The following is a 191,592-nucleotide window of genomic DNA, read 5'->3' on the forward strand; positions in this document are numbered from 1 at the left end:
CCGCCCAAGGTGAATGAGTATGGACAATTCCGCCAATCTTAGGAAAATGGTTGTACAAATAGGTGTGGGTAGGAGTATCGGAAGAAGGGTTTAACTGACCTTCAACTACTTCACCCTTAAGATTGACGACTACTAAGTCCGCTGGCGTTAATTCTTCATAACTAACACCTGACGGTTTAATCACATATAAGCCTTGCTGGCGGTCAATCCCGGAAACATTACCCCAGGTAAAGGTTACCAAGCCCAATTGGGGTAACTGCATATTTGCTTCATAAACTTCTTGTTTTAATTTTTCTAGCATTACTCATTCCTCATCTTTTAAGACAGTTGCTTGATTTTCCAAAGGCAATGCCTCTCGAAAACGTGCAAGATATTTTTCAGCACCCTCTGCACCTTCAGTCTCTGGGCTCAATGTCATAATTTCAGATTTAACAAATACTTTTGTATCCAAATAATCTGCAAGCGATTCCTGTGCACCAGATAACACATATTGAGCTAAAACTGCCATACCCCAAGGACCACCAGCACTAGCATTAGTCATAATTGAAATTGGTAAATTCAACATATTAGATAAGACTTGTTGCCCCACAACTGGTGTTTTAAAAAGACCACCTTGAGCAATCATCACATCAGTCGTGATTCCTTCTTCCTTAGTAAGAATATCCATGCCAATTCTAAGTGGAGCAAATGCTGAATACAGTTGAGCCAACATCAAATTTGCTAGAGTAAAATTACTACTTGGCGTTCTAAGCAAGAGCGGCCTGCCCTCTTGCGTTTGCGTAATTGGTTCACCTGAAAGATAACTGTAATTTACAAGACCACCAGCATCAGCATCAGCTTTGGTAGTATCTAAAAACAACTTACTGTATAGCTGGTCTGCAGTGATATTTTTACCCAATCGAGCCGCAAATTCACTAAAGACCTGTGCCCAAGCATTAATATCAGATGAGCAATTATTAATATGGACCATAGCAACAGGTGCGCCAGTTGGTGTAGTCACAATATCAATATCACGGTGTACTTTTTTCAGTGGCTTTTCCAAAACAACCATTGAAAATTCTGATGTTCCAACTGATATATTACCCGTTCGTAAGCGAACACTATTGGTACTAATCATCCCAGTTCCAGCATCACCTTCTGGTGGTGCCATGACGCTACCAGGCTGCAAAGTCCCTGTTGGATCAAGCAGGTGAGCACCTTCATCACTCAAATGTCCAGCAATCTCACCGGCTTTTAAAACATGTGGTAGAATTTCTTCAATTTTCCATGGGTATTTTTGAACTTTTTTCAAAGTATTAAATTTTTTTAAGCAACTTTGATCAAATTGTCCAGCTGCATCAATTGGAAACATTCCAGAAGCATCGCCTACACCAATATTTTTTTCACCTGATAACTGCCAATGGACATAACCAGCTAATGTTGTTAAATATGCAATCTGCTTAACATGTTCTTCATCATGTAAAATTGCATGATATAAATGTGCAATACTCCAACGTAAAGGAATATTAAAATCAAATAAGTCAGTTAGTTCAGTAGCAGCATCGCTTGTGATTGTATTCCGCCATGTTCTAAACGGAACTAATAACTTACCTGCTTGATCAAATGGTAAATAGCCATGCATCATGGCACTAATTCCAATTGAAGCAAGCTTTTTAATCGGAACATGATATTTACTACTTACATTAGCAGCTAATTGTGCATAACTTTGCTTTAGCCCCGTTAAAATTTCTGTTTGCGAATATGTCCATATGCCATCTTGTAAACTGTTTTCCCATAAAAAACTACCAGAAGCGATTGGCTGAAAGTCTGGTGTAATTAACACAGCTTTAATCTGAGTTGAGCCAAATTCAATCCCTAACGTTGTTTGGCCACTTTTAATTAGTTGTGCTATTTTAGCAATGGTCATCTAAGAGCCTCTTTCCTTAGGTTTATTTTTCTATACGTTTGCCTTCTAGAAAGCACTTTCATAATATATTTTTTATTAATCGTATTCAATACCCTTAAAAATTCATTCGCATAATTTTTAACTATTGTATAGGTTATAATTATTGATATTACTTAACTTTCACTTCACAAAAACTTTTATATGTTTTTTTCTAAAATATTAGAAATAATTCATTGTTTACCCTAGTATGTCAATTAACTTAGTTTTTACTTATATATCAGCATTTCAAGGTAGATAATTTTGCTATTTTTATTTATTCATGATATTATCTTAGTTAAAAAATAAAGATTATCTATTATTATCAAATATTTATTCGAATAAATTTCAGGAGAATTAGTTTGAAAAGTGATTATATCGCTATTACGGAAACCCTCAGGAATGAAATAACTTTAGGGAGCTTCAAAACCAATCAAAAATTACCAACTGAAAATGAATTAATGCAACGATTCCAATCCACGCGTTATTCAGTACGGAAGGCTTTAATTGAACTACAAAACGAACATTTAATTTATAAAGTTCAAGGTAGCGGAATGTATATCCAAGATTGGAACAAAAAATGGCAAGCTAATCCAAAAAGTAAAATAATTGGGCTAATCTGCACCCATATAGCAGATTACATTTTTCCCAAAATCATCTCACAAATTGATGCTGTAATTGAGCCTGCTGGTTATTCTTTGCTACTAGCTAATACTCATAATTATCCAGATAAAGAACGATTTAATTTAATAAAAATGCTCGATTCCCAAGTAGCTGGATTAATAGTTGAACCAAGTGAGAGTGCCAAACCTTGCCCAAATTCAGATATTTATAGACGAATTGCTAAAAGTAAAATCCCATTATTATTTATTAATGCTAAATATGCTGAATTCGATTTTCCTGCCATTACTAATTCTGATCGAGCATCGGAAAAAGAGTTAATTACTTATTTACTTAAACAGGGACACAAAAACATCCTTGGAATATTTCAAATTGATGATTGCCAAGGCGTTGAACGCATGCAAGGTTTTATTGCAGCATACCAATCTAGCAATATCAATTTAACTAATAGTAATCTAATTATGTATAACTCCCACGATTCCTTTTCAATTATTAGTCAAAAAATTGATGTTTATCTTAAAAGTAAGCAAGTGCCAACAGCAATTGCCTGTTATAACGACGAACTTGCTGTCTTAGTCATTGATAAGTTAAAAAACAAAAATATCAAGATTCCGCAAGATATATCTGTTGTTGGTTTTGATAATTTTGATTCTGCAACTTATTTGTCTCCTAGTTTAACCACCATGAATTATCAAAGAACTCTTGTCGGAAAAGAAGCTGGTAAGGGAATACTAACATTAATTAAAGGTAAAAAATTTTCCTCAATTGTGCATCAGCCACAATTACAAATACGTGATTCAGTTTGCACTCCTAAAAATAAGAAATCAAAAAGGCACTGATAAATTATCAGTGCCTTTTTGATTTCGAAACAATTATTTAGTTTTGCTTATGTCTATTTTGTAATGTATACAGATTATAATAGTAACCATGTTGATTAATTAATTCATCATGAGTACCACGTTCAACAATTTTGCCGTCGTCAAGTACAATTATTTGATTAGCATCAACAATTGTAGACAATCTATGAGCAATTGCTAAAGTAGTACGTCCCTGGCGTAAGCTTTTCAATCCCTTCTGAATTAAAGTTTCAGTTTCAGTATCAACATTTGCCGTTGCTTCATCCAAGACCAGAATTTTGGGATCTGTAACTAAAGTCCTAGCAAAAGATATTAGTTGTCTCTGCCCTTGACTAAATTCACTACCGCCTTCACCAACTTCTGCATGATATTCTCCACTTAGTTTTTTAATAAAATCATCTGCTTGTACGGTCTTAGCCGCCTTTCTTATTTGGTCGTCTGTAATTTTATCATTATATAATCTAATATTTGAACTTATGTCACCATAAAACATGAAAGGCTCTTGTAAAACAAGTCCAAGTTTCTGGCGAAGTTCGGCTTTAGGATACCTTCTAATATCTACACCATCTATTAAAATTTCACCTTGATAAAATTCATAAAAACGCATCATTACATTAATAATTGAACTTTTTCCTGATCCAGTATGCCCAACAATTCCTAAAGTTTCTCCGGGATTAACCGTGAAGGAAATATCATGTAAAATTTCATTTTGACCATCATAAGAAAAACTAACATGTTTAAATTCAATTTTCCCCTGCCTAATAGTCAGTCCTGATTGTTCATTTTGCACAGGTTCATAATTAGTATTATCTAAAATTTTGAAAATTCGTTTACCAGCAACTATTCCATCCTGAAAAAAGGTCATTTGATCCATTAAAGTTGCTATTGGATTGAAAAACTGTGAAATATATTGCGAAAATGCATAAACGACTCCCGCTGGAACAAAAGTTTCCCGCAATGGAAAGCCAAAATACATTAACGTCAATGCCAAGGCTAGTGAATATAATAAACTAGTCAATGGTGAAAGTAAGATTGAATTAAGAGTAATCATACTGAATCTAGTTCTCATCAAATTAGAATTTTCTTGTTCAAAATGATGGCTCATTCTCTCTTCCTGTTTGAACTGTTGAATAAGAGAAACACCTTCAATTGATTCATTTAAATTTGTATTAATCCTGCTTAAGCGTTCCCGATAATTACGATACAGCTTGGAACTTCTTTTTGAATACTGCCAAATAATCAATAATAAAATTGGTAGAAAAGCAAGGACAATAAAACCAGCTAATGTATTCGTCGAAAACATAGCGATTAAAGCAGAAACAATTGAAAAAAATGAAAGAACCACACTAGCTAAAACTGTCAGAAAATTGCTCAAAGTCATTGTATCATTGGTTACGCGTGACACAATGGAGCCTGCAGGAGTTTGATCAAAATAACGCATTCCTAAAGTATGCAATTTTTGATAAAGATCTGTTCGTAAAGCTTCTAATGATTTTTCTGACCCTAAAGCAAAAAAATATTCATAAGTAAACTGCAATATTGCCTTAACGATAGAGCCTAAAGCGTATAATATACCAGCAAAAATGATCACCTGTGTTGTAACATCTGCTTTTACTAGATAGTTATCCAGAAAGAACTGTAATCCATAGGGTAACAGCATATTAATTGCACTAACTAAGAATGCACCAATCCCAGCAACAATAATTTCATTTTTAAAACGCCAAACAAAACCAAGTAATCGTTTTAATATTTTTAACTGTTCTTTAACCGGAATTTCTTGAGCCCAAACAGATTGATTCGTCTCTTGTTCGTCCACACTATTCACCAGCCTTTTCTTCTAATTCTTGTTTTTGCCACATATCTGCATACCAACCATGAGCAGCTAATAACTGGTCATGAGTTCCACGCTCAACAATTTGACCATCTTTTAATACTAAAATCAGGTTAGCATGCATTACTGAAGTTAAGCGATGAGTTGCAATCACTGTTGTCTTGTCTTTGCGTTCTTGATTTAAAGACTTTAAAATTGCCATCTCAGTTCTGGCATCAACGGCCGATAAAGCATCATCCAAAATTAATATTTGACTTTTTTTAACCAAAGCACGTGCAATTGACATTCGCTGCTTTTGTCCTCCAGAAAGCGAAATACCATTTTCCCCTACCATAGTTTGATAATCTCTTGGCATTTGCATAATATCTTCATGTAAATCACTCTTTTTTGCAGCCGAAATAATTTCTGCTTTTTGTGCGTTCGTTTTTGCAAAAGAAATATTATTTTGAATATTAGTTGAAAACAAATAATTATTCTGTGGAACGTAAGAAATTTGTTTTAATAACAGTTCTAACGGAATTTGCCGAATATCTAAACCATTCAATGTAATTTGACCATCGTACTTATCAAACTCCCGTAAAAGCAGTTGAATGATTGAAGTTTTACCAGCTCCAACTTTACCGACTAAGCCTAATGTTTGCCCAGTCTTTAAAGTGAAATTAATATGATGTAGTACGGGGAGATTAGGTTCATCAGGATAGGCAAAAGAATTAATATGATATACTAAATCGCCAGTAATATCAGTCGCAGATAAATTTGGGTCAGCCTTATCATCTGTAATTTCAGGATTTTCAGCTAGTAATTTTTCAATCCGATCATAACTAGCACTGCCACGTTCTAAAATATTAAAAAGGTAGCCAATTGCAAACATGGGCCAAACCATATTGCCAATATAAGCAATAAAGGAAACTAGCTGACCAACTGATAATGAATGATTAACCACCATTAGCCCACCATAAATGATAGTTATAGCATAAGTTAAGCCAATCAGTAAGGTACTTAAGGGATCAAACATTGAATCCCACTTAAATACTTGTTTATTAATTTGAATTGTATCAGCAACCATAGAATTAAATGCTGCCGCATCAGCTTTTCCTTGACCGAAAGTTTTTATTACTTTTATTCCAGAAACTGATTCTTGCGTCTTATTATTTAAACGGGAAAAAGCTGCTTGAGATTTATCAAACGAATCGTGTAGTTTATCACCTAACTTCCAAGCCCCTACAGCTAAAAATGGTAAGGGTAATAAAGCAACTATTGTCAAACGCCAGTTTACAAAAGTCACCATAGCGGCCATGGTAGATAAGCCCATGACCAAAGAATCAACTAGGGTCAGTACCCCCTCACCTGCCACTTCTTGCACTGCCGAAACATCATTAGTAGCATGAGCCATCAAATCACCAGTTCGATGTCTTTGATAAAAAGTCCGATCCATTTCCATAAAATGACGAAATAGCTTTGACCGTAATTGTAACTCGAGTTCTGCAGCACCGCCCCAGATCTGCTTTCGCCAAAAATAGCGAAAACTATACAATAATAAAGCAGCAATAACAATTGTCAAAATCAGTAAGGTATATTCACTCCAAGAAATATGCCCTCGATTTAATTGATCAGCCATTAAGCCTAAAATACGTGGTGGGACTAAATTGACAAAAGACGTTAATATTAAAAATGTGATACCGATGAGGTACCTTTTTTTCTCCTGTTTAAAGAACCAACTTAATTTATAAAATATACTCATTATTCACCTAACTTTATTTATACAAAAAGACGGAGATAAACCCCGTCTTTTTCAATCTAGTAAAATTATTTATTTTTGATGTTTCATCATGTTCATTACTTGGTTGACCTTCTTAGCCGAAGGTTTCTGTCCCATTTGTGACATCATGGCAACAATCATATCTTCACTGATTGGTGGATTATCTTTAAAATATTTCTTCATATAAGTTCTTGCACCATAGAAGCCTCCTACAAGACCAATTAGTAGTGCAATAATAATTAAAAAAATTTCTAACCCTAAATTCATAAAACAGTCACCTCAATTTGTCCAATAAATATATCTTACCTAAAAATCATTTAAAATTAAAGGCTAAAGTTAATTTTTTCTTAAACCTTTTTTCCGTTGAATCGCTTTAGCTTTTTCAGAAGTAACTTCTTTACCATCTTTATCAAGTATTACCAAATTTTCGACATCTTGCTTAAAACTAGCCCGAAAGTTTTTGATAAATTCTTGGTGTAATTTTTCTCGTTCTTTTTCTTCCTCAGCAGTTAAACCTTCAGCCTTTTTCTTATGATAAAGTTCATTGATTCGGTCAACCATCTTTTTTTCTTTGTCTTTTGTCATTCTTTGCACCTCTCAATAAAAAAGTCTACCTTATTTTTAACTATAAAAAAAGTCTAAGCATTTAGAACATTTGTTTGCACATAACCCTAATATCTGCTAAAATAAACTTAATTTAAGATAATTGTCATTACTATAGGAGCGTATTTATGACTACCAAGCAAAATCCTAAACAACTGCAAATTCTCCAATATATCTATGATACTGTCCAAAAGCGTGGCTTCCCGCCTACTGTGCGCGAAATTTGCCATGAAGTAGGACTATCATCTACTTCAACTGTTCATGGTCACTTAACACGACTTGAACGAAAGGGACTCCTGCTTAAAGATGCTACTAAACCACGTGCCTTAGAAGTAACCGCTCAAGGTAAAAAAGTTTTGGGCATTAAAGCTACTGAAATTCCAATAGTTGGTGTGGTAACCGCTGGTGAACCAATTTTAGCAGTTGAAGATATCGAAGATTATTTTCCTCTTCCGCCAGATTTAGCTAATGATTCAGATAACCTATTTATGCTAAAAATTCATGGTGAAAGTATGATTAATGCTGGCATTTTAAACGGTGACAATGTTATTGTTCGCAAGCAAAGTTCAGCAATTAATGGTGAAATAGTAGTTGCTATGACCGATGAAAATGAAGCAACCGTTAAACGCTTTTATAAAGAAAAAGATCATTATCGTCTTCAACCTGAAAATGACAATATGGCACCAATTATTTTAGATAAAGTACAAATATTAGGTAAAGTGGTTGGACTTTATCGCAATAACATTTTCTAAATTGGCTAAAAAGCCTAATCAATAACTTTTAACTACAAATATCTAACTGCAATTAAATTGATATTTGTAGTTTTTTTATAAAAAAGGCTAACAAAAAGTAATGCCAATTTTCCACATCTATTAGATTTATTCGATTCACAAAGTTTTGGCGTTATTTTTTTGATAAATGCTTTAATATCAACTTATTTATTTTATTTTGTGAAATACGCCAATGTTTCATATAGGTTTCACAACCATATTTTTCACAAACTTTGCTTAAAATTCAGCAATTATCTTAGCCGCTAAGGTGAGAACAGTTTCATGAGCATCCAGCCCCCAGCCCCTATCATTGTGACATTCAATATTACTTAATGAATCTGCCGTAAATAAGATCTGCGCAAAATCAACTCGGCGAAATTGTGCACACGCAGCCATGGCTGCACATTCCATTTCAACGCAAGCCGCACCAAGTTCTCTAAATTGTTCTACCTTTTGAGCAGTTTCTCTAAAAAATCCTTTTAACTAATGTTCATGTTACAGCAAAAATTGCTCAATTTCCTTTTTGGTAATAAAAGTTTTTTAGCTTCATGGGTTAGATTAATTACAACATATTGATTTGCGTCAAAATCTAATAAAAATGGCTGTCGCACTTTAAAATCTTCTAGCTAAAATAATATTTGCAATATTTTAACATAAAAAAATAGAGCTATCTTTAATTAAAGACAGTTCTATTTTTTATTTGATTAACGACGCTTCTCAGCAATTCTTGCAGACTTACCATGACGTTCACGTAAGTAGTAAAGCTTAGCACGACGTACACGACCATGACGCAATACTTCAACTTTAGCTACACGTGGATCATTAACTGGGAAGGTACGTTCAACACCAACACCAGAAGCAATCTTACGAACAGTGTAAGCAGCTGCAATACCAGCGCCTTTACGCTTAATTACAACGCCTTCAAACATCTGAATACGTTCATGACTACCTTCAACAACACGTACATGAACACGGATAGTGTCCCCTGCACGAAAATCAGGAATATCATCACGTAATTGCTCTTTAGTTAATTCTTGAATTAATGGATCCATTGTTTTTCTCCTTCTTCGGCATTCATTAACGTTACTTCCGCCAGCGGAACACCCCTAATTATTAGTGCCTGTATAGCACCTGAACTATCTTAGCAAATTCTTGAGTGCAAATCAAGCTTTGTTAATTTCAGCTTTAATTTCACTTAACATCTTTTTTTCGGCTGTAGTCATAACATATTTTTCAAATAAGTCCGGCCTTTTAAGATAAGTCACTTTCAATGCTTCTTTATGACGCCATTCAGCAATTTTTTGATGGTTACCAGAAGTTAACACTGCCGGTACTTTCATGCCTTCAAAATTTTCAGGTCTGGTATATTGTGGGTACTCTAGTAATCCATGAGAAAAACTTTCATCAATCGGTGAAGCAGCATTGCCTAAAATACCAGGTAACAAGCGAATAGTTGCATCAATCATACTCATCGTTGGCAGTTCCCCACCAGTTAAAACATAGTCACCGATTGAAACCACTTCATCAGCCATATCATAAACCCGTTGATCAAAACCTTCATAATGACCACAAATAAAGGTTAAATTTTCTTCACGTGCCCAATTTTGAGCAACTTGTTGATTAAAAATTTTTCCTTGCGGAGCTGTAATGATTACTTTCCCTTTGTTTTTTAAGGAATCGAGTGCCCTTTTAATTGGCATAATCTGTAGGACCATTCCGGCGCCGCCACCATATGGTGCATCATCAACATGATGGTGAACATCAGCCGTAAAATCACGAAAATTGACTAAATTTAATTGCCACTTATTGTCCTCAAGTCCGCGACCAAGCATCGAAGTTTGTAGGGGCGTGAACATATCTGGAAAAAGAGTCAGTACGTTAATCTGCATCGCGCAAACCCTCCAGTAACTCAACATAAACTCGTTTATTGGTAATATCGACTTGTTTAACTACTTCATCAATATAAGGAAGTAGGTATTCATTCCCAGAATCTTCAGTAACTTCCCACACATCATTAGCACCAGGGGCTTCAATGCCAGTAATTTGCCCTAAATCATTACCAGTTAAATTATCAAGCACACGGCAACCTAAAATATCACGATAATAATATGTACCTGGAGGTAGTTGATGCTGATTAAGCTCACTCACTACCAATATTTTACCCATTAACTGCTTTGCCGCTTCAATTGTATCAATTTCGGTAAATTGAACTAGCCAAAATTGCTTAAATGGTCTAGCAGTTTTAACTGTTAAAGTTCTATCAGTGTCATTTTTTAGGGATAATTTATTGCCCGCAACAAAACGTTCCTGTGGGAAATCGGTAATTAAAGCGATTTTAAGTTCTCCCGCTAAGCCATGGGTAGTTAAAATTTTTGCAACATCGTAAAATTGCATTTTTTCTCCTAACTCAAAAGAAAAAAGTTTGAAGCATAAGGGGCCTCAAACTTTTAACCGGCAAATTCATTATTTATTGAATTTTGAATCATGCAACTTCTTCATTAAACCGGCACTTGAAAGTAGTGAACGAACTGTGTCAGAAGGTTGTGCACCCTTCTTTAGCCATTCAAAAATCTTATCCTCGTCAAGTTTCAATTCTTTTGGTTCTGAAACAGGATTGTAGTAACCTACTTCTTCAATAAAACGACCATCACGTGGCATTCTTGAATCTGCAACAACTATTCTATAAAAAGGCTTTCTTTTAGCACCCATACGGCGCATACGAATTTTAACTGACATAAATTTATTCCTCCTAAAAGTTACGGATTATAATATAGCACTTTTTTTAAAAAGTGTAAAGTGTTTTTCCTTAACATAGCGATTAAGAATGGTAGCGTTTAACTTTCATTCGTTTCTTTTTATTTTTTTTAAACTTTTTACCCATGTGTCTCATAGCCATGCGTCCCATCGGTGAATTCATCCCAGGTAAATTTTCCATCCCTTTAAAATTACCATTAGTAATTTTACTCATCATCTCGCGAGCTTGTTTGAATTGCTTAATCATTCGATTTACTTCTACAATCGGACGACCAGAGCCGGCAGCAATTCTTCTTCTGCGACTGGGGTTAAGTAATTCTGGATTTTCACGTTCTGCTTGAGTCATTGAAGAAATAATTGCTTTAACATAAACAATTTGTTTCTTATCAAAATTCATATTCTTTAATTGCGGATTATTAGCCATTCCTGGAATCATTTTGACTATTTGATCAAGTGGCCCCATCTTTTCAACTTGCTCCAGTTGATCAACAAAATCATTGAAATCAAAAGTATTTTCTTTCATTTTTGCTGCAACAGCTGCTGCTTTTTTGGCATCATAGTCTTGCTGGGCTTTCTCAATTAAAGTGAGCATATCACCCATTCCCAAGATTCGTGAGGCCATCCGATCTGGATAAAACTGTTCTAAATCAGTTAATTTTTCACCCTGTCCAGTATAAATAATCGGCTTACCAGTCACCGCTCTGATTGAAAGCGCTGCTCCACCTCGGGTATCTCCATCAAGCTTAGTTAAGATAATGCCGGTAATATCAAGCCGATTATCAAATCCAGTTGCCACGTCAGTAGCAACTTGCCCTGTCATTGCATCGACAACTAGCAAAATATTATCTGGTTGGGCAATTTCTTTTACTTGTTCAAGCTCCTCCATTAAGGGCTCATCAATTTCCAACCTACCAGCAGTATCGATAATCACATAGTCGTTCTTGTTTTGCTCTGCTTGTTTCAATCCATTTGCGACAATTTGTGCTACATCTGATTGATCCTGCTCACTATAAACTGGTACTTTTAAATCAGCACCAATTTGTTGCAATTGTTCGATAGCTGCTGGACGGTAAATATCACCAGCAATGAGTAATGGCCGCGCTTTTTCTTTTTCAATTAGTTGATTAGCTAATTTACCAACCGTAGTTGTTTTACCAGTACCCTGTAAACCAACCATCATAATTATTGTAGGAATATGCTTTGATTTATTCAGAGTAGTTGCACTTGAACCCATCATCTTGGTCAATTCATCATTAACTATTTTGATGACTTGTTGCCCTGGATTTAGACTCTCTTGAACTTCTTTACCTAGCGCTTCTTTTTTGATTTTTTTAATAAAATCTTTTACTACTTTAAAATTAACATCAGCTTCAAGTAAAGCTAGTCTAATCTCTCTACTCGCTGCATTAATGTCTTCTTCTGAAATTTTACCTTTACCGGTTAAATTACGTAATGCTTTTTGAATTCGTTCGCTTAAATTTTCAAAGGCCATGAATTATTCTCCTCTCATTTTTGCTAATAAATCATTGATTAAACTTAAAGCTTGGTCCTGCTTTTTTTGCTTAACAATCTCACTAAGACTAGCTAATGCTTGCTCAATCTCATTATATTCTTTTTGCATTTGCAATTTTTCTTCATAGTTAAACAAAAGCTTGCGACATCGCCGCAAATTATCATAAACTGCCTGGCGCGAAACCTGGTGGTTAGCCGCAATTTCACTCAAAGAAAGATCATTGTAATAATAATCTTCAAAATAATTCTGCTGACTTTTTGTTAAAAGCTTACCATAATAGGCATATAAATCACCTATTGTTTCGTTTTTTTCTAGTTCATCCATTACTTTTTCACCTTGAATTAGTATAGCAAAAATGCCGTTAAATGACGATCTTGAAAGTTATATTTAGTAAAGTAAAACTTGGCAAAACTTGATTTTCAAGCTAAATATAGGTATGATTACCACTAGTATAATTAGAGATTAATTTATTGATGGTGCTTAGTCATGCTGAACTTAGTACCCTTTTTTATTTATACAATTTACAGTGCTAATACGCTTAGTTCACCCGTAATAGTGCAGAGGTTGTTTTATTAAAATCAAGGAGAAATGAAATTGAATTTATGGAAAACAATGAACCGGAAAGAAGATCCTAGTATCTATCAACAAAAAGATGGCCAACTAGTTAGAACTTTAAAGGTACGCGATTTTCTTGCTCTTGGGGTAGGCACAATCGTATCAACTTCTATTTTTACTTTACCAGGAGAAGTAGCTGCTCTACATACAGGACCTGCTGTTGCTATTTCTTGCTTGTTCGCAGCCATTGTTGCTGGTTTAGTCGCTTTTGCTTATGCGGAAATGGCAGCAGCAATGCCTTTTGCAGGTTCTGTTTATTCATGGATTAATGTCATTTTTGGGGAATTCTGGGGGTGGATATCAGGCTGGGCGCTCTTAGCAGAATACTTAATTGGTATGGCTTTTATTAGTTCGGGCTTATCAGCTAATCTACGCGCACTGGTTACTCCACTGGGCTGGAAATTACCTACTGCCTTAGCCAATCCACTAGGAGTTAAGGGTGGAATATTTGACTTAGTGGCTTTGGTTGCCATTTTGCTATCGGCTATTTTAGTTAGTTTTGGGGTATCAAAAGCATCAAAAGTCGAAAATGCCTTAGTAGTGGTTAAAGTAATGGCAATTTTATTATTTGTCTTTGTCGGTTTAACTGTGGTTAGAAAAGCTAATTTTATGCCATTTATTCCACATTACCGCATGACAGCCCATGGACCATTTGGGGGTTGGCAGGGAATTTATGCTGGAGTATCAATGATCTATATATCTTTTTTGGGCTTTGATGCTATCGCTTCAAATTCCGCCGAAGCTGTTAATCCTCAAAAGACTATGCCTCGGGGTATCATTGGCTCCTTATTAATAGCTGTCGGATTATTTATTGCTGTAAGTCTAGTATTAGTAGGAATGGTACCTTATCAGAAGTACTTAAACTCGGCCGAACCAGTCGGTTATGCCTTACGTCAAACTGGTCATACGACAATTGCCCTTATTGTGCAATCAATTGCAATTCTAGGGATGTTTACAGCTTTAATTGGTCTTTGCATGGCAAGTTCGCGGTTAGTATACTCTTTTGGTCGGGATGGAATGTTACCTAAAAAATTAGGAAAATTAAACAAAGATCATCGCCCTGCCAGTTCACTCTGGGCAGTATCACTAGTAGCAATTATTATTTCTGCATTTATCCCATTTTCATTTTTAACACAGTTAGTTTCCGCTGGTACGTTAATTGCCTTTATGTTTGTTTCAATTGGTATCTATAAATTGCGACCAAGAGAAGGTCAAGATATTGCTGAACCATCTTTTAAGATGCCATTTTATCCCGTACTACCTTTTTTAGCATTTAGTGGCTCACTCGTTGTATTTTTAGGTTTAGATAATGAAGCTAAACAATATATGCTGATTTGGACAGTTGTTGGTATATTAATCTACTACCTATATGGTATTCATCATTCAACTATTACCGCAAGAAAATAATTAGTAGCTCTAATCGTAAAGGTTAGAGCTTTTTTTAAATAAAAAAATAACCCAGAATAATCCTGGATTATTTAAATATCGTACTTAAGTTAGCAACAGCAGACTATTATAATTATTAAATTTCACCAATCTAATAAATCAATTATAAATTAGCATCCATATTAAAAGTCAATTTTGACATATTAATCGAATCAATCATCATTTGACCCCATAATTTTTCTGATTGCTTTCGCGTATAGGCAACTGTTTCTTGATTAGCCTTAGTCAAATAATCAGTTAATTCTACACCCTTTTTATTAGCTGCACCAATAATAACTTCATTAACACGACTGCGATAGTATTGATTCAATTCCTTTAAATAGTCAGTATCTAATTGAACAAATTGCGGATAGTGACTTTCTACTAATACTGCTAGAGATTTGTAATACCACCATGCATCATTCATGTTATATTCCATTGAAGTATTGCTATATGATGGATCCGTGTCATTCATATTCGCAAAGAATGGAACAAATGGTGTGAAAGTTGGTCCACCAATACATAGCCACATAATTGCTGCTTTATCAGCTGGAACATCATTTCTTATTTGTAAAATATGCGCATTTTGGGTTCTATTTAACCCAATTGGGCGAAAACGGTGCTTTTCTTCTTCTGTTCCCTTACCAAAAGGATCAAAAGGTGTATTTTGATAATGACTCCCCAAAACAAATTCAATATCTTCACGCGTAATCTTTTTAGCAGCGCGACGAATAAATGGTAAATCGCCATCTGTTGGATCTTGCTCAATTTCAGGATTAAAATACTTCTGTCCATACCAAACGCGGTTGGTGTTATAGTAGCGATCTTGTTGGCTGTATGTACCAAATATATGGCGGAAATTCCAACCCTCGTGATCAACATTTAAGTGGTACTTAGTAACAAAATCTTGAATGCCTTCACTCCACATGAAATTATCTGAATCATTAAAATCAACTTGTTCAATCGAAACTCGGTTAGCAGCAACTGCATAAGCATCATCTGGAATTCTTTGGGCTACCCAATGATGACCAGTAACAATTTCCATATACCAAATTTCATCTTTGTCACCAAATAAAACAGAATTACCAGCTGGTGAGCCGTATTTTTTAATTAATTTACCTAAATATTCAACTCCATTTCTAGCAGAATGAATATAAGGTAAAACAACCGTTTGCATACAGTCTTCATCAAGACCATCCTTCACTAATGGATCAAAGGCTAGTGCGCGTTCGTTACCATAGGTTGATTCAGTACATGACATTGCCACATTTTCTTGGTTAATACCACTTTCATCATAATAGCCACGATTTTTATAATCCACGTTAGGAACCGCTGGTACAGCTTGAGCATCTTCTGGCAAATCCATTGCAAAATTATTAAGCCATGACTTAATCTTGCGTCCCTTTTCTTTTTTAGCAGCTGGTTCAATGATAAATTTCTGAGGGGTAATTGGCCTAAAAGTATCATCATTTCTAGCAATCATGGTTGATCCATCAACAGATGCCTTTTTACCAACTAAAATTGTTGTACAAGCGCTATATTCTTTCATAAAATATCTCCTTTTTATTCTATCTTAAACTAAGTCATGGAAAAGTCCAACCGCATAATTAGCGGCATCAAAATCTGCTAAGTCACTAGCTTTTTCTCCTAGGCCAACTAATTTAACCGGCAATTTCATTTCATTTCTAATTGCTAACACTACTCCCCCTTTAGATGAACCATCTAACTTAGTTAAAACTAAACCCGTTAATTTGGTCGTTTTATCAAAATCTTTTGCCTGCAAAAGTGCATTTTGTCCAGTTGAGCCATCTAAAACTAGTAAAGTTTCAGTTGGTTCATTAGGCGCTAACTTTTTTATAGTCCGTTCAATTTTTTCTAGCTCATTCATCAGATTCTTCTTATTTTGTAGACGCCCCGCCGTATCAACCAACAAATAGTCTGCTTGCTCTTTAATTGCTTTTGCAGTTGCGTCAAAGACTACCGAAGCAGGATCAGCTTGATCTTTACCGGTTACAACTGGCGCATCAACTCGTTTGCCCCATTCAACAAGTTGCTCAACAGCACCTGCCCTAAAAGTATCAGCAGCAGCTAGTACAACTGTTTTGCCCTCGTCTTTGAAGCGCTTAGCTAATTTACCAATGGTAGTAGTCTTGCCTGCACCATTTACACCAACAAAAAGATAAATGTTAAGCTGTCCATCATCGTGTACACGTAACTGCTCATTTTCGCTATCACCATTTTGGTCATAAAGATCGACTAACTTCTCAACAATTACTTTCTTTAAATCATCACGTGATTTAGCTTTTTGTAATTTTGCTTCATCACGCAACTCATTTGTTAGATTTTCAGCTGTTTCATAGCCCACATCCGATTCGATTAATAGTTCTTCTAAGTCATCAAAAAAATCTTCATCTACAGTTCGAAATTGGGCAAAAAATTTATTTAAACGCGCACCAAAACCTTTGTTAGTTTTTTCAAGTCCCTTTTCGTATAAGTCAGCATTATTAGCAGCGTTATATTCACTTGCTGGTATTTGTGCCGTACTCGGATCAAGATTTGCTTCAGCATCCGTTTTTGTTGTGATTGTACTCTCTTTTACCGCTGAGTCTGAAATAGCAGTAGCTGTTTTAAAATCAGCTTCTTTTTTGGCATTTACCTTTTTCTTTTCGTTATCAAGAGCTTGTTTAGCTTGATCATCATTCACAGATGACAAAGCATCATCAGCTTCAACATCTACTACCGTATTAGTCGGCTTTTCTTTATTTTTTTCGTCATCATTATTACCAAACAGTGACTTTTTGATTTTATTGAATAATCCCAATCCTAATTTACCTCATTTTTTAATTCTTTTAATGAAACTGACAAAACTTGTGAAACGCCAGATTCTTGCATTACAACTCCATATAATTGATCAGCACGTTCCATGGTACCACGCCGATGAGTAATAACAATAAATTGCGTGTGCATATCGTATTTTTCTAAAAACTGTGCAAAACGAGTCACATTGGCATCATCAAGTGCCGCTTCAACTTCATCTAATACACAAAAAGGAACCGGTTTAACCTTTAACATTGCAAATAGCAACGTAATAGCTGTTAAAGCTCGTTCTCCACCAGATAATAAGCTAAGTTGCTGTAATTTCTTACCTGGTGGCTGGGCTACTATTTCAACTCCAGTAGTTAATAAATCATCTGGGTTGGTTAAAACAAGCTTAGCATTTCCTCCCCCAAACACAACTGGAAAAAGAGTAGCAAAACTTTTAGCAACTGCTGTAAAGGTCTGATTAAACCTAGTTGAAACTTCTTGATCTAGTTCCGCCATTGATTGACGCAAATTATCACGGCCCTTTAACAAATCATTTTGCTGATTATTAAGAAAATCATAACGTTTTTTAACTTCATCATATTCCTCAATAGATTTTAAATTAACTGGACCAATTTCTGCAATTGACATTTGATGAAGTTTAACACTTTTTTGCAGTTGTTCCCTAGTAGTTGCATCATTTTCACCTTCAGCTTGAGCCAATGCTGCTTCATAAGTTAAAGCATAATCCTCACTAAGCTGACCAAGACACTGATCAATTTTACTATTTAATTGAGCGATTTGAACTGAAAGATCTTCTTGCTCTCCTGCCGCGTCTTTACGTAAGTCATAATTTCGGCTAGCTACTTGATCAAGTTGGTTAATTTTTGCATCAAATTGTCCCAAATGAGAACTCAAACTATTTAATTGCTCTTGCAGTTTAGTTTGCTGCAGAGTGCTCTGCTCTTTTTCAATTTTCATTTGCTGCTTTTTATCTTGATCTACTGCGCCACTTTGAATGATTGTCTCTAACTTTTTAGTTAATACGCTAATTTGCTTTTGGTGATGGGTTAAATCATGCTGCTTTTCTTCTTGTTGTTTAGATAAATTTTCTAACTTATTGCTAAAAACAGCGATTTGTGGATCTACTTCGGCTAGCTTAGCTTGAACTTCTTGATTTAATTCGGTAAAGTTTTTTATCTTGTCCTGAGTTTTTTCAATTTCAACTTTTTGTTGATGGATTTTTTTAATTAATTTTACCTTTTGCTTTTCGGCAATATTAAGCTTTTCTTTAATATCTATTCTTTGCTGTGCTCGTTCTTCTTGACGAGCTTCAAATAATTTTTTAGCCGCTTTAAGCCGCTTTACTTCCTTTTCTTGATTTTGATATGAAAGTACTGCTTCATTCAAGTCTTGACTACATTTTTGCTTTTGGGCCTCTAGCTGACTAATTTCTTGAGCTAAAGATTCATTTGTTACCGATAATACTGCAAAATCAGCTTGATTTTTTGCTAATTGCTCCTTCAACATATCCATTGTTACTTTTAACTGATTAAGTTCAGTAACCGTTTGTAAGGGGGAATTGCTTTTTTGATTGCGGGCTCCCCCAGTCATTGACCCACCAGGAGAAATCACATCTCCATCAAGGGTCACTATGCGATACCGCGAGATTTGTTGCCGCAATTGCATTGCGTGATCAATTGTATCTACAATTATTGTACTTGCTAAAAGATAATTAATTGCTGCACTAATATCTTGCTTGGTAGTACTTGTTACTAGCTCACTTGCTATTCCTTGAAAGCCAGTATATGATTCCATCAGCCTGACGACTGAAGTTGGGATTGCATGATTATTTAGTCCGTCTAAAGGCAAAAATGTCGCCCGTCCCGCATGACTTCTTTTTAATTGATTAATTGCATCTCTTGCACTAACATTGGTCGTAGTCACAAGGTCCTGAACACCTCCCCCTAGAGCAGTTGCCATTGCTGCTTCTAATTCAACTGGAAAAGAGATTAACTCACCTACTGCGCCAATAACACCAGGATACTTGTCTAAATTATTTAAAACATTTTTGACTCCAAAGTAATACCCTTCATGACGTTTACGAATATTTTCTAAAGCTTCATAGCGAGCACAAACTTGGCTGTATCGCTGACTGTTATCATTTAATACCTGGCGTAAACGCTCTAATTTACTTTTACTCTCAGCCTGTTGATCATTTAAAGCAGATAGCTGCTTTTGCGCCGCTTGAAGTTTTTCTTTTAAAGCTTTTCCTTCACTACTGAGTCTTTCTAGCTCACTTGTTCCCTTTATTAATTGATCAGTCACATCATCATTTTGATATGTACTATCATCGCTAGTTCTTTTTAATTCTGAATTAAGATAAACAATTTCATTATTATTTGAGGTTTGCTCTTGTAACAATTGAATGTATTGCGCACGCAATTGCTCTAAATCTTTATTCATTTGAGCTGGATCTTGCTGCAAGCGATATGTTAGTTCGGTCCTTTTAGCATTTAATTCCTTTAATTGTTGTTTCAAATCCTGTTCTGTTTTGCTTAAGTTCGCATAGTCTACCTGACAACTTTTAACTGATTTTTTTAAATTTGCTAATTCAGACTGATATTCCTTTTTCGTTGCTTCAGTGTATTGTTTACTCTGTTCAGCCACTTGTAAATTAGTATTAATATCAGAAAGTTTCTTTGTCAAAGCCAGTAATTCATTTTGAATTTGTTCACGTTGATCATTAATTTGCTTATATTCATTTCTTTTAGCAGCTAACGCATTCTGAGATTCTTTTACTTCTCGGTCAAGCTTTGACAAAAGAACTTGATTTTGTTTAGCCTTTTTCTGAAGCAAATGTTTTTGACTATCGATATTTTCAATTTCAAAAGCTAGTAATGTTTTTAGTTCTTTATCGAGACCATTCTTTTGAAACTGATATTCTTTTGCAAGAGAACTTTGCTCTTCTAAAGGCTCAATTCTTTGCTCTAGCTCTTTAACCAAATCATTAATTCTAATTAAATTATCAGTTGTTTGCTCTAATTGAAGATTCGCTTGCTCTTTTTGCTTTTTAAAAGATAAAATACCAGCTGCTTCTTCAAACAAGCCACGCCGATTTTCGGGGCGCGAATTTAAAATTTGATCAACTCGTCCTTGAGAAATAATGGCTAAACTGTCTTGTGACACACCTAAGTCCATAAATAAATCACGGATATCGCGTTGACGTACATTACGTTTATTAATTAAATATTCACTATCACCTGAACGCAAAATTCTTCTGGTAACGATCACCCTATTTGCTTCAAAATTCAAATCATGCTGTTGATTATCAAAAATCAAGGAAACTTGAGCATAACTAGCTGATTTGCGAAACTCACTACCAGCAAAAATAACATCTTTCATATTAGAACCACGTAGTGATTTTGCACTTGTTTCACCCATTACCCAACGGATGGCCTCAGTAATATTACTTTTCCCACTGCCGTTAGGACCAACAATGCCAGTAATTCCCGTATCGAATTTAATCGTTGTTTTTTCGGCAAATGATTTAAAACCATCAATAATAAGTTCCGTTAATGGCACAAATTTATCCCCCCTAATTAAGTCTAGCTAAAGCAGCTCTTGCTGCATCCTGCTCGGCTGTTTTCTTATTATGCCCTTGCCCTTGCGCTAAAACATGACCATCCGCTTTTAATTGAACAGTAAAGCGTGAGGGAGTTTGTTCTTCTTTTAGTACTGTATATTCAATTTTAACGGGTCCATCTTGTTGTAAAAATTCTTGCAAATCAGTTTTATAATCACGAGAAGCATCAAATTTACCCGCATCAATTAGCGGATAAACAGTTAAACTTAGAAAATGTTCTACAGCATCCATTCCTTGATCAAGAAAAAGTGCCCCATTAAAAGCTTCAAAAACATCTTCTAACAAAGTTTTGCGTGATCTGGCACTCGCTTTTTCTTCACCACGACCCAGATTTATTTCAGCAGGAAAGCCGAATTTATATGCAAATTCAGCAAAGCCCTCGGTGTCTACAATGTTTGAACGCATTCGTGTTAATTCGCCCTCATTTAAACTTGTAAAATTACGATATAAGTAATTGGAAATAGCTAATTCTAACACTGCATCCCCTAAAAATTCTAATTTTTCATAATCCCGAATCCCACTTTCAGGATGCTCATTGGCATAGGATGAATGTGTGAAAGCTTCTTCTAATAATTTTTTATTATTAAACTTAATTTTATATTTTTCTGCTAATTGATTAATAAATTTCGAACTGACCATCTTATAAATTCCTTTCTTTATAAATTATACCAGTTTTTGGTACCTAAAATAAAAAAGAAAACTATTACAACATTTATGCAATAGTTTTCTTAACTAATAAATCGCTTTTTCTAAATTATAAAAATGCCCCAACTTTATTTACTTAACAAAACCTACATTGAACCACATTGGATGATCATAATTAATTTTTGACGGCTTTAATGAGTAACCTGTTAACTTGCTGTTTACTGCATCAATATTATATTGATTATAAGTTGGTACGACATAAGCTTGATCAACCATATATTTTTGCCATTCATGGAATTTTTCCACCCGATATTTATGATCAAAGGCCTTTTGTGAATCCATTTCTGCAATTAACTTGTTATTTTCCGGTGTAACGAATCTAGAATAATTTTGCATAGTTCCTTCACTATACAGCTGAGCCTGCGATGGTTCATCTGATAAAGTCCAACCCGCCATGTAAACATCAATTCCCGGGGCATCATGCTGTACTTTATCATAGAAGGAATTGAACTCAGTTAAACGACCGCCAACCAACTTAACATTCAAGCCAATCTTATTCCATTGTTGGATATAATTTTGCACAATTGGCTCTTGAATGGCATCACCGGACTTAGCTGCAAAATTAATAGTCAACGGTTTACCACTGGGCATTGTGCGCCATTTACCCTTCTTCTTATATCCAGCTTTATCTAAGATTTCATTGGCTTTTTTAAGGTTATAAGTATAACCTTTATTATTTTTATCAAAGTAGTCGCCATACTGGGCTGGTATTAAGGTAGGGATTTGGAAACTCAACCCATCTGTATAATGCTTATATACTTGATCCGTATTCATCGCATAAGCCATAGCCTGACGCAAGTTCTTATCACCCATCTTGGCCTTTGGATTCATAACGTTCTTAGAATTTTTTGTATCCCATTTACCAACTTTGAAACCCAAATAGTAATATGCTAAAGGAATTTCGGCAATAAAGTTTACCTCTTTAGTATCTTTAACTTGCTTCCACTGGTTATTTACCACCCGCGCAATATCAAATTTATGACTTTTAATTGCTTGTGAAGCTGAATTAGGTGACACTACTTGATAGATAATCTTATCTAGCTTTGGTTTACCACGCCAATAGTACTTGTTCGGTACCCAAGTTACTGATTGACCACGCACAACTTTTTGGACTTGGAATGGACCAAAAAGTAAAGGCTTTTTGCGAATTTTATCAGAAGACTCTAATTTAGTAAACGGAATATCCTTTAAATAGTGATACGGGGCTGCATTTTCCCAGATATATCCATTACCTACATATGCCATTCCTGGTTTTAATTCCTTGCAATGAATAATAACAGTTCTCCCGTTTTCACCGTCAGGCATTTCAATTCCAGAAATTGTTTTTGCCTTGCCTTCGTGGTATTCTTTTAAGCCTTCAATTATATTAAATTGTGATGAGTATCTTTCAGATTTAGTACCCTTATTTGCAATAATTTCATAAGCATATTCAATGTCCTTAGCAGTAACTTGCTTACCATCTGACCATTTTACGCCCTTTTTAACGGTGATTGTTACTGTCTTAGCTTTACGGTTCAGTCTTAAAGTCGCTGCTCCTTTGTCATTGATTTTATAATGATCATCAGTGTCAAACAAGGACTCTTGACCAGGACTCATTACATCAGCATCAGGCTGACTCATTTGTAATTCTTCATTAAAAATACCGGTAAATGGGGTGTCCATTTCCTCAGCCACTTTTAAGGTACCACCTTGCTTAGTATCCTTAATCGGTGTTTCTACAGGAAACTTACTCGCCGTTTTGGCCCCCTCACTATTAGTACCATTGCCCTTGCCACAAGCTGCCAGAGTTAAGGTAGCAGTACTGATAAGTCCAATTGAACCTAATATTTTTATTTTGTTCATAATTGAAGTTACTCCTTCATTATTTAATATTTTATAATCTTTTAATTTAATATTATCACTTAATGTTAATTTTTCAACTTTTTATTATAATTTTGCAAACAAAAAAACTCGAGCATTGCTCGAGTTTCCTTTATTAACCGTAAATTACTTAGTATACGCAACTTGGTACCATAATGGATGACCATTATTAGTTTTTGATGGTTTCAAAGAGTAGCCAGTTAACTTATTGTTTACTGCATCTATCTGGTATTCATTATAAGTTGGCACGACATAAGCTTGATCAACCATGTATTTTTGCCATTCATGGAATTTTTCCACCCGATATTTATGATCAAAGGCCTTTTGTGAATCCATTTCTGCAATTAACTTGTTATTTTCTGGTGTAACAAATCTAGAATAGTTTGACATTGTTCCTTCACTATACATTTGATTTTGTGATGGCTCACTTGATAGACTCCAGCCAGCCATAAACATATCAACCTTAGGATCATCATGCTGTACTTTATCATAGAAGGAATTGAACTCAGTTAAACGACCACCAACCAACTTAACATTCAAGCCAATCTTATTCCATTGTTGGATATAATTTTGCACAATTGGCTCTTGAATGGCATTACCAGACATTGCCATAAAGTTAATGGTTAATGGTTTGCCATTTGGCGTTGTACGCCATTTACCCTTCTTCTTATATCCAGCTTTATCTAAGATTTCATTGGCTTTCTTAAGGTTATAAGTATAACCTTTGTTACTCTTATCAAAGTAATCACCAAATTGGGCTGGAATTAAGGTAGGAATTTGGAAACTTAACCCATCTGTATAATGCTTATATACTTGATCCGTATTCATCGCATAAGCCATGGCCTGACGCAAGTTCTTATCACCCATCTTGGCCTTTGGATTCATAACGTTCTTAGATTTTTTAGCATCCCATTTACCAACTTTAAAAGCCACATACCGGTAGCCTAGTGGAACTTGGGCCACAAAATCTACATCCTTAGTATCTTTGACTTGTTTCCATTGACTATTTACAACACGTGCTACATCAAATTTATGACTCTTAATTGCTTGTGAAGCTGAATTAGGTGACACTACTTGATAGATAATCTTATCTAGCTTTGGTTTACCACGCCAATAGTACTTGTTCGGTACCCAAGTTACTGATTGACCACGCACAATTTTTTGGACTTGAAATGGCCCGAAAAATAGTGGATTTTTTCTAATCTTATCAGAAGATTCTAATTTATCGAAAGGAATGTCTTTTAAATAGTGATATGGCGCTGCCGCTTCCCAAATAAAACCATTACCACTGTTAGTCATACCCGGTTTTAATTCTTTACAATGTAAAACTACAGTTCTTCCATTTTCACCATCAGGCATTTCAATTCCGGAAATTGTTTTTGCCTTACCTTCATGGTATTCAGCCATTCCATTGATAATATTAAATTGGGATGAATAACGCTGTGACTTAGTGCCCTTATTAGCAATAATTTCATAAGCATATTCAATGTCCTTAGCAGTAACTTGCTTACCATCTGACCATTTTACGCCCTTTTTAACGGTAATCGTTACTGTTTTAGCTTGACGGTTAAGTTTTAAAGTCGCTGCTCCTTTGTCATTGATTTTATAATGGTCATCAGTATCAAAGAGAGTTTCCGATCCAGGACTCATTACATCGGCATCAGGCTGACTCATTTGTAATTCTTCATTAAAAATTCCAGTAAATGGCGTATCCGTTTCTTCAGCTACCTTTAAGGTACCACCTTGCTTAGCATCCTTAACAGCCGTTTCTGTAGGAAACTTACTTGCTGTTTTAGCGCCCTCATTACTAGTATTATTGCCACCTTTGCCACAAGCTACTAAAGTCAAAGCAGCGGCACTAACAAGTCCAATTGAACTTAAAATATTTCTTTTTTTCATAATAGACAACTCCTTCACATATAAAGTGATTGAAGTTTCTAGAACAAGTTAACGACTGAATTTTAACATTTTTACTTTAATATGCAAAGAAATATTTTATAAATTATTCATTAATCTATGAATTAAATCAAAATTTATTTTACATAACCTACATTATACCAAGCAGAATTCCCTTTTGAAGGTCTTAAAGAATAACCAGTTAACTTTTTATTTACAGCTGAAATATTATAAGAATTATTAGTTGGAATTACATAGGCTTGGTCAAACATGTATTTTTGCCATTCATGGAATTTCTCCACCCGATATTTGTGGTCAAAGGACTTTTGCGAATCAATTTCTTTCAATAATTTCGTATTTTCAGGAGTCACAAATCTTTCATTATTAAATGCTGCTCCTTCATCATAAAGTCCCGCAGGAGATGGTTCACTTGATAATGACCACCCGGCCATAAACATATCAACGGAAGGATCATCATGTTGAATTTTATCAAAGAATGAATTTGCTTCAGCCAAACGTCCACCTACTAGCCCAACATTTAAGCCAATTTTATGCCATTGTTGAATGTAATTTAAAATAATCGGTTCTCTTGAAGAATCACCTTGAGCTGCTAATAATTTGATTTTTAATGGCTTACCATTTGGTTGTACACGCCACTTACCTTTTTTCTTATAACCAGCCTTATCTAAAATCTGATTGGCTTTCTTTAAATCATATGAAAAGCCTTTAACATCTTTATTAAAGTAATCACCAAATTGAGCTGGAATTAAAGTTGGTACTTGGAAAGTCAAGCCACTTGTGTATCGTTTGTTGACTGCTTCAATATTCATAGCATAACCAATTGCTTGACGCAATGCCTTATTGTTCATTTTACTCTTAGGATTCATAACATTTTTACTGGTTTTAGCATCCCATTTACCAACTTTAAATCCTAAATAACTATAACTTAATGGCACCTTAGCAATAAAAGTTACATCTTTAGTATCTTTAACTTGCTTCCACTGTGTATTTATTACTTCTGCTATATCAAATTTATGACTCTTAATTGCTTGAGAAGTAGAATTGGTTGAAACTACTTGAGAAACAATTTTATCTAATTTGGGTTTGCCACGCCAATAATATTTATTTGGTACCCAAGTTACTGATTGACCACGCACAATTTTTTGAACTTGATATGGTCCAAAAAAGAGAGGATCTTTTCTAACTTTATCTGAAGATTCTAAATTTTTAAAAGGTACATCTTTTAAATAGTGATATGGTTCTGCGCATTCCCAAAAATAACCATTTCCACTATTATACATACCAGGCTTTAATTCAGTATAATGGATTACTACCTTAAGACCATTTTCACCATCTGGCATTTCAATACCTGAAATTGACTTTGCCTTGCCTTCGTGATATTCTTTCATGCCCTTAATAAATTCAAATTGACTGGTATATCTTTGCGATTTAGTAGCTTTATTACCCATAATTTCATAAGGATATTCAACGTCTTTAGCAATAACTTGCTTGCCATCTGACCATTTAACCCCCTTTTTAATGGTAATCGAAACTGTCTTATTTTTCTTATCAATTTTTAGTGAGGCAGGTCCCTTGTTAGTAATTTGGTAATTGTCATCGGTATCAAATAGTGACTCATTACCTGGCTCCATAACTTTAGCATCTGTGGCAGTTGTATATAATTCATTTGAAAAAATCCCTGTAAATGGTGAATCTGTTTCAATAGCATATTTCACAACTCCACCTTGTTTTGCTTCTTTTTCAGGCATTTCCTGCGGAAACTTGCTTGCTGTCTTAGCATCATTAGTGTCAGCATTATTACTATTTTTACCACAAGCAACCAAAGTTAGTGCCGCAGCACTTACAACCCCAATTGAACTAAATAATTTTGATTTTTTCATAAATAAACTCCTTAAAAATAAAGTAAATTTCAATTACAAGTTAATAAAGAACAAGTTAATAAAGAGATTTTAACATTTATATTTTTAAAATCAAGATATTTGTTAATAAATAATTAATAAAAACAGCGCATTAATTTGTTAATCTAATTAAACCATAATTTTTTGCAAATAAAAAAGCTCGGTTTTAAACTAAGCTTTTTCACATATTTTTATTTACTAAAGCCAACTTTGCCCCATAATTGGTGCCCATTTGAATTATCGACTGGCTTAGTTGAATAACCTGTCAATTTTTGATTAACAGCTGTTAGTATGTATGAATTATCCATTGGAACTACGTAAGCCTGATTATTCATATAATTTTGCCATTCATGAATTTTTTGAACACGATATTCATGATTAAATGACTTTTCAGAATCAATTTGGTTTAGTAGCTTATTGTTTTCTGAAGTAACAAATCGCGTATAATTCATTGGCGAAGATTCACTGTATAAGGAGGCAGGTGATGGTTCACTTGCTAAACTCCAGCCGGCTATAAAAACATCTACTTCTGGATCATCATTTTGAATTTTATCAGAAAATGAATTAAATTCAGTTAGTCTGCCACTCACTAATTTGACATTTAAGCCAATCTTTTGCCACTGTTGGAGATAGTTTTGGATTGTTGGTTCTTGAACAGAACTTCCTGTCTTTGCTAAAAGATGAATTGTTAATGGTTTACCATTAGGCTGAACTCGCCATTTACCCTTCTTTTTATAACCAGCTTTATCTAATAGAGTATTTGCCTTTTTAAGATTATAATCATATTTTTGAGAATTTTTATTGAAATAATCACCAAATTGTTGCGGAATAAGAGTAGGAATAGGAAAACTTAATCCCGCTGTATATTGTTGATCAACAGAACCAATGTTCATGGCAAAAGCCATTGCTTGACGTAAAGACTTATTATTCATTTTTGCCTGTGAATTCATGACATTTTTGCCCTGCTTATTATCCCACTTACCAACTTTAAAACCCAAATAATTATATGAAAGTGGAATTTGCGCTACAAAGTTAACTCCCTTTGTATCCTTTACTTGATTCCATTGTGAATTAATTACTTGTGCTACATCAAACTTTTGATTTTTAATTGCTTCTGAAGTTGAGTTAGGTGAAATTACTTGAGCGGTAATTTTATCTAGCTTTGGTTTACCGCGCCAGTAATATTTATTAGGCACCCAAGTTACTGCTTCCCCCCGAACAATTTTTTGAACTTGAAATGGACCAAAAAATAATGGTTTTTTTCTAATTTCATCAGCCGATTGTAATTTATCAAATGCAATATTTTTTAAATAGTGATAAGGGGCAGCACTTTCCCAAAAATATCCATTTCCGCTATATAACATTCCTGGCTTCAACGCTTTAAAGTGAATTATCACTGTACGTCCATTATCACCATCAGGCATTTCAATTCCTGAAATTGTATTAGCCTTGCCTTCATGATATTCCTTCATACCAATGATTTCTTCAAATTGACTACTATATCTTTGTGACTTAGTTTTTTTATTGGCTAAAATCTCGTAAGGGTATTCTATATCTTTGGCATTAACCTGCTTACCGTCTGACCATTTAACCCCTTCTTTGACCGTAATCGTTATTGTTTTAGCCGTGCGGTTAATTTTTAGAATTGCTGGCCCTTTATCAGTAATTTTAAAATTGTTATCTGTATCAAATAGTGCTTCTTCACCTGGTGCTGCTACAGCACCATCAATTGAAGTTGTAGAAAGCTCATCAGAAAAAATTCCTGTAAATGGTGTATCAGTTTCTACTGCATATTTTACCGTACCGCCTTGCTTGGCTTTTTTAACTGGAACAGCTTGCGGAAATTTACTTACTAGCTTTGCATTTTCATTATTGATAGAATTACTATCACTTTTGCCACACGCAGCTAAGGTTAAGGCAACAGTTGCGATGAGACCTGTAAAGCTAATAATTCTTGTTTTGTACATATTATGGAACTCCTATCTAGTCTGGCCAATTATAATTTTTTATATTTGTTATAATAAGACATTGTTTATATTCTAACATAGCGTCCAATAACTGACTAATCACAGGTTTCACTATAAAAAGTAATATAAAAAGCCTTGCCAAAGCAAAGCTTTTTTATAGTTTATTTAATTTTCTCTTTGTCTTGCGTCACCTGCACGTTGGAGTGCTCGACCTACATAGTTAATACTTAATGATATTGCTAATAACATAACAGTAGCTGGTAACCACAACCAAGGACGGTTAACGACATTAACCGGATCGTTGGCAAAACCAATTAAAGTTCCTAGAGAAGGCGTTGTTGGTGGTAAACCATAACCAATAAATGACAAAGTAGTTTCAATACCGATATTACCAGCAATTGTTAACACAACATCAATAATTAACATTGACGTAATATTCGGTAATACTTCACGAAACATAATTTTTAGATCTGATGAACCAGAAGTCTTAGATGCAAGAACATAGTCGCGATCGCGTTGTGATAAAACGAAGGCCCTAAAATATCTTGCAGTATTGGTCCATCCAAATACCGAAATAATCCAAACCAAACTCCACGCACTGTAATGTGGAATAACTGTAACTAAAACAATTTCAATTGGCATTCTCGGTAAAACTTGCACAAAGTCAACAATTCTCATAATAATGGCATCAATGTAACCACCATAATAGCCAGATACTAATCCAACCACTAACCCCACTAGTTCACAGACAGCAGTAACACCGAGTCCAATTAAAATTGAATTGCGGCCACCCATAATTAAGAGATTAACAATGTCACGGCCACCATCATCTGTACCAAATAAGTGACCATTAACTCCCCACCCGTTGTAGGCATCGATAATGTTAATCTCAGTAACTTTGCTAGAATCTAAGAATAAAGATCCACCAAAAGTAAACAACAAAATTAAAACAATAATAATAAATGCAGTTAAAGCAACTTTGTCTTTAACAATTTCCCGCACAACCACTTTAAAACTTGAGGCAGGAGAAGAAATTTTTGCTTTTTTTACTTCTGTTTTTGAAGCATTCTTTTTCTTATCAGACATTCCTCTTCCTCCTTACTTAATTCTTATTCTTGGATCAACAATACTCATAATGATATCGGACAATAAATTACCAAGTAAAGTTAAAGTACCAAAAATTAAAATTAATGCCGTTAAAGTAGTATAATCACGCTGACCAATCGAATCTAGGAATAATTTTCCCATTCCTGGGTAACTGAAAACCATTTCAACCACCATTGAGCCACTCAATAACCCAGTAATTACTGTACCGAATGAAGATGCAATTGGTAGTAATGAGTTACGCAAAATATGTTTATTAAAAACAACATTATCCGGAACACCTTTACTGTGTGCTGTACGAACATAATCTTCAACTTTATTGTCGACAATACCAGTTCTAAGGTATTGCACAATCGAGGTCGTAGTAATTAATGCTGATAAAATTGCTGGTAAGAGGATATGATACAGTTGACTACCCAAAGTGCCCCAAAATCCTGAAGCATTTGGTGAGACTGAACCTGAAATAGGGAACCAACCCAAAGTAAAACCAAACAACCAAATTCCTAAAATGAAAAATACAAACGCTGGCACAGCAAAAGTTATATAGTTAAAAATTTGAACTGTTTGATCTTGCCACTCATCTTGATGACGACCAGCAGTCACACCTAAAGGAATAGATATTGCATAACAAATAATTGTCGTTAATAGTGATAGCCAAAATGTATTTACAGCTCGATCAGCAATTAGTGACGTTACAGGAACATGCTGGATATAGCTGGTACCCATATCACCCTTGAACAAGTTACCCACCCAACGAGCATATTGTACTGGAGCTGGATCATTTAAGCCTGCTGCTTGCTTTAAAGCGGCAAGCTGCTTGGGATCCGTATTAGGATTTATTTGTCCACTAAACGGGTCACCGGGCATCATTTTAGCCAAGAAGAAGACTAAAATACTCAAAATGATCAATTGCGGGATCATGATTAATATACGTCTTAAGACTGTTTTCCACATGATTAGTCTCTCCCCTTTTCATTTAATTCTTCTTGTATTACTTCATCTTTAGGCAAGGCTACCCAATGATTACCAGAAACTTGTTGTAAAGGATAGACACAACCATTTTTGTCATACCACTTACTTTGATCGTTTTGAAATTCCAATTCAACTTCTTGCCGATGCTTTTTATGTTTTATTCTGTTTTCAACATCAACCATTGGAATTGCCGATAATAGTCGCTTGGTATAAATGTGCATTGGATGATTATAAATATCTGCTCTACTGCCAATCTCTACCAAACGTCCACGGTGCATAATTGCTAAATTTTCAGACATATGCTTAACAACACCCAGATCGTGTGAAATAAATAAATAAGCAATGTTATATTGTTGCTGAATATGCTTCATAAAGTTCAATACTTGAGCTTGAACCGATAAGTCTAAGGCACTAGTTGGTTCATCCGCAACAATTAATCTTGGATTAGTTGCAACTGCGCGCGCAACACCAATTCTTTGTCTTTGACCGCCCGAAAATTCATGTGGAAACTTATAAATTGCATCACTAGGCATCCCAACAATATCTAATAACTCTTGTACTCGAGTACGTTCTTGATCAGTAGTCAGATTTTCAAAATTGCGAATTGGCTCGGCAATAATATCTTCAATTCTTTTTCGTGGATTCAAACTTGACATTGAATCTTGAAAGATCATTTGAACATCTTTATTGTAGTTAAGTTTACGCCGATTACTTGGCTTTGTCACATCAACATCTTTATAAATAATTTGTCCACTAGTAACTGGTTCAACACCAACAATTGCTTTACCAGTAGTTGATTTACCTGAACCGGACTCACCAATTAAACCGTATGTTTCACCTTCGTTAATTGTAAGACTTACATCATCAACAGCACGAACATAATCTGTTATACGATTCCAAAAACCTGATCTAATCGGATAATGAACCTTTAAATTCTTAACTTGAATAATTTCTTTAGCCATAAAACTACTCCCCACCTACTTCATCTTGAAAGTGGAACGTTTTCCAGCAAGTACATCTCACCCAGTGATTAGGTTCAACTTCATGCATTATTGGCTCTTGTTCATGAGCACTTGCAGGAATCCAAGGAATTCTTGCGGCAAAGCGATCACCTTCATGAGGCATATTTTGTAATGATGGAACTGTTCCTTGAATAACATGTAAATCTTCATCTTCATCTTCAGATTGCGGCATTGAATTCAAAAGAGAACGAGTATAAGGATGTAAAGGATTTTCAAAAATAGTTTTTACATCTGCTTTTTCGACTACCTGTCCAGCATACATTACTGCAACTTGGTCAGCTGTTTCGGCAACAACACCTAAGTCATGTGTAATTAGGATAATACCAGAATGAGATTGACGCTGAATATCTTCTAGTAAATCTAAAATTTGGGCTTGGATAGTAACGTCTAAAGCAGTTGTTGGCTCATCAGCAATAATTACTTCTGGTTTGCAGGCAATTGCCATCGCAATAACAATTCGCTGACGCAAACCTCCTGAAAGCTCAAAGGGATACATAGCATAAGTTGACTCTGGTTTTGGCATTCCTACTTGATTGAACAACTCAATTACACGATTGTGCCGCTCTTGTTCATTCATATCAGTATGATAATAGAGTGTTTCAGCTACTTGGTCTCCAACTCTCATTAACGGATTAAGACTTGCAAGCGGATCTTGAAAAATCATTCCAATTTTATTTCCTCGAATCTTATCAAATAAGGATTCATTCAAACCTACAAGATTTAATTCATTGTACATAATATCGCCAGTTACTTTTGTATTTTTATGGTCATATAAACCAATAATACTTGCAGCAATTGTACTCTTACCACAACCAGATTCACCTACAACTGATAAAATCTCATCACGCTTCAATGTTATATTAATATCATCAGCAGCATCATAAAATTTTCCTTGTAAACGGTAAGCAGTATGCAAATGCTGGATGTCTAGCAAGAGATCACTTTGTTTTTCCAAAGGTCATTTCCCCTCTCAAATTTTCAAAGAATTTATTAAAGATATTTAATAAATTTATTTAATTTCTAATTATATACATTAAATCGACTACATGCAAATTACAAGACGACTTTTTTAAAATTATTTTTGATGAGAAGTAATGTAATTGACTGCATCACCAACAGTTTTGATTTTTTCTGCATCCTCATCAGAAATTTCTGAGCCAAACTCATCTTCTAATTGCAAAATAAACTCAACTAAGTCTATAGAATCAGCATCAAGATCATTAGTAAAATCAGTATTTAAGGTGATCTTATCTTTATCAACCTCTAAGTTATCAGCTAAAATATCACGAATTTTGATAAAAATTTCTTCTTTAGTCATCATTTTCTCCTTTTTACCCTAACTTTAAATTATTTTTTATGATTAAATTCCTGTCTAAATTGATCAATTATTTTTTCACTTAAAATCTTATCTATTTGTTTAATCGTATAATAAACTGCACGCTTATCAGACCGACCATGTGTTTTAACTACTGGCGCATCTGTTCCAAGTAAAACTGCCCCACCATATTTATCAACATCGAATTTTGATATAAGTCCTTTTAAAGCATTTTTAATCATTAATGCACCTATTTTGGTGATTGGTCCATTGTTTAGCAGACTATCCTTTAACAAATGAATTAAAACGCCTGAAGTTCCTTCAATGTTTTTAAGAACTGCATTCCCAGTAAAGCCATCAGTTGCAACAACATCTGCCTTACCGTCCAGCAACTCGTTGCCTTCAATATTACCAATAAAGTTAAGATTACTTTTACGTAATAACTCGTATGCTTGCTGATGCAGGTCATCACCTTTATCACTTTCAGCCCCATTATTCAGCAGAGCAACTTTAGGATTTTTAATTCCTCTGATTTTTTCAGCATAATATGCAGCCATTTTTGCCCAATCAAGGAGATATTCCGGGCGACTCTTAGCATTCGCCCCTACATCAATCATATTGAACCCATCATCAGAATTTTTAACTGGTAACGTCGGCATAAATCCAGGACGCGCTACTCCCTTAATTCGTCCGATAATGAAAATTCCACAGGCTAAGATCGAGCCCGTATTTCCTAAGGAAAGAAGTGCATCTGCTTTTTTTTGTTTAACATACTGTGCAGCAACCACTAGAGAAGAATCTTTCATAGTACGAATTGCTTTAACCGGCTCATCTTCATCCTTAATCACCTGAGTAGTTGCCACAATTGCTATTCTTTCTTTATCCTGGCCAATTAAATTAGTTATTTTTTCTTCGTCACCAAAAAGAATAAACCTTGTATTCTTTAGTTCAGCTTTTGCTTGTAAAACAGCTTGGACGATTGCCTCTGGGGCATTTTCTCCGCCCATTGCATCAATTGCAATTGTTTTCATTTTTACCAATCTTTTCTAAGTTCTTTCTTGCTGTAATTGTTTATATTCTAGTACCTGCTTAAGGTTTTTATGTATTGACTGTTGTAAATCTGGATCCTGTGTTATGACATCTCTAGCTACTTGTTGTGCCACTACTAGTGTCTCATAGTTATTAACGACATTGCCAACTTGAAACTCGGGTAAACCTGACTGTGCTTTACCAAATAAATCACCTGCACCCCGCATTTTCAAATCTGCCTTTGCAAGTTTAAAGCCATCTGTTGTTGCTGAGACTGTCTGCATCCTTGTCTTACCAATTTCTGTTTTCGGATCAGCTAAAAAAACACAATAGCTTTGAGTTTTTCCTCTACCAATCCTACCACGTAATTGATGCAACTGGCTCATACCAAAGCGATCAGCATTATAGATTATCATCATATTAGCATTAGCCACATCTACGCCAACTTCAATTACACTAGTTGCTACTAAAATATCAATTTCTCCTGCAGCAAAAGCCATCATAATTTCGTCTTTTTTAGCTCCAGGCATTTGTCCATGTAATAAAACTACCTTTTGTTTAGGAAAATCATGAGATAGTTTCTCAAAAAGTTGTTCAGCAGTTTTTAAATCTAACGATTCAGATTCTGTAATTAATGGTGTCACTGCATAAATTTGGAAACCCTGGTTTAATTGTTTCTGCATCAATTTATACACATCATTTATTTGACTACTAGTTTTCCAAACAGAAATAATTTGTTTTCGGCCCGCTGGCAGATGTCGTATTTCAGAAATTGCGGTATTCCCATATATTGTTAAAGCAAGAGTACGCGGGATAGGCGTAGCTGTCATCGTCAATACATCTGGCCGATCACCCTTATTAATTAAGGTTTGCCTTTGACCTACACCAAAGCGATGCTGCTCATCAATAATTACTAAACCTAATTTTTTAAAAATAACTTTAGCTTGAATTATAGCATGGGTACCAACCACAATATTAAGTGTCCCATCAGCTAATTCCTTATATATTTCTCGTCGTTCCAGTGTTTTGGTTGTACCCGTTAAGAGAGCTGTTTTTATCCCAAATGGACTTAGTAATTCATCAATTTTTTTAAAATGTTGCGTAGCCAAAATTTCTGTTGGTACCATTAAAGCCACTTGATAACCAGCTGTAACTGCTGCAAACATTACATAAACAGCAACAATTGTTTTTCCCGATCCAACATCTCCTTGTAATAAACGATTCATTTGTCGATTAGAATGTAAATCAGCAAAAATCTCATTAATCACTTGCTTTTGATCCGCCGAAAGTTCAAATGGCAACATGCTATTTAATTTTGTTACTTCAGTTAAATCATATTTTTTAGCAAATCCAATACTTTTAGCATTAAAGTTATTTAAAAATGCCAGTTCCATTTCAAAAATAAAAAATTCACGAAAAATTGCACTTCTTTTAGCAATCATAGCTTCTTTACCATTTTTAGGATGATGCATCTTTACTATTATCTCTTGTTCATCTAATAGTCGATACTTCTTACGTATAGCAGAGGGTACCACGTCACCTATTTCTGGTAAAAAATCTGCTATAGCCAGGTCAATTAAATCAGTCAATTTTTTCTGTCTAAGATGCCGATTAACTGAATAAATTGGTGCCATACCGCTATCATTTGCTTTTGCTGCTACAAATTTAAAAGCTGACAAACTTTGCTTGGCTAAATTATATTTACCATATATTGCTACTTCTTGACCAATTACAATTTTTTCTTTAAGCCAAGGTTGATTAAAAAAATTGACCATGACAACATCATGGTCAATCATTAATTTGAAACTCAAACGGCTTTTTTTATAGCCAAATCTACTTACAAAAGCTTCCGTAGCAACGATTCCCTTTAGCATTACTTTTTGACCATCCATGATCTGATCAAGAGGAATTGTTTGTAATTCATCATAACGAAAAGGAAAATAAAAAAGCAAATCGTAAATACTATAAATTCCAAGGCTTCCAAGTATTGCAGCAGTTTTTGTCCCTACTCCTTTTAAGTCAGTTACGGGAGCAAATACTTTACTTGCATCCATTTTATTCCACAGAAATTAAGAAATTATACACTGGTTGACCACCATCATGAACTTCAAATTCTAAGTCACCATGCTTTGCTTCAAGAGCGGCTATAATTTGATCTGCTTGCTCTTTATTAGAATCACGGCCATACATTACCGTAATAATTTCTGAATCTTCATCTAACATCTTCTCAATCATATTTACAGTTGAGTTAATCAAATCAAATGTTGCCACTTGAATGTCACCATCAATAATACCAAGATAGTCATCTTTATGGATATCAATCCCATTAATGCAAGTATCCCGGTTAGCCTGAGTAACTTCACCAGAAACAACTGTTTCAAGTGCCATTGTCATGCTTTCAACATTGTCTTCAAGACTAGCATCTTGATCAAACGATAACATTGCTGTTAATCCTTGAGAAATCGTCTTAGTTGGAACAATCCCAACTGGAATATCACTAACTTCTGCTGCCTGCTTAGCTGCCATCACAATGTTGCCATTATTTGGCAATACAATCGCTTGCTTAGCACCAGATTTTTTAATTGCATCAATAATATCTTGAGTTGAAGGATTCATTGTTTGTCCACCAGAAATAATTCGGTTGACTCCTTCACTTTCAAACAGCTTTCTAATCCCATTTCCAGACGCAACTGCAATCACAGCAAAATCAACACTTTCCTGATTCTCTTCATTACTGTTGACAATTGTTTCATGTTGTATCCGCATGTTATCAATTTTTATTTTGCCTAATTGACCAAATTGACTACCATAAGTAAAGATTTCACCCGGATGCTCTGTATGAATATGCACTTTAGCAACTTCATCGTCTGAAACGGCTAGTAATGAATCACCTAATTTTGAAAGATAACTTCTAAACTCTTCAAGATTAAAGGCTTTTTTATTAGGAATATCGGCAGTTAAATCAACCATAATTTCCGTACAATAACCATGATCTATATCCTGAGTAGAAAGCTGGGATTGGACTGATTGATGATGCATTGCATTAATCATTTCATCCATTTCACCTTCATCTGGTTGATAGCGATCGGCAAAGCTTTCTCCTAAAAGTCCTTCTAAAAAGCCCTCATAAATAAATAGTAAGCCTTGACCACCAGAATCAACTACACCTACTTGCTTTAATACCGGTAATAAGTCAGGGGTTGTTTTTAATGCTCTTTTTGCACCTTCAACAATGGCTTTCATTACTTCTTCAACATCATCAGTTTCATTAGCTTTATTAACACCATCTTGAGCTGCCACGCGAGCAACCGTTAAAATAGTACCTTCAACTGGTTTCATTACAGCTTTATATGCTGTAGCTACACCATTAGAAAAAGCATTAGCCAATTCTTGTGCATTTAAAGTCTGCATCCCCTGGGTAGCTTTATAAATACCTCTAAATAATTGTGAAGAAATAACACCACTATTTCCCCGTGCCCCCATTAACATACCTTTAGCTAGACTTTCAGTCAAATCACCAACGCTTGAGCTAGTGTTTTCACTAACAGCTTTAGCTCCGCTTTCAATAGTCAAATTCATATTTGTGCCAGTGTCACCATCTGGTACAGGAAAAACATTCAACGAGTTAATAAACTCTGCATTACGACCTAATCTATGGGTTGCAACACGAACCATATCCCTAAATTTTTTACTATCTATTTCCTTTAAAACCAATATCCTAAACCTCCGCTTGAATTATTCGTCAAGCACTTTAACACTTTGAACGATGACATTAACAGCCTTAGTATCAATTCCAAGCTGATTTTTCAAGTTAAATTTTACGCTGTCTTGTACATTACGACTTACTTCTGAAATTTTCAATCCATAACCTACAATAATATAAACATCAACTGTAATCATATTATCTTCTGACTTGACAACTACACCACGTTTATAATTTGCACGGTTAAGAATTCCATCAAATCCATCACGAATTGCATTCTTTGATGCCATTCCAACAACTCCGTAGTTGGATGTAGCTGCGCTACCAACGACAGTTGCAATTACTCCGTTTGAAATATCAATCAAACCATCTTTTGTTTTGATTTTTACAGCCATATTTATCCTCCATATCATTGTTCTCGATATTATGAATCTATTTTATCATAGTAATCAAGTATTAAGGGAAAATCCTATTCATAAAAAATACTTTTTAGAGTTGCAATGATTTTTAAATTATGCTATCTTAATTGAGTATGAAAACACAAATAAAGGAGGTTTAGCAAATGGCAAAAGATTATTTAACTGGTAAAAAGACCACTTTTGGTAATACACGTTCACACGCATTGAATTCGTCACGTCGTACATGGAAGCCAAACCTTCAAAAAGTTCGCATTCTTGTTGATGGTAAACCAAAACGTGTTTGGGTTTCAACTAAGACTTTAAAGTCTGGTAAAGTTACTCGCGTATAATAAAAAAGCTGACGACTAATGATTGCCGCCAGTTTTTTTATTTTAAAATTAGAACCATTTTCTGTCTAATTATTATAGAAAATGGTTTTTTAAATTTTCTGAAATCGGTTGATATCTTTCGACTGTATCACAGCAACAACGCCTTCATTGAAAGATACATTAACTAAATTCTGTTGTACAAATTCATTTGAGCTTAAAGATATTGGGTATGAATTAAAGTAACTAGATAAATTATATTTTGCGCCATTAATATTTAAATTTTTTACTTCTGATAGAGTAACTATTCCAAAATATGTATAACCTGGCCGTCTTTTTATTGTATGATTACCAGGATTATAAAATTTAACTAGATTTTGCCGATCAATAATTTCTATTTTTTCAGCCCAGGCATTAAACTCAGGCTTAAGCATCATTAACATGTTCGTCATAAAGTGATCAAGACGCCCGCCAGTAGCTCCTAAAAGTGTTAAAAAATTTATCTGATAATCTTCAAAAGCATATTTTAACATCAATTCAGTATCAGTTAAATCTTTTTCTGGTACCGAATAGCGCATGTCAGGAATATATTGTTCAATAATATTTAATTCATTTTTTTTAAGCGAATCAAAGTCGCCCACAGCTAAATCTGGCACTAATCCTAATTCCGCTAAAAGTATACTCCCTCGGTCAACACCAATTAGTAAGGAGGCTCTTTTTTTTGCCGCAAAAATTTGTTTTTTCATAAAGGCTGGCCACTGTGATTTAGGCCCGCCTAATAACGCAACAGCCTTCATTTTAAGACCCTATTCAATTCGTTAATTTGCGCTACAACACTTTCTTGACAAAATAAATATGACCCCGCAACAAAAATCTCTGCCCCAGCTTCTTGGGCTAATTTTGCAGTTTGCCTATTTATTCCACCATCGACCTCAACTGGAATCTTGCTTGCTAACATGAGTTTGGCTTGACGAATTTTTTCACACGATTCAGCAATAAATTTCTGCCCGCCAAAGCCGGGATAAACTGTCATAATTAATAATTGATCAATTTTTGGTATAAAGGGGGGTAAAACCGTTAAAGGGGTATCAGGATTAAGTACAAGACCGACTTTAACTTGACGCTGCTTTAAGTAGTCAATCCATTTATTCAATTCAGCAGTATCCATAGCTTCATAATGCAATAACATTAAATCAGCCCCCGCTTTAACAAAAGCTGGAACCATTATTTCTGGTTTATTACTCATTAAGTGTACTTCAGCTTCAAGCTTAGGAAAAGTCTTCTTAAAATCACTTACTACTTGTGGTCCAAAAGATAGATTAGGAACAAAATGTCCATCCATAATATCAATATGGAATCTTTTGATTCCTGCTTGAGCTGCTACTTGAATATCATTTTTTAAATCTAGATTATTAATATTTAAAATTGAAGGTGCTATCATCATTTTTTCTTTCTTCTCACTTTAAGTATTCTGGAAGCCGCCCATGTTCAATTTCTGTTCTCATAAGCAAGTAATTATCATAGCGACTTTGCTTTATTTGTTTTTTTTCAACTAAATTTTTAACTTCACATTTAGGCTCTTTAAGGTGTTGACAACCACGAAATTTACAACTACTACTCACTCGTTTAAATTCGACAAAGTAATTACACAACTCGTTTATTTTAATTGGTGTAAAGTCAATTGCAGAAAAGCCAGGCGTATCAGCTAAATATCCATGACCTATACGGAAAAGCTGGACCGTTCTTGTTGTATGCTTGCCTCGATTTAGACTGGAAGATATGGCCGCCGTTTTTTGCTTTAAGCTCTTTTTAAGATGATTAATTAATGTCGACTTTCCTGCCCCCGATTGCCCAGCCAAGGTCCAAATCTGGTTGGGCTTAATAATGGTAGCCAAATTTTGCGCAAAATCTTCCCAATTATAAACTACTTGATATCCAAGTTGGGCATAATAATTGAGATTTTGCTTAATTTCAGTTAATTGTGGTGCACTAACTAAATCAGTCTTAGAAAGATAAATACTAACTGCAACCTTTTGCCAAGAAAAAAATGTTAAATAACGATCAAGTAATTGCAAAGAAAATTCGGGTTCCACAGCAGAAATAACCAATAAAACTTGATCAACATTTGCGACTGCAGGTCGCCCGATTAAATTTGTTCGCGCATAAACTTCAACTAAATAATTCATTCCATGTTCATCAAGTTGTATTTTTACTCGATCACCTACGGTCGGCTTTTGCTTATTTTTGCGAAAAATTCCGCGCGCTCTTGTACGCTCAATTCCGTTGCTTGTTTGAACATCATAAAATCCTGCAATTGAACTGACAATAATTCCTTCTACCTGCTTATTCATTTATGAACCTTTTCATTTAAAATCGTTTGTCCATCACGAACAACCTTTAATATACCCGAATTATTTTTTAGCACAAAAGGTATTGAAAAATTGACATCTCGTTTAATATACAAATCACGATAAATATTTTTTACGGAGTGACTATCATCACTTATATATATTTGAACATGGTTTTGCTTGCTATCAATAGCTCCCTCATTGTTTTCATAATTAACAGTGAAAGTCTTGGTAACCGTAAAGTCTTGTTCCCTTTTGGACCCCTCAGAAACACTAACTATAACAGTACTACCGCGTTGAACTGCTGTTCCAGCGGAAGGACTCATAGAAATAATCATACCTTTTTTGACCTTATTTGAGTAAGTTGGACTAACTTGTAAAATCAAATTATGCCTATGTGCATATATCTGCGCACTCTTCAGAGAATACGTACTTAAATTAGGTAATTTAATCAGATTATAATCAATATGTTCATTTCGACCATTAGAAACACTAAGTGTAATCGTTGTTTGGGCCGGCTTAACCTCTACATCTGCTGCAATACTTTGCGTAATAACATTCTCTGGCGCAACACTGTTTGAAAATTGATTTGCTCGTATAACTTGAAAACCCATGCTTTCAAGTTTACTTGCTGCCACTTGATAATTTTCACCTGTTACATCAGGGACACGAATCATTTTTGCACCATCAGAAACATAAAGATTAATATAGCGCCCTTGCTTAATATTTTTTCCAGCAGGTGGTGAAGTTTTAATGATCTTACCCTTTTCAATGCTATTAGAATTTTTATGCTTTATGCTACCTATTTTTAATCCTAAATTTTCTAGACGACTACGTGCCCTACTTTCAGTTAAATTGGTTACATTAGGAATACGAACTTCATTATTGTTCCTACCAAAAAGTACAAAAAACATTAACCCAACTACTGTTATAGCTGCTAATCCAACAAAAATCCACCACCATTTATATTTACGCAAATTCTGAAAAAAAATAGGGCTTTTCTTTTGCTCATCTTTAGCTATACTTTTTTTTGCTTGCTCTATTGTCGCACTCGTTCTATTCGCTTTAAAGTTTGGTAATACAATCGTTTCATCATTATTTAAACCATTATTAGCTAAAAAGGGAGGTTCATTTGCCCGCTGTTTTTCTAAACTTGTATCTAAATCAACTTGCATTTCATAAGCTGACGCGTATCTAAGACGTGGATCCTTAGCTGTCGCCCTTAAAACCACATTTTCTAAAGACTGCGGTACTTTTTCATCTTTTTCTTTAATTGAAGGAATCGGCTCTTGAGCATGTTTTAATGCAATGGCAACAGCCGAGTCACCATTAAAGGGCACTGAACCTGTAATTAATTCATAAAGAATTATCCCCAAAGAATAAATATCGGATTGCTTAGTAACTAAGCCGCCTCGAGTTTGCTCGGGTGACATATAGTGAACAGAACCAACAGCTGAGTTAGTTTGTGTAACAGAATTTTGATTTAACGCAACGGCAATACCAAAATCAGCAATCTTAATATTGCCTCTTTTATCCATTAAAATATTTTGTGGTTTTAAATCACGATGGATCACATTATGTTTATGAGCTAGTGTCATCGCACTTAAAATTTGATCCATTATACGAATCACATCATGTAAATCAAGAGGCGTATTTTTTCTAATATAATCTTTTAAATCTGGTCCATCAACATATTCCATGACCATGTATGGTAAGCCATAGTCCGTGCCCACATCTAAAACCATAACGATATTGGGATGACTAAGTTCACTAGTAGCTAATGCTTCACGCTGAAAACGAGCTAAAATTTGCGGTTCTTTTTGTAAATCCATGCGCAGAATCTTAACAGCAACTTTTCGTTGTAAAATAATATCCTCAGCCAAATATACATTAGACATTCCGCCTTCGCCCAGAGTATCTATAATACGATAACGATCACCTAGCAAATAGCCCCTATTTATCATTATTTTTCACCGCCTTCATCCAAAATTAGGCAAACAGTGATATTATCTCCCCCACCTAAGCGATTGGCTTCATCAATTAATTTTTGACACCGCTCTTTAAGGGATAAGTCTTTAGTTGCTAAAACTTGTTGGATTTGCGGATCACTCAAGGAATTAGTTAAACCGTCGGTACATAATAAAATAAGGTCATGCTTCTTTATCTTGATTTGACAAAATTCTGGATCAATTGTGCTAGAAACACCTAATGATTGCGTAATAATATTTTTTTGCGGATGGTTTTTCGCCTGCTGCTTAGTAATTTGTCCCATTTTTACTAACTCATTAACGAGTGAGTGGTCTTCTACTAATTGAGTAAATTTACCTTCCGTGTAACCATATGCACGTGAATCACCTAAATGTGCAATTATTGCTTCAGTGTCAAAGACAATTGCTAAAACAATCGTAGTACCCATACCATTGAGATCTGGAAATCGATCTGCAGTATGTAAGATTGTATCATTTTCTACTTTAAGCTGAACATCTAGCCACTTATGGGCACTAGAGCAATCGTTAAAATCAGTCATACTGAAGCTATGCCCTAAATGGCTTACAGCCATTGTTGAAGCAACATCCCCACCTTGATGACCACCCATTCCATCACAAACAATGGCCATTACTGCATTATTCTTATTTTTAAAAACCTGTACAAAATCTTGATTACTTTTTCGTATTTTTCCAATACTCGAAGCAAAAGCTGTTCTTATCAAAACGTTAACCTCGTACTACAAATTTAGAAATGAAAAATCCATCACTACCATAACTATCTGGCAAAATTTTTAGCATCCCATTAGGTGCTTGCATTTTAGCTGCTTTAAATGGTTTTAATTCAAATTCCGGGTGTTTTTTAAGGAAAATTTTTACCACATCTTCATCTTCTTCTTGTGTAATTGTACAAGTAGAATATACTAATTCGCCACCACTTCTTAACAATGAACACACATGATCCAGTATTTGCAATTGGATTTTTTGCAAGTCAGTTAAATCAGTCAACTTCTTATTATAACGAATTTCCGGCTTGCGGCGAATTAAACCTAATCCTGAACATGGTGCATCAACTAAAACTTTATCAAATTTACCGGCTGCAAAAGCTTGATCAGCATTTCTAGCATCTAGAGCCTTAGTTGTTACTCGCTTACTGACTTTCATCCTTTGACAATTTTGTTCAACTAGATGCAATTTATTTTCATGGATATCTAACGCAATAACATTCCCCTGTGGAATATTTTCTGCTATTTGAACTGTTTTTCCGCCAGGAGCACTACAAGCGTCTAATACTTGCTCATTACCAACAAAATCAAAAGCTTGTACTGCTAAACTAGCTGCCTCATCTTGAATAGTTATTTCACCGTTTTTAAATAAACTAGTTTTACTAATTCCACCATGACTTACAATTAATTCATTCAAATTTAATGTCGATTCTTGTGGATTAAAACCCAATTGATTCATCTCTGAAATCACATTAGCCAAATTAGTAGCTTGCGAAACACGGACTATATTTTTAGCAGGTTCATTAATGCTAGAAAGAATACTCGCTGTACGTTCTGCTCCCCAATGTTTTAACAAATACTCAACTAACCATTCAGGTACGCTCTCTCTTACACTTAAATAAAATGGCAAATTATCTAGAGTAGGTAAAATTGGCTGACGACGAATTAAAGCACGTAAAACACCATTAACTATTCTAAAACCGTTAGAATTAACTTTGCCAAATTGCTTAGCTAATTTATTTGCTTCATTTAAAACCGCCCGATTTGGTACCTTATCCATAAAGATAATCTGATAAGCAGACATCAATAATAGCGGTCTTAAATAAATTTCTTTTAACTTAGTTTTTATTAAATCGTGTAATTGGTATTCTAAATAAATTTTATATTGAATAGTACCATAAACTATACGCGTAGCAAAATTTGAATCATTCGCAGATAAATGTGCTTTTTGCAACTCATTATTCAAACTAATATTTGAATATGAATCCTTCTCTAAAACACGAATCAATGTATCTAAGGCAACTGCACGAGCACTTCTATTCGTCAATAATCTTTTCTCCCACTTTAAATTTATCACCTTGACCATTTAAAAAGTTCTTGATGGGCATTCTTTTCTTGCCTGCAGGCTGTACCTCTGTTAAATCTAACACACTTCCACTCGCCATAGTAATAGCAAAACGACCTTTGTTATTAGCTAAACTTCCTGCTGGTAAAACTGATTTTTCTGAGCTTACTCGTGCTTGCCAAACTTTAAAACGCTTGCCATTAACCTTTAAGTACGCTCCAGGATTAGGATTAAGACCACGAATTAAATTATTTGCTTCTTGTGCAGTCATATTGAGCTTAATTTGCTCTTGTTCCTTACTAATATTAGGTGAAAAAATAACTCCAGCAGAGTCTTGTGGCGCTTTTATATTCGGATGAGCAATGATTTGAGGTAAAGTTTTAAGTAATAAATCACGCCCAACAATTGCTAATTTATTAAAAACTGTACCCGCAGTATCTGTAGCAGCTATTTTTATTGCTTCTTGCGCATAGATGTCACCGGCATCCATTTCTTTTACCATTTCCATAATGGTTACACCAGTTTCAGTATCACCATTAATTATTGAATATTGAATTGGTGCTCCTCCGCGATATTTAGGTAAGAGTGAGCCATGAACATTAACAGCTGCTATTTTTACTGAGTTCAAAAATTTACTTGGTAAAAATTGGCCATAAGCTGCAGTTACAATTAAATCAGCATGTAAATTAATTAAAGCTTCTAATTCTTGTGACTTTGGTAATTTAATTGGTTGAAAAATAGGTAAATTAAGCTCTTCGGCTACTATTTTTACTGGCGTTTTTTTAAGGCTTTGTTTACGACCAACTTTTTTATCAGGTTGAGTTACCACAGCCTTAATTTCATAGCCGTTTTCAACCAGGCCTTTCAAAATTGGCACTCCAAAATTAGGCGTACCCATAAAAATTACAGATGTCATTTGCATATCCCCTTTATATAATGTGTTCAGGCTCGTTATCAATATATATATTCAAACCATATTTTTTTATTTTTTGTGCAGAATTTTGAATTTGATGTAACAACTGATTTAAATTAGCCTCTTTTTTATATTTTACCAGTATTTGATAATAATACTGATTTTTTAGACGTGAAACTGCACTGGGCGCAGGTCCTAAAATAATAGTAGTGCGTTGCAGACGTTGTTGCAACCAATTTTTTATTTTAAATGCTTCTCTAGCAACATTTTGTTCATTCTTAGCAGCTATAGAAATTAATACTGTATAAAAGTAGGGTGAATAATTTCCTGCATGTCGCATACGCATTTCATACGCATAAAAACGTTCATAATCTTGAGTCTGAGCAAATTTTATTGCATAGTGATCAGGATTAAAAGTTTGAATAATAACTTCGCCCTTTTTCTCTGCCCGACCTGCCCGACCTGCAACTTGTGTCAACAATTCAAACGTCCGTTCAGACGCATTATAGTCAGGTAACCAAAGTCCTGTATCAGCATTAATGACGCCCACTAAAGTGACATTGGGAAAATCTAATCCCTTGGCAATCATTTGGGTACCCAATAAAATATCAGCTTCATGATGACCAAATGAATCAAGAATTTTTTTAAATGCACCTTTACGTCTAGTTGTATCAACATCCATGCGCAACATTCGAGCAGCAGGTAAAAGCGTTTCTAACTCTTGCATAACTTTTTGCGTTCCTGTACCTAAAAAACGAATCTTTAAACTCTGACAATTAGGACATTTTTGCGGAATTGCGGTTGCATAGCCACAATAATGACACTGCATTTTCGCAGTATCCTTGTGCATAGTCAAAGAAAGATCACAGTTAGGACATTTCATAACATAACCGCAATCTCTACAAAGCATAAAACTTGAATAACCTCGACGATTAAGCAATAAAATAACTTGTTCTTTTTTGGCGATTCTAGTTTTTATTGCCTCAAGCAATTGAGCGGATAAATCTAGTTGATCTCCAATAAAGCTAGTTTGCTTCAAATCAATAATCTTAACTTTAGGTAAGCTCTTTTTGTTAGCCCTTTCTGGTAATTTTAAGAGCTGATAAACTCCCTTTTGAGCACGTGCTCGACTAACTAATGAAGGAGTTGCACTACCCAATATCAGAGGACAAGAATTATACTTACTGCGCCAAATAGCAACATCTCGTGCATGGTAACGCGGAGTATCTTCTTGCTTATATGAAGACTCATGTTCTTCGTCAATAACAATCAACCCAATATTTTTTAATGGTGCAAAAATGGCACTACGTGCTCCGACAACCACGTGCACCTCACCGCGGCGAATCCTACGCCATTCATCATAAAGTTCACCTTCTGACAATCCACTATGTAAGACAGCAATTTGCTGTCCAAAGCGTTGCTTTACCTGGGCTACCATCTGTGGCGTTAGTGAAATTTCTGGAACTAACATCAGCGCATTTTTGTCATTTGTTAACGCTTGGCTAATTGCATTTAAATATACTTCAGTTTTCCCACTACCAGTTACACCTTCTAATAAAAAGGTTTGTGCAGTTTGATTATCAATTGCACGATTTATTTTGGCCAGCGCCTCATCTTGTGCCACAGTCAGTTTGATACTTTGCTGTGATTTTGAAGTGGCAACATCAATTAACGGATCACGATATACCTCAGTAAGTTCTTTTTTTAACCACCCTTTTTTTACAGCAGAAGTCAAAGTAGCTATTTTAACTCCAGAATTCTGTTCTAAATCTACTTGCTTTTGTGGAAATTTGGTGAAATTTTCAATAATATATATTAAAAGTTGCTTTTGCTTTTGGGCATTTTGCCTAAGCGTTTCATAAATTTTGATATATTCATTTTTACTTAGTAAAAGTGAATAGTTATTCTGCATTTTAACTTGGGCTCGATTTTCGACTAAATACTCAATTTTAGCATCATGATTTCGCAGTAATTTATGGATAAAAGAAACTTCCTTAGCATCATCTACTTTAGTTAAATCAATTAATCCCCTTTTAAAAAGCGGCATCCTTTTAGCTTTATCTGAAATTGGCGTTAAGATTTTACGATAATTTGCTCGCATCACCCGAGGGAGCATTGCTTTTAAAATAGAAATTCGATAAGAAAAATTTTCATTTGCCAATGTTTTAGATAAATCAACTAATTCAGTAGTTAGTGGTGGTTGTTCATCTACTACTAAAAGAAGGTCCTTAAGTTTCCCTTGAAACTTGCTTGTCTGACTTAACCCAACGACAAATCCTTGCAATTTGCGTGAACCAAAAGGGACGAATACTCGAGAACCTACTGCAACTTCTTTGAGCTCATTAGGAATATGATATTCAAAAATACGATCTGTCTGTTTAGCTGCTATGTCAACGATTATTTGTGCAATCATTATAACAATCACCTTCAAAAATGGCCTCCATCTTTTTATAGATGGAGGCCATAAAATTTTTAACTAACTATTAGTTAACCTTGTGATTTGGAATCAACGGTAACCTTACCAGCTTCAATCTCTTCAAGGGCTCTACCAACGGGTTTTAATGCTTTGTAATTTTTAAGTGCTTCTGGTTCACCCACTTCTAATTCATGTGCTCGCTTGGCAGCTAACACAGATAATGAATAGCGTGAATCTACGCGATCTAATAATTTATCGATTGATGGATATGTAACTCTCATCTTAATCCTCCCTGACCATTTTACGATATGTGTCAATAACTCGCTTTACACTAACATGCTCAGCATCAACAATTGCCTTAATATGATCTACAGCATTGGCAACTGTATCATTAACAACGGCATAATCATAATCTTGCATGACTAATATTTCTTGACGTGCTTGATTAATTCGTCCTAGAATCACATCTTCTGACTCAGTGCCACGATTTTCTAGGCGTAAATGCAATGTATGTAAATCTGGCGGCGTCAAAAAGATAAATACACCATCGGGCATTTTTTCTCTAACAGTTTTTGCTCCATTGACATCAATTTCAAGTAAAACATCTTTACCTTCATCTAACATCTTTTTAACTGGCGCAAATGGTGTCCCATAATAATTATTTACATATTTATTATATTCTAAAAGTTCACCCTGCTTAATAGCTTCCCCAAACTTCTCTTCGCTAACAAAATAATAATCTTGCCCGTCAACTTCACCTGGTCTCGGCTTTCTAGTTGTCATCGAAACTGAATATTCAAACGGAAAAACTTTATTTTCAACAATTGCACTTTTAACGGTTCCTTTTCCAACTCCAGAAGGTCCCGAAAGGACAAGTAACAAACCTTTTTCTGTCATGCCATACTCCCCTATAAAAAGCTATTATATCTAGTTTGCACTAAAATAAGGATATTTTCAAGTTAAGATGTTTTTTAATTTTATGAATTAAAAACTTGTTTTTTTAAACAAATGTTCTTATAATAAATATATCAAACAAATGTTCGCATAGATGATGAGAGGAGCAAAAATGAAAAATTCACTAAAAAAAATTTATCATTACCTATTTGATTACGATAATAACAAGCCTGATGGTACGAATCAATATAGCAGTGAGATTTTAACTTTACTTACGATGGCCATGCATAATCAAAAATATGTATTAGTGACTTTTCAAGATGGACAAAGTGAAATCGGACAAGTAAACCAGCAACTTTCAGCTCAAAAATTTATTTTGCGTTCAACTAATCAAAAACTCTTACACATTGTTGACATTAATTACCTTATAAGAGTTGATCTGGCCTAAATAATTTTTTAATTAAAAAATACGGACTGATGTCCGTATTTTTAGTTAATTTTATTTTTTAAATAAACATTTTCACTTTTTATTTCAAATCCTGCCGCTAAATATGCCTTGATGGCGGGAATATTATTAATATCTACATCAAGTACAAATTCTTTTACGCCTTTTTTTCCCAATTGGTACATCATTTCTTTAATAAAAAATGTACCAAAGCCTCGATTGCAATACTTGTGCGCAATAAATAAGCCAAAAAAATAAGCATACTTACTAATATCAGCTGCGCAATAACCTATAATTTGATTATGATACAGCAACACAAAACTAAATTGATTTAAATTTCGTAATCCTTGAGTAAGGTAGTTAAGTGACATTGTTAAATCATTATCAAAGGCTGCACTATGCAACACTGCAGTTTCTTTAACTTTATCCTTTGTTAACAAACATAGCCTTAAATCTTGCTTTAATCGACTATCATTTGCATTAGCAAGCGGATTTTGGGTCCGCATATTATATTCTTCATCCACTACTTTTAATTTTGTTTTACCTAAAAATTGGGGATGCTCATCTAAAAATCTTTGCTCAGATGCATAATTAAAATTACTGTAGCCGTATTTATTTAAAATTATTTTAGCCCGGTTAATCAAAGTCGTAGCTATTTTTCTTTGTCGAAATTTTGGCAAAACATATATATATAAATCAATTTCTTCATCAGGTTTATCATCTGCATAAATCATCAGAAAGCCCACCAGCAAATCGTTTTGATAGGCCAAAATAAAAGCAGGCATGTCTGAAAAATAATTGTATTCGTTACTTAAATATGGATCTGAATATGTATGATCATGGCTATGAATTTCATTCATTAATGTTTTAACCTGTTTAATTTCTTCATTCGCTAAAACTTTTTTCGCAATAATTTCCATAATTAATTCCGCTCTTTAAAACTTTTTAGCAAATCTTTTGCATTTTGTTTGGCAGCCTGAGTTACATCACTCCCAGCCATCATTTCAGCAATTGCAGTTACTGTTTCCTCTTGAGTAAGTGGGCCAATTTGGGTATAAGTTGCCCCGTCTTTTACTTCTTTGGCCACTAAGTATTTTTGATCACTGGCAGCTGCCACTTGAGGAGAATGAGTTATTACAATGACCTGTTTATTTTTCCCAATTGAGTGCAATTTTTTTCCAATTGCGGCCGATACTCGGCCTGAAACTCCCGTATCGACTTCATCAAAAATCATAGTTCCGACTGGCTCTACCTGACTAAAAATTGATTTTAGAGCTAAAATTAAACGTGACTGTTCACCCCCAGAAACAATTTTAACTAATGGCATTAATTCTTCACCTGGATTAGGCGAGATTAAAAACACAACTGCATCAGTTCCTGTACTAGTGAATGCTTTAGTGTTTTTCAAGTCTATTACAAATCGAGCCTTTGCCATATAAAGATCTGCCAATTCGTGTTTAATCTTTTCTTCAAGTATATTTACAATTTTTTCTCTTAATTGATGTAATTCAGTAGCTTCTTTGGTTAATTTACGTTCAATCTCTATTACCTGTTGTTCTAGGTGATTTTCATCTAAACCACCTGTTTCAAATTGATTCAGTTCTTTTTGCACTTTTTTATAAAAAGCAAACACATTAGTCAAACTAGGACCGTATTTTTTCTTTAGCGAATTTAGTAAGTCAATCCGATTAGATACATATTGATATCTTTCTTCATCAAAATCTAGTCCATCAAGAACATTGGAAAGCTCACTCCTTGCATCACTTAAAGCAAAAACTCCATCATCAATAGTTTTAGCAATATCTTTAAATTTAGCCCCGTATTCAGTTAATTCTTGCGCTGCATTCTGAGCATTTCCTAATAATTCTTCAATTCCATGTTCGTCATCATCAAATAATTGTATTAAATAATTAGCAGTATCAACTATTTTCTGATAATTATTCAGTTCATTATATTCTTCTTCTAATTGCTCGTCTTCATTTGGATCAGTTAGGTTTGCGGCCCTTAACTCCTCATTTTGAAAAGATAATATATCTTGCTTTTGCGCCAATTCTTGAGCATCATTACGTAAATGATTTAAGCGTGTAGTCAATTTTTGCCATGTTTTAAAATCAATTTGGTATTGAGCTAATTTTTCTTTAAAATCTGCGGGAGCATAATCATCCACTAAATCTATTTGGCGGTCTTGATTCATTAAAATTTGTTGATCATTTTGACCATGAATATCTACTAAATAATTGCCTAATTCACGTAAAACGTTAATTGTAGTCAATTGCCCATTTATCCGAACAACATTGCGCCCTTTAACAGCTAATTCACGACTAATAATTAGTTGTCCTTCTGAATCTGGCAACCCGTACTTATCACAGATTTGCGCAATTTGCCTAGATTGACCAACTTCAAATAGCCCCGTAATCACCGCCTTAGTTTCGCCACTACGCACCATCTCTTTTTGACTACGACCACCCATTAGTAGTGAAACTGCATCAATAATAATCGATTTTCCAGCACCCGTTTCACCAATTAAAGCTGTCATATTTTCTTGAAAGCGAACCTTTAAAGCCTTAATAATGGCAAAGTTTTTAATATCCAGTTCAACTAACATGCTTTTTCTCCTAAAGTCCTTTTACTGCTCGTTCAACAATCTCTGCGGGCGTATTTGGCCAAATTAATTTACCGCCATCTCTTTCATTTTTTTGCAAATGAATTAAAAACTCTATGTTTCCCTTTCCCCCTTTAATCGGTGAATAGTCAACTGCTAACACATTAAAGCCAATTGCTAAAGCTTGCTCAATCGTATGCTTTATTACCGCACAATGAACGTGATGATCATTTACTATACCATGCTTACCAACGTTTTCTGGACCAGCTTCAAATTGTGGCTTAATTAAGCAAACTGCCTCACACTGATCTTTTAAAATTTGATACATAGGTGGCATAATTAAATCAAGAGATATAAAAGATACATCGGTCATAGCAAAGTCAGGCAAACCCTTAGTAAAGTCTTCTGGTTTACTATAGCGAAAATTTTGTTTTTCCATAACTTCTACACGCAAGTCATCACGTAATTGCCAAGCTAACTGATTATAACCAACATCAAGAGCATAAACTAATTTAGCCCCATTTTGTAATGCCACATCAGTAAAGCCGCCAGTTGAAGCACCAATATCTAGACAAATTTTATCGGTCAAATCAATATTGAAAACTTTTAAAGCTTTTTCTAACTTTAAACCACCACGTGAGACATATTTTTTCCCTGAATTTTTAATAAAAAATTGCTCATCACTGGGAAAACTTGTACCACTTTTATCAATTCGTTGATGATTATGATCACAAACCAGTCCGGCCATAATTGCACGTTGTGCTTGCGTTCGTGAATTAAATAATCCTTGTTTAGCTAGTAAAATATCTGCTCTTTCTTTTGCCATTTATAGTACCTTTTGATACAAATCAAGAAATCCTACTAAAACTGAATCATCAAAATTTGCCAAATTAGACTTTGCCCGTTTGATTAGCTCTTTCAATTCTTGACGACTTTTTTTAGCTCCAAGTAAAGTTAAAGTATTATTTTTACCACTTACTTGATCTTTATGAGTTGCTTTTCCAGCTTCTTGGGTTGTCTCGACAATATCAACTAAATCATCATAAATTTGATATGCACGACCAAAATCTTTGGCAAAAGCAACAAGTTGTTTACCACTTTGACTACTTGCCTTACCATGAATTGTGGCCATTTCAACACTTGCTTGTATTAGGCAACCTGTCTTTTGCCACTCCATCTTATTAATGAAATTAGCATCATTAGCCACACTTTTGTTATTTGTTGAATCAATGTCTAGATACTGGCCACCAACCATGCCATTTGCACCAATTGCAGCGGTAATAATTTTAACCAACTTTGGCTCATTACTGCCTTCAACAATCCACTGAATCCCCATCGGAAGTAATGCATCTCCAGCCAAAATTGCTTCAGCTTCGCCCCATCTTTTATGACTAGTTAGTTTTCCTCTACGGTAGTCATCGTTATCCATTGCTGGCAAATCATCATGAATTAAAGAGTATGTATGGATTAATTCTATTCCACAAGCAATTCTAACTTCTTTTTCAGAAATTTCTTTATTCAATGCCGAATAAGTTGCTAAAAACAATAGAGGCCGTAATCTTTTACCCCCTGCCATCACTGAGTAAGCCATAATCTCGCTTAATTTTGCATTGTTTATTTCTAATTTTAAGTGACTAGCTAAATAATTATCAATTATTGGTGTCCATTTTATTTTAAAATCATTAAAAGTCATTTTTTATTCTTCCGGTGCAGCACTACTATTAGGATCAATTTCATGTTCTGAACCGTCGCCTTCAATTAGCTTAGCGACAGTTTGCTCAGCAGCAGTCAGTTTTTGATTTAAATCTCGACTTAACTTAACACCGGTTTGAAACTCATCTAAAGCATCTTCTAAGGCCACATTACCATTTTCCAAATTAGCTACAATTTGCTGTAATTTAGCTAATTCTTCTTCAAAATTATTTTTCTTCGTTACCATTCTTAATTCTCCTTGTAGATTTTATAACTGCTACTGCTTTACCGTCTTTGAAATTAAGGTTGACTGTATTATTTGGCTTAAGCTGCGTAACTGAACTGATTGTCTGCTTTTGCTCATTAACTACATAAACATAACCGCGATCAAGAGTTTTAAGTGGGCTATAATCATCTAATTGTTGCCCAATTTTAGCTAAACCATGTCTTTTTTCCTGTAAAATATTTTTTACATTAGCATCCAATTTTTGTCGATAAAAACTAGCCCTTTCTTCGTATTGTTTTACTCTATCTTTAGGGTTCTTAGCTAGTAATTGCTGCCTTGTTAATTGATACTTTTGTTGCGCAAGCTCTAAGAGTCGCACCGTGTTTCGCCTAAGTTGCTCTTTTAAGAAATCCAAAGTCTGCGCTTGTTCATCATAAAGTCGTGTGGGTTCACGCATAATAATCGAATTATCAATCCGCTTTAAAGCTTCTCGGCGGGCATGAATAATATTTTGCATACTGGCAAGCATACTACTTTGGAGTTGATGAATATTAGCTAATTCATTGGTCAAATTAGGAGTGGCATATTCTGCCGCCGCTGTTGGTGTTGCCGCCCGAACATCAGCTACTAAATCACATAATGTAGTATCAGTTTCATGACCTACAGAAGAAATTACGGGCACTGGCATCTCATATATTTGTCGGACAACTCGTTCTTCATTAAACGGCCATAAATCTTCAAGTGAGCCCCCACCACGACCAATAATCATTACATCATATTTATCTTTAATAGCCATTATTTGTTTCATTGCATTAACTAATGAGTCAGCCGCTTGATCTCCTTGAACTTGGGCTGGAAATAAGTCAACTTGTGCATGCGGAAAGCGGCGATTGACCGTAACCAATATATCATGAATTACAGCTCCAGATGCACTAGTAACAACCGCTATTCGATCAGGAAAATGTGGTAAAGGTTGCTTATGTTCTTGGTTAAATAATCCCTCTTGCGCTAATTTATGTTGAAGCTGTTGTAATTGCTCATATAAGGCACCTAAACCTGCTGGCTCCATTGTTTCGGCATAAAATTGATAAGTTCCCTGTGGCCCATAAACGCTAACGTAGCCAGTAATATAAACTTTCATCCCCTCTTCGGGCTTGAAATTAACTTTGTCAAAATAGGTTCGAAACATGACAACATTTAGTTTAGACTTCTCATCTTTTAATGAAAAGTATTGGTGTGAATTACGTCGATACCGAAAATTAGATAGTTCCCCTTGTAAAAAAACCTTATGTAAATACGGATCATTTTTAAATTTTTGCGTAATATAATAATTTAAATCAGTTACGGAAAGATACTTATCATCTGCCATTTTTTCTCCTTGCTAATTTCACTACTTGTTCCATTAGTGATTCAACTGTAAGTGGGCCAATCCCACCAGGTACAGGGGTAATATAACTAACTTTGGGAGCCACATTTTGGAAATCAACGTCACCAGCTATCTGATTGCCAATACGATTAATCCCTACATCAATCACTATTGCATTGTCCTTAACCATTTTTTCCGTTATTAGTCCCAGTTGCCCAGCTGCAGACACCAATATATCAGCTTCTTTAGTGTATTTAGCAAGATTATTGGTTTTCGTATGCAAAACAGAAACTGTCGCATCTTGCTCTAGCATCAATGCTGCTAGTGGTTTGCCAACAATGCTACTACGCCCAATGATTACTACATGCTTACCACTAGAGTCAATCTGATAGTGCTTTAATAAAGCCAAAATACCATGAGCAGTTGCTGGTTCAACAAAATGATTACCTTGCCATAAACGGCCTACATTACTTGGTGTTAAACAATCGACATCCTTTTCCGGATCAATTAAAGAGAGAGCTTCATTTAAGTTAATCTGGCTTGGAACTGGCAACTGAATCATAATTCCATTAACCTGACTTTCAGAGTTTAATCTAGCAATCAAGCTCAATAGCTCGGCTTGACTAGTAGCAGAATCTAATTGAAAAATTTTTTGCTTAATTCCAATTTTAGTAGCTAGCTTTTTTTTACTTTTAAGATAAATTTTACTACTAATATCATCACCAATATTAATTACGCTAAAAAAAGGTTGAACACCTTGCTTTTTTAATTCATCTACTTGCTTTTTAAGTTTAGTTGCCCGAATATTTGCTAGCTTTTGCCCATCTAAAAGTTGTGCCATCCATAATTCCTTTTCTACTAAAAATAGCCGGCTATTCAGCCGACTACTAGTTATTTTTTAATAAAATTCGCCAAAATACCATTAACAAAAGGCTTATTTTTGGGATCGGCAAATTCATCACATAAGTTTAAAGCCTCATTAATTGCTGCCCTAGGCTCTATGTCCATACTGTACTTAATCTCATATAAAGCAACTTCTAAAATAGCAAGTAAAATCTGACTAATTCGATCGATTCGCCAGTTTTCTTTTAAACAACTGGCAAGATTAGCTTTAATTTCCTCCCGCTTTTCAATCACGCCTTCAATAATATTTTTTGAATAAGCAGAAAGTTCCTTTAGATTAAGTGTAGCAACCGTTTTAGCTTCAACTTCAGAAGCAGTATACGTTGGTTCTTGGTTTGCCAAATACACTGCTTGCATTGCTACTCTACGACTCTGGTGTTGATTCATTTTTACTCTTTTCATCAATGTCAGAAAATAGCTGAGAGGTTCCCCTATTATCCTGCTGCTCTTCTGGGTCATCCGGAAATACTAAGCCCGTCACGTGAACATTAATTTCTTTCAGAACCAAGTCAGTCATTTGTAGGACTTGCTGTCTTAAAGACTTTTGCAAATCCATTGCAACTTTAGGCACATAACTGCCAGCTTCAAAACTTACATAAACATCGGCAATCAAATTGTGATTATCGTCAAGCTTGATTGCAATTCCTTTGCCTCGATTTTCTCGTCCCAAAACGCGATTGATTCCAGATTTAACATTACCGTGCATTGCGGCAACTCCGTCAACTTTTTCGGCAGCAATGCCCATGATAACTTCAAGAACACTAGAATCTATTTCGATTTCTTCACCGTTATTTTTATCATCTAAGACAATCTTTGAACTATCTGCCATTTTATTTACCTCAAAAAACTACTTATTTGCACGAGATACGTAAGTACCATCTACAGTATTAATTATTAATGCATCGCCTTCATTAATAAAGAAAGGTACGTTAACTACTAGCCCAGTTTCCATAGTTGCAGGTTTACCACCACCAGAGGAAGTATCACCTTTAATATTTGGCTCAGTCTTAGCAACTATCAATTCAACTGTGTTTGGCAATTGGATTCCTAGAGTTTTACCTTCATGCATAATTACGCTAACGTCCATATTTTCCTTCAGATACTTAGCTTCTTCTTCAACTTGTGAATTAGGAATAGCTAATTGATCATAGGTTGTCGTATCCATGAAAACATAGTTTGATCCATCATTGTATAAATATTGCATTGCTTTCGTTTGAATTTCTGCTGTGTCGACCTTAGCAGTAGAACGAAATGTATATTCTTGTACTGCACCAGTATTCAGACTCTTTAACTTTGATCTAACAAATGCACTACCCTTACCGGGCTTAACATGTTGAAACTCAACAATGCGCCATAAATCATTGTTATACTTAATGGTTAAACCATTTTTAAACTCATTAACTGAAATCATTGTCATATTAACTACCTCATCTCCATAATAATATCTTACCAATTCAGACATGATTTTACTATAAATAATATTTAAAAATATTATCTTTTATAAAGAAATTAACTCAGCTTTAGGCAAGGTTGATAGTGTTTCCGGACTTTGTCCATGAATTAAAATATCGTCCTCAATCCTTACGCCACCTTTTTGAGGTAAATAAATTCCTGGTTCAACCGTATGAACCATATTATTAACCAGTTCTTGCTTACCAAACGGTAAGGCCGGCTGACATAATTCATGAATTTCTAGTCCTATGCCGTGACCAATACCATGACCAAAGTATTGACCATATCCTTGTTCATTAATATAATCGCGCGCTGCTCGATCAACATCATTTCCATGATTACCGACAATAGCTGCTGCAATACCACGACGTTGTGCCTCATAAACAATGTTATAAATTTTACTTAATTCAGTATCAACTTTCCCTACAGCCATAGTGCGTGTAATATCAGCTGCATAGCCATGATAAAAGGCACCAAAGTCAACTACTACCAAGTCACCTTCTTCAATTGCTTTATCACTTGCTACACCATGAGCCCAGGCTGATCGAACACCCGATGCAATAATCGTAGCAAAACTGGGGCCATCGCCACCATTTAACTTAAAAAGATAGTCAAGCTTAGCACCAATATTACGTTCAATTTCACCAGGTTTAATCATCGGTAAAATTTCATTAAAACTACTCATTGAGATATTAATTGCTTGACGCAAAGTGGCAATTTCTAAATCATCTTTAACATTGCGCACACACTCAACTAATTCTTCTACAATTTGAAACTCAATTTGTGGATTTAACTTTTGCAAATTGGCAAATTCTACTGCAGAAACAAATTCACCTTCCACTAAGACCTTATGTAAATTGGCATGTTGCAACTGCCGACTAATTTCTTCATCCTGATTACCACGTTTCATGACAACTGACATTTCACCTGGTGCCTCAGCTTTAATTTGGTTATCAAAGCGAGAATCAGACAATAAAATCCGATCACCCCGATTAGTTACTATCAATTGCGCTTCTTCACCAGTAAAATTAGTTAAATAACGATAATTAGCTTGATTAAAAATCAAAAAGCCATCCGCACCTTGATCTGTAATCAACTTACCTACTTGGGCAATCCGCTTATTTAGAAGTGTTAATAAGTCATTTGTTTCATTCATCTCAGTATCTCCAAATTCGACCATAAAATTAGTACTAATTAGCACCAGCGTTAATTAATCAGTTCCAACTAAAAATATTATCTATAGTAAAGTCATAAATATAAAAAAGACGAGAAGCACATGCTTTTCGTCTTCTTATTAAGAACTAAATTACTTAGCTTCTTCTTCGACAGGAATAACAGAAACTTGTTTTCTGTACTTGTCTTTACGCTCAAATTTAACTACACCATTTACTAATGCAAATAAAGTGTCGTCTCCACCTTGACCAACATTCTTGCCTGGGTGAATCTTAGTACCACGTTGACGATAAATAATCGTTCCTGCGTGAATAGTTTGACCGTCAGCAGCCTTGGCACCTAAACGGCGACCAGCTGAATCACGACCATTGGCAGTAGAACCTCCACCCTTGTGGTGGGCAAATAATTTAAGATTTAAAATATTCATAATCACTTCACCTCTAGCTTAATTCAATCTTTTCAACTTCAACCTTAGTATAAGGTTGACGATGACCATATTTTGAATGTGAGTGCTTCTTTGGTTTGTATTTGAAAGTTACAACTTTCTTCTCTTTACCATGTTTTTCAACTTTGGCAACAACTTTGGCACCCTTAACTAATGGTGTACCAACTTTAACGTCTTTACCATCAGAAACAAGAATTACCTCATCAAAGGTAACTTCCTTACCTTCTTCAATGTCAAGTTTTTCTACGAAAATACTGTCGCCTTCAGCAACTTTATATTGCTTACCGCCAGTCTTAATAATTGCGTACATTACTGCCCTCCAAAAAATACTTAGACTCGCCAATAAGGGTGCTTTTATAAATAAAAGTCTTCTTACCCCTATTTGTGCGGTTGCAGATGTGAAGGTCTCCACAAATACAACTACTGTATGATACTACTATTGGTAAGAATTAGCAAGATTAAAACAAGTTAGCAATCATGTTTAATTAAAACTACATTTGCCATTTTCCACCATGAACTTTAGCAATATTTTCTGTCACTATAAAAGCCTCTGGGTCAATTTCACGTGCTTTTGCTACTAACTGACCGTATTCATTAGTATCAACGATAATTACCAATTGTTGCTTATCTTTATCACTATAACCACCAATAACATTATAGACAGTTAATCCGTCATAATCGCGTTGTAACATATTTTTGATTTGCTCCAATTGTTGATTACTCATAATGCGAACTTGAAATTTCTTATCAAACCCAGTCTCAGTATAGTGCATAGTTAAGGTCGTTATAATTTGTGAAAAAGCGGCAAGTAAAAAGGCTTCAGTACCGTCAACAAAAATATTCAAAAAAATAATTGACATATCAATTATCATTAAGGATATAGCTGGATCGATAAAAAAATATTTTTTAATAATTAGTGGCGGAATTGTAGTGCCACCTGATGAAGCATTTATGCGATAGAGCATCGAGACGCCAATTCCCATAAGCACACCACCATAGATTACTGCCAGCATATTATTGGAAGTTAGTTTTAAACTTGGGGTAATTTCCATTAAAATTGGTAAAAGCAGACTACCAATTGCCACTTTTTTTAATGTTTGTCGACCTAAAAAAATTGCCGCCATAATCAACATTAATGAATTAATAATGAAAACTGTCAGTGAGCGATTGATTCCCCAAACTGCATCAACTAAGATTGCAATTCCAGTTGATCCTCCTGCCGCAACATTGATTGGCGCATAAAACAAATTAATTGCAACGGTAATTATTTCTAATCCTGACAAGAAGAAAAGCCAATACTGCCAAGTATGTCCATGTTTTTCTTTCCCCATCTCATCTTCCTTTCATAAAAAACTTTGGTCTATATTGTACTCAAGAATGACCTGTTTATTCAATAAATATGCAAAAATACAAATAATTCTTAATTATTTGTATTTTTATTAAAAGCCTTAATTTGCTTTTTTATATTCAATTGTCTGATTGCCTTCATAAGCAGGTAAGCCCATTTCTGCTCGGTAGAGAGCACGTTCAAAAGCTTGATATCCTTTACTAGAACTAACTGCAAATTTAACATTATATTTGCTAGTAAATTCGCTGATATTCCATGTACTATCATGAGCAGCAAAAGCGGTAACAAGAATAACAATATCTAAATTTTTTATCTGCTGTTCAATTATCTTTTTCTTTCCCTGAAAGGCATCAATTGCTATGGGAATTCCATTATAGCGTTTAACGATTCCTTCAAGCAGTGCTTCATTTTGGTTATTGCCAATTGCAATGCCAACACGTTGATAATGTAAATTTAATGCCAATTTTGGCATTTCCGTAGCTTGATTTGTTTGTTTGACTTTTTTCTTTTTTAATTTAGACATGGTGGCAGGCTGATCCAGTTCATAAATCCACCGAATTCCAATAGCTTCGGTAGGATTTTTCTTTAAACGGATATCGCCATCATACCAAGCTAGATCAACAATTGAGCCATCAGTTAATGGAATATTTTTCTCTTCAAATTTGCTTTCATCAACAGATAAAGTAATGGATTTACCACGAATACGTAGCTTTTGCCCTTTAATATTATGACTGATAGTTAAATGACCGGAATTTCCTTGTACTACCGCATATTTAAATGTAGAAATTTGATCAACTTCCATTCGCGAAAGCTGACGAAAGCCCACCACCCTTAATATTTCTGCTTCGTAATTACGATTATCTTCTACTGGTAATGCTTCAACAATATCTCCACTTTTCAAATTTAAAGAATGGATTTGTGATTCTTTTAATGTAAAAACACATCGCTTACTATCATTAACTAAGTCACAGCCTGACAATAGTCGAACAACTATATAACGCTTACCTTTACGATAATCCACTTTAGGCGTTATCTTTTTTTGTAGTGCTTGTTCAAAAACCTTTTTGTTGATAGTTTCTTTGGTTGTTTGCGAAGCTTTAACTGCCTGGCTTAGATCGATTAAAGTTTGACGCAACCCAGTTTCAAGCTTTGACGTTAACAATATTTGCCGAATTGCCTTCAAAGTATTATTTTTTGCGTAATTATCACCTGGATTTTTAATTAAAGCTATTAACCCCCTCAAAAAGAGGTTTACTTGTTTATAGTCAACCTGAGTACTAGTTATTTGAGCACCTAATGCCTCATCAGCCATACCCAAGATTAACTTGATTGCAGCTAGTCCATTACTTAGGCTTTTTTCATCGCCAGCTGTTTGGTTTAAAATTCTTTTTAAGTTATTACGATAATCAAACATTATTTTTCACTTTTCTAATTCAGTAAATTAAGTATAACAAGAAAAAAGCCAACTTAAAACTGAGCTTTTTCAAAAATAAATTATTAAAATGCACCTCCACCAGAGCCAGCACCAAAGCCACCTGAGGTACCGCTAGAAAAGTCGCCTGATGTACCTCCAATCGAACAAGCCGATCCTAAGCTACTATTAAAACTTTCATAAAATCCTTTGCTATTGAAATTATAAATTGGCTCATGAATATAAAAGTCACTTTGTTGCCATTCATCAGTAGTAAATTCAATTTTTAACTCTTTTAAAACTTTTTTAGCTAGGTCAAAAGTCACTGCATAAGGCATAATATCTTCCCAAAGAACTAAGTCACCAACATCACGCATTTCAAAGCTACCAATGTCTTCTAGCATATGCTTAAACCCACGAATTTGATTAGTAATTTCAGCTCCTTTTTGAGAATAAAAACTAATCATATTATTACTGTGAACTAACGCATTGATGCCAAAAAACAATAAAATAGTTTCCACAACTAACATTATAATTCTAAATTCAGAAAATTTAAAAAAGAATATTAGTGCTCCCCCAAAGCTAAGAAACAATAGGGAACAAATGATTGTTTGATTAGTATTTCTTTTATGAATCAACTTCTCTGCTAGCAAGCCCTGATTTACAACTTCATTATAAGACTTTATACGCCAATCAATATAACAACGGTTAACTTTTTGGCTGACTTTCTTTCCACGAGAATTTTTAATTTCTTCAGTCGTTACAGTTTGCCCATTACCTATATCATTGAATAAAGCTGCTAAAAGTGGATCTTGACTAATTAAATGCATATCCTTTAAAGTTATTCTATAAAAAGTGGTCCCATCTTTTTGATAGTCCTCAATTAGTACTTTCTTTTTCACCGCTAGTTCCATTAAGTACGCTATAAATGCTCTAATATCTGGCATATCAACTTTGTCCATAATCTGGGCCACTACAGCGTTAACAGAGGGACATTCATAATTATGGGGAATAGAATTAGAGTTATGGACTGTTCCACCTTGTTTTTTCACCGTAAATCCTAGCACAGTTGCACTAGTGGCACTTAACACAATTATAAGTACTAATCCAATTTCAAAAATAAAAATTTTCTTTCTCTTACGATTAGTCTCTTGGCTCAATTTTTTTCTTGTTTCAAAACAAATGCTCGATGAGTTCGATCAACTATATTTTTATTTTTAGATGTAACACTTAACGGGAAAATTGTATGAACTTCTATTCCTACATGACCATCAAGATTACTGGCCGTCATAGTAATCTTACCCTTCTTTTTGTCAATTTTAAGATAACCATTAAGTGGCCCATGAGCCCAAGCTTTTATATTTTTCACTGGACCCGGAAAAAGTACAACTGCCTTTGCATGATCTAAATCTCTGTCCCACTTATCACCAATAATCATAAAATTCAATTCAGCTATATCACGATAATTTGTAATAGCTTGAGTAATTTTATAAAAATAAGTTACAGTGCATCTAGAATTAGGTTTAACATGATTATAAACTGCAAAGTGGTATCCTGAATTCACTTTTTGCAAGCTAAAATCATGCGAATAGCGTCCTGTTTGATTTTCATTTTGAATTTTAACTTTCGCATCAACTAAATTTTGGCTAGGAGCAAGATTTTGCTGATAAAAAATTCCTTTACTTTGACTTTTGAATTTGTAAGTAATTTGCTTTTTAACAGCAATCGACCCATCTTTTTTAATGGAAGCTGTCGTGACATTATTTTCAATTCGATAGTCAACTTCTGCACTAACATTTTTTACGTATAAAAATAATAGTAATAAAATGGTTAGATATGGCATAACTTTCATAAACTTAATTTTCATAATGTAATCCTCAAAAATAATTGTTTTCAAATTATACATAATTTATTAAAATAATAGTATATAATTTAACCAAAAAATATTAAATAATACATAATTTAAGATTGTTGCTACCTCAGTTAGATGATAACTTTACACTTCGCTGTTCATTATTTTTTGGCCCATAATTAAAAAGTTAATTTTATGGTTGCAATTAGCAAAACTTTTCTCTATAATAGTTAATGTTCTTGTGAGAGCAATGGTCTGGTAGCTCAGCTGGATAGAGCAACGGTCTTCTAAACCGTGGGTCGTGAGTTCGAATCTCACCCGGATCATTTATAGTAATTTTTATTGATTTTTATCAATATTCTATCTTGCTATATCAACATTCTAATGTTTGTTGATTTTAAATAATTTTAAAGTTGGCTAACATAAAAGTCACTCTGTGAAGAGTGACTTTTTTTGTAAAATTAAAATCTATTGCAGCTTACGCCTAAAAAATGGATCGTATTAAAAACCAGAATAATTGTTCTTAGTTCAACAGCAATCATATTGGTAAAGATGTTGCAAGCTTGTTATTGCTGAACAAATCAAAATAATTAATTAAACAAAAAATCCTCAGAAACTTTAGATTCTGAGGATTTTTGCTTAGTTATATTATATAAAAGAGCTCAAGATTAAGCTATAGCCTTAAACAACAAAGCTGCTAGCAGGCCACCTACTATTGGACCAACTACTGGTACCCAGCTATAAGCCCAATCCGACTTACCTTTATTAGCAATCGGTAAAAGCTGATGGGCTAATCTAGGACCAAAATCACGAGCAGGATTAATTGCATAACCTGTAATTCCCCCAACTGAGAAAACACAACCTGCAATTAACAATCCTGCAAGGATGGGATTCAAATTAGCAGGAATGTTAGCTTTAGTAAAAGCTAACAAGCCGTAAATAAAGATAAAAGTACCCACTACTTCCGCAAAGAAATTCCAAAAGTAATTTCTAATTGCCGGTTCAGTACTAAATGTTCCTAAAATCAATTCTTGATCAGTAGTCTCGGCCCAATGAGGATAATATGTTAACCAGACCATTACTGCACCAACAAAAGCACCTGCTACTTGGGCAATAATATAGGGCAAAACTGACGACCAAGCAAACTTACCTGCTGTAGCCATGGCAATTGTAACTGCCGGATTAAAATGCCCTGGACTTAACCAGCTTACAAAATATACGCTAAGTGTCACAGCTAGCCCCCAGCCTAAAGCAATCGCAATCCAGCCTGCGCCATTTGCTTTTGACTTTTTCAAGTTAACAGCTGCACATACTCCATCACCAAGTAGTACAACAAAAGCTGTTCCTATAAACTCACCTATGAGTTGCATCATTAAACTATTATGCATAATTTTTCCTTTTCTATTTTAGAATGTTTTAATTATACCCTAAGTACGATGCAAATAACAATTCAAAGTTTTACTAATTCTTAATATTTAAAGGTGCTAATTGCTGTTCAATCTCAGTTAGCCCAACACCAGCCTGAATAAGTGATGCTGCAGTGTATGCTCCTTCAACAAAAGCAACATCATACAAATGAATTTTTTTATTAGTCATTTCAGTAGCCATTTCTAAATTCATTTTCGCACTGCCTAAATCATAAAAAGCCAAAATTTCTTCAGCTTGATTAGTTGAAAAAGCCGTTAAAATTTTATCCATGCTCGTGCCAATTTCATCACTACTGCTCCCACCTGCGCTTGTAATTGAAACATCACTTGCTACTTGAGCGAGTAACTTATCTAATCCTATAACAAGTTCAGGAACGTGCGAGACTAATGTAATACCTAATTTCATAATAAACCTTCAGTTTCTAATAAAGCAGTAAATAGATATGCGCTTGATTGTGCCCCTGGATCAACATGACCCTTGGCTCTTTCACCTAGATATGAGGCACGTCCCTTTTTAGCAACTAAATCTTTAGTAGCTTCAACTGCACTAGCAATTTTATTCTCCGTGAGCGTGTGCGCTTTAATTTCTGGAATTACTGCTTGCCAAACGTCCACCATCGTTTTATCACCCGGCTCAGCTCCACCACGTTTTTCAATACCATTTAAAGCAGCTGTTAGTAGATCAACTAGATCAGTGGTAGTGCTACTTTTTTTTGCCATTTCTAAAAAAGCAGTACCGTAAAGCGGACCTGAAGCACCGCCAACCGTAGAAATTAGTGTCATAGCAATAACTTTAAAGGTTTCTGGCAAACTTGATGGTTTTGTTTTTAATTTGGCCATGACAGCTTGCATCCCGCGATCCATATTAAAGCCATGATCGCTATCACCAATTGGAGTATCTAAATCGCTTAAGAATTGCTTATTAACCGCTATTTTATCCGCAAACTTGGCCATCCATATTATCAAATTATTAACCGTTAATGTCATTTTTATCTCCTATTACCAACCAATAGTTTCAACTGGCTCATTTAAATACTCTAACCACTGTTTTGCTTGTAATTCAAAAACCGTAAGCGAAATTCCCGCCATATCGATTGAGGTGATATAATTGCCAACTTTCATCCAAACTGGCCTTATCTGTTTTTGTGCTAAATTATTTATCAAGTCATTACTAAATATATATTGTTCCATTAATGGTGTTGCCCCTAAGCCATTGACTAAAACCGCATATTGCTTTTGAGAGTCAAAATGTATTTCTTGGTCAATTTTGCTAACAAGTTCAGTCACTAATGCCTGCGATGATTTTATTTTTTCCCGGCGATAGCCTGGCTCTGAATGAATACCGACACCATATTCAATTTCATCGTTTTTTAACTCAAAACCTGGTTTCCCTGTTTCGGGATTAGTAGCCGCAGATAGAGCAACTGCAACAGTTTTAATATTTGGCAAAATTTCTTGCGCTAACTGACTAATTTCTGGCAAGGAAGTTCCTGCTTGCGCAGCTGCTCCCAAAACCTTATGAACTAAAATTGTTCCGGCAACTCCACGACGACCTTGCGTGTACATACTATTTTCTACTGCAATATCATCATCAACTATAACTGAGTCAACTTTAATTCCATCCATTTCAGCCATATCTTTGGCCATTTCAAAGTTCATTACATCGCCAGAGTAATTTTTTATAACTAAAAAGACCCCGCGTCCTTGATCAGCTGCTTTAATTACTTCATAAATCTGATCAGGTGTTGGAGAAGTAAAAATTTGACCACAAACTGCACCTGTGAGCATTCCCTTGCCGACAAAGCCAGCATGAGCCGGTTCATGTCCTGAACCTCCGCCACTGACAAGTCCAACTTTATTTACCATAGAAGCTTGATCTGAGCGTATTACGGCTGCAGTTTTTGGAATGGGAGTAAGAATTTGTGGATACGCCTTAGTCATTCCAGACAACATTTCTGAAACAACATCAGCTGGATTATTAATTATTTTTTTCATGATAAACTTTCCCTTTAATAATTTTGATTACGATACTAAGTATAACAGAAAACGTTTTCAATATCCGCGGTAATGATATATTATAAAAAAATTAATAACTTTACATTGATAGCTAAGCTATTTTTTAAATTACTTTTTAGCTTTAACTTGAAATCTTCTCTGCAATTTAGTATGATACTGATTAAATATTTATGAAAGGTTAACGATTATGACGACTAGCAACGTAACTAATCAACCACAAGTTAAATATTATTTTTGGTATTTTGGTTTTTCAAACTAAATGCCTAGTTTGTCATTTATTTGACACACTGGCCTACGGCAATTGTGTCAAAGTCTTAAGTGTTTACTTCTTAATAAAGAACTCACACAATTGTCGTCAGTTGTGTGAGTTTTATTTTTAGGAGAAATTTATGAAGACTATCAAAAAAATCACTTTTGATACACTGAATGGTTTATCAATCGGTATTGTTGTAGCCCTAATTCCAGGAGCTTTAATTGGGCAATTAATTAAAGTCCTTTTACCAATTTGGCCCCAACTCAATTTTATCTTAGTATTAACCGCCTTTGCTGCAGCACTTTTACCCGTAATTAGTGCTGGGTGCGTCGGAATGACTGGTAACTTAACCCCGATTCAAACTGCTTCAATTGCCCTGGCTGCGGTCGCTGGAGCCGGTAATTTTATGATGAAAAATGGAAAAATTATGGTTGTTGGTAATGGTGATGTCGTTAATACTGCAATTACAATCATGCTAGCTTACGGACTGGTTTTATTTTTAGGCCAAAAGCTTAAAGCTTACACCATTTTACTAGTCCCTTTAATTGTTTTAGTGGTTGCTGGTGGAATTGGGTGTTTAACTAGAGGTCCAATTGGCCAACTAACTGCGCTTATTGGCGTGGGGGTTGAACATTTAACTAATTTACAACCAATAATTATGGGTATTTTAATGGGTATTGTATTTGCTCTGTTAATTGTTTCGCCAATTTCTTCTGTCGGGATTGCTACAGCAATTAGTATTTCTGGAATTGCTGCTGGATCGGCCAATCTGGGAATCACAGCGGCTAGTTTTGCTTTGGCTATTTTTGGCTGGAAAGCTAACTCTTTTGGTACTTCAATTGCTCATTTTTTAGGTTCGCCAAAAATGCAAATGGCTAATTTAATCACGCAACCTAAATTACTGATTCCTTTAATGATTAACGCCGGAATTATGGGCGGCTTGGGTGCAATATTCAAAATTGCTGGTACTCCAATGAGTGCAGGTTTTGGTTTTTCTGGATTGATTGGCCCGATTGCAGCAATGACAGGCAGGACAAATGATTTTGGTTCAATAATTTTAATTACGCTTCTTTTCTTTATTCTACCAATTGCTCTTGGTCTAATTGCTAACTATATCTGTAATAACAGGTTGCATTTCTTTAGTAGTCAAGATTTCAAACTTGATTTCAAATAAAAACCCCCTAGTCAAAAAGAGTCTCAGTGTGCTTGCTTAACATTGGTAGTTGGTAATTGGTAATTGGTATAATTAATTATCATTCAAATAAAAGAAGGTTATTAAAATGATTAAGTTTTATGGTTACAAGCGTTGCTCAACATCGCGTAGTGCACAAAAATGGTTAACTGACCATCATGTCAAAATCGACTTTCAAGACTTGGTTGAACAGCCACCAACAAAAAATGAGCTGATTAAATGGCTAACTAAGTATCAAGATCGCGGGTTAAAGTATTTCTTCAATACACACGGTCAAGATTATCGGCAACTGCATCTTAAAGATAAAGTTAGTGCGATGTCGATTTCGGAAGCCGCCGAGATGATGTCCCAAAATGGCAAATTAATTAAGCGTCCGCTTGTAGTTAGCAAACAGAATTTAACCTGTGGTTTTAATGAGGATCTTTACCAAAATACTTGGTTACAAGAGCAGGCCTAATGGTCTGCTCTTGTTTTGTAAGCATAACTTTTATATCTTAAAGATAACAGGTAAAATAAGTAAATAAAAAGGAGAAATACATGAAATACAATCAATATGCTTATGTAGAAACTGATTACCAGACACAAGTAAAGGAATTGCTTAATATTAAATTTTTACCGGTTAATTTTGAACAACTAACTTTTAGTGAATTATTGACTACAATGGTTGCCAATGTTCTAGCTGAAGTTAATCCACAAGATGAAGACGCCCGTAAAGCTAAATTAACTGAATTTGCCGTATCGAGTAGCCAAACCTTGACAGCTTTTCTAACTAATAAGCCGGAAAAAATCTCAGTTGAGCAATTTTACAACGTCGCTTTACAACTATTGGGCTATCACGTTCAGTACGATTATGATTTAGATAATCCTTTAAAGTTTATGAAAAAGCAAGCCTTACCAACTGTAAGTCAAATTGATAATTCCGCCGACTTGATAGGAGCTTTTTATCGGTTGCTAAATACTCGTACTAAAAATGGGCAAATATTACTTGATGTAATGGCTGGCAAGGGCTATTTCTTTGACCGGCGAGACAAATTACCGCAAAATGAATTTGTTTTATTCAATGGCAAAAGTCAACCAGTCTTTGATACCAGTAAAGTCATTCGCGAAGTAGTTTACGTTGAATGTGATCTCGACACAGATGGTGATGGTCACTCCGACTTATTACAAACCACCATTTTTAGACCTAGTGAAAGTGCTAAAATGCCCGTCCCTGCACTTTATACTGCCGATCCTTATTTTGGTGGTGTAATTGCTAATGAAAAGCGTAACCATAGTGTTGATGAAAACTTAACTGATGCAACTATATGGTCTAATCCTCAGTACCAGCCCGCCAATCATATCAAGGCTAAAGCACCCACTAGTAGCAATACTGACGCAAATCCAGCAACTGAACGAGCATTAAATAAAGCACCTTATACGTTAAATGAATATATGCTTGCTCGCGGCTTTGCTAGCGTTGTGGCTGGAGCAATTGGTACTCGTGGTAGCGATGGCCTGCGCATTACAGGAGGGCCTGAAGAAACTGAAAGTGCTAAAGCTGTTATCGAATGGTTACATGGTGATCGAATTGCTTATACCGACCGCACTCGAAAGCACGAAACTAAAGCTGATTGGTGCAATGGTAACATCGGAATGACTGGACGGTCATACTTAGGGACTTTACAAATTGCACTAGCGACAACTGGAGTAGCTGGACTCAAAACGATTGTTTCAGAAGCCGCCATTTCTTCTTGGTACGACTACTACCGTGAACATGGTTTAGTAATTGCACCCGAAGCTTGTCAAGGAGAAGACTTAGATATGCTAGCTGAAACTTGTCAGTCTAATCTCTGGGATGCCGGTGACTATCTCAAAATCAAGCCCAAATATGACGAAATGCAAAAAACTCTGTTGGCAAAAGCCGATCGCCTAACGGGGCAATATTCTGACTTTTGGGATGTCCGTAATTACCGCCATCATACTGACCAAATTAAATGCTCATGGATTAGTGTGCACGGCTTAAATGACTGGAATGTTAAACCCAAAAATGTTTATAAAATCTGGCAAAAAGTTAAAAATTTACCAATTGAACACCACCTCTTTTTACATCAAGGCCCACACTACAATATGAATAACTTGGTTTCAATCGATTTTACTGACTTGATTAACTTATGGTTCGTGCACGAATTGTTAGGTATTGAAAATCAGGCGTATAAACAATGGCCACAGGTAATGATTCAGGATAACTTAGAAGCTGACACATGGCATCAAGAACAAGACTGGAGTAATGATTGCGGTCATGAATCAACTTACTACCCAACCGATGATGGTCAATTACAGAAAGACGGCAATGGTCAAAAGCAACTTGCCTTTACTGATGTTGGGGGAAAGGAATTTAAAAAGGCTAAAATTTCTGAAAACGATTGGCAAAATCAATTTATTAGTGGTGCTAAAAAGTGGACCAAAGCCAGTTTACGTTTTACCACTGAAGAATTTATTCACCCGGTCACTATAGTGGGACGACCAACGGTAAAAATGCGAGTTTCATCTAATCTTAATAAAGGGCAATTATCAGTTGCCCTCGTAGAATTAGGCGAGCGTAAGCGATTAACTCCCACTCCCCGTTTGATTATGCCTGGAGGGCAAGAATTAGGCTATCGTTTTGGAACCGATACTTTGCAAGAATTTATGCCCGATAAAGTAACGCCCGCTAAATTAATCACTAAGGGGCACATGAACTTACAAAATTATGCTGATTTGAAAAAGCCAAGGGCGATTGAGACAAACCAATTTTATGACTTGGAATTTCAATTGCAGCCAACTTACTACAAATTACCAGTTCAAAGTCGCTTATGTCTGATAATTTATTCAACTGATCAAGGCATGACCAAGCGGCCACTTGAAGACACAACTTACACAGTTGATTTAACGCAAACTGAAATTAGGTTTAATCAACAATCATAATAGTTCTTGATTAAATTAATTTTAATAACCGTTAGCTTTTATGGCTAACGGTTATTCTTCTTTTCTCTTATTTTTACGTGCTAGTAATGTATTTAAATTAATATTGATTAACTTTAAATTTCAGCAATACCAAAATAAATAGAGCATCTTACGTAAAGCAAAGACTAAAAACATTAACTAGTGCCACAAAAATACAAGCATTACCTGCATAACTTTAAAAAATGCTACCAATATTTAATTGACAACTAGCAATAAATATAGCAATATAAACGCATAAAGCGCTTTAATTTTAGAAATAATTGAAAGGATAAAATTATGTATAAAGAAATTGGTTACATCGTCCTGATATTTTTACTTTATGTCCTAGCAAAAAAATTTAATAATTGGCCAATTTTTAAATTCGCTAAAAAAAACCGAGGCGGCTTAATCTTAACATTTTCGATAATAGGACTGCTTTATACTTTAATCGCGTACAAATTTAAATTCAATCATATCATGCCAAGTTTGATAAGTATTTTAGTTGTTATTATGCTAATTGGTCTGTTCTACATTTTCAAAGATCATTCAGCCCAAAAATAAATAATAAAACCTCGAAGTTAAAGCAATTTCGAGGTTTTACTATTGATATCCTAAAATTTTTTAGTTAAGTTAACGAATTCATATATGCCATCATTTGATTTTTGCATTTTAGAACCTTCTTTTTTAAATCCTGCTCTCTGATAAACTTTAATGGCACGTTTATTGAAGCTAGCCACTGACAGAAGGATCATTTTATAATTGAAATTTTTTTGTACAAATGCCTCGATTTCTTTTACAAAACTTAATCCTAACCCTTGTCCAGTTAAATCTGGTCTCAATCCTAAACCAATTTCCACCTTTTTTTCTGACAATCTTTCTAAGCAAAAATACCCCACAAGTTCATCTTTATCATCTAAAACCTGATAATACCTATTTCCTCGTAACCTTGAAGTGATTATTTCTTCAAAATCTTCTGGGTCATTTTCCATATTATAAAAATCATACTGGCCACTGTAATGCCATTTTCTAGCAATCTGGTCTGCATTTGCTTGAGTTAGCTGTGTTATTTTTTTATATTTCATTTTTATTATCTTATACTTCTTGATGTAAATTTTATTTAAAATTAATAATTTAATAATATTTAAACATTATTATATGGGGTTGTCAAATATAATAAAAATAATTAGTATAACAAAAGCCTAAACAGCCGTAAACACAACTAATATTTCGTTAAAAGTGACATTTTGATAAATCTTAGTTCTAGCAACTGTTCTAACCAAGCAATTTTCTAAGTTACGGAGGGTTAAATTTAGACCCAAATTTGCTAGCTTGAAAAACAAAGAAATCATTACTTGCATATAGTGTCTTCTAATATCGTTTTTTACGGAAAATCAGATAACCTAGAACAAAGAAAATGATAATGTAAAACATTGACCCGATAAGGATTTGATTATTATTCAGATGAGTTGTTTCAACATACATTGAGTAATTACCGAACTGGCGAGTTAAATTAAGCATGTTTAATGGATTCCACTTCATCACATTGACGAACTTATTTGAGTTTAACAAATTACTAGAAATAGTTTGCCCCATGAATACTAACAAAAAACTTAGAGTAACTACAATGGCATTATTATTAATTAAACAAGATAGTAAGAAAACAAGTGTTATGATTAGCATTGTCGTAACTAGATCAACCATGAATGCCGTTAACATGTTTTCCCAAATTGACTGACTGTATAGATAGGTCATTGTCCACACTGCTGAAGTTCGAAAAAGCGTATAATGCAAACAAAATGTATAAACTAGTGCCAGTAAGTGCAAAAAGACATCATACAGAAACAGTACAATGTACTTTGACAAATAAACATAGACCTTATTAGTGGCTTTATATAATAGAGTTAAGATGGCATTATTCTGAAATTCCATCGAGAAAGTCGTAGTACCTATTACAACCAGTATAAGCATAATCCAATCAGGTGCATCAAAACATAGTACTAGTAACAGCTTGTGTTCTTCACAGTTCAGCGCATAGCCTGCCAAGATCATCAATACCAATAAAATTATAGGAGCAATCCAAGCTATTTTTTTGTGACGTAACTTATAAAATTCTTGTTTAATACTATAAAACATCATTTATTCTCCATCTTATAATTTAAACCCGCCGATTTTTGAAGAGGTAATAGCCTATAATCGCAAACAAAATACCATAAATCAACGTAGTCACAATCAATTGCATGTTAGTCAAATTGGATTTAAGGATAATCGAACTTCTGGTCAACTGCTGGGAAATAAAAATCATATTAAGCGGGTTCCACTTGATAATCTTAACCAGTGATGGCAAAGACGACATCAGACCAGCTGAAAGACTGGCACCAAAAAAAGCTAGAGCTAAGCCAATACAGATTACTACTGCATTGATTTTAACAAGCATGGTCAACATGAAGGATAACCCAATGATGAAAACAGAGTAGATTACTTCACCAAACATATTAAGCATAAGAGCGTCTCTCAACGTATGTGCATGAAAAGCTGCACCCCAACTAAATCCACCAGGTACAAAAAGCCAATTCAATATAAAAGTGAATAAAATAGCACCAATTGTCAGTATAAAGCCATAAGCAAAAACAACAATGAGCTTGGCCAGATAAATTTTGAGTTTGCTTGAATTTTTGTAGATTAGCATAATAATCGTATTATTGCTGTACTCCATGGCAAAAAATGCAGACCCAACAGCAATCAGAATAATTGGAATCCATTCGACTGATCCAAAACCAAATGCCAATGTATTCTTGGTAATGTTTGTTGTTAGTGCACTGTAGACCATCAAAACAAGCATAGTTATCACTCCATACATTGCAACCTTTTGGTGGTAAAATTTATAGAACTCTTCTTTGAGACTAACGCCCATCTTCCTTACCTCTTTCTCGGTCCAGAATGTTAACGACAATTTCCTCAAAGCTAGCCTCTAATGGCAGTATTTCTTGCAAGTGGATATTATTTTTCAAAAGTAGATCCTGAATAGCAAAAATGTTTTTTTTGATCTATGACTAAGAAATTATTCTTGAGTATAAACGGAATCTTTTCTTTCTGCAGAAGAGACATTGCTCGATTATTATCTTCCGTGAGTACTTTATATTTTTGTTTACTAGTCTTATTAAATTCCTCAATTGGTTGGTTAACAATAATTTTACCTGAAGTTATCAGTACCACTTGAGTCATAATCTTTTGCAGTTCACTTAAAATATGACTCGAAATAAGAAAAGCTGTTCCTTGATCGGCGTAGCGTTTAATTAACTTGCGCACGCCAATGGTAGCTTCAATATCTAGGCCATTCATTGGTTCATCTAAAATTACTAACTGAGGGTGATTAAGTAAAGCAATTGCAATCCCTAATTTCTGTTTCATGCCTAAGGAATAACCCTTGGCTTTATTATTAATATAAGAATCCATCTGCAAAGTGGAAACCAATTGAGTTAGATCTCTTTTATCACGGGCATATAATTCTAGATTCTGTCTTCCCGTTAAAAATGGATAGATAGCTGGATGCTCGATCAAAGCGCCAACCCTTGCTAAAGCCCTATGACTAGTCTCAGTGATTGGACGCTTACCCACAGTGATACTACCGGTAAACTTCGTCAAGCCTAAAATGGTTTTCATAATCGTGGTTTTCCCCGCACCATTAGGTCCAATTAAACCGACAATTTCACCTGTCTTAATCTTCAAAGAAATATTTTTTATAATTTTACTTTTTCCTATATAAGTGTTTACATTACTGACTTCAAGTATTCTTTCATTGACTTGGTTCATTTTTCAACTGATCCTTTAAAATACCTTTAATTCATTTTACATTATATATCGTTATACTGTAACACTAATATAATATACCAGAACAAAGTAATATGCAACTTGCTTTTAAGTAACATGGAAAACAAAAAATAGATACCAATTAATATGAAATATTTAATTTATAGGATTTTCCTATTTAGGAATATAATTTTTAGTTACTGGACTAGTTTTCTTACCATACTCATGTTAAGAAATAGTAAGTGAGCCAATTCTGCTCTCAACTTTATCAGCTTGCTACTAAAATTTGGGTTTAGCCGAACTTGCCTTGGCTACATATATTTTTACCTTTATAATAAAATTTCCGATAAAAAATAAGTCCTGAAAATTAAGTAATTTTCAGGACTTATCTAATAATTAATATATTTTATGTGTTGGAGCCTTATCTACTACAAATGAGAAGCGAGATAAAAGGATTAATCATTTTGAAATCACCATTTACAGTTTGGAATGTACTATTGCCTAACATTTGAGAGTTTTTAATTTTAACATCACCGTTATTCAAAAATGCTTTTGTCTTAAATTTACTGTTAATAACAAAATGTCTAACTTTTTATTTTCAAATATATATTTGTTCCATATTAATTGGAATTAAATTATCCTAAATATCCAATTCCTGCAACTGCAAAAAGTTGTTTAACTTTCAAAACTTACCTAAAAATAGTGGCAATAACTGTTTCCAATATTCAAAACCCAAAATAATATTAAGCATTTGCCTAGTTTTATATGGTAAACTTGCCGATATTTTTGGTAAAAATATAAAAAACAATGAAACTATAATTCCCCAAAGAGCTCTGCTCACTTTGCCAATCATATTTGCATCCTCCTCTATTAAGTAAACATTTTACTTATTAAATTGATAACCTAATTTATATAGATACAATTTGATTATCTTTTATACAGCTTTACAATTCATCGAATCGTGGGAAAACTCTAAAAGGAAACCGTTCAGCCAAATTTTTTAGCTTCCATCTCAATAAATTCTGTAAAGCCGCCCTTTTCTGCTCGTTTTTGGGCAACTACCTTTAAAAAATGTTCTTGGTCAATCCCCTTAAAGTCCAAATAAGCTCTTAAAACTTCATAAACATCACCAAGCTCTTCAACCAAGTTGGTTTCACTGGTCGCATTAACTACTTCGCTAGTTTCTTCAACTAATTTTTTCATTTTAAGTTCTTTTATAAAATCATAAAGACAATAGTTTTATCGATTATTATACTACACATTATTTTGTAAAATATCAAAAACTGTGAAGTTAATTCTTAAACCTGTACACTAATTTATTCAATATCTGCATGATTTTTACGCATAGTCGTCTCAGTTGCACCCACAATTTTCATTAATTTGAGTGAAATTGCATCAAATAATAACAAAGACATCTGCTCAAATAATGATCCCATTGGTTGTAACGAAGTAATTTTCGACACTTTAGATTGAGCAACTATTTTTATCACTATATCAGCCATTTTTGCTAAAGGTGAAGCTATATCTGTAGTAACTACTGCAATTTTAACCCCATTATTTTTAGCAATGTTTGCCTGTGCTAGCAATTGAGTCGAATTTCCTGAAGAAGAATTGATAATCAGCAAATCTCCCTGTCTAGTATGTGGTTCACTAATTTCACCAACCACACTAATAGTAAAACCTAATTGCATCAGCCTATTTGCAAAAGCTCTAATCATAAGCCCTGAACGTCCTGCTCCAGATAGATAAATACGATTAGCTTCTTTAATTGTCCGTATCAATTCATTTACTTCTTCATTAATTAAAGGATCTGGTACTTGTGCAAGTTCATCTAAAATGGACGTTAATTCACTCAATTTAATATTTCCTTTCCAATATTTGTTTAATTTAATTTAGTTTGTAGATTACTAGTTAACAGATCAAGTGGCAATTCAGCCAGATCCTGTATAAATTCTTTTGACTGAAACAATTTCATCAACTTACGAAGTATAGTTAGATGTTCATCTCCTTTGGCTAAGGCTAAATTAAATAAAAATTTACAGTCTATTTGCTGCTGTGCATCTTCCATTAATCCAAAGCTTACTGGCTTAAGCAAACGAACAAAACTAATTCCACTTACTTTGACCAAATTTGAATCACCATGTGGGATTGCAATGCCCATACCATCTGCTAGTTTTAAACCAGTAGGAAACTGCTTTTCCCGCTTTATACAAGCTTGCGAAAATTGAGAATAAATACCATTAGCCTTAAGCATTGGTAATCCCGCAAACTTAATTGCTGCTTGGTAAGTAGAAATATCAGGTGTGCCTTCATTTACAAATATCTTAATTCCCATTGCGTATCCTTTTACTTTGTCAATTCATCTTTGATTTGCTTTAAAACTTCATCTTCACCAATACCAGTTAATAACGCCGACCCAACAATTACTGGTGTTTTTACACCAGGTCTATTCAATTTGGTTGACGAAACAATTAAATCCTTACTATTAAATGTGTCATCAGTACAATCCATTAATGACGCCTTATCCAAATCAGCTTTAACACCTTGTTCATCTAAATAATCTTTTAATCCAGCTAACATAATCGACGATGAAGCAATTCCATTACCACAAACTACTAAAACTTTTTTCATTTTCTTTTCCTCTTTAAACATTTTTACTAATTAATTGAAGAATTATCAATCTTAATTTGTTTTCTTTCTCGTTTTTTTAACCAATATCCAAATAAAATTACAAGAATAGCGACTGCAATATAACCAAAAATTCCAATATGTGAAACGCCAGCGAATAATCCTGTCAATGGATTAGCCGATGGATTTAAGGATGAATACATCACCCCTTTTTTAGCCCCTGCACCAAATTGTTGGAACACTTGATTTGTAGCAGGTGTCATCCATGAAGCAATGTATAAGCCTCCACCAAATAGGAAAACTGATGCAAGCCAAGTTCTAATAATATTTCCTTTAAAAACAGGTACCATGGCAGCAATAAAGAAAACAAATTGAGATAAATCTCCCATTGGCATGACTTTGTTACCTGGAAGAACAACTGCTAAAATCACGATAATTGGGATAAGCAATAAGGCCGGAGCAATAACAGCAGGATTGCCAATAATTAAAGCAGTATCCATTCCTACCGTAATTTCACGATCAGGAAAACGTTTGACCATCTTTTTACGAACTGCATTAGAAAGTGGCACCAAGCCCTCCATCATAATTGAAGTCATCTTTGGCAATAATAACATTACTGCTGCTAAGTACATTCCTAACTGTAAACTGTTGATAATTGCATGATATGGGCTATTCCAACTATAACCAAACAATCCCAAGCAAACACCAATCAAAAAGCCAACCATGGTAGGGTCTCCAAAAATGCCAAATTTTTTTTGAATGCTTTCAGCCGTCGCATTCCAATGACGTACCCCAGGAATATGGTCAAATAACCAATTAAATGGATATGCAAAAAACAGATATGTATTGGCTACTGGATGTGAAATTGATACTCCTTTTGGTAAGCTATAAAATTCATTATTGTTCTTAGCACCAAGATCTGCACCAATCAAGGCAATCATATGAAAAATTGCTGCAGTCAAGACACCATAAAGGAAATTGCCTGAATAAGCATAGACAATTGCACCCATCGAAGCATTTTGATGCAAGTTAAAAACATCTACATTGACACAATCAGTTAACCGCAAGATTAACATAATAATATTAGTACACACACAAAGTGGGATAATAATGGCACCCATACTTGAACCAAAGCCCATCACTGCTGTTGCCGCACCCCCCACATCAATAGCTGATAAAGAAGAACCGGTTTTAGCGGCTAAGCCTTTAATTGCTGGCTGCATTTTTTCAAGCATGAATGTTACAACCATACTCAATGCTATAAAACCGATTCCAACTTTCATTGCTGACTGTGCAGACTCAGACCAAGATCGCCCTAAGAGTTTCATAAGCAACAAAAAAATTACGGGAATAAAAATAAAGTTACCTATATCATTAATAAACTGAGTAATCATTGCCATAAGAATCAATCCTCACAATCATCTTCAAAGCCCATATTCCATGTAACAAAATCCGGTCTAGTTAATAACCGATTATCATCAGACTTAGCTTCTAATAAGTTCTTTTTCGAGTTTTCACGAGCTGTCTTAAAATTAAATGGCTCATCCAAAAAAGCATCAAGAATCATTTTATGATACGGCAAACCATTTACTCTCATTCCTAGACCAATTATTTGAGCATTATTGCTTAAGCGCGCACGCTTAGCCGAATAAGGATTAGTAACTGCTGTTGCCCTAATTCCCCAATGTTTATTTGCCTGCATGGTAAAACCAATACCCGTGCCACAAATATATACGCCTAAGCGACATTCATCTCGCTGGATTGCCTCTGCCATTTCATCAGCTAACTTAGCAAACGTATTCTGTCCATCGTTTGGAACTTTGACAGGATCAAAAACCACTTCATATCCTTTAATATCAATTAAGTATTTTTTTAGTTCCTCCTTTCTTTGGAAACCAATATCATCACAAGCAATTGCAATTTTCTTTTTCATAATATCTTCCTTTCTAAAAGCCAATTTATTTATCCGCTTTCATTTTACAAAGCCAATTATAAACTTTGTTTTTGTTGTTTTCAATTACTTTTTTATTGCTTCTTTTAATAAAAGCCAATTTATTTTTTGGCATTACTTGAAAGTAGACTTTAAAATTGATTTTTCTTTACTAACAACCAGTTTTTTAGTGGTATCATAATTACATGGTTAAAAGATTGAGGTAGAATTATGAAGTTAATGGCCGATCGCCGTAATAATATCCTAGAAGAGGTCTTAAAAAAGGGAACTGTCTCCGTTCACGATTTAGCACAAAAATTTGGAGTTTCCTACGAAACAATTCGCAAAGACCTAACGTACTTAGAAAGTCAAAAATTAGTTATCAAAGGACATGGTGGAGCAACTTCAATTCAAAATAATGTTGAGAATCCATTCAACATTCGTTCAGAAGAAAATATTGAGTTAAAACAAAAACTAGCTAAATTAGCTGTCTCATTGATTCCTAATGGTGCAACAGTTATGTTGGGAACTGGAAGTACTGTTTTAGAGCTAGCCAAACTATTAGTTATGCGTGATGATTTAAAAATATTCACAAACTCATTGCCGGCTGCTACTTATCTCTTAAGTTCAAATAGTGAGTGTTATTTATTAGGTGGTAAACTCCGCTCAAAAAGTTCATCTGTATACGGTGGTTGGACAGAAAGCATGCTTAAACAAATTCAAGTTAGCATTTGTTTTTTAGGATCAGATGGTTTTTATAATTTTGGAGGACCAACAAGTCCCTCATATTCAGATGCTTCAATTGACTCTGTAATTCTGCACCAAGCTCGTAAAAAATATATACTAGCTGATAAAACAAAATTTAAACGAAATAGCCTTTATCAAATTGCCACATGGAATAACATTACTGGTTTGGTCACTAATAAAGATGTAGATGAAGATCTTTTATTCAAAGTTAAGCAACAGACAGTTGTGATTTCTGCTTAATTTTGTCGATTTATTTGCATGCCATAAAAAAGATAAAGAAAAAACCAATTTAGACTTTTAATCTAAATTGGTTTTCGATTATGTAAATTACTTATTTCAGCTAGTTAATACCCTACTGAAAAACAACTTTATCTATATTTATACCTTTATATATATTTTTTTAAAGCTATTAATTTTTATCATTATTCTGCCTTTTCTTGCCAATAGTTAAAGTAGCGCATAATCAGCCAGCTGGCGATAGCGGTTAGCAAAATTGGAATAATATAAGCTAGTGCAGCTACTTTTTGGTAAGCAAGCGGAATGTTAGGCAACCAAAAGACGGTCAAACGGCTTTGCCATGCCCAAGGAATGATTGGCCAAATAAAATCAAATAAGGAAGTTGTAGCCAACATCGCAACTATCGCGCCGAAGAAGCCTAAAACTAAACTACCACCAACGTTCCACTTCATTGCAGCCACTTCAGCAAGCTCATACTGTAAAAAGCCCAAAAGCGCCATGGCAACGCTAGTAAGCAATAATTTAATAAAAGAAATGTCAACCACTTTAAAACCAAAAGCCAAGATTAGATAATAAATTAAATTCGTGCCGATAATCTCAATTACATACAGCAGCCAGTAATAAAACAATTGCCCCCCTACTATTTTGCCCCTGCTAATCGGTTCGGTTAGCCAATTTTTAAAGTCTCCCGCCTTCTTCTCTCGATCATAGACTAAGCACACGACAATGCTAATCACAAGCGGTGAAGCAAGTGCCAAAAAAGTATTAAATATATTGATCATATTTTCTGAACTGGATAGATTTTTGCGACTGCCATAATACCAGCCAAAGATAACGGGGAGGAAAATTAAAGCAATTAAATGTAGATAAAATAGCATGCTACGACGTAGTTTGATATTTTCCGCACCACAAATTCGTTTAAGCATTTTTAATCACCTGCTTTTGAAATGAATAGGCTGCCAAATAACTGAAAATAATAAATAGGCCAATTGAAGCAAAAATAGTCCAAGAAGCATTAGGCACAAGCGCACCAATTTTTATCGGAGTACCATTAATATGTAATTTAATCAGTGCCACCGGAAATAGGTTGGACCAACCATACGGCAAAATCGGGCCCCAAGAAAAGGTGGTTACGCAATATATGCCAATCATAGAACCGATAAAGGCTAGCCCAAGCGTAACATAGAAGTTAGATATTCTGCTTAACCACGTATAAAGAGGGATTTCCCAGATAGTCGTTAAAAAAAGTCCTCCAACTGCAACTAGGCAGGAAACCATTCCAACTCTAACCGTCCAAATAAAACTGGTTAATATAAGAAACACGACTAAAAAGAAACTAACAATAAACGATAATAGTGCACCATGCAAGATTCTTCCTAATTCATAAGCAAACAAATTAGTGGGCGAGCTTAAAATTGTTTTATATTCCGTACTATTTTTTTCATAACGATCGATTAGACCAATAATCAAGGCTAAATATAAATTAAGCCAGAGAAAGCTCCATTGATTAATCGTGCTTTCAAGCACGTAACCCGTCGAATTAAAGAAAAGAACAGTGAAGACAACAACCAAAAGGGGGAAAAGTACCGTTATGGGTCTAATAATTGTTCTTTTGGTTTTAAAAACTTCATTTTCTAAAACTTTAAACATATAGAACACCAGCCTTTTCCAAAGTAGAATTAAACAGTTTTTCCAAATCAGTTTCATGGTCATATGGTTGTTCCAAGAGAAGCTTGCCGGCGCCAATAATACCAATATTATCAGCTAGATGTTCTACTTCTGAGAGCATGTGACTAGAAATAATGATTGTGATGTCTTTCTGCTTGAATTCAGCAATCAAATTACGTAACTGTTGAATGCCCAGTGGGTCTAGTCCATTAGTCGGCTCATCTAAAATCAAAAGTTTAGGATGTCCAACTAAAGCTAAACCGATTCCTAACCGTTCTTTCATTCCTAAAGAAAAATTCTTCGTTAATTTATTTCCAGTATTGTTAAGACCGACGGTTTGTAAAATATCGGGAATTTCTTTTGCACTTGTACCGCGTAAACGACAAATTACCTGTAAATTCTCTTCAGCAGTCAGATTGCTATATAAGGGAGCATTTTCAATTAATGAACCAATCTTAGCTAAGTCGGATCTTGTCCATTCATGACCAGCAAATTCGACTTGACCACTTGACGTCGGGATCATTCCCGTTAAAATTTTCATTAAAGTGGTTTTACCTGCTCCATTAGGTCCTAAAAGACAATAAACTTTATTTTCTGGAATATGTAAATTTATTCCGTCTAAAACCAGTTGGTCTTTAAACTTTTTAACCAGATTTTTTGTTTCAAGTAAATTAATCATGCGCATATTCTCCCAAACGTATTTAGATTTCCCCCATAATTATATCAATATGTACTAAGTATATAATTTTTAATTATTATTTCATAATATATCATATCATTAAAACTAGCAAACGTCCTCTTCCCTGTGGCTTTTATTAAAATAAGGAAGTAATCTTGAATTTTCACTAAATGATCACAATAACTCTTCAGGTAAAAGGTTGTTTAATGATATTTAAAATTTCAAAAAGTTAAGTTCCAGCTTAGCCATTTATCTGCCAATTACTCTAAAATACTTAAAAAAGTTTATTTTACTACCAAAAAATACAGTATCGCGCCTTCTTATTTTTTAGCTTTTTTTGCAAAAATTATCTGTAAAAATTGCAATAAATTTACACACAGTTAATTTGGAAAAACCTCATTTTAAAATACTTTTGCAGATAGGTTTTAGCTAAATTGATTTTAACATCATTACAATTAAATTGAACTAGAGTAAAATAAAGTTATTATTGTAATTTTAGTTATCTAAGGAAGAATTATGATGTTGAAAAATAATACGAGTCTATTAGCTCTACTCGAAAACCAACAAATGCCTACTTCTGTTGAACAGAGTTTAATTGATACCACAGTAAAAGAACTAAAGCACCAGAAAAATGTATATCAGGTTAAAAGAGATTTGATTAAAAAATTAAATACGCTAGCACTTAAAGAAAAACTATCCAAAAAGGGAATACAATTACTTATTCAACTAAACAAACCTAACTTCAACGAAGACGTTGCCAAATCAGTAACAACTTGGTTTTAACCCCCTAATATTTAGATTTATTAAATCCATAATTTCCTATATTGAGTAGCTGATTGTTTTAAAAATAACACTAACTGATTAAATAGCGGTTCTAACATTCAAACAAAATCAATTAGTTAAAATTCTAAGTTTGGTTTCTTCCATTATTAATCTTTCAGATAAAATAATAAACTTGTCGTTAGACTTGCAAGCTCAAAGTTAAAAAGTATAAATTAAACTAAAAAGACTAACCTCGATTTAGCATCAAGAATCAGTCTTTGATTAAACGTTATTAAGTAGTCCTAATTTTAGCTTCACTTCAGCTTTTTTGAGATATATTTTCCGACCGCACATGTCTTGAAGCTGCGGGAACTTGCTCAAATTATCAGCCAGCTGCATCTTTTGGGCCCAGGTTTGCGCGGCCGCGTTCAGCTGGTCGTTATGTTTTCCTTGATGCTACCCGAAAACAAGATGGGATCCTGCGGGATATAGCCTATTTAGTTAAGATTGGGTTCAATGATCCGTCCCTCTTTGTCCCTAAAGGTAATCTCTCCGGTCGTCGACATTAGTTCCTGTAAAATCAATTTGAACAGGGTCGATTTACCGGTACCGCTGTCTCCTGAAAGCAAGATTTTTTCACCGGCCTTGATGTGGATGTCCGGATAGGTCAGACTTTCAACGTTGTTAAAATTTTTGCGCAAACCGGTAATATATCTAAACCGACAAATGTAGCTAAGCTGCTCGTTGAAGTTTGCGTGGAAATAGCAACGGGCTTGGTGTCTTGAGACACCTTGGCGTTCAGTAGAATATTCTATAGAATATCAATTTTCATCAAGCCTTTGAGATTATCGCTATCGCTAAGATACTAACTATCAGCAAAAAGTCCGACCAACTAGCCTTTTCTTTTAAGAAATACTACCGAAAAATACGCTATACAAAGATGTCATGTTCAAGAATACCCATGCAATACTTAAATTAGAGGAAGACGTTGCCAAAGTGTAGGCAATCTGGGGCAGCAAAGTTAAAAAAGCACGTGCGGCATAGATCCCAAAAATTTTAACAGATATTTTACTTCTTTGAATTGTAAAAGCTTTATTCTTAACCCAAAAGGTAATACAAGTAATTATGCAGCGAATATAAATTGTACCAATTGTAAAAAAGGTCAGATCCGCTGCAGCAATTAGTCCTTTAGTCAATAATGGCGACAGCGCCGCTTGAATCGTTAATAAAGGAGCAATTACACCAAGTGTTCTTAATGTAAATTTAATTAGCTACGTCGTTGTTTGAAAACTATGTAGATTACAACCAGAATCGTCGACCCAATTGATACCAAATACGATGAGCGACTGAAGTAACCCATTGTTAAAAAAATGGCTAATGGAATAAATAAATCTGACAATTTGCTCAAAATAACGGATTTCATAATCGAAACTTTTTTCATTACGTAGCTATAACCGTATGCTACTAATTGCGTTAATAGTGCATACAGCAACATTCTTAACAAATAGCTTATAGTAATCGTCGGCCCCTGAAAATTAACCAACATGTAAATCAAAAAAAGGTAACTAAAACCGCGCTCCAAATGTTATTCAGAAAATTAACATTGATAGAACCTTGCTTCCGGTATCCCATTTGGTAACGATCAATAACGGAAATAATCCCACGCGAGAATGAAGAAATAGTAGCAAAAACGATTAATACAACACTACTGGTTATCATTTTCTCCCTGCTCCATCTCGAGAAATTCTGCAAAGCTGCCCTTTAAGGTACGCTTTTTTTCTACTTGCTTTAAAAACGTTGCTTGGTCAACACCCTTGAATTTTAGGTAAGTTAGGATAACTTCATAAACGTCACCTAGCTCTTCAATTAAGTTAGTTGCACTGTCGGCTTCTATAACTTCCATTGTTTCTTCAATCAGTTTTTTCCTTAGAGCAGGTTCTCGTTCTGAATCAGCTAATTTACGAAACTTAGCATTCTCAACAAATTCGGGAATTTTGTCCCTAACTAATTTTTTCATTTTTAAATACTTCTTTTAACTTATCTCTATCAGCATTTACTTGTTCCCAGTTAGGGTTGTCATGCCAATTTGCTAATTCTGGTCGGCCAATCGCTTCAGCAGTAATAGTTCTTAAATACTGTCTTGGAATTGGGCGTGTGATTTGAAAGAGAGATTCTTCTTGATTAAAATCCTCAAAATACAGATACTGACCAAGCTCATAACACTTTTCAAACATAGCTGATGGTGCTTCTAATTTTATTGAAAACAATCCGTCACTTACTAATCTATCTTCTAAATCAACTTTTACAGGAATAGCATGCATATGGCATGGTAACACAATTCTTCTCCTGTCTGAACATGACAATATCCTGCACGTCCATGTTCAAAAAAATACAACTACCATATTCTTTTGTTAATTTTACTCTAACTAATTCTTTAAGAGCCAAAAATTCTGATTGAAGCTCATCTGGTAGTAAACCAACACAATTATAATGATCATTGGATACAATTAAAGAATATCCTGGTGCTATTGGTTCTACTGAAATACAAACAACGAAATTTTTTGTTTTATAACATACGGGTGTTTCTTTTTTTCACAAAAAGTGCAAAAATCTGTTATATTTTTCATAGTATCCTCCTAATCAAAATTATATATGCTTGGACTAGAATATATATTTGAAATGTTTATATTTTTTACCGCGTCTAGATTACTTACGACTTTAGATATGTAGTTTATTAATTCTTCAATCTCTTCTTCTGTATTAAACTGTGACATACTAACCCTTACACATTCAAATAGATTAATTTTCAAAAATTCATGTATAAAAGGCGCACATATTATTCCTGCTCTAGTTTTAATATCAGCATCTTCGCCCAAAAATGTTGATAATCTAGATGGAATTATGCCATCAATGTTAAATGAAACTATTCTTATTGGATTAGGCTTAGAATAAACAGAAACATGTTTTATTAAAGATAATTTAGTAATAAGTGATTTAGTTTTCTGTAATAAATCATTTAAATAATTTATACCATAATATAAGGATCCTATACCAAGAGTATTCATAGTTCCTGCTTCATATTGCAACGGTATTCCCTTAGGTTACACTAGAAGCTCTGATAATACTCCTGTGCCACCGACTTTAAAAGGACGAATTTCTACTTTTGGATTTATATAATACCCTCCTATTCCTGTAATACCAAATAAAGACTTATGACCTGTAAAAGCTATAAAATCGGCTTTTATTTTTTGATTATCTATAGGAGTGTGACCAATAGATTGTGACGTATCAAGCAGAAATTTCACATTTGGATATTTTCTTAATGCACTACCAACTTTTTCAACATTTTGAATTGATCCTGTAATATTTGATGCATGGTTAACCACAACTAAACATGTACTACCAGTTACTGCATTTATAATCTCATCTGGATTCACATAACCATACTCATTCGATTTTATCCACGTTATTTTTATATTTTTTCTTTACGAAGTCTAATAAGTGGGCGTACAACAGAATTATCTTCTATAGCAGTTGAAACCGCATGATCTCCATCTTTTAAGAAACCATCTATAATCATATTTAGTGAATCAGTTGTATTAGACGTAAAGACAATACTTGTCGGATAATCAACATTCAATAGCTTTGCAATCTTTTTTCTTGTCTCAAATATAATATCCGTATCTTCTGTACTAGAGGTCCTCATTGAACTTCCCGTAGTATTCTCAATTAAATCATTACTCCTTTCTTACATATTCAGGTTTAGGATATGTAGTTGACGCATTATCAAAGTAAATCATCTTTTCCTCCCTATCATTTTATCTGTTGACATATTTATAACTCTATCATTGATTTTAATCTACGTGTTTCAAGCAAAAAAACCTATTTAAACAAAAAATATTTTATTTTATCAACAAAAAAGCGAACTTTAAATAAATTTTATTAATATATATTCGTATTTTATACTAAAAATAAATAGTGATATTTTTTCTTAATATTTACTTATATTATTTATTAACGTTTTTACAGTCTGTTGAACTAAATTTATCCAACAAAAAACAAGTTTTGCGTAATGATAAAATGTCTAACTTTTTAGTTGTACTTCAAATTCGGAGGTCATATTTTTATGGTTAAACTATCTAAACAAGACAAAATTGAAATCTTTCATCTTTGGCAAAACCAGCAAGTGGGGCCACAGAACTTAGTCGCCGCTATCAGGTCTACGATTCAATATCTTTTAACCCTTATCAATCATTATGGATCAGCCATTCTTGACCGACCTTATACAAACTATTCAGTTAACTTTAAGGAACTAGCTATTAAGCGGGTACTGGTCAAAGGTGAAACGATTTATCGGGTAGCCCTTGATTTAGGTCTTAAGAGTTCAGGTGTTTTGTTTAATTGGCTGCTTCAGTACCGTGAAAATGGGTATAATGTCGTTATCAAACAGAGAGAACGACCGCCTCATGACCAAAAGAGAACAATTAATCAAGCAGGAAAATCACCGCTTGAAACAAGAAAACGGACGTTTACGTCAGCAGAACTTGAAGCTGACCGTCGAGAACGAATTCGTAAAAAAATTGAACGCCTTAGTCGATCAGCAGGTCAAGAACCGCAAGCCGCGAAAATAGCCCGGGCAGTTACAGAGCTGATGCGTGAACTCAAAGTTAGCGTAACTTTTATTCTTGAAGTTATTAATGCAATACCAATCCTAATCTGCCGCACTTATCGCGCAGTAATTACTACTACACGCTTAAACGGGGCGACAAAGACCAGGGCAATGAAGTCGTAATGATCACAATCAAAGCCATTTATGAAGAACATAAACACCGCCGGATTATCCTGGAGCTCAGGCGGCGGCGCCGTCTGGCAATCAACCACAAGAAAGTGTAGCGTTTGATGAAGAAGCTGAAATTATTTGGTTTGGTTAGTAAACGCTGGTGCAAGTATAACAGCTACTACGGCACCCAAGGTCCAATTAAGCCCAACTTGATCAAGCACAATTTTGGGGCGATTTACCCCAAGCACAAATGGTATTCCGACGTGACCGAGTTCAAACTTAACTGGTAGAAGACCTACCTGGCGCCCATCATCGATGGCTGCACGCAGGAGATTATTGCCTACACCATTTTCCATAGTCCCAACCTTAAGCAGACCATAGACATGTTAAGGCAGGCCTTGCGCAGACACACCCGCCCCTGAACGGTTTGGTCTTTCATACGGACCAGTGCTGGCAGCACCAGCACCTGCAATTTCAAGCCTGGCTAAAAAATCATGGCATCGACCAGAAGGGGATGACGACTTGATGGAAGGCTTCTTTGGCATCTTAAAGCGGGAAATGTTCTACGGCTTTGAACAGGCCTTCAAGAACTTAACCGCACTAGAAGAAGCGATCAGAAAACACATTGACTACTACAACACCAAAAGAATCAAAAGCAAACTGAAAGGACTAACCCCGATTGAATATCAGGAGTTAGTTCTCAGTTAGAATTTATTCGACTGTCCTAATTTTAGGATTCTATTTTTGTTGACAAAATTAAATTAAGGATTTATGATACTAACTATAAAAAATTATTTTTTATTAATATTTAAGGAGGCGTTTAAAATGGAATCGACAAGTGAATTTGAAAAATATATTGATAAAAGCCAAATAGCTATTGGCTATGTAGACTTTGAAGTTTCTGAAGTGCGTAATGATTCAACTCATCATAATTGGTACTTTATTTAATAAAATTTTAATATAATGTTGGGGCAGAAAAATGAAATTAGAAAGTAGATTTGAAAATTATGTTAACGCAGATCAAGTAACCACTAGTGCTATGGATTTTGAAATTTCTGAAGTACGTAATGATTCAACTCACCATAACTGGTACTTCATTTAAAAAACAATATAAAAAACTGTTATGCGCTGTGTAAAGAAAAACAACATATCTTACACAGTGTTTTTTTATAGGGAATTTAATATGAAAGACGAATTACTAAAATATTATCCTATGATTCATCAAGACAAAATGATTTATGAATACGAAAAGGGCACGATTAGAATAGGTACCGATGATAATGATGTTATTGAAATAACAGACAAAGAGAACAAATTATTACCTTTATTAAATATGCTAGATGGTAATAATAATGTAGAAAAGATTTTATCTTCTTTTCCTTGGATCAATTTAAAAAGTTTAAGTCTTTTAATAGTTAAATTATCAAAAGCTCACTCACTAAGTTTATTAAATGAACCCTTAAGCGTACTTACAAGCAACGATGAATTTAAAAGCGATTGTACATATTATTATAGTGAAGGACTTAATGGACAAGATATCATTAAAAAAATAAAGAATTTGAAAGTAACAATTTTTGGAGTAGGTGGAGGTGGAAGCTTACTGGCTCTGCAACTAACGAATTTAGGCGTTAGACACATACATCTGGTCGACAATGACAAAATAGATAAATCAAATCTACATAGACAATTCCTTTTCAAGAATGATGATATTGGAAAATTCAAAGTTGATGTTGTCCAACAATTTTTAAAATCAAGAAATTCTAATGTTAAAATTACTGTATCCAAGAAAAAAATCATCTCTGTAAATTCAGCAATAGATGAGATAGAAACTAACGAATCAAATTGGGCTTTCTGCTGTATGGACGAGCCCCCTTATGTAGCACAAAGAATAATAAATAGAGCTAGCTATATTAAGCAAATTCCTAGTTTATATGGTTTTAGTTCAAGAGATTCATGTAAAATGTTAATGGTTAATCCTAATAAATCTGGTTGTATTGACTGCTTACTAAACGCTACAAATGATACGGAATTTGAAAAATTAGTATACGCTTTACGGAAAAACAATTTTAAGCCCACCACACCTATTATTATTCCAAATTTAATGCTAGAGACTTCCTGGATGGTTAAAAAATGGTTAGATCAAATAACTAATAAAAGACAGCAATGGAATGTACTATACAGATTCGATTATAATTCATTAAAGGAAAAAAGTTTTGTTAGTTTCGAAAGACAAAGTGATTGTCCAACTTGCGGCACAGAAAGTAATAATAAATTATGGCAAATAATCCCAATCAAATAATTAAATTTAAAAATGGTCTACAAATAAATGTAATCAAAATGCCTGAAAGTAAACTTTCAGGCATAGTCATTAAGATTCATTTAAAAGAGCAATATAAAAATGGAATACCACATTTATTTGAACATTTAGTAATAGACCAAATTAAAAAACCAAGCTTTTTGAATGTTAGTGGTAGTACCACTCTTAGATTTATAGCTTTTAAGATAATTGGTATTGAAGATGATATATACGATTTTTTAACCAAATTTGTCTATAATCTATCTAGTTTTCAGCTTACCGATAAAAACTTGGAAAGTGAAAAGTCAATTGTTAAACAGGAACTATTACAATATCGCACTAGTCAACTTGAGAAATTTGCTTCTGAAGCACGTAATAAAATGTTTGATTCTAATGGTGAATATCAAGATTCGGTTTTAGGATCTTTGGATGATATAGATGATATTACTTTAGAAAAGGTTTTAAAGTTTGCCAAGAACAATTTAACAGCTAAAAATATTTCATGTTTGGCAACAGGTAATCATGTAGACAACGTAGTCTCCATTTTAAAGCAACTAGATAGCTTGCCAGTTTATACATCAAAAAATATCGCATTTAATAAAAGCAAAAACATATTGCTGGCAAAATCATATAGTTGTAAGGGCACCATTGCTAACGCACAGGTTGCCAATGTTTCAATGATTTTTAAGCTTACTGATAGCAATCTTTCAACAGTTAAAATATACGCTTTAAGTTTATTTTTTTCAATATTAACTTCTGGGGAAAATGCGTTGATATTGCAGTTACGTAAATCAAATCATCAGATATACTTTATAAAAGCCTTACCTATTTATAGATATAATAGTGTTTACATACAACTGATTTTATCCGGTTTACCAAATGAAGCTAAAGGTATAGTTATAGATTTGAAACATATAATGTTTAATTTCGAAAGAACATCTAAAAAGATACTAAGAGATGCTTTTAAAAATTTATATTTTCAGCAAAACGTCTTATTTGATGGTGTTGAGCATAGTGTTAATTCTTTTTCTAATATGGAATATGAACAAGAAAAGATAACTTCTTTTGAGGGTGTTAAGTATCACGAAATTATAAATGAGTATAATAAGCTGATTTCTAAAATGCTTCTAGAACTCAATAATATAAATATTTTTGTCGAATATAATTGAGAGGAAATAGCGATGATTATAAATTACACACGACCATGGAAAATAACGTTATATGTTTTTCTTGCTTTTTTAAAATCTCTCCAAATTGTTTTTGTTGCTTTTGTTTTTCAAAAATTTATTGACTTCGCCCAGAACCCCCAAGGTAGTTTAATCTGGCTAACTGCTTTTGCCATTTTAGGCTTATTAATATTCGGTATAGTCGGTATAATATATCAGTATTTTTATTATAAAATCATAGAAGAAGTCAATCTTACTCTAAAAAGGTTAACTGCTGATTATTTAGTGAATAACCGATCCAATAATAACAATATTGATAGTTCGTTTATGACTAATGATCTTAAACAAATTGAAACTAATAGTATTAAAGCAGAGCTTTCAATTATTTCTGATTTAATTCAATTTTGTGCAGCTGTAGTCTCTGCCTTTGTAAGTTCTTGGATTATTGCTTTAGTATTTTTAATAGCTTCTTTCGTTCCTGCCATTATTCAATCAATTTTTGGTCCTAAAATAGAGCAAAATTCTGAAACTTGGGAAAATTTGAATAGTAAATATACTGATACAGTTATTGAGACTCATTCTGGAGTTGAAATGGCTAATATATATAATGTTCAATATTCAATGGTTAGTAGATTAATCAAAGCAGCCAAGTTAATGGAAACAGCCCTTTTTAAAACCAATTGGACTAAAGGTATGTCTAATGAACTGACTATGCTAATCGCCTATATTTTCAGTATGTTTCTTCCTTTTGCTATTGGAATCAATTTCATTGTTAGCGGTCATTTGACTTTAGGTACATTTATGATGATTTCACAACTTGCAAACAATTTTATTAATCCTGTGGTCGGTATTTTTGAATCATTTAATGATATTAAAACTGCAAAACCAATTATACATAAAATCAAGAAAATTGATTTATATATGAAGACAAGCAAAAACAAGAAAGTTCTTACCAATGTTCCAAATACTTTCCAATCATTACAATTAACAAATGCCGAAGTGAGTCAGGGAAAACAGATGATTTTTACTAATGTTAACCTAAAAATCAAATCTGGAGAAAAAGTCCTCCTTGAGGCACCTTCTGGTTGGGGAAAATCAACTTTATTAAGCGTATTAATCGGGATGAAGCAACTTAATTCTGGATCATATAAGCTTAATCAATTTGAAGCCAATGGAAATTGGTCAAAATTACATGAATATTTTTCGTTTATCGAGCAAAAACCATTTATTTTAAATGATACTTTAGAATACAATATCACTTTAGGTCGACAAGTTTCTAAAGCTAATCTGAATAATGCCATTACGCGAGCCGGATTAACTGATCTTGTAAATGAAAAGGGCTTAAGCTACTTACTTGGTAAAAATGGCAATAATCTATCAGGTGGTCAAAATCAACGGATTGAAATTGCTCGAGCATTACTAACAAAAAGGCCAATATTATTGGCCGATGAAGCAACTTCCTCTCTTGATCAAGATTTATCCATGCAAATACACCAAACAATTTTAAATAACTTCAATGGCACGGTTATCGAGGTTGCACATCACATCACATCAAAAGAAAGGGCTATGTTTGACCAAATAATTGATTTATCAAAATAATCGTAATCTCGGTTTGTCATGTGGCATTTCAAAAATTAAGAAATATATGAATATACATGAAAAGCTGTTACATATAGGCTATAAAAAGACTTGACATTGGTTGAATACCAATGTCAAGTCTTTTAGTTTAAGTTTTAATTCATTAATCATTAGTTATAGTTCTTTATAAAATGAAGCAAGATTACCCCAGTATCAAATACGTGTGGCTAGGCCCATGCCCACGTAATAGAGAGGTAGATAATTTTAAAAAAATATTAATAAAACTAACTCTTTAGATTGAAGAATTAGATCCAGCAAAATTAACTAATATTTTATAACATAAACAATTAAATAAATAATTTATTTAATTTTGTTTAAAGCATCTTTTTGCTCTGTTTGATCAATATGGGTGTACAAATCTGTGACAGAGGTACCATGCTGGACAAGCTGCTGTGAGACCAAAACGGTGTCCTGGGTCTCTCCGTAAAGCTCCGAGGCTAGCGTATAGCGTATAGCGTATGCCGCAACTTATGAGGCGTAATACGGTTGCCAAATGCTACAGAATACTTGGCAACAAATTATTCGATAGCGTCTGATGTTAACCGTTTTGCCTTACCATTTTGTAGAGACACAAAGAGGGAAATTTCATCTTCGGCACCAGGATAGCGGTCATTTCTGACGACCAAGTACCTTCTGATATAGGGCAATACCCAACGTGCAATGGGCACAGTATCTTTTTGACCGCCTTTGCGGATCACATTTAGCATGGGCCTGTATGTTTAACTCCTTAACATTTGTACTGGCAGCCTCTTGGACCCTCACACCAGCACCTAGCATTAGCGCTATTATTGCAATATCACGCTCTTTATTTCGCACAAAATGTCCTGCAATATTATATTATTATTGACCTGCGTTTCATATCTATTAGAAAGAAAATCCAAAAAATCATGTTTCTTTTGTCCCCGATACATGTGTGTCTTGAGTTCATTTGCACGATAATTTAACGTTTTTGAAGCGGGGAGAGAATCGATTTTTGCCATGACATTACGGTAGAAATACGGTTCTCCATTATTATTGTCAGCAGCCACTGTTAAAAAGGTATAAAGAGAGCGAAGTGCATTTATCGTCTATTTATTATGGTGGGAAAGTTGTATTTGTTTTGCTTATTTGGCTTATTCTTTAAAGAATCAATATAAAACATTACATCGTCACGTTTCAAATGCTCTAAAGTTTTTAAACTTATATTCTTGCAGCTATCTGCTCTGCTTAAACCTTCTTGGATTAGCCAGGTGAGGAAGCGTCGTATTTCTGTTAAGTAATAATATTTAGTAGTTATTGATAAGTTTTTGGTTAGATAAAACTCGCTGACATAGAACGGTAAATTACTAAGTTCCCGATTGATTAATTTGGCGTAGTGTTCTTGATCCATACCGATTTCTTTTGTAATAAATATATTAAATTATTGGGTATCTCATAAACAAAAAAATTCGCTGCAGCTATTTAATTTTAGAGAGTAGAGCAATCAATACCATTGATTAAATTTATAGTTTTAATCAATCAATGATATTGTAAATAAGAAATATAATTATTCACTACAATAAACAAGTTCAAATAGGATAAAATATGTTCTTATGTTCTCAGATTAGTAAAACTAAAATGCAAGCAGCCGAACCAATTCTTTGTTGCACATTAGAAAATATATTATTATTTTTCAAATAAACAAAGACATTTGTAAAATGTCTACTAATATATTAGAGCTTCCTCCTCCAGATTGTAATGCAAAGAAAAGCCCAACTGAAATATTTCCCTTGGCACTAAGTAGACCACTTGCGCCATGAATACTAAGAAAAACATGGACTGTAATTAGTACAAAATAAAGCATTAAAATAAACACAATAATCTTTTTAGTATTTTTAAGTTTCATCAGTTTTTCCTTTACAAAAGGGTATGGTATCTACACCCCCCAGAATTATTTTGAAATTCTTTTTTTAAAAAAATTTACGTAATCATCTAAATTTCTAATATATTTAACTGTACAATAACGGGTCAATTATGTAAACGCTATTTTTATCAAAAAACCAAAGCAAATAAATTACTGCTTATTATTATCCTTCACTAAAAAATGCTTTAAATATAAACCTTAGCTTAGGAATAATATTTAAAGCATTATTTTAATTTAAACTAGTAGTCAAAAATGAACGATTCTCTAAAGCAATAAGCAGTGCACGCGCTGTATCAAAACTAGTAATCAATGGAATATTCTGATTAATTGCCGCTTGGCGAATAATAAAACCGTCAGAATTCTTGGCCACATCGTGCCCCATCGTATTGATTACTAAATCGATTTTACCATTTTTAAATTCAATCAAGATATTATCATCAGTTTTTGCATGAATTTTATTTACTACAGTTGCATTTAAATTATGTTGCTTAAGATAGCTAGCGGTGCCACTAGTAGCAAAAATACGATACCCAATCTGGGCAAAACGACTAGCAATTGGCAAAACTTCTTTTTTATCACGATCTTCAATAGTCAATAAAACATTGCCGCTATCTGGAATTTGCATATTAGCACCAGCAAAAGCCTTATATAAAGCCTTAGGAAAACTTAAATCGCTCCCCATAACTTCACCAGTTGATTTCATTTCAGGACCTAAATAACTGTCGACATCGGTTAACTTACTAAAGGAAAAGACCGGTGCCTTGACACTAATCATCTTGGGTTCAGGTGCTAAGCCGCCAGTATAGCCTTGCGCTTGCAAACTTTGCCCCATAATTACTCGAGTTGCCACTTGCGCCATTTCAATCCCTGTAATTTTACTTAAAAATGGGACTGTTCGACTGGCACGTGGATTAACTTCAATAATATAAATTTCACCATTGCGCTCAATCAACTGCAGATTCATAATCCCATGACAGTTAAGTTTTAAGGCTAATTTTTTAGTTACTTCAGCAATTTTTTGTTTAATCTCAGGTGAAAAAGTTTGGGCTGGATAGACCGCCATCGAGTCACCTGAATGTACGCCTGCATGTTCAATATGTTCCATAATACCTGGAATTAGCACGTTTTGACCATCACAAATTGCATCAACATCACATTCACGCCCATCAAGATAATCATCAACTAAAATTGGATGACTAGCAGCAATATCAACATGATTTTGCAAATAATCCGTTAATTCTGCAGGAGTATAAACAATTTCCATTGCTTTACCACCCAGAACATAACTCGGCCGTACTAATACTGGATAGCCTAACTGCTCTGCTGCTTGCATCACACCTTCATGAGTAGTTGCTGTAATTCCTTGTGGCTGCTTTAACTGCAGTTCTTTAACTGCTTGATCAAACAACTCACGATCTTCTGCGCGATTTAAATTAGCAACACTAGTTCCTAATATCTTAATACCATCTTTTTCAAGTCCTGCAGCTAAATTAATTGCCGTTTGTCCACCAAACTGAATAATTACCCCTTCCGGTTGTTCTAAATCGCAAACATTTAGCACATCTTCTAAGGTTAATGGCTCAAAGTATAATTTATCTGAAATCGAAAAATCAGTTGAAACCGTTTCCGGATTAGAATTAATAACAATTGCTTCGTAACCCATCTTTTGCAAGGCTTTAACACAGTGAACGGTGGCATAATCGAATTCAACCCCTTGACCGATTCTAATTGGTCCCGAGCCAACTACTAAAACTGATTTTCGAGTAGTTGTTTGACTTTCATTTTCGGTATCATAAGTTGAATAAAAGTATGGCGTTTGCGAAGCAAACTCTGCCGCACAAGTATCAACCATCTTATAAACCGGAACAATCCCCTTTGCTTTACGCAATTGACGAATGCTGCTTTCATCTTCTTGCCAAAAATTAGCAATTGTCTGATCACTAAAACCGTATTTTTTGGCTAACTTGAGAGTTGCAATCTCTTTAGGATGAGCCTGAATGGTTTGTTCTAATTCAACAAGATGCTTTACAATGTCTAAAAAGTAAAAATTAATCTTAGTTAATTCATGTAGATCAGAAATAGAATAATTTCGGCGAAAGGCCTCTGCTAAATAAAAAAGGCGATCATCCTGTACCTTGACTAATTTTTGTTCTAATTCTTCATCACTTGCTTGATGCGCTTGTGGCGCAAAAAAGTCTTTTTGATCAATTTCTAAAGAACGCACAGCTTTTTGAAAGGCTTCTTCACCAGTACGTCCAATTGCCATGACTTCACCTGTCGCCTTCATTTGGGTACCTAAAATCCGATCAGCCTTAGTAAATTTGTCAAATGGCCACCGTGGAATCTTGCAAACCACATAATCAAGGGCTGGTTCAAATTCAGCATAAGTTGTCCCCGTTACTGGATTTTTGATTTCATCTAGTGTCATCCCAATTGCTATCTTTGCTGCCATTTTGGCAATGGGATAACCCGTTGCTTTCGACGCCAAGGCAGACGAGCGTGAAACTCGTGGGTTAACTTCAATCACATCATAAGCAAAGCTATTTGGATCTAAAGCCAGTTGAACGTTACAGCCACCTTCAATTTTCAAAGCTCTAATCAGCCGTAATGCGCAATCACGTAGTAATTGATATTCCTTATCTGATAGAGTTTGAGCAGGTGAAAAAACAATTGAATCGCCAGTATGAATTCCTACTGGATCAAAATTTTCCATACAACAAACAATCATGGCATGATCATCGTGATCACGCATAACTTCAAATTCAATTTCCTTATAACCAGCGATTGAGCGTTCAATCAAACATTCGCCTACTGGCGATAATTCTAGACCATTTTTAGCAACTTGGGCTAATTCAGTTGGATCATTACAGATGCCACCACCTGTTCCCCCCATTGTAAAAGCCGGTCGTACAATAATCGGATAACCACATTTTTTACCAAAAGCTAAAGCAGCTTCAACGGTTTTAACACTCTCTGATGGTGGAACAGGTTCACCTAACTTTTGACAAAGCTCTTTAAATTGTTCCCGATCTTCTGCCTGCTCAATTGACTCTAATTTAGTTCCCAACAATTCAATGTTCAATTCAGCTAAAATACCACTTTTTGCTAGCGAAAGTGCCATATTTAACCCCACTTGCCCACCAAGCGTTGGCAAAATTGCATCAGGACATTCCCGCCGGATGATACGCGAAATAGCTGTGACAGTTAGTGGTTCTAAATAAACTTTATCTGCAATGGTTGTATCCGTCATAATCGTTGCCGGATTGGAATTAACTAAAATAACTTCATATCCTTCTTCGCGCAAGGCTAAACACGCTTGCGTACCTGAATAATCGAATTCCGCGGCTTGACCAATAATAATCGGGCCTGACCCAATAACCATAATTTTGTGAATATCTGTTCTTTTAGGCATGAAGTTCTTTTTCCTTTCTTTGATCAATCATTTGCATAAAATAATCAAAAATTCCTTCTTCGTCATGGGGACCTGGAGTTGCATCAGGATGAAACTGTACTGAAAAGGCAGGATATTTTTTATGTTGTAACCCTTCAATTGTACCGTCATTGATCTCAACATGGGTCACTAACAATTGACTTACATCGATTGAACTTGCTTTAACTGCGTAACCATGATTTTGCGAAGTAAAACCAATATTTCCTGTAGCAATTTCGCGGACCGGATGGTTAAAACCCCGATGACCAAATCTCATCTTATAAGTTTTAGCCCCATTGGCTAGAGCAAAAATCTGATGTCCGAGGCAAATACCCATTAAAGGAATTTGCTGCTCAACTTGCTGAACCATTCTTATCGCATCTTGCATTTCCAATGGATCACCCGGTCCATTGGAAAGCAAAACTCCATCGGGATGAAGGGCTAAAATTTTTTCAGCAGAAGTTGTGTAAGGTACTACAATACAATTACAGTCACGTTTACTAAGTTCACGCAAAATACTATTTTTCAAGCCAAAGTCAACCACTACAATATTACGCTTAGAGCCTGGAACTGGATAAGACTTTGTCGTAGCCACTCGCTTTACTACCCCAGCAGTCACATTAGTCGCACGTAGCTTAGCTATGACTTTGGCAGCATCCTTTTGACTATTGCAAATTTGACCTTTCATCGTCCCAAATTGGCGTAACTTTTTGACCAACATACGAGTATCAATTCCTTGAATTCCCGGAATATCAAGTTGCTCTAAAAAATGCGGTAGCGTAGTTTGCATGCGCCAATTATCGGGATAACGCGCTAACTGATGGCAAATTACCCCTTTAATGCCAGGCTCAAGCGATTCATAATCAGCCAAGGTAATACCATAATTACCAATTAGCGGATTAGTAAAAACCAAAATTTGGTCAGCATATGATTGATCAGTAATTGCTTCTTGGTAACCTGTCATCCCTGTAGTAAACACAACCTCACCCTGTGTTTCACAATTACTACCAAAACCTTCACCTGCGTAGATACTGCCATCTTCTAAAATTAAGTATTTCATTTAATTGCCTTTCTTTTGGTAAACTATCTGACCATTAACCATGGTTAGTTCAGTTTGTCCATAAACTGTTTGTCCAGTAAATGGTGTATTTTTCCCTTTAGATTGGTAGTTGGTTTCATTAATTACACTAGCATTTTTTAAATCAAAAATTGCTAAGTCAGCTGGTTGATTTAGACCAATACGGCCAGTATTTTTTAGTTCAAAAGCTTGAGCAGGTTTTAGAGTAAGCCAATTGAGTAATTGCTCAAGCGTAAAAATATTAGTTCTAACAAAATGTGTATATAACTGACTAAAGACCGTCTCGCTACCTGTAATGCCAAAAGCTGCTTTAGCAAAGCCCCCACTTTTATCTTGTTTTGTATGCGGTGCATGATCTGTAGCGATGAGATCTATCGTACCGTCTAGTAAGCCGTCAATCAAAGCTGCTTGATCTTCTGGTCTACGTAACGGCGGATTCATTTTATAATTGCCATTGTTACTCATAATATTTTGTTCATTTAAAAGTAAATGATGCGGCGTAACTTCACAAGTAACATGAATCCCTTGCTTTTTGGCCCAACGAACTAGTTCTACACTAGTTGCCGTTGATACATGACAAAGATGATAATGAACTCCTGTTTTTTGCGCTAGTAATAAATCACGCGCAATCTGTGTTGTCTCCGCTAATTCAGTAATTGGTCGCAAACTCCAAGCCTTGGCTTTTTCACCTTCATTAATTACACCTAGATTGAACAAACTATCATCTTGAGCATGCTCAGCAATAATTAAATCATTAGCTTTAGCTTTTTGCATTGCAAGATACATTGTTTGGGCATCTTGTACGCCGTGCCCATCATTACTTAGGGCAAAGCAGCCAGCTTTTTTAAGTGCGGCATAATCAGGAAATACGTCAGTTGTTTCGTTGACGGTAATTGGGCCATATTGCAAAATACGAACTACTCCGTTTGCTTTATTATTAGTGACCATTTGTGTCATTAAATCAGCATCATTAGGTACAGGAACAACATTAGGCATTGCCCCAACAGTGGTAAAACCACCGTGAGCTGCAGCTAAAGAACCAGTTTGAACATTCTCTTTTGCAGTTTGGCCCGGATCACGATAATGAACATGAAGATCAATTAACCCTGGACTAACTAATTTGTCTGTAGCATCTATTACCTGATCTGCGGTTAAATTATGGCCAATAGCTGAGATTAAACCATGATTGATTAATAAATCGCCTTGCTCTAAGTGACCATTAACAAAAATCGTACCATTTTTAATGACAAGCGCCATTATTTTAGCCCTCCTAATTTGCGTCCGCGCATCACCGCTTCAAGCATCGCCATACGCATGAAAACTCCATTTTGCATCTGCCGATAAAACATACTTTTAGGTGCTTCAACTAATTCATCAGCTAGTTCAACCCCACGATTAATTGGACCGGGATGCATAATAATGGTTTGCTCTTTCAGGTCAGCGTAACGACGCTGGTTAATTCCATAATCTTCATGATATTTTTTTGCATCAAATTTTTGTTCATTTGGATCACCTTCGTGGCGTTCATGTTGCACCCGCAAGAGCATCATCACGTCAACTTGGTTCACTAATTGATCAAGCTCTTGATATTCACCATATTGATCAAATTCACTATCATACCAATAACTTGGTCCCGAAAAGTAAACCTGAGCCCCCAAGCGTGTTAATAGTTCCATATCACTTTTTGCAACGCGGGAATTGCTAATATCACCTACGATTGCCACTTTTAAGTCTTTAAAATGACCAAAATGCTCATGAATAGTCATCATATCAAGCATACATTGTGATGGGTGCTGACCGCTACCATCTCCACCATTAATTACTCCAATTTGCAAGTGATGCTCGTTATCTGGGTGAATCAATTCTTGATAATATTCATTTTGCGAATGGCGAATAACTTCTAAATCAACTCCTAGCGCAGCCATAGTCAAGGAAGTATCATAGAGAGTTTCACCTTTCTTAGTTGAACTATGTTCTGAATCAAATGGAATTACGGTTAAGCCTAATTTGCGCTCCGCCATTTCGAAACTTGTTCTTGTTCGACTAGAATTTTCTAAAAAAATATTTGTTGCATATACTGGTTGGCTTAATTTTGACGTAGCGCCACCATTTTTAAAATATTCTGCCCGTTCAATAAGAGCTAAAACTTCAGCTGTTGATAAATTTTCTACATTAACAAAGTGTGATAGAGTGACAAAATTTTTAGTTTTCATAATTTAGACGCTTTCTTAAAAAAATAAACCTGAAGCTAATTTATGCTTCAGGTTTAGCAAAAGGGTTTTAAGCTGACTAAATTTTAGTATACAAGCAGCAAAAAAACTCAAACCCTTCTGACCCTCTCTGAAGTCAATTAAATGGCTGAATTATAATAATTTATGACAGTGGTTTTAACTCTACACTATCTTTATGATCAATTTCTTCCACATTTACTGCAACTTGTTCATGGGAAGAAGTCGGGATATTTTTACCGACAAAATCTGCTCGAATAGGCAATTCACGGTGCCCGCGATCAACTAGTACGGCCACCGCAATTGAACTTGGACGACCCAAATCCATAATCGCATCCATGGCTGAGCGAATAGTACGACCAGTAAAAATAACATCATCAACTAAAACAACATTTTTATTGGTAATATCAACATCGATTGCAGTTGAATTGACAACTGGCTCTTGTGGTAAAGATGCATCATGGCGATCATCACGATAAAGTGTAATATCCAACTGACCTAGAGGAACATCGACTCCTTCTAATTTTTGAATTCGTTCATGAATTCGTTGAGCTAAATAAACTCCCCGAGTCTTAATACCAACTAATACTAAATTTTCAGTCCCTTTATTGTGCTCAATTATTTCATAAGTAATTCGCGTTAAAGCCCGTTTCATCGTTAACGCATCCCAAATTTCTTTTGCCATGTTTTCTCCTATCTATTTTGCCTTAAAAAAGCACCTAATCTACCTTGAGACTAGGTGCTTACTAGAAAGTTAATACTTAATTAAGCTTGCCTTGTTAGCCTCACGGGACTAATTTTAAGGACGATATATATTTATAATATACGTGCGAAAATTTAGATTGTCAACCAAAAGCAAGAGCGACCTTTTAGTTAAATTTTACCTGACCAACCAAATCATTGATATCACTAACGCCCAAATCATCAAGTACTCGAGGAAGAGCTTGAATAATCTCGGGACAAACTAACGGATTATGAAAATGAGCGCTACCAACTTCAACCGCATTTGCTCCAGCTAGCATAAACTCAACTACATCACTCGCCGTTTCAATGCCACCCATACCAATAATTGGCAACTGCGTAGCTACTCGAACTTGATGTACCAAATAAAGGGCAATAGGCTTAATGCCACGACCAGAATAACCGCCAATATTATTCCCAAGTAATGGTTTGCGCGAAGCAATATCAATGCGCATGCCCATAACTGTATTGATAAGAACTAGCCCATCTGCGCCACCATCTTCGGCAGCACGAGCAATTTCCTGAATATTAGTCACATTCGGTGTTAATTTAATATAAATTGGTAACTTAACTTTTTGTTTAATAGCTGAGGTAATCCGTACTACCATTTTAGGATGGACACCAAAAGTCATTCCTCCTTGGGCAACATTGGGACAAGATAGATTTATTTCTAAAGCATCAACTAAGCGAGCTTGACTTAGTTGATTGGCCACCGTTAAATAACCCGCTTCATCTTCAGCTCCAACACTAGCAATAATTGGTAAATTTGGATAGAGTTTCTTTAGCGCTACTAGTTTTTCATTAATTACTTGCTCTACGCCTGGATTAGTTAAACCAACCGAATTTAAAACTCCATCATCTAAAACCGCAATCTGTGGTTGCGGATTACCTACACGCTTGTTAGGTGTTGTCGTTTTAATTACCAGTGCCCCTAACTTGTTTAAATCATATTTTTGGGCAGCAGCCACGTCGCCAAAGCCAAAGGTCCCACTTGCTGGCATAACTGGGTTTTTTAATTTAAGACCGGGTAATTTAACATTAAGATTGACCATATTTCCCTCCAAAATGAATGCTCTCTGTCATTACAATTATTTCGGGGCTTATTTTACACCTTTTTTTGATTTTTACTAGCTAAAAATCTATTGTATTTTGTCCAATAAGGTGGTAAGCTCGGTATTAGTAAACTTTAAACGGTACAGTGAGACCGCAAGTTCAACATGACTTAATTACTATAAAAGTCTATTTTGATGCGCACTGTACCAAAATAGGCTTTTTTGATGGAGGTTGGCAATGGAAAAAGCTGTATTTATTGCTTTAGATTATGATCGAGAAGAAGATGCTCAAAATTTACTTATGAAATTAGGATCAGCTGACAAAACTTATTTAAAGATTGGAATGGAACTTTTTTATCATTCTGGCTCGCATTTTGTTAAACAATTAGTGGAGCAAGGTTATCACATTTTTTTAGACTTAAAACTACATGATATTCCTAATACAGTTTATCGTGCGGCTAAACAATTAGCTCAACTCGGCGTATTCTGTATTACTATTCACGCACTAGGCGGTAGCGAAATGATTATGGCGGCCAAAAAAGGGTTAGTTGCGGGCACACCTAAGGGTATGAAGCCGCCAAAATTATTAGCAGTCACTGAGCTAACTTCAATTTCAGATGCTATTTTACGAAATGAACAGAACTGTTCTTTATCAATGACCAAACAAGTAGTTAGTCTCGCTCAAACAGCTAAAAAAGCCGGTGCTGATGGCGTCATCTGTTCTCCACTTGAAGTAACAAGCTTGCAAAAAATTATTGGTACTGATTTTCTCTACGTAACGCCAGGAATTCGTTTAGCCAATAATCAAAATGGTGACCAAAAAAGGGTTGCCACGCCAAAGCAAGCCAAAGATTATGGCGCAAGTGCAATTGTAGTTGGCAGACCTATTACTACTGCTACAGATCCAGCGTCTGTTTATCAAATCATTAAAAAGGAGTTTAACTGATGTACCAAGAAAAAATTATTACAAATTTAGTTGATCACAAAATTATTACTATTTCTCCTAATAAGCCTTTTACCTATGCTAGTGGGATGCTTTCACCGATATACACCGACCTACGTCTAACTGTCGCTTACCCCGACCTGCGTGATTGGATTGCTAGCGATTTAGCTGCCTTAATTAAAGAAAAGTATCCTAATGTTTCAATTATTGGTGGGGTTGCTACTGCAGGCATTCCACATGCCGCATGGATAGCCAGCAAACTTAATTTACCAATGATTTACGTTCGTCCAAAACCCAAAGACCATGGAAAAGGAAAACAAATTGAGGGACTTTTTACTACTAATGATAAAATTGTTTTAATTGACGATTTAATTACCACCGGTGGTTCAGTGTTAAACGCTGTCGCCGCTACTAAAAAAGAAGGTGGCAATGTTCTAGGGGTTGCATCAATTTTCACCTATTTTTTGAATGATACTAAGAAAAACTTTAACAATGCTACAGTTGATTTTATATCATTATTAACATACCCCGAATTATTAAAGAAAGAAAAAGAATTAAATTATATAACTGCTTCTGAATATGATGCCCTAAAAAGTTGGCATCAAGACCCATGGAAATGGGGCGAAAAATTTAATTAGCCAATTTAATACCATATTTTTGGGTAACAATAACTTTAATATATTGGATAATAAAAAAACGCTTGAAAATATCAAGCGTTTTTTCAATATAATTATATATTATAGGATAAATGTTAGGTTAGAATAATGAAAAATAGTTGTTTATTATTTTAGAAGTTAGCTTTTTTAACGTATTTATTAGCACCAACTATATAATACTTCTTACCAGTTAACCGTACAGCACTACCATATGTACGTATATACTTACCCTTTTTAATTGTCTTCTTCTTTATACGTTTTATTTTATTATTATAAACATATGAATTGTGCTTCAACTTTCTTAAAGTACCATCAATGTTTGTCGCAATAATAAATTTATCATTACCTAAATTATAATATTTCCGACCTTTAATAAATTTTGTGCCAAAAGTATTTACTTTAGTACATGAAGTATACTTTTTAGATAAACGAGTTCCATTTGAATCATAAACATATGCAGTATGTCGTATAACCTTTTTAACAGCAACTTTAGTTACATCAGTACCGTTTGAATTTTTGTTTATATCACCACCGTTGTTGGTGCCACCGTTGTTGGTGCCGCCGTTTGTGCTACCGTTGTTAGCGCCACCGTTGTTGCTGCCGCCGTTTGTGCCACCATTGTTAGCGCCACCGTTTGTGCTACCGTTGTTAGCGCCACCGTTGTTAGTGCCACCGTTTGTGCTACCGTTGTTAGCGCCACCGTTGTTGCTGCCGCCGTTTGTGCCACCGTTGTTAGTACCACCGTTTGTGCCACCGTTGTTAGCGCCGCCGTTTGTGCTACCGTTGTTGGTGCCACCGTTGTTGCTGCCGCCATTTGTGCCACCGTTGTTAGCGCCACCGTCGTTGGTGCCGCCGTTAGTGCCACCGTTGTTAGTGCCACCGTTTGTGCTACCGTTGTTGCTGCCGTCGTTTGTGCCACCGTTGTTAGTGCCGCCGTTTGTGCCACCATTCGTAGCTGTTTCTACCTTAACCTGAACAGGTACTTCATCGTAAGTATTATCAGAATAATCGACATGAACTATAGCGTTGCCTAGTTGCTTACTTACATCAGTATCTTTAGCACCATCAATTATTGTACCGTCAGCAGCTGCTATAACACCACCGTCTATCACATTTCCTTGATTATCCATTGCTTTACCAGGTACCCATTGTACCCCAGTAATCACTTTAGTATTAGATAAAGCATCAATTGTGCTTGATGTGCCGTCAACAGAATTGTTTATAGTAAGTATATCTTTACCTAAACTGACCTTACCATTTTTAGCAGTTTGCTTAAGACTTGTAACATCATAAATTCCAGCTCCGGTTTTAGCTAAAACATCATCTAAATCAGTACCAAGCTGAAGTCCAGGAACCGTTTTAATACCTAAAAGCCTATTAATTTTTTCGGCAAGCTCACCACCCTCTAATTTATTGAGAATAGGTACTCCACTTGCATCAAATAATGGTCCATTCAAAAATGAACAATAATTTTCCAGATCTTTCATAGTACCAAAGTCTGTAAATGTTTTATTTGCTTTACCTTTTTTACTAATTAAACTAAGTGGAGTTTGATAATCATTAACTAAAGTTTCATTTAAACCAGTAAGATTTAATTGTGGCAAAATAGTATCAATAATATCTGAGGCAATTGGAATTTTATGAAGTGCTAATGCCATCAAGTTTGAATGAGTGGCAGTTAGAACCCAGTTTTTACGCAAAGCCATGTCAGACATGCCAATATTTTTACCTGTTATATCCGTACCTAAATAGCGAATTTGGGGACGCTTAACATCTGGATTAGTACTTATAATTTTTACGGATGCAGGGTTATTTGCAGAAAGAAATACCCAGTTAGCTAATGGATCTAGCAATTCTGCTTTAATTGCTGGAGCGTTGTCAACTAATTTTAATCTTGCACCATCATTAACTTCAATATTTAGTAAAGTATTTTCGCAAAGTCTTGTTACAGTAGAATCAAGATAAACATTTACATTTGCATTTTTACCTATTGTAAATTTAGAACCTAGTTTTATACCTTTAATTGCATTTATCAGGTCATCTTTATTATTAACATGGCTAATATCAGGAATCAAATTATTGATGGTGTTCATTAGTTCTCCATTAAACAACTGAACTAAATTTCCCGCATTAACAGCCAAATTTACTCCATCATTAACAATTAAATTCCCATCAAACAAGGTTGAATTTTTTGAATTCTTATTATTACTTTTATAATTAATGGTTGAATCGCCAATTACGTTAACGCTAACACTAATCAATTGTGAATCAAGCCCGCCACCAAAAGTAATTCCATTAGTAATTACTTTGTCTAAAGTGATTTTCCCAAAATCACCAATAGTTGTCCAAGGAATATTGTTAACTATCGGTAAATGAGTCAAATAAGCCCCCGTACCATTAATGGTAATGTTCTTAAACGTAATATTAGGTAATCCTAGAGATTGAATAATATTACCACTTAATTGATTATCATTCAGGTTCAAAGTGTGTCCCTGACCATCAATAATCTTATCTCCTTTGACCCCAATTTCACCTAATTTGTTGAGCCAAGTATCAGTAAATCCATGTGGAATCTCAACATCTCCTAGCAAATTTACATAATGCTTATCTCCACTTCCCATAGCAGTAACAAAGCCCTCGGCAGTACTAACATTAGAAGTATTAATCTCATCAGCCACCATGGTGATATTAGCTTTATCTGTTTGACTTTCAGACTTATCTGTTTGAATTTTAGACTTATCTGTAGTATCATCTTGTTTGGTAATGTTGGCAGAATCTGGAGTTACAGATTCATTGGTTTCATTACTAGAAAATTTTAAGAATGTCTTTAAACCCTGATATGATGTTACATTAGATTTAGATTCATTCTTTGTTTCATTTGAAGTAGTTTCTGTGTTAGTGGCACTAGAGACTACTTTTTCTTTTACGTCAGGGCTGGTTACCGTTACTTCATTTTCACCAACTACAGCGGTATCTGTTTCTGGACTAATTGTATCAGCCTTGGCAGTTTGAGAACTTAACCCAACGAAGCTCAATCCGATAAGTACTGAAGCAGCTCCAACTGTTAATTTTCTAATAGAAAACCGATCATGCTTAGATTGCCTTTCTATTTTATTTAACTTTTCATTGAAATTATTTTTTCCTAACATAACTTCTCTCTTTCCTAGTTATTATTCATAACCATTACTTAATTATATTTTGCAACATTACTATAATGTGTTACACATTAAGTTTAATAAAAACATTCAATTAAGTCAATAATATAATTGGTATAAAATAAATATCAATAGTAAATATATAAAAAATATTGTATTATTAAATAACGATTTTAAACTTTTTTTGAGAAATAAAATATTTATGTTATCAAATAATAAATATATATATTATTATTTGATAACATAAATAGTAATATTAATTGATATTAAATTTAATTATTAATTTAATGCTTAGTATTTAAATTAATATTTTTTATATAAAATTAAAAAATATTAATTGGTATATGTATACTATATGTGATAAACATAATAAAAAGCAACGAATTACTTTTGTAATTCGTTGCTTTTTAAATATTATAACCACTAAAGGCTTAATAACCCATATACCGATTTCTTTCCCAATCAGAAACAGTTTGTGTATATTGCGACCATTCTAATTCTTTAGAACTAATAAAACTTTGTGTTAAATGATCACCCAAAGCAGCTTGAATCAACTGATCGTCCTTAAACGCTTTAAGCGCATTGTGTAATGTAGAAGGCAATGGTTTAATTCCTAATTCATCTCGTTGTTGTTGACTTAATTCAAATAAATTGCAATCAACAGGATCCATTGGCATTTTTTCCGCTTTAATACCTGATAGTCCCGCACTTAAGCATGCTGCCAAAAGCAAATATGGATTAGCAGTTGGATCAGCCGAACGCATTTCTAAACGAGTATTAATTTCTTCTGCCGAAGGTACCCTTACCATTGGTGAGCGATTTTTAGAAGCCCAAGATATATAAACAGGTGCCTCATAACCCGGAATTAATCTCTTATATGAATTAACAGTTGGATTACCTACAGCAGTAATAGCTCGCGCATGCTCTAAAATTCCATTTAAAAAGTAAAGTGCTGTATTTGATAAATGGAATTTATTATTATTATCATAAAAAGCATTCTTATTGTCCCTAAATAAAGACATATTAGTATGCATTCCATTACCTGCTTCACCTTGAAGTGGCTTTGCCATAAATGTTGCATATAAACCGTGTTTTTTAGCAATTTCACGGACAATCATTTTAAACATTTGCACACGGTCTGCAGTCGTTAAAGCATCGTCAAATTTAAAATCAATCTCTTGTTGTCCCACGCCAACTTCATGGTGGGCAGCTTCAACTTCAAAACCAATGCTTTCTAACGTTTCAACAATATCTCTACGACAACTGGCACTTTCATCATTAGAAGTCAAATCAAAGTAAGAGGCATGATCAGGAACTTCCGTAGTCCAATTTCCATTACTATCAAGTTTAAGTAAATGAAATTCTGCTTCAAAGCCAATATCAAACGCTGAAAAACCCATCTCTTTCATTTCATTAAGGACACGTTTCAAATTATTACGCGGATCACCAGTAAATGGCTGTCCATCGGTTGTATGAACAGAGCAAATTAGGCTACCAATCTTTCCGCCTCGACTATCAGTCCATGGTAAAACTGACCACGTTGAAAAATCAGGATATAAAACCATATCACTTTCTTCTAACCGAACAAAGCCATCAATTGAAGAACCATCAAAACGAATATCATTTTCTAAAACTTTTTCAAGTTGACTATTTGGAACTTCAACTGCTTTTAACGTTCCATTAATGTCAGTAAACATTAATCGTAAAAATCGAACATCGTTATCAGCGACACTTTTTCTAATATCATCTTCTGAAATTTTGTTTGTCATGCTTTTCCCCTAAAAATATAAACCACTAATAATTGGTATAGTTTACAAAAGGCCTTGACCTTTATACTAAACTTTGATTAATAGATTAACAAATCATTAGATAAAAGTCAAAATGGTATAACTATTTTGAGATAAATTTTATCAAAGCTTTACTTCTGACTTACTTCAATTACTGATTAAAAATTATTAATTAAAAAATAATTCATTTACGGCATTGGTAATTGCTAGTTTAACATGCGCATATGTCAATCCACCTTGCATATAAATTGCATACGGTGGTCGAATTGGTCCATCTCCGGAAAATTCAATGCTGGCACCCTCAATAAATGAGCCATCGGCCATAATCACCTTATCTTCATAGCCAGCATCATTACTTGGAACTGGATCAACAAAAGAATTAATGGGTGAATTTGACTGAATAGTCTTAGCAAAATTAATCATTTTTTCTTGATCATTAAAAATTACAGCTTGAATTAAATCCGTCCGCTCATCATTCCATTTAGGCGAAACTTCAAGCCCCATTCGTTCTAATATCGCTGAAGTATAAATAGCACCCTTAATGGCATTGCCAGTTACGCTTGGTGCAATAAATAAACCCTCAAAATAGTCAAGATTATTATTTAGGCTTGCACCTTCAAAGCGGCCAATTCCGCCAGCTGTTAAACGATGGGCCGCATTTTCAATTAATTCATGTTTACCCACAATATAACCGCCGACCTTTGCCAAGCCGCCACCAGCATTTTTAATCAATGAACCAGCTATTAAATCTGCCCCATATTCAGTTGGCTCATGCTTTTGGGAAAACTCCCCATAACAATTATCAATAAAAATAATACTGTTAGGACTCGCTGCCCGAATCATCGTAATCATCGGCCTAATTTTTTCAACGGTAAAGCTTTGGCGCGTATCATAACCACGTGAGCGTTGAATTACGACCATTTTAGGTTGATGAGCAGTTAACAATTTTTCACATGCAGCAAAATCAACTTCACCGTTTTTTAAATCAACATGAGAAAATTTAACACCATATGACATTAAACTCCCACGCCCATCGCCAGCAATGCCAATCACCTGTTGCAGTGTATCGTACGGCATTCCAGTTATATAGGTTAGTTCATCCCCAGGTAACAAGTTACCTGCCATAGCTGTTGCCAAGGTATGCGTGCCCGAAACAAATTGTGAACGAACTAGAGCATCTTCTGTGCCAAAAATTTCTGCATACATGCGGTCAAGTTTATCTCTACCACTATCATCAGAACCATAACCAGTACTGCCAATTAGGTCAGCTTCAGCAACCTCTTCCTTTTTAAAAGCTTGTAATACCTTATTCTGATTGAAGAGTATAATATCATCAATCTTTGCTAATTGCGGTGCAATCTGCAGATCAATTTCACTAACAAGATGCTGTAGTTCTTTGGGCCAATTATTCATTTAACCATGCCTCTACTTTCTGTTTAATTTCTTTTGTACAATTATTGTTTTTTAATGGGTCTACCCAATTAACTGGTAATTGATGGCGAAAATAGGTCAACTGTCTTTTAGCATAATGTCTTGAGGCGGTTTTTAAATCAGCTATACATTCTACCAATTTTTTTTCACCGGTAAAATAAGGAAAAAATTCTTTGTACCCGATTGCCTGCAATACTTGATATTCTTGCTCTTTATTTTGAAAAATATATTCTGCTTCTTTAAGTAAACCCTGCTCCATCATCTGGTCAACCCGCAGATTAATTCGCCGATATATTTCTTGACGATCTGCATTTAAGCCGATTATTAAATAATTATAACGCGGCAGAATTTCTTCTTGCTGTTGCGAAAATTTTTTCCCTGTTCGCTCAATTACCGTCAAGGCACGTAACACACGTCGTGAATTATTGGGTGAAATTTTACGAGCAGTTGCAAAATCTTGAGCAGCTAGTTGTTGCCAAAGTTGTGCAGCTCCATTTTGCTTTAAATACATATTCCATTTTTCAGCGATTGCACTTTCTTGGCTATTTTTTTCACCAAGCTGCATTTGATTGAGAAAAGCATTAACATAAAAGCCCGTTCCCCCTACAAGGATCGGCAATTTGTTTTTTTTAGTAATTTCTTGAACGGCATTTTTAGCATCATGAACAAAATCAACTACTGAATATGGTGCAAAAATTGATTGTGTATCAACTAAATAATGTTTAACAGCTTGTCTTTCTGAATAAGTTGGTTTAGCTGTTCCTACTGCAACTTCTTGATAGACTTGCATTGAATCGCCAGAAATAATTTCACCAGACAGCTCTTGCGCCAAAGAGATTGCCATACTAGTTTTACCAATAGCAGTTGGTCCAACAATTGCTAATATTTTTTGCATTTTCACTTTCCTTAATATTATATAGAAAAAAACACGTTTGAATAGTCACAAACATGTTTTTAAAATTAGTATTTAGCGGACTTAGTTCTGCCATTCCATTCATCAAAGCCATTTTTTAACCACTTAATTTTTGAAAAATTATTTTTTTGTAAAAACCTAGCAGCCCGCAAGGTAACCGAAACGGAATCAGAATATAAGTACACAGGTAAATCAGTCCTTAATTCAGCATATTGATACTTTAACATTGTATACGGAATATTTCTGGCACCATCAATATGCTTTCTTTTGAAGGGCTCTTTTTCACGTAAATCAACAATTTGAGCTTTTCGCATTCCTTGTTTAAATTCATCGTTTGACAAGTCGCCATTACCTAGACGCTTAGCTTGAACTTTATTCCACAGCCATACAAACACAAAAGCAAGTATAATCACAACTAAAACAATGTCTATAATAATCAATAGAGTTGACATAAATTATTCTCTCCTCTAACTTTTATAAATAATATACTCCTAAATTCAGTTAAGAGCTATGTTTATCCTTTTCTATTTGCTCTTCATACTCATGTTCATGACGCAAAATCATTTTAGCTATTAGATAGTCGTGTTGGCTAATTAAATGAGAACGATTAATGTTATCAAGTTCAAGTGCCATTAACTCAATATCCCATATCCGTTTACCAACATGAACAAGCACACCATATTTTTTTAAAAGTTGTTGTACATCATATAGAGTTTTCATTATATTTTTATAATCATACCTGTTCTAATAGTTGCTAGTACATAGATAAGTAATAAGCAACTAGCAATTACACGCCATTTAAAGGAATAACGCTTCATTGTCTTATCACCAATAATTATTGCAAGTAAAAAGCCAGCAATAAAGCCACCAATATGACCCTGAATATCAATATTTGGTACAAATAAATCTAAGCCAATATTAATCAAAGCAAGCCAAAATGACTGCCTACCAAGATAAGTAAGAATTGGATTGGCTCGATTTTGCAAGGCGATTGCAGTCATGGCACCAAAAATTCCAAATAAGGCAGTAGATGCTCCTGCACTGATTGCTTGATCACTGCCCAAGGCTAAACTTAATAAATTACCACCTACGCCAGATAATATATATAAGATCAAAAAACGCCAATGACCAATAATTTCTTCCAAATACATACCTAAATAATAGATCATTACAGCATTAGAAATAAGGTGCATCATCCCGATATGTAAAAATTGAGCAGTAAATAGGCGCCACCACTGTCCCGCAGCAACAATCGCATAATTATTCATTGCCCCCATTTTGACAAGTACATATGTGCTTTCCGAGCCACCTAAAGCAACTTCAATTATATAAACAAGCAGCAGCGCTATTAATATTAGCACCGTCATATAACAATTACGCAAATTCTGTCTTTGATTCATTATAACCTCTAATTATTTTTAAATTTCATGTGGTGTAATAATAGTTTTTAGCGGGATATCGGTTTTTTCAGCTTGCCAACTCATATGCGCAAAAATCATTTTCGTATTAGCCAGAGCAATAGTTGGCGTATGGGGATGTTTAGCTAAAAAACGATCATAATAGCCACCACCAAAACCAATCCTCTGCTTTGAATCAAGGGCAAAGGCGACACCTGGAACAATAATCAAATCAAGTTCATTATTGACTTTAGCATTAGTATCTATTACTTCCTCAACACCAAACTTTGATCTAGCCACCTTACTATTATAATTATAGGCGACAAAATCTTGCGTATGTTCACGATTATTGTATGACCGAGCTAAATAAACCTCCTTACCCTGCTCCCATAAATTAGCTATCAAGTTAGATGTATCGACTTCATATGGCAAAGACGAAGTAACACCGATTCTTTGGCTATGCTGTAATAATTTTAAATTCATTAATTTTTCAAGCAAAATTAAATCATCAAGCTCTTTTGCTGCAGTAGCTGCATAATTTTTCAAACACTCAATTTGTTTTTGTCGAAGTTCTTTTTTATTCATAATCATTTCATACAAAAAATAGCAGGAGCATAGGCCCTTGCTATATTAGTTTATTACTTAGTTTCACGATGAAGAGTTGCCTGTCTTTCAACTGGGCAATACTTCTTCAAACTTAAACGTTCCGGATGCTTACGCTTGTTTTTCTTAGATAAGTAACTTCTATCGCCACATTCGGTGCATTCCAAAATGATGTTATCTGCCATTTCTTTCACCACCTAAATTTATTCTGCCTGAATTAGTTTAGCATTTTCTACAACTTTTTGCCAGTATTATTTATTAATTTCTATTTTTTATGTAACTTAAAATAATCTTCAACCATTGCTTTAGTCATTTGAAGGGTATAGGAACCCTCTAAATCAGGGTCAAGTCCAGGGAAAATAACTGCTGTGGCAATTTCAGGTTTATCTGACGGAGCATAACCAACAAAGGTAGCATTAACCAATTCAGGTGGATTCTTTTGCCGCGGATGCTCTGGATCAAAATAAAAAGTTTGAGCTGTTCCCGACTTACCTGAAATAGCTGGCTTGACATCTTTTAACTTATGCGCTGTTCCCCAGGAATTGGTTCCATGAACAACCCGCCACATTCCCTGCCGAACAACATTTAGCTCATCAGTTGTCCAAGGAATCCGTAATTGAACATTAGGCTTTTTATTATAGTCGACATAGACCTTTTTGCCATCATTAGCCGTATGCCCAATTGACTGTACAACGTAAGGCTGCATCCGATAACCTCCATTAGCAATGGTGGAAACATATTGCACCATTTGGATAGGAGTATAAGCATCGTAATTACCATAAGACAAATCTAAAACTGAACCGGACAAAATTTGACCTTGTTCATTAAATGACCGGCCTTGAATACCAGCAATTTCTCCTGGTAAATCAACACCAGTCTTTTGCCCCAACCCAAACATATTGAAATTATGACGCAAAGTATCAAAAGCCGTTGCAGGCATACTAATTTTGGTCTTAGGCACATAGTCAGCATGAATCCAATTCATAGCCAGATGCATCATATAAATATTACTAGAAACTTCAAGTGCTGTTGCAGCATCAAGTGCCCCAAATGTCCCAACTGGATATACTGATTTTTTAATTGGCGTACCTGGTAAATAAACTGGCGTATCTGGTAAAGTATTATTGGTAGGCGTAATTACTTTATTGATTAAACCGCCACCAACCATCGCTCCTTTAACCACTGATCCCATAACAAAAGACTGATTAATAACACCTAATGCATTGTTCGTCGTCTTATTTTTATTGGGATCTCTACTAATACCAGCAATCGCTAACAATGCACCAGTTTTAGGATTCATTGCTACTGCATAGGCACCATTTGAATAATGTGCTGCACCAGAAGCTAGAGCTGAGGCATAAATCTGCTCAAGTGATTTTTGTACTTCTTTTTGGTACTTAGCATCTAGTGTAAGAATTAAACTTGAACCAGCTTGACCTGAATAAACTGATTTGGATTGTTCAATTCCACCAGCTGTTTTGGTCCAAATCTTACTGGTTGCCTTAGTTCCCCTTAAAAGTGGTTCATATTCTTCTTCTAAATATGATGTTCCTACACGATCATTGCGTGAATAGCCGTTAGTCAAATAATATTGTAAGTTGTCACTAGGTAAGCCAGCTTTTTCAGTAGAAACTGAACCAATAATACTTCTAATAGATGAGCCGTTAGGATAAGATCTCTGCCAATCAGTACCAATTCCAACCCCAGGCAATTCTGAAAGATGCTCACCTATTTCAGCTATTTCCTTATCGGTTAAATCATTATTTTTGATATAAATTGTTGATAAGGTATAGGCGCCAGAAATTTTATTGAAAATTATTGCCGCGGTTTTTTGCCGTTCAGTTAGCTTAATATGTTCTTTTAGTACTTGACTTTTGATTCGTGCGTTAATAAGATTATCATCTTGTGTTTCACGAATAGATTTAGGTACTTTAGCCGCCTCTTGGGTACTATTTTTTTTATTAGCTAAATAGTAATCAACAACCTGCTGACTAGTGGGCTTTTCATCCTTTATTTGTAAGTACTGGCTAAGTAAATTAGAAATTTTATATATATCATCAGCCGTTGTAGAGACACTTTTAGTATAAGTAATTGCATTTTTAGCCTTGTTACCAACCAAGACACGTCCTTTATTATCATACATGACACCTCTTGGGACTTGACTAGAAACTACCGCGGAATTAGATTTTTGAACTTCTGCCTTAAAGCGCGAGCCATAACCTATCTGCAAATATGCTAGTTGTCCAACCAAAGTAGCAAAAAGAATAAAAATAATTCCTAAAATTAGCTTCATTCTAATTGGTGTTGAAGACTGCTTTTTTGAGTTTGTAGTTTCTCGATTTTTTTTAGAAAATTTCACTTAATTAAAACCTCACTAAACTAGCGTAATTCTATCAAAAAAAAAGCTATAATTCTATCTCTTCCCTCTATCTTTGCTAATATTTTAACAAATAAACAAGTTTTAACTATTATAAGTTGTTACTTTTATTCAAAATTAAGTCATTTTTATGAATGAAACGTTTTCAAAAAAACTTCTTTAATTATAGTTTTTGTAATAAAATTAATAGATGAAAGATTAAAATTTTAAATAAAGGAAGATTAAGATGATACTTAAATACCAAATTGGGGTTGATGCTGGTGGCACACATACAACTGCTATTGCATACGATGAAAAAGGAGCTGAACTAAAACGAATAGAATCAGGTCCTGGACAAATTAATACCGATTATACCAGAGGAATTGAAAATATAACTAATGCAATTAACCAATTAATTAACCAAATTAATGGTGATTGCCAACGAATTTTATGTGGAATTGCTGGCTTATCAGTAATTGGACGGGCAACTGAAGTAGCCGGTGAAATTTCAGCAAAAGTTAGTAATTTACCAGTTAGAGCTGTAACTGATTCTTTACTTGCTCTTTATAACGGTCTTGAAGGTGATGATGGCGGATTGGTAATCGCTGGCACAGGCTCAGTTTTTAATGGATTACAAAATGGACATATCATTACTACTGGCGGTTATGGCGCAATTTTAGGTGATGAAGGTTCTGGATATGCTATTGCTCTTTCTGCATTCAAACAGGCTCTACTAAGCTGGGATAAACGCGAAAATAACCAATTAATTGATTTGTTTAACCGACTCTTTCAAGTAGATAATTTAGTTGATGCAACTGCAAAATTTTATAAATTGAGTAACCTAGAAATTGCAGCAATGGCCGTTAGTGTAGCACAACTTGCAGATGAAGGAGATACAAATGCAATAGCTGTTATTAAAGAACAAGCAGAATTACTTGCCCGAGATATTATTATTGGAATTGATCGTTATGTTGAACCCAAACCAATGAAAGTTGCTTTGACTGGTTCAGTTTTAGCCAATAATAAAATGCTACGTGATTTTTTAGAAGATAAGGTTCACAGTAAATATCCCGATATAATTTTTTCTATTTCAAATGGCGAAAATGCGCGCGGAGTAATATTTGATAAAAGTAAAGATTATCGCTACTTTTCTAATCATTGATTACCTTAAATAAAAAAGACTAAAATGTTAACATTTTAGTCTTTTTTATTTAGTTTTAAAATTAACCGAAGATAATTGATAAACTAATCTTCTACTTTATCAATTATAGCGTCAAATTTACCACCTGGTGTAGCAATTGTAACTTTTTGACCCTTTTTTTTGCCTAAAATTGCTTGAGCAATTGGTGAATCGTTAGAAATCTTCCCATTTAGTGGGTCAGATTCATCACTACCAACAATTGTATAGGTTTCTGAATCAGTTTCTCCTACTTCAGTGTAAGTAACTGTCTTACCGACAGCAACTTCATCAGGATCAATCGAGGTCGCATCAACCACTTGCGCGTATTTTAACATTTCTTCGACCACATTAATTCGGTCCTCCAGATGACTTTGCTCGTCTTTTGCTGCATCATATTCTGAATTTTCAGATAAATCACCATAAGAACGAGCAACTTTAATACGCTCAATTACTTCCGGACGCTTAACTACTTTTAAATTTTTCAATTCTGCTTCAAGCTTTTCTTTTCCTTCAGCAGTCATCGGATATGATTTCTCAGGCATAAAATTTTCTACTCCTTAAAGTTAAAATCTTTTTTCGCACTGGTTTATAATATTGATTTCCTAACTTAAAGTCAACCTTTAACGAATTTCTACTTTTAAGCTTTCTTTTAAATGCTGTACAACTGAATCCATTGACTTAGTGACAACTTCATCAGTTAAGGTATCCCTATTATTTAGGAAAGTTAGCCGATAAGCTAGACTCTTTTTGCTTTGGTCAATATGCGGCCCTTGATAGATATCAATAACCTGTAATTTAATTAAATATTTACCACCATTTTGATTGATAATATCTTCAATGGCTTGGTTCGTTACAGCTTTATCAACCAAAATAGATAAATCCCGCTCAACTGCCGGGAATTTTGGTGCAGCTTGGGCAATTGTCTTTGGCTTGCAAATCAAATCAACAATTTTATCAAGATTTAATTCATAACCATAAATCTCACTACCATTCATTGCCTTATTAGCTCGCGTAACTGAATGGCTAATCATGCCAATTAAACCGACATTTTGCTTTTTAATATAGATTCCAGCTGTACGGGTAGGATGCATATCAGTTACAGTTTCTGCCCGATATTCTACTTCACTTAAGTTAATCCCAATAGCTGCTAATAAATTGGTTAATTGTCCTTTGACATAGTAAAAATCAATTTTTTCATCATCATGCTGCCAGTTTTCAAAATAAATTTTACCAGAATATAGCGCAGCAAGGTGTTCATGCTCGTTATAGATATTATCTTCAAAATCGTAAACACGTCCTTGCTCATATAAAGCCAACTGATTTTGTTTACGGGCCATATTGTAACTAGCAGCGTCAACTAGACCGGTAAGCAAATTTTGTCTTAAAGTTGAACGACTTGAATTAAGTGGCATTTGCACCTTGATTGGTTTTTTGGCTTCTTTAGTATAAGCAGTTGCTTTCTGTGGTGAAGTCAAAGAATATGAAATAGCTTCCATCAAACCTTGGCCTTGAACAAAATTCTTTATTCGTCTAATAGTCTCTTCTTTTTTAGAATAACCACCATGAGTTTCCGCTAAGACCGGTTGGGTTGATTCGATATTGTCATAACCGTATAAGCGACCAATTTCCTCAACTAAATCAGCGGGAATTGTAATATCCCATCGTCTAGCTGGAACATGTACAGTTAAATCATCCTTTGCAAGTGTAGTTTCAAAATTTAGCCTTTCAAATAGGTGTAACATTTCTTTTGCAGCTATTTTTGTACCTAAAGTCTTGTTAATGTATGAAACTGTAGTCTTAATTATTGTTGGTTGTTGAGCTTTATCTATTGCACAGATAGTTCCTTCATTAATAGTTCCACTGGCATTATTACGTAGTAGTAGTGCGGCCATTTCCAAAGCTCGTTGAGTTGCTTCACGATTTATTCCCTTTTCATAGCGACTTGACGCTTCAGTTCGATTGGCATGGCGTAAAGCAGATTTCCTAATTAAAGTAGAATCAAAAATAGCAGCTTCTAAAATCACATCAGTAGTATCAACTTCTATTTCTGAGTTTAAACCGCCCATAACACCAGCCATCATTACCACTTGGTCGCCATTAGTAATTACGATATCTTCAGGATCAAGGCTAACCTCTTTATTGTTAAGTAAAGTTAATTGTTCCCCTTCATTAGCTTTGCGCACAACTAATTTATTATTTGTAAAAGCTCTAGCATCGTAGGCATGTAGTGGTTGTCCAGTTAAAAGCATGACATAGTTTGTTACATCAACTACATTGTTGATTGGTCTAATTCCAGCATTCCATAAGCGTCTTTGCATCCATAGCGGGCTAGCAGCTATTTTAACATTAGTGATTTTTCGTAAATAAAATTTAGAGGTTAAATCAGAATCAACTAAAACATCAAAATTGTCTGTCCATGCCTCCCCATCAGCTTTGATGGTTACATTTTCTACTTTAACGGGTTCATCAACAATTGCCCCGACCTCATAAGCAGAGCCTTCCATTGACAGGGTATCAGCACGATTAGGAGTAATATCAAAATCAAAAATATAATCATCCATTCCTAACGGTTCAAATACTGTTTGACCCGGTTTAATGTCAGTATCTTTAGGAAAAACATAAATACCAGCAGCATATTTTTCAGGAACTACACTATCTGAAAATCCAATTTCTTGTAAACTACAAATCATACCATTGGATTCATATCCACGCAGTTTTCCCTTTTTTATTTTAGTATTGTCAATAATTCTGGCACCGGGTAAGGCTACAATAACATCTTGACCAGCTGCTACATTAGGGGCACCACAAACTATTTGATGTGGTTCATCCCCACCAACATCAACATGTGTAATATTTAAATGGGTACCTTCAATTGGCGTACAATCAATAATATGACCTACAACAATTTTTTTCAAACCAGCTTGTGGATGCTTTACCTCTGCAACTTCCACGCCAGTTCGCGTAATTTTTTCTGCTAATTTTTCAGGATCTTGGTCTAACTTTAGAAAATCTTGGAGCCATCTATAAGAAACTAACACTATCTTTCCTCCTTGCTAAATTGTTCTAAGAACCGAACATCATTAGTATAAAAGTCGCGAATATCATCAATACCATATTTAAGAATAGCAAATCGATCAAGCCCCACACCAAAAGCAAATCCACCATAAGTATTTGAATCAACGCCAGCATTTTCTAAGACATTAGGATGCACCATACCAGCTCCTAGAACTTCAATCCAACCAGTATATTTGCAAATTGAACATCCCTTACCATCACAATTAAAGCAAGAAACATCCATCTCAACCGAAGGCTCAGTAAATGGGAAATAACTTGGACGTAGCCTTGTTTTACGATCTTGACCAAAGACATGTCTGGTCATCATTTCTAAGGTTCCTTTTAAATCACCCATGGTAATATTTTTATCTACTACTAGACCTTCCATTTGCATAAATTGATGAGAGTGAGTTGCATCATCATCATCACGGCGATATACCTTACCGGGGCCAACCATCTTTAATGGTCCCTTAGTAAAATCAAATTTTTCTAAAACTCGCGCTTGATCACCCGAAGTCTGTGAACGTAATAGATCTTCGGCATCAATATAAAAAGTATCTTGCATATCACGAGCTGGATGATCCTTAGGCAAGTTCATCATTTCAAAGCAATAATGATCTGTTTCAACTTCTGGTCCTTGAACAACTTCATAACCCATACCGATAAAATATTTCTCTAAATCATCTAAAATAATATTAATTGGATGCTTTACGCCCAGATGAGACTTTCGGCCTGGTAAAGTTACATCGATTTTTTCTTGCTCAAGCTGTTCTTTTTCGATAGTCTTAAGAATTTTAGCTTTTGCTTCATCCAATTTTTCATTAAATAAATCACGTAATTCATTTACTTTTTGTCCAATTTCACGCCGATTTTTTGGTTCAACATTCTTCATTGAATGCAAAATTTCAGTCAGTTCACTCTTGCGACCCACTAACTTAATCCGTACCTGGTTTAGCGCTGCTTCATTTTTTGCTTGTTTGATTTCAGTTAATCCTTGCTCACACAGCTGATTCAGCCTGTCAAATAAGTCCATAATTTTCCCTTTCAAATAAAAAAGCTTCGCCCCAAAAAGGGACGAAGCTTCGCGGTACCACCCTAGTTTAAGCCCAAATAAGAACTTACACTTAAGTTTTCGATAACGGTGAATACCGGAATTGATTAGATTCTACTAGTAAGATGAAATTCACAGAATCATTTAAACTTTTCTCCCAGCTTAATAAAAAGTCTCTCTAAATAAATAATTTCTGTTACTAGTCTTACATTGCGTAATTACATAATAGAATAATGCTTTTTGAAATAACTTTCAAGTAGTTAGATTATTTTACTCCCATTTATCGGCCCAACCATGAATTTGATCGAAAACAGGTCTGAGTTCTTCACCCTTTTTGGTTAAACTATAAGAAATTATTTTTGTTTTTTCATCAACCAATCTTTTGATTATGTTTTCTCTTTCTAATTCTTTAAGACGTTCAACTAATACACGATCAGAACATGCTTCTACACAGCTAGCTAAATCTTTAAAACGCATATACTCGCCATCACATAAAGAACTAATAATTAGGCCATTCCATTTTTTACCAATGATATTAAATGCATTAATAAAATGTTGACACTGTTCATAATCAATAGCTTTACAACCCACTTTAATTTTATTTTTAACACTCTGAGCCATGGTACTTCCTCTCACATCAAAGTAATATCTGACTTATTATAAAAAAACCACTTACTAAAAACAAGTGAATTACTAAGCAAAATAATAAATCATAATACCAGCAGCAACTGCTGCATTTAATGACTCTGCCTTTCCTTTAATTGGAATATATAATTTTTGGTCACTAATTTGCGCAACGGCAGAACTAACACCATGCGCCTCATTACCAATTACCAACCCTAATTGCAAGACGGAATTAAACTCTTGTAACTGCTTAGCTGAAGAATCTAATACACTGGAATATATTGGGATTGAATTATTTTTAAATATTTCAATTGCCGTTAACAAATCTTGGACAATTAGTTTAATATGAAATTGGCTACCTTGCATTGCTCGTTGCGTTTTGGGATTATAAAGATCTACACTTTCTGGTGACAAAATAACACCATCAAAGCCAGCAGCATCAGCTGTTCTGATGATAGTGCCCACATTCCCTGGATCAGACAAATGATCTAATAAAATCCACTTTCCATAATTAAATGAATAAACTTTGGGTTGAGAAATTTTTAATACCATAAAAATTTCTTGCGAATTTTTTGTACTTGATAAGTGACGAGCAATTGCTGAATTAATAATAATATGTTTAGAAGATGTATAATCAAGTTGGTATTTTTGCTCTACTTGAACTATAGTCTCTTCTGTACCTAATAAATAAATATATCCTTTACAAGCTTTGAAAGCTTCTTCAACTAAATGAAATCCTTCAACTATATATAGACCAGTTTCTTCACGATATTTTTTTTGCTTTAATTTTACTAAATCTTTAATTAGCTTATTGTTTACTGAACTTATTTGTTGCATTGGTTAAACATCTTCTTTCAAATTTTATTATAACCCAGGATTTAATGGATTAAATGTTAAAATCAAAATAGTAGCTACAGAAAGGAAAAATCATGCGATTATTTAAAAAACAGCAACCAGCTAAATCAAGTAGTTCGCCAACTGAAACTTGGTGCCTAACAGTCTCAGGTATCGTTCAAGGCGTAGGCTTTCGTTGGAGCGTTTTAAATTTAGCCCAAAAAATGAAAATTAATGGTACAGTATGTAATAATAGTGATCAAACTGTAACCATCATTTTGCAAACAACTCTTGACGAAGTCAATCAATTTTGTTTTGCACTTCCGCAAAATATTTCCCAATTTGCACATATTACAAAAATTAAAAAAGAAAAAATGATAAATATAGCCAAAATGAATGATTTTCATGTATTATATTAGATATTGACTAAAAAAAATACTATGGTGAATTTAATGAAAAAATATCGTAAATATATCAGTTTGATTGTCCTTTGCTTGGCAGTCATGTTAATTGTCACTGCATGTTCGCAGACTACAAAATCATCTACTCTACCACCTCAAGGTGGATTCTATGGCTGGATTTTCAACTTAATTGGTCAGCCTTTGCAAAATATTATGCTACGTTGTTCTACGCTGATTGGTGGTGCTAATGGAGCTGGTTGGGCTATTATTTTAATGACTTTTATAGTCAGAATGGTGTTATTGCCATTAATGCTTAACCAACAAAAGAAAGCTACTACGCAACAAGAAAAAATGACTCGGGTCCAACCACAAATGAAATTAATTCAAGAAGCGATGAAACGCAAGGATTTGACCCAAGAACAACAGATGACTCTAGCAGGCTGGCAAAGAGAATTGTATTCGAAAAACAATCTCTCCTTAACTGGCGGAATGGGTTGTCTACCGCTGCTTATTCAGTTTCCAATTATGATTGGAATTTATCAAGCAGTTATGTATTCTAGCACATTAGCTCATTCAACTTTCTTTGGTATTTCCTTAAGTGAGCGCTCACTATTAGTAACAATTATGGCTACTATTTTTGCATTCCTACAAGGATACCTCTCATTAATCGGTATTACGCCAGAGCAAAAAAAGCAAATGCAATATATGATTCTAATGAACCCATTGATGACTTTGTTTATTTCACTTTCTGTATCTGGTTCTGTTGCTTTATATTGGGCTGCCGGCAACTTTTTCTCAGTTATTCAACAAATAATTGTAACTTTTATTATTATGCCAAAAGTTAAACAAGAAGTTGATACTGAATTACAAAACGAACCACTAAAAGAGATTGTTACTAAGGATAAAATTGCTAAGTTGCTAAGTTCTCCAACCACTAGTTCACAGACAAATGAGCAAACGAATCAGTTACATCAAAATTTACGTAACCGCAATAAAGGTAAGCAGCAAAAGCATTATAAAGACTAAAAAAATGCATGATTTTATTTAATAATGAAATCATGCATTTTTTATAATATAAATTTTAACAGTAAGTAATCATAAGCATGGAAATTTCGCTTTATCTAATAATCGAAAACTGCTACCAAAGTTTTTAATTTACTTATTTTTTTGCTTACTTTGTTCACGTTGCCGTAATTTTTGAGCTTGGGCCTTACTCAATACAGGAAAAATCATAATAAATTGACTTCCCTGTCCTTCAACAGATTCAACGCTAATCGTACCATGATAGCTAGTTACCAGTTTTTGAGCAATTGAAAGCCCTAGACCATTGCCACCTTTTTCTCTTGTTCTAGCCTTATCTACGCGATAAAAGCGATTAAAGATTTTACTTTGCTCAGACTTTGAAATTCCTTCCCCATAATCTTGAACAATAATATGGACTTCATTTTGATCTAGCCCAGCTGAAATATTTAATTCCTTACGGTCAGTAGAATATTTAATGCCATTATCAATCAGCACAACAAGCAATTGTTCTAAGTGACCCTGATATATTTGAATTTCCGTCTCGAGCGGTAAATCGTCCATATCAAGGCTAATTGTAAAGTCAGTATGAACCATTGCCATATTTCCGGTCACACGACGCAAAACATCTGCTACACGAGAAACTGCATTAGGATATTGCACATTAATTTGTTCAGCTCGTGTTAAATCAAGCATTTCTTGAATCAAGTGTTGCATTCTTTTCGCTTCTTGCAAGGAAGCATTAATTGATTCAGCTAAGATTTCAGGATCATCTTTACCCCAGCGCTCTAGCATATTTAAATGTCCTTCGATAACTGCAACTGGTGTACGCAATTCATGTGAAACATCACCAACAAATTCTTTTTGTTGGTCAATATATCTTTGCATGCGATCTAACATTTGATTAAAGGAGACGGCTAATTCTTGTAATTCATCGTGACGATGAAAATCTTTGATTCTAACAGTACTATTAGGATCATCATTAACTTCTCTAGCAACTTTAGACATCTCTTTAACGGGCTTAACAATGCCTAACACAATTATCAGAGAAATAATTATAAATAAAATAATTGCTATAACCGAAATACGTACCATCCATTTAAGAAGTTTCTGCATTAATCCGTTATAATACGTCATTTTGTTTGCTACAACAATATAGCCCGTAATTTTACCTGTTTGAATCGATCTAACTTTTTGATAGGTTACTAACTGTCGATGGTGATTTTGATAGACTTTTTCCATTAGGTAGTCACCTTGGAAATTTTTAAATTTAGGAATATTGCTACCATTATCAAAAACGTCTTCTTTTTCCAAATTATAGACCACTACATTTAAATCTGGATTAGTTAAAGATGACAAAAGGTCATCATTAAATGCATTTGTACTATGATCATTATCACTAATTGCAGGATTTCCTTGTAAAATATTACGGATAGATGGGGTTAATGATGGTACAACATTAGCAATCTGCAATTCATGTGGGATACGTGCAAGATTTTCATTTAGCTTGATCATCATTTCTTCAGACGTTTCTCTTTGTTGCGTCATTGATTGCTGGTCAACGATAGAATAAATAATTACTGAAAATACAATAAAAGAGACCATAATCGTTAATGCAACGACACTTACCCAATGGACGATTAAGGACGAGTGTTTGGCCTCTTTTATATTTTTTTGATTATTTTTTTTCATCGTCCTCATCTCTTACCATATATCCGGTACCGCGAACGGTCTTAATATATGATTGTTGTCCAGGAACATCAATCTTATTACGTAAATAGCGCACATAGACTTCAACAACATTGGTTTCAATATTTGAACCGGGTCCCCAAATTTTTGATAGCAATTGATCACGACTAACTACGTTATTCTTATTTTTGATTAAGGTCATCAAAAGATTGTATTCACGCTTAGTCAAATCAACAGCTTTACCATCACCACGACGAACGATTCGATTTGCAGTTTCAATAGTCATATCCTTAAACTTAATGACTTTCTTTTCAATTGTACCATCCGATGCTTCTTTTTCGATTTTAACCCGACGCAAAACTGCGCGCAAACGAGCCAAAAGTTCTTCAATTGCAAAGGGCTTAACAATATAGTCATCCGCGCCATGATCTAGACCTGATACGCGATCAATCACTGAATCTCTAGCAGTCATCATAATAATAGGTGTGCTCTTAGCTTGACGAACGCGACGCGCAATTTCCAAACCATTTAAATCAGGCAACATTAAGTCTAACAAAATTGCATCAAAATCTTCTTTTAATGCAAGCTCTAAGCTTTTACGACCATTACTTTCAACCACTGTATCGTAATTTTCATGTTTAAGTTCTAACTCAACAAAACGTGCTAAGTTCTTTTCATCTTCAACAATTAAAATTCTTGCCATTTTTTCTTCCTTTTCATAATTATTAAATACAAACCAGCATTATAACCTAATTATAAGTTAAGCATACTTTAAAAATGCTTTTAAAACAAGATAAAAAAATCAGGTTAAGACTAACTCTGATTTAATCTTTATTTTTAATTACTCTGAATCCTGATTATCATTTTCCTGATTAAATAAATTTTTTAGTTTGGCAAAAGCAGGATTTATCTGATTTGATTTACCTTTATTAAATTCTGCTTCTGAAATGACTGTCCAGCCATTGCCTTGAGGATAAACGTTATCTTTTTCTTCCTCAGGAGTCAAAATAGTAACGGGTATATGAAGTAAAATATTGTCTTCAATTGCAGTTTGTAAATCTATATTGTCATCTTCAATTTTGACAATTGGTATATCACTTTCATCGAGCTCTTCTTTAGATATATCAGTAGTAGTGTAACTTTCACTATACCTAAAATTCTCATAATATTCTACTGGCTCTAGACTCCGACTGGAAGGAACAACCAAATTAGCTGTAACTTGAAAATTGCCTGTTACATAGGGTTCGCTATAAAAAACATCACCAACAAACTGAACATTTTCAACTTTATAAAGTAACTTTTGACTACGCTGTAAAAATTCTGGTCTTACATTTACAGCACATTCAATATGGGTCAAAGGGGCAGAACTCTTTACTATTTGTGAAAAACTAAGTGATAACATTTTATACCTCCAAAGGACGACGACCAAAGTTTTGATCAGTCTGCATAACCTGCTCGAATAGCCGATCAACTCGCTTTTGTAAATGCAACGAACCAGTCTTAGTATTTTTTTGGTCGACCTTAGATACAATATTAGCCGATGTTTCTTTTCTAATCTGTTTCAAATATTTTTGACCTATCTTACTATAACCAAGTAACAGAATCGCCTCATTATTGAAACTAGCAATCATATCATCTTGTGTAACATTTAGCAAAGTATATAAACTCAATCGTCGTAGCCGTGAATATGTATATCTTTTAGATTTGATTCGCCGCAAAAATTCTGTAAAAGTTTGAGCTAAATGAATTTCATGTTTCATCTTATATTCAAGCCCTTCACTCATTTGATAAATTTGTCGCAATTCTGTGTATGTCGCTGATTCAAGCCGATACTTTAAAAATGGAAATAAAATATTCCAATTTGGATACACTTTTTGTTGCTGTAAATTTTCAACTTCTTTTTCAGGTAACCATTGATTAAGGTCACCATTTGCTCCATTATGCAAAATAATATTCCTAATAGCACTGCCACTTTGGACTACTCCACTGTCATGCAATAAATCATCATGCCCTGCACCAATACGACTAATTGGATGCAAACTTAATGGTTCACCAAGATTGTGATTAGCAACTGCATATGCTAGAGCTAAAATAGCGTTTGGTTCATTGACCTCATGGCCAACCTCACGGGCAACCATTTGATTATACTGCGTTGAATATGTTTGACTATAATCACTAAAATCCATATGACTCTGAGGAATCTCAGCAATTCTACTACCCAAATAAGCGAAATTTTGGCTAGCATCTTCAACCCCAAAAACTAAGTCGCTAACCCCTAGTTTAACTAACTGATCAATACTACCTAACGAAAAAAGATCCGCTGGTTGGACTGACGTAGAAAATGGCAATTCAAAAACTAAATCAGCACCACTTTCTAATGCAGCCTGTGCTCTTGCCCATTTATCAATAATCGCCATCTCGCCTCTTTGAACATAGTTACCCGACATAATGACGACAATTGGATCTCTACTACCAGCAAGATAACGTGCTTGATTCATTAAGAACTCATGTCCACTATGGAAGGGATTATATTCTGCAATGATCCCAACAACACTCATATTCAGCTAGTCTTCCTTTATTTCTATTTTTTTACCATCAGTCCATAATTTTTCAACGTTGTAAAAATCACGAGCTTCTTCTGTAAATACATTAACCACAACATCACCTAAGTCAAGTAATAACCAATTTGACTCGCTAGATCCTTCAACGCGATAATCGTTAAAGTTAGCCAGATGTGCTGCATCAATAATTGCATTGGCAATTGCATGTAGTTGACGATTAGAACCTGCACTTGTTGCAACATAGTAATCAGCCAGAATACTATAGCCTTGCATATCATAGGCAACAGTATTTTCACCATGGCGATCACTAATTGCCTTTAATGTAAATGTTAAAATATCTTTACTAGTCAATTTTTCTCCTCATTATTTTCCTTAGTACTCCACACATTATACGCATCTAGAGTACGGGGGTAAATCTTATCTCTCTTTTTTATCAAAAATTCAAGAGTATGTGCTAGTTGGTAAGCCACACCCGAATCTAAGTTATTACAAGTAACCTCTTGTGCTTCCTCAACTCCAGCAAAAGTCCTTCCAGGCTCAATATAATCAGCCATAAAAACAATTTTATCTAACAGGGTCATTTCGACGTCAGCTGTTGTATGACGCTTTATAGCATTGAGAATTTCCATATCTATTATTTTTAAGTCGCGTTGCACAAAATATGCTCCTACCATACCATGCCAAATAGCTGGACCCCAATTTAAAAGGTCATGGTCCATCTGTTGTTCCTTAATTACTTTGCGAAATTCATCAGCTGGAACTTGTTTAGCATAATCATGAATAAAACCGGTTAAAGCTGCTTTATTTTCATCATAGTGATTCAATTTAGCTAATTTTCTTGCTGTTTCACTGACTCTAACACAGTGATTAAACCGACTTTGATCCATATTATTTTTTTCTTTAGTTATTATTTCATTGCTAGATAATGGTGAATAAGTATTTTCAAAAAACAAATCACTCATAATATAATCCCTTTTTTTGAATATAATTTAAAACTGTTTCTGGTACTAAGTATCTAATTGAACCACCCACTGCAATAGTTTGCCGAACTAAGGTTGAGCTTACATCAATGCCTGGTACATCTACCCAAATCATTGGTAACCTTGCCTTTTGGGGATAACCAGCACGCTGTATCCCAACCAAAGTGGCCAATTGGGCTAATTTAGTTGGCTCTTTCCATTCAAATAATTGATTAACTTGATCACTACCCATAATTAAATAATAACGATTCTCGGGGTAGATTTCATGTAAATAACGTAAGGTATCTACAGTGTATGATACGCCACCACGAAATAATTCAAACAACTTAACCTGAAACCGCGCATTATCTTGCGTAGCCAATTCTAGCATATTTGCTCGATCTTGAGCGGAAACAATTGGCGCATTTTTTAACGGAGGTATATTGGTCGGAATAAACCAAATTTCATCTAAATGCAACTTACTTAATACTTGTTCTGCTACAAGTAAGTGTCCAATATGGACTGGATTAAATGTGCCACCAAAAATACCAATTTGCTTACCATCATGTACCTTTAATTTTTCTGCTTGAACCTCTACTACAGAGTTATTTTTTAAATCTTTTGCAATCGCAACCATTTTTCCCTCTATATTAAAGCACGTCTAATTCCTAATCCAATGCGGTTAGGTGTGTATATTTTAACTAAGCAATTTGCCGGTACCGTAATAAAACCAATACCACCAAATAATAAGTCACTTTTGACACTAGGATGAAACTCTTGGCCCTTAAGTGCAGGCAAATTAGTAGTGTCTGCTGGCGGGGCGAGCAATTCACCTAAATGCTTTAGATAAAATTCATCAGCATTTTCCGTCTTAGTACGATGAACATATAAATCACGTGCAACATACACAGTAAAACTTGTAGGTTCACCTTTTAAGTAGTCGATTCTACCTAAACCAGCTAAAAATAATGTATTGCCGGGCCGTAATTGATATGTTGCTGGCTTCATTGGCTTTTGCGGTGAAATTACCGCTAAATCTCTTGCATTCAAACGCGTAGCCAGTTGATTTTCAGACATTATTCCAGGAGTATCAACTAAGAAATGACTATTTTCTAAAGGAATTTCAATTTTGTCAAGTGTTGTACCAGGAAAGCGTGAGGTTGTAATGAGATCCTTAATATCGCCCATTTGATTAATAATTGCATTAATTAAAGTTGACTTGCCAACATTAGTCATACCCACAAAATATACGTCTTGCTCTTGAGAACGCTTGTCTAAATATGAAATTAAATTAGCTAAATTTTTTTGTTTTTTGGCACTAACTAAAAATATTTTTTTAGGGAATAAGCCAACGCGATTTGCCTCTTGTCTCATCCAGTCTTTAATTTTACTTTGACGTGAGTTTTTAGGAAATAAATCAAATTTGTTACCAACTAAAATAAAATCATTATTCCCAATAAAACGAGTTAGAGAAGATAATAATGAATTCGTGAAGTCAAATAAATCTACCACGTTAACAATTAATGCTTTTTTTTCAGCTAAAGAATTAAGTAGTGCTAAAAAGTCATCGTTATCAATAGCAACTGGCATAATTTCATTATAATGTCGCAAACGAAAACATCTTTGGCAATAGATATCATTATCTTCAGTATCAATAGCATCTTTTAATCGCTTAGCTGGCAAGTATCCTGCTTCATTAATTTCATCAGATTGCAACACAGCGCCACAACCGATACAAATAATTTTGTCATCCATTTTTTAATGTCTCCTTAAAAGTTATCGGCTGGGAAAGTGCTAAAAAGAAAAAAATTATTTTTTCTAAAAAACGATTAATACGCGTATTCCACTTATCGGTCTTAACCAATGGCTTGACTAAAACTGATTTAACGCCAGCAAAATTTCCTGCCTGTATATCAGTAATCAACTGATCGCCAACCATCATTACCTGATTAGGTGCTAAACCCATTTTTTCCCTTTTTCTTGTAATTGCAAATGGTAAGGGTTTCCTTGACTTAGCGATAAATTCAATATGGTAGGGGGTAAGGACCTTGCTAATTCGTTTGGCATTATTATTTGAAATTACCACCAATTTAATCCCAGCATTTTTTAAACGCTGATTTAACATGTCCATTTCCTTAGCTGTTTCAAACTTATCCCAAGCCAAAAGAGTATTATCTAGATCTGAAAATACCGCTTTAATACCCATTTGATGAAGTACATTGGTATCTAAATGATAAATTGTATCAATTGTATAACATGGTCTAAATAACATTTAACTTTCCCTTCATTAACATGTCCATAGTCTAATATATCAGAGAATAAGCTTCAAGTGATAAATTTTGACATAAAAAAACGGCGCAACCGCGCCATTCTTTAACTTATTTTAAAGCATTTTTAGCTGTTTCAGCTAATTGTGCAAAAGTCTTTGAATCACTATATGCAATATCGGCTAACATTTTACGGTTGATATCAATACCCGCAACTTTCAAGCCGTGCATTAACTTAGAATATGAAAGATCATTTTGTCTTGCTGCAGCATTAATTCTCGCAATCCATAACTTTCTAAAGTCACTCTTACGTCTTCTACGATCACGGAATGCATATCTGTAAGATACAAATAATTGTGTACTTGCAGCTTTAAATTGCATATGCTTTGCGCCACGGTAACCCTTAGCGAGCTTCATAATCTTTTTACGACGTTTACGTGTTACTGTTCCACCCTTAACTCTTGGCATCTAAAATTCCTCCTAAATATCGCTGTTACTTTAATAATTAACGCATTTGTGAGAGCATCTGCTTGATGCGCTTCAAGTCGCTACGCGAAACTAAAGTAGCCTTTCTCAAATGACGACGTTGTTTCTTAGTCTTACCGTGGAAACGGTGACCAGTAAAAGCGTGATGACGCTTTAATTGACCAGAAGCAGTTCTTTTAAAACGCTTTGCTGAAGCGCGGTGGGTTTTCATTTTAGGCATTTCTAATTCCTCCAAATTAACTATTTATTTTTATCACTCTTGGGAGCAAGTATTAAGAACATTGAACGACCTTCCATCTTTGGCTTGCTTACAACAGTAGCAATATCCGCAGTGGCTTCTGCCATTTTTTCTAGCACATCACGTCCTAATTCTTTATGAGTAATAGCTCGACCCCTGAATCTAATTGAAACACGAACATTAGCTCCTTCTTTAGTAAGAAATTTTTGCGCATGCTTTAATTTAGTGTTAAAATCATTGCCTTCAATTGTTGGACTTAGGCGTATTTCCTTCACACTAACTGTCTTTGACTTTTTGCGTGATTCTTTAACCTTCTTTTGTTGTTCAAAACGGTATTTACCGTAGTCCATTATACGAGCAACTGGTGGTTTGGCATTAGGCGAAATTAGAACTAAATCTAAATTTGCAACACTTGCTTGGCGTAAAGCCTCAGCTTTGGTTACAACACCAACTTGTTCACCATCTTCATTAATTAAACGAACTTCGCGTGAGCGAATTTGGTCGTTTAATATCAAATTCCTTGGTATAATTCTTCACCTCCATAGTTAACTTGAGGACAAGAAAAGAGCGGGTAATAAGTAACCCGCTCTTAATCAACAGAAAATATCGATTAGCCCAGAGGTCAACTTAACTTAGGCGAGAAGCGGGAAGCTTCTTCTTGTTCTCAACTAATGTGATTATACACGTCTTCTACTAACTAGTCAAATTGTTTTAATAAATAAAGTATTATATTTATTAAAGTAATATAAAAATTTTAGCTAATCAATTTAATTATAAAGAGTTTTATAATTAAATCCAGGAACTCGACCAAACCATTTTTTAATTAAACGGTTATATTGGCCATCATGTTGCATTTTTACAATTGCCCGATTAATAGCACGCTCGAATTTTTCTTGATGCTTGTTAATGGCAATTCCATAGGGTTCATGGGTAAAGGTCCCTCCGCGCACCTCTAATGTCGGGCTTTCAACCGCAAGACCATATAAAACACCGTTATCACTGGAAAGGGCATCCCCCTGACCAGCTTTTAATGCAACAACTGCTTGACCATAGTCTTGCATTTGCACCACCTTAGCTTGCGGGGCTATTTTTTTAATTACTTCAACTGAATTATCACCAATAATTCCAATAACGGTTTTCCCTTTTAAATCATGAACGTTTTTTATTTTAGAATCTTTTCTAACTAGCAAAGACTGCCCCGTAGCAAAATATGGACGTGAAAAGTTTACCAGTTTCTTGCGCTGCGGCGTAATAGTCATTGTAGCAATTACAGCATCCACATTACCATTTTTAAGAAGTGGAATTCTTGACTGAGCAGTTGCTAAAACAAATTTAGCTTGACCACGTGAGCCTAAAATTTCTTTCGTTACAGCTTTAGCCACATCAACGTCAAAACCTTTTTCCCGATAATCTCTAACATCTGTTAAACTGAATAGCCTGACATCACTTTCAATTCCCCATGTAATTGTTTTAGAAAATTGTGCATTCTTTAAAACATCTTGATCAGAAACTCGCTGACTGCAACCTGCTAACAAACATAGACTGATTAATACCGGAATTAGGTCAAAAATTTTCTTCATATTGACTCTCCCAATAATAAAACAACGGCTGCTCAACAAATTTCAAAGTAGCTCTTAATTACTTATTTTTTGCGTGAATAAGATTTAACATCTTGATCAATTTCTTGAATAAATTGGTCTAAACTTTTAGCTACTTCTTCCTCCGTTCCATAGCGCCGAACATTAACACCATTTGCTTTCATTTCGTTGTCACCTAAAACTAAGGTATAAGGAACTTTTTGTGTCTGCGATTCACGAATTTTATAACCTAATTTTTCATTACGTAAATCTGCTTCTGCTCTAAAACCACGCTTATTTAATTCATCACGAACCTTTTTAGCATAATTAGAATGCGCATCAAGATTAACAGGAATTACTTCAACTTGAACTGGAGCAAGCCACGTTGGAAAGGCACCTTTATAAATTTCAATTAAATAAGCAATAAAGCGTTCCATTGTGCCTACAATTCCGCGGTGCATCATCACTGGGCGATGCTCTTCCCCATCTTGCCCAATATAAGTCAAATTAAATCTTTCTGGTAACATAAAGTCGAGTTGAATTGTTGACATTGTTTCGTCAGCACCCAGAGCTGTTTTAGTTTGAATGTCTAACTTCGGACCATAAAAAGCAGCTTCACCTTCTGCTTCAACATAGTCAAGTCCCATGTCATCCATCGCTTTTTTAAGCATTGATTGACTTCTTTCCCACATTTCATCATTAGCAAAATACTTTTCTGTATTCTTCGGATCGCGATATGACAGTCTGAAATAGTAATCAGTAATATCAAAGTCCTTATAAACGTCCATAATTAATTTCAAAATCTTAGAAAATTCTGCTTGTACTTGGTCAAGCGTAACAAAAGTATGACCATCATTTAAAGTCATCTCACGTACTCGTTGCAAACCTGACAAAGCACCAGATTTTTCATATCTGTGCATCATTCCCAATTCAGCAATTCTAATAGGCAATTCGCGATATGAACGGATATGATGCTTATAAATTTGAATGTGTGACGGACAATTCATTGGGCGAATTTCAAGCATTTCACCATCGCCCATGTCCATTGGAGGAAACATATCATCACGATAATGTGCCCAATGACCTGAGGTCTTATACGCATCTACATTTAAAAGAACTGGGGTATATACATGTTGATAGCCATCTGCAACTTCACGATCAATAATATAACGCTCAACTACGCGCCGAATAGTTGCTCCTTTTGGCATCCAGTATGGTAATCCTGCACCAACTTTAGGATCAACAAAGAATAAATCAAGATCACGCCCAATTGTGCGGTGATCACGTTCTTTAATTTCTTCACGGCGCTTTAAATCAGCCTCAAGATCAGCCTTTTTGAAGAAAGCCGTTCCAGAAATTCTTTGTAGCATTGGATTAGATGACTGCCCCTGCCAATAAGCACCCGCAACCGACAATAATTTAAATTGCTTAATTTTACCAGTATTTGATACCAAAATATCAAAGCCAAAATCAATAAAGTCACCTAACTTATATGCTGTAATTTCATCGCTTGCTTCAGCTTGCAGTAAATCAAGTTTAAAAGCATTATCTCTGAAAATTTCTTGAAGTTCTGCCCGTGACATTGTCACTGCTTCAATTTTTTCACCAGCCTTAATTAAATGCTTAACTACTTTTTCAAGTTCAGGTAATTCACTAATCTTGATTTGGTTTTCTTTGTCAGTATCAACAAAGAACCCATCTGTCTCAGTGCCATGTTCACCTAAACGTAACTCTGGATAAGCTTTCTTCGCTGCTACTTCAAAAACAAAAGCTGCACTATCTCTTAAAATATTTAAACCTTCTTCATCCCGATCAGTAATAATCGCCACCTCAGCATCTTGACTTAGTTCATATTCTACTGGATGAAGTTGTCCGTTAACTCTACCAGCAAGTGCTGCTTTGCCAAGAGAAGTTGAAATGCTGTATGCTAATTCACTAATAGTGACTGTTTGTTCAAAAGCTCGTTTTGATCCATCTGGTAAAATAATTGAAAAGCTCATATTTCCTCCAAATAATAAAAAAAGTCCCAGTGCATTATGCACTGGGACGTATTTAGCGTGGTTCCACCCAATTTAGGCTAGTTCTGTCTAGCCCACTCTTTCTGAATTGATAGTGGAATTCACCCAATTATTTACTCTTTAACAATGAATAAGTGGGGTGTCGACTCTAATGAAAAACTTCCAGAATACTGTCTTTCTCTCTGATACGAGCAACATCATGTTCATTCATTTAATACAATTATACATATTTAACATTTAATTGCAATAATTTTTTAAAAAGCAAAAACATCCACCAATATTTATTAAATTAACTACGCCGATTGGGTCCAGATACAATTATTTCTGTTGCGAGTGTCTTTACACGTTCCATCAGTCGCGCTGCTTTTACTGGGTCAATTGCATTTTTGGTTTCCTTAAAATGTTCTTCTAAATCTGCCATTGCAAAATTAGAGGAGAAAAAGGTCGGCAGTTCATTGTCCATTCGTGCCTGAAGAATTATGCCCAAAACCTCATCTCTTGACCATTGACTTAATATTTCAGCACCAACATCATCTAAAATCAACAAGTCACAGTGAGCTATACGCTGGACTTCATTGGCTAAACTGTTGTCGCCAAAATGACTCGCTAAGTTAGCAATAAAAGTTGGTAAATGCAAAAAAATAACCTGTTTATTCATCGCTGCTATCGAATTAGCAAGACCAGCTAGTAAATAAGTCTTGCCTACGCCAAAATCACCTGATAAATACAAACCCTTTTGATGAACATTTGTTGGATATTTGCGCAAAAATTCTTGAATTTTAGCAATAGCTGTTCTGCGTCCTGCAGTCACTTCCACTTGACTTAAACGTACATTATGCAAATTTAGTGGTAAATTAATTAAACGAACATGCTTTTTGATACTATGATCTCTATCTTGAGCTAATTTGCTTTCTTCAGGAACATACTTAAGTGTAATTGCATTGCTACTTAACATCAATTCTGGACGATAGCCAACAATCACCGGATCTTTATGATGTTGCGAGATATAAAATTCGTATAAACTAGAAAGGCTCGCATTAATCATTTCATCCGTTATTTTATCTTGGTAATTATTAATAAATTTTTGAATTTTAGGATCAGCTAAAATTTGCTTGCGAATCTCGTCAAAATTATTTTTCTTAGTTAGTTTTGAATTATTGTTAATTATTAGCTGATTTATTGCACGCATTTTTTACCTACTTCATACCATTTTCACTTTCAAAATTCTTAAAGAAGTTCTTTAAATCATCTACTGAAACATCAGTTTCATCCTTTGCCTGATGTCTACTCCAATCGGTACCCTTTTCTACTGATTTTTTACTATAGTTACGATAATGACTAACTTTATTCTTTTGTTTAGCCTGTTTTCTTTTAGCAATATATTCTAAAGCTTGTTCTCCTGAATGGACCCCATGTTGCAACCAATCATGTAAAATTGTATTAGTTAAATTATAAGAAAGCTTAGGGCTACTTTGCAGACAAATATACGTTAATATATTAAGCAAGTCTGCTGAGATACCTTTCTGGTTATATAAATTATCAAGTAATTGATACTCATTTGCATCAACAAAATCATGACTCTCATTTTTTAAGTAATAGATAAATTGCGCCGGAGTTTTTTCATGTGCTAATTGCAAAATTTCCTGTTCTTTTTTACTGAATTGCTTATCATTAAAAGTTGAATTTACTTGAATTGTCCGTTTTTGATTCTGTTGCTGTGTATCTGTGCCATGAATGGTGTTTGCAATCGTTCGCTTAATTAATGGCATGTTCAATTGATATTCACCGTGCAAACAAGATAAAGTTTCATCAACAAATTCTTGTTCGGCTAGACCATATGTCCGCATTAGACCGCGAATTGCTTCACGATTTTTATCAATTTCACTATTTGGGATTTGATATATTTCAAATTGCTGTTTCATAAAATCCCAATCAATACTGTCTTGTTGATTGATACTTGCTTGTTGATTTTGATCAACCTGGTTTTCACGCACTGCTTGTTTGACTTCTGGTGAAGGATCGATTGCCTCTGCTTTTGGCAAACTAAAAACATCCATAAATGAAGCGGATATATCTTGTGCATTGGCCAATCCGGTCACAGTATTTTTATTTTGCTTATTCTCATGTGCAAAATCACTACTTAGCTTTTGAAAAACTGTAACACCAACTTTTTCTTTTAATAAACTAGCTAATAATGTTGTGGCAAAAAATTCACTACTACTGGGCACTTCTGCCAAACGAAAAGTTAAAACTTGACCCATAATCTTATTATCGAGTAATTTTGTTTGAACTAATCCGACAGCTTCCAACTTATGTAATGCGCTAAACAAGCTTTTAAGGTCGCAATCTAGTTGTTCTTGTAGACTATACAGTCCATGTGCATCTGACAGAATCATTTGTGGATAGTAATCCTCATTTAAGCTTAGATATAAAGCTAGCGCTAACGCGCCAATTAATGGTTGATATAACTTAACCAGAATGCGTAGTGCAGTTACAGAAATTTCTACCCGATTAATAATTAAAAAAGGCTGTTTAGGATTGGGTGTCATAAACATGACTAATTACCCTTCTCTCTTTTTGCCATCATATCTTCCATTGTCTTCATAAAACTAGACATATCCTTAAATTCACGATAAATTGATGCAAACCGAATATAGGCAACATCATCTAATTCAGCTAATTCATCCATAACCAATTTTCCAATTTTTTTAGATGAAATCTCACTAATTCCTTGTTGTCTAATTTTATTTTCTACATGATCAACTAGTTGTTCAAATTGAGAACTAGTAATGGGGCGTTTTTGTCCAGCAGCCATTACACCATGAAGTATTTTTTTGCGGTTAAATGGTTCCCGTGTACCATCATTTTTAATTACTAATAAAGGTGTTGTCTCAATTCGTTCAAAAGTAGTAAACCGAAAACCACAATTTTCACATTCTCTTCGCCGTCTTATTGATCTATTTTCATCACTAGGTCGTGAATCAATGACACGAGATGCATTTTGTCGACAATTAGGACATTCCATACTCTGACTCCTTAATTATTTTACTAATCAATTTATCTAATTTAGTTTCTAAAACTTTTATTGTACTGGTATTTAAAATTACATAATCAGCCAACTTTGCTTTTTGGGCTAACGACATCTGGCTATTAATTCGAGCTATCGCATCTTTTTCAGTTAAATTGTCTCGTACCATTAAACGCTTGATTTGTTCACTTTCTGGTAAAGCAATTAAAATACTACAATCACATAAATTTCGAGCTTTAGATTCAAAAAGTAGTGGTGCATCAAGAACAACAATCAGCTCACCTACCTTTTTATATCGAGTAATTTTAGCCTGAATTTCTTTTAAAATCAATGGATGTGTAATAGCATTCAGCCTTTTCAATTGCTGCTTATCATTAAAAACTATTTGCCCAAGTTTTGCACGATTAATTGATTTATCTGAATTTAAAATATTACATCCAAATTCTGTCACTACAACTTTATAGCCTGCATAATCTATATTTAAAATCTCATGAGCAATTCTGTCACTATCAATGACTGGTATCTTCTTTTTACGAAAGAATGCATCTGCCGTACTCTTCCCGCTAGCAATTCCACCAGTTAAGCCTATCACGATAGTCACTTATAAATCACCTGACAATTGGGACAAAATGTAGTACCACGTCCTGATACCTTGATTTTTTCTAATAAAACCCCACAACGTGAGCAAGGCTCACCTTTATGTCCATATACCTTCAGTAATTTTTGAAAATCGCCCGTATCACCGTTTGCATCAAGATAAGTATGTATGGTTGTGCCGTGCTTTTTTATGGCCAAGTCAATTAGTTCATTAATATTATCGTGCAATTGATGTCCTTGAAACTGCGGAATTTGATTGGCTAAACTTAGTGGGTGAATTTTTGTTTGCCACAATACTTCATCAACGTAAATATTACCAAGTCCAGCAACAATTGTTTGGTCAAGCAGTACATTTTTTATATTCTTTTTTTTGCGACTAAGTGCATTCATCAAGTACTGTGTAGTAAATTCAGATGAATTAGGTTCGCAGCCCAATTTACTAATACCGGTTACTTCCTTTTCTGTACCAGTCTTAACCAATTGCATGCGTCCAAATTTACGGACATCATTATAGCGTAATGCTGTTTTGTCTGTAAAAGCTATTTGAACATGATCGTGCTTATCTTTAGGTGTATTAACCTCTACTAAATGATATTTACCTTCCATCCGCAAATGAGAAACAATAGTTAATTGACCACTTAAACGAATTAGTAAATATTTTGCATAACGATCTATCGTTTCGATTTTCTTACCTACTAATTGCTGAATAAATTGCTCAGAATCACTAGCAATAATTTTGGGATACCACACCGTAACTGCTTGAATCGTTTTTCCTTTAACCAAAGGAAGAAGAGTTCGGCGAACTGTTTCTACTTCTGGCATTTCTGGCATTGATCTATCTCCTTACTTTGCATCAAACCAATCATGACCATAGCCTGAATCAGCAACCAATGGAATATCTAAATGTACTGCTGATTGCATCACTGCAGGAACAATCTCTTTGATAGTTGCTAACTCATCTTTAGGAACATCAAAAATCAATTCATCATGAACTTGAACAACCATTTTTGTTTTTAAATGAAGTTCATCTAACTTGCGTTGCATATTAATCATCGCAATTTTAATAATATCTGCTGCAGATCCTTGAATTGGCGAATTAATTGCAGTACGTTCAGCAAATGATCGAATATTAAAGTTTTTAGCGTGAATATCTGGTAAATAACGCCGGCGATGCATAATAGTTTCAGCATAACCCTTTTCACGAGCTATTTGAACCGCTTTATCCATATATTCTTTAATTTGGGGGTATTGTTCAAAGTAATTATCGATAAATTCTTGAGCTTGCTTACGACTGATATTCAAATTTTTGGATAGGCCATAATCTGAAATGCCATAAACAATACCAAAATTAACTGCTTTGGCTCTACGCCTCATTAATGGGGTTACTTCTGCTGGAGATTTCAATTTGAAAATTTTCATAGCAGTATGCGCATGAATATCATAGCCAGTTCTAAAAGCTTCTTGCATTTGCTCATCACCAGAAACTTGAGCTAAAATCCGTAATTCTATTTGAGAATAATCGCAAGAAAAAATGTAACCAGCTGGATCACTTGGTACAAAGGCTTTTCTAATCTGCTTACCTTCCTGTGTCCGAGTAGGAATATTTTGTAAATTCGGATCAACAGAGGATAAACGCCCAGTTGCTGTTAAAGTCTGTAGATAGCGCGTATGAACTCGTCCATCATGCTTAATTACATCAAGTAACCCATTAACATAGGTTGACTGAATTTTGGCAGTTTGCCGATAAGTTAAAATATCAGCAATAATGGGACTTTGATCTTGCAATTGTGTTAAAACATCAACTGAAGTTGAATAACCGGTTTTTGTTTTTTTAATAGCAGGCAACCCCAACTTTTCAAATAAAATGTGACCTAATTGCTTCGGTGAATTAATATTAAACTCTTCGCCGGCCTCTTTATATATTTTTCTTTCTAAATTTTTGAGTTCAACGGCAAACTCTTTTTGCAAATCAGTTAAAGTATGGGCTTGAACTTTAATCCCGTTAATCTCCATAATTGCTAATACTCGAGCTACAGGCAGTTCAATACTTGCATATAAGTCATCTTGTTCATGGTCTTTAAGTTTACTCAAGAGCGATTCTTTTAAGCTAGCAATAGCTTCAACTTTGGTAGCAAGATGATTATACAGCAACTGATCATCAGCAGGTATTTGTTGACTTTTACCCTTACCATATACCTCATGATCATGTTTTACTGAATTATCACCATACATGTTGCAAATCTCCGCCATATCATCAGAATTATTTTCATTATTAATCAGATATGAAGCTAAGAGCATATCGTATTCGATTCCTTGAACTTGAATACCTAAACGTCTTAAACCAACTATTGTTCTTTTTAAATCAAAAACATTTTTTTTGATTTTTTCATTCTCTAGGATACTTTTTAGTTCGTTATTCTTTAAAAGATTTACATCGCGACTAAGATAAACTTGCTTATCAATCGCAAAAGCAAAACCAACAAAAGTAGCTGAATGATAATTTGCCCCCAGCATTCCTAAATAAAAGCTAATCGTCTCAGTTTCCTTGACCTTTAAGGCGAGGTTTTTATCGGTTAATTCAGTAAATTCAACATTAGATGCTTGATAAGCACTGTCATTTGGTTCCAATAATTTAGGCGACGGTTCTAAATCATTTAGAAATTTACGAAAATTCATTTTTTCATAAAAATGACGTAATGCATCATAATCAACACTTCTCTTTTTCAAATCAGCAAGACCAATCGTCACCGGTGTACTGCAATTGATTGTAGCAAGCTTCTTAGCCAAAAAGGCCTTATCCTTATCCTTTATTAAATTTTCTTTTAATTTTGACTTTTTTAATTCATCAACATGTTCATATAAGCTTTCAATTGAACCATATTCTTGAATAAGCTGTGTAGCAGTCTTAGGTCCAACCTTAGTCACACCAGGATAATTATCTGAATTATCCCCCATTAGAGCTTTCATATCAATAAACTCAGTAGGTGTTACTCCATTAACCTCTTTCATATGTTCTGGCGTATATGCTTCCAGGTTCAGTACACCTGATTTAGTCACCATTACTGTTACTTTATCTGATGCTAATTGTGTTAAATCCTTATCCCCAGTTACTATGGTTACTTCAAAATTGTTTTTTTCACCAATTTTTGAAAAAGTACCAATTATATCATCTGCTTCATAATCAGCTAATTCATACGTAGCAATCCCCAAATCATGTAATAGTTCATGAATATATGGTAATTGCTCAGACAGTTCAGGTGGGGTTTTTTGCCTGCCACCTTTATAATCACTATACATGGCAGTTCTAAAAGTGGTTTTACCAGCATCAAACGCAACCAAAATATGGTCAGGCTGAACATCACTAAGTAAAACATCGAGCATATTTTTAAAAGTATAAATGGCATTAGTATGTAAACCATCTGCGTTTTTAAAATTTTCAAGTTGACGGTACAGGGCATAAAACGCCCGAAATGCAATCGAATTACCATCAATTAAAAGTAATTTTTGATTAGCCATTGAATCTCCTCACAAGTAAAGCTATAGTTTCTTTTATTCTAACAGTTTTTTTTACTTCTTGCAGAATGCAATCCTTTCCAAGAAAAAAATGACCAAACCAAAATAATAGGCAGTCAATTTGAAAATCTAAAACTTCAAAATAAAAAAAGCAAATAATATAATTATTTGCTCATTTAATTAAACTATTTTATCAATCTTTACTATAATTAATCAAACACTTCTAAGTTAGAGCAATTTTTCAAAAGCAGCTTCATACTTTTGAATATCGCCAGCTCCCATAAAGACAATTACACAATCCTTAATTTTGGTTAAATCAGCAATGTTATCAAGATCAATCACTTCAGCATTAGGAATCTTTGCCACCAAGTCCTCACTGGAAATTGCTCCACTACTTTCTCTAGCTGAAGCATAAATTGGCGTGATATATGCTTTATCAACACCACACAAAATATCAATAAATTCATTAGCGTATTTCTTTGTTCTTGTGAAGGTATGCGGTTGAAAAACAACAACTAAATTTTTATCAGGAAACTTTTGCCGAGTAGCTTGAATGGTTGCCCGCATTTCCGTTGGATGGTGGGCATAGTCATCAATTATACTAAATCCACCTAAATCTTTTTCAGAAAAACGCCGTTTTGCTCCCTTATATGTTAATAAACCTTTTTGAATCGCTGCTAATGGAATATTCTCTGTATCTGCAACAGCAATTACTGCTGTTGCATTTAGAATGTTATGATCACCATACAAATGAATAGAAAATTTGCCAATTTTTTCTCCATGGTGCAGAACACTAAAACTGGACCCAGCAGTAGACCGCCTAATATCTACTGCCTGAAAATCATCATTTCTATTAAAACCGTATGTATATTTATGGGCATTAGTATGTAATTTTTGTAAACGCTCATCTGCTCCCCAAACAAATAACCCCTTTTGCGTTTGATCAGCTGCTGTTTGAAAGGCAGCAGTATAATCCGCTTGATCTTTAAAATAATCAGGATGATCAAAATCAATATTGGTCATTATTTGATAATCAGGATGATAAGCTAAAAAATGCCGGCGATATTCATCAGCCTCATAAGCAAAAAAGCGTGAGTCTTTAACACCTTTTCCTTCACCGTCACCAATCAAATAAGAGGTAGGCGATGCCGTTTTTAAAACTTGAGCCAGCAAGCCAGTAGTCGATGTTTTACCGTGAGTACCAGAGACGCCAATACTGGTATGTAATCTAATGATTTCTTCAACTGTATCAGGATAACTTTGCCAAGATAGATTTTTCTCTTGACAAGTACTTACTTCAATATTGTCCTCTTTAAAAGCATTCCCTTTAACAATTACTTGACCAGTATCTTTAATATTATTGGCCGCAAATTTAGTGACTTTGATACCAGCTTCTGCTAAAGGAGTTTGCGTAAAAGTGTATTTTTCGATATCACTTCCCGCAACGTTATAGCCTAAATCATTAAGCAATAAAGCCAACGAAGCCATTCCTGTACCTTTAATTCCAATAAACCAAATTTGTTTATTCTTATCTAACATATTTTAAGCTCCAAAATTTCATTTAACACTGGTTATCATTCTACCATTATTTTTATCAAAAAAGCAGCACAGACTAATATTTCAGCATTAAAAAAGCCTCAAAAGTTAACTAACTTTTAGACTTATTTTTATACTATTTGTTAATTACAAACCAATCTTTCCGCTGGCTAATAATTCATCACATTCAGCAGGATCAAATGCTGCACCTACTGGAAAATCGTCGGGTACAACTAATATTCCTCGTTTTTGGGGAGCATGAACAAGTCCTAACTCGCGTGCTGAGCATATCATTCCATATGAATCAACATGCCGCAATGCCCCAGGCCAAATTTGTTGCCCATTAGGCATTAAGGTACCGGGAAGAGCTACCACAACCTTTTGTCCTTGAGCAATATTAGGAGCTCCACAAACAATTTGATATTCTTCATTATCGCCTACATTAACAGTTGTAACATGTAAATGATCAGAATCGGGATGCTTTTCACATGTCTTCACATAGCCATAGACTAGAGTCGGTTTACCATAGGCAAGCTGATCAGTAAAACCAACTTCTGCTAATTTTTGATTTAAAGCCGCCAAATCAGTTTCAGAAAGCTTAACTTGTCCATCAGATAAACCATTATAATTAATTAATTGATCAACATTAAAAAAGTTATAACCAATCACATTGCCTTGTTCATCAACAATCTGGGTAACATCGCCTTTTTCGTTATATTCACTTTTACCATGGTCTTGACCCAAAATCACAATTAAAGTCTTGGGATAACTACGCTTATTAATACTAGTAATCATTTAGCAAAATCCTCTTTCATTAGTCCAATGACCGCAAAAAATTTTCAACTTCTTCTTTGGTTTTACGATCCTTATTAACTAGTCTACCAATTTCTTGACCATCTTGGTAGACAACAAAAGATGGAATTCCCATAATATCCATTTCTTTAGCCAGGTCAACAGCTCCATCGCGGTCAATCTGATAAAATTTGCTATCAGCAAAATCTTTTTCAATTGCTGGTAAAAATTGATCCAAAAAACGGCAATCAGGACACCAATCAGCAGAAAATTCCAGAATTACTCGGCCACTTTTTGTTATTTCAGTTAATTTATCTTTATCAAATGCTTTAATTTGTTCCATCTTTAAAACCTCACGTCTTCCTAAAGTACTTAATTATTTTACCCCAAAATCAGCATGTAGAGCATAAATTGGATTACCCTTAGCCGCAAATTTATGCTCATATTCAGTTTCAATATTGTTTGCAATAATTTCGTGAACCTCATTATGCAAATCAACTGAAACAAAATCAAAATTCATACCATAATTATTCATACTTTGTACAGAATACGCAAATAATCTAGCATTATCTGTTTTAAATTCAAGATGACCATGCGGGGTGATTATTTTTTGATATTTCTGTAAAAATGATTTATAGGTCAGACGCCGCTTTTCATGGCGACTTTTTGGCCAAGGATCACTAAAATTCAAATATAATACATCAGCGCTGTCAAGTGCAAAATAACAATCTATATTAGCTGCATCAGCACATAAAATTTGCAAATTATTTAAATTTTTTGCTAGCTTCGAACGTAAAATCATTCCCGCCGCTGAAATTTGTAACTCAACTGCCACAAAATTTTTTTCAGGGTGTTGCTCAGCCAAGGTCGTAATGAACTGCCCTTTCCCTGAACCAATTTCAATTTCAAGTGGCTTAGTATCGTCAGCAAAACGATCAGCCCAATTTATTGTATTTTGTGGATCTGGTCGATCTAAAACACTCTCTGGATGTTGCTTAACTAAACTAACGGCCCACGGCTTATTACGTAACCTCATTGATTATATCTTCCTTTGCTTAACTTTCCACGGTAAATACCAATGAGCAATTAGCCAGCTAAATAATAGTAAAAGGCTACTTGCTTCAAATAATTGCAAATTAACTGGTAGAATAAGTAACCAAAAAATGCTAATTATCACCCACTGCATAAATAAAGCTAAGGACAAGACTTTTAAAAGATCCTGTCCTCTTTTAATATGCTCAATCGGATATACCTGATACATAATATTATTATCAAATTCGTTTGCCATTGGCAATAATTGATAAACCGTTAAAAAAACTACTAATGAGCATAAGGTCAAGGCCCATAGCCAATTTTGAACAAGCAAAGAAATTAAGCCAGCAAAAGCAGTCATTCTAACTAATAAATTCAAATTTTCTGGATTGCGTAGTAAAGCCCGCCGATAAAGAAATTTATTAGGGTTTTCGTTTCTGAGTGATTTAGGAAGTAAAAAGTCTAAGTATTTACGTCGTCTAATTTTGACTTTTCGCTCTTTAACATCCGTAAACATGCTAAATACGCCATATACTTGATTTTTGCGCCTTTGCTCTAGCTCTACTGCATATTGCCAATCAAACAAGGCAGTATTTTGTGGTTTAAAAGTTGCTCCACTAATAATTATCGCTAATAGAATAACTACAAGAAACATCGTCTTCGGCCACATCATCAATACTGCAAAAGTGATAAAAAACAACGTATTTACCAAAAAAAGGGATATTTTTTTATTATAAAACAAATTATATTCCATTACTTTTAGTTGGGCAATTTTGGCAAGGAAAACTGCTAAAACCGCTAAGCAATATGATAATATAGGAATTTTAGCTTTAATTAAGGCAAATGGAAATAAGATTCCAGCAATTAATACTAAACATATTAGAGGAACCAATAAACTATAACTGCGCATTATTTTTAAATATGCGCGCATATTTTTATCCTGAGGTAACAGAAATTGGATATCTGCAGCTTGAAGCAAGGTTACTAATTTGCCTATAAGTAAGGGCATACTTAAGATAAGGCCAACTAAAGGTTTGTAAAAATACAAATTTGGTGGCATTTTTTTCATGCTTTGAGCATACCAAAACATTAATGCGCCAAACAAAAAAATTATGGCTAAAATAAAAAAATCGTTAAAAACCAGGGTCAAATATTTAAGAGATTGCTGTAAATTTTTCTGCAATCTATTTTTAGCTAAATCTTGCATGCCGTTGCTCCTGATTAAGAATTCGATATATCTTATCAAATGAATCTGTCGCGGTTAAACCATAATGTAGCCGAATATCTGATATACTACCAATTACTTCAATTTCACCATTATTTAAAACTGCATAATTAGAAATTACCTGTTCCGCATCAGCCAAAATATGGGTAGACATTAACACCATTTTTCCAGTTGCAATCGCCTCTTTAATTAGATCAATCAAATTAGTTACGGCTAACGGATCAAGCCCTGTAAAGGGTTCATCAATCACTAAAAGATCGGTATCAGCCAAAAAAGCTGCTACAATCATAACCTTCTGCTTCATTCCTTTTGAAAAGTGAACTGGTAACCAATCCAATTTATCTTCGAGCCTAAATAATTGTAGCAGTTGCTGTGCTCTGACCCAGGCTTTTTCTTCATTTAACTGATAGCTAAGAATAATTAACGCTAAATGCTCTTTCAAAGTTAGTTCTGGATATAAAACAGGCACTTCTGGAATATAGGCGACCTGTCTTTTAAAAGCAGTTGGTTGTTTATTTAACGAAACTTCATTTAAAGTGATTTTTCCCTTTTGTGGTCGCAAAAGCCCTAAAATGTGCTTGATTGTGGTCGATTTTCCTGCACCATTTAGCCCAATAATACCTAATGCTTGACCTGACTTAATTGTCAAATTTATATCTTTAATTACTGGAACGCCTGCATAGCCGCCAGTTAAATGTTCAATTTTTAGAACCATAATCCCTATCTTTCTTTTAATGAATTTACTCAATATATATGATAGCATGATATTAAAAGAAACTAAATTTTGAAATTAAGAGGTTTAAAGATGGACGAATTAGAACAAGACTGCCTATTTTGTAAAATCATTCGTGGTGAAGTACCAAGCTACACTATATTTGAAAATGAAGATATTTATGCTTTTTTAGATTTATCACAAGTAAATCCAGGGCATAGCCTAATGATACCTAAAAAACATATAGTTAACTTATTTGACTATACTCCTAATGAGGCCCAAAAATATTTACAATACATTCCTACTATTGCTAATGCGATTAAGCAATTTGATTCTAAGATAACCGGAATGAATATCACTACTAATAATGGAACTAGTGCTGGACAAGTGATTATGCACTCACACATTCATTTTATTCCTCGTTTTGAAGGTGATGGCTTGACCACAGCTACACGAAATAACGAAAAAAAGTATACTAAAGCTGACTATCAAAAGATTGCCACTCAAATTAAAAGCAATTTTTAAGGAGAAATTATGAAACACTTTAATTTTAGTGTAGGACTAGTAATCGGTTCCGCAACGGGGACAATTTTATCATTAATCCGTTTTAAAAATGGTCAACGCCTAGGTCAACCATTGCAAGATCAATCTCAAGCTACTCAAAATGATATTAATAATCTCAAAAAAAACCTTAACAACTTACAAGAAGCTAAGCAAAAGTTAAATGATGCTTTACCAGCTGGTAAAAAAACTAGCGTTGAATTAGAAAATGATTTTAAATACTACCAGATGAAAGTTGATCGTATCCTTAAAAATCTAGCTACAAGCCAGCAGAAGTTAAGCAGAAATTTTAGTAATAATAAAGAATAAATGGTAAAGAAAGTTTGAATTTTTTGATGAAAATTAGCAAATTAAAAACGTAAATTTCTAGTTTATGTTATATTAGTTGCTGATGACTTAATTTATTAAGGATGTGGAGAGTTTATTTTATGAAAAAATATTTTAAAACATTTGCTACAGTTGCTGCTGTAGCCGGAATTGCATTGTCAACTACTGCTTGTTCTAATGGTGGAAAGGCTGTTGCTTCATATAAAGGCGGGAAAATTACTCAACAGGAGTATTACGATGAAATGAAAAAGTCACAAGCCGGCCAAACTGCTTTAGCAAATATGATTATCAATCACGTTTTGGATGAACAATATGGCAGTAAAGTTTCAAAGAAACAAGTTGATAAGCAATTTGATAATTACAAAAAACAATATGGTGCGCAGTTTAGTGCTGTCTTGCAGCAAAATGGGATGACTGTTTCAAGTTTTAAGCAAAATTTAAAAACTAACCTACTTACCGAGGAAGCTTTAAAAGATATTAAGAAAATTTCTAAGAGTCAAGAAGATAAGGCTTGGAAATCATACCAGCCCAAAGTAACTGTACAACATATTTTGGTGGCTAAAAAATCACAAGCGGAAAATATTATTAGTGAATTAAATGATGGTAAAAGTTTTAGTAGCCTCGTTAAAAAATATTCACTTGATACTGGCACTAAGTCAAAAGCAGGAAAATTACCTGCCTTTGACTCAACCGATTCAAGTTTAGATCCTGCTTTTAAAAATGCGGCATTTAAATTAAAAACCGGTCAGACAACTAAAGAACCAGTAAAATCACAATCAGGTTATCACGTGATTAAAATGATTAACCATCCATCTAAAGGGACGTTTGCTTCTCATAAAAAAGCTATTGATGAAGAGATTTATCATTCAATGGCGCAAGATCAAGAAACAATGCGTAGTGTAATTGCGACAGTTTTGAAGAAAGCTGATATTCAAATTAAAGATAACGATTTGAAGAATGTTTTATCTTCATACGTAAGTGCCGGTGACATCAATAAAAAGTAGTTAGCTGAACTACTTAATTGAGGCTTATTGCAATATTAATTTCAATAAGCCTTTATTAAGCCTTTATTGTTAGCTAACAATAAAGGGATCATTTATCCGTAACCAAATAAAAAATACTGTTAATGGTTTAACATAAATTCAACCACTAGCAGTATTTTTATTTTATCAATTATAGTTATTCCAGCTTCCGGGATTCTGTCAACGCTTGATCTTCCTTAGGGCGATAAAATTTTCTCCCTCCTTGACTCATAATATTTGCAGTAAAATTCCCTGGCTTAGTTTGCTGTAAGGCATTAGTTATTGCATATATCGATGCATCTAAATCGTCAATTCGATGGAGCAGCTCTGCTTCCAATAATGCGGGTAATTTAGGTGAGCCATATTCATATTTCCCATGATGAGATAATACCATGTGGCGCAATAATAACAAGTCTTCCAATTCCGGACTAATTTTAAGCTCACGCGCGGCTAACATTATCTGCTCATCGATTAAAACGAGATGACCAATAAGATTACCCTCTGTAGTATATTGCGTTGCAGCAGGACCTGTTAATTCTAAAACTTTACCCATGTCATGCAAAATACACCCCGCATAAAGAAGTGAACGATTAACTTGAGGATAATTAGCAGTAAGCGCTTTAGCATCACGCAACATCGAGACTGTATGATATGCTAATCCACTACGTACAGCATGATGGTTACTTTTTCCAGCTGGATAATCAAAGAACGGCTGATTCCATTTTTTTAATAGATATTGAACAATTTTACTCCATGTTGAATTTATAATCTCCGAAGCATAATTATAAATTTCTGCCTTCATTACAGAAATTGTTTCAGGCGCAGCCTTAATAAACTGATCTAAATCATAACCCTCTTCAGGACCAACTACTCGCAAACTATATATTTTTAGTTGCGGCTGATTTTGGTACTCTTCCCGTTTACCATCTACTTCAACAATAGTTCCTTCACTATAACTAGCTGCATCCTGACTGCCAGCATCCCAGTAGTTGCCACGAATCTCACCTGAAGCATCACAAAAAGTTAAGGCCAAATACAATTTGCCTTTTTTAGTATGTAATAACTGGGAACTTTTTATCAATAAAACTAATTCTAATTCTTCGCCATCATTATAATCCAGCAAACGCTTGTACATTTTAGTTTCCTCTCGTAAAAGTTAATGGTTGTCGTTGCAATTTAGTAGCCAAATTAGCTTGCGCCGTAAAAATCAAAACTTGATTACTTTGTGCAACTTTATTTAATAACTGCGTAATTTGCTCAGTTCGTTGCTCATCAAAATTTACAAATGAATCATCAATTAAAATTGGCATATTAATTTGGTCCTTGATTTGCTCAATAAATGCTAACTTAAGAGCAAAATAAAGCTGTTCTGAAGTTCCGCGTGACAAATACTGCACTTTGATTTTTTTGCCATCATAGCGATTGACTGCTAATTTTTTTTCAATTTGAATATCATTATACCGATTATTAGTTAATAGCTGCAAATATTCTTGAGCCGTAATCAGCATTTTAGGAAAACGTTCATTAGAGGCAAGGTTAAGTGCCTGACTAATCCACTTAGCAGCACTTAAATTTGATAAGTATTCTGCTGATAAGTTTTTAAACTGTGCTTGTGTGTTGGCTAGTTCTTGTTGCGCCGAAAAAACTGCTGTTGAGCTAGCTAGAGTAGCCATTTTTACTTTAATTTCAGCAATCTTATTTTGGCTAGCACTAATTTGCTTTTGCTCTTTAGCTATTTTTTGCGCTAAAGTCGTTAGTTGGTCCGTAAAAGCTTGTGCATTTTGCGTCAATTCCTTTAACTTTGCTATATCTGAATTAAGATTATTATTTAAAAGGTCGATTTTTATTTTAAGTGCAGTTTGTTGCTCATTTTTTACTTGCTGGTTAGCATATTCAGTCATATTTTCAACTTGCGCCTGTGTCAATTCAGTTTGTAGCAGTGCGTTAGTTTTAGCCAGTAACTCATTATTTTCGATTAAATTAGACTGCAAGTCAGCTTTTACTTCTGAGTAATGATTAATTTTTGCTATCTTTTCTTCTAATTGATTCAATGCCTCGCTAACAGCAGAAAAATTGTATTCAACTGGTACACCTAATTTTTTACTTATTTGATCCGCCAGATGTTGCATTTTACCTAATAATTCTGCCTCTTGCTGTATAATAGTTGCTTTTTTTTGTTTTTGTAATTGCAATTGCCGCCAAGCACTCAGTAATCCTGTTAAATCTAGCTGAGTACTACTTAAACCATATTTTTGATAGAAAACCTCATGTTGCTGTTTGATGGCATTTACATTGTGTGCTTCATTGACTTTTGCTACCCTTTGTTCTCGTTGCTGCTTTTGCTGCCATCCAATCGGCAAAATTGCCGTAATTAATATTAACCCACCAAATATTTTTGAGTTAGTAACAAATAAAATTAAACCTAAAATTATTAAAAAAATACCTAAGAATAAAAAATTATGGTTTTGCGCTTCCCCTTTTTCACTTACTTGATCAATACTTGGTAATTTTTGATAGTCCCTTTGTAAATTTATAACTTCAGCTTGGTTAAAATTAGCAATTTTATTCAATTCTGGACTGATAGCTAATAACTCTTGTTGATCTTCTTGTAAACGATACTCTTCTTGCTTGCAATTCTTATATTCAGACTGCCATTGTAATAATTCTGGCCTTTCTTGTAGTATACGCTTAGATTCAGGCGCAATATCGGCTACCTTTCCCAGTTGATCTATTCTTTGCTGTAAATTTTCTTTATTTTCTTGTAAATTTTGAATTTTTAAAGCTAAAGTTTGCGCTACATGATACTTTTTTTCATCAAAATTGACGGGCTTAACTTGATCCTTCAATTCCAGCAATTCTCTATAACTAGGAATAAGATTTTCTAAGCGTTCTAATTGACTATACTCTTTTTGCAAATCAAAGAGGTCTTCCTCGTAAGCATTTTGTTGCTCTTGTAAGTTCGTATATTCTTTAGCTAAATTTTGATAAATAATAAATTCATTTTCAGCTTTGTTTACGTTGATTCTTTTTTCTTGTAACTCTTTGAGTAGACGATTAAGTGGTGGAACAGTTCCTGCCTTTTTAAATAAGTTACTTGCCTTTTTAGCAAAATCATTCCGCAAATCAATTAATTTGTCACTATTAGCTGCTCCTAAATAGTAAATGTGCTCTAACAAATCGGACTGTTGAATTTTATCTATTTTACCCAGCATATCTTGATTAAAAATAAAACTATCAGCATAAAAATCACCGTCAATATTTTTTATTTGATCAAAAAAAATATTTTCTGGTACTACTTGATTATTACGTTTGACTATTAACGTACCTATTTTTGAACCCCTACCACTCACATATAAGCGTTCTAGTTCATAATCATTTTGTTGATCGTCTTTAAAAAAGAGCGCGCCACCCATCGGACTTACGTGTGCAAGTGGCTTATAATCTTCAAAAAAGTCACTCGCATGTTTGGCTAAATGAAACCCAAACAAAATTTGCTTAATAAAAGCAACAATTGTACTTTTGCCTGCTTCGTTGACACCATAAAAAGCATTGAGATGGGAATTTGGTAATTCAACTGTAAAATTTGAAAATTGGCCAAAATTGACAATTTTAAGTTTAACTAATTTCATCGCTAATTCCTTTCAGCTTATTATTCAATTCAACTTCAGTCAGTTGTACAACCTCCTGTAAAAAATTTTCATCCTCAATGAGCTGACTAGCAAACTCATCCTTTTGAACCCAGTCTTTACAAAAGGCTAAAAAGTTATTTTTGTCAAAAACATCTTTTTTAGCCTGATTAAAGTAGGTTAAATCATTACTTGCAACTTCAAGCTGGCTATTGGAAGAGAAACGGATATCAACTAATTGTGAATTATAATCTAATTTACTAGAAATCATTTGCCAAAACTGGCTATCTTGAATTAAATCACGTTCTTTTTCATTTAAAAATTCTGCTCCATTAATCTGTAAGCTATAATACGTAGTTGCCTTAGCTTTAGTTACTGTTAAAATTTTCTTTTGTAAATCAGTTGGGCTAATTGGGGCATTTAACTTAATATCGACTTGTTGCCAAATAATTGGACTAGTCTGCAAGAAGCTAATTTTTGTTTCTTTTGTGCGTTCGTCTATTTCGCCAAAATAACATCCCTTTGCGCCTTTTTCATTAATATGGCGCCCTTGAATATTACCTGAATAAGCAATCAATGGCTTCTCAGATAATATTTGCCGTAAATGAATATGACCTAAAGCAAAATAGTCATAATTTAGCTCCTTTAATTCAGTTAAATTAAAAGGTGCATATACATTTTGATTACTTTTTCCTGATTTTTCTTGTGCGTGCATAATGCCAAAGTTATAATTGGCATTCTTTGCCGGAAAGGCTGCCACTTTATCAATTGTAATATGGTTATTAAGATACGAAAAGCCCGTAACGCTGTATTTAAAGCCGCTGTCAGTTTGTCGATTGATAGTTTCAATTTTTTCGCTATTACCGAGTAACTTAAAATAAGGACTATCAGGAACTAGCAAGTCGGTTTTTTGCATATGGTCATGATTACCAAAAATCATTACAACTTGAATCTTTGCTTTAGTTAAGCGTTCAACTTCACTTGCAAAAAATAATTGGCTACTTGGATTAGGGCGGGGACTATCAAATGTATCACCAGCAATTAGTACAAGGTCCACTTTTTCTTTTATTGCTACATTAACAATTTGGGTTAGCGACTCATTAGGAGCTTGGTGAATTTGGGTAAAACTGTTAGATGGTAAAAAAGATAGTCCTAAAAATGGACTATCTAAATGCGCATCTGCTAAATGAATAAATTTCATCATTACTACTAATTTCTAAGACCTTCGTAAAGATCATTAATCGGCTTAGTAATTACTTTTTGAACATCATCCACTGTTTTATATAGACCTTGTTCAACTTGTAACAATTTTAAAATTTGTGAGTTTTTTTGCACTTGTTCATTCAATTTTTGATAATTTTCTTGTAATTCTGGTGATAGCTCTTTGCCTTGAGATTGAGTGCTAATAATTTCACTTTGCAACTTATCCATTTGCTTAAATAAGGATAAGCTTTCCTCATCACTCTTGACTTCAGCAATTGCCTTTTCTAAAGCTTTAAATTCATCGATTTGTTGTAAATCACTAGCCAATTGATTAGCTGAATCATAAATATTTATCATAGTAATCCTCCTAAGTTAGTGGTCGAAAAGACCTTTGACATCATTATACCATTCATTAAGTTTTTGACTTGCCGATCCAATGGTTTTTTCAATTTTATTACTAAAGCCATTAGTCCAATCTGAATTAGCACCATTATTTTTAATAATTTGACTGGGTGCCTTTTCAATAAACTGATTTTGTGCAGTATATGGTAAAATTCCTTCCATTTCTGCTTTATAAAGGCGAGTTATTTCAGTTTCAGAAACGCCACGCATAAAATGCTTTTTATCGGTTCGATCAAACCCAACCCAAGTAGCAACAACAACATCAGGCGTATATCCAACAATCCACTGATCCTTAGTCCCAAAGCCATAAGAATTGGGAACCTCTGTCGAACCAGTTTTACCCGCTACCCGGTAACCAGCAGGTTGCGCTGATGCACCAGTACCATTAGCAAATACACCTAAAAGCATCGTCGTCATTTCTTTAGCCGTATTTTCTGAAATTATACGATGGTGACCGTGATTGTGATTTTCTGCAATTACATTACCACTGGCATCAGTAATCTTAGTAATAAAAAATGAGCTATCAGGCAAATTACCTTTATTGGCAAAAGCCGAGTAGGCCCGGGCCATTTGGACTGGCGAAACTCCAGTTGACAATCCTCCTAAAGCTAGCGCTAAATTTTGATCTTCCTTTGGGATTTTTATACCAAAATTATTTGCGGACTGAACACCTTTAGCCACGCCAATTCGATCAAGTAACCAAACAGCTGGCACATTTTTACTTTGAGCCAAGGCGACAAACATGGGAATTTTATCAGAATAGCCATTATCAACATTATGTGGTTGATAACCATTACGCCCAAAACGTTGTAATTTGTTGGATAACAAGGAGTCATAATGATAGTCTTGTTGTAATGCTGGAGCATAAGTAACGATTGGCTTAATTGATGATCCTGGCTGTCTTTTCATTTGCGTGGCACGATTATAGCCGCGAAAGACATGCTCATTTCGCCCACCAATTACGGCTCTAACAGCACCTGAAGTAGGATCCATTACCACACTGGCTGCTTGTGTTTTAGTGCCGTCAGCTGCATTAGGTGGAAAAAGCCAAGCTTGAGCAAATTTTGCTTGAAGTTGCTTTTGATAATTTTGATTTAAAGAGGTGTATATCTTTAAACCTTTATTCATCACATCTTCTTCTTTCAACCCATAGCGACTGATTGCTTCATTTACAACTGCATCAAAGAAATAGGGATAACGATAACCATCTTGATTATGGTAGGTGTCGCGCAAATTCAAACCTTGACTCTGCTCAACTTTAGCTTGCTGAGCAGTAAGTTTGTTATTTTGCACCATTAAATCTAAAACAACATTGCGGCGCGCAAGCGAATATGACATATGATCAATTGGATTATACTGACTAGGGTTTCTCAAAATGCCTGCAAGAGTTGCTCCTTCTCCTGGTGTTAGTTGACTTGCATTTTTACCAAAATATTTTTGACTAGCATCCTGCACCCCCCAAACACCATTACCAAAATATGCTTTATTAAGATACATCGTTAAAATATCTTTTTTTGAATAGACATGGTTAATTTCCACAGCAAAAAAAAGTTCTTCGATTTTCCGTGAAAAAGTCTGCTTTTGCGTTAAAAGCGCATTTTTAGCTAGTTGCTGCGTAATCGTTGAACCACCACCAGCAATTTGTCCACGATGGGCGATCAGTCCTAAAGCAGCTCTAGCCATGCCTTTAATACTGAAACCAGGGTTTTTCCAAAAAGTTCTATCCTCAGTAGAAATGACTGCGTTCTTGACATTTGCCGAAATTTTATTATATTCAACAAAGGTGCCTTTTTGAGAATAAAGCGACCCTGCCTTTTGATTTTTATAATCATAAATGGCAGTAGTGGTCGACAAAGAGGCCTTTAAGTTAGAAATATTTGAAGTTTTAACCTTAACGGTATAATAAGCACAAACCAAAAGAGTTAAGCTAAGCACGATTAAAATTAACCAGCGCCCGATAAAAAATCGATTATCAAATCGGTGCCAGAGGGCTTTTAGTCCCCTTTTTTTTGGTTTATTATTTTCCATTAGACAATGCTCCTTTTAGAAACAATTGAAATTGTATCATATCCAAAACTATTATTTATATTTAAAAAGAAGATTTAATAAATATTTATGAGCTATTATTTTACACTTACCTATCCGCCCAATCTTGCCCCTTGCTCAATAAGCAATCTGTTACGCTATTTGTTAATACCTCGAAAATGGCGTCATTTTTTACGAACAGAACAAAAAATATTAATTAATGGCCATTATCGCTATTTTAATCAACTTGTTTTGCCAAATGAAAAAATAGAATTGCAACTTGATCATGTTGATTCCCTGCAAGGAGTATATCCACCGAGTGGGCGTTTGCCAGATGTAGTTTATGAAGACCATGATCTGTTAATAATAAATAAGCCCACGGGACAAAAGACTCATCCCAATTTACACGAAACAGATACGGCGTTAAACGATTGTACAACTTATTTAAAGAACACGCCCTTTATTGTACACCGTTTAGATATGCTGACCAATGGCTTACTACTAATAGCTAAAAATCCAGCCGTTGTCCCCATCCTAAATAGAGAATTAGCTCAAAAAATTTTCCACCGAGAATATTTAGCGATTGTTGATCATGCCCAAAATTTACACAATGCTGGGACAATTAATTTACCAATTGGTCACGACCCACTCGACCAACGTAAACGTAAGATTCGCAATGATGGTTTAACCTCTATAACTAATTATCAAGTTTTGCAGCGTTACGCTAACAATTCGGCTTTAGTCAAACTAAAGCTAGAAACTGGTCGAACACATCAAATTCGCGTTCATCTAGCTGCACTAGGCAGCCCAATCATTGGTGATCCACTTTACAATTCAGAATTTACCGGTAGTGAGTCACTTCAGCTAACAGCTTACCAAGTATCTTTGACTAAGCCATTTTCTTTTGAGCAAATTAAGGTTACTTTGCCTTTTAGCAAAATTAATTTAATTAATAACTAAAAGAGTTGGATCAATTATTGACCCAACTTTTTTTACTTACTTTTTACAGCAATATTTGACGGCTCATAGGAATCAGGCTGGTTTTTTTGCATTATTTCAGCATAATGATTTACTTTGCGGTTAATTGTTGCTAAATGTTTTTTTAACTCTGAAATTTCGGCAAGAGTATCTTGCTGCTGCCTAAGCATAATTTGGTACCGTTCAGAGACTGTTTGTTCACCTTCTTGCACTAATTCTAAATAATGCCGGATGTTTTTTAAGGGCATCCCAGTTTCACGAAGACAAACAACAATTTGTAGCCACTCTATATCCACATCATCAAATAAGCGATTATTATTTTGGTCCCGTTTAACAAAAGGAATCAAGCCATTATCATCATAATATCTTATTGTATAAGGAGTTAATCCCATTTTGTGTGCTACTTCTTGAACTGAATAAGTCATTGTTTCACCTCTTCATAAAAAAAAGTATTGCATTCGAGCTACTATAAGGAACTAAAATGATTTTAAATCAAATTAGAAAGGAATTCAATTTTGATGAAAGTATTAATAATTGGTGCCAGTGGATCGATTGGTCAAGTTACTCGGCAATATTTTTTGCAACATTCTAATGATACGCTAACTTTGATGGCACGACATACCCAAAATTTACAGGTAAGTCTTGATTCTACAAGAGAACAAATAATTACTGGTGATGCGCTCAATCAAACACAATTACAAGTGGCACTAGAAAACCAAGACGTTGTTTTTGTGGCAGTCAGTGGTGCAATTGAACAAATCGCACAAATCTTAGTTAAACAAATGCCACTTTTCCATTTGAATCGGTTGATTTTTATTACGTCAATGGGGATTTATAATGAAATTCCTGCGGCTATTGACCCAAAAGGCAATTTAATAACTAACCCAATTTTAACGCCCTACCGCAAAGCAGCTGACATAATTGAAAGTTCCAGCCTTAATTACACTATTATTCGTCCCGGCTGGTTTGATAACGGAAATGATACTGCTTACCAGCTCACACAAAAGGGAGAACCTTTTGGTGGACACGATGTTTCCCGCTTAAGCATTGCTGATTTGGTATTAAAACTAGTTCATGAGCCTAATTTAGGTAGAAGGAAGAGTTTAGGAATTAATCGGATTAATTAAGGAGATAAATAAAATGAAAAAACAAGTAATGTTAGTCATTGGTGCCGGCCAAATCAGTCAGGCCATCGCGCGACGCTTAGGTGCTGAGTATACAATTGTTGTAGGTGACAAAAATTTTAACCATGCCCAAAAAATTGCTCAAATGCTATTAGAAGCTGGTTTTGATGCCAAACCAACCACAATGGACTTAGCTTCACGAACTTCAATACGCAAGACAATCGCTTTTGCTCAAACTTTTGGTGAAATTGCAGCCTTGGTTAACGGTGCCGGCTTATCACCTAGTCAAGCCAGTATTGAAGATATCTTGCAAGTTGACTTATATGGTACCGCAGTTTTACTTGAAGAAGTTGGTAAAGTGATTACTGATAATGGTGTGGGGGTAATCATTTCTAGTCAATCAGGGCATCGCATGCCAGCCCTAACTCCTACACAAGACAAAGCCTTGGCCATGACTCCAACTGAAAATTTATTAGCTTTAGATTTTCTGCAACCGGAAAAAATTACAGATACTCTCAAGGCCTATCAACTTGCCAAACGTTGCAATGAAAAGCGGGTAATGGCTGAAGCCATTAATTGGTCCCAACGAGGAGCGCGACTTAATGCAATTGCCCCCGGAATTATTGTAACGCCGCTGGCCTTAGATGAATTTAATGGACCGCGCGGTGATTTTTATAAAAAAATGTTTGCCCAATCACCCGCTGGTCGACCGGGAACTGCTGATGAAGTTGCTAATGTAGCTCAACTATTAATGAGTCCACAAGGTGCTTTTATTACTGGAGCAACATTTTTAATTGATGGTGGTGCCACTGCTAACTATTTTTACGGTCAAAAATAACTACAACAAAAGAGTGTTTCATAACAAATCGACTATTATGAAACACTCTTTTTTTAAACTAACTTAGTCACCTTGAAAAGTCCCATCTTCTACTTCACGAATAAAATCGGCAAGATGCTTGTAATATACTTCAGGATTATCAACCATATGGTGATGACCAGCATTAGGGGTTGTCACTAAGCGAGAATTAGGTATTTCTTGCTGCATAATTTTAGCTGTTTCTAATGGCATCGTATCCTCTTCACCAAAAGTTAGCAAAGTCGGCATAGTTATTTGTTTTAAATATTTTCTAAAATGCCATTCTTTTAATTTGCCGGTTACTACAAACTCATTATCGCCTTGAAAGGCATGATAAACAGGCAAGCCGCCTATCCGCTTAAGATGATATAGCTTGCACGGTTGCCGCCGATCAAGAAAGTTAATATTCAAAATTTGCACATCTTCTTGATAACGCTGGTTTTGATAATCATTATTTGCTTCACATTCACGCATGAAATCAATTTCACTTTGTGGAAAAATTTGCTGGCGGCGCCGATTAATTGATGCAATATAGTCGTCGGTATCGTCAACCATTGATGAAATAATCGTTCCCTTCAGATGTTGTCCGTATTTAACAGCGTACTCTTGCGCTAGTAAGCCACCCCAACTTTGACCGATTAAATAGAAATTATCTAACCCTAGCTTTGCTCTAACCTCATCAACTTCATCAAGAAAATATTCATAAGTTAGATATTTTTCAGCAATTTTGGGATCTTCATAATCTGGTTGATCAGAGTATAGCGAGCCTAGTTGATCATACATTGTTACTTGTACTTTTAGACCTTGTTTAGCCAATTGATCAGCTGCATCTTCCCAATATTCATGATTTCCACCAGGTCCGCCGTGTAAAGCTAAAAGATGAATATTCCCCTCGCCTTGCGTACTTGTCCATAAATGATAGCCATTATCAAGTGTAATAATTTTGCTTCCTGTTCTCATCAATAGCTCCTTTATTTCACATAACTTACGTTATACCATAGTGGTTGACCACTATTATTTTTGGATGGTTTAAAGGAGTACCCAGTTATTTGATTATTGACTGCTGTAATCTGATATGAATTGTAAATTGGAATATAATACGCTTCTTCATTCATATATCTTTGCCATTCATGAAACTTTTGCACCCGATACTTATGGTTAAAGGCTTTTTGTGAATTCATGTCCTCAAGCAATTTAGTATTCTTTGCCGTTACAAAACGGCCCATATTAAATGGTGCTGACTCACTATAGTATGACTGTGGCGACGGTTCTGATGGCATCGACCAGCCTCCAATATACATATCAATTCCTTTATCATCATGCTGAAGTTTGTCATAGAATGAATTATGCTCAATTAAACGACCAGTTGCTAATTGGACATTCAACCCAATTTTCTTCCACTGCTGAATATAATTTTGCGTAATTGGTTCTTGCGTAGCATCTCCACTCATTGCTGCTATTTTTATGGTCAATGGTTTGCCATTAGGTTGAGTACGCCACTTGCCCTTTTTCTTAAAACCAGCTTTATCTAAAATATCATTTGCTTTTTTCAAACTATAAGGAAAACCTTTTGCATCCTTATCAAAAAAGTCACCAAACTTAGAAGGAATTAATGTAGTTACTCTAAAGGATAATGAACTGGTGTAATGTTTATTAACTTCATCAACATTCATTGCATAGCCAATCGCTTGTCTTAACGCCTTATTGTTCATTTTAGCATTTGGATTTTCGACATTCCTATTTAACTTATTATCCCATTTACCAACCTTAAATCCTAAATAACGATAGCTTAAAGGTATTTGTGCCACAAAATTAACATCTTTTGTATTTTTAACTTGATCCCATTGAGTATTAATAACTTGAATTACATCAAATTTGTGACTTTTAATTGCTTGAGTCGCAGAATTCGGTGAAACAACTGAAATTACGATTTTGTCTAATTTTGGCTTTCCACGCCAATAATGTTCATTGGGTACCCAAGTAGCTGATTGACCACGAACTAATTTAGCCAATTTAAACGCGCCAAAGAATAATGGATTTTTTCGAATTTGATCAGATGATTTTAATTTAGAAAATGGAATATTCTTTAAATAATGATACGGCTCAACTGATGACCACAAATATCGGTTACCGGCATTATACATAGTTGGACTTAAATGCGAGAAGTGCAGTACAATTTTTCGACCATTTTCACCATCAGGCATTTCAATTCCAGAAATATTTTTTGCTTTGCCTTCATGATATTCTTTTAGACCCTTTAAGATTTCAAATTGGTTAGTATATCTTGGGCACATTGTCTCTTTGTTAGCTAAAATTTCATATGCATATTCATAATCTTTAGCTACTACTTGTTTACCATCAGACCATTTAACTCCCTTTTTTATATTAATAGTAGCTGTGTTATTTTTTAAATTTAATTTTAAGGTTGCTGGACCCTTATCATTTATTTTGTAATGATCATCACTATCAAATAAGGTCTCTTGCCCTGGTGCCCCAACTTGTGCATCCACATCTTCAGAAGATAATTCATTAGAGAAGATACCAGAAAAAGGGGTATCTGTTTCTACTGCAATCTTAACTACTCCTCCTTGCTTTGGTGTTTTTATAGGTGTTTCCACGGGAAATTTAGCAACTGTTTTGGTTTCATTTTTAGTAGCATTATTCTTACCACAACCGGCTAAAGTCATGGCAGCCATGCTTAAAATACCTAAAGAAGCTAATATATTTTCTCTTTTCATTGTAATTTTTCACTTCCATTTAAATTTTGTTTAATTATTATAATAAATATATCATATTAATATATTTAATTCATTATTTAATAAAAAATATTTAATTATTTTTTATTAAGGAGTAAAATATTAGTTAACGATTTGCTTATAAGCATCTATATAAAGGAGTAAAAATGGATAATAGCAAAATTAATCACTTAGCAGAAACAATGATTTCTAAATTTAACTTACCCAGTCTGGGAATTGGAATTTATCATGCCAATGATCGCTATAGTCAAGTTTACGGTGCAGCCGAACAAAATAGTTTGTATCCACTAGCATCTATTTCAAAAACATTTCTAGCAACCGCAATCTGCCAATTAGCTGATCAGGGAAAAATCAACCTAGATGATCCATTAAAGAAATACTGGACTGATTTCAAATTAATTGATAAACAGGCCGAAAATCATTTAACCTTTAGAGACGCTCTCAGCCATCAAAGTGGGCTCCCTGCTCATGATCTGATGCGTTTTACCAATATGAACAAAAATGACCTTTCTTTAAAGGAAAAAGCTGAACATGTGGGCTACTTAGAACCCAATCATGAATTACGATACAAAATGCAATATAGTAATTTAATTTATGCAGTAGCTACTTATGCAATGGAACAGGCAATCGGACAAGATTATGGTGCTTATGAACGGGAAAATTTGCTTAAACCACTGCGACTGAATAATACTTTTATTAATCATCATGAAGCACCTCAAACACGAATTGTAAAACCCTTTATTCGCGATAATAATCTTACTCAAGAAGTACCTTTTATTGCACCAGGTAAAGTTGGTGGCGCTAGCAGCATGTTAGCCACAATTGCAGATTTACTCACTTGGGCTGAATTTCAATTGAAAACTCAAAAAACCACTTCAACTGAGATTACGGCGCAACGATACTTACCACAGTCAATCATGGCCCCTAGTCGCAATTATGGTGGGGCTAACTTTGCTGCCTACGGTCTAGGCATGATGATGGAAGATTATCGGGGACACAAGTATTTCTATCACAGTGGTTCTTATATTGGATATTGTTCATTCTTAGGCTTTGTTCCTGATTTTGACTTAGCCTTTGTGTTTACAACCAATTTGGACTCAACTGATGCTATTTTTGCATTGGCCTATCAAACAATTGACGAAGTAATGGGTATAAATGATACCGTTTGGGCAGATAAAGTGAGTAAAATTATGGCAAATAAAGTCACTACGCATGAATCTCACTTAGCCAAGCTAAAAGGAAATGCATCCCACCGATTTAATACCATTCAAGCATATTGTGGTGACTATTATCACCCCGGTTATGGACTACTGACAGTTAGTGATGATAATGGTTACTTAGTAGTTAAAATCGGCAAATGGAATTATCCGGTCATTGTTAATGATCACGCTGAAATGTTTGTTGAAGAAAGACTATACCAGCATGAACTATTACCAATTCAATTTAAAGCAAATAAAATTTTACTTATGACTGAGCCAGCATTAAATAAGCCGACAATTTTTAAAAAACAAGTTTAAATTTAAAAGAGATTATTAAGTACTTTTAGGGACTAACTTCTAATATTTGATTAGAGCTAGTCTTTTTAATTGATCTTGTCTATTTTTGTTTGTAATCAATATGATTTTACTTATTTTAAAAATATTATTTAGAATTTAAGTTGCTATCAAAATAAAAACTCCCTGACTTTAAATTTAAATCAGAGAGTTAACATTATGTGTATTAATATAGACTTTAATTAATCATATTTGAAATAACAACTATTTGATTTTAGATAGTGAATCTTTTACAGCCTCTTTGATTGCACGACTAGTTTGAGAAGCACCAGAAATGGCATCAACATCATAAGTATTTTCTTCAATCATTTTCTTTGGCAATTCCTTTACAGCCTTTAAACCATAGTCATCACTTTCTGTTTGTTTTAGTATTTCAACGTTCTTTATCTTTCCTTCATTATCAACAGTTGTACGAACTACTACACCATCGCCCATGCCTTGATTACTGAAGCCCAAGTATTGATTTTTGCCAACTGAATATTGTTGTTTATCCTCATCACTTGTAGAATTAAAATCATTATTTATAATTGCATCATTCAAATTTAAGCCGCCAGATAGAGGTAGGTCTTGTTTAATAGTGGCCGCATTTTCACCTGCAATTTTACCTGAAATTAAACAATCAGCAACATTGCCACCCGTTGTGTACTTATTAACAAACGGAGCACCTAACTCACCTGCTTCATATAAATGTGGGATTGGCTGACCATCTGGATTTAAGACTTGAGCATGTCCATTACGGCGACCGCCACCTTGAGTATTAAGCATATTTTGTCTTAAAGCAATCGCGTAATAAGGTCCCTCAGCATTAAATGTGCGCAAAGTTTTTGGATCACGATGAAAGGCATAATCTTTACCTTGTTGAGCCATGAAATTAAACTCAGTAACTGTCATTTGCAACTTTTCTTGTCTTTTACCAATTTTTTCTGCTAGTTCAGCCAGCGTATCTGCTTTAATCGCTTTTTCCAAGTAACCAGGTACCTTAAAACTATTTTCTGGTTCATTTTTAAGTTCATCATACTTTCGTTGATCAAAAATCATATATGGTCGATTCTGATTTAACGGAACTGCCCAATCACCATGGTTATAAATATGACCATGACGGTTCATTTCTGCTTCATTGAAATAACGTGTGCCATCATCACCCACTACAATTACACTACCCATAAAACTTTCTTGCCAAAAGACATTGAGTGCATATGTCGACCGTAAGCCCTCTTTTTGCCGTAATGATAAACCATGAAATTGTCCTAGCGACTCAAATGAACGCATATTCCAGAGTTGAGCGTTTACTTCCTCAAGCATTTTAATGCCATCACCCTTGTTATATAAACTGCCAATTGGTGACAAATAAGGTGCTTGCAAGAATGTTTGAATCATTTCTTTGTTATTTTCAAAGCCCCCTGTAGCAAGAACAACACCATTCTTAACCTTGATATTACGTAAAACATGATCACGTTCAATTTGCACACCGATAACTGTCTTAGTTATCCCATCTTGAATTAAGTGTTTAGCAGGTGAAGCATACCAAATATCAATTTTTTCTGACCGCTCTAAAACTTTTTGACGCAAAATTTTCCATAAAGCTGCATCATCAACTCCTTCGTGAACCAAATAATCATCGTATGAATCTGCATCGGGCAATTCAGGATATTCAGTTACATAAGCCGTCGAAGGCGTGCCCGCTAATAACTTCTTCATACTAACGGGCTCAACATCTAAATACTTTCTAAAGTAGTCCCCCATATTAGCCATTCCCTCAATAAAGTTATCAAAAGCTGCTTTATCAGGTTTTAAAGGTGCAGCCAGGTGTTCATGATAATTTTTTAAAGCATTATAATCAGTTCCGGCACCAACCATTTGACCTGAGTAACGGGTATTTCCTCCTTCATGACCTTCAGGCGCACTGTCAACTAGTAATACTTTTGCTCCTTGATCGGCAGCAAATCTGGCAGCAGTAGCACCAGCACCACCAAAACCCAAAACTGCCACATCATAGATTGCATCCCATTGAAATTTTTCATTATTAGCCATTATTTAAACTCCTTTTCAATATATTGTTTACGCTTTCATTAAACAATATAATATGAAGTATGTGAAGTACTTAATTATTTAAATTGCTATAATAAAAAAGCTTTAATTTTAGATTATTTGCGCCCTAATAAAAAAATTTATTGTAATAATCACTCAACTATTTGGAACAAAAAATAGTCGCATATCCATTTTAATGAATATGTGACTAAGTTAAACTTGTTATATAAATATGTAACGTAACACTAGAAATATTTCATGTTCTTACAGCTTGCCACCAAAGACTGGAAAATGACTAGCTGACCCATAATCTAATCCGCTAAGTTGCGCTAGGGATTCCATATCCTCATCAGTAATTGTAAAATCAATTTCGGTATTTTGCTTAATGTGTTCTAACTGCGTAGCTTTTGGCAATACTACTGTATCAAGCTGCCAATCATATCTAATGCATAATTGTGCAACCGAAACATGATATTTTTGCGCCATCTTTACAATTATAGGATTATTTAAAGCCGCTCCATGAGCAACTGGAGAAAAAGACTCAACTATTATGCCATTATTTTGCGAAAAATCAATTAAATCTTTTGGCGTTGCTCCAATATGACACAAAATTTGGTTTACCATCGGTTTAGTGTCACTGTTATCAATTAAGTTTTGTAAATCTTTTGCCTCAAAACTAGAAACACCAATTGCCCGAAGTTTTCCAGCTTTAACAGCATCTTCTAAAGCTCCCCAAGTTTCAAGATTTCCTTGATAATGACGATCCGTTGATTGATTAACTTCTACCCATGGTTGAGGATTATGGATAATCATCATATCAAGATAATCTAAATCCAGCTTTAGTAAAGTATCATCAATTGATTTTTTGGCCTCAGCATAATTTTTAATTTCGGCTGCTACTTTAGAATTAACAAAAATTTCTTCACGCTTAATTCCAGAATTTTTGACACCTTTCCCAACTCCAGCTTCATTACCATAAGCCTGAGCCGTATCAATGTGACGATAACCCATTTGAAGTGCCATTTTAACTACATCTGTAACTTGTTGATTAGATATTTGCCAAGTTCCTAAAGCTAGCTTAGGAATTTTAACACCATTATTTAAAGTTAAGTTTTCATTTAATATCATAATTTTACCTCCACTATCTTAGTTTAACCCTTCAATTCAACTTTAAGTCAAGTAAAATTAATCACTTTAATGTTAAAGAACATTGCTTATTTTGCTATTCTTTCGCTACAATAAAGTTTAAACTTAAATAAAAGAGGTATTAATTATGAAATCAATTTATTTAGTCCGCCATGGTCAAACCTTGTTTAATGTTCAGCATAAAATTCAAGGATTTTGTGACTCTCCACTAACAGAACTTGGTATTAAACAGGCCCAGGCTACTAAAAAAGAATATTTTGAAAAACTAAATATACCACTAGATGAAGCCCACTGTTCTACTTCTGAAAGAGCAGTTGATACATTGAAACTAATTACTAATTTGCCATTTAAAGTGCATAAAGATTTACGTGAATGGAACTTTGGTACTTATGAGGGGGAAGGTGAACACCTTAACCCACCGCTGCCATATAATGACTTTTTCGTGCAATTTGGCGGTGAATCACAAAAACAATTAACCGAGCGCATCAATCAGGCAATTACTACGATTACGGAAAATTCTAAGAACAAGCACATTTTAATTGTATCTCATGGTGCTGCAATTGCTAACTTTTACCGGCAATGGGAAAAGTACAATACGTTTAAACGAACTGAACGCATCAAGAACTGCTCAGTCCTTAAGTATGATTTTACGGATGGAATCTTCCAGTTACAATCTTTGTTTAATCCCGATTGTTAATCCACGTTAAAAGTTAAAATTATAAATTTAATTCCAATTTTTTAGTAAACAAAAAGGCCAACTCCTTAATCGAGTTAGCCTTTTTTATATATTTTATAAACTAAATAGCAATTATTCTAAGTTTAATGAACTCTTATCAAAAGCAACAGACTTGATTTGGTCATCGATTGATGGGGTACCAAGCCAAGTAATCATTTCCTTCATTGAGTTAGTGATTGCTTCAGTACCAGGAAGAAGAAGCTTACGTGGGTCATAACCCTTGTTAGCCTTGTCTTCATCCTTATGAGCTTCAAAGTACTTACGAGTTGCTTCTTGGAAGGCTAATTGGAATTCAGTGTTGATGTTAACCTTTGAAATACCAAGTGAAATAGCCTTCTTAACTTGTTCTTCAGGAATACCTGAACCACCGTGTAATACAAGAGGAACTGAAACTGCATCAGCAATTTCCTTTAACCGATCAAAGTTTAATCCCTTCCAATCACTTGGGTAAACACCGTGAATGTTACCGATACCACAAGCAAGCTTGTCAACACCAGCAGCTACAAAGGCCTTGGCGTCTTCAACAGAAGCAAGTTCTCCACCTTCTGAACCTTGGTTTTCACCAATTTTACCAATTTCAGCTTCAACCGAAATTCCACGTTCATGTGCTAATTTAACAATTTCCTTAGTCTTGGCTAAGTTTTCTTCAGTTGGTAAAGCATGACCATCAAACATAACTGATGAATAGCCAAGAGCAATACATTCCTTAGCTGCTTCAAAGTCACCGTGGTCAAGGTTCAATACAACTGGAACAGAAATGTCCATTGCGTCAATTGAATCTTCAACGATGTCCTTAGCTATCTTGTAGCCACCCATATACTTAGCAGCACCCATTGAAACTTGAATTAATACTGGAGTTCTAGTTTCTTCAGCTGCTTGCAAAATTGCACGTGTCCATTCTAAGTTGTTAGTGTTATAAGCACCAACTGCATAGTGGTTCTTACGCGCATCTTTAAAAATTTGGTTACCATTATCTAAATATGCCATTGATAATTTCCTCCTATAAAACTTACAGTTTCATTGTACCGTAATAATTAATTGTTGAACAAGCTTTTAATCAATGTAAGCGTTATTTTTTAAAAATGATTAGTTTTACATTTCTTTAGGAGCATTGACACCTAATAATCTAAGTGCTTCTGTTAAAACAATTGATGTTGCCTGAACTAGAGCTAGACGGGCACTAATTTGCTGATCATCAGTTAATATTTTTACATTGGCATAGTATTTATTGAATTTTTTGGCTAAATCTAACGAATATTTAGCAATGACTGATGGCTCAAATTTGTCACAACTACGGGCAATTATTCTTGGAAAATCAGCTAAAGCTTTTGCTACGGCAAAAGACCAATCATCATTAAGAGCAATATTGTTCAGATTTGGCTTTTGCCCTAATTTTGCTGCTTTGCGCAAAACACTTTGGGCACGAGCATTTGTATATTGAACATATGGACCAGTATCCCCTTCAAAACGGACAACTTCTTCTAAATCAAAGTCAAAATTTTCTGTCCGCTCATTTTTTAAATCATGAAAGACAACTGCGCCAACACCAACATCATGAGCAACCTGTTCTTTATGTGCTAAGTCGGGATTTTTTTGTTCAATTTGTTTACCAGCCAAGCTAACAGCATCCTGTAATACTTGATCAAGAAAAATTACGTTACCTTTTCTTGTAGATAATTTCTTGCCATTCTGAGTAATTAAACCAAACGGCACATGGTATATCTCATCTGCCCAGTCATAACCCATCTTTTTCAAAACAGTCTTTAATTCTACAAAGTGATGTGATTGTTCATTACCAACTACATAAATCATCTTTACAAAATGATAAGTATTCATTCGGTATATTGCAGCAGCTAAATCACGTGTTAAGTAAATACTAGTACCATCAGATTTAACAATCATGGCTGGATTTTCATCTTTACCCATATCAACAACTTGGGCACCTTGAGACTCATGCAAAAGTTTCTTTTGCTTCAATTCATCAATTACTGGTTGCATTTTATCATTGAAAAATGCTTCCCCTTTATATGAATCAAAGGTTACACCTAATTCTTGATATATCCGTTTAAAATCAGCCAAAGAAACTTCACGGAACCATTGCCATAGTTCAACTGCTTCTTGATCTCCTGCCTCAAGTTTTTTAAACCATGATCTGCCCTCATCATCAAGTTCTGGATTCTTTTCCGCTTCTTCATGAAATTTAACATAGTATTTAAACAGACTCATAATCGGATCTTTTTTAACGTCTTCTTCGACACCCCAGTGTTTATATGCCGAAATCAATTTACCAAATTGAGTACCATAATCACCTAAGTGATTAATTTTAATTGGATTATAACCAACCTTTTTTAAAGTTTCAGCAATTGAATTACCGATCACAGTTGACCGCAAATGACCCATTGACATTGGCTTGGCAATATTAGGGCTAGACATGTCAATAGGTACATTACCTTCACCTAATTTTTGATCACCGTAGTGCTCTTTTTGCGCCAAGACTTCCTGCAAAGTTTGTGTAATTAATTTTTCGTGATTAATTGCAAAATTGACATAGGGGCCAACTGCTTGAATAGTTGAAAAGTCTGCACTCTTGAGATTTGCAGCAATTGATGTGGCAATTTCAACTGGATTTTTGTGTACTATTTTAGCTAAGGCAAAAGCTGGAAAAGCATAGTCACCCATTTTTTCATTTTTCGGTCTTTCAATTAATTGATTAATTTTCTCTTTTGGTAAATCGACTTGACTTGCAACTAGGTCAACTACCTTACTTTTAAAATCCATTTTTACCTCCAAAATAATAAAAAAATCTCTTCCTTCTTTACAAAGGAAGATACGAGATTTTACCCGCGGTACCACTCTAATTGATACAAAGTATCCGCTTTAACTTTTTTATTTTATCAGTTAGACACGCCTTCATACACTAATCTAGTTCGTCTTACACCAACGCGAACTCGCTAAATAGATTAGATGCTTACTACTTCTAACAACTTCAAAGTGATTATAGCAGGAAAATTTATCTAAGCCAATACTTTTAATTATTTTTGATAATTACTTTCGTACCATAAGGAATATTTTTCATTAACCAATTTGAATCAGAAACACTTAAGCGAATGCAACCATGAGAACCTGCCTTAATTCCCAATTTTCTTGCTTCTGTTATATTATATCGACCATTACTTTTTGTCGGTACGGAATGAAAAAGATACTCATCTTTTTCATCCCAGCTAGTCCAATTATTGGCTCCTTCATTTAATTCAGGGTTATAAAATGAGGTGCCACGATTATAGTTAATCTTAAAATTACCAGTAGGAGTTAGCGATTTGCCATTTTTATAAATACCACTACTTGCCAACATTGTATATACTCGCTGACCATCTCGCAAAATATATACTCGATTGCCCTTAAGCGAAACTCTAATTGTTAAATCATTTTCTAATCGCTTAATATTAGGATATCGCTTCATTTCACTTGACTTACGCCAATTATAGGGCCGACGCAAATCTTCAGGGTCTTTATAGGGGCGATAAGAAGCGGCTGTCTTTTTTTTAATTATTGTCTGATGTCTTTGATTTACTTCATTTGCAGTAGGTGGCATAGAAATTCGCGCTAAACTGATAATACCAATTAATATAATCAAACAAATTGTAAGCGGTTTTAAAATATTATTTTTCATTCTGCGTAAACCTCTACTAATTATAATAAACTTCATTCCAGATAATTATTATTTATGTACTCTAATTAGCGTATTTTTTCATTAATTCAGGTAGCAATGCACTAATCCTTGTCGGACGAACTATATAATTGTTACCTGCAAGTTCATCACCTGCTAAAGAATGTAAATAAACTGCTGCTAAGACTGTGTCAATATTTGACCCAAACTGGGCAACAAAACCACCAATTATTCCAGTTAAAGTATCGCCCATTCCACCTACAGCCATTCCAGGGTTCCCAAGTGGATTAAGATAAACATTACCTTTAGCATCATAAATCTTAGTATGATTACTTTTTAAAACCAGAATAGCATTTTTACGAGGAAAAAGAGTCTGTAACGCAGTCAAGTTAGCTTGATCAGCTTGAAACGGAATATGAATTTGACTAAGGCGCTGCCATTCCATTTGATGCGGCGTAAGTACCACTGTGCCTGCACTACTTGGAACTAAGCTATGATCTTGCGCTAGCAAATCTAAAGCACTAGCATCCAAAATTAGAGTTTGTGTTTTAGTAATCGTTTCTTTAATCATAATTAAAATGTTTTGAGCAAACAAACTATTACCCAGACCAGGTCCACATACAATAACATCCATTTTTTTGATTATTTCAGCTAAATTGCGCTGGCGCCAGTCGACATACATTACTTCAGGAAGTCGAGCATGTAAAGCAGCAGCATTGAGCGAATGGGTTACCACGGTTACTAGACCTGCGCCACTATTTAATGCACCTTCTGCTGACATAATGATTGCTCCGCCATAATTTTCATTACCGCCAATAAGTAATATCCGACCAAAATTACCCTTATGTGTATTACTGGAACGTTTTCTAATTACTCTAGTCAGTATTTCTTGTGAAATTTCTATCACTTAAATTATCCCCCAAAAAGCCAACGCCAAAATCTAACTAAAAAGTTAACCCGATCAGTCGCTTCCAAAGCTTTAGCAGGTATTTTTAGACCATTAGGATTGGTCAAAGAAATTAATTTCTCTGGTCCAGCTTCAAAACTATATTCACTGACAACCTGATTTTCTTTTACCGGTGCCTCTACAGCAGTTTGCGTTAAATTCACTTTTAATTTTTGATCGATCGGTACCCAAACTTCACTAGCCTTTTTAATTCCTATGCTAATTTGCTTAGCTTTACCGGAGTTGACTTGTATACCGGTTCTACCCATAATTACTTCATTTTTCCTAAAAATAACCGGATGATAGTGTTTGAATATATATCCAAATAACTTATTCGTTTCTTCAAAGCGTGAAGGATCTGTCCCATTAATATGACGCGCCCCCATGACTACTGTTATCAATCTAACTCCCTTATGCTTTGCCGTAGCTATAAAACAAGCACCTGCAGCATCAGTTGTTCCTGTCTTTAAGCCATCAACATTTATTTTTGAATGATATTGCGGCAAAGTTTTCAGCATCCAATTAAAATTAGTCATTGGAGTCTTAAAATTTTGATCAATAAAATTTAATCGCGGCAATTTGGTTGTTTTAATTACAAATGGGTAGTCATTAACCAAATGACGTCCAACAATCGCCATATCCTTGGCTGACATAGTATTTTCAGCATTATTTGTTGCTTGCGGATAAGCATCTGAACCAACACTTTTGTTTGGTAACCCACAAGTTGTATAAATCTGAGCGTCTGTTATGCCCCATTTTTGCAGTTGCTCACGCATCATTTTGACAAAAATAACTTGTGAACCGCTGATTGCTTGGGCTAACATCATTGCTGCACCATTTGCAGATTCAATTAAAGTTGCTTGATAAAGTTGCTTGATAGTATATGAATGACCATAACGTAGCGGTACATTAGAAAAATCACGATTATTTGAAATTGATACAATTTGATGCGTGGGTTGAACAGTAGTTGTCCAAGTGATTTTCTTTTCTTCAATTGCTTTTAGGGTCAAATAAACGGTTACTAATTTTGTCATAGAAGCGATTGGTAAAGGCTGATTAATATTTTGTCCGTATAATAATTGACCGGTTTTGCTATCAATTGCTATCGCCGATTTAACTTTTAAGTTTAACTGATTGTTGCAATAATTATTGGGTAGTTCTTGAGCGATAACTACTTGAGTGGGTACCATTAATCCCCAAACGATTACAAGTACTCCAATTATTTTTTTAATTTTATGCTTCAAAATAATAATCTCCTTTCAAAGCAAAATTTCAATTTATTTCCGTTTTATGCTTACATTTTACCAAATTTTTGGTATTATTATTACTAGATTAAAAATATTAGGCCCCGATGGCGGAATTGGCAGACGCGCAGCGTTCAGGTCGCTGTTTAGGTAACTAAGTGAAAGTTCGAATCTTTTTCGGGGCATATAGATTCCAGATAAAAGTTAAGTGGTTTTAACTTTTTTATTGCCTAAAAAGATGGCAAACCAATTAATATTGATAATTATAAATAAAAATCGTTGAGTAATAAAACTCAACGATTTTTATGCTTTAATATGTAATTTTTGCAGTATTAACACGATCTTATCGCCCAAAATTCGCTGAGCTAAATTCGATTTAATTGCTGCTATACTGTAAACTGCTGCACCAATAACTACAGAAACTAGAACGATTACGACTGCTTGCCAACGATTAGAAACTTGTAAAAACAACCCTAATCCTTTTTCAGTTATTAAAACCGCTATAAACATCATTATCGAAAAAACAGTAATACCAATAAAACGTCTACTTGTGCGATTTTGGTTAAAGTTGAATGTAACGCGCAAATGCCTAAGAGCAAAAAAGATAATAGTAAGCATCCCCAAATTAGTTGCAATCAAAGGACCATAAATTTTAAATAAATAAACCATTGGATATTGCACAATTAATTTGATAACTAACCCTAAGACTAAATACTTAATAGCTAACAAATTTTCTGAAAGTCCCTGTAAAATAGCCATTAATACAGTAAATAACCCTAGCGTAATTGCTGTAAAGGATGACAGATACAACACATTCGAGCCCAATTGATCAAAGCCATAAAAAATTGTATAAATGGGTGTTGAAATAGCAGCCATACCAAAAGCAGCTGGTATCATAATAAATAAGAATAAATCAAGTGTACTGCTTACTTGTTCAGAAATATTTTTGATATTTTTTTTAGCTTTTGCTGCTGACAAAAGTGGAATTGCTGTTACTGCCATAGCACTGGCTAAAGATACAATAATCATAATTAACTTATTTGCATTAAGTGCAAATAACGCATACCAAGTTTCAATTGTATTATCACTTGCTTGCACCAAACTAGCAATCATTGGATGAAAAGTATACTGGTCAACCAAATAAAATAACTGAATTCCAGCATCAATAATAATAAAGGGGATGGCTTGGGCAATTATTTCTTTAAACAGTGATAATGTAGAAACTTGAATTTGATTATTTGAGTTTTCAACTAAATAATTGACTTCTTTGCGTCTTGACAGTAAAAACCAAACTAAAATTGCAATACCAAAAATAGCGCCTATTGCAGCTGCCAAGTTTGATTGGACAACTGCACTAACAAAATCTCCATGTTGCACTTGCATGATTATATATGCCGTTAAAAGCATCCAGATTACACGAGCCAATTGCTCGATAAATTGTGACATGGCTGAAGGCATCATATCAGCATATCCTTGAAAATATCCCCGCATAATACTTAACACAGGAATAACTAAAATTGCATAAGACAAGCTACGCATTACTGCAACCTGTCTAGGATCACTACGTGATCCATTTGAAGCTAAAAATGGAGAGGCAAAATACATAATACCTGCCGAAATTATTCCCATGATAACCATTAAAATTAATCCACGACGAAATAATTTTCGACCTACTCCATATTCATTTAATGCATTATATTTTGCTACCTGTTTAGCAACAGCACCAGGAATACCAGCAGTTGAAATTAAAATAAAAATACTATAAATATTGTAGCTTCTAGCTGTTAATGCATTAGCAATATTACCATACTGCCCCATCCAACTGAACCACGGAATAATGTAAAGCGCACCTAAAATACGTGAAGTAATAGAGCCAAAAGTCATCCATGCACTTCCCTTAATAAAGGTGTCTTGCGTGTTGGGTTTGGTTAAATTATTTTCTTTCATTAATGTTTCCTAAATCTAATGTACTAATAACTATCTTATTTTGAAGCAACAGTTATAATTAACAACAACTATGATAACTACTTTAGGAAAAATTAACTTTATTTAGCTACAATATTGACAATTTTGTTGGGTACAACGATTATTTTTTTCACTTCTTTACCGTCCAAAAACTTTTGAACATGTGGTAAAGCCAGTGCTTCTTTTTCTACTTCAGCTTTAGGGCTATCTTTTGCCACCTTGAAATTGCCCCGCAATTTACCATTTACCTGAACCATAATTTCAACATTAGTTTCAATTAACTTTGCAGGATCATAAGTTGGCCATTTAGCAAATGTGATAGATTCTTCATGACCCAAAATTTGCCAAATTTCTTCCATCATATGGGGAGCAATTGGCGCAACTAATGTAATAAACCCTTCAGCATATTCCCGTGGGATTGTTTGCACTTTCTGCGCCTCATTCACAAAAACCATTAATTGAGAAATTGCCGTATTAAAGTGCAGGGCATCAAAATCTTCAGTAACTTTTTTAACCGTTTCATTATAAACTCTGTCTAGTGCACCATCATTATCTGCTACAATATTTTCCTTTGGAATTGCTTCAAGATCAAGATCGTTAACAAATAAACGCCAAATCCTGTCTAAAAACTTCTTAGTTGAAGCGGGACCATTATCATCCCAATCAATTGAAGCATCTAGTGGTCCCATAAACATCTCATACATTCTAAGACTATCTGCACCATATTCTTCAATCACTTCATCTGGATTGACAACATTTCCCTTCGACTTAGACATTTTTTCATGATCTTTTAAAATTAAGCCTTGATTATAAAGCCGCTTAAATGGTTCTTCCTCTGGTACAACTCCCAAATCATATAAAACCATGTTCCAAAATCTTGCATAAAGCAAGTGGCGAACGGCATGTTCAGCCCCACCAATATATAAATCAGTCGGCATCCACTTTTTAAGCAATTCATAATCGGCTAATTTTTGATCATTGCGAGGATCAATATAACGCAAGAAATACCAGGAAGAACCTGCCCAATTAGGCATGGTATTAGTTTCACGCTTACCTTTACGCCCATTTTTATCTACCACATTAACCCAATCAGTTAAATTAACTAAGGGGCTCTCTGGAGTTCCAGAAGGTTTAATGTCAGTTGCATGGGGTAAGACAAGTGGTAGCTCATTTTCAGGAACTAAACTAGTTTCACCATCTTCCCAATGGATAACTGGGATCGGCTCGCCCCAATAGCGCTGACGCCCAAATTCCCAATCACGTAACTTATAATTGACCTTTTGTTGACCAACATGATGTTCTTCCAGCCAAGCTAGCATTTTTTCCTTAGCATCGGCAATGTTTAATCCATCTAAAAATTCAGAATCAAAATGAACCCCATCAGCTGTGTATGCTTCTTGATTAACATTTCCACCTTTAATAACCGCTTTAATTGGTAATTTGAATTTTTGCGCAAATTCATAATCCCGCGTATCGTGAGCAGGTACTGCCATGACAGCTCCCGTACCATAACTTGCTAAAACATAATCGGCAATCCAAATTGGAATCGGTTGATCATTTACCGGATTAATTGCATAAGCGCCAGTAAAAACACCGGTTTTATTTTTATTAAGATCGGTTCTCTCTAAATCAGACTTTGATTCAATTTCTTTTAAATAGTCCGCTACATCTTCTTGATGCGCTGAAGTCGTAATCTGTTTAACTAGTTTGTTTTCCGGTGCTAAAACCACGTAAGTAGCACCAAATAAAGTGTCGGGTCTAGTAGTAAATACATTAAAGGTGGCAGCTGAATTTTGTACCTTAAAGGTAATTTGTGCACCTACCGAACGGCCAATCCAATTACGTTGCATTTCCTTAATATTTTCTGGCCAGTCAAGATCATCTAGTCCGGCTAAAAGACGATCAGCGTATTTAGTAATGCGTAACATCCATTGCTTCATATTGCGTCGATAAATTGGAAAGCCACCACGTTCAGTTTTACCATCAACAATATCCTCATTGGCAACTACTGTCCCTAAATCTGGCGACCAATTGACTGGAACTTCAGCTTCATAAGCCAAGCCATTTTTATACATTTGTTCAAAAGTCCACTGCGTCCATTTATAATATTTTGGATCACTAGTAGAGACTTCACGATCCCAATCATACGAAAAACCTAATTTATTTAGCTGACGCTTAAAGTTAGCAATATTTTCTTTAGTCACAATTGCAGGATCTTGACCAGTTTGCAGAGCGTATTGTTCAGTGGGCAACCCAAAAGCATCCCAACCCATTGGGTGAAGAACGTTATATCCTTGACTACGTTTCATCCTTGAAATAATATCGGTAGCAGTATAGCCTTCAGGGTGCCCAACATGTAAACCCTTACCAGATGGAAATGGAAACATATCTAAAGCATAATAATTTTTGCGTTTTGGATCTGTTCCTGTTTTAAAAGTATGATTTTTAGCCCAATACTTTTGCCACTTTTTTTCAACAACTTTATGATTATACATAATTTACCTCATAAAAAAATCCTATGAAACATCATAGGACGAATAATCGCGGTACCACCTAAGTTTCACGCCTCTAGCGTGACCCCTCATTGCTCCTTAACGCGGATAGCATACGTTAGGTATTACTCAGGCTAAGTTCACTATCTATTCTGCAAGTCTTACACCACCCGACTCTTCTCTGTAGCAAAATAAAATAGTTACTAGTTCCCAATCCTTTACTTAATTAATGATTATAATTTACCACATTTACTAAAAAAAGCAAAGAACTAAAAATTTCTATTAATTATCAGCTTTCGCTATTTGATTTTCGGTGTTACCAATTACAGGTCATGACCTACTTTATTTTTTAATGAATAATGATTATAATTTAACAGAAATGCAAAAAAATAAAAGGAGAAAGTTATTGATTACTGACAATCATTCAAAAAAAGATACAATCATACCAGCTACTATTTTTTTAATTTTATATTCGGTTTGGGCAATGCTCGTTGCATCTGGAACTCAGTTTATCCATCATTTCGATCAGAATATTATTGCCATCATTTGTAATAATAATCCTGCCAATATCAAATTTGCTACAACATTTACAGTTATAGGAAATACAAGTGTTATAACATTTATAACAATTATCATTTGCTTAATTTTATTTATTTTTAAAAAATACGCTTATACGTATTTTACTGCTGGCACAATGATTGCCGCAAATGGCTACAACTGGATTAGCAAGCATGCAATTGCACGTCCTCGTCCTTCTGTGCACCATCTAGTTGAAGCACATGGCTATAGTTTCCCATCAGGCCATTCAGTTGGTAGTGCCACCCTCTTTGGAATTCTAATTGTTTTAACACTTTTACTAGTAAAAAATAAAGCCGTAAAAACTATTCTCTGTATCGTTTGGCTTTGCTTTCCGCTTTTAATCGGTTACACTAGGATATTTAATCATGTGCACTATCCTTCTGACGTACTAGGCGGATTTTTAGAAGGAATTACTTTTGTCCTAATAGGATATTCTTTTTTATATCATTATCATTTAGAAAATTAAAAAAGGCGTCAACCAGTTAATGGTTAACGTCTTTTTTGTTATTCTATTTTACTTGATCAATTAATGTTGTCGCTTTTTATAAATAAAATTGAAAATAATTGATAGACCAATTGCTACTAAAGAAATAAAATAAACACCCTTTAAGCCATTAAAGAGAACTTGTCGTAACTGCGGAATAAGATGAGGTGCTAATTCTTTTGCTTTTTCAGCAGAGACAATTTTATTCATCATTGCTTGAGTCAATTCTGGTTTCTTAGCTATCTGACTAGTAACTACCGTATTAAAAGTAATTCCATATATTGATACTAACATTGTCTGACCTAGATAGCGCATTAAGGTATTAAAAGATGTAGCAACTCCAACATTTTTGGGCTCAACTAAAACCTGCGACCGTACTTGTGCAGCCGTGATAATTGAACCAAAACCAAAGCCATTCATAGTAGCAATTACACAAAATAGCCAAAATGGTGTCTGCAAAGGTAGCAAAAGTAATAACATATCAGCAACTAAAAGTAGTGCTAACATTCCAAATAAGGTTCTCCGTATACCCCAGCGACTCAATATTGCACCAATTACAAATGAACCCACTACCCACATTACAGAACTAGGAGTGACAGCAAAACCAGCAACAGTTGCTGATGTACCGTTAATCCCCTGCATCCAAGTTGGAATATAAAATTCAAAACCAATAACAACACCAGAAATTAGTAATGTTATCATATTTATGGCTTGAAACTCGTGATCTTTTAAAATCGATAGCGGCATAATAGGATCAGTAGCATGCTTTTCTACTATATAAAACGCAATCGCACTTATAATAACAAAGGCAATTAGCAAGCCCACAAAAATGGGATTTAACGAACTCAATTCTTGCAGGGTAAACATTAATGCTAAAAGCATCGTAACTAACCAAAATGTGCCCTGAATATCCAATTTATTTCTCTGTTTCTCTCTTGCTTCGTGCAAAAAGATCACTACCAATACAAAGGCAACAAAGCCAATTGGAACATTGATATAAAATACCCAGTGCCATGATAATTTTTGTACAATAAATCCACCCAAAAGTGGTGCAATTACTGAAGCTACACCCCAAAAACCAGAGTTAAGTCCCAGCATCTTGGCCCGCTTATCAATGCTATATAAATCAGCGATAATGGTCATAGCAACTGGTTGAACTGCACCTGAACCTAATCCTTGGATAACGCGGAATAAAATCAATTCAATCATATTATTTGCTTGACCACATAAAGCAGAACCAATAACAAATAAGGCTATCCCAAACAAAAAAATAGGTTTACGACCAATGCTATCTGCTAATTTTCCGTATAGAGGAGTTGATACAGCAGTCATAAAGAGAAAGATAGAAACCACCCAATTCATGATTTCTAAACCATTAAGATCAGAAACTATTGTAGGCATTGCCGTTGAAACTATCGTCCCTTCAATAGCAGTCATAAAAGTGGTCATAAAAATGGCAAGTGTAATTATAGGTACATTCGTTTTTTTCAAAATAATCTATCCTTTATTTTTTAATATAATTCAATATATCTTGAACTTTATCTGTTTTCTCCCAAGGTAAATCAATATCGGTACGACCAAAATGACCATAAGCAGCCGTCTGCTCATATATGGGCCGACGCAAATCAAGCATGTTAATAATTCCTGCTGGCCGTAAATCAAAAACGTGCCGCACAGCTTCAGTTAATAATTCATCACTTACCTTACCAGTTCCAGCAGTGTCAATCATAATTGATACTGGATTAGCCACACCAATTGCATAAGCAAGCTGCACTTCGCAGCGATAAGCCAAACCCGCTGCTACAATATTTTTTGCAACATAACGAGCAGCATAACTAGCACTACGATCAACTTTAGTTGCATCCTTACCTGAAAAGGCGCCTCCACCATGACGTGCATAGCCACCATATGTGTCAACGATGATTTTTCGTCCAGTTAGTCCAGAGTCACCTTTAGGGCCTCCAATTACAAAACGACCAGATGGGTTAATCAAGAAGGTAGTTTTATTATCAAGATACCTAGCAGGAATAACTTTTTTAATCACTAGGTTAATCATTGCCTGTTGAATTTCTTCATTCGAAACTTCAGCATCTGTTTGCGTTGAAATAACAACAGTATCAACGCGTTTAGGCTTATTGTTTTCATCATATTCAACTGTGACTTGAGCTTTAGCATCTGGCTCTAGCCAAGTTAAAGTATTATCCTTACGTAGCTTAGCTACTTGTTGCATTAATTTATGGGCTAAGGAAATCGGCAATGGCATTAATTCAGGAGTCTCTTTGACGGCAAAGCCAAACATTAAGCCTTGATCTCCTGCCCCAATTTGATCTAAGCCATCAGTACTAGCCTTATTTTCACGAGTTTCTAGCGAGTGATCTACGCCTTCAGCAATATCTGCTGATTGCTCATCAATATCTAACAATACAGCACAGTTATTGCCGTCAAAACCCAATTCAGGCTTATCATAACCTATTCTTAAAACAGTCTTTCGAACAACTTTTTGAATATCAACGTATGCACTAGTTGATATTTCGCCAAATACATAAACAATACCGGTGTTCACAATGGTTTCACAAGCCACATGGGCATCAGGATCTTGGGCAATAATCGCATCTAAAATTGCATCTGAAATTTGATCAGCAACTTTATCAGGATGACCTTCAGAAACTGACTCTGAAGTAAATAAACGTTTTTCCATAATAGTCCCCCTATAGATTTAAATAGCTCTTCGGTTACAAGGCATCTCCAACATTGGATCCTTTCAGGACTTGAACCGATATAATAAATTCGTTCTTACTACAAAAAAAGACTACCGCAGATTCGGTAGTCTAGAACGATGGAGGATACAGGGCTCGAACCTGTGACCTCCTGCTTGTAAGGCAGATGCTCTCCCAGCTGAGCTAATCCTCCAAAGTGTGACCCGTACGGGATTTGAACCCATGTTACCGCCGTGAAAGGGCGATGTCTTAACCACTTGACCAACGGGTCAGATGCTGAATCCGAGTAAATTCAACTATTAGCTTAGAAGCTAAAATTAAAAATACGCGCACCCAATTTATATTATTCCATAAATAACGCTAATTACCGTTATTTATGGAGGATACAGGGCTCGAACCTGTGACCTCCTGCTTGTAAGGCAGATGCTCTCCCAGCTGAGCTAATCCTCCAAAAGGTGACCCGTACGGGATTTGAACCCATGTTACCGCCGTGAAAGGGCGATGTCTTAACCACTTGACCAACGGGTCGTGTTCTAAATCAAAAGCACATTCAATAGTATACTAGATAAGAAACAAAATGCAAGAGTAAAACTTAAAAAACTTATTAATTTAACTAATAATTGCAAAAGCAATTCTTTACATAAAAAAAGATGTATTCCTACATCCCTATAATTATAATGGAGGATACAGGGCTCGAACCTGTGACCTCCTGCTTGTAAGGCAGATGCTCTCCCAGCTGAGCTAATCCTCCAGTTGTTAATAATTGCTACTCTTAAAACTTTAGCATAAGATTTATTTTTTGTCTAGAATTTTTTATTTTCAGAGGACATATTCATTTTTTTAAAACTATGAGAAAATTATTGCTTAGGAAAACAATTTTGCATTGTCATATCTACTTATTAAAGAGGATTAAATGCTCTATTTCTTGAAAAACACTTTTACTAGTATCACTTTTTATCAATTTTTTCTTGCTCTCTTACTCATTATTATTCTTTTTCATTGGCGCCAGCAAGCCTTAAATTTACTTAAAAGAACCTTTTACCTTGGTAACACTTTTAAACACTATCATTTCTTAAAGTCAGCTTGGTTTTGGCTGGGAATTGGCTTTATCTTATCCACATTGTTTTTCAGTTTAGGCCTAAATTTAACAAACAATGATGTTACAGCAATTGCAACTATTGTAATTAATTCACTTACAGCACTAGGAACACTGGCAGCTGTTTAGACAAACCTTTATCTTTACCATAAAGACTCCCAAAAGAAAGTAGCAGTGAATGTTGTCAGTACTTATAGTGCTCAAGCACGCGATAAAAACGCTGATATTAATTTTGAAGCCTATGCAATTAATCTTTCCAAATTCACTTTAAGATTAAAGTTTGCTGGTTTCATACTTTCCGATGGTTATGGTAACTATGATGTAAAAGGTGGCAGCGAGCATGCAGAATTGGTTAAAAACGGCGGTCAGACTAAAATTTATTTTGCGCATAATCATAGTATCCAGCAAATTTTGAAAAAAATACAAGTTCAGAGTTTAGCTAACTATTCAACTGAACAATGTCAAGGGCTTAATCAAGATCAATTCAAGTTAATTGCTGTTTTTCATGAAGAGGACAGTACTGAGCAAAACTACTCTTTTACAACAAATATTGATTTGACTACAGCTGAGTTTTGGCAAGAAATTAAACATTCCGCTAGCTCAAAGCAAAGGCGGCAACAAAAACTTAGATAAATATAGTTACATTTACTTTATAATATTTATGCTTTTGCAATTCCTAGAAATGTTAATTATATTTTGGAAACATATATCGATGCCTTAAGGCAAAACCGATATAATTTTTGATATTAATGTAAGCGCTATAATAAAAACAAATGTAATTTTATAAAAAATAAGATAATACCTACTTAATTATTAATAAGGAGAATTAATTATGGCAAAAAAGAAATGCGGTATTTGCGGTAAAGAGTTGGGCTTTTGGGACAGTAAGATATCTGTAAAAGATGGTGTTATTTGCTGTGATTGTTTTTACAAAGGTAATTTTTATGGTGGTGCTAATGGAAGACGAATAAATAAATTTATAGATACTCAAACTGTCACTGAAATGAAAGAATTAATTGATAATCCTGAAAAATTACAAGCTGTTAAAAGAAAAGTTGCCCCCGCTAATCATCATCACCGTAAACCTATAGCACAATGTGCATTCTGTGGACAAGACATTTATAAAGACGATGCGCCTTTGAAATTCAAAGATTCTACCTATATCTGTCTAGATTGTGAGGCCAAGCATAACGCCACTAAAGCCCATAATTGGGCTTCTGAACATACACTTGAAGATTTCAAAAAAGCTGTTAAACAGGATATAAATTTCAACAATATATATTTCAAAAAGCAACAGCAAAAACAAAAAGAAGAAGAGCAAGAAAATGCAAAAAAGCAAGCTGAAAAAGAACAAAAAAAGCAAGAAATTGCTGCTTTCAAAAAGAAATCTGTTCGCTATTCACATTATTACTTCAATCGAACTGAAAGAAAAATTTATATTGGCAAGACATTTTTAGATCCTGATAGATTTGTTGATGCTAGTGAAATTGTTTCATATCAAGTTAACGAAAAAGGACATGATGAAAATAAACACCATGTCTTCACTCGCGCAGCTGTTGGTGCCATTATTGCTGGTACACCCGGTGCAGTTATTGCCGGCACCACTGGTGGCAAGATAAACGAATACATCGATCACCTCGGTTTGATCATTAATCTATCTGACGGTAGCGACTTTGAAGTTAAATTTCTAACCATTAAAAGTAAAACAAACAGTTCTTACGCTAAAGATGCATATTCAGAATTAAACCATGTCATTGCAATTCTAGATGGCTGGAAAGCCACGGAAAAAGTTGTCGAAGATACCAAGGATAACACTGATGCCCCAGCAGAAATACGCAGATATAAACAACTACTAGATGATGGCATCATTACCCAAGAAGAATTCGAGGCAAAGAAGAAGCAACTGTTAGGACTTTAACCGTAGGATCATATAAATAACCCCCACATACGTAGGGAACACCTCTGATTAAAGAAAGAAGGTGGGCTGAGTTCAGGATCACCCCCACGTATGTGGGGAACACACTGATATTATAAACTACGTAATCAAAATTATTACTCAAGAAAAATTTGAACCAAAGAAAAACAGAAAAGGAGTTAATCATGGCAAAAAAGAAATGCGGTATTTGCGGTAAAGAGTTGGGCTTTTGGGATAACAAAATGCCTTTGAAAGATGGTGTAATTTGCTACCCTTGCCTTTTTAATAAAGGTAACTTTTATGGCGGTGCTGATCAAAGACATATGAATGGTTTTTTAAATAGCCATACTGCTGCAGAAATAAAAGAATTAATGGATAATCCGGTAAAATTAGAGACCATCAAAAGAAAAGTTGCCCCTGTTAATCACCATCACCATAAACCAATAGCACAATGTGCATTCTGTGAACAAGATATTTATAAAAACGATGCGCCTTTGAATTTCAAAGATTCTACCTACGTCTGTCTAGACTGTGCTGCTAAGTATAGAGCTACTAAAGCATATAACTGGGCTTCTGAACATACGATTGAAGATTTCAAAGAATCTATTAATCAGAAAGTAGATTTTAATGACATCAATTTTAAAAAGGCACAGAAAGAACTAAAAGAAATAGAGGATGAAAAATTAAAAAAGAAAGCTGAAAAAGAAAAAAGAAAGCAAGAACAGGCCGCCATAAAAGCAGAATCTGTTTACTATGGTGGCTACTACTTCGACATTGATAAGAGAAAGATTTATGCTAATACGGCATTTCATGGAATAGAATTTTTCGTAAATGCTGACGAGATCGTTTCATATCGTGTGAATGAAAAAGGTCATGACAAAAATAAGCATCATGTCTTTACTCGTGCAGCTGTCGGTGCCATCATTGCTGGACCAGCCGGTGCAGTTATTGCCGGCACCACTGGTGGAAAAATAAATGAATATATTGATGAGCTGGGCGTAATTATTAATCTAACTGATGGTAGCAATTTTGAAGTTAGTCTCTTAAACGCTAAAAATAATAAGGCAGACGGTTTTTTTGTTAGACATGCATATTCAGAATTAAACCATGTCATTGCAATTCTAGATGGCTGGAAAGCCACGGAAAAAGTCGTCGAAGATACCAAGGATAACACTGATGCCCCAGCAGAAATACGCAGATATAAACAACTAATGGACGATGGCATCATTACCCAAGAAGAATTCGAGGCAAAGAAGAAACAATTGCTGGGGCTTTAAGGTATCGTCCACAACATGCAACACCAGCAATGTTAAAAACTATGATGTGCAAAAAAGCTGTAAGACAATAAATCTTTGCGGCTTTTTTATTAGGAGGAAAATTATGCCAAAGCGAGACGAACACATAAAAGAATACAAAAACAAAAAAGGCTAACGTGCTTTTAAGTTTCACCTCTATCTCGGTATGGATGAAAACGGCAAGCGCGTTAATATCACTCGCCAAGGATTTAAAACGTATAACGATGCCAAAATCACTTATGACCAATTACGCGCCAATGGTACAACTGGATATCAGAAACCAAAGATAATCAAAACTGATGAGATTTATGCTCTTTGGTTTGATAACTATAAGGGACAGGTAAAACAGTCAACCGCTAATAAAACTAATCAAATATATAACAACCATCTTAAACCTACTTTTGGTGATAAATATTTAGATAAAATTCAAGTTAAAACGATACAAAAATTTGCTGATACAAAATCTAAAGAGATTGTCAAATATAAAGAAGTTGTCCGTATACTTAACAGATTATTCGAATATGCGATTCGGCTGGGATACGTTAAAAACAATCCCACAAAAAGAATAATTATGCCTAAAAAAACCACACGCCCCAGAAGAGACATTAAGCACAATGCTTATACGCGGGAAGAACTTGAAGAATTTCTGACAGCTGCTAAAGAATATGCTACAACACCTTATACATATTTCAAATTGCTGTCATCGACAGGTCTAAGACGCTCAGAAGCTTTGGCACTAACCTGGAAAGATATTGACTTAGACAATATGACACTTTCAGTTAATAAAACTCTTGCATATGGCTTAGATAACAAAATTATCATGCAGCCGCCTAAAAGCAAAAAATCAAAACGAACTTTGCCAATTTCACAGAATTTAGCTGAAGCATTGATTGATTATCACAAAAAGCAAAAAATAATCTACAAAGTAGTTTTTCATGAACAAAATGGAAACTACTATAATTTGACAGCCCCAGGCAACTGGCTACTAAAAATCTATAAAGCTAATCCGCAATTAAGACGAATCACCGTCTATGGCTTCCGCCACACTTTTGCCACTCTATTTATTAGCGAAACTGATGTTAAGCCTAAAACAGTTCAGATGCTTCTTGGCCATGAAAACATCAAAATAACCATGGACATTTATACCCACATTACCAAAAAGAACGAGGATGATGCGATTGATTCAATCAGAAAATTAAACATTTAACTTGTTTTTTTGCTTTTTGCCGTGCATTTGCCGTGCGAAAGTAAATAAAAAGGCTAAATACATTGCTGTATTAGCCTTTAATTATTATATAACGGAGTGTGAGAGATTTGAACTCTCGATACAGGTAAAACCCATATACATGATTTCCAATCATGCTCCTTAAGCCACTCGGACAACACTCCAAGAAACTCCGGCTGTCAGACTCGAACTGACGACATCTTGATTAACAGTCAAGCGCTCTACCAACTGAGCTAAGCCGGAATATTAAAAAAAGCACGGCAACGTCCTACCCTCGCAGGCAGTCTCCCACCAACTACTCTCGGCGTTAAGAAGCTTAACTTCTGTGTTCGGCATGGTTACAGGTGTTTCCTTCTTGCTCTTGCCACCGTACTTCTTTTTGAGCTTTTACACTCAAAACTAAATATTATCCTTCGAAAAAACCGTTCCACTCTCTTCTTTGACTGCCTTCGCTTTTGGTCAAGTCCTCGACTGATTAGTACTAGTCCGCTCCAAACCTCACGGCTCTTCCACTCCT

The 191,592-nt window shown here is 34.7% G+C and carries 177 protein-coding genes, 9 tRNA genes, 1 rRNA gene, 7 pseudogenes, 1 riboswitch and 4 other annotated features; of the genes and pseudogenes, 37 read left to right on the forward strand and 157 right to left on the reverse strand.

Annotation, left to right across the window (positions count from 1 at the left end):
* On the reverse strand, nucleotides 1-301 hold a 301-nt coding region (locus BM203_RS03135), incomplete at its 3' end, for a class II aldolase/adducin family protein (protein ID WP_208856619.1).
* Nucleotides 302-304: 3 nt separating this feature from the next.
* Entirely contained in the window at nucleotides 305-1,906 is a 1,602-nt protein-coding gene (locus BM203_RS03140) for a xylulokinase (protein WP_090092695.1), read from the reverse strand.
* A gap of 377 nt (nucleotides 1,907-2,283) precedes the next feature.
* Between BM203_RS03140 and BM203_RS03145 the strand changes: the two genes are divergently transcribed.
* Complete coding sequence (locus BM203_RS03145) at nucleotides 2,284-3,381, forward strand: GntR family transcriptional regulator (RefSeq protein WP_090092697.1); 1,098 nt, start codon at nucleotides 2,284-2,286, stop codon at nucleotides 3,379-3,381.
* Nucleotides 3,382-3,418: 37 nt separating this feature from the next.
* Here BM203_RS03145 and BM203_RS03150 read toward each other — a convergent pair whose 3' ends face one another.
* The 4 genes from BM203_RS03150 to BM203_RS03165 form a co-directional block, all read right to left on the reverse strand.
* Nucleotides 3,419-5,215, reverse strand: a complete 1,797-nt coding sequence (locus BM203_RS03150) for an ABC transporter ATP-binding protein (protein ID WP_090092954.1) — start codon at nucleotides 5,213-5,215, stop codon at nucleotides 3,419-3,421.
* A 1-nt stretch (nucleotide 5,216) separates the two neighbouring features.
* Nucleotides 5,217-6,971, reverse strand: coding sequence for an ABC transporter ATP-binding protein (locus BM203_RS03155; protein ID WP_090092698.1), 1,755 nt, complete (start codon nucleotides 6,969-6,971; stop codon nucleotides 5,217-5,219).
* Nucleotides 6,972-7,040: 69 nt separating this feature from the next.
* The gene (locus BM203_RS03160; protein WP_090092700.1) at nucleotides 7,041-7,256 is read right to left on the reverse strand and encodes a YneF family protein; all 216 of its coding nucleotides are present in this window, start codon (nucleotides 7,254-7,256) and stop codon (nucleotides 7,041-7,043) included.
* Between the two features lie 69 nt (nucleotides 7,257-7,325).
* Nucleotides 7,326-7,574, reverse strand: a complete 249-nt coding sequence (locus tag BM203_RS03165; RefSeq protein WP_090092702.1) for a DUF896 domain-containing protein — start codon at nucleotides 7,572-7,574, stop codon at nucleotides 7,326-7,328.
* Between the two features lie 146 nt (nucleotides 7,575-7,720).
* Here BM203_RS03165 and lexA point away from each other — a divergent pair, with 146 nt between their 5' ends.
* A complete protein-coding gene (gene lexA / locus BM203_RS03170; protein ID WP_090092703.1) occupies nucleotides 7,721-8,344 on the forward strand; it encodes a transcriptional repressor LexA in 624 nt (207 codons plus the stop codon).
* Between the two features lie 255 nt (nucleotides 8,345-8,599).
* On the opposite strand, the pseudogene BM203_RS03175 reads toward lexA, so the two are convergent.
* The 7 genes and pseudogenes from BM203_RS03175 to ylxM form a co-directional block, all read right to left on the reverse strand.
* Nucleotides 8,600-8,839: pseudogene (locus tag BM203_RS03175) on the reverse strand (phosphorylase family protein); the annotation flags it as partial.
* A 227-nt stretch (nucleotides 8,840-9,066) separates the two neighbouring features.
* Complete coding sequence (rplS, locus tag BM203_RS03180; RefSeq protein WP_090092706.1) at nucleotides 9,067-9,414, reverse strand: 50S ribosomal protein L19; 348 nt, start codon at nucleotides 9,412-9,414, stop codon at nucleotides 9,067-9,069.
* A 111-nt stretch (nucleotides 9,415-9,525) separates the two neighbouring features.
* Nucleotides 9,526-10,251 carry a tRNA (guanosine(37)-N1)-methyltransferase TrmD gene (gene trmD, locus BM203_RS03185; RefSeq protein ID WP_090092708.1) on the reverse strand — a complete coding sequence of 242 codons (726 nt, stop codon included), beginning with the start codon at nucleotides 10,249-10,251 and terminating at the stop codon, nucleotides 9,526-9,528.
* On the reverse strand, nucleotides 10,241-10,756 hold the full coding sequence (gene rimM, locus BM203_RS03190; RefSeq protein WP_090092709.1) for a ribosome maturation factor RimM: 516 nt from the start codon (nucleotides 10,754-10,756) through the stop codon (nucleotides 10,241-10,243). Before rimM ends, trmD begins: the two co-directional genes overlap by 11 nt.
* Nucleotides 10,757-10,825: 69 nt before the next feature.
* Nucleotides 10,826-11,098, reverse strand: a complete 273-nt coding sequence (gene rpsP, locus BM203_RS03195) for a 30S ribosomal protein S16 (protein WP_090092711.1) — start codon at nucleotides 11,096-11,098, stop codon at nucleotides 10,826-10,828.
* Nucleotides 11,099-11,180: 82 nt separating this feature from the next.
* Nucleotides 11,181-12,608 (reverse strand): signal recognition particle protein, encoded by a 1,428-nt coding sequence (ffh, locus tag BM203_RS03200; protein WP_090092713.1) that lies wholly within the window; start codon nucleotides 12,606-12,608, stop codon nucleotides 11,181-11,183.
* 3 nt (nucleotides 12,609-12,611) lie between these two features.
* Nucleotides 12,612-12,953 carry a YlxM family DNA-binding protein gene (gene ylxM, locus BM203_RS03205; protein ID WP_090092714.1) on the reverse strand — a complete coding sequence of 114 codons (342 nt, stop codon included), beginning with the start codon at nucleotides 12,951-12,953 and terminating at the stop codon, nucleotides 12,612-12,614.
* Nucleotides 12,954-13,223: 270 nt separating this feature from the next.
* Here ylxM and BM203_RS03210 point away from each other — a divergent pair, with 270 nt between their 5' ends.
* A complete protein-coding gene (locus tag BM203_RS03210; RefSeq protein ID WP_165777869.1) occupies nucleotides 13,224-14,651 on the forward strand; it encodes an APC family permease in 1,428 nt (475 codons plus the stop codon).
* A 142-nt stretch (nucleotides 14,652-14,793) separates the two neighbouring features.
* On the opposite strand, the gene BM203_RS03215 is transcribed toward BM203_RS03210, so the two are convergent.
* The 17 genes from BM203_RS03215 to BM203_RS03295 all read right to left on the reverse strand — a co-directional run bounded on the left by BM203_RS03215 (nucleotide 14,794) and on the right by BM203_RS03295 (nucleotide 39,004).
* The gene (locus BM203_RS03215; protein ID WP_090092716.1) at nucleotides 14,794-16,218 is read right to left on the reverse strand and encodes a C69 family dipeptidase; all 1,425 of its coding nucleotides are present in this window, start codon (nucleotides 16,216-16,218) and stop codon (nucleotides 14,794-14,796) included.
* Between the two features lie 24 nt (nucleotides 16,219-16,242).
* Nucleotides 16,243-17,490, reverse strand: a complete 1,248-nt coding sequence (gene ftsY / locus BM203_RS03220; protein WP_090092718.1) for a signal recognition particle-docking protein FtsY — start codon at nucleotides 17,488-17,490, stop codon at nucleotides 16,243-16,245.
* A 2-nt stretch (nucleotides 17,491-17,492) separates the two neighbouring features.
* Nucleotides 17,493-21,056 (reverse strand): chromosome segregation protein SMC, encoded by a 3,564-nt coding sequence (gene smc, locus BM203_RS03225; RefSeq protein WP_090092720.1) that lies wholly within the window; start codon nucleotides 21,054-21,056, stop codon nucleotides 17,493-17,495.
* A gap of 13 nt (nucleotides 21,057-21,069) precedes the next feature.
* On the reverse strand, nucleotides 21,070-21,756 hold the full coding sequence (gene rnc / locus BM203_RS03230; protein ID WP_090092722.1) for a ribonuclease III: 687 nt from the start codon (nucleotides 21,754-21,756) through the stop codon (nucleotides 21,070-21,072).
* A 138-nt stretch (nucleotides 21,757-21,894) separates the two neighbouring features.
* Entirely contained in the window at nucleotides 21,895-23,664 is a 1,770-nt protein-coding gene (locus BM203_RS03235) for an oligopeptide ABC transporter substrate-binding protein (RefSeq protein ID WP_090092724.1), read from the reverse strand.
* A gap of 144 nt (nucleotides 23,665-23,808) precedes the next feature.
* Entirely contained in the window at nucleotides 23,809-25,581 is a 1,773-nt protein-coding gene (locus tag BM203_RS03240) for an oligopeptide ABC transporter substrate-binding protein (protein WP_090092726.1), read from the reverse strand.
* A 134-nt stretch (nucleotides 25,582-25,715) separates the two neighbouring features.
* Nucleotides 25,716-27,479 carry an oligopeptide ABC transporter substrate-binding protein gene (locus BM203_RS03245; RefSeq protein WP_090092728.1) on the reverse strand — a complete coding sequence of 588 codons (1,764 nt, stop codon included), beginning with the start codon at nucleotides 27,477-27,479 and terminating at the stop codon, nucleotides 25,716-25,718.
* Nucleotides 27,480-27,688: 209 nt separating this feature from the next.
* Nucleotides 27,689-29,464: an oligopeptide ABC transporter substrate-binding protein gene (locus BM203_RS03250; protein ID WP_090092729.1), complete on the reverse strand. Its 1,776-nt coding sequence runs from the start codon at nucleotides 29,462-29,464 to the stop codon at nucleotides 27,689-27,691.
* Nucleotides 29,465-29,629: 165 nt separating this feature from the next.
* Nucleotides 29,630-30,550 (reverse strand): ABC transporter permease, encoded by a 921-nt coding sequence (locus BM203_RS03255; RefSeq protein WP_090092731.1) that lies wholly within the window; start codon nucleotides 30,548-30,550, stop codon nucleotides 29,630-29,632.
* A gap of 12 nt (nucleotides 30,551-30,562) precedes the next feature.
* A complete protein-coding gene (gene opp4B, locus BM203_RS03260) occupies nucleotides 30,563-31,522 on the reverse strand; it encodes an oligopeptide ABC transporter permease (protein WP_090092732.1) in 960 nt (319 codons plus the stop codon).
* A gap of 2 nt (nucleotides 31,523-31,524) precedes the next feature.
* Nucleotides 31,525-32,502: an ATP-binding cassette domain-containing protein gene (locus BM203_RS03265; RefSeq protein ID WP_090092734.1), complete on the reverse strand. Its 978-nt coding sequence runs from the start codon at nucleotides 32,500-32,502 to the stop codon at nucleotides 31,525-31,527.
* Between the two features lie 4 nt (nucleotides 32,503-32,506).
* Nucleotides 32,507-33,517 (reverse strand): ABC transporter ATP-binding protein, encoded by a 1,011-nt coding sequence (locus BM203_RS03270; protein WP_090092736.1) that lies wholly within the window; start codon nucleotides 33,515-33,517, stop codon nucleotides 32,507-32,509.
* A 120-nt stretch (nucleotides 33,518-33,637) separates the two neighbouring features.
* Nucleotides 33,638-33,880, reverse strand: a complete 243-nt coding sequence (acpP, locus tag BM203_RS03275) for an acyl carrier protein (protein ID WP_090092737.1) — start codon at nucleotides 33,878-33,880, stop codon at nucleotides 33,638-33,640.
* A gap of 29 nt (nucleotides 33,881-33,909) precedes the next feature.
* Nucleotides 33,910-34,908, reverse strand: coding sequence for a phosphate acyltransferase PlsX (plsX, locus tag BM203_RS03280; protein ID WP_090092739.1), 999 nt, complete (start codon nucleotides 34,906-34,908; stop codon nucleotides 33,910-33,912).
* 15 nt (nucleotides 34,909-34,923) lie between these two features.
* Nucleotides 34,924-36,960 (reverse strand): ATP-dependent DNA helicase RecG, encoded by a 2,037-nt coding sequence (gene recG, locus BM203_RS03285; protein ID WP_090092740.1) that lies wholly within the window; start codon nucleotides 36,958-36,960, stop codon nucleotides 34,924-34,926.
* Nucleotide 36,961: 1 nt separating this feature from the next.
* Nucleotides 36,962-38,620: a DAK2 domain-containing protein gene (locus BM203_RS03290; protein ID WP_090092742.1), complete on the reverse strand. Its 1,659-nt coding sequence runs from the start codon at nucleotides 38,618-38,620 to the stop codon at nucleotides 36,962-36,964.
* A 21-nt stretch (nucleotides 38,621-38,641) separates the two neighbouring features.
* Nucleotides 38,642-39,004, reverse strand: coding sequence for an Asp23/Gls24 family envelope stress response protein (locus BM203_RS03295; RefSeq protein ID WP_090092743.1), 363 nt, complete (start codon nucleotides 39,002-39,004; stop codon nucleotides 38,642-38,644).
* A 167-nt stretch (nucleotides 39,005-39,171) separates the two neighbouring features.
* Here BM203_RS03295 and rpmB point away from each other — a divergent pair, with 167 nt between their 5' ends.
* Nucleotides 39,172-39,357, forward strand: coding sequence for a 50S ribosomal protein L28 (rpmB, locus tag BM203_RS03300; RefSeq protein ID WP_090092744.1), 186 nt, complete (start codon nucleotides 39,172-39,174; stop codon nucleotides 39,355-39,357).
* Nucleotides 39,358-39,446: 89 nt separating this feature from the next.
* On the opposite strand, the gene BM203_RS03305 is transcribed toward rpmB, so the two are convergent.
* The 10 genes from BM203_RS03305 to gmk all read right to left on the reverse strand — a co-directional run bounded on the left by BM203_RS03305 (nucleotide 39,447) and on the right by gmk (nucleotide 49,962).
* Nucleotides 39,447-40,130 carry a thiamine diphosphokinase gene (locus tag BM203_RS03305; protein WP_090092746.1) on the reverse strand — a complete coding sequence of 228 codons (684 nt, stop codon included), beginning with the start codon at nucleotides 40,128-40,130 and terminating at the stop codon, nucleotides 39,447-39,449.
* Nucleotides 40,127-40,777, reverse strand: a complete 651-nt coding sequence (gene rpe, locus BM203_RS03310) for a ribulose-phosphate 3-epimerase (RefSeq protein ID WP_090092747.1) — start codon at nucleotides 40,775-40,777, stop codon at nucleotides 40,127-40,129. The genes BM203_RS03305 and rpe overlap by 4 nt, the downstream gene beginning before the upstream one ends.
* 13 nt (nucleotides 40,778-40,790) lie before the next feature.
* Nucleotides 40,791-41,684 carry a ribosome small subunit-dependent GTPase A gene (rsgA, locus tag BM203_RS03315; RefSeq protein WP_090092749.1) on the reverse strand — a complete coding sequence of 298 codons (894 nt, stop codon included), beginning with the start codon at nucleotides 41,682-41,684 and terminating at the stop codon, nucleotides 40,791-40,793.
* Nucleotides 41,681-43,645 carry a Stk1 family PASTA domain-containing Ser/Thr kinase gene (gene pknB, locus BM203_RS03320; RefSeq protein WP_090092751.1) on the reverse strand — a complete coding sequence of 655 codons (1,965 nt, stop codon included), beginning with the start codon at nucleotides 43,643-43,645 and terminating at the stop codon, nucleotides 41,681-41,683. Before pknB ends, rsgA begins: the two co-directional genes overlap by 4 nt.
* Complete coding sequence (locus BM203_RS03325) at nucleotides 43,645-44,391, reverse strand: Stp1/IreP family PP2C-type Ser/Thr phosphatase (RefSeq protein WP_090092752.1); 747 nt, start codon at nucleotides 44,389-44,391, stop codon at nucleotides 43,645-43,647. Before BM203_RS03325 ends, pknB begins: the two co-directional genes overlap by 1 nt.
* 4 nt (nucleotides 44,392-44,395) lie before the next feature.
* Entirely contained in the window at nucleotides 44,396-45,757 is a 1,362-nt protein-coding gene (gene rsmB, locus BM203_RS03330) for a 16S rRNA (cytosine(967)-C(5))-methyltransferase RsmB (protein ID WP_090092754.1), read from the reverse strand.
* Entirely contained in the window at nucleotides 45,708-46,652 is a 945-nt protein-coding gene (gene fmt / locus BM203_RS03335) for a methionyl-tRNA formyltransferase (RefSeq protein ID WP_090092755.1), read from the reverse strand. Before fmt ends, rsmB begins: the two co-directional genes overlap by 50 nt.
* Before the next feature lie 13 nt (nucleotides 46,653-46,665).
* Nucleotides 46,666-49,062: a primosomal protein N' gene (priA, locus tag BM203_RS03340; protein WP_090092956.1), complete on the reverse strand. Its 2,397-nt coding sequence runs from the start codon at nucleotides 49,060-49,062 to the stop codon at nucleotides 46,666-46,668.
* Between the two features lie 74 nt (nucleotides 49,063-49,136).
* A complete protein-coding gene (gene rpoZ / locus BM203_RS03345) occupies nucleotides 49,137-49,346 on the reverse strand; it encodes a DNA-directed RNA polymerase subunit omega (protein WP_090092756.1) in 210 nt (69 codons plus the stop codon).
* Nucleotide 49,347: 1 nt separating this feature from the next.
* Complete coding sequence (gmk, locus tag BM203_RS03350) at nucleotides 49,348-49,962, reverse strand: guanylate kinase (RefSeq protein WP_090092757.1); 615 nt, start codon at nucleotides 49,960-49,962, stop codon at nucleotides 49,348-49,350.
* Nucleotides 49,963-50,131: 169 nt separating this feature from the next.
* On the opposite strand from gmk, the gene BM203_RS03355 reads away from it, so the two are divergent.
* Complete coding sequence (locus tag BM203_RS03355) at nucleotides 50,132-50,407, forward strand: hypothetical protein (protein ID WP_090092759.1); 276 nt, start codon at nucleotides 50,132-50,134, stop codon at nucleotides 50,405-50,407.
* A gap of 41 nt (nucleotides 50,408-50,448) precedes the next feature.
* Here BM203_RS03355 and BM203_RS03360 read toward each other — a convergent pair whose 3' ends face one another.
* The 17 genes from BM203_RS03360 to BM203_RS08655 all read right to left on the reverse strand — a co-directional run bounded on the left by BM203_RS03360 (nucleotide 50,449) and on the right by BM203_RS08655 (nucleotide 64,889).
* The gene (locus BM203_RS03360) at nucleotides 50,449-51,324 is read right to left on the reverse strand and encodes a GNAT family N-acetyltransferase (RefSeq protein WP_090092760.1); all 876 of its coding nucleotides are present in this window, start codon (nucleotides 51,322-51,324) and stop codon (nucleotides 50,449-50,451) included.
* A 2-nt stretch (nucleotides 51,325-51,326) separates the two neighbouring features.
* Entirely contained in the window at nucleotides 51,327-53,009 is a 1,683-nt protein-coding gene (recN, locus tag BM203_RS03365; RefSeq protein WP_090092762.1) for a DNA repair protein RecN, read from the reverse strand.
* Between the two features lie 10 nt (nucleotides 53,010-53,019).
* Nucleotides 53,020-53,832: a TlyA family RNA methyltransferase gene (locus BM203_RS03370; RefSeq protein WP_090092763.1), complete on the reverse strand. Its 813-nt coding sequence runs from the start codon at nucleotides 53,830-53,832 to the stop codon at nucleotides 53,020-53,022.
* Complete coding sequence (locus tag BM203_RS03375; protein ID WP_090092765.1) at nucleotides 53,833-54,699, reverse strand: polyprenyl synthetase family protein; 867 nt, start codon at nucleotides 54,697-54,699, stop codon at nucleotides 53,833-53,835.
* Between the two features lie 3 nt (nucleotides 54,700-54,702).
* Nucleotides 54,703-54,945, reverse strand: a complete 243-nt coding sequence (locus BM203_RS03380) for an exodeoxyribonuclease VII small subunit (protein WP_090092766.1) — start codon at nucleotides 54,943-54,945, stop codon at nucleotides 54,703-54,705.
* Entirely contained in the window at nucleotides 54,926-56,293 is a 1,368-nt protein-coding gene (gene xseA / locus BM203_RS03385; protein ID WP_090092768.1) for an exodeoxyribonuclease VII large subunit, read from the reverse strand. Before xseA ends, BM203_RS03380 begins: the two co-directional genes overlap by 20 nt.
* Nucleotides 56,283-57,131, reverse strand: coding sequence for a tetrahydrofolate dehydrogenase/cyclohydrolase catalytic domain-containing protein (locus BM203_RS03390; protein WP_090092770.1), 849 nt, complete (start codon nucleotides 57,129-57,131; stop codon nucleotides 56,283-56,285). Before BM203_RS03390 ends, xseA begins: the two co-directional genes overlap by 11 nt.
* Nucleotides 57,132-57,181: 50 nt before the next feature.
* The gene (gene nusB, locus BM203_RS03395; RefSeq protein ID WP_090092771.1) at nucleotides 57,182-57,580 is read right to left on the reverse strand and encodes a transcription antitermination factor NusB; all 399 of its coding nucleotides are present in this window, start codon (nucleotides 57,578-57,580) and stop codon (nucleotides 57,182-57,184) included.
* Nucleotides 57,558-58,022, reverse strand: a complete 465-nt coding sequence (locus tag BM203_RS03400; protein ID WP_090092773.1) for an Asp23/Gls24 family envelope stress response protein — start codon at nucleotides 58,020-58,022, stop codon at nucleotides 57,558-57,560. The genes nusB and BM203_RS03400 overlap by 23 nt, the downstream gene beginning before the upstream one ends.
* A gap of 18 nt (nucleotides 58,023-58,040) precedes the next feature.
* Complete coding sequence (gene efp, locus BM203_RS03405) at nucleotides 58,041-58,610, reverse strand: elongation factor P (RefSeq protein WP_090092775.1); 570 nt, start codon at nucleotides 58,608-58,610, stop codon at nucleotides 58,041-58,043.
* A gap of 81 nt (nucleotides 58,611-58,691) precedes the next feature.
* On the reverse strand, nucleotides 58,692-59,801 hold the full coding sequence (locus BM203_RS03410; protein ID WP_090092777.1) for an aminopeptidase P family protein: 1,110 nt from the start codon (nucleotides 59,799-59,801) through the stop codon (nucleotides 58,692-58,694).
* Between the two features lie 150 nt (nucleotides 59,802-59,951).
* A complete protein-coding gene (gene rpmA / locus BM203_RS03415) occupies nucleotides 59,952-60,245 on the reverse strand; it encodes a 50S ribosomal protein L27 (protein WP_046307181.1) in 294 nt (97 codons plus the stop codon).
* 13 nt (nucleotides 60,246-60,258) lie between these two features.
* A complete protein-coding gene (gene rplU, locus BM203_RS03420; protein ID WP_090092778.1) occupies nucleotides 60,259-60,573 on the reverse strand; it encodes a 50S ribosomal protein L21 in 315 nt (104 codons plus the stop codon).
* A 12-nt stretch (nucleotides 60,574-60,585) separates the two neighbouring features.
* Nucleotides 60,586-60,665 (reverse strand) — a sequence feature (ribosomal protein L21 leader region).
* A gap of 89 nt (nucleotides 60,666-60,754) precedes the next feature.
* Nucleotides 60,755-61,594, reverse strand: a complete 840-nt coding sequence (locus BM203_RS03425; protein ID WP_090092780.1) for a YitT family protein — start codon at nucleotides 61,592-61,594, stop codon at nucleotides 60,755-60,757.
* 117 nt (nucleotides 61,595-61,711) lie between these two features.
* Nucleotides 61,712-63,025, reverse strand: a complete 1,314-nt coding sequence (locus BM203_RS03430) for a DUF2325 domain-containing protein (protein WP_090092782.1) — start codon at nucleotides 63,023-63,025, stop codon at nucleotides 61,712-61,714.
* Nucleotides 63,026-63,108: 83 nt separating this feature from the next.
* Complete coding sequence (locus BM203_RS08650; RefSeq protein ID WP_159428285.1) at nucleotides 63,109-64,182, reverse strand: DUF2207 domain-containing protein; 1,074 nt, start codon at nucleotides 64,180-64,182, stop codon at nucleotides 63,109-63,111.
* Nucleotides 64,179-64,889, reverse strand: a complete 711-nt coding sequence (locus BM203_RS08655; RefSeq protein WP_159428286.1) for a DUF2207 domain-containing protein — start codon at nucleotides 64,887-64,889, stop codon at nucleotides 64,179-64,181. Before BM203_RS08655 ends, BM203_RS08650 begins: the two co-directional genes overlap by 4 nt.
* A gap of 237 nt (nucleotides 64,890-65,126) precedes the next feature.
* Here BM203_RS08655 and BM203_RS03445 point away from each other — a divergent pair.
* Nucleotides 65,127-65,200 (forward strand) — tRNA-Arg (locus tag BM203_RS03445).
* A gap of 342 nt (nucleotides 65,201-65,542) precedes the next feature.
* Here BM203_RS03445 and BM203_RS03450 read toward each other — a convergent pair.
* The 4 genes from BM203_RS03450 to dhaK all read right to left on the reverse strand — a co-directional run bounded on the left by BM203_RS03450 (nucleotide 65,543) and on the right by dhaK (nucleotide 68,296).
* A complete protein-coding gene (locus tag BM203_RS03450; RefSeq protein ID WP_090092788.1) occupies nucleotides 65,543-66,262 on the reverse strand; it encodes an MIP/aquaporin family protein in 720 nt (239 codons plus the stop codon).
* A 73-nt stretch (nucleotides 66,263-66,335) separates the two neighbouring features.
* Complete coding sequence (gene dhaM, locus BM203_RS03455) at nucleotides 66,336-66,707, reverse strand: dihydroxyacetone kinase phosphoryl donor subunit DhaM (RefSeq protein ID WP_090092790.1); 372 nt, start codon at nucleotides 66,705-66,707, stop codon at nucleotides 66,336-66,338.
* A complete protein-coding gene (gene dhaL / locus BM203_RS03460; RefSeq protein WP_090092791.1) occupies nucleotides 66,704-67,288 on the reverse strand; it encodes a dihydroxyacetone kinase subunit DhaL in 585 nt (194 codons plus the stop codon). The genes dhaM and dhaL overlap by 4 nt, the downstream gene beginning before the upstream one ends.
* 12 nt (nucleotides 67,289-67,300) lie before the next feature.
* Entirely contained in the window at nucleotides 67,301-68,296 is a 996-nt protein-coding gene (gene dhaK, locus BM203_RS03465) for a dihydroxyacetone kinase subunit DhaK (protein WP_090092793.1), read from the reverse strand.
* 410 nt (nucleotides 68,297-68,706) lie between these two features.
* Between dhaK and BM203_RS03470 the strand changes: the two genes are divergently transcribed.
* The 3 genes from BM203_RS03470 to BM203_RS03480 all read left to right on the forward strand — a co-directional run bounded on the left by BM203_RS03470 (nucleotide 68,707) and on the right by BM203_RS03480 (nucleotide 72,705).
* A complete protein-coding gene (locus BM203_RS03470) occupies nucleotides 68,707-69,744 on the forward strand; it encodes a PTS sugar transporter subunit IIC (RefSeq protein ID WP_090092794.1) in 1,038 nt (345 codons plus the stop codon).
* A 106-nt stretch (nucleotides 69,745-69,850) separates the two neighbouring features.
* Nucleotides 69,851-70,219, forward strand: a complete 369-nt coding sequence (locus tag BM203_RS03475; protein WP_090092795.1) for an arsenate reductase family protein — start codon at nucleotides 69,851-69,853, stop codon at nucleotides 70,217-70,219.
* 80 nt (nucleotides 70,220-70,299) lie between these two features.
* Nucleotides 70,300-72,705, forward strand: coding sequence for a Xaa-Pro dipeptidyl-peptidase (locus BM203_RS03480; RefSeq protein WP_090092797.1), 2,406 nt, complete (start codon nucleotides 70,300-70,302; stop codon nucleotides 72,703-72,705).
* 629 nt (nucleotides 72,706-73,334) lie between these two features.
* On the opposite strand, the gene BM203_RS03490 is transcribed toward BM203_RS03480, so the two are convergent.
* The 11 genes and pseudogenes from BM203_RS03490 to BM203_RS03535 form a co-directional block, all read right to left on the reverse strand.
* Nucleotides 73,335-73,805, reverse strand: a complete 471-nt coding sequence (locus tag BM203_RS03490) for a GNAT family N-acetyltransferase (RefSeq protein WP_090092800.1) — start codon at nucleotides 73,803-73,805, stop codon at nucleotides 73,335-73,337.
* A gap of 286 nt (nucleotides 73,806-74,091) precedes the next feature.
* Nucleotides 74,092-74,859 carry an ABC transporter permease gene (locus tag BM203_RS03495; RefSeq protein ID WP_228150109.1) on the reverse strand — a complete coding sequence of 256 codons (768 nt, stop codon included), beginning with the start codon at nucleotides 74,857-74,859 and terminating at the stop codon, nucleotides 74,092-74,094.
* A gap of 19 nt (nucleotides 74,860-74,878) precedes the next feature.
* Complete coding sequence (locus BM203_RS03500) at nucleotides 74,879-75,634, reverse strand: ABC transporter permease (RefSeq protein WP_090092803.1); 756 nt, start codon at nucleotides 75,632-75,634, stop codon at nucleotides 74,879-74,881.
* A pseudogene (locus tag BM203_RS03505) lies at nucleotides 75,624-76,512 on the reverse strand (ABC transporter ATP-binding protein). The gene BM203_RS03500 and the pseudogene BM203_RS03505 overlap by 11 nt, the downstream one beginning before the upstream one ends.
* A 700-nt stretch (nucleotides 76,513-77,212) precedes the next feature.
* Nucleotides 77,213-77,383: a hypothetical protein gene (locus BM203_RS08420; protein WP_159428287.1), complete on the reverse strand. Its 171-nt coding sequence runs from the start codon at nucleotides 77,381-77,383 to the stop codon at nucleotides 77,213-77,215.
* Between the two features lie 134 nt (nucleotides 77,384-77,517).
* Nucleotides 77,518-77,733: a nucleoside triphosphate pyrophosphohydrolase gene (locus BM203_RS03510; RefSeq protein WP_090092804.1), complete on the reverse strand. Its 216-nt coding sequence runs from the start codon at nucleotides 77,731-77,733 to the stop codon at nucleotides 77,518-77,520.
* 113 nt (nucleotides 77,734-77,846) lie between these two features.
* Complete coding sequence (hxlB, locus tag BM203_RS03515; RefSeq protein WP_090092806.1) at nucleotides 77,847-78,386, reverse strand: 6-phospho-3-hexuloisomerase; 540 nt, start codon at nucleotides 78,384-78,386, stop codon at nucleotides 77,847-77,849.
* A 26-nt stretch (nucleotides 78,387-78,412) separates the two neighbouring features.
* On the reverse strand, nucleotides 78,413-78,865 hold the full coding sequence (locus BM203_RS03520) for a PTS sugar transporter subunit IIA (RefSeq protein WP_090092807.1): 453 nt from the start codon (nucleotides 78,863-78,865) through the stop codon (nucleotides 78,413-78,415).
* 11 nt (nucleotides 78,866-78,876) lie between these two features.
* Nucleotides 78,877-79,161, reverse strand: coding sequence for a PTS sugar transporter subunit IIB (locus BM203_RS03525; RefSeq protein ID WP_090092809.1), 285 nt, complete (start codon nucleotides 79,159-79,161; stop codon nucleotides 78,877-78,879).
* Nucleotides 79,162-79,187: 26 nt separating this feature from the next.
* Entirely contained in the window at nucleotides 79,188-80,558 is a 1,371-nt protein-coding gene (locus BM203_RS03530) for a PTS galactitol transporter subunit IIC (RefSeq protein WP_090092811.1), read from the reverse strand.
* A 5-nt stretch (nucleotides 80,559-80,563) separates the two neighbouring features.
* A complete protein-coding gene (locus BM203_RS03535) occupies nucleotides 80,564-81,091 on the reverse strand; it encodes an RpiB/LacA/LacB family sugar-phosphate isomerase (protein WP_090092812.1) in 528 nt (175 codons plus the stop codon).
* Nucleotides 81,092-81,319: 228 nt separating this feature from the next.
* Between BM203_RS03535 and BM203_RS03540 the strand changes: the two genes are divergently transcribed.
* The gene (locus BM203_RS03540; protein ID WP_090092814.1) at nucleotides 81,320-82,075 is read left to right on the forward strand and encodes a DeoR/GlpR family DNA-binding transcription regulator; all 756 of its coding nucleotides are present in this window, start codon (nucleotides 81,320-81,322) and stop codon (nucleotides 82,073-82,075) included.
* A gap of 182 nt (nucleotides 82,076-82,257) precedes the next feature.
* Here BM203_RS03540 and BM203_RS03545 read toward each other — a convergent pair whose 3' ends face one another.
* From BM203_RS03545 to BM203_RS03555, 3 genes are read right to left on the reverse strand one after another with little or no spacing between them, the layout of a single operon-like run.
* Nucleotides 82,258-82,998, reverse strand: coding sequence for an ABC transporter permease (locus tag BM203_RS03545; protein ID WP_090092816.1), 741 nt, complete (start codon nucleotides 82,996-82,998; stop codon nucleotides 82,258-82,260).
* Nucleotides 82,991-83,722: a lantibiotic immunity ABC transporter MutE/EpiE family permease subunit gene (locus BM203_RS03550; protein WP_090092817.1), complete on the reverse strand. Its 732-nt coding sequence runs from the start codon at nucleotides 83,720-83,722 to the stop codon at nucleotides 82,991-82,993. The genes BM203_RS03545 and BM203_RS03550 overlap by 8 nt, the downstream gene beginning before the upstream one ends.
* Nucleotides 83,715-84,419 (reverse strand): lantibiotic protection ABC transporter ATP-binding subunit, encoded by a 705-nt coding sequence (locus tag BM203_RS03555; RefSeq protein ID WP_090092819.1) that lies wholly within the window; start codon nucleotides 84,417-84,419, stop codon nucleotides 83,715-83,717. The genes BM203_RS03550 and BM203_RS03555 overlap by 8 nt, the downstream gene beginning before the upstream one ends.
* 516 nt (nucleotides 84,420-84,935) lie before the next feature.
* Between BM203_RS03555 and BM203_RS03560 the strand changes: the two genes are divergently transcribed.
* Complete coding sequence (locus BM203_RS03560; protein ID WP_133158294.1) at nucleotides 84,936-85,202, forward strand: hypothetical protein; 267 nt, start codon at nucleotides 84,936-84,938, stop codon at nucleotides 85,200-85,202.
* Between the two features lie 416 nt (nucleotides 85,203-85,618).
* Here the strand turns inward: BM203_RS03560 and BM203_RS08580 are convergent.
* The 6 genes and pseudogenes from BM203_RS08580 to BM203_RS08590 form a co-directional block, all read right to left on the reverse strand.
* Nucleotides 85,619-85,882: pseudogene (locus BM203_RS08580) on the reverse strand (ATP-binding cassette domain-containing protein); the annotation flags it as partial.
* A 204-nt stretch (nucleotides 85,883-86,086) separates the two neighbouring features.
* On the reverse strand, nucleotides 86,087-86,377 hold the full coding sequence (locus BM203_RS08310; protein WP_133158293.1) for a hypothetical protein: 291 nt from the start codon (nucleotides 86,375-86,377) through the stop codon (nucleotides 86,087-86,089).
* Between the two features lie 71 nt (nucleotides 86,378-86,448).
* Nucleotides 86,449-86,727: a hypothetical protein gene (locus BM203_RS08315; protein WP_143453045.1), complete on the reverse strand. Its 279-nt coding sequence runs from the start codon at nucleotides 86,725-86,727 to the stop codon at nucleotides 86,449-86,451.
* 159 nt (nucleotides 86,728-86,886) lie between these two features.
* Entirely contained in the window at nucleotides 86,887-87,198 is a 312-nt protein-coding gene (locus BM203_RS03570) for a nucleoside triphosphate pyrophosphohydrolase (protein WP_090092823.1), read from the reverse strand.
* Entirely contained in the window at nucleotides 87,182-87,517 is a 336-nt protein-coding gene (locus BM203_RS08585; protein WP_228150108.1) for a hypothetical protein, read from the reverse strand. The genes BM203_RS03570 and BM203_RS08585 overlap by 17 nt, the downstream gene beginning before the upstream one ends.
* Before the next feature lie 300 nt (nucleotides 87,518-87,817).
* A pseudogene (locus BM203_RS08590) lies at nucleotides 87,818-88,887 on the reverse strand (aminotransferase class V-fold PLP-dependent enzyme).
* 420 nt (nucleotides 88,888-89,307) lie between these two features.
* Between BM203_RS08590 and BM203_RS03595 the strand changes: the two are divergent.
* From BM203_RS03595 to BM203_RS03610, 6 genes and pseudogenes are all read left to right on the forward strand, one after another.
* Nucleotides 89,308-90,669 (forward strand): annotated as a pseudogene (locus BM203_RS03595) (IS3 family transposase).
* A 117-nt stretch (nucleotides 90,670-90,786) separates the two neighbouring features.
* The gene (locus BM203_RS08665) at nucleotides 90,787-90,909 is read left to right on the forward strand and encodes a hypothetical protein (protein WP_255409631.1); all 123 of its coding nucleotides are present in this window, start codon (nucleotides 90,787-90,789) and stop codon (nucleotides 90,907-90,909) included.
* A gap of 31 nt (nucleotides 90,910-90,940) precedes the next feature.
* Nucleotides 90,941-91,063 (forward strand): hypothetical protein, encoded by a 123-nt coding sequence (locus BM203_RS08670; protein ID WP_255409632.1) that lies wholly within the window; start codon nucleotides 90,941-90,943, stop codon nucleotides 91,061-91,063.
* Between the two features lie 81 nt (nucleotides 91,064-91,144).
* Complete coding sequence (locus BM203_RS03600) at nucleotides 91,145-92,260, forward strand: ThiF family adenylyltransferase (protein ID WP_158593137.1); 1,116 nt, start codon at nucleotides 91,145-91,147, stop codon at nucleotides 92,258-92,260.
* Nucleotides 92,236-93,426, forward strand: coding sequence for a peptidase M16 family protein (locus BM203_RS03605; RefSeq protein ID WP_090092832.1), 1,191 nt, complete (start codon nucleotides 92,236-92,238; stop codon nucleotides 93,424-93,426). The genes BM203_RS03600 and BM203_RS03605 overlap by 25 nt, the downstream gene beginning before the upstream one ends.
* Nucleotides 93,427-93,438: 12 nt before the next feature.
* Entirely contained in the window at nucleotides 93,439-95,022 is a 1,584-nt protein-coding gene (locus BM203_RS03610; protein WP_090092834.1) for an ATP-binding cassette domain-containing protein, read from the forward strand.
* A 339-nt stretch (nucleotides 95,023-95,361) separates the two neighbouring features.
* On the opposite strand, the pseudogene xerS reads toward BM203_RS03610, so the two are convergent.
* From xerS to BM203_RS03650, 8 genes and pseudogenes are all read right to left on the reverse strand, one after another.
* Nucleotides 95,362-96,430: pseudogene (xerS, locus tag BM203_RS03615) on the reverse strand (tyrosine recombinase XerS).
* A gap of 282 nt (nucleotides 96,431-96,712) precedes the next feature.
* Complete coding sequence (locus tag BM203_RS03620) at nucleotides 96,713-96,925, reverse strand: hypothetical protein (protein WP_090092835.1); 213 nt, start codon at nucleotides 96,923-96,925, stop codon at nucleotides 96,713-96,715.
* Nucleotides 96,926-97,172: 247 nt separating this feature from the next.
* Nucleotides 97,173-100,355 (reverse strand): carbamoyl-phosphate synthase large subunit, encoded by a 3,183-nt coding sequence (carB, locus tag BM203_RS03625; protein ID WP_090092837.1) that lies wholly within the window; start codon nucleotides 100,353-100,355, stop codon nucleotides 97,173-97,175.
* Complete coding sequence (locus BM203_RS03630) at nucleotides 100,348-101,433, reverse strand: carbamoyl phosphate synthase small subunit (protein ID WP_090092838.1); 1,086 nt, start codon at nucleotides 101,431-101,433, stop codon at nucleotides 100,348-100,350. Before BM203_RS03630 ends, carB begins: the two co-directional genes overlap by 8 nt.
* Nucleotides 101,434-102,708, reverse strand: a complete 1,275-nt coding sequence (locus tag BM203_RS03635) for a dihydroorotase (RefSeq protein WP_090092840.1) — start codon at nucleotides 102,706-102,708, stop codon at nucleotides 101,434-101,436.
* On the reverse strand, nucleotides 102,708-103,664 hold the full coding sequence (locus BM203_RS03640) for an aspartate carbamoyltransferase catalytic subunit (protein WP_090092842.1): 957 nt from the start codon (nucleotides 103,662-103,664) through the stop codon (nucleotides 102,708-102,710). Before BM203_RS03640 ends, BM203_RS03635 begins: the two co-directional genes overlap by 1 nt.
* A gap of 160 nt (nucleotides 103,665-103,824) precedes the next feature.
* On the reverse strand, nucleotides 103,825-104,364 hold the full coding sequence (gene pyrR / locus BM203_RS03645) for a bifunctional pyr operon transcriptional regulator/uracil phosphoribosyltransferase PyrR (RefSeq protein ID WP_090092843.1): 540 nt from the start codon (nucleotides 104,362-104,364) through the stop codon (nucleotides 103,825-103,827).
* A gap of 184 nt (nucleotides 104,365-104,548) precedes the next feature.
* The gene (locus BM203_RS03650) at nucleotides 104,549-105,472 is read right to left on the reverse strand and encodes a dihydroorotate dehydrogenase (RefSeq protein ID WP_090092845.1); all 924 of its coding nucleotides are present in this window, start codon (nucleotides 105,470-105,472) and stop codon (nucleotides 104,549-104,551) included.
* Between the two features lie 238 nt (nucleotides 105,473-105,710).
* Here BM203_RS03650 and pyrF point away from each other — a divergent pair, with 238 nt between their 5' ends.
* A complete protein-coding gene (gene pyrF / locus BM203_RS03655; protein WP_090092847.1) occupies nucleotides 105,711-106,418 on the forward strand; it encodes an orotidine-5'-phosphate decarboxylase in 708 nt (235 codons plus the stop codon).
* Nucleotides 106,418-107,053, forward strand: a complete 636-nt coding sequence (gene pyrE, locus BM203_RS03660) for an orotate phosphoribosyltransferase (RefSeq protein WP_090092848.1) — start codon at nucleotides 106,418-106,420, stop codon at nucleotides 107,051-107,053. Before pyrF ends, pyrE begins: the two co-directional genes overlap by 1 nt.
* 149 nt (nucleotides 107,054-107,202) lie before the next feature.
* On the opposite strand, the gene BM203_RS08515 is transcribed toward pyrE, so the two are convergent.
* The 10 genes from BM203_RS08515 to BM203_RS03710 all read right to left on the reverse strand — a co-directional run bounded on the left by BM203_RS08515 (nucleotide 107,203) and on the right by BM203_RS03710 (nucleotide 118,650).
* Nucleotides 107,203-110,220, reverse strand: coding sequence for an SLAP domain-containing protein (locus BM203_RS08515; protein WP_090092849.1), 3,018 nt, complete (start codon nucleotides 110,218-110,220; stop codon nucleotides 107,203-107,205).
* A 437-nt stretch (nucleotides 110,221-110,657) separates the two neighbouring features.
* A complete protein-coding gene (gene glnA / locus BM203_RS03670) occupies nucleotides 110,658-111,995 on the reverse strand; it encodes a type I glutamate--ammonia ligase (protein WP_090092851.1) in 1,338 nt (445 codons plus the stop codon).
* A 186-nt stretch (nucleotides 111,996-112,181) separates the two neighbouring features.
* Nucleotides 112,182-113,426: a methionine gamma-lyase family protein gene (locus tag BM203_RS03675; RefSeq protein ID WP_090092852.1), complete on the reverse strand. Its 1,245-nt coding sequence runs from the start codon at nucleotides 113,424-113,426 to the stop codon at nucleotides 112,182-112,184.
* Nucleotides 113,419-114,339 (reverse strand): tRNA (adenosine(37)-N6)-dimethylallyltransferase MiaA, encoded by a 921-nt coding sequence (miaA, locus tag BM203_RS03680; RefSeq protein ID WP_090092853.1) that lies wholly within the window; start codon nucleotides 114,337-114,339, stop codon nucleotides 113,419-113,421. The genes BM203_RS03675 and miaA overlap by 8 nt, the downstream gene beginning before the upstream one ends.
* A gap of 65 nt (nucleotides 114,340-114,404) precedes the next feature.
* Nucleotides 114,405-114,809: a rhodanese-like domain-containing protein gene (locus BM203_RS03685; RefSeq protein WP_090092854.1), complete on the reverse strand. Its 405-nt coding sequence runs from the start codon at nucleotides 114,807-114,809 to the stop codon at nucleotides 114,405-114,407.
* 49 nt (nucleotides 114,810-114,858) lie between these two features.
* A complete protein-coding gene (locus BM203_RS03690; RefSeq protein WP_090092855.1) occupies nucleotides 114,859-115,077 on the reverse strand; it encodes a YqgQ family protein in 219 nt (72 codons plus the stop codon).
* On the reverse strand, nucleotides 115,077-115,757 hold the full coding sequence (locus BM203_RS03695; RefSeq protein ID WP_090092856.1) for a rhomboid family intramembrane serine protease: 681 nt from the start codon (nucleotides 115,755-115,757) through the stop codon (nucleotides 115,077-115,079). The genes BM203_RS03690 and BM203_RS03695 overlap by 1 nt, the downstream gene beginning before the upstream one ends.
* 18 nt (nucleotides 115,758-115,775) lie before the next feature.
* Nucleotides 115,776-116,339 (reverse strand): 5-formyltetrahydrofolate cyclo-ligase, encoded by a 564-nt coding sequence (locus tag BM203_RS03700; RefSeq protein ID WP_090092857.1) that lies wholly within the window; start codon nucleotides 116,337-116,339, stop codon nucleotides 115,776-115,778.
* Between the two features lie 53 nt (nucleotides 116,340-116,392).
* Complete coding sequence (rpmG, locus tag BM203_RS03705) at nucleotides 116,393-116,542, reverse strand: 50S ribosomal protein L33 (protein WP_090092858.1); 150 nt, start codon at nucleotides 116,540-116,542, stop codon at nucleotides 116,393-116,395.
* A gap of 80 nt (nucleotides 116,543-116,622) precedes the next feature.
* On the reverse strand, nucleotides 116,623-118,650 hold the full coding sequence (locus BM203_RS03710) for a peptidoglycan D,D-transpeptidase FtsI family protein (RefSeq protein WP_090092958.1): 2,028 nt from the start codon (nucleotides 118,648-118,650) through the stop codon (nucleotides 116,623-116,625).
* Between the two features lie 310 nt (nucleotides 118,651-118,960).
* Between BM203_RS03710 and BM203_RS03715 the strand changes: the two genes are divergently transcribed.
* The gene (locus BM203_RS03715; RefSeq protein ID WP_090092859.1) at nucleotides 118,961-119,875 is read left to right on the forward strand and encodes an N-acetylglucosamine kinase; all 915 of its coding nucleotides are present in this window, start codon (nucleotides 118,961-118,963) and stop codon (nucleotides 119,873-119,875) included.
* A gap of 83 nt (nucleotides 119,876-119,958) precedes the next feature.
* Here BM203_RS03715 and greA read toward each other — a convergent pair whose 3' ends face one another.
* The 5 genes from greA to BM203_RS03740 all read right to left on the reverse strand — a co-directional run bounded on the left by greA (nucleotide 119,959) and on the right by BM203_RS03740 (nucleotide 125,459).
* A complete protein-coding gene (gene greA, locus BM203_RS03720; protein WP_090092860.1) occupies nucleotides 119,959-120,435 on the reverse strand; it encodes a transcription elongation factor GreA in 477 nt (158 codons plus the stop codon).
* A 78-nt stretch (nucleotides 120,436-120,513) separates the two neighbouring features.
* The gene (pheT, locus tag BM203_RS03725; RefSeq protein WP_090092864.1) at nucleotides 120,514-122,931 is read right to left on the reverse strand and encodes a phenylalanine--tRNA ligase subunit beta; all 2,418 of its coding nucleotides are present in this window, start codon (nucleotides 122,929-122,931) and stop codon (nucleotides 120,514-120,516) included.
* The gene (gene pheS / locus BM203_RS03730; protein WP_090092865.1) at nucleotides 122,931-123,980 is read right to left on the reverse strand and encodes a phenylalanine--tRNA ligase subunit alpha; all 1,050 of its coding nucleotides are present in this window, start codon (nucleotides 123,978-123,980) and stop codon (nucleotides 122,931-122,933) included. Before pheS ends, pheT begins: the two co-directional genes overlap by 1 nt.
* Nucleotides 123,981-124,014: 34 nt before the next feature.
* Nucleotides 124,015-124,213 (reverse strand) — a binding site (T-box leader).
* 55 nt (nucleotides 124,214-124,268) lie between these two features.
* Nucleotides 124,269-124,619, reverse strand: a complete 351-nt coding sequence (locus BM203_RS03735) for a winged helix-turn-helix transcriptional regulator (RefSeq protein WP_090092867.1) — start codon at nucleotides 124,617-124,619, stop codon at nucleotides 124,269-124,271.
* A 72-nt stretch (nucleotides 124,620-124,691) separates the two neighbouring features.
* Entirely contained in the window at nucleotides 124,692-125,459 is a 768-nt protein-coding gene (locus tag BM203_RS03740) for a TrmH family RNA methyltransferase (protein WP_090092868.1), read from the reverse strand.
* A gap of 92 nt (nucleotides 125,460-125,551) precedes the next feature.
* Between BM203_RS03740 and BM203_RS03745 the strand changes: the two genes are divergently transcribed.
* Together BM203_RS03745 and yidC are read left to right on the forward strand one after the other, a co-directional pair.
* Nucleotides 125,552-125,875, forward strand: coding sequence for an acylphosphatase (locus tag BM203_RS03745; protein WP_090092869.1), 324 nt, complete (start codon nucleotides 125,552-125,554; stop codon nucleotides 125,873-125,875).
* Nucleotides 125,876-125,908: 33 nt separating this feature from the next.
* Nucleotides 125,909-126,883: a membrane protein insertase YidC gene (gene yidC / locus BM203_RS03750; protein WP_090092960.1), complete on the forward strand. Its 975-nt coding sequence runs from the start codon at nucleotides 125,909-125,911 to the stop codon at nucleotides 126,881-126,883.
* A gap of 129 nt (nucleotides 126,884-127,012) precedes the next feature.
* Here yidC and BM203_RS03755 read toward each other — a convergent pair whose 3' ends face one another.
* The 26 genes from BM203_RS03755 to BM203_RS03880 all read right to left on the reverse strand — a co-directional run bounded on the left by BM203_RS03755 (nucleotide 127,013) and on the right by BM203_RS03880 (nucleotide 151,110).
* Complete coding sequence (locus BM203_RS03755; protein WP_090092871.1) at nucleotides 127,013-128,578, reverse strand: HAMP domain-containing sensor histidine kinase; 1,566 nt, start codon at nucleotides 128,576-128,578, stop codon at nucleotides 127,013-127,015.
* Nucleotides 128,556-129,269 (reverse strand): response regulator transcription factor, encoded by a 714-nt coding sequence (locus tag BM203_RS03760; RefSeq protein ID WP_090092872.1) that lies wholly within the window; start codon nucleotides 129,267-129,269, stop codon nucleotides 128,556-128,558. Before BM203_RS03760 ends, BM203_RS03755 begins: the two co-directional genes overlap by 23 nt.
* Before the next feature lie 138 nt (nucleotides 129,270-129,407).
* Nucleotides 129,408-129,968 (reverse strand): DUF177 domain-containing protein, encoded by a 561-nt coding sequence (locus BM203_RS03765; protein ID WP_090092874.1) that lies wholly within the window; start codon nucleotides 129,966-129,968, stop codon nucleotides 129,408-129,410.
* A 1-nt stretch (nucleotide 129,969) separates the two neighbouring features.
* The gene (locus BM203_RS03770; RefSeq protein ID WP_090092875.1) at nucleotides 129,970-131,124 is read right to left on the reverse strand and encodes a nucleotidyltransferase; all 1,155 of its coding nucleotides are present in this window, start codon (nucleotides 131,122-131,124) and stop codon (nucleotides 129,970-129,972) included.
* A 6-nt stretch (nucleotides 131,125-131,130) separates the two neighbouring features.
* The gene (gene rsfS, locus BM203_RS03775) at nucleotides 131,131-131,478 is read right to left on the reverse strand and encodes a ribosome silencing factor (protein ID WP_090092877.1); all 348 of its coding nucleotides are present in this window, start codon (nucleotides 131,476-131,478) and stop codon (nucleotides 131,131-131,133) included.
* A complete protein-coding gene (gene yqeK / locus BM203_RS03780; protein WP_090092878.1) occupies nucleotides 131,475-132,089 on the reverse strand; it encodes a bis(5'-nucleosyl)-tetraphosphatase (symmetrical) YqeK in 615 nt (204 codons plus the stop codon). The genes rsfS and yqeK overlap by 4 nt, the downstream gene beginning before the upstream one ends.
* The gene (locus BM203_RS03785; RefSeq protein WP_090092880.1) at nucleotides 132,082-132,723 is read right to left on the reverse strand and encodes a nicotinate-nucleotide adenylyltransferase; all 642 of its coding nucleotides are present in this window, start codon (nucleotides 132,721-132,723) and stop codon (nucleotides 132,082-132,084) included. Before BM203_RS03785 ends, yqeK begins: the two co-directional genes overlap by 8 nt.
* Nucleotides 132,724-132,731: 8 nt before the next feature.
* The gene (gene yqeH / locus BM203_RS03790; RefSeq protein ID WP_090092882.1) at nucleotides 132,732-133,841 is read right to left on the reverse strand and encodes a ribosome biogenesis GTPase YqeH; all 1,110 of its coding nucleotides are present in this window, start codon (nucleotides 133,839-133,841) and stop codon (nucleotides 132,732-132,734) included.
* Nucleotides 133,834-134,358, reverse strand: a complete 525-nt coding sequence (locus BM203_RS03795) for a YqeG family HAD IIIA-type phosphatase (protein WP_090092883.1) — start codon at nucleotides 134,356-134,358, stop codon at nucleotides 133,834-133,836. The genes yqeH and BM203_RS03795 overlap by 8 nt, the downstream gene beginning before the upstream one ends.
* A 106-nt stretch (nucleotides 134,359-134,464) precedes the next feature.
* Nucleotides 134,465-134,821 carry a 50S ribosomal protein L20 gene (rplT, locus tag BM203_RS03800; RefSeq protein ID WP_090092885.1) on the reverse strand — a complete coding sequence of 119 codons (357 nt, stop codon included), beginning with the start codon at nucleotides 134,819-134,821 and terminating at the stop codon, nucleotides 134,465-134,467.
* Between the two features lie 37 nt (nucleotides 134,822-134,858).
* Nucleotides 134,859-135,059 (reverse strand): 50S ribosomal protein L35, encoded by a 201-nt coding sequence (gene rpmI / locus BM203_RS03805; protein WP_090092886.1) that lies wholly within the window; start codon nucleotides 135,057-135,059, stop codon nucleotides 134,859-134,861.
* Between the two features lie 20 nt (nucleotides 135,060-135,079).
* On the reverse strand, nucleotides 135,080-135,592 hold the full coding sequence (gene infC, locus BM203_RS03810) for a translation initiation factor IF-3 (RefSeq protein ID WP_090092887.1): 513 nt from the start codon (nucleotides 135,590-135,592) through the stop codon (nucleotides 135,080-135,082).
* A 38-nt stretch (nucleotides 135,593-135,630) separates the two neighbouring features.
* Nucleotides 135,631-135,743, reverse strand: a sequence feature (ribosomal protein L20 leader region).
* Between the two features lie 101 nt (nucleotides 135,744-135,844).
* Nucleotides 135,845-136,657 (reverse strand): transporter substrate-binding domain-containing protein, encoded by an 813-nt coding sequence (locus BM203_RS03815; protein ID WP_090092888.1) that lies wholly within the window; start codon nucleotides 136,655-136,657, stop codon nucleotides 135,845-135,847.
* 62 nt (nucleotides 136,658-136,719) lie between these two features.
* Nucleotides 136,720-138,654, reverse strand: a complete 1,935-nt coding sequence (gene thrS / locus BM203_RS03820; protein WP_090092889.1) for a threonine--tRNA ligase — start codon at nucleotides 138,652-138,654, stop codon at nucleotides 136,720-136,722.
* A gap of 307 nt (nucleotides 138,655-138,961) precedes the next feature.
* Nucleotides 138,962-139,861, reverse strand: coding sequence for a primosomal protein DnaI (dnaI, locus tag BM203_RS03825; protein WP_090092891.1), 900 nt, complete (start codon nucleotides 139,859-139,861; stop codon nucleotides 138,962-138,964).
* A 7-nt stretch (nucleotides 139,862-139,868) separates the two neighbouring features.
* The gene (locus BM203_RS03830) at nucleotides 139,869-141,227 is read right to left on the reverse strand and encodes a DnaD domain protein (protein WP_090092892.1); all 1,359 of its coding nucleotides are present in this window, start codon (nucleotides 141,225-141,227) and stop codon (nucleotides 139,869-139,871) included.
* A 2-nt stretch (nucleotides 141,228-141,229) separates the two neighbouring features.
* The gene (gene nrdR / locus BM203_RS03835) at nucleotides 141,230-141,697 is read right to left on the reverse strand and encodes a transcriptional regulator NrdR (RefSeq protein WP_090092894.1); all 468 of its coding nucleotides are present in this window, start codon (nucleotides 141,695-141,697) and stop codon (nucleotides 141,230-141,232) included.
* Nucleotides 141,684-142,301 (reverse strand): dephospho-CoA kinase, encoded by a 618-nt coding sequence (gene coaE / locus BM203_RS03840; RefSeq protein WP_090092895.1) that lies wholly within the window; start codon nucleotides 142,299-142,301, stop codon nucleotides 141,684-141,686. Before coaE ends, nrdR begins: the two co-directional genes overlap by 14 nt.
* Nucleotides 142,298-143,128, reverse strand: a complete 831-nt coding sequence (gene mutM / locus BM203_RS03845) for a DNA-formamidopyrimidine glycosylase (protein WP_090092897.1) — start codon at nucleotides 143,126-143,128, stop codon at nucleotides 142,298-142,300. The genes coaE and mutM overlap by 4 nt, the downstream gene beginning before the upstream one ends.
* 12 nt (nucleotides 143,129-143,140) lie before the next feature.
* The gene (polA, locus tag BM203_RS03850) at nucleotides 143,141-145,813 is read right to left on the reverse strand and encodes a DNA polymerase I (protein WP_090092898.1); all 2,673 of its coding nucleotides are present in this window, start codon (nucleotides 145,811-145,813) and stop codon (nucleotides 143,141-143,143) included.
* 225 nt (nucleotides 145,814-146,038) lie between these two features.
* A complete protein-coding gene (gene murC / locus BM203_RS03855; RefSeq protein ID WP_090092900.1) occupies nucleotides 146,039-147,349 on the reverse strand; it encodes a UDP-N-acetylmuramate--L-alanine ligase in 1,311 nt (436 codons plus the stop codon).
* A 144-nt stretch (nucleotides 147,350-147,493) separates the two neighbouring features.
* Entirely contained in the window at nucleotides 147,494-148,141 is a 648-nt protein-coding gene (gene ytpR / locus BM203_RS03860; protein ID WP_090092901.1) for a YtpR family tRNA-binding protein, read from the reverse strand.
* A gap of 19 nt (nucleotides 148,142-148,160) precedes the next feature.
* Nucleotides 148,161-148,481, reverse strand: a complete 321-nt coding sequence (locus BM203_RS03865; RefSeq protein WP_090092903.1) for a thioredoxin family protein — start codon at nucleotides 148,479-148,481, stop codon at nucleotides 148,161-148,163.
* A 33-nt stretch (nucleotides 148,482-148,514) separates the two neighbouring features.
* Nucleotides 148,515-149,174, reverse strand: coding sequence for a tRNA (guanosine(46)-N7)-methyltransferase TrmB (gene trmB / locus BM203_RS03870; RefSeq protein WP_090092904.1), 660 nt, complete (start codon nucleotides 149,172-149,174; stop codon nucleotides 148,515-148,517).
* Nucleotides 149,175-149,177: 3 nt separating this feature from the next.
* Nucleotides 149,178-150,377, reverse strand: coding sequence for an ABC transporter permease (locus BM203_RS03875; RefSeq protein ID WP_090092906.1), 1,200 nt, complete (start codon nucleotides 150,375-150,377; stop codon nucleotides 149,178-149,180).
* Nucleotides 150,361-151,110, reverse strand: coding sequence for an ABC transporter ATP-binding protein (locus BM203_RS03880; RefSeq protein WP_090092908.1), 750 nt, complete (start codon nucleotides 151,108-151,110; stop codon nucleotides 150,361-150,363). Before BM203_RS03880 ends, BM203_RS03875 begins: the two co-directional genes overlap by 17 nt.
* Nucleotides 151,111-151,200: 90 nt before the next feature.
* Between BM203_RS03880 and BM203_RS03885 the strand changes: the two genes are divergently transcribed.
* From BM203_RS03885 to BM203_RS03895, 3 genes are all read left to right on the forward strand, one after another.
* On the forward strand, nucleotides 151,201-151,632 hold the full coding sequence (locus BM203_RS03885; RefSeq protein WP_090092909.1) for an HIT family protein: 432 nt from the start codon (nucleotides 151,201-151,203) through the stop codon (nucleotides 151,630-151,632).
* A gap of 9 nt (nucleotides 151,633-151,641) precedes the next feature.
* On the forward strand, nucleotides 151,642-151,977 hold the full coding sequence (locus BM203_RS03890; RefSeq protein WP_090092911.1) for a hypothetical protein: 336 nt from the start codon (nucleotides 151,642-151,644) through the stop codon (nucleotides 151,975-151,977).
* Between the two features lie 119 nt (nucleotides 151,978-152,096).
* Complete coding sequence (locus BM203_RS03895) at nucleotides 152,097-152,999, forward strand: peptidylprolyl isomerase PrsA (protein ID WP_090092913.1); 903 nt, start codon at nucleotides 152,097-152,099, stop codon at nucleotides 152,997-152,999.
* Between the two features lie 175 nt (nucleotides 153,000-153,174).
* Here the strand turns inward: BM203_RS03895 and BM203_RS03900 are convergent, their stop codons facing one another.
* The 5 genes from BM203_RS03900 to BM203_RS03920 are packed head-to-tail and all read right to left on the reverse strand — an operon-like array spanning nucleotide 153,175 to nucleotide 160,276.
* Entirely contained in the window at nucleotides 153,175-154,152 is a 978-nt protein-coding gene (locus tag BM203_RS03900; RefSeq protein ID WP_090092914.1) for a 3'-5' exoribonuclease YhaM family protein, read from the reverse strand.
* A 1-nt stretch (nucleotide 154,153) separates the two neighbouring features.
* Nucleotides 154,154-156,646, reverse strand: a complete 2,493-nt coding sequence (locus BM203_RS03905; protein ID WP_090092916.1) for an AAA family ATPase — start codon at nucleotides 156,644-156,646, stop codon at nucleotides 154,154-154,156.
* Entirely contained in the window at nucleotides 156,633-157,844 is a 1,212-nt protein-coding gene (locus tag BM203_RS03910; RefSeq protein ID WP_090092917.1) for a metallophosphoesterase family protein, read from the reverse strand. Before BM203_RS03910 ends, BM203_RS03905 begins: the two co-directional genes overlap by 14 nt.
* Before the next feature lie 8 nt (nucleotides 157,845-157,852).
* Nucleotides 157,853-158,203, reverse strand: coding sequence for a YlbF family regulator (locus BM203_RS03915; protein ID WP_090092919.1), 351 nt, complete (start codon nucleotides 158,201-158,203; stop codon nucleotides 157,853-157,855).
* 15 nt (nucleotides 158,204-158,218) lie between these two features.
* Nucleotides 158,219-160,276, reverse strand: a complete 2,058-nt coding sequence (locus tag BM203_RS03920; RefSeq protein ID WP_090092920.1) for a PBP1A family penicillin-binding protein — start codon at nucleotides 160,274-160,276, stop codon at nucleotides 158,219-158,221.
* 87 nt (nucleotides 160,277-160,363) lie between these two features.
* On the opposite strand from BM203_RS03920, the gene BM203_RS03925 reads away from it, so the two are divergent.
* Nucleotides 160,364-161,233 carry an RluA family pseudouridine synthase gene (locus BM203_RS03925; protein ID WP_090092922.1) on the forward strand — a complete coding sequence of 290 codons (870 nt, stop codon included), beginning with the start codon at nucleotides 160,364-160,366 and terminating at the stop codon, nucleotides 161,231-161,233.
* Nucleotides 161,234-161,265: 32 nt separating this feature from the next.
* On the opposite strand, the gene BM203_RS03930 is transcribed toward BM203_RS03925, so the two are convergent.
* Nucleotides 161,266-161,676, reverse strand: coding sequence for a MerR family transcriptional regulator (locus tag BM203_RS03930; protein WP_090092923.1), 411 nt, complete (start codon nucleotides 161,674-161,676; stop codon nucleotides 161,266-161,268).
* Nucleotides 161,677-161,766: 90 nt separating this feature from the next.
* Here BM203_RS03930 and BM203_RS03935 point away from each other — a divergent pair, with 90 nt between their 5' ends.
* Nucleotides 161,767-162,378 carry an NAD(P)H-binding protein gene (locus BM203_RS03935; protein ID WP_090092924.1) on the forward strand — a complete coding sequence of 204 codons (612 nt, stop codon included), beginning with the start codon at nucleotides 161,767-161,769 and terminating at the stop codon, nucleotides 162,376-162,378.
* A gap of 13 nt (nucleotides 162,379-162,391) precedes the next feature.
* A complete protein-coding gene (locus BM203_RS03940; RefSeq protein ID WP_090092926.1) occupies nucleotides 162,392-163,213 on the forward strand; it encodes an SDR family oxidoreductase in 822 nt (273 codons plus the stop codon).
* 63 nt (nucleotides 163,214-163,276) lie between these two features.
* Here the strand turns inward: BM203_RS03940 and BM203_RS03945 are convergent, their stop codons facing one another.
* Both BM203_RS03945 and BM203_RS03950 read right to left on the reverse strand, forming a co-directional pair.
* The gene (locus BM203_RS03945; RefSeq protein WP_090092927.1) at nucleotides 163,277-164,191 is read right to left on the reverse strand and encodes a proline-specific peptidase family protein; all 915 of its coding nucleotides are present in this window, start codon (nucleotides 164,189-164,191) and stop codon (nucleotides 163,277-163,279) included.
* A gap of 11 nt (nucleotides 164,192-164,202) precedes the next feature.
* Nucleotides 164,203-165,969, reverse strand: coding sequence for an oligopeptide ABC transporter substrate-binding protein (locus BM203_RS03950; RefSeq protein ID WP_090092929.1), 1,767 nt, complete (start codon nucleotides 165,967-165,969; stop codon nucleotides 164,203-164,205).
* 164 nt (nucleotides 165,970-166,133) lie between these two features.
* Here BM203_RS03950 and BM203_RS03955 point away from each other — a divergent pair, with 164 nt between their 5' ends.
* The gene (locus tag BM203_RS03955) at nucleotides 166,134-167,504 is read left to right on the forward strand and encodes a serine hydrolase domain-containing protein (protein WP_090092930.1); all 1,371 of its coding nucleotides are present in this window, start codon (nucleotides 166,134-166,136) and stop codon (nucleotides 167,502-167,504) included.
* A gap of 240 nt (nucleotides 167,505-167,744) precedes the next feature.
* On the opposite strand, the gene BM203_RS03960 is transcribed toward BM203_RS03955, so the two are convergent.
* Both BM203_RS03960 and BM203_RS03965 read right to left on the reverse strand, forming a co-directional pair.
* Nucleotides 167,745-169,571 carry an FAD-binding protein gene (locus BM203_RS03960; RefSeq protein ID WP_090092932.1) on the reverse strand — a complete coding sequence of 609 codons (1,827 nt, stop codon included), beginning with the start codon at nucleotides 169,569-169,571 and terminating at the stop codon, nucleotides 167,745-167,747.
* Nucleotides 169,572-169,832: 261 nt separating this feature from the next.
* Nucleotides 169,833-170,696, reverse strand: coding sequence for an aldo/keto reductase (locus BM203_RS03965; RefSeq protein ID WP_205755874.1), 864 nt, complete (start codon nucleotides 170,694-170,696; stop codon nucleotides 169,833-169,835).
* Between the two features lie 142 nt (nucleotides 170,697-170,838).
* On the opposite strand from BM203_RS03965, the gene BM203_RS03970 reads away from it, so the two are divergent.
* Nucleotides 170,839-171,411, forward strand: a complete 573-nt coding sequence (locus tag BM203_RS03970) for a histidine phosphatase family protein (RefSeq protein ID WP_090092936.1) — start codon at nucleotides 170,839-170,841, stop codon at nucleotides 171,409-171,411.
* A gap of 111 nt (nucleotides 171,412-171,522) precedes the next feature.
* Here BM203_RS03970 and fba read toward each other — a convergent pair whose 3' ends face one another.
* The 5 genes from fba to BM203_RS03995 all read right to left on the reverse strand — a co-directional run bounded on the left by fba (nucleotide 171,523) and on the right by BM203_RS03995 (nucleotide 177,313).
* Nucleotides 171,523-172,437, reverse strand: coding sequence for a class II fructose-1,6-bisphosphate aldolase (gene fba, locus BM203_RS03975; protein ID WP_090092937.1), 915 nt, complete (start codon nucleotides 172,435-172,437; stop codon nucleotides 171,523-171,525).
* Between the two features lie 105 nt (nucleotides 172,438-172,542).
* The gene (gene argS, locus BM203_RS03980) at nucleotides 172,543-174,228 is read right to left on the reverse strand and encodes an arginine--tRNA ligase (RefSeq protein WP_090092938.1); all 1,686 of its coding nucleotides are present in this window, start codon (nucleotides 174,226-174,228) and stop codon (nucleotides 172,543-172,545) included.
* A 250-nt stretch (nucleotides 174,229-174,478) separates the two neighbouring features.
* The gene (locus BM203_RS03985; protein WP_090092939.1) at nucleotides 174,479-175,120 is read right to left on the reverse strand and encodes a L,D-transpeptidase; all 642 of its coding nucleotides are present in this window, start codon (nucleotides 175,118-175,120) and stop codon (nucleotides 174,479-174,481) included.
* A gap of 61 nt (nucleotides 175,121-175,181) precedes the next feature.
* Entirely contained in the window at nucleotides 175,182-176,024 is an 843-nt protein-coding gene (locus BM203_RS03990) for an NAD(P)H-hydrate dehydratase (RefSeq protein WP_090092941.1), read from the reverse strand.
* A gap of 5 nt (nucleotides 176,025-176,029) precedes the next feature.
* A complete protein-coding gene (locus BM203_RS03995; RefSeq protein WP_407656039.1) occupies nucleotides 176,030-177,313 on the reverse strand; it encodes a D-alanyl-D-alanine carboxypeptidase family protein in 1,284 nt (427 codons plus the stop codon).
* A 95-nt stretch (nucleotides 177,314-177,408) separates the two neighbouring features.
* Here BM203_RS03995 and BM203_RS04000 point away from each other — a divergent pair.
* Nucleotides 177,409-177,492 (forward strand) — tRNA-Leu (locus BM203_RS04000).
* A 118-nt stretch (nucleotides 177,493-177,610) separates the two neighbouring features.
* Here the strand turns inward: BM203_RS04000 and BM203_RS04005 are convergent.
* Both BM203_RS04005 and leuS read right to left on the reverse strand, forming a co-directional pair.
* Nucleotides 177,611-179,254 carry a putative polysaccharide biosynthesis protein gene (locus BM203_RS04005; RefSeq protein WP_090092943.1) on the reverse strand — a complete coding sequence of 548 codons (1,644 nt, stop codon included), beginning with the start codon at nucleotides 179,252-179,254 and terminating at the stop codon, nucleotides 177,611-177,613.
* A 98-nt stretch (nucleotides 179,255-179,352) separates the two neighbouring features.
* Nucleotides 179,353-181,767, reverse strand: coding sequence for a leucine--tRNA ligase (gene leuS, locus BM203_RS04010; protein WP_090092944.1), 2,415 nt, complete (start codon nucleotides 181,765-181,767; stop codon nucleotides 179,353-179,355).
* Between the two features lie 31 nt (nucleotides 181,768-181,798).
* Nucleotides 181,799-181,991 (reverse strand) — a binding site (T-box leader).
* Nucleotides 181,992-182,143: 152 nt separating this feature from the next.
* On the opposite strand from leuS, the gene BM203_RS04015 reads away from it, so the two are divergent.
* The gene (locus BM203_RS04015; RefSeq protein ID WP_228150111.1) at nucleotides 182,144-182,809 is read left to right on the forward strand and encodes a phosphatase PAP2 family protein; all 666 of its coding nucleotides are present in this window, start codon (nucleotides 182,144-182,146) and stop codon (nucleotides 182,807-182,809) included.
* 60 nt (nucleotides 182,810-182,869) lie between these two features.
* Here the strand turns inward: BM203_RS04015 and BM203_RS04020 are convergent, their stop codons facing one another.
* The 7 genes from BM203_RS04020 to BM203_RS04050 form a co-directional block, all read right to left on the reverse strand.
* Nucleotides 182,870-184,318 carry an MDR family MFS transporter gene (locus tag BM203_RS04020; protein WP_090092948.1) on the reverse strand — a complete coding sequence of 483 codons (1,449 nt, stop codon included), beginning with the start codon at nucleotides 184,316-184,318 and terminating at the stop codon, nucleotides 182,870-182,872.
* 13 nt (nucleotides 184,319-184,331) lie between these two features.
* On the reverse strand, nucleotides 184,332-185,525 hold the full coding sequence (gene metK / locus BM203_RS04025) for a methionine adenosyltransferase (protein WP_090092949.1): 1,194 nt from the start codon (nucleotides 185,523-185,525) through the stop codon (nucleotides 184,332-184,334).
* A riboswitch (SMK box riboswitch) is annotated at nucleotides 185,523-185,606 on the reverse strand. (Overlaps the previous gene by 3 nt.)
* A gap of 58 nt (nucleotides 185,607-185,664) precedes the next feature.
* Nucleotides 185,665-185,737: transfer RNA gene (locus BM203_RS04030), tRNA-Val, on the reverse strand.
* Nucleotides 185,738-185,743: 6 nt separating this feature from the next.
* A tRNA-Glu gene (locus tag BM203_RS04035) sits at nucleotides 185,744-185,815 on the reverse strand.
* A gap of 106 nt (nucleotides 185,816-185,921) precedes the next feature.
* Nucleotides 185,922-185,994, reverse strand: a tRNA-Val gene (locus tag BM203_RS04040).
* A 6-nt stretch (nucleotides 185,995-186,000) separates the two neighbouring features.
* Nucleotides 186,001-186,072, reverse strand: a tRNA-Glu gene (locus tag BM203_RS04045).
* A 150-nt stretch (nucleotides 186,073-186,222) separates the two neighbouring features.
* Nucleotides 186,223-186,295 (reverse strand) — tRNA-Val (locus BM203_RS04050).
* Between the two features lie 162 nt (nucleotides 186,296-186,457).
* On the opposite strand from BM203_RS04050, the gene BM203_RS04055 reads away from it, so the two are divergent.
* From BM203_RS04055 to BM203_RS04075, 5 genes and pseudogenes are all read left to right on the forward strand, one after another.
* The gene (locus tag BM203_RS04055; RefSeq protein WP_090092950.1) at nucleotides 186,458-186,769 is read left to right on the forward strand and encodes a hypothetical protein; all 312 of its coding nucleotides are present in this window, start codon (nucleotides 186,458-186,460) and stop codon (nucleotides 186,767-186,769) included.
* Between the two features lie 45 nt (nucleotides 186,770-186,814).
* Nucleotides 186,815-187,273, forward strand: coding sequence for a hypothetical protein (locus BM203_RS04060; protein WP_090092951.1), 459 nt, complete (start codon nucleotides 186,815-186,817; stop codon nucleotides 187,271-187,273).
* A gap of 199 nt (nucleotides 187,274-187,472) precedes the next feature.
* Nucleotides 187,473-188,558 (forward strand): SHOCT domain-containing protein, encoded by a 1,086-nt coding sequence (locus BM203_RS04065; protein ID WP_090092952.1) that lies wholly within the window; start codon nucleotides 187,473-187,475, stop codon nucleotides 188,556-188,558.
* Nucleotides 188,559-188,740: 182 nt separating this feature from the next.
* Complete coding sequence (locus tag BM203_RS04070; RefSeq protein WP_103716071.1) at nucleotides 188,741-189,832, forward strand: SHOCT domain-containing protein; 1,092 nt, start codon at nucleotides 188,741-188,743, stop codon at nucleotides 189,830-189,832.
* A gap of 103 nt (nucleotides 189,833-189,935) precedes the next feature.
* A pseudogene (locus BM203_RS04075) lies at nucleotides 189,936-191,057 on the forward strand (tyrosine-type recombinase/integrase).
* A 92-nt stretch (nucleotides 191,058-191,149) separates the two neighbouring features.
* Here BM203_RS04075 and BM203_RS04080 read toward each other — a convergent pair.
* The 3 genes from BM203_RS04080 to rrf all read right to left on the reverse strand — a co-directional run bounded on the left by BM203_RS04080 (nucleotide 191,150) and on the right by rrf (nucleotide 191,447).
* A tRNA-Ser gene (locus BM203_RS04080) sits at nucleotides 191,150-191,239 on the reverse strand.
* Nucleotides 191,240-191,245: 6 nt separating this feature from the next.
* A tRNA-Asn gene (locus BM203_RS04085) sits at nucleotides 191,246-191,318 on the reverse strand.
* Between the two features lie 12 nt (nucleotides 191,319-191,330).
* A 5S ribosomal RNA gene (gene rrf / locus BM203_RS04090) occupies nucleotides 191,331-191,447 on the reverse strand.
* Nucleotides 191,448-191,592 lie beyond the last annotated feature (145 nt).

Source organism: Lactobacillus bombicola, from assembly GCF_900112665.1.
GTDB lineage: Bacteria > Bacillota > Bacilli > Lactobacillales > Lactobacillaceae > Lactobacillus > Lactobacillus bombicola.

Coding starts and splice junctions, on each gene's coding strand:
- BM203_RS03545 (WP_090092816.1), bottom strand. CDS start 82,998: ATGCTTAAACGAATTTGTGGTGCGGAAAATATCAAACTACGTCGTAGC.
- BM203_RS03605 (WP_090092832.1), top strand. CDS start 92,236: ATGGCAAATAATCCCAATCAAATAATTAAATTTAAAAATGGTCTACAA.
- BM203_RS03215 (WP_090092716.1), bottom strand. CDS start 16,218: ATGAAAGAATATAGCGCTTGTACAACAATTTTAGTTGGTAAAAAGGCA.
- BM203_RS03635 (WP_090092840.1), bottom strand. CDS start 102,708: ATGGCGCTTGTCATTAAAAATGGTACGATTTTTGTTAATGGTCACTTA.
- BM203_RS03480 (WP_090092797.1), top strand. CDS start 70,300: ATGAAATACAATCAATATGCTTATGTAGAAACTGATTACCAGACACAA.
- BM203_RS03490 (WP_090092800.1), bottom strand. CDS start 73,805: ATGAAATATAAAAAAATAACACAGCTAACTCAAGCAAATGCAGACCAG.
- rpoZ (WP_090092756.1), bottom strand. CDS start 49,346: ATGAGAGTTACATATCCATCAATCGATAAATTATTAGATCGCGTAGAT.
- ffh (WP_090092713.1), bottom strand. CDS start 12,608: ATGGCCTTTGAAAATTTAAGCGAACGAATTCAAAAAGCATTACGTAAT.
- nusB (WP_090092771.1), bottom strand. CDS start 57,580: ATGAATCAACACCAGAGTCGTAGAGTAGCAATGCAAGCAGTGTATTTG.
- BM203_RS03535 (WP_090092812.1), bottom strand. CDS start 81,091: ATGAAAAAGAAAATTGCAATTGCTTGTGATGATATTGGTTTCCAAAGA.
- ylxM (WP_090092714.1), bottom strand. CDS start 12,953: ATGGATGAACTAGAAAAAAACGAAACAATAGGTGATTTATATGCCTAT.
- nrdR (WP_090092894.1), bottom strand. CDS start 141,697: ATGGAATGTCCTAATTGTCGACAAAATGCATCTCGTGTCATTGATTCA.
- BM203_RS03795 (WP_090092883.1), bottom strand. CDS start 134,358: ATGTTATTTAGACCATGTTATACAATTGATACAATTTATCATTTAGAT.
- dhaM (WP_090092790.1), bottom strand. CDS start 66,707: ATGAAATTAGGTATTACATTAGTCTCGCACGTTCCTGAACTTGTTATA.
- BM203_RS03570 (WP_090092823.1), bottom strand. CDS start 87,198: ATGAAAAAATTAGTTAGGGACAAAATTCCCGAATTTGTTGAGAATGCT.
- yqeK (WP_090092878.1), bottom strand. CDS start 132,089: ATGAGTGATTTGTTTTTTGAAAATACTTATTCACCATTATCTAGCAAT.
- fmt (WP_090092755.1), bottom strand. CDS start 46,652: ATGACATCTGTAATTTTTATGGGTACGCCTAATTTTGGAGTGCCAATT.
- plsX (WP_090092739.1), bottom strand. CDS start 34,908: ATGAAAACAATTGCAATTGATGCAATGGGCGGAGAAAATGCCCCAGAG.
- BM203_RS08515 (WP_090092849.1), bottom strand. CDS start 110,220: ATGTTAGGAAAAAATAATTTCAATGAAAAGTTAAATAAAATAGAAAGG.
- BM203_RS03450 (WP_090092788.1), bottom strand. CDS start 66,262: ATGCATAATAGTTTAATGATGCAACTCATAGGTGAGTTTATAGGAACA.
- BM203_RS03895 (WP_090092913.1), top strand. CDS start 152,097: ATGAAAAAATATTTTAAAACATTTGCTACAGTTGCTGCTGTAGCCGGA.
- rsmB (WP_090092754.1), bottom strand. CDS start 45,757: ATGGTCAAGGTGATAAATTTAAAGTGGGAGAAAAGATTATTGACGAAT.
- rpmI (WP_090092886.1), bottom strand. CDS start 135,059: ATGCCTAAAATGAAAACCCACCGCGCTTCAGCAAAGCGTTTTAAAAGA.
- rplU (WP_090092778.1), bottom strand. CDS start 60,573: ATGTACGCAATTATTAAGACTGGCGGTAAGCAATATAAAGTTGCTGAA.
- BM203_RS03500 (WP_090092803.1), bottom strand. CDS start 75,634: ATGGGCGTTAGTCTCAAAGAAGAGTTCTATAAATTTTACCACCAAAAG.
- BM203_RS03940 (WP_090092926.1), top strand. CDS start 162,392: ATGAAAAAACAAGTAATGTTAGTCATTGGTGCCGGCCAAATCAGTCAG.
- BM203_RS08670 (WP_255409632.1), top strand. CDS start 90,941: ATGAAATTAGAAAGTAGATTTGAAAATTATGTTAACGCAGATCAAGTA.
- BM203_RS03525 (WP_090092809.1), bottom strand. CDS start 79,161: ATGAAAAAAGTTTTAGTAGTTTGTGGTAATGGAATTGCTTCATCGTCG.
- BM203_RS03295 (WP_090092743.1), bottom strand. CDS start 39,004: ATGGCTGTAAAAATCAAAACAAAAGATGGTTTGATTGATATTTCAAAC.
- BM203_RS03530 (WP_090092811.1), bottom strand. CDS start 80,558: ATGGCAATGATTACTCAGTTTATTAATGATATAGGTAACTTTATTTTT.
- argS (WP_090092938.1), bottom strand. CDS start 174,228: ATGGATTTTAAAAGTAAGGTAGTTGACCTAGTTGCAAGTCAAGTCGAT.
- BM203_RS03815 (WP_090092888.1), bottom strand. CDS start 136,657: ATGAAGAAAATTTTTGACCTAATTCCGGTATTAATCAGTCTATGTTTG.
- BM203_RS04055 (WP_090092950.1), top strand. CDS start 186,458: ATGCTCTATTTCTTGAAAAACACTTTTACTAGTATCACTTTTTATCAA.
- BM203_RS03715 (WP_090092859.1), top strand. CDS start 118,961: ATGATACTTAAATACCAAATTGGGGTTGATGCTGGTGGCACACATACA.
- BM203_RS03950 (WP_090092929.1), bottom strand. CDS start 165,969: ATGAAAAGAGAAAATATATTAGCTTCTTTAGGTATTTTAAGCATGGCT.
- BM203_RS08655 (WP_159428286.1), bottom strand. CDS start 64,889: ATGAAAATTAAGTTTATGAAAGTTATGCCATATCTAACCATTTTATTA.
- BM203_RS03355 (WP_090092759.1), top strand. CDS start 50,132: ATGAAAAATTCACTAAAAAAAATTTATCATTACCTATTTGATTACGAT.
- BM203_RS03520 (WP_090092807.1), bottom strand. CDS start 78,865: ATGGGAATTAAGATATTTGTAAATGAAGGCACACCTGATATTTCTACT.
- rplT (WP_090092885.1), bottom strand. CDS start 134,821: ATGCCAAGAGTTAAGGGTGGAACAGTAACACGTAAACGTCGTAAAAAG.
- BM203_RS03880 (WP_090092908.1), bottom strand. CDS start 151,110: ATGGTTCTAAAAATTGAACATTTAACTGGCGGCTATGCAGGCGTTCCA.
- miaA (WP_090092853.1), bottom strand. CDS start 114,339: ATGCAAAAAATATTAGCAATTGTTGGACCAACTGCTATTGGTAAAACT.
- BM203_RS03470 (WP_090092794.1), top strand. CDS start 68,707: ATGAAGACTATCAAAAAAATCACTTTTGATACACTGAATGGTTTATCA.
- lexA (WP_090092703.1), top strand. CDS start 7,721: ATGACTACCAAGCAAAATCCTAAACAACTGCAAATTCTCCAATATATC.
- BM203_RS04065 (WP_090092952.1), top strand. CDS start 187,473: ATGGCAAAAAAGAAATGCGGTATTTGCGGTAAAGAGTTGGGCTTTTGG.
- BM203_RS03140 (WP_090092695.1), bottom strand. CDS start 1,906: ATGACCATTGCTAAAATAGCACAACTAATTAAAAGTGGCCAAACAACG.
- BM203_RS03600 (WP_158593137.1), top strand. CDS start 91,145: ATGAAAGACGAATTACTAAAATATTATCCTATGATTCATCAAGACAAA.
- BM203_RS03830 (WP_090092892.1), bottom strand. CDS start 141,227: ATGTTTATGACACCCAATCCTAAACAGCCTTTTTTAATTATTAATCGG.
- metK (WP_090092949.1), bottom strand. CDS start 185,525: ATGGAAAAACGTTTATTTACTTCAGAGTCAGTTTCTGAAGGTCATCCT.
- BM203_RS03675 (WP_090092852.1), bottom strand. CDS start 113,426: ATGAATAATTGGCCCAAAGAACTACAGCATCTTGTTAGTGAAATTGAT.
- BM203_RS03375 (WP_090092765.1), bottom strand. CDS start 54,699: ATGACTTTTAATGATTTTAAAATAAAATGGACACCAATAATTGATAAT.
- BM203_RS03245 (WP_090092728.1), bottom strand. CDS start 27,479: ATGAAAAAATCAAAATTATTTAGTTCAATTGGGGTTGTAAGTGCTGCG.
- BM203_RS03785 (WP_090092880.1), bottom strand. CDS start 132,723: ATGGTTGCGATTGCAAAAGATTTAAAAAATAACTCTGTAGTAGAGGTT.
- BM203_RS03915 (WP_090092919.1), bottom strand. CDS start 158,203: ATGATAAATATTTATGATTCAGCTAATCAATTGGCTAGTGATTTACAA.
- yqeH (WP_090092882.1), bottom strand. CDS start 133,841: ATGGATGACAAAATTATTTGTATCGGTTGTGGCGCTGTGTTGCAATCT.
- BM203_RS03165 (WP_090092702.1), bottom strand. CDS start 7,574: ATGACAAAAGACAAAGAAAAAAAGATGGTTGACCGAATCAATGAACTT.
- dhaL (WP_090092791.1), bottom strand. CDS start 67,288: ATGACATTAACGGTTAATAATTTGATAATATGGATGGCCAAGTTTGCG.
- gmk (WP_090092757.1), bottom strand. CDS start 49,962: ATGACAGAAAAAGGTTTGTTACTTGTCCTTTCGGGACCTTCTGGAGTT.
- pheS (WP_090092865.1), bottom strand. CDS start 123,980: ATGGACTTATTTGACAGGCTGAATCAGCTGTGTGAGCAAGGATTAACT.
- BM203_RS03640 (WP_090092842.1), bottom strand. CDS start 103,664: ATGAAAACTAAAAATTTTGTCACTCTATCACACTTTGTTAATGTAGAA.
- efp (WP_090092775.1), bottom strand. CDS start 58,610: ATGACAATGATTTCAGTTAATGAGTTTAAAAATGGTTTAACCATTAAG.
- recG (WP_090092740.1), bottom strand. CDS start 36,960: ATGGATGCAAGTAAAGTATTTGCTCCCGTAACTGACTTAAAAGGAGTA.
- BM203_RS03740 (WP_090092868.1), bottom strand. CDS start 125,459: ATGCAACAAATAAGTTCAGTAAACAATAAGCTAATTAAAGATTTAGTA.
- BM203_RS03925 (WP_090092922.1), top strand. CDS start 160,364: ATGAGCTATTATTTTACACTTACCTATCCGCCCAATCTTGCCCCTTGC.
- BM203_RS03430 (WP_090092782.1), bottom strand. CDS start 63,025: ATGTTTGATTATCGTAATAACTTAAAAAGAATTTTAAACCAAACAGCT.
- BM203_RS03910 (WP_090092917.1), bottom strand. CDS start 157,844: ATGAAATTTATTCATTTAGCAGATGCGCATTTAGATAGTCCATTTTTA.
- BM203_RS04070 (WP_103716071.1), top strand. CDS start 188,741: ATGGCAAAAAAGAAATGCGGTATTTGCGGTAAAGAGTTGGGCTTTTGG.
- BM203_RS03875 (WP_090092906.1), bottom strand. CDS start 150,377: ATGCAAGATTTAGCTAAAAATAGATTGCAGAAAAATTTACAGCAATCT.
- trmD (WP_090092708.1), bottom strand. CDS start 10,251: ATGCAGATTAACGTACTGACTCTTTTTCCAGATATGTTCACGCCCCTA.
- rpsP (WP_090092711.1), bottom strand. CDS start 11,098: ATGTCAGTTAAAATTCGTATGCGCCGTATGGGTGCTAAAAGAAAGCCT.
- BM203_RS03160 (WP_090092700.1), bottom strand. CDS start 7,256: ATGAATTTAGGGTTAGAAATTTTTTTAATTATTATTGCACTACTAATT.
- acpP (WP_090092737.1), bottom strand. CDS start 33,880: ATGACTAAAGAAGAAATTTTTATCAAAATTCGTGATATTTTAGCTGAT.
- rplS (WP_090092706.1), bottom strand. CDS start 9,414: ATGGATCCATTAATTCAAGAATTAACTAAAGAGCAATTACGTGATGAT.
- BM203_RS03700 (WP_090092857.1), bottom strand. CDS start 116,339: ATGAATAAAAAAGAACTTCGACAAAAACAAATTGAGTGTTTGAAAAAT.
- BM203_RS03965 (WP_205755874.1), bottom strand. CDS start 170,696: ATGATATTAAATGAAAACTTAACTTTAAATAATGGTGTTAAAATTCCT.
- BM203_RS03380 (WP_090092766.1), bottom strand. CDS start 54,945: ATGGTAACGAAGAAAAATAATTTTGAAGAAGAATTAGCTAAATTACAG.
- trmB (WP_090092904.1), bottom strand. CDS start 149,174: ATGAGGTTACGTAATAAGCCGTGGGCCGTTAGTTTAGTTAAGCAACAT.
- BM203_RS03920 (WP_090092920.1), bottom strand. CDS start 160,276: ATGGAAAATAATAAACCAAAAAAAAGGGGACTAAAAGCCCTCTGGCAC.
- BM203_RS03710 (WP_090092958.1), bottom strand. CDS start 118,650: ATGAAGCTAATTTTAGGAATTATTTTTATTCTTTTTGCTACTTTGGTT.
- BM203_RS03400 (WP_090092773.1), bottom strand. CDS start 58,022: ATGGCAGATAGTTCAAAGATTGTCTTAGATGATAAAAATAACGGTGAA.
- BM203_RS03690 (WP_090092855.1), bottom strand. CDS start 115,077: ATGAAAACTCTATATGATGTACAACAACTTTTAAAAAAATATGGTGTG.
- yidC (WP_090092960.1), top strand. CDS start 125,909: ATGAAAAAATATCGTAAATATATCAGTTTGATTGTCCTTTGCTTGGCA.
- BM203_RS03495 (WP_228150109.1), bottom strand. CDS start 74,859: ATGATGTTTTATAGTATTAAACAAGAATTTTATAAGTTACGTCACAAA.
- BM203_RS03540 (WP_090092814.1), top strand. CDS start 81,320: ATGAAGTTAATGGCCGATCGCCGTAATAATATCCTAGAAGAGGTCTTA.
- BM203_RS03890 (WP_090092911.1), top strand. CDS start 151,642: ATGAAACACTTTAATTTTAGTGTAGGACTAGTAATCGGTTCCGCAACG.
- BM203_RS03360 (WP_090092760.1), bottom strand. CDS start 51,324: ATGGAAATTATTGCGAAAAAAGTTTTAGCGAATGAAGAAATTAAACAG.
- leuS (WP_090092944.1), bottom strand. CDS start 181,767: ATGTATAATCATAAAGTTGTTGAAAAAAAGTGGCAAAAGTATTGGGCT.
- BM203_RS03610 (WP_090092834.1), top strand. CDS start 93,439: ATGATTATAAATTACACACGACCATGGAAAATAACGTTATATGTTTTT.
- rpe (WP_090092747.1), bottom strand. CDS start 40,777: ATGATGATAGCACCTTCAATTTTAAATATTAATAATCTAGATTTAAAA.
- BM203_RS03735 (WP_090092867.1), bottom strand. CDS start 124,619: ATGGCTCAGAGTGTTAAAAATAAAATTAAAGTGGGTTGTAAAGCTATT.
- BM203_RS03985 (WP_090092939.1), bottom strand. CDS start 175,120: ATGAAAAATAATATTTTAAAACCGCTTACAATTTGTTTGATTATATTA.
- BM203_RS03250 (WP_090092729.1), bottom strand. CDS start 29,464: ATGTACAAAACAAGAATTATTAGCTTTACAGGTCTCATCGCAACTGTT.
- BM203_RS08315 (WP_143453045.1), bottom strand. CDS start 86,727: ATGTTGGTTAATTTTCAGGGGCCGACGATTACTATAAGCTATTTGTTA.
- dhaK (WP_090092793.1), bottom strand. CDS start 68,296: ATGAAAAAAATAATTAATAATCCAGCTGATGTTGTTTCAGAAATGTTG.
- BM203_RS03265 (WP_090092734.1), bottom strand. CDS start 32,502: ATGGCTAAAGAAATTATTCAAGTTAAGAATTTAAAGGTTCATTATCCG.
- rpmA (WP_046307181.1), bottom strand. CDS start 60,245: ATGAATATTTTAAATCTTAAATTATTTGCCCACCACAAGGGTGGAGGT.
- rpmG (WP_090092858.1), bottom strand. CDS start 116,542: ATGGCAGATAACATCATTTTGGAATGCACCGAATGTGGCGATAGAAGT.
- thrS (WP_090092889.1), bottom strand. CDS start 138,654: ATGAGCTTTTCAATTATTTTACCAGATGGATCAAAACGAGCTTTTGAA.
- BM203_RS03560 (WP_133158294.1), top strand. CDS start 84,936: ATGATGTTGAAAAATAATACGAGTCTATTAGCTCTACTCGAAAACCAA.
- BM203_RS03255 (WP_090092731.1), bottom strand. CDS start 30,550: ATGTCTGATAAGAAAAAGAATGCTTCAAAAACAGAAGTAAAAAAAGCA.
- glnA (WP_090092851.1), bottom strand. CDS start 111,995: ATGACAAACAAAATTTCAGAAGATGATATTAGAAAAAGTGTCGCTGAT.
- BM203_RS03760 (WP_090092872.1), bottom strand. CDS start 129,269: ATGGCAAGAATTTTAATTGTTGAAGATGAAAAGAACTTAGCACGTTTT.
- recN (WP_090092762.1), bottom strand. CDS start 53,009: ATGTTAGTTGAACTGGATATTAAAAACTTTGCCATTATTAAGGCTTTA.
- BM203_RS03755 (WP_090092871.1), bottom strand. CDS start 128,578: ATGAGGACGATGAAAAAAAATAATCAAAAAAATATAAAAGAGGCCAAA.
- BM203_RS03555 (WP_090092819.1), bottom strand. CDS start 84,419: ATGATTAATTTACTTGAAACAAAAAATCTGGTTAAAAAGTTTAAAGAC.
- priA (WP_090092956.1), bottom strand. CDS start 49,062: ATGATTGCACAAATAATCGTTGACATAGCAGCTAAACAGACAGATCGT.
- pknB (WP_090092751.1), bottom strand. CDS start 43,645: ATGATAAATAGGGGCTATTTGCTAGGTGATCGTTATCGTATTATAGAT.
- BM203_RS03685 (WP_090092854.1), bottom strand. CDS start 114,809: ATGTCAACTCTATTGATTATTATAGACATTGTTTTAGTTGTGATTATA.
- BM203_RS03630 (WP_090092838.1), bottom strand. CDS start 101,433: ATGAAATACTTAATTTTAGAAGATGGCAGTATCTACGCAGGTGAAGGT.
- greA (WP_090092860.1), bottom strand. CDS start 120,435: ATGCCTGAGAAATCATATCCGATGACTGCTGAAGGAAAAGAAAAGCTT.
- rpmB (WP_090092744.1), top strand. CDS start 39,172: ATGGCAAAAGATTATTTAACTGGTAAAAAGACCACTTTTGGTAATACA.
- BM203_RS03390 (WP_090092770.1), bottom strand. CDS start 57,131: ATGGCACAACTTTTAGATGGGCAAAAGCTAGCAAATATTCGGGCAACT.
- BM203_RS03550 (WP_090092817.1), bottom strand. CDS start 83,722: ATGTTTAAAGTTTTAGAAAATGAAGTTTTTAAAACCAAAAGAACAATT.
- BM203_RS03410 (WP_090092777.1), bottom strand. CDS start 59,801: ATGAATGAAACAAATGACTTATTAACACTTCTAAATAAGCGGATTGCC.
- BM203_RS03695 (WP_090092856.1), bottom strand. CDS start 115,757: ATGAATCAAAGACAGAATTTGCGTAATTGTTATATGACGGTGCTAATA.
- BM203_RS03235 (WP_090092724.1), bottom strand. CDS start 23,664: ATGAACAAAATAAAAATATTAGGTTCAATTGGACTTATCAGTACTGCT.
- BM203_RS03905 (WP_090092916.1), bottom strand. CDS start 156,646: ATGAAATTAGTTAAACTTAAAATTGTCAATTTTGGCCAATTTTCAAAT.
- mutM (WP_090092897.1), bottom strand. CDS start 143,128: ATGCCAGAAATGCCAGAAGTAGAAACAGTTCGCCGAACTCTTCTTCCT.
- BM203_RS03770 (WP_090092875.1), bottom strand. CDS start 131,124: ATGAGTGTTGTTGGGATCATTGCAGAATATAATCCCTTCCATAGTGGA.
- BM203_RS03900 (WP_090092914.1), bottom strand. CDS start 154,152: ATGTACAAGCGTTTGCTGGATTATAATGATGGCGAAGAATTAGAATTA.
- BM203_RS03945 (WP_090092927.1), bottom strand. CDS start 164,191: ATGAGAACAGGAAGCAAAATTATTACACTTGATAATGGCTATCATTTA.
- BM203_RS03960 (WP_090092932.1), bottom strand. CDS start 169,571: ATGGCTAATAATGAAAAATTTCAATGGGATGCAATCTATGATGTGGCA.
- BM203_RS08420 (WP_159428287.1), bottom strand. CDS start 77,383: ATGATTGGCAAAGTGAGCAGAGCTCTTTGGGGAATTATAGTTTCATTG.
- rimM (WP_090092709.1), bottom strand. CDS start 10,756: ATGCAATTTTACGATGTTGCAAAAATTTTAACTACCCATGGCTTAGCG.
- murC (WP_090092900.1), bottom strand. CDS start 147,349: ATGTTAGATAAGAATAAACAAATTTGGTTTATTGGAATTAAAGGTACA.
- BM203_RS03955 (WP_090092930.1), top strand. CDS start 166,134: ATGGATAATAGCAAAATTAATCACTTAGCAGAAACAATGATTTCTAAA.
- rnc (WP_090092722.1), bottom strand. CDS start 21,756: ATGGTCAGTTCGAAATTTATTAATCAATTAGCAGAAAAATATAAAATT.
- BM203_RS03865 (WP_090092903.1), bottom strand. CDS start 148,481: ATGGAACAAATTAAAGCATTTGATAAAGATAAATTAACTGAAATAACA.
- carB (WP_090092837.1), bottom strand. CDS start 100,355: ATGCCTAAAAGAACAGATATTCACAAAATTATGGTTATTGGGTCAGGC.
- BM203_RS03305 (WP_090092746.1), bottom strand. CDS start 40,130: ATGAAGGCTGTTGCGTTATTAGGCGGGCCTAAATCACAGTGGCCAGCC.
- BM203_RS03620 (WP_090092835.1), bottom strand. CDS start 96,925: ATGAAACTTAAAAATACTAAAAAGATTATTGTGTTTATTTTAATGCTT.
- BM203_RS03475 (WP_090092795.1), top strand. CDS start 69,851: ATGATTAAGTTTTATGGTTACAAGCGTTGCTCAACATCGCGTAGTGCA.
- BM203_RS03650 (WP_090092845.1), bottom strand. CDS start 105,472: ATGGTCAATCTTAATGTTAAATTACCCGGTCTTAAATTAAAAAACCCA.
- BM203_RS08665 (WP_255409631.1), top strand. CDS start 90,787: ATGGAATCGACAAGTGAATTTGAAAAATATATTGATAAAAGCCAAATA.
- BM203_RS04015 (WP_228150111.1), top strand. CDS start 182,144: ATGCAAAAAAATAAAAGGAGAAAGTTATTGATTACTGACAATCATTCA.
- xseA (WP_090092768.1), bottom strand. CDS start 56,293: ATGGCAGATGATAAGTATCTTTCCGTAACTGATTTAAATTATTATATT.
- dnaI (WP_090092891.1), bottom strand. CDS start 139,861: ATGCGTGCAATAAATCAGCTAATAATTAACAATAATTCAAAACTAACT.
- BM203_RS03885 (WP_090092909.1), top strand. CDS start 151,201: ATGGACGAATTAGAACAAGACTGCCTATTTTGTAAAATCATTCGTGGT.
- pyrE (WP_090092848.1), top strand. CDS start 106,418: ATGTACCAAGAAAAAATTATTACAAATTTAGTTGATCACAAAATTATT.
- BM203_RS03425 (WP_090092780.1), bottom strand. CDS start 61,594: ATGGGGAAAGAAAAACATGGACATACTTGGCAGTATTGGCTTTTCTTC.
- BM203_RS03745 (WP_090092869.1), top strand. CDS start 125,552: ATGCGATTATTTAAAAAACAGCAACCAGCTAAATCAAGTAGTTCGCCA.
- opp4B (WP_090092732.1), bottom strand. CDS start 31,522: ATGTGGAAAACAGTCTTAAGACGTATATTAATCATGATCCCGCAATTG.
- BM203_RS03930 (WP_090092923.1), bottom strand. CDS start 161,676: ATGACTTATTCAGTTCAAGAAGTAGCACACAAAATGGGATTAACTCCT.
- BM203_RS03765 (WP_090092874.1), bottom strand. CDS start 129,968: ATGTTATCACTTAGTTTTTCACAAATAGTAAAGAGTTCTGCCCCTTTG.
- BM203_RS04005 (WP_090092943.1), bottom strand. CDS start 179,254: ATGAAAGAAAATAATTTAACCAAACCCAACACGCAAGACACCTTTATT.
- BM203_RS03240 (WP_090092726.1), bottom strand. CDS start 25,581: ATGAAAAAAAGAAATATTTTAAGTTCAATTGGACTTGTTAGTGCCGCT.
- ytpR (WP_090092901.1), bottom strand. CDS start 148,141: ATGATTACTAGTATTAATAAGCGTAGTTATCCCAAGACTTTAATTGTG.
- BM203_RS03510 (WP_090092804.1), bottom strand. CDS start 77,733: ATGAAAAAATTAGTTGAAGAAACTAGCGAAGTAGTTAATGCGACCAGT.
- pyrR (WP_090092843.1), bottom strand. CDS start 104,364: ATGGCAAAAGAAATTTGGGATGCGTTAACGATGAAACGGGCTTTAACG.
- BM203_RS03370 (WP_090092763.1), bottom strand. CDS start 53,832: ATGGCAAAAGAAAGAGCAGATATTTTACTAGCTAAACAAGGATTATTT.
- polA (WP_090092898.1), bottom strand. CDS start 145,813: ATGGCTAATCAAAAATTACTTTTAATTGATGGTAATTCGATTGCATTT.
- rsgA (WP_090092749.1), bottom strand. CDS start 41,684: ATGAATAAGCAGGTAGAAGGAATTATTGTCAGTTCAATTGCAGGATTT.
- pyrF (WP_090092847.1), top strand. CDS start 105,711: ATGGAAAAAGCTGTATTTATTGCTTTAGATTATGATCGAGAAGAAGAT.
- fba (WP_090092937.1), bottom strand. CDS start 172,437: ATGGCATATTTAGATAATGGTAACCAAATTTTTAAAGATGCGCGTAAG.
- BM203_RS03155 (WP_090092698.1), bottom strand. CDS start 6,971: ATGAGTATATTTTATAAATTAAGTTGGTTCTTTAAACAGGAGAAAAAA.